Annotated in this window: 196 protein-coding genes, 1 tRNA gene, 1 pseudogene and 1 riboswitch; of the genes and pseudogenes, 97 read left to right on the forward strand and 101 right to left on the reverse strand. The window is 45.1% G+C overall.

From position 1 onward, the window contains the following. Positions 1–52 precede the first annotated feature (52 nt). Entirely contained in the window at positions 53–724 is a 672-nt protein-coding gene (locus ACN0QW_RS14165; protein WP_417432257.1) for a Fe2+-dependent dioxygenase, read from the forward strand. Between the two features lie 80 nt (positions 725–804). On the opposite strand, the gene ACN0QW_RS14170 is transcribed toward ACN0QW_RS14165, so the two are convergent. The 3 genes from ACN0QW_RS14170 to ACN0QW_RS14180 all read right to left on the reverse strand — a co-directional run bounded on the left by ACN0QW_RS14170 (position 805) and on the right by ACN0QW_RS14180 (position 2190). After that, positions 805–1044 carry a YdcH family protein gene (locus ACN0QW_RS14170; RefSeq protein WP_417432258.1) on the reverse strand — a complete coding sequence of 80 codons (240 nt, stop codon included), beginning with the start codon at positions 1042–1044 and terminating at the stop codon, positions 805–807. A 136-nt stretch (positions 1045–1180) separates the two neighbouring features. Continuing rightward, on the reverse strand, positions 1181–1663 hold the full coding sequence (locus ACN0QW_RS14175) for a PAS domain-containing protein (protein WP_417432259.1): 483 nt from the start codon (positions 1661–1663) through the stop codon (positions 1181–1183). Between the two features lie 62 nt (positions 1664–1725). Beyond that, positions 1726–2190, reverse strand: coding sequence for a DUF2269 family protein (locus ACN0QW_RS14180; RefSeq protein ID WP_417432260.1), 465 nt, complete (start codon positions 2188–2190; stop codon positions 1726–1728). Positions 2191–2344: 154 nt separating this feature from the next. Here ACN0QW_RS14180 and ACN0QW_RS14185 point away from each other — a divergent pair, with 154 nt between their 5' ends. From ACN0QW_RS14185 to ACN0QW_RS14195, 3 genes are read left to right on the forward strand one after another with little or no spacing between them, the layout of a single operon-like run. Further along, on the forward strand, positions 2345–2971 hold the full coding sequence (locus ACN0QW_RS14185; RefSeq protein WP_417432261.1) for a DUF4166 domain-containing protein: 627 nt from the start codon (positions 2345–2347) through the stop codon (positions 2969–2971). Further along, a complete protein-coding gene (locus ACN0QW_RS14190; RefSeq protein WP_417432262.1) occupies positions 2959–4077 on the forward strand; it encodes a saccharopine dehydrogenase NADP-binding domain-containing protein in 1119 nt (372 codons plus the stop codon). Before ACN0QW_RS14185 ends, ACN0QW_RS14190 begins: the two co-directional genes overlap by 13 nt. 5 nt (positions 4078–4082) lie before the next feature. After that, complete coding sequence (locus ACN0QW_RS14195) at positions 4083–4535, forward strand: GNAT family N-acetyltransferase (RefSeq protein WP_417432263.1); 453 nt, start codon at positions 4083–4085, stop codon at positions 4533–4535. Here ACN0QW_RS14195 and ACN0QW_RS14200 read toward each other — a convergent pair. Continuing rightward, positions 4532–5443 (reverse strand): LysR family transcriptional regulator, encoded by a 912-nt coding sequence (locus ACN0QW_RS14200; protein WP_417432264.1) that lies wholly within the window; start codon positions 5441–5443, stop codon positions 4532–4534. The two genes, ACN0QW_RS14195 and ACN0QW_RS14200, sit on opposite strands and share 4 nt — an antisense overlap. 113 nt (positions 5444–5556) lie before the next feature. Here ACN0QW_RS14200 and ACN0QW_RS14205 point away from each other — a divergent pair, with 113 nt between their 5' ends. Genes ACN0QW_RS14205 through ACN0QW_RS14220 form a run of 4 tightly spaced genes read left to right on the forward strand, consistent with a single transcriptional unit; the run spans position 5557 to position 8540 of the window. Then, positions 5557–5955, forward strand: coding sequence for a hypothetical protein (locus ACN0QW_RS14205; protein WP_417432265.1), 399 nt, complete (start codon positions 5557–5559; stop codon positions 5953–5955). A gap of 56 nt (positions 5956–6011) precedes the next feature. Beyond that, a complete protein-coding gene (locus ACN0QW_RS14210) occupies positions 6012–7115 on the forward strand; it encodes an alkene reductase (RefSeq protein ID WP_417432266.1) in 1104 nt (367 codons plus the stop codon). After that, positions 7112–7510 carry a cupin domain-containing protein gene (locus tag ACN0QW_RS14215; RefSeq protein WP_417432267.1) on the forward strand — a complete coding sequence of 133 codons (399 nt, stop codon included), beginning with the start codon at positions 7112–7114 and terminating at the stop codon, positions 7508–7510. Before ACN0QW_RS14210 ends, ACN0QW_RS14215 begins: the two co-directional genes overlap by 4 nt. A 19-nt stretch (positions 7511–7529) precedes the next feature. Then, positions 7530–8540 (forward strand): zinc-binding alcohol dehydrogenase family protein, encoded by a 1011-nt coding sequence (locus tag ACN0QW_RS14220; protein ID WP_417432268.1) that lies wholly within the window; start codon positions 7530–7532, stop codon positions 8538–8540. A 148-nt stretch (positions 8541–8688) separates the two neighbouring features. On the opposite strand, the gene ACN0QW_RS14225 is transcribed toward ACN0QW_RS14220, so the two are convergent. Next, entirely contained in the window at positions 8689–8922 is a 234-nt protein-coding gene (locus ACN0QW_RS14225; protein WP_417432269.1) for a helix-turn-helix transcriptional regulator, read from the reverse strand. Position 8923: 1 nt separating this feature from the next. Continuing rightward, entirely contained in the window at positions 8924–9382 is a 459-nt protein-coding gene (locus tag ACN0QW_RS14230; RefSeq protein WP_417432270.1) for a hypothetical protein, read from the reverse strand. 253 nt (positions 9383–9635) lie between these two features. Between ACN0QW_RS14230 and ACN0QW_RS14235 the strand changes: the two genes are divergently transcribed. After that, a complete protein-coding gene (locus ACN0QW_RS14235) occupies positions 9636–10298 on the forward strand; it encodes a class I SAM-dependent methyltransferase (RefSeq protein ID WP_417432271.1) in 663 nt (220 codons plus the stop codon). Positions 10299–10343: 45 nt separating this feature from the next. After that, positions 10344–11177, forward strand: a complete 834-nt coding sequence (locus tag ACN0QW_RS14240) for a potassium channel family protein (RefSeq protein WP_417432272.1) — start codon at positions 10344–10346, stop codon at positions 11175–11177. A 62-nt stretch (positions 11178–11239) separates the two neighbouring features. Here the strand turns inward: ACN0QW_RS14240 and ACN0QW_RS14245 are convergent. From ACN0QW_RS14245 to ACN0QW_RS14270, 6 genes are all read right to left on the reverse strand, one after another. After that, positions 11240–11316: transfer RNA gene (locus tag ACN0QW_RS14245), tRNA-Ile, on the reverse strand. Positions 11317–11500: 184 nt separating this feature from the next. After that, positions 11501–12409: an MBL fold metallo-hydrolase gene (locus tag ACN0QW_RS14250; protein WP_417432273.1), complete on the reverse strand. Its 909-nt coding sequence runs from the start codon at positions 12407–12409 to the stop codon at positions 11501–11503. A 167-nt stretch (positions 12410–12576) separates the two neighbouring features. Continuing rightward, positions 12577–13062, reverse strand: coding sequence for an ASCH domain-containing protein (locus ACN0QW_RS14255; protein WP_417432274.1), 486 nt, complete (start codon positions 13060–13062; stop codon positions 12577–12579). Between the two features lie 29 nt (positions 13063–13091). After that, positions 13092–15107, reverse strand: a complete 2016-nt coding sequence (gene rpoD, locus ACN0QW_RS14260) for an RNA polymerase sigma factor RpoD (protein WP_417432275.1) — start codon at positions 15105–15107, stop codon at positions 13092–13094. Positions 15108–15183: 76 nt separating this feature from the next. Further along, positions 15184–17172 (reverse strand): DNA primase, encoded by a 1989-nt coding sequence (gene dnaG, locus ACN0QW_RS14265; protein ID WP_417432276.1) that lies wholly within the window; start codon positions 17170–17172, stop codon positions 15184–15186. 128 nt (positions 17173–17300) lie between these two features. Beyond that, entirely contained in the window at positions 17301–17753 is a 453-nt protein-coding gene (locus ACN0QW_RS14270; protein ID WP_417432465.1) for a GatB/YqeY domain-containing protein, read from the reverse strand. A gap of 212 nt (positions 17754–17965) precedes the next feature. Between ACN0QW_RS14270 and carA the strand changes: the two genes are divergently transcribed. The 5 genes from carA to ACN0QW_RS14295 all read left to right on the forward strand — a co-directional run bounded on the left by carA (position 17966) and on the right by ACN0QW_RS14295 (position 24372). Beyond that, complete coding sequence (carA, locus tag ACN0QW_RS14275; protein WP_417432467.1) at positions 17966–19171, forward strand: glutamine-hydrolyzing carbamoyl-phosphate synthase small subunit; 1206 nt, start codon at positions 17966–17968, stop codon at positions 19169–19171. Positions 19172–19285: 114 nt separating this feature from the next. Next, entirely contained in the window at positions 19286–22546 is a 3261-nt protein-coding gene (gene carB, locus ACN0QW_RS14280; RefSeq protein WP_417432277.1) for a carbamoyl-phosphate synthase large subunit, read from the forward strand. A 78-nt stretch (positions 22547–22624) separates the two neighbouring features. Then, a complete protein-coding gene (greA, locus tag ACN0QW_RS14285) occupies positions 22625–23101 on the forward strand; it encodes a transcription elongation factor GreA (RefSeq protein WP_299380907.1) in 477 nt (158 codons plus the stop codon). A 79-nt stretch (positions 23102–23180) separates the two neighbouring features. After that, positions 23181–23744 carry a histidine phosphatase family protein gene (locus ACN0QW_RS14290; RefSeq protein WP_417432278.1) on the forward strand — a complete coding sequence of 188 codons (564 nt, stop codon included), beginning with the start codon at positions 23181–23183 and terminating at the stop codon, positions 23742–23744. A 130-nt stretch (positions 23745–23874) separates the two neighbouring features. After that, entirely contained in the window at positions 23875–24372 is a 498-nt protein-coding gene (locus tag ACN0QW_RS14295; RefSeq protein WP_417432279.1) for a DUF4410 domain-containing protein, read from the forward strand. A gap of 65 nt (positions 24373–24437) precedes the next feature. Here the strand turns inward: ACN0QW_RS14295 and ACN0QW_RS14300 are convergent, their stop codons facing one another. Together ACN0QW_RS14300 and ACN0QW_RS14305 are read right to left on the reverse strand one after the other, a co-directional pair. After that, on the reverse strand, positions 24438–25088 hold the full coding sequence (locus ACN0QW_RS14300) for a hypothetical protein (RefSeq protein ID WP_417432280.1): 651 nt from the start codon (positions 25086–25088) through the stop codon (positions 24438–24440). Between the two features lie 25 nt (positions 25089–25113). Next, complete coding sequence (locus ACN0QW_RS14305) at positions 25114–27213, reverse strand: S9 family peptidase (protein ID WP_417432281.1); 2100 nt, start codon at positions 27211–27213, stop codon at positions 25114–25116. A gap of 126 nt (positions 27214–27339) precedes the next feature. Here ACN0QW_RS14305 and ACN0QW_RS14310 point away from each other — a divergent pair, with 126 nt between their 5' ends. The 3 genes from ACN0QW_RS14310 to ACN0QW_RS14320 all read left to right on the forward strand — a co-directional run bounded on the left by ACN0QW_RS14310 (position 27340) and on the right by ACN0QW_RS14320 (position 28530). Beyond that, positions 27340–27516: a DUF4169 family protein gene (locus ACN0QW_RS14310; protein ID WP_299380902.1), complete on the forward strand. Its 177-nt coding sequence runs from the start codon at positions 27340–27342 to the stop codon at positions 27514–27516. A gap of 204 nt (positions 27517–27720) precedes the next feature. Beyond that, entirely contained in the window at positions 27721–28143 is a 423-nt protein-coding gene (locus tag ACN0QW_RS14315; RefSeq protein WP_417432282.1) for a MerR family transcriptional regulator, read from the forward strand. 3 nt (positions 28144–28146) lie between these two features. Then, entirely contained in the window at positions 28147–28530 is a 384-nt protein-coding gene (locus ACN0QW_RS14320) for a carboxymuconolactone decarboxylase family protein (protein WP_417432283.1), read from the forward strand. Between the two features lie 125 nt (positions 28531–28655). On the opposite strand, the gene ACN0QW_RS14325 is transcribed toward ACN0QW_RS14320, so the two are convergent. Next, positions 28656–29345 carry a cell wall hydrolase gene (locus ACN0QW_RS14325; RefSeq protein ID WP_417432284.1) on the reverse strand — a complete coding sequence of 230 codons (690 nt, stop codon included), beginning with the start codon at positions 29343–29345 and terminating at the stop codon, positions 28656–28658. Between the two features lie 709 nt (positions 29346–30054). Between ACN0QW_RS14325 and ACN0QW_RS14330 the strand changes: the two genes are divergently transcribed. The 4 genes from ACN0QW_RS14330 to ung all read left to right on the forward strand — a co-directional run bounded on the left by ACN0QW_RS14330 (position 30055) and on the right by ung (position 34152). Continuing rightward, positions 30055–30888: an AsmA family protein gene (locus ACN0QW_RS14330; protein WP_417432285.1), complete on the forward strand. Its 834-nt coding sequence runs from the start codon at positions 30055–30057 to the stop codon at positions 30886–30888. A gap of 184 nt (positions 30889–31072) precedes the next feature. Continuing rightward, positions 31073–32356 carry an FAD-dependent monooxygenase gene (locus ACN0QW_RS14335; protein WP_417432286.1) on the forward strand — a complete coding sequence of 428 codons (1284 nt, stop codon included), beginning with the start codon at positions 31073–31075 and terminating at the stop codon, positions 32354–32356. Between the two features lie 149 nt (positions 32357–32505). Continuing rightward, on the forward strand, positions 32506–33423 hold the full coding sequence (locus ACN0QW_RS14340; protein ID WP_417432287.1) for a LysR family transcriptional regulator: 918 nt from the start codon (positions 32506–32508) through the stop codon (positions 33421–33423). 30 nt (positions 33424–33453) lie between these two features. Continuing rightward, complete coding sequence (ung, locus tag ACN0QW_RS14345) at positions 33454–34152, forward strand: uracil-DNA glycosylase (RefSeq protein ID WP_417432288.1); 699 nt, start codon at positions 33454–33456, stop codon at positions 34150–34152. A 46-nt stretch (positions 34153–34198) separates the two neighbouring features. Here the strand turns inward: ung and ACN0QW_RS14350 are convergent, their stop codons facing one another. The 6 genes from ACN0QW_RS14350 to ACN0QW_RS14375 all read right to left on the reverse strand — a co-directional run bounded on the left by ACN0QW_RS14350 (position 34199) and on the right by ACN0QW_RS14375 (position 40738). Next, complete coding sequence (locus tag ACN0QW_RS14350) at positions 34199–34741, reverse strand: glycine cleavage system protein R (RefSeq protein WP_417432289.1); 543 nt, start codon at positions 34739–34741, stop codon at positions 34199–34201. Positions 34742–34961: 220 nt separating this feature from the next. Continuing rightward, a complete protein-coding gene (locus tag ACN0QW_RS14355) occupies positions 34962–36146 on the reverse strand; it encodes an extracellular solute-binding protein (RefSeq protein WP_417432290.1) in 1185 nt (394 codons plus the stop codon). Between the two features lie 390 nt (positions 36147–36536). After that, the gene (locus tag ACN0QW_RS14360; protein WP_417432291.1) at positions 36537–37406 is read right to left on the reverse strand and encodes an ABC transporter permease; all 870 of its coding nucleotides are present in this window, start codon (positions 37404–37406) and stop codon (positions 36537–36539) included. Positions 37407–37417: 11 nt separating this feature from the next. After that, a complete protein-coding gene (locus tag ACN0QW_RS14365) occupies positions 37418–38317 on the reverse strand; it encodes an ABC transporter permease (protein WP_417432292.1) in 900 nt (299 codons plus the stop codon). After that, positions 38314–39459, reverse strand: coding sequence for an ABC transporter ATP-binding protein (locus tag ACN0QW_RS14370; RefSeq protein ID WP_417432293.1), 1146 nt, complete (start codon positions 39457–39459; stop codon positions 38314–38316). The genes ACN0QW_RS14365 and ACN0QW_RS14370 overlap by 4 nt, the downstream gene beginning before the upstream one ends. 184 nt (positions 39460–39643) lie before the next feature. Continuing rightward, entirely contained in the window at positions 39644–40738 is a 1095-nt protein-coding gene (locus ACN0QW_RS14375; RefSeq protein ID WP_417432294.1) for an extracellular solute-binding protein, read from the reverse strand. A gap of 301 nt (positions 40739–41039) precedes the next feature. On the opposite strand from ACN0QW_RS14375, the gene ACN0QW_RS14380 reads away from it, so the two are divergent. Beyond that, complete coding sequence (locus ACN0QW_RS14380) at positions 41040–42539, forward strand: PLP-dependent aminotransferase family protein (RefSeq protein ID WP_417432295.1); 1500 nt, start codon at positions 41040–41042, stop codon at positions 42537–42539. A 44-nt stretch (positions 42540–42583) separates the two neighbouring features. Here the strand turns inward: ACN0QW_RS14380 and ACN0QW_RS14385 are convergent, their stop codons facing one another. Beyond that, on the reverse strand, positions 42584–43738 hold the full coding sequence (locus tag ACN0QW_RS14385) for an aminotransferase (RefSeq protein WP_299376910.1): 1155 nt from the start codon (positions 43736–43738) through the stop codon (positions 42584–42586). Between the two features lie 255 nt (positions 43739–43993). Between ACN0QW_RS14385 and ACN0QW_RS14390 the strand changes: the two genes are divergently transcribed. Further along, on the forward strand, positions 43994–45151 hold the full coding sequence (locus ACN0QW_RS14390; RefSeq protein WP_417432296.1) for a TauD/TfdA family dioxygenase: 1158 nt from the start codon (positions 43994–43996) through the stop codon (positions 45149–45151). A gap of 53 nt (positions 45152–45204) precedes the next feature. Here ACN0QW_RS14390 and ACN0QW_RS14395 read toward each other — a convergent pair whose 3' ends face one another. Further along, positions 45205–45969 carry a sulfite exporter TauE/SafE family protein gene (locus ACN0QW_RS14395; RefSeq protein ID WP_417432297.1) on the reverse strand — a complete coding sequence of 255 codons (765 nt, stop codon included), beginning with the start codon at positions 45967–45969 and terminating at the stop codon, positions 45205–45207. A 493-nt stretch (positions 45970–46462) separates the two neighbouring features. Here ACN0QW_RS14395 and ACN0QW_RS14400 point away from each other — a divergent pair, with 493 nt between their 5' ends. Continuing rightward, positions 46463–46756 (forward strand): hypothetical protein, encoded by a 294-nt coding sequence (locus ACN0QW_RS14400; protein WP_417432298.1) that lies wholly within the window; start codon positions 46463–46465, stop codon positions 46754–46756. An 85-nt stretch (positions 46757–46841) separates the two neighbouring features. Here the strand turns inward: ACN0QW_RS14400 and ACN0QW_RS14405 are convergent, their stop codons facing one another. Beyond that, positions 46842–47606 (reverse strand): substrate-binding periplasmic protein, encoded by a 765-nt coding sequence (locus ACN0QW_RS14405; protein WP_417432299.1) that lies wholly within the window; start codon positions 47604–47606, stop codon positions 46842–46844. Between the two features lie 212 nt (positions 47607–47818). On the opposite strand from ACN0QW_RS14405, the gene ACN0QW_RS14410 reads away from it, so the two are divergent. The 6 genes from ACN0QW_RS14410 to ACN0QW_RS14435 all read left to right on the forward strand — a co-directional run bounded on the left by ACN0QW_RS14410 (position 47819) and on the right by ACN0QW_RS14435 (position 53456). Further along, positions 47819–48388 (forward strand): hypothetical protein, encoded by a 570-nt coding sequence (locus ACN0QW_RS14410; RefSeq protein ID WP_417432300.1) that lies wholly within the window; start codon positions 47819–47821, stop codon positions 48386–48388. A gap of 85 nt (positions 48389–48473) precedes the next feature. Continuing rightward, on the forward strand, positions 48474–49616 hold the full coding sequence (locus tag ACN0QW_RS14415; RefSeq protein ID WP_417432301.1) for an MlaE family lipid ABC transporter permease subunit: 1143 nt from the start codon (positions 48474–48476) through the stop codon (positions 49614–49616). Between the two features lie 2 nt (positions 49617–49618). After that, positions 49619–50401 (forward strand): ABC transporter ATP-binding protein, encoded by a 783-nt coding sequence (locus tag ACN0QW_RS14420; protein WP_417432302.1) that lies wholly within the window; start codon positions 49619–49621, stop codon positions 50399–50401. A 108-nt stretch (positions 50402–50509) separates the two neighbouring features. Further along, positions 50510–51544, forward strand: a complete 1035-nt coding sequence (locus ACN0QW_RS14425) for an MlaD family protein (RefSeq protein WP_417432303.1) — start codon at positions 50510–50512, stop codon at positions 51542–51544. 110 nt (positions 51545–51654) lie between these two features. Next, positions 51655–52299 (forward strand): ABC-type transport auxiliary lipoprotein family protein, encoded by a 645-nt coding sequence (locus tag ACN0QW_RS14430; RefSeq protein WP_417432304.1) that lies wholly within the window; start codon positions 51655–51657, stop codon positions 52297–52299. 176 nt (positions 52300–52475) lie between these two features. After that, on the forward strand, positions 52476–53456 hold the full coding sequence (locus ACN0QW_RS14435) for a bestrophin family protein (protein ID WP_417432305.1): 981 nt from the start codon (positions 52476–52478) through the stop codon (positions 53454–53456). 24 nt (positions 53457–53480) lie between these two features. On the opposite strand, the gene ACN0QW_RS14440 is transcribed toward ACN0QW_RS14435, so the two are convergent. Beyond that, entirely contained in the window at positions 53481–54011 is a 531-nt protein-coding gene (locus ACN0QW_RS14440; RefSeq protein ID WP_299376878.1) for a MarR family winged helix-turn-helix transcriptional regulator, read from the reverse strand. Between the two features lie 149 nt (positions 54012–54160). Between ACN0QW_RS14440 and ACN0QW_RS14445 the strand changes: the two genes are divergently transcribed. Both ACN0QW_RS14445 and ACN0QW_RS14450 read left to right on the forward strand, forming a co-directional pair. Beyond that, the gene (locus ACN0QW_RS14445; protein WP_417432306.1) at positions 54161–54760 is read left to right on the forward strand and encodes a nitroreductase family protein; all 600 of its coding nucleotides are present in this window, start codon (positions 54161–54163) and stop codon (positions 54758–54760) included. Positions 54761–54827: 67 nt separating this feature from the next. Continuing rightward, on the forward strand, positions 54828–55763 hold the full coding sequence (locus ACN0QW_RS14450) for an EamA family transporter (RefSeq protein WP_417432307.1): 936 nt from the start codon (positions 54828–54830) through the stop codon (positions 55761–55763). Positions 55764–55814: 51 nt separating this feature from the next. Here ACN0QW_RS14450 and ACN0QW_RS14455 read toward each other — a convergent pair whose 3' ends face one another. Next, positions 55815–56702 (reverse strand): LysR family transcriptional regulator, encoded by an 888-nt coding sequence (locus tag ACN0QW_RS14455; protein WP_417432308.1) that lies wholly within the window; start codon positions 56700–56702, stop codon positions 55815–55817. Positions 56703–56807: 105 nt separating this feature from the next. Here ACN0QW_RS14455 and ACN0QW_RS14460 point away from each other — a divergent pair, with 105 nt between their 5' ends. Then, positions 56808–57281 carry an OsmC family protein gene (locus tag ACN0QW_RS14460; protein WP_417432309.1) on the forward strand — a complete coding sequence of 158 codons (474 nt, stop codon included), beginning with the start codon at positions 56808–56810 and terminating at the stop codon, positions 57279–57281. Positions 57282–57344: 63 nt separating this feature from the next. On the opposite strand, the gene sthA is transcribed toward ACN0QW_RS14460, so the two are convergent. Beyond that, complete coding sequence (gene sthA / locus ACN0QW_RS14465; protein ID WP_299376864.1) at positions 57345–58736, reverse strand: Si-specific NAD(P)(+) transhydrogenase; 1392 nt, start codon at positions 58734–58736, stop codon at positions 57345–57347. A 463-nt stretch (positions 58737–59199) separates the two neighbouring features. On the opposite strand from sthA, the gene ACN0QW_RS14470 reads away from it, so the two are divergent. Together ACN0QW_RS14470 and ACN0QW_RS14475 are read left to right on the forward strand one after the other, a co-directional pair. Next, positions 59200–60225: a glycosyltransferase family 61 protein gene (locus ACN0QW_RS14470; RefSeq protein ID WP_417432310.1), complete on the forward strand. Its 1026-nt coding sequence runs from the start codon at positions 59200–59202 to the stop codon at positions 60223–60225. 35 nt (positions 60226–60260) lie between these two features. Further along, positions 60261–61223 (forward strand): UDP-glucuronic acid decarboxylase family protein, encoded by a 963-nt coding sequence (locus tag ACN0QW_RS14475; RefSeq protein WP_417432311.1) that lies wholly within the window; start codon positions 60261–60263, stop codon positions 61221–61223. Positions 61224–61319: 96 nt separating this feature from the next. On the opposite strand, the gene ACN0QW_RS14480 is transcribed toward ACN0QW_RS14475, so the two are convergent. The 7 genes from ACN0QW_RS14480 to cysD all read right to left on the reverse strand — a co-directional run bounded on the left by ACN0QW_RS14480 (position 61320) and on the right by cysD (position 74446). Further along, the gene (locus tag ACN0QW_RS14480) at positions 61320–63740 is read right to left on the reverse strand and encodes an acyl-CoA dehydrogenase (RefSeq protein ID WP_417432312.1); all 2421 of its coding nucleotides are present in this window, start codon (positions 63738–63740) and stop codon (positions 61320–61322) included. A gap of 64 nt (positions 63741–63804) precedes the next feature. Further along, positions 63805–66135 (reverse strand): 3-hydroxyacyl-CoA dehydrogenase NAD-binding domain-containing protein, encoded by a 2331-nt coding sequence (locus ACN0QW_RS14485; protein ID WP_417432313.1) that lies wholly within the window; start codon positions 66133–66135, stop codon positions 63805–63807. Further along, entirely contained in the window at positions 66132–67274 is a 1143-nt protein-coding gene (locus tag ACN0QW_RS14490; RefSeq protein ID WP_417432314.1) for a thiolase family protein, read from the reverse strand. Before ACN0QW_RS14490 ends, ACN0QW_RS14485 begins: the two co-directional genes overlap by 4 nt. Before the next feature lie 71 nt (positions 67275–67345). After that, a complete protein-coding gene (locus ACN0QW_RS14495) occupies positions 67346–69028 on the reverse strand; it encodes a long-chain-fatty-acid--CoA ligase (protein ID WP_417432315.1) in 1683 nt (560 codons plus the stop codon). Continuing rightward, complete coding sequence (locus ACN0QW_RS14500) at positions 69021–71378, reverse strand: serine aminopeptidase domain-containing protein (RefSeq protein ID WP_417432316.1); 2358 nt, start codon at positions 71376–71378, stop codon at positions 69021–69023. Before ACN0QW_RS14500 ends, ACN0QW_RS14495 begins: the two co-directional genes overlap by 8 nt. 261 nt (positions 71379–71639) lie before the next feature. Then, positions 71640–73538: a sulfate adenylyltransferase subunit CysN gene (gene cysN, locus ACN0QW_RS14505; protein WP_417432317.1), complete on the reverse strand. Its 1899-nt coding sequence runs from the start codon at positions 73536–73538 to the stop codon at positions 71640–71642. Continuing rightward, positions 73538–74446, reverse strand: a complete 909-nt coding sequence (gene cysD / locus ACN0QW_RS14510; RefSeq protein WP_299376838.1) for a sulfate adenylyltransferase subunit CysD — start codon at positions 74444–74446, stop codon at positions 73538–73540. The genes cysN and cysD overlap by 1 nt, the downstream gene beginning before the upstream one ends. Positions 74447–74903: 457 nt before the next feature. Between cysD and ACN0QW_RS14515 the strand changes: the two genes are divergently transcribed. Then, the gene (locus ACN0QW_RS14515; protein ID WP_417432318.1) at positions 74904–75599 is read left to right on the forward strand and encodes a D-glycero-alpha-D-manno-heptose-1,7-bisphosphate 7-phosphatase; all 696 of its coding nucleotides are present in this window, start codon (positions 74904–74906) and stop codon (positions 75597–75599) included. A 116-nt stretch (positions 75600–75715) separates the two neighbouring features. On the opposite strand, the gene ACN0QW_RS14520 is transcribed toward ACN0QW_RS14515, so the two are convergent. From ACN0QW_RS14520 to ACN0QW_RS14535, 4 genes are all read right to left on the reverse strand, one after another. Then, positions 75716–76282: a D-sedoheptulose-7-phosphate isomerase gene (locus ACN0QW_RS14520; protein ID WP_417432319.1), complete on the reverse strand. Its 567-nt coding sequence runs from the start codon at positions 76280–76282 to the stop codon at positions 75716–75718. 157 nt (positions 76283–76439) lie between these two features. Next, complete coding sequence (locus ACN0QW_RS14525) at positions 76440–77087, reverse strand: GntR family transcriptional regulator (RefSeq protein ID WP_417432320.1); 648 nt, start codon at positions 77085–77087, stop codon at positions 76440–76442. A 52-nt stretch (positions 77088–77139) separates the two neighbouring features. Continuing rightward, entirely contained in the window at positions 77140–77733 is a 594-nt protein-coding gene (locus ACN0QW_RS14530; RefSeq protein WP_299371393.1) for an NADPH-dependent FMN reductase, read from the reverse strand. A gap of 98 nt (positions 77734–77831) precedes the next feature. Continuing rightward, positions 77832–78707: a helix-turn-helix domain-containing protein gene (locus ACN0QW_RS14535; protein WP_417432321.1), complete on the reverse strand. Its 876-nt coding sequence runs from the start codon at positions 78705–78707 to the stop codon at positions 77832–77834. Positions 78708–78893: 186 nt separating this feature from the next. Between ACN0QW_RS14535 and ACN0QW_RS14540 the strand changes: the two genes are divergently transcribed. Next, the gene (locus tag ACN0QW_RS14540; RefSeq protein WP_417432322.1) at positions 78894–79790 is read left to right on the forward strand and encodes a DMT family transporter; all 897 of its coding nucleotides are present in this window, start codon (positions 78894–78896) and stop codon (positions 79788–79790) included. A gap of 73 nt (positions 79791–79863) precedes the next feature. Here ACN0QW_RS14540 and ACN0QW_RS14545 read toward each other — a convergent pair whose 3' ends face one another. After that, positions 79864–80436 (reverse strand): TetR/AcrR family transcriptional regulator, encoded by a 573-nt coding sequence (locus ACN0QW_RS14545; protein WP_417432323.1) that lies wholly within the window; start codon positions 80434–80436, stop codon positions 79864–79866. Between the two features lie 124 nt (positions 80437–80560). Further along, positions 80561–83596, reverse strand: coding sequence for an aminotransferase class III-fold pyridoxal phosphate-dependent enzyme (locus tag ACN0QW_RS14550; RefSeq protein ID WP_417432324.1), 3036 nt, complete (start codon positions 83594–83596; stop codon positions 80561–80563). A gap of 171 nt (positions 83597–83767) precedes the next feature. Between ACN0QW_RS14550 and ACN0QW_RS14555 the strand changes: the two genes are divergently transcribed. Further along, on the forward strand, positions 83768–84199 hold the full coding sequence (locus ACN0QW_RS14555) for an Lrp/AsnC family transcriptional regulator (protein WP_417432325.1): 432 nt from the start codon (positions 83768–83770) through the stop codon (positions 84197–84199). 175 nt (positions 84200–84374) lie between these two features. Here the strand turns inward: ACN0QW_RS14555 and ACN0QW_RS14560 are convergent, their stop codons facing one another. Together ACN0QW_RS14560 and ACN0QW_RS14565 are read right to left on the reverse strand one after the other, a co-directional pair. After that, complete coding sequence (locus tag ACN0QW_RS14560; protein ID WP_417432326.1) at positions 84375–84773, reverse strand: DUF983 domain-containing protein; 399 nt, start codon at positions 84771–84773, stop codon at positions 84375–84377. A 141-nt stretch (positions 84774–84914) separates the two neighbouring features. Beyond that, on the reverse strand, positions 84915–85775 hold the full coding sequence (locus ACN0QW_RS14565) for a GNAT family N-acetyltransferase (RefSeq protein WP_417432327.1): 861 nt from the start codon (positions 85773–85775) through the stop codon (positions 84915–84917). A gap of 110 nt (positions 85776–85885) precedes the next feature. Here ACN0QW_RS14565 and ACN0QW_RS14570 point away from each other — a divergent pair, with 110 nt between their 5' ends. Next, the gene (locus ACN0QW_RS14570; RefSeq protein WP_417432328.1) at positions 85886–86380 is read left to right on the forward strand and encodes a DinB family protein; all 495 of its coding nucleotides are present in this window, start codon (positions 85886–85888) and stop codon (positions 86378–86380) included. Positions 86381–86397: 17 nt separating this feature from the next. Here the strand turns inward: ACN0QW_RS14570 and ACN0QW_RS14575 are convergent, their stop codons facing one another. From ACN0QW_RS14575 to ACN0QW_RS14590, 4 genes are all read right to left on the reverse strand, one after another. After that, on the reverse strand, positions 86398–87558 hold the full coding sequence (locus ACN0QW_RS14575; RefSeq protein WP_417432329.1) for a PA0069 family radical SAM protein: 1161 nt from the start codon (positions 87556–87558) through the stop codon (positions 86398–86400). 186 nt (positions 87559–87744) lie between these two features. Then, positions 87745–88728, reverse strand: coding sequence for a hypothetical protein (locus tag ACN0QW_RS14580; protein ID WP_417432330.1), 984 nt, complete (start codon positions 88726–88728; stop codon positions 87745–87747). 43 nt (positions 88729–88771) lie between these two features. Further along, complete coding sequence (locus ACN0QW_RS14585) at positions 88772–89683, reverse strand: DMT family transporter (RefSeq protein ID WP_417432331.1); 912 nt, start codon at positions 89681–89683, stop codon at positions 88772–88774. A 185-nt stretch (positions 89684–89868) separates the two neighbouring features. After that, positions 89869–90459, reverse strand: a complete 591-nt coding sequence (locus tag ACN0QW_RS14590; RefSeq protein WP_417432332.1) for a TetR/AcrR family transcriptional regulator — start codon at positions 90457–90459, stop codon at positions 89869–89871. Between the two features lie 263 nt (positions 90460–90722). Between ACN0QW_RS14590 and ACN0QW_RS14595 the strand changes: the two genes are divergently transcribed. Then, entirely contained in the window at positions 90723–91115 is a 393-nt protein-coding gene (locus ACN0QW_RS14595; protein ID WP_417432333.1) for a DM13 domain-containing protein, read from the forward strand. 136 nt (positions 91116–91251) lie between these two features. On the opposite strand, the gene ACN0QW_RS14600 is transcribed toward ACN0QW_RS14595, so the two are convergent. Both ACN0QW_RS14600 and ACN0QW_RS14605 read right to left on the reverse strand, forming a co-directional pair. Next, the gene (locus ACN0QW_RS14600) at positions 91252–92184 is read right to left on the reverse strand and encodes a threonine/serine dehydratase (protein WP_417432334.1); all 933 of its coding nucleotides are present in this window, start codon (positions 92182–92184) and stop codon (positions 91252–91254) included. Between the two features lie 470 nt (positions 92185–92654). Next, a complete protein-coding gene (locus tag ACN0QW_RS14605; protein ID WP_417432335.1) occupies positions 92655–93458 on the reverse strand; it encodes a substrate-binding periplasmic protein in 804 nt (267 codons plus the stop codon). A gap of 135 nt (positions 93459–93593) precedes the next feature. Here ACN0QW_RS14605 and ACN0QW_RS14610 point away from each other — a divergent pair, with 135 nt between their 5' ends. Continuing rightward, positions 93594–94061, forward strand: a complete 468-nt coding sequence (locus tag ACN0QW_RS14610; RefSeq protein ID WP_417432336.1) for a thiol-disulfide oxidoreductase DCC family protein — start codon at positions 93594–93596, stop codon at positions 94059–94061. A 40-nt stretch (positions 94062–94101) separates the two neighbouring features. Here the strand turns inward: ACN0QW_RS14610 and ACN0QW_RS14615 are convergent, their stop codons facing one another. The 6 genes from ACN0QW_RS14615 to ACN0QW_RS14640 all read right to left on the reverse strand — a co-directional run bounded on the left by ACN0QW_RS14615 (position 94102) and on the right by ACN0QW_RS14640 (position 99677). Continuing rightward, positions 94102–94944: an alpha/beta hydrolase gene (locus ACN0QW_RS14615; protein WP_417432469.1), complete on the reverse strand. Its 843-nt coding sequence runs from the start codon at positions 94942–94944 to the stop codon at positions 94102–94104. A gap of 5 nt (positions 94945–94949) precedes the next feature. Beyond that, entirely contained in the window at positions 94950–95660 is a 711-nt protein-coding gene (locus ACN0QW_RS14620; RefSeq protein ID WP_417432337.1) for an ABC transporter ATP-binding protein, read from the reverse strand. Next, positions 95661–96407: an ABC transporter ATP-binding protein gene (locus ACN0QW_RS14625; RefSeq protein WP_417432338.1), complete on the reverse strand. Its 747-nt coding sequence runs from the start codon at positions 96405–96407 to the stop codon at positions 95661–95663. Beyond that, positions 96400–97416, reverse strand: coding sequence for a branched-chain amino acid ABC transporter permease (locus tag ACN0QW_RS14630; protein ID WP_417432339.1), 1017 nt, complete (start codon positions 97414–97416; stop codon positions 96400–96402). The genes ACN0QW_RS14625 and ACN0QW_RS14630 overlap by 8 nt, the downstream gene beginning before the upstream one ends. Before the next feature lie 7 nt (positions 97417–97423). Further along, complete coding sequence (locus ACN0QW_RS14635) at positions 97424–98350, reverse strand: branched-chain amino acid ABC transporter permease (protein WP_417432340.1); 927 nt, start codon at positions 98348–98350, stop codon at positions 97424–97426. 139 nt (positions 98351–98489) lie between these two features. Beyond that, a complete protein-coding gene (locus ACN0QW_RS14640; RefSeq protein WP_417432341.1) occupies positions 98490–99677 on the reverse strand; it encodes an ABC transporter substrate-binding protein in 1188 nt (395 codons plus the stop codon). 491 nt (positions 99678–100168) lie between these two features. On the opposite strand from ACN0QW_RS14640, the gene ACN0QW_RS14645 reads away from it, so the two are divergent. Further along, complete coding sequence (locus tag ACN0QW_RS14645; RefSeq protein WP_299372450.1) at positions 100169–101539, forward strand: DEAD/DEAH box helicase; 1371 nt, start codon at positions 100169–100171, stop codon at positions 101537–101539. A gap of 85 nt (positions 101540–101624) precedes the next feature. On the opposite strand, the gene ACN0QW_RS14650 is transcribed toward ACN0QW_RS14645, so the two are convergent. Beyond that, positions 101625–102185, reverse strand: coding sequence for a PAS domain-containing protein (locus ACN0QW_RS14650; protein WP_417432342.1), 561 nt, complete (start codon positions 102183–102185; stop codon positions 101625–101627). Between the two features lie 226 nt (positions 102186–102411). On the opposite strand from ACN0QW_RS14650, the gene ACN0QW_RS14655 reads away from it, so the two are divergent. Together ACN0QW_RS14655 and arfB are read left to right on the forward strand one after the other, a co-directional pair. Further along, a complete protein-coding gene (locus ACN0QW_RS14655; protein WP_417432343.1) occupies positions 102412–103077 on the forward strand; it encodes a glutathione S-transferase in 666 nt (221 codons plus the stop codon). A 51-nt stretch (positions 103078–103128) separates the two neighbouring features. Further along, the gene (gene arfB / locus ACN0QW_RS14660; RefSeq protein WP_417432344.1) at positions 103129–103554 is read left to right on the forward strand and encodes an alternative ribosome rescue aminoacyl-tRNA hydrolase ArfB; all 426 of its coding nucleotides are present in this window, start codon (positions 103129–103131) and stop codon (positions 103552–103554) included. 25 nt (positions 103555–103579) lie between these two features. Here arfB and ACN0QW_RS14665 read toward each other — a convergent pair whose 3' ends face one another. Continuing rightward, a complete protein-coding gene (locus tag ACN0QW_RS14665; protein ID WP_417432345.1) occupies positions 103580–104059 on the reverse strand; it encodes an Lrp/AsnC family transcriptional regulator in 480 nt (159 codons plus the stop codon). Between the two features lie 125 nt (positions 104060–104184). Here ACN0QW_RS14665 and ACN0QW_RS14670 point away from each other — a divergent pair, with 125 nt between their 5' ends. Continuing rightward, positions 104185–104868, forward strand: coding sequence for an AzlC family ABC transporter permease (locus ACN0QW_RS14670; protein WP_417432346.1), 684 nt, complete (start codon positions 104185–104187; stop codon positions 104866–104868). Further along, positions 104865–105164: an AzlD domain-containing protein gene (locus ACN0QW_RS14675; protein WP_417432347.1), complete on the forward strand. Its 300-nt coding sequence runs from the start codon at positions 104865–104867 to the stop codon at positions 105162–105164. Before ACN0QW_RS14670 ends, ACN0QW_RS14675 begins: the two co-directional genes overlap by 4 nt. Before the next feature lie 67 nt (positions 105165–105231). Here ACN0QW_RS14675 and ACN0QW_RS14680 read toward each other — a convergent pair whose 3' ends face one another. Beyond that, positions 105232–105711 carry a GNAT family N-acetyltransferase gene (locus ACN0QW_RS14680; protein WP_417432348.1) on the reverse strand — a complete coding sequence of 160 codons (480 nt, stop codon included), beginning with the start codon at positions 105709–105711 and terminating at the stop codon, positions 105232–105234. 131 nt (positions 105712–105842) lie between these two features. On the opposite strand from ACN0QW_RS14680, the gene ACN0QW_RS14685 reads away from it, so the two are divergent. Continuing rightward, entirely contained in the window at positions 105843–106661 is an 819-nt protein-coding gene (locus tag ACN0QW_RS14685) for a substrate-binding periplasmic protein (RefSeq protein WP_417432349.1), read from the forward strand. 23 nt (positions 106662–106684) lie between these two features. On the opposite strand, the gene ACN0QW_RS14690 is transcribed toward ACN0QW_RS14685, so the two are convergent. Further along, positions 106685–108361: a monovalent cation:proton antiporter-2 (CPA2) family protein gene (locus ACN0QW_RS14690; RefSeq protein WP_417432350.1), complete on the reverse strand. Its 1677-nt coding sequence runs from the start codon at positions 108359–108361 to the stop codon at positions 106685–106687. Between the two features lie 286 nt (positions 108362–108647). Between ACN0QW_RS14690 and ACN0QW_RS14695 the strand changes: the two genes are divergently transcribed. Both ACN0QW_RS14695 and ACN0QW_RS14700 read left to right on the forward strand, forming a co-directional pair. Further along, positions 108648–110225, forward strand: a complete 1578-nt coding sequence (locus ACN0QW_RS14695; protein WP_417432351.1) for a gamma-glutamyltransferase family protein — start codon at positions 108648–108650, stop codon at positions 110223–110225. Beyond that, positions 110225–111625: a M20 family metallopeptidase gene (locus ACN0QW_RS14700; RefSeq protein WP_417432352.1), complete on the forward strand. Its 1401-nt coding sequence runs from the start codon at positions 110225–110227 to the stop codon at positions 111623–111625. Before ACN0QW_RS14695 ends, ACN0QW_RS14700 begins: the two co-directional genes overlap by 1 nt. Here ACN0QW_RS14700 and ACN0QW_RS14705 read toward each other — a convergent pair. From ACN0QW_RS14705 to ACN0QW_RS14720, 4 genes are all read right to left on the reverse strand, one after another. Further along, the gene (locus tag ACN0QW_RS14705) at positions 111622–113073 is read right to left on the reverse strand and encodes a M81 family metallopeptidase (protein ID WP_417432353.1); all 1452 of its coding nucleotides are present in this window, start codon (positions 113071–113073) and stop codon (positions 111622–111624) included. The two genes, ACN0QW_RS14700 and ACN0QW_RS14705, sit on opposite strands and share 4 nt — an antisense overlap. Positions 113074–113150: 77 nt before the next feature. Then, a complete protein-coding gene (locus tag ACN0QW_RS14710) occupies positions 113151–114206 on the reverse strand; it encodes a DctP family TRAP transporter solute-binding subunit (protein WP_417432354.1) in 1056 nt (351 codons plus the stop codon). A 97-nt stretch (positions 114207–114303) separates the two neighbouring features. Beyond that, complete coding sequence (locus ACN0QW_RS14715; RefSeq protein ID WP_417432355.1) at positions 114304–115584, reverse strand: TRAP transporter large permease; 1281 nt, start codon at positions 115582–115584, stop codon at positions 114304–114306. Next, on the reverse strand, positions 115581–116105 hold the full coding sequence (locus ACN0QW_RS14720; RefSeq protein ID WP_417432356.1) for a TRAP transporter small permease: 525 nt from the start codon (positions 116103–116105) through the stop codon (positions 115581–115583). The genes ACN0QW_RS14715 and ACN0QW_RS14720 overlap by 4 nt, the downstream gene beginning before the upstream one ends. A gap of 257 nt (positions 116106–116362) precedes the next feature. Here ACN0QW_RS14720 and ACN0QW_RS14725 point away from each other — a divergent pair, with 257 nt between their 5' ends. From ACN0QW_RS14725 to ACN0QW_RS14740, 4 genes are all read left to right on the forward strand, one after another. Then, a complete protein-coding gene (locus ACN0QW_RS14725; RefSeq protein WP_417432357.1) occupies positions 116363–117241 on the forward strand; it encodes a MurR/RpiR family transcriptional regulator in 879 nt (292 codons plus the stop codon). A 4-nt stretch (positions 117242–117245) separates the two neighbouring features. After that, a complete protein-coding gene (locus tag ACN0QW_RS14730; protein ID WP_417432358.1) occupies positions 117246–118328 on the forward strand; it encodes a D-TA family PLP-dependent enzyme in 1083 nt (360 codons plus the stop codon). A gap of 88 nt (positions 118329–118416) precedes the next feature. After that, a riboswitch (cobalamin riboswitch) is annotated at positions 118417–118628 on the forward strand. A 104-nt stretch (positions 118629–118732) separates the two neighbouring features. Beyond that, on the forward strand, positions 118733–121582 hold the full coding sequence (locus tag ACN0QW_RS14735) for a ribonucleoside-diphosphate reductase subunit alpha (RefSeq protein ID WP_417432359.1): 2850 nt from the start codon (positions 118733–118735) through the stop codon (positions 121580–121582). Between the two features lie 36 nt (positions 121583–121618). Further along, entirely contained in the window at positions 121619–122746 is a 1128-nt protein-coding gene (locus ACN0QW_RS14740) for a ribonucleotide-diphosphate reductase subunit beta (protein WP_417432360.1), read from the forward strand. 43 nt (positions 122747–122789) lie between these two features. On the opposite strand, the gene ACN0QW_RS14745 is transcribed toward ACN0QW_RS14740, so the two are convergent. From ACN0QW_RS14745 to pxpB, 3 genes are read right to left on the reverse strand one after another with little or no spacing between them, the layout of a single operon-like run. Further along, positions 122790–123566, reverse strand: coding sequence for a LamB/YcsF family protein (locus ACN0QW_RS14745; protein ID WP_417432361.1), 777 nt, complete (start codon positions 123564–123566; stop codon positions 122790–122792). Positions 123567–123586: 20 nt separating this feature from the next. After that, positions 123587–124660, reverse strand: coding sequence for a biotin-dependent carboxyltransferase family protein (locus ACN0QW_RS14750; RefSeq protein WP_417432362.1), 1074 nt, complete (start codon positions 124658–124660; stop codon positions 123587–123589). Beyond that, the gene (pxpB, locus tag ACN0QW_RS14755) at positions 124660–125406 is read right to left on the reverse strand and encodes a 5-oxoprolinase subunit PxpB (RefSeq protein WP_417432363.1); all 747 of its coding nucleotides are present in this window, start codon (positions 125404–125406) and stop codon (positions 124660–124662) included. The genes ACN0QW_RS14750 and pxpB overlap by 1 nt, the downstream gene beginning before the upstream one ends. Positions 125407–125682: 276 nt before the next feature. Between pxpB and ACN0QW_RS14760 the strand changes: the two genes are divergently transcribed. The 5 genes from ACN0QW_RS14760 (at position 125683) to ACN0QW_RS14780 (ending at position 130488) form a co-directional block, all read left to right on the forward strand. Continuing rightward, on the forward strand, positions 125683–126660 hold the full coding sequence (locus tag ACN0QW_RS14760) for a TRAP transporter substrate-binding protein (protein ID WP_417432364.1): 978 nt from the start codon (positions 125683–125685) through the stop codon (positions 126658–126660). Positions 126661–126780: 120 nt separating this feature from the next. After that, positions 126781–127353: a TRAP transporter small permease gene (locus tag ACN0QW_RS14765; protein WP_417432365.1), complete on the forward strand. Its 573-nt coding sequence runs from the start codon at positions 126781–126783 to the stop codon at positions 127351–127353. A gap of 14 nt (positions 127354–127367) precedes the next feature. Further along, the gene (locus ACN0QW_RS14770; RefSeq protein WP_417432366.1) at positions 127368–128663 is read left to right on the forward strand and encodes a TRAP transporter large permease; all 1296 of its coding nucleotides are present in this window, start codon (positions 127368–127370) and stop codon (positions 128661–128663) included. A gap of 56 nt (positions 128664–128719) precedes the next feature. Next, positions 128720–129241 (forward strand): winged helix DNA-binding protein, encoded by a 522-nt coding sequence (locus tag ACN0QW_RS14775; protein WP_417432367.1) that lies wholly within the window; start codon positions 128720–128722, stop codon positions 129239–129241. Positions 129242–129510: 269 nt separating this feature from the next. Beyond that, complete coding sequence (locus ACN0QW_RS14780) at positions 129511–130488, forward strand: helix-turn-helix domain-containing protein (protein ID WP_417432368.1); 978 nt, start codon at positions 129511–129513, stop codon at positions 130486–130488. Positions 130489–130549: 61 nt separating this feature from the next. On the opposite strand, the gene pspF is transcribed toward ACN0QW_RS14780, so the two are convergent. Continuing rightward, a complete protein-coding gene (gene pspF, locus ACN0QW_RS14785) occupies positions 130550–131548 on the reverse strand; it encodes a phage shock protein operon transcriptional activator (RefSeq protein ID WP_417432369.1) in 999 nt (332 codons plus the stop codon). 161 nt (positions 131549–131709) lie between these two features. On the opposite strand from pspF, the gene pspA reads away from it, so the two are divergent. The 3 genes from pspA (at position 131710) to ACN0QW_RS14800 (ending at position 133255) form a co-directional block, all read left to right on the forward strand. Further along, positions 131710–132378, forward strand: a complete 669-nt coding sequence (gene pspA, locus ACN0QW_RS14790) for a phage shock protein PspA (RefSeq protein ID WP_417432370.1) — start codon at positions 131710–131712, stop codon at positions 132376–132378. 75 nt (positions 132379–132453) lie between these two features. After that, a complete protein-coding gene (locus ACN0QW_RS14795; RefSeq protein WP_046509633.1) occupies positions 132454–132681 on the forward strand; it encodes a hypothetical protein in 228 nt (75 codons plus the stop codon). A gap of 76 nt (positions 132682–132757) precedes the next feature. After that, positions 132758–133255: a hypothetical protein gene (locus tag ACN0QW_RS14800; protein ID WP_417432371.1), complete on the forward strand. Its 498-nt coding sequence runs from the start codon at positions 132758–132760 to the stop codon at positions 133253–133255. Positions 133256–133370: 115 nt separating this feature from the next. Here the strand turns inward: ACN0QW_RS14800 and ACN0QW_RS14805 are convergent, their stop codons facing one another. The 3 genes from ACN0QW_RS14805 to ACN0QW_RS14815 form a co-directional block, all read right to left on the reverse strand. Beyond that, the gene (locus ACN0QW_RS14805; protein WP_417432471.1) at positions 133371–133655 is read right to left on the reverse strand and encodes a DUF2218 domain-containing protein; all 285 of its coding nucleotides are present in this window, start codon (positions 133653–133655) and stop codon (positions 133371–133373) included. A 99-nt stretch (positions 133656–133754) separates the two neighbouring features. Continuing rightward, on the reverse strand, positions 133755–134912 hold the full coding sequence (locus ACN0QW_RS14810) for an ABC transporter substrate-binding protein (RefSeq protein ID WP_417432372.1): 1158 nt from the start codon (positions 134910–134912) through the stop codon (positions 133755–133757). Continuing rightward, positions 134912–136957, reverse strand: a complete 2046-nt coding sequence (locus ACN0QW_RS14815; RefSeq protein WP_417432373.1) for a TonB-dependent receptor domain-containing protein — start codon at positions 136955–136957, stop codon at positions 134912–134914. The genes ACN0QW_RS14810 and ACN0QW_RS14815 overlap by 1 nt, the downstream gene beginning before the upstream one ends. Positions 136958–137108: 151 nt before the next feature. Between ACN0QW_RS14815 and ACN0QW_RS14820 the strand changes: the two genes are divergently transcribed. From ACN0QW_RS14820 to ACN0QW_RS14840, 5 genes are all read left to right on the forward strand, one after another. Next, positions 137109–138125: a helix-turn-helix domain-containing protein gene (locus tag ACN0QW_RS14820; protein WP_417432374.1), complete on the forward strand. Its 1017-nt coding sequence runs from the start codon at positions 137109–137111 to the stop codon at positions 138123–138125. 114 nt (positions 138126–138239) lie between these two features. Beyond that, positions 138240–139484 (forward strand): NAD(P)/FAD-dependent oxidoreductase, encoded by a 1245-nt coding sequence (locus ACN0QW_RS14825; protein WP_417432376.1) that lies wholly within the window; start codon positions 138240–138242, stop codon positions 139482–139484. Between the two features lie 85 nt (positions 139485–139569). Further along, positions 139570–140556 carry a TRAP transporter substrate-binding protein gene (locus tag ACN0QW_RS14830; protein WP_417432378.1) on the forward strand — a complete coding sequence of 329 codons (987 nt, stop codon included), beginning with the start codon at positions 139570–139572 and terminating at the stop codon, positions 140554–140556. A gap of 70 nt (positions 140557–140626) precedes the next feature. Next, a complete protein-coding gene (locus ACN0QW_RS14835; RefSeq protein ID WP_417432379.1) occupies positions 140627–141154 on the forward strand; it encodes a TRAP transporter small permease subunit in 528 nt (175 codons plus the stop codon). Next, on the forward strand, positions 141151–142443 hold the full coding sequence (locus ACN0QW_RS14840; protein WP_417432380.1) for a TRAP transporter large permease: 1293 nt from the start codon (positions 141151–141153) through the stop codon (positions 142441–142443). Before ACN0QW_RS14835 ends, ACN0QW_RS14840 begins: the two co-directional genes overlap by 4 nt. Positions 142444–142463: 20 nt before the next feature. Here ACN0QW_RS14840 and ACN0QW_RS14845 read toward each other — a convergent pair whose 3' ends face one another. Beyond that, on the reverse strand, positions 142464–143513 hold the full coding sequence (locus ACN0QW_RS14845; protein ID WP_417432381.1) for a LacI family DNA-binding transcriptional regulator: 1050 nt from the start codon (positions 143511–143513) through the stop codon (positions 142464–142466). 161 nt (positions 143514–143674) lie between these two features. Here ACN0QW_RS14845 and ACN0QW_RS14850 point away from each other — a divergent pair, with 161 nt between their 5' ends. Next, positions 143675–144172 carry an Lrp/AsnC family transcriptional regulator gene (locus ACN0QW_RS14850; RefSeq protein WP_417432382.1) on the forward strand — a complete coding sequence of 166 codons (498 nt, stop codon included), beginning with the start codon at positions 143675–143677 and terminating at the stop codon, positions 144170–144172. 46 nt (positions 144173–144218) lie between these two features. Then, on the forward strand, positions 144219–144929 hold the full coding sequence (locus ACN0QW_RS14855; protein WP_417432383.1) for an aspartate/glutamate racemase family protein: 711 nt from the start codon (positions 144219–144221) through the stop codon (positions 144927–144929). Between the two features lie 61 nt (positions 144930–144990). Here ACN0QW_RS14855 and ACN0QW_RS14860 read toward each other — a convergent pair whose 3' ends face one another. Further along, positions 144991–145818 carry a MurR/RpiR family transcriptional regulator gene (locus ACN0QW_RS14860; RefSeq protein ID WP_417432384.1) on the reverse strand — a complete coding sequence of 276 codons (828 nt, stop codon included), beginning with the start codon at positions 145816–145818 and terminating at the stop codon, positions 144991–144993. A gap of 392 nt (positions 145819–146210) precedes the next feature. Here ACN0QW_RS14860 and ACN0QW_RS14865 point away from each other — a divergent pair, with 392 nt between their 5' ends. From ACN0QW_RS14865 to ACN0QW_RS14880, 4 genes are all read left to right on the forward strand, one after another. After that, on the forward strand, positions 146211–147242 hold the full coding sequence (locus ACN0QW_RS14865) for an ABC transporter substrate-binding protein (protein WP_417432385.1): 1032 nt from the start codon (positions 146211–146213) through the stop codon (positions 147240–147242). Positions 147243–147278: 36 nt separating this feature from the next. Further along, positions 147279–149513 carry an ABC transporter permease gene (locus tag ACN0QW_RS14870; protein ID WP_417432386.1) on the forward strand — a complete coding sequence of 745 codons (2235 nt, stop codon included), beginning with the start codon at positions 147279–147281 and terminating at the stop codon, positions 149511–149513. Then, positions 149510–150607 (forward strand): ABC transporter ATP-binding protein, encoded by a 1098-nt coding sequence (locus ACN0QW_RS14875; protein ID WP_417432387.1) that lies wholly within the window; start codon positions 149510–149512, stop codon positions 150605–150607. The genes ACN0QW_RS14870 and ACN0QW_RS14875 overlap by 4 nt, the downstream gene beginning before the upstream one ends. A 64-nt stretch (positions 150608–150671) precedes the next feature. Continuing rightward, on the forward strand, positions 150672–151493 hold the full coding sequence (locus tag ACN0QW_RS14880) for an inositol monophosphatase family protein (RefSeq protein WP_417432388.1): 822 nt from the start codon (positions 150672–150674) through the stop codon (positions 151491–151493). 106 nt (positions 151494–151599) lie between these two features. Here the strand turns inward: ACN0QW_RS14880 and iolG are convergent, their stop codons facing one another. Further along, a complete protein-coding gene (gene iolG, locus ACN0QW_RS14885) occupies positions 151600–152589 on the reverse strand; it encodes an inositol 2-dehydrogenase (protein ID WP_417432389.1) in 990 nt (329 codons plus the stop codon). A 211-nt stretch (positions 152590–152800) separates the two neighbouring features. Between iolG and ACN0QW_RS14890 the strand changes: the two genes are divergently transcribed. From ACN0QW_RS14890 to ACN0QW_RS14910, 5 genes are all read left to right on the forward strand, one after another. Then, positions 152801–154720: a bifunctional 5-dehydro-2-deoxygluconokinase/5-dehydro-2-deoxyphosphogluconate aldolase gene (locus ACN0QW_RS14890; protein WP_417432390.1), complete on the forward strand. Its 1920-nt coding sequence runs from the start codon at positions 152801–152803 to the stop codon at positions 154718–154720. Positions 154721–154822: 102 nt separating this feature from the next. Then, entirely contained in the window at positions 154823–156670 is a 1848-nt protein-coding gene (gene iolD / locus ACN0QW_RS14895; RefSeq protein ID WP_417432391.1) for a 3D-(3,5/4)-trihydroxycyclohexane-1,2-dione acylhydrolase (decyclizing), read from the forward strand. A 4-nt stretch (positions 156671–156674) separates the two neighbouring features. Continuing rightward, on the forward strand, positions 156675–157562 hold the full coding sequence (gene iolE / locus ACN0QW_RS14900) for a myo-inosose-2 dehydratase (RefSeq protein ID WP_417432392.1): 888 nt from the start codon (positions 156675–156677) through the stop codon (positions 157560–157562). Between the two features lie 49 nt (positions 157563–157611). After that, the gene (gene iolB / locus ACN0QW_RS14905) at positions 157612–158421 is read left to right on the forward strand and encodes a 5-deoxy-glucuronate isomerase (RefSeq protein ID WP_417432393.1); all 810 of its coding nucleotides are present in this window, start codon (positions 157612–157614) and stop codon (positions 158419–158421) included. Positions 158422–158621: 200 nt separating this feature from the next. Continuing rightward, complete coding sequence (locus tag ACN0QW_RS14910) at positions 158622–159404, forward strand: substrate-binding periplasmic protein (RefSeq protein WP_417432394.1); 783 nt, start codon at positions 158622–158624, stop codon at positions 159402–159404. A 152-nt stretch (positions 159405–159556) separates the two neighbouring features. Here the strand turns inward: ACN0QW_RS14910 and mtgA are convergent, their stop codons facing one another. The 3 genes from mtgA to ACN0QW_RS14925 all read right to left on the reverse strand — a co-directional run bounded on the left by mtgA (position 159557) and on the right by ACN0QW_RS14925 (position 163684). Further along, the gene (gene mtgA / locus ACN0QW_RS14915; RefSeq protein WP_417432395.1) at positions 159557–160219 is read right to left on the reverse strand and encodes a monofunctional biosynthetic peptidoglycan transglycosylase; all 663 of its coding nucleotides are present in this window, start codon (positions 160217–160219) and stop codon (positions 159557–159559) included. 125 nt (positions 160220–160344) lie between these two features. Next, a complete protein-coding gene (locus tag ACN0QW_RS14920) occupies positions 160345–162642 on the reverse strand; it encodes a hybrid sensor histidine kinase/response regulator (protein ID WP_417432396.1) in 2298 nt (765 codons plus the stop codon). 10 nt (positions 162643–162652) lie between these two features. Continuing rightward, positions 162653–163684 carry an amino acid ABC transporter substrate-binding protein gene (locus ACN0QW_RS14925; protein ID WP_417432397.1) on the reverse strand — a complete coding sequence of 344 codons (1032 nt, stop codon included), beginning with the start codon at positions 163682–163684 and terminating at the stop codon, positions 162653–162655. Between the two features lie 269 nt (positions 163685–163953). Between ACN0QW_RS14925 and ACN0QW_RS14930 the strand changes: the two genes are divergently transcribed. The 6 genes from ACN0QW_RS14930 (at position 163954) to ACN0QW_RS14955 (ending at position 169909) form a co-directional block, all read left to right on the forward strand. Further along, positions 163954–165000: an amino acid ABC transporter substrate-binding protein gene (locus ACN0QW_RS14930; protein WP_417432398.1), complete on the forward strand. Its 1047-nt coding sequence runs from the start codon at positions 163954–163956 to the stop codon at positions 164998–165000. A 177-nt stretch (positions 165001–165177) separates the two neighbouring features. Next, a complete protein-coding gene (locus ACN0QW_RS14935; protein WP_417432400.1) occupies positions 165178–166356 on the forward strand; it encodes an amino acid ABC transporter permease in 1179 nt (392 codons plus the stop codon). 2 nt (positions 166357–166358) lie between these two features. After that, positions 166359–167447: an amino acid ABC transporter permease gene (locus ACN0QW_RS14940; RefSeq protein WP_417432402.1), complete on the forward strand. Its 1089-nt coding sequence runs from the start codon at positions 166359–166361 to the stop codon at positions 167445–167447. 25 nt (positions 167448–167472) lie between these two features. Beyond that, positions 167473–168249, forward strand: coding sequence for an amino acid ABC transporter ATP-binding protein (locus tag ACN0QW_RS14945; protein ID WP_299381241.1), 777 nt, complete (start codon positions 167473–167475; stop codon positions 168247–168249). Positions 168250–168262: 13 nt separating this feature from the next. Then, complete coding sequence (serB, locus tag ACN0QW_RS14950; RefSeq protein WP_417432404.1) at positions 168263–169165, forward strand: phosphoserine phosphatase SerB; 903 nt, start codon at positions 168263–168265, stop codon at positions 169163–169165. A gap of 132 nt (positions 169166–169297) precedes the next feature. Next, positions 169298–169909, forward strand: a complete 612-nt coding sequence (locus ACN0QW_RS14955; RefSeq protein WP_417432406.1) for a response regulator — start codon at positions 169298–169300, stop codon at positions 169907–169909. A gap of 152 nt (positions 169910–170061) precedes the next feature. Here ACN0QW_RS14955 and ACN0QW_RS14960 read toward each other — a convergent pair whose 3' ends face one another. From ACN0QW_RS14960 to ACN0QW_RS15000, 9 genes are all read right to left on the reverse strand, one after another. Beyond that, positions 170062–170409, reverse strand: a complete 348-nt coding sequence (locus tag ACN0QW_RS14960) for a RidA family protein (RefSeq protein WP_417432408.1) — start codon at positions 170407–170409, stop codon at positions 170062–170064. A gap of 33 nt (positions 170410–170442) precedes the next feature. Continuing rightward, on the reverse strand, positions 170443–171543 hold the full coding sequence (locus ACN0QW_RS14965) for an NAD(P)/FAD-dependent oxidoreductase (RefSeq protein WP_417432410.1): 1101 nt from the start codon (positions 171541–171543) through the stop codon (positions 170443–170445). A gap of 5 nt (positions 171544–171548) precedes the next feature. Continuing rightward, positions 171549–172577 carry a histone deacetylase family protein gene (locus tag ACN0QW_RS14970; RefSeq protein WP_417432412.1) on the reverse strand — a complete coding sequence of 343 codons (1029 nt, stop codon included), beginning with the start codon at positions 172575–172577 and terminating at the stop codon, positions 171549–171551. A gap of 56 nt (positions 172578–172633) precedes the next feature. Beyond that, the gene (locus tag ACN0QW_RS14975; protein ID WP_417432414.1) at positions 172634–173587 is read right to left on the reverse strand and encodes a 3-keto-5-aminohexanoate cleavage protein; all 954 of its coding nucleotides are present in this window, start codon (positions 173585–173587) and stop codon (positions 172634–172636) included. Continuing rightward, complete coding sequence (locus ACN0QW_RS14980; RefSeq protein ID WP_417432416.1) at positions 173584–174945, reverse strand: aspartate aminotransferase family protein; 1362 nt, start codon at positions 174943–174945, stop codon at positions 173584–173586. Before ACN0QW_RS14980 ends, ACN0QW_RS14975 begins: the two co-directional genes overlap by 4 nt. Next, on the reverse strand, positions 174945–176027 hold the full coding sequence (locus tag ACN0QW_RS14985) for an ABC transporter ATP-binding protein (RefSeq protein ID WP_417432418.1): 1083 nt from the start codon (positions 176025–176027) through the stop codon (positions 174945–174947). Before ACN0QW_RS14985 ends, ACN0QW_RS14980 begins: the two co-directional genes overlap by 1 nt. A gap of 90 nt (positions 176028–176117) precedes the next feature. Further along, complete coding sequence (locus ACN0QW_RS14990; protein WP_417432420.1) at positions 176118–177257, reverse strand: ABC transporter substrate-binding protein; 1140 nt, start codon at positions 177255–177257, stop codon at positions 176118–176120. Between the two features lie 66 nt (positions 177258–177323). Continuing rightward, positions 177324–178106, reverse strand: coding sequence for an ABC transporter permease (locus ACN0QW_RS14995; RefSeq protein ID WP_299381259.1), 783 nt, complete (start codon positions 178104–178106; stop codon positions 177324–177326). Beyond that, positions 178106–178972 carry an ABC transporter permease gene (locus tag ACN0QW_RS15000; protein WP_299381261.1) on the reverse strand — a complete coding sequence of 289 codons (867 nt, stop codon included), beginning with the start codon at positions 178970–178972 and terminating at the stop codon, positions 178106–178108. Before ACN0QW_RS15000 ends, ACN0QW_RS14995 begins: the two co-directional genes overlap by 1 nt. Before the next feature lie 199 nt (positions 178973–179171). Here ACN0QW_RS15000 and ACN0QW_RS15005 point away from each other — a divergent pair, with 199 nt between their 5' ends. Together ACN0QW_RS15005 and ACN0QW_RS15010 are read left to right on the forward strand one after the other, a co-directional pair. Next, entirely contained in the window at positions 179172–180140 is a 969-nt protein-coding gene (locus ACN0QW_RS15005; protein WP_417432423.1) for a LysR family transcriptional regulator, read from the forward strand. A gap of 430 nt (positions 180141–180570) precedes the next feature. After that, positions 180571–181302 (forward strand): response regulator transcription factor, encoded by a 732-nt coding sequence (locus ACN0QW_RS15010; protein WP_299381097.1) that lies wholly within the window; start codon positions 180571–180573, stop codon positions 181300–181302. A 273-nt stretch (positions 181303–181575) separates the two neighbouring features. Here ACN0QW_RS15010 and ACN0QW_RS15015 read toward each other — a convergent pair whose 3' ends face one another. From ACN0QW_RS15015 to ACN0QW_RS15025, 3 genes are all read right to left on the reverse strand, one after another. Further along, positions 181576–182265 carry a hypothetical protein gene (locus ACN0QW_RS15015; RefSeq protein WP_299381096.1) on the reverse strand — a complete coding sequence of 230 codons (690 nt, stop codon included), beginning with the start codon at positions 182263–182265 and terminating at the stop codon, positions 181576–181578. Between the two features lie 46 nt (positions 182266–182311). Next, on the reverse strand, positions 182312–182806 hold the full coding sequence (locus ACN0QW_RS15020; RefSeq protein WP_299381094.1) for a hypothetical protein: 495 nt from the start codon (positions 182804–182806) through the stop codon (positions 182312–182314). Positions 182807–182921: 115 nt separating this feature from the next. Further along, entirely contained in the window at positions 182922–184295 is a 1374-nt protein-coding gene (locus ACN0QW_RS15025) for a dihydrolipoyl dehydrogenase (RefSeq protein WP_417432425.1), read from the reverse strand. Between the two features lie 201 nt (positions 184296–184496). On the opposite strand from ACN0QW_RS15025, the gene ACN0QW_RS15030 reads away from it, so the two are divergent. After that, positions 184497–184679 carry a DUF1328 domain-containing protein gene (locus ACN0QW_RS15030; protein ID WP_085902062.1) on the forward strand — a complete coding sequence of 61 codons (183 nt, stop codon included), beginning with the start codon at positions 184497–184499 and terminating at the stop codon, positions 184677–184679. 411 nt (positions 184680–185090) lie between these two features. Here the strand turns inward: ACN0QW_RS15030 and ACN0QW_RS15035 are convergent, their stop codons facing one another. The 5 genes from ACN0QW_RS15035 to ACN0QW_RS15055 form a co-directional block, all read right to left on the reverse strand. After that, a complete protein-coding gene (locus tag ACN0QW_RS15035) occupies positions 185091–185471 on the reverse strand; it encodes a response regulator (RefSeq protein ID WP_299372957.1) in 381 nt (126 codons plus the stop codon). Then, on the reverse strand, positions 185468–187516 hold the full coding sequence (locus tag ACN0QW_RS15040; protein WP_417432428.1) for an ATP-binding protein: 2049 nt from the start codon (positions 187514–187516) through the stop codon (positions 185468–185470). The genes ACN0QW_RS15035 and ACN0QW_RS15040 overlap by 4 nt, the downstream gene beginning before the upstream one ends. A gap of 122 nt (positions 187517–187638) precedes the next feature. Then, positions 187639–187872, reverse strand: a complete 234-nt coding sequence (locus tag ACN0QW_RS15045; RefSeq protein WP_299372952.1) for a hypothetical protein — start codon at positions 187870–187872, stop codon at positions 187639–187641. Between the two features lie 9 nt (positions 187873–187881). Beyond that, complete coding sequence (locus tag ACN0QW_RS15050; protein ID WP_299372950.1) at positions 187882–188385, reverse strand: Dps family protein; 504 nt, start codon at positions 188383–188385, stop codon at positions 187882–187884. 224 nt (positions 188386–188609) lie between these two features. After that, positions 188610–189980, reverse strand: a complete 1371-nt coding sequence (locus ACN0QW_RS15055) for a mechanosensitive ion channel family protein (RefSeq protein ID WP_417432431.1) — start codon at positions 189978–189980, stop codon at positions 188610–188612. A 209-nt stretch (positions 189981–190189) separates the two neighbouring features. Between ACN0QW_RS15055 and ACN0QW_RS15060 the strand changes: the two genes are divergently transcribed. The 6 genes from ACN0QW_RS15060 (at position 190190) to ACN0QW_RS15085 (ending at position 193868) form a co-directional block, all read left to right on the forward strand. Further along, positions 190190–190393, forward strand: coding sequence for a CsbD family protein (locus ACN0QW_RS15060; RefSeq protein ID WP_417432433.1), 204 nt, complete (start codon positions 190190–190192; stop codon positions 190391–190393). A 30-nt stretch (positions 190394–190423) separates the two neighbouring features. Then, the gene (locus ACN0QW_RS15065) at positions 190424–190600 is read left to right on the forward strand and encodes a YqaE/Pmp3 family membrane protein (RefSeq protein ID WP_417432435.1); all 177 of its coding nucleotides are present in this window, start codon (positions 190424–190426) and stop codon (positions 190598–190600) included. 59 nt (positions 190601–190659) lie between these two features. After that, positions 190660–192087: a sodium/glutamate symporter gene (locus ACN0QW_RS15070; RefSeq protein ID WP_417432437.1), complete on the forward strand. Its 1428-nt coding sequence runs from the start codon at positions 190660–190662 to the stop codon at positions 192085–192087. Positions 192088–192212: 125 nt separating this feature from the next. Further along, entirely contained in the window at positions 192213–193235 is a 1023-nt protein-coding gene (locus ACN0QW_RS15075; protein ID WP_417432439.1) for an AI-2E family transporter, read from the forward strand. Positions 193236–193354: 119 nt separating this feature from the next. Continuing rightward, the gene (locus ACN0QW_RS15080; RefSeq protein ID WP_299377936.1) at positions 193355–193507 is read left to right on the forward strand and encodes an entericidin A/B family lipoprotein; all 153 of its coding nucleotides are present in this window, start codon (positions 193355–193357) and stop codon (positions 193505–193507) included. 124 nt (positions 193508–193631) lie between these two features. Beyond that, complete coding sequence (locus ACN0QW_RS15085; RefSeq protein WP_417432441.1) at positions 193632–193868, forward strand: helix-turn-helix domain-containing protein; 237 nt, start codon at positions 193632–193634, stop codon at positions 193866–193868. An 81-nt stretch (positions 193869–193949) separates the two neighbouring features. On the opposite strand, the gene ACN0QW_RS15090 is transcribed toward ACN0QW_RS15085, so the two are convergent. The 7 genes from ACN0QW_RS15090 to ACN0QW_RS15120 all read right to left on the reverse strand — a co-directional run bounded on the left by ACN0QW_RS15090 (position 193950) and on the right by ACN0QW_RS15120 (position 203661). Next, on the reverse strand, positions 193950–195818 hold the full coding sequence (locus ACN0QW_RS15090) for an MliC family protein (protein WP_417432443.1): 1869 nt from the start codon (positions 195816–195818) through the stop codon (positions 193950–193952). A gap of 66 nt (positions 195819–195884) precedes the next feature. Beyond that, on the reverse strand, positions 195885–197066 hold the full coding sequence (locus ACN0QW_RS15095) for a hypothetical protein (RefSeq protein ID WP_299377931.1): 1182 nt from the start codon (positions 197064–197066) through the stop codon (positions 195885–195887). Between the two features lie 745 nt (positions 197067–197811). Continuing rightward, complete coding sequence (locus ACN0QW_RS15100; RefSeq protein WP_417432446.1) at positions 197812–199440, reverse strand: ABC transporter ATP-binding protein; 1629 nt, start codon at positions 199438–199440, stop codon at positions 197812–197814. After that, entirely contained in the window at positions 199430–200257 is an 828-nt protein-coding gene (locus ACN0QW_RS15105) for an ABC transporter permease (RefSeq protein WP_417432447.1), read from the reverse strand. Before ACN0QW_RS15105 ends, ACN0QW_RS15100 begins: the two co-directional genes overlap by 11 nt. A gap of 7 nt (positions 200258–200264) precedes the next feature. Beyond that, positions 200265–201221 carry an ABC transporter permease gene (locus ACN0QW_RS15110; protein WP_417432449.1) on the reverse strand — a complete coding sequence of 319 codons (957 nt, stop codon included), beginning with the start codon at positions 201219–201221 and terminating at the stop codon, positions 200265–200267. A gap of 59 nt (positions 201222–201280) precedes the next feature. Next, on the reverse strand, positions 201281–202840 hold the full coding sequence (locus ACN0QW_RS15115) for an ABC transporter substrate-binding protein (protein ID WP_417432451.1): 1560 nt from the start codon (positions 202838–202840) through the stop codon (positions 201281–201283). A 59-nt stretch (positions 202841–202899) separates the two neighbouring features. After that, the gene (locus tag ACN0QW_RS15120; protein WP_417432453.1) at positions 202900–203661 is read right to left on the reverse strand and encodes a hypothetical protein; all 762 of its coding nucleotides are present in this window, start codon (positions 203659–203661) and stop codon (positions 202900–202902) included. 290 nt (positions 203662–203951) lie between these two features. Between ACN0QW_RS15120 and ACN0QW_RS15125 the strand changes: the two genes are divergently transcribed. Then, positions 203952–204908, forward strand: a complete 957-nt coding sequence (locus ACN0QW_RS15125) for a PhzF family phenazine biosynthesis protein (RefSeq protein ID WP_417432455.1) — start codon at positions 203952–203954, stop codon at positions 204906–204908. After that, positions 204905–205879: a dipeptidase gene (locus ACN0QW_RS15130; protein ID WP_417432457.1), complete on the forward strand. Its 975-nt coding sequence runs from the start codon at positions 204905–204907 to the stop codon at positions 205877–205879. The genes ACN0QW_RS15125 and ACN0QW_RS15130 overlap by 4 nt, the downstream gene beginning before the upstream one ends. Here ACN0QW_RS15130 and ACN0QW_RS15135 read toward each other — a convergent pair. After that, positions 205876–206811, reverse strand: a complete 936-nt coding sequence (locus tag ACN0QW_RS15135; RefSeq protein WP_417432459.1) for a LysR substrate-binding domain-containing protein — start codon at positions 206809–206811, stop codon at positions 205876–205878. The genes ACN0QW_RS15130 and ACN0QW_RS15135 overlap by 4 nt on opposite strands. Before the next feature lie 490 nt (positions 206812–207301). Further along, positions 207302–207502 (reverse strand): replication initiation protein RepC, encoded by a 201-nt coding sequence (gene repC / locus ACN0QW_RS15140; protein WP_417432461.1) that lies wholly within the window; start codon positions 207500–207502, stop codon positions 207302–207304. Positions 207503–208259: 757 nt separating this feature from the next. Between repC and ACN0QW_RS15145 the strand changes: the two genes are divergently transcribed. After that, positions 208260–210509 carry a hypothetical protein gene (locus tag ACN0QW_RS15145; RefSeq protein WP_417432463.1) on the forward strand — a complete coding sequence of 750 codons (2250 nt, stop codon included), beginning with the start codon at positions 208260–208262 and terminating at the stop codon, positions 210507–210509. 234 nt (positions 210510–210743) lie between these two features. After that, positions 210744–211438, forward strand: a pseudogene (locus ACN0QW_RS15150) (IS3 family transposase). Positions 211439–211717: the final 279 nt, after the last annotated feature.

Here is a 211717-nt window from a genome sequence, read left to right on the forward strand (position 1 = left end):
AATGTTATTCTTCAGCAGACCCTATTCGTCTCTTCAGGAATAAATGATAAAAATGTTGCTGACTATCCCAGGTATTTTAGATCAATCCGGACTCACGAGAATAAACGAGCTTCTTGATCGAGGACAATTCAAGGACGGAAAGCTTACGGCTGGATGGCATGCAAAACTTGTCAAAAACAATACACAGCTTACCGGACGAGATACCACCGCAAAACAGGCAACAGCCATTCTAAACAATGCACTACAGCGTAATGCCACTTTTGCCCGGGCAACACTTCTACGGCGAATGCGCCCTCTTCTCTTCAGCCGTTATGAGCCTGGCATGGAATATGGCAACCATGTTGACGATGCAATTATGGGTTCTGACAGGGGATTTCGCACTGATATATCTTTTACAGTTTTCCTGAATGATCCAAATAGCTACGAAGGCGGAGAGCTGGTGATGGACAGCTCTGTCGGTGAACAAAAGTTCAAACTGCCTGCGGGTTCAGCCGTCGTGTACCCTTCGACCACATTACACAGGGTTGCCCCCGTCACCAAAGGCGTCAGACAAGTTGCCGTCAGCTGGGTGCAAAGTCTGGTCAGATCTGCAGACCAACGCGAAATAATCTACGATATCGACCAAACCCGACGGACCCTTTTTGAGCAAAACGGGAAAAGCAGAGAGTTTGACCTCCTGACCAAAACTCACGCCAACTTGTTACGGCTTTGGTCTGAACCATAAATAACGTATTTACCCCACATAAAAAAAGGGCTGCCTACAAAAGGCAGCCAAAGTTTGTCTTGGGGAATTTAACAAGTAAATTAAACAGCTAATAGCGAGTAGATCGTATCCTTAAGCGCCAAACGTTCCTTTTTGATCTCATGAATGTGATCATCACTTAACGTCTCAACCTCACTTTCGTGCCGATGGATCATCTTGTTAATTTGGTGATAATCCTCAGCAAGTTTCGCAAAATGCGCATCAGACTGCTTCTTGGTGTGAATGCGGTCTTTAAGCTCTGGAAATTCCTCTGCGAGTTCATGCGGTGTGTGCTGTGACATTCCCACTCCCTTGTTGCTATCATCTACAGGCAGACAATAGAACAAATGAGATATTCAGGCTTTGACGTAGGTCAAATGACGATATTTTTCTGTTTCTTTGGGGCTTTATATTTCAAAGAAAAAGGACCGTTAAAATTTAACCAAAATCGTCTTCATCTGACGTCCTAAGGGCAATTCCACCAAGCAACATATCCACCTCATCTCCATCGCGAGACAAAGGCAGAACAAGACTTTCAACATCCTTGATACCAGGTAAATCACCGACATAAGGCAAAATCGTCCGAACCGGTTTTCTTTCTTGGACCACCCGCTCGTATAAGGAAAACATTCGGCTCGGCGGATTTTGAGTAGGAATTTCACTGATACGCTTACCTGTATAGCTCCCCATAGTGATTTCATCGATCAAGGTTCCGACAAGCCGATATTCAAAATCAAGAGGATTTCTATGAACATCAATCAATTCGCAATATGGCAACAATGATGGAATCGCCAACGGATCCACATCAGTTCGGGCAGGTAGCTCTTTAATCCTTGGCAACGATTTCCAGTAATCAAATAACTTAATTAAGTGAGGTGCTTCTATACTTAAGCTCTTATCTAAGTACGGTGTGTTTGACACTTAATTCCTTTCCTTCGAATGAAAAGCAGCCCCTTATCTTCAGAAGTATAGCACATCCTTGTTTAATCTGGTTTGAAAACCATCAAATAGAAAACAATTACAATCATAGGGAATGCCAAAGACCCCAGAAAAATCCACCAGCGGTCAAATATCCAATATTTCGCAGATACATCTGTGTTCGCATCCAATCCTAGCTTGATCAAATTACGCATGCGAATTTGGATATATACAACCGCAAGCCAGCAAAAACTCGCGCACAAATAAAGAACTAGCCCCCATAAAACCCAAGTATCACTTAAATCATAGCCCGTGGTAACAAGAAGCCCAATTCCCGAAAGAAGCTGTATAATCACAGAAGGCGTTGTAAACAGCCAATCGGCGATAACCACATGACGCACAGCAAAATACATCGCCGATAAATTTTTGCTACGGTTAGCCATAAACATATAAAATGCACTGCCAATCCCTGTACCAAAGAGAATTGTCGAGCTTAAGATATGTATCCATTTCAGGAGTTCATAATCCATTAGTTTATTGACCTTATCTCGCCACAACTCTCAACATCAATGCGCATAAGCATTTGAAATATTAGTTCGTTTTTGACTTGTCCTGCAAATAAAATTCAGCCTAAAGTAGTTTACCTTCCAATTCCCTTTCCAGCACCATAGTTCGGAGTAAGATGTGCCTGCCGGTGATCCTATATTTAAATCTGTCTTCGGCAAAGATTGGGACGATCTTCCGCCTGTGATGAAAAAACATTACGCTGTACGATCAAATAGTCATGATCGTGTTGTGGTCAAAGGAAGGCTGGATATAAGAATATCACCGATGGTTAGCCTTATGGCACGGATCAGCGGCATGCTTCTCGCCTACTCTGGCAAAAATATCCCCGTCACCGTTGTTTTTAGAAGTGATCATAAAGGCAGTTCTTCGACATCTAATACACCCTTTTATTTTGATCGTACCTTTCACTTTCCAGACCATGGCGATATTACTTTTCGCTCTCGTATGGAGCAGATTGAAAATAACATTTTGGTAGAATTCATGCGCTTTGGCATAGGTTGGAAACTCGCGTATGAGTGGGATGGCAAAAAGGTTATCCTGCGCCACAAAGGCTATGTCTGGCAGATCTTTGGGAAATTACTTCCCCTGCCGTTCTCATGGATAATGGGCAATGGTTATGCCGAAGAAACCCCGCTTTCTGATGACACTTTCTCTATGTGGACCCATGCCAAGCATGCCCTCTTCGGGCCAACCTTTGGCTATGCTGGTAATTTTAAAATCACGGAAGTCGAATGCCCCAAGTAAAAGTACCTCCCAAAACTGAGCGGACAGTTCTTATCCTTGGTGGGTATGGTAATTTTGGCAAGCGCATTGCCTCGGCCCTAACCCGAGACAACATCCCGGTTATTATCGCGGGCAGAAATGCAGAAAAAGCCAATGACTTTGCAAGTCAGCTTCCATCAAAATTAACGCAAACAGCATGCTTTGACATAAATAAGGATCTAGCCGCTGAATTGAATCGCCTTAACCCAACTGTTGTTATCAATACCTGTGGCCCCTTCCAGAACAGTAACTACGATGTTGCTGAAACCTGTATCGACGCGTCTGTTCCCTACATTGATCTTGCTGATGGGCGGGATTTTGTTGTGGGCATTAAAGCCTTAAACGACAAAGCCAATGCAGCTGGTATTCCAGTTATTTCAGGTGCATCAACCGTCCCCGGGCTTTCGTCTGCTGTATTGGAAAAATACAAAATCCATTTTTCTGAAATAGACCAAATGATCTATGGTATTTCCCCCGGACAAAGTGCCGAACGCGGTCTGGCCACGACACAAGGTATACTCAGTTATCTGGGCAAAAAACTCTCTCCTGCGCAAGGGACATCAACTCCCCGCTACGGTTGGCAGGGTATTTATCGCCAAGAGTTCCCCATGCTCGGTAAACGCTGGATGGCGAACTGCGACATTCCTGATCTCGATCTTTTGCCATCACATTATAACATCAAGTCCGTGCAATTTTCAGCAGGTATGGAACTGAGCTTGATCCACCTCGGCCTCTGGGGTCTTTCGTGGCTTATCCGCTGGGGCTTACCGTTGGAACTTGAAAAACATGCAGCCTCTTTGCTCAAGCTCAGTAACTGGCTCAACATCTTTGGCACCAGTGACGGTGGTATGCACATCATCCTCAAAGGTAAGGATAACAACGGTCAGGCGTTGACAAAAAAATGGTTCATTATCGGGCTGGACGGCGACGGCCCACAAATTCCAACAATTCCGGCCATTATCCTTGCGAAAAAGATTATTCGTGGTGAAAGTGTCCCATCAGGTGCCACGCCTTGTGTTGGCTTGGTTAACCTGAACGAATACCTAAAAGAACTTGCGCCCTTTCATATCCGTATCTTTGAAGATTAAGTCTGATGAAACTTGTTCCTGCCTGCCGCGAAGACCTCCCACTTTTGCCCTTGATTGCTCTGAGGTCAAAAAGTCATTGGGACTACCCTCAGGATTTCTTAGATAAATGTAAGATCTTTTTCGAAGAAGAGTTCACAGAAGAATACCTGAAAGAATCCCACACATTCCTTATCAAGCAAGACGAGGAAGTTATTGGTATGGGCAGTCTGTTATGGAAAGAGGTGCCGATGATTGATAATTTCTGGCTGTTACTAGAAAATATCGGGAAAGGTTATGGCAAACAGGCTTTTGACCTTCTTTTGACAGAGGCCATAAAACTTGGCTGGCCGAACCTTACTGCAATTACAGATATCTATGCCGAAGGTTTTTACAAAGCCATGGGCGCCAAACGCGTAGGAGAAGTACCATCCGAGGTGCAAGACAGAATGCTTCCCAAAATGTTTATTGATCTGGGCTAGTCCGTATTTGGTAATGTTACCTGATTATGCTCGAACCAATGTGCAAGATGATCAATCAAAAGACGAACACGGCGAGGCTGAATTGATCCATCAGGATAAACAATCTGAAGCGCAGCAGGCACCGCGGCAAAATCTTCCAAAACAGGTATCAAAGCCCCTGATTTGAGATCATCTTGAATATCCCAGATAGATTTCAACGCAAGGCCGTGTCCGGCACGGCACCAGATTCTGACCAGATGCCCATCATTCACCGTACGATTACCACGGACAAAATACTTCTTTTCACGCCCCTCAACAGCAAAGCGCCACGCATGATCAACCTGATTGCCAAACCTCATCAAGATGCAATTGTGGTGGATCAAATCTTCCGGATGGCCGGGGGTACCATTCCTATCAAGATAATCAGGCGACGCACACACCACGCGTCTGTTAGCCCCCAGCTTTTTGATACGGAGTGAACTGTCAGCTAAAACCCCAAGGCGTATCGCGAAATCAAGCCCTTGCCCCACAAGATCAACATATCCATCCGTCAGGGTCAGGTTGATGCTGATTTCAGGATGCTGTTCCATAAAGCTGTCCAGCAAAGGAACAATCCGGTTATACCCCAGATCAATTGGGGCACTGATATGGATGGTTCCCGAAATCTTTTCCACGCCAAGCTTGATGCGGGATTGAACCTCGTCAGCTTCGGCCAAAATACGCCGGGCACCCGACACAAGTTCACGCCCCTCATCCGTCAAACTGATCGAGCGTGTCGTCCGTGTTAAAAGGCTTGCCCCATAGTAAGCTTCCAGCGCAGCAAGGCGTTCTGAAACACTTGCCGGAGACAACCCAAGTTCACGCCCGGCAGCCGCCATTCCGCCCTTTTCCACAATACGCAAAAACAGCGTCAGATTATCCAGATCCATAATGTCGGGGCCTTTGCATTATTCGGAATTTCCAAAATATCATTTCGAATTTTGCGCAATTATCAGACGTCATAGCAAGTGCTATTTGATAATCACGAAAGGAAAAGCCCCTTATGCAACTTGATCATGTAACCATACGCACCCGGAATCTTGCGGTCACACGTGACTTCTTTCTCAGTGTCTTTGAGTTGGAAGAACGCGAGCGTCCCCAGACCATTAAACGCATTCCTGGTCACTGGCTCTATTCAGATAATCGCCCAATCGTCCATCTGATCGGGTCCCATGGTCACGGTATCGATTGTGCTGCCGAGGCCTTTGATCATGTCGCATTTCGATTACACAATTACTACGGTTTTCGAGAAAAACTCGACGCACAAGCTATTCGCTATACCTGCATGGACCTTCCAGAAATTGAAGAACGACGGCTTTTCTTTCGTACGCCTTGCGGTCCTCTTCTGGAAGCAGTGTTCGCAGCTTCTGCCCACGACTTTATTGACAACGAACCTAGATAACATACCCAGCGAAACAACCAGATAACACACCCAGATAACACACAAGGAAACACGCCATGACCAGCCCTCTGTTCCAGCCACTCTCCCTTGGCCCGGCAATTCTGCCAAACCGAATTGCCATGTCGCCAATGACCCGTGCCCGGACGACACAACCCGGCAACATCCCCAACGCACGCATGGCGGAATATTACGCCCAAAGAGCATCCGCGGGATTGATTATCAGTGAAGCGACCCAGATTTCTCAACAGGGCCAGGGGTATTCCTTCACCCCCGGTATTTTCTCCGATGACCATATAGATGGCTGGAAACTTGTGACCAATGCCGTTCACAAAAAAGATGGACGTATATTCCTGCAGCTATGGCACGTCGGGCGTATGAGCCACGAAAGCTTTCATGACGACGGTAAGCCAGTCGCCCCTTCGGCCTTGTCTCCGGATGCTCAGGTCTGGGTTGTTGACCCGGCCACTGGCGAGGGAAACATGGTTGATTGCCCGACCCCCCGTGCACTGGAAAAACACGAAATCGCCGCCATCGTTAACGACTTCCGACAAGCCGCAGCCAATGCAATTTCTGCAGGTTTTGACGGTGTTGAAATTCACGGTGCCAATGGCTATTTGATTGACCAGTTCCTACGCCGCTCATCAAACCAACGTACCGATGAATATGGTGGTTCACAGGAAAATCGCATTCGCTTTCTGGTTGAAGTCGCCGAAGCTATTGCGGATGAAATAGGTGCAGACCGTACAGGCATCCGCTTGTCCCCCTACATCACCCAACGCAATATGGCTGACGACGAAATTATTGATGTCATTCTGAAATCTGCACAAGAACTGAATCGTATCGGCCTAACCTATATCCATCTATCCGAAGCAGATTGGGACGATGCCCCACAAGTACCAGATCGGTTCCGCCACCAACTGCGCGCGCTCTATTCTGGTAAGATTATCGTTGCTGGAAAATATACCAAAGAGCGAGGTGAACAGATTATTTCTGATGGATTGGCAGATATCATCGCCTATGGACGTCCTTTTATTGCCAACCCGGATTTGCCGCATCGTTTTGCCAACAACTTGCCGCTTGCCGACTTTGACGGCGGCACGCTCTTTGGCGGCACAGAAAAAGGCTATAGCGATTACCCCGCTTGGAAAGAGGCATCATGACCTTATCCCCAGAAGAAACTCTGGCGGGTTGGCAAAATGGTAACATCGGTACCGAACGCGTTCTCACCAACGATGATATGACAGTTTGGCATCTACAGTTAGATCCTGGGATCACCATTGCGCCACATCGCCACGATCGCCCTTACTTCTGGACGGTTTTGACCGATGGCAAAGGCTTATCCCGTTTTGATGATGGCCGGGAAGTTGCCATTACTTACAAAGCCGGAGATACCCAGTATTTTCCAGACCTCACCGCCGAAACCGGGTTTGTGCACGATCTGACGAATAGCGGAGACACGCCACTGGTTTTTGTCACTGTCGAATTTCATTCAGCATTTGATACCAACCTGAATCTCAATACTGCCGTACCCCACAGTACGATCAAGAACACCTAACTTACAAAGGAAACGCAAAATGAAAGCTGTTGCTTTAACCCAGTACCTCCCCATTGAAGATCCCAATTCATTCTTTGATACGGAGCTTGAAAAACCAACACCAACGGGCAAGGATATCCTTGTTGCAGTCAAGGCTGTCGCCGTTAATCCGGTTGATACCAAAGTCCGCGCTCCCAAGGACATCATCGAAGAAACCCCGCGTGTCATTGGCTATGACGCCAGTGGTGTCGTTGAAGCCGTTGGCGAAGACGTTACATTGTTCAAGGTCGGTGACGAGGTTTACTACGCCGGAGATATCACCAGGTCAGGCACCAATGCTGAATTTCAGCTGGTTGATGAACGTATTGTCGGGCACAAACCTAAATCTCTGTCTCATGCCCAAGCTGCCGCCCTGCCCCTAACCACAATCACAGCCTACGAAGCGTTCTTTGATCGTCTGTCTATTGATCCCAACGGCGCAAACAAAGATGAGAGCATTCTCATCATTGGTGCCGGGGGCGGTGTTGGCTCTATCGGTATCCAGCTTGCCAAACGCGCAGGCCTAAAGGTGATCGCAACAGCCTCTCGCCCGGAAACCTCTTCGTGGGTTACAGAACTTGGGGCCGATCACGTCGTCAATCACCGTGAAGATATGGTTCAACAGGTTCGCGCTCTTGGTATGGAACATGTAGATCACATTGCCATCTTTAATGACATGCGCCATTGGGAAACAGCCGTCGAGCTCATCCGCCCCCAAGGTGGTATTGTCACCATTGATGACACGGATCAGCCAATGCCCATGGCGGGCATGAAAATGAAGGCTGCCAGCCTACATTGGGAGTTTATGTTCGCCCGTGCCATGCATAATACACCTGATATGATCGAGCAACACATGCTCCTGAGCCACGTCGCCAAAGAGATTGATGCCGGGCATATCCGGACAACAGTATCCGATATCCTCTCCCCCATTAACGCCGAGAACATCCGAAAAAGCCATGCCTTGATCGAAGCGGGTAATGTGAAGGGAAAAATTGTTCTGGAAGGTTTTTAGGCCGAGAACAGTAACGAACAGTAGTTTACATTACCCTGCTCTTACGGCTCGCTTGAAAAGGCGGGCCGTTTTTTTTTCGACACCAAAAAAAAGTCAACTCTTTCCGATCTCTTCCCAACCACTCCTGAAATTACATACCAGAGATCCTTCACTCATTGATCTCATACGAAAAAACATCGCCCAGCGAGCACCCGAACACATGGGCAATTTGAAACGCCAGCTCTAGCGACGGAGAGTATTTTGCTTTTTCAATCGCCACGATGGTCTGTCGAGAGACCCCGGTTTTTTCAGCCAACTGCTTTTGCGTCATTTCATCGTGGTCAAAACGTAATCTGCGGATGTTATTGGTAATCTGCCCTTTAATCATTTCCCTTTTGACCATATCAAATGCCACCGCGATAGAGGAACAGCTTGACCACATCACCAATGACATTGGCAATAAACATGAAAAAAATAATCAACAGGAAAACCAGAGCAGGCGCAAGAACGTCCAGCGCCAACACCCCCATAGACACCATAAAACCAAAACTGAAAACCAACAAAATGATCTGCATGGATTTGAGGTCAAACAACTTGTCCCGTTCATCATTCATCATCGGCTCATAGTCCTTGGTGATGATCGAATGAATAATGGTAAAGAGGATATGGACCACAATGCTGACAACAATACCGCCGCCCACAAGAATAAAGAAACTCTTCCCAATCAAGCGATAACCATCCGGCCCGTCCATCGCCCCGTCCTGATAGAAGCCAAGCATATAAAAGCCAAATATCCCAAACATAATCAATGTGGTTATAAGGGAAACACCTACTCTTCTTTCCTGTTGTGACATCGCTATCATCTTCCCGTCATCTCTTTTAAGTACCACCACAAAACATGTCTTATATTTACGACACAATGTTAAACAAATCATTCATCAAGTCAAATATATTTGACTCGATTTTAAAATGAAGTCACAGTACGAACGATCGCGATCAAGGGTGAGGTTCAGTAAATCATACCGAAAATATCGCGCTTCGGAATATCAGACAGGCCTGATTACAAAGGCCACAGTAACAAAGTATCAGAGCAAAAGAACGTACAGAGGAAAAAATATGACAGCACAAAAATCTCCGCCGATGGCATCAACAAGGACAAATTCACCCTCTGCGAAATTTTGGGACAAGAATGCAGATCGCTATTCAAAATCTACTATTTCCAATCAAGCCGCTTATGAAAAGAAGCTGGAAATCACACAAAGCTATTTCACACCTGACATGGACGTTCTGGAGCTTGGCTGTGGCACAGGCTCAACGGCTATTATTCACGCACCTTTTGTAAAACATATCCGCGCCGTTGATATTTCGCAAAAGATGCTCGAGATTGCACAGGACAAGGCCGAGAAAGAGAACATCACAAACGTCACCTTTGATCAGGCAGCCATTGATACTTTCACTGCCGCCGACCAATCCTATGACATCATCATGACCCACAGCGTGCTTCACCTGCTCGACGACAAAGAAGTCACCATCGCCAACATCCATCAAATGCTCAAACCCGGCGGTTATTTTATCAGCAGCACCGTTTGCCTGACTGGTATTATGAAACTCCTGCAACTAGTCGTGCCCATCGGCAGACTGTTCGGCTTTATGCCACTGGTAAAATTCTTCTCCGCCAAACATCTGGAAAAAAGCATCACCAACGCAGGCTTTGACATCATCCAGTCGTGGGAGCCGAAAAAGAGCCACTCTGCGTTTATTGTGGCGCGGAAAATTTAAAATCGCTTCTCTAAAAACTCCTAACTGAAACACGTGTAAAAATTAATGCGAAACCTTAATCAGCATCATTTTTCGAAATGGAAATATGGAATCATTTACCTTCTTTTAATTCCACTATTTGCGCTATTTTATACAATGCTTCCTAATGAATTCTATCAATCTACAATCAAACAAGAAGGGATTATCCATTACCATGAGAATCAATTTAAAATGTTCTTTAAAGAAGTTTTAGAAAGAAGAATAAAAAGAGATTTCTACTTATTAACTAATTGCAATATTAAAGATAATGATTCGAATCATAATTCTATCATTCAACGTATTCATTCCGTATCCCCCATTTTACAAACGACAGAAACGCAGCGTATCAGTGGCATATGGGCAAATATTAATTTGTTAACACAGTGTAATGATCGTAGATGGCATCAAACACTATTTCAAATAAATGCCGATATTATTTTTGGTGAGCGTAGGAAATTACATTTCATAGAATTTTCACCCCTATTTATCATGAAACAGAAACAAAATAACAATATTTTCAATGAAATAAACACAACAGAAAACAAGTGCAATATTCTAAGAGCTAGCTTTCGAACACTATCCTTTGAAGACAATCGATGCTTCATAATGCTCAGCAAAAGTGAAAGCAACGAAATCGTAAAATTAACGGAGCAATACCACAATGCTTTAACGGGAAAAATATCTAATCATAACAGATTCATGCGAATGCTTTACTTAAGCACTGTTACAATTACGACATTAGGGTATGGTGATATTGTCCCAGTAACAGATACTTCGCGCCTTTTAATCTCTCTTGAATCAATCTTAGGGATAATTTTAATTGGTCTTTTTTTAAACTCAATAGTTACTAATAAACAGTGAGGTTATTCGTATTAGAGGAGCGGATCTCCTTAATAATACCTTTAGCATAATAAAAAAATATTTGGTGGGCCCGGCAGGACTTGAACCTGCGACATCTCCGTTATGAGCGGAGGGTTCTAACCAACTGAACTACAGGCCCACTTGAGCGCCTAATGTTGCTCAGGCGCTCGGAATCTTCAAGTGTTAAATGTTCGATTCTGTAACAGAACTATAAAAATTTTCGACTTGATTAATCTACCGCCCAATATTGAGCCTAATGACAGGTGATGGATATCACGCTTTGCATCATAGACACACATAAACAAAATGGTACACGCCGCGTATCAGGCGTAGGAAAGTCGTGCGGCACCATAGGAGACAGATTTGCTAACGGGATCAACTCGCATCAGGTCTTCGCCAACTAAAACGGGGCCGCCGAATGACTTCTGGACTTCGGCAAGGAGTTCATCGCGGTTGCTGTTTGGCGGGACGATATGGGTTAAAAGAAGACAGCCAACGCCAGCTTCGCTTGCCACCTTCCCGACTTCGTCTGACAAGGTATGATAACCCGCAACGGCTGCGATGGTCTCGGCGGAACGTACGCCCTCAACCACATGCATTTCCCGATGCACAAAGACTTCATGTACCAAGAGATCAACGCCTTTAGCCGCCTTGATCAGAGCCGGGCAATAGGTGGTATCGCCAGACAATGCGATCTTGGTTGCGCCTTTACCCTTTCCACTTTCTTTCGGTGCAGCAAAGACAAAGCCAAAAGCGGGGTCGATCGGTTGATGATCCACAGCGACGACATCAACGGTGACTTCCCCGAACTGGAGGCGTTCGCCCGCTTTGATTTCGGTAATATCCAACTCCAGCGCCGCCGTTGATGGGCGTTTTTCGTGCTTAATGCGCAAGTCCAGTTCTTCTTTCCAGACTGCCATCAGACCCTCAACAAACTTGCGCGTTCCCGTGGGGCCATAGATCCGTTGTGGTGTTGTCCGCCCCTGATGCCAGGCAGAAACAATCACCTGATAGATATCAATCACATGATCAGAGTGCAGGTGCGTGAGCAAAATAGCATCCAGCTTGGCCCCGGACGATCCTGTGCCGACAAGACGTTGCGTCACACCGGAACCGCAGTCGATCAGGATTTCGGTGGTTCCATCGGCACTGGTATGGCGGATCAATTGTCCTGCTCCATAGCGTTCCGTATGTACCGCCGGACAGCCCGTCCCCAAAAGTGTGATATCCATCTTTACCTCTCTAATGTTGGCCCCGTTATTACTGGCTTTTCATCCCGTTTGAATACAGGCTTTGCCGTGTACTTCTGTAACGCTGTTCTATAATTTAGTTACATGGGCTTAGTTACATGACGGAGAACTTTGTGCAAAACAAGTATCAAATGAAACGACTATAGTCGTTATTTTACCGGATAGATCAACTTGAAACGTTCCAGCACCAATAGGGTATCTTTGTTGAAGCTGTTTCCTGTTGCCTCTGCACGGCGAGTGAAAAATTCCTGATGTGCACGCCGCCATTCTGCAAAGGTTCCCTCACCTTCTGCCAACGCAAATTCCTCTGAAACATCACAGAAAGCAGCCAGAGAAACAGACGTCATTTGAATCAAACAACGAGGCATTCCTGCAAAATCTGTCAGGATGTGATAACTCCCCTGCTCGGGTGGGTCTTCGTTATCGTACTCGTAATCGAACAGCGCCCCACAAGTTGCCGTTTTCTTTCCCTCGAGAACCAAGGCTAACAGATCATCTGCCAACTCAGGGCTATCACCAAAGAACCATGATGAAAAAGAGGCGTTCCGGTCTTCTGCCGGGATATAATCCCAACAATTTTTCCAGAACGCCTCTAACTTTTCATCTGATCCCCGAAGTGGATTTCCAGCCATCATCAGGTCCCAGTAATATCTTTACGCCTTTATCAGGTATCCAAGAAACTACGCAGTTTGCGCGAACGACTTGGATGCTTGAGCTTACGCAGTGCTTTCGCTTCGATCTGACGAATACGTTCACGTGTTACCGAGAACTGCTGCCCTACTTCTTCCAACGTATGGTCGGTGTTCATACCGATACCAAAACGCATGCGCAGCACACGCTCTTCACGCGGGGTCAAGCTGGCGAGAACACGGGTCGTGGTTTCGCGCAGGTTAGACTGGATCGCAGAATCAAGTGGAATAACAGCGTTTTTATCTTCGATGAAATCACCGAGATGACTGTCTTCCTCGTCCCCGATTGGGGTTTCAAGCGAAATAGGCTCTTTGGCAATCTTCAGGACCTTGCGCACTTTTTCAAGCGGCATACCCAGACGTTCTGCCAATTCTTCCGGCTGTGGCTCACGGCCAATTTCATGAAGCATCTGACGGCTGGTACGAACCAACTTGTTGATGGTTTCAATCATATGAACCGGAATACGGATTGTCCGGGCCTGATCCGCGATAGAGCGGGTAATGGCCTGACGGATCCACCAAGTCGCGTAAGTCGAGAATTTGTAACCGCGACGGTATTCAAACTTGTCCACCGCCTTCATCAAACCAATATTACCTTCCTGAATAAGATCCAGGAATTGAAGACCACGGTTCGTGTACTTCTTGGCAATAGAGATCACAAGACGCAGGTTGGCTTCGACCATTTCTGTCTTGGCACGGCTGGCTTCTTTTTCACTGGTCTGCACGACTTTAACAGTCTTGCGGAATTCAGGAATTGGCAAACCAACATCATCGGCAACCTTGGAAATGCTACCACGAATTTTGGTGATATCTTCCGCATAACGGTCTGCGAATTTATCCCAGCCCTTGCCTTTGTAACTTTTAATTTCTTCGAGCCAGTTCGGGTGAAGCTCACTACCGAAATATGTATCGAGGAATTCCTGACGCGCAACACCAGACTTTTCAGCCAGACGCAGAAGTTTACCTTCCTGTGACATCAGGTTTTTGTTCAAGCCGTAAAGCTGATCCATAAGCTGTTCAAGACGGTTAGAGTTAAAGTGAACCCCTTCCATAAGCTCGATCATTTCCTGCTTCATCTTGCTGTATTTTTTCTCTACAGCATCCGGCACCTTGTCACCACCAAGCAAGGATGTCAGGCGCTTTTCCTGAACTTTGCTCAGCTTCTGCTGATGACCCGCAATGTTTTCGAGCATCTCGAGAACCTGTGGCAGCAAAGCTTCTTCCATGGCCGCAAGAGACATATTGTTCTCTTCGGCATCATCGTCGTCTTCCTCACCTTCAGCAGACTTTTCCTCACCTTCTGCAGGTGCGGGCTTGTCTTCATCATCCTCGTCATCAACTTTTTCGCCAGGCTGGCTGACGATTTCGTCTTCAACATCTGTCTTTTCGCCTGCGCCGGATTCTTCAAACGCGATATCATCGTCGTTTGGCCCGCCGCCATAAGTAGCGTCTAGATCAATAATGTCTCTGAGCAGAAGATCACCCTGAATCAGGCCTTCGCGCCAGTGAAGTAAGGAGCGAATTGTCAGCGGGCTTTCGCAAATCCCGCCGATCATTTTATCCCGGCCAGCTTCGATACGCTTCGCAATCGCGATCTCGCCTTCGCGAGACAGCAATTCAACAGTGCCCATTTCACGAAGATACATACGAACAGGATCATCGGTACGTCCGGCGTCCTCTTCCTTTACGTTACCGACAACAACTTCATCGGGTTTCGCTTCTTCGTCTACGGCTTCGTCTGATTCTTCGTTTTCGACGACATTAATACCCATCTCGGAAAGAAGGGCCATGATGTCTTCGATCTGCTCGGATGACATCTCATCAGATGGCAAAACCTTGTTGAGCTCGTCATAAGTGACATAGCCAACTTCTTTTGCCTTCGCGATCATCTTTTTGACAGTCGCGGATGTAATATCCATTAGAGGTCCGTCGGAAGTTTCTTCCCGATTTTCCGTGCTTTTTTCAGCGGTTTCGGTCGCCTTGGTCGCCATATAACCTTGTACCCCAAATAGCAATTTAGCACGCTAGCCGATTCTATTAATTAGCCAACGTGCTCTCTCGTAACGCTTAGTGACTGTCTTCATAGGCATCCGGGTCATAACTATCCAAATCAATAGCTATACCGGATGTCTCTTGCCGGAGTTGCTTGTGCGCCTCTAGCTGAGTCAATCCTGTTTCGTCCATATTCGCCGCAAATTCGCGGCTGTGAACACCTTTTTCCTGTTCTGCCTGTTTCTCGCGGAACATAGCCGCTATATGCGTCACACCGTGCTCAGCTGCGTAGCTGTCCGTTGCCGGTCGCGCAAATTTTCCGTGATCCATAACAGCAGGACTCAAGAGTTCATCCATTAGTCGAGAATATCCCTTATCGCAGAGTTGGCATTTAAGTGCCTCTCTGTCAAGATCTGGGTCTCGAACAATAACATCCACGAGATCTTGTAACACCCTGTTATACGCCTCGCTTGGAAGCCTCAAACTCGCCAGATCCTCTAGCTGTTTGGACAAAACGTTCGGGTGATTGATCAACGTCGCCAGTAAAACCTGTTCCTGTCGCTGCGCTAATTTTCTCGCAGGTAAATTCGGTCGGGGGATACGCGGGTCCAATTCAAACGAATCCTTCTTCCCCCACTGGCCGTTGCGATTCTGCTTGCGTCCGGCCTGTTTTTTATAGGGCTTGTTATATCCTTGAGAGCTATTTCCGCCATAACCGCCGCCCCCTTGATTAAAGCCCTGACTATACACCTGGGTCACAGGCTGCGCGGAACTTTTATTCGTTACACCTGTGAGCTCATCAAATCGCCGGAACATTTCCTTTTGATACTCAAACTTCAAGTCCTTATCCGTGATCACACTGAACTGCCTGCGCAGCTCGGCCTTTAAGGCGGCGCGCCGTTCAGGTGTTTCAATATCTACGCCCATGGTCGTTTTTCGCCACAGCATTTCTGACAAGGGCTTTGCCGTGCGTAGAACTTCCCGCATCTGTGCAGGGCCTTGTGTCTGAATAAGGCTGTCCGGATCTTCTCCTTCGGGCAGGGTCGCAAAGCTAAGCGATTTTCCTGGCTGGATAATGGGCAAAGCCCGTTCTACCACTCTGTTCGCCGCACGAATACCCGCAGTATCACCATCCAGACACAACACAGGTTCCGGCACCATGCGCCAAAGTTCCTGTATCTGGTCTTCGGTTACCGCCGTTCCCAAGGGCGCAACAGCCGATGGAAAACCAGCTTGCGACAGGGCAATAACATCCATGTACCCCTCGGTTACTATAACCTCGCCCAAATCATGAGCGGCTTGCCGTGCACTTGCCAGATTGTAAAGAATCTTGCCTTTATGGAAGAGAATCGTATCCGGTGAGTTCAGATATTTGGCTTTGCTGTCCCCCAACGCACGTCCACCGAAAGCAATAATTCGACCACGGCGATCTGTAATTGGGAACATCAGGCGATGGATGAAATAATCCCAGTACTCATTTCCATCAGTACGTTTATCCTCATCACTATGTTTGATCACACCGACATCGACCAGCTGTTCGTCGTCAATCCCGCGCGCGTTCATAGCTTTGCGGATCAAGCCCCGTTGATTGGGGGAATAACCAAGACGAAAACGACTGACGGTTTCCGGCCTCAAACCGCGACGATTAACATAATCACGCGCTTCTTTACCTGCGTCGCCTGCCAGTTGCTCTTCGAACCACTTGGCGACTTCTTCCATTACATCGTAAAGACTCGCGCGTTTTTTCGATCTCTCAGCCTCTTCCTTCGTGGCTTTCGGCACCTGCAAACCAGCCTGTTCAGCAAGGCGTTCTACAGACTCCGGAAAAGAAAGGCCCTCTGTCTCAGTAACAAAGGTAATAACGTCCCCATGGGCACCACAGCCGAAGCAATGATAGAATCCCTTATCATCATTGACAGTGAATGAAGGAGTTTTTTCATTATGGAACGGGCAGAGGCCGCTGAATTCCCGACCGCGTTTGGTAAGTTTTACCTTGCGCCCAACCACACCGGAAACCGGCACACGTGCGCGCAGTTCATCTAAAAACTCAGGCGTGAATGACATTGAGGGGCGTGTTCCCAAACCAACATGTACCTTGATCTGAAAGATAGCTTATCACAGCAGTGAAAAAGAAAACAGAACCCATAGGCATCCCATGAGTTCTGTTTACATATAATCAGCTTTTGGCAGATTTAAACCAGTTTGGTTTTTACAACACCGCTGGCTTTACCAAAATCCATTGTGCCTGCATACTTAGATTTAAGCGCGCCCATAACTTTTCCCATATCTTTAATGGAATCCGCCCCAAGCTCAGCAATAAGATCTTCGACAATCTTTTCTATTTCTTCAGAAGACATCTGCTTCGGAAGAAATTTTTCGATGACCTCAATCTCACTCTGTTCGCGTTCTGCGAGTTCTGTACGACCAGCCTTCTCGTACATTTCAATCGAATCTCTTCTTTGACGAATCATTTTCTGGAGCATTTCCAGAACAGCTTCCTCGCCGATAGGATCACTCCCCTCGCCACGCGCCGCGATATCGCGGTCTTTTAAAGCAGCTAAAATAAGCCTAAGCGTTGATATCGCTTGCTTATCTTTGTTGCGCATAGCTTCTTTGAGAGCATCATTCAAGCTGTTACGTAGCATCATTTGCCCCGAACAAGTTTAGAAAGGACCAGAACCTACTCTAAAAAGAAAGAAATGGCAAAGTTTTAAAAACTTTCTAAGTGATTGTTATTAAACAATATTTTCTTTCGTGTTTTTCTTGACCTAAAAGCCACTTATGCTTATACAAAGGCCTCAGCTATTAAATCGCTGACGATTACGTCTGCCTAAAGGACGCCTCATCCATGAGTATTATGACATCAAAAGAAACCTCCGTCTCCCAGACAGGGGTTGTTGATTCTGCCTGCAAACAACCTGCGGGAGCAACCGCGGTCCTCGTTCTTGCCAACGGGCAAGTCTTTTGGGGAAGAGGGTTGGGCGCAGAAGGTGAAGCCGTTGCAGAAGTTTGCTTCAACACCTCTATGACCGGGTATCAGGAAATCCTGACCGACCCTTCGTATGCAGGACAGATCATTACCTTTACCTTCCCGCACATCGGGAATGTTGGAACTAATGACGAAGACATCGAAACGATTACACCGTCTTCACGCGGCGCCATTCTCCGAATGGATATCACGCAGCCTTCTAACTGGCGCGCGACCCGTGATCTTGATGCGTGGCTAAAATCTCACAACCTCAGTGCGATCACAGGTGTTGATACCCGTGTACTGACTCGTCTTATCCGTGACAATGGCGCGCCGAACGGCTGCATAGCCCATCACGCTGATGGCAAATTTGATCTGGAAGCATTGCGCAAGAAAGCCGCTGACTTCCCCGGCCTAAACGGTATGGACCTCGCCAAAGAAGTTACCTGTGCCCAGACAGCAAACTGGAATGAAAAGCGCTGGACTCTTGAAGAGGGTTACCAGAACGAAGACAATCCCGAGTTTCATGTTGTCGCTGTAGATTTTGGTGCCAAACGTAATATCCTGCGCTCTCTCGGCTCCCAAGGCTGCCGCGTAACCGTTGTGCCAGCAGATGCTACTGCAGATGAAATTCTGGCTCACAAGCCAGATGGCGTCTTCCTATCCAATGGACCGGGCGACCCTGCGGCAACAGGTGTATACGCCATCCCAATGGTAAAGGCGCTTCTTGACCAGAAAGACTTACCAATCTTTGGTATCTGTCTTGGTCACCAGATCCTTGCACTTGCCCTTGGCGCTGACACCAAGAAAATGCATCTTGGCCACCGTGGCGCAAACCATCCGGTGAAAGATTTCACCACGAACAAGGTCGAAATCACCAGTCAGAACCACGGCTTTATGGTGGACAAAGACAGCTTGCCGAAAAATGTTGAAGAGACACATATCTCGCTTTTCGACAATACCAATCAAGGTATTCGCCTGAAAGATCGTCCGGTGTTCTCTGTGCAATACCACCCAGAGGCTTCGCCCGGACCACAGGATAGTCAATACCTGTTCAAGCGGTTCCGCGATCTTATGGCTGAGTGCCGAAAATAATTTGCAATGGCGGCGCTTTCAACAGCAGCCGCCATTGTTTTAACAAGACAGCTGAACAGCTCAAAGCCCAGCACAAGGCAAGAGCAAACAGACAAAAGATGAGTAAAGCAGACCATGCCTAAAAGAACAGACATCAAATCCATCATGATCATCGGCGCGGGGCCGATCATTATCGGTCAGGCTTGTGAGTTTGACTATTCCGGTGCTCAGGCCTGTAAAGCGCTACGCGAAGAAGGTTACCGGGTTATTCTGGTAAACTCTAACCCGGCGACAATTATGACCGATCCCGGTCTTGCCGACGCCACCTATATCGAGCCGATCACACCGGAAATTGTTGAAAAGATCATCGAGAAAGAAAAACCCGATGCGCTTTTACCAACGATGGGCGGTCAAACAGCCTTGAATACAAGTCTTGCACTTGAACGCTCAGGTGTTTTGCACAAACACGGCGTTGAAATGATCGGCGCAAAAGCTGATGTCATTGAAAAAGCCGAAGATCGCTTGCTGTTCAGAACGGCCATGGAAAAAATTGGCCTGAAGTCTCCGCGATCCAGCGTTGTTCATTCATACGAAGAAGCTCTTGAAGCACTAGAAACGGTTGGCATTCCCGCAATTATCCGCCCGTCTTTCACCCTAGGTGGTACTGGCGGCGGCATTGCTTACAACCCCGAAGAGTTCGAAGAAATTGTCAAAAGCGGTCTGAAAGCCTCTCCAACCACCGAAGTTCTCGTTGAACAATCCGTCCTGGGGTGGAAAGAGTACGAAATGGAAGTTGTCCGCGACAATGCTGACAACTGCATTATTATTTGTTCCATCGAAAACATTGATCCCATGGGCATCCACACGGGCGATTCCGTTACTGTGGCCCCAGCCCTGACGCTAACAGATAAAGAATACCAAATCCTCAGAGATGCCTCTATCAACTGTCTACGCGAAATTGGTGTTGAAACAGGTGGCTCAAACGTGCAGTTCGGCCTTAATCCTGAAAACGGCGAACTCGTGGTTATTGAAATGAACCCACGCGTATCTCGTTCTTCCGCGCTGGCATCCAAAGCAACGGGCTTCCCGATTGCCAAGATCGCGGCAAAGCTGGCTATTGGTTATACATTGGATGAGCTTAAAAACGATATCACCAAAGTTACCCCGGCATCTTTTGAGCCCACAATTGACTATGTCGTGACCAAGATCCCGCGCTTTACCTTTGAAAAATTCCCGGGAGCAGAAGATTACCTGACCACAGCGATGAAATCTGTGGGTGAAGCAATGTCCATCGGACGCTGCTTTGCTGAATCAGTTCAAAAAGCGCTGCGGTCCATGGAAACTGGCCTAACCGGATTTAACGAAGTTGATATCCCCGGCGCCGTTGATGCAGACGGCAATGTTGATAAAGACACCGTTCGCTCTTTCTTGTCTAAACCAACAAAAGACAGAATGCTGACCATTGCGCAGGCACTGCGTCATGGCTTGACCGTTGAAGAGATTTTTGACGTCACAAAATTTGACCCATGGTTTGTGCGCCAAATCGAAGACATTGTCCTGATGGAAAATGATATTCGTGAAAACGGCCTGCCAAAAGATCGTCAATCCTTCTTGAACCTCAAAAAAATGGGCTTTGCCGACGCACGTCTTGCAGAACTGACCAATCAGGAAGAAGCAGACGTCACCAAGCACCGTCACAGCCTGAACGTCACCCCAGTCTTCAAGCGGATTGATACATGTGCGGGTGAGTTCCCCTCGACAACGCCTTACATGTACTCTTGCTACGAAGGCGACGGTGTTAACCCGGCGGAATGTGAATCCGATCCAACCGATCGTGAAAAGATCATGATCCTTGGTGGCGGCCCGAACCGTATTGGTCAAGGTATCGAATTTGATTATTGCTGCGTCCACGCGGCCTACGCCCTTAGCGATGCAGGTTACGAGACCATTATGGTCAACTGTAACCCGGAAACAGTTTCCACCGATTACGATACCTCGGACCGTCTCTATTTCGAACCTCTTACCGGTGAAGACGTTATCGAGATCGCTCGCAAGGAACAAAGCAACGGCACCCTCAAGGGTGTAATTGTACAGTTTGGTGGCCAGACGCCGCTTAAATTGTCTCAGGCTCTCGAAGATGCGGGCATTCCGATCCTCGGCACATCCCCGGATGCCATCGACCTAGCAGAAGATCGTGAACGCTTCCAGAAGCTCTTGCAAGAGCTTGACCTACGCCAACCAATCAATGGTACAGCAACAACCAAAGAAGAAGCTTTTGCCGTTGCTGAACGTATTGGTTTCCCCGTTGTTATCCGCCCGTCCTATGTTCTTGGGGGGCGTGCAATGGAAATCATACACGAAACCAGCCAATTGGAACGCTACATCAACACAGCCGTACAGGTATCGGGTAAAAACCCTGTCCTTCTTGACGGGTATTTGCAGGACGCAATCGAAGTTGATGTTGATGCTATCTGTGATGGCAAAGATGTCTTTGTTGCCGGGATTATGGAACACATCGAAGAAGCCGGTATTCACTCTGGTGACTCAGCCTGTTCTCTACCACCTTACAGTCTGTCCAAAAGCATTATTGCCGAGATTAACGAGCAAGCTCATAAACTTGCCCTCGCCCTCAATGTTGTCGGCTTGATGAATGTTCAGTTTGCGGTCAAAGACGATGTTGTTTACATACTCGAAGTAAATCCGCGTGCCAGCCGGACAGTACCTTTTGTTGCCAAAGCAACCGGAAATGCCGTCGCCAAAATTGCTTCCCGTGTCATGGCGGGCGAAAAGCTAGCCAATATCGACCTAATCACAGAGCGTGGCGATCATATTGCCATTAAAGAAGCGGTCTTCCCCTTCAACCGTTTCCCGGGTGTTGATGTCATGCTTGGCCCTGAAATGCGGTCAACAGGCGAAGTTATGGGACTGGATACATCCTTTGGCCGCGCTTTCCTCAAAGCACAAATGGCCGTTGGCATTGACCTTCCCGATGAAGGAACCGTCTTTATCTCTGTAAAAGACCATGACAAGAAAGTTATCGAAGGCCTCGCCAAAGATCTTTTGGATATGGGCTACACAATTGTCGCAACCAGCGGTACGGCAACCCACCTTCAAGATAAAGGTTTGGAAATAGAGCGTGCCCTGAAAGTTCGCGAAGGTCGCCCGAACATTGCCGACCATATTAAATCCGGCAAAGTTGACTTGATCATCAATACAACCGAAGGTGCCAAGGCAATTGCGGACAGTTTTGATATCCGCCGTGGCGCCCTTGATAGCTCGGTTCCATACTTCACAACGGCCAATGGTGCACGCGCCATGGTAGAGGCTTTAAAAGCAAAAAGAGAAGGCCTACTTGAAGTCGAGCCACTTCAGGCTTACTTTAAAACTTCGTTCTAATTTAAGTGGCTCCCGATTCTGCCCTAAAACGGTGGTGGAATCGGGAGTAACTGTTTGTAAATACGCCTGGAAAAGCGAATGAGTGAAAAGTTTCCTATGACCAAGGAGGGCCTTGTCCGCCTTGAAGAAGAGCTTCGTAACCTGAAAGTTGTCGAACGTCCGGCAGTGATTCGCGCGATTGCCGAAGCACGCGAACACGGCGACCTATCAGAAAACGCCGAGTACCACGCCGCCCGAGAAAAGCAGAGCTTTATTGAGGGTCGCGTTCTTGAGCTCGAAGCGAGAATTTCCCGTGCAGAGGTTATTGACGTTGCCACAATGAGCGGTTCAACCGTGAAGTTTGGTGCCACAATAACCATTGCCGACGAAGATACTGACGAAGAATCGACCTATCAGCTGGTTGGCGATCTGGAAGCAGATGTAAAAGCTGGCCGTATTGCCATTACGTCGCCGATGGCGCGCGCAATGATTGGCAAAGAAGAAGGCGATTCCATCGAAGTCAGAACACCTGCGGGTGAAAAGGGCTATGAAATCGTCAAGATTGAATATGTTTAAGCTATAATTTTTTGGCTAATTGCTACCCGGTATTTCATTGGAATACCGGGTATTTTTTTACCTTAAATGGAATCACTCTATGCTGCTTCACAAAGAATTCTATTACATACGTCATGGCCAAACCGATTGGAACGCCAAAGGTTTGATGCAGGGTTTTACCGATATCCCCCTGAACGAGACCGGACGAAAACAGGCTTACGAAGCAGCGGAAGCGATTAAAGGCACAGAGATTAAAACCATCTGCACCAGTCCACTGGGCCGCGCCTTGGAAACAGCTAAAATCCTCAACAAGGTCCTCAACTGTGAAATTGTCATTATTGATGAGCTTAAAGAGGCAGGTTTTGGGAAACAGGAAGGGCTTGTAGACGATGGGTGGTTCGAAGCTTGGAAAGACGGTGAATTCACCCCAGAAGGCGCGGAAACAAGACTTAAGTTTATTGAACGCGCAACAAAAGCCGTCAACAAAGCGATAGATCGCCCCGGCCCGGTTTTAGTCGCAGCCCACGGCGGTCTCTACGGAGCGATCAAACATCATTTTGATTTACCCGATTATGAGCCACTACCTAATTGCGCCCTATGCCACCACACCCCACCGAATACAGAAAATTCCTTTTGGCACCGACAGTTTGTGAATTCTGTTTAAATCCATGTACTTTCAGCACCTTCCAAAAAGCAACTTTAAGACGAATACAATCAAATTAAAACTTGCAGAGGCAGTGTAAAACGAACAAACATCCCTCTATTCATATTGATGATTAGTAAGGATCGTTATCGTGCTTAAAAAAGTTCTTATAACTCTTTTTTTAACCTTCTTTGTCACAGCTTGTAGTTCGTCCGGGAAGCTAACTCAAACAGTAACACCGACATCTGCAATTGATCATACGGCCTATGCAAATTTGAGTGTTTCAACAGGACAGGACGACGATGCAAAAGATTTTGCAAATCGTCTTCAGGATCGCCTTTTTGGAAAACTCGTAAGTCGCAAAGTTTTTACAAGCGTGAATCAAAATGACGCAACAGCAAAGTATGACTTGGAAATCACAATTTCCGGTGCAAAAAAAGTATCTGGTGCAGCGAGAGTGCTGTTTGGCGTTTTTGCTGGCTCTAACAATGTAACCGCCGACGTTACTCTAACAGATAAAAATACCGGTGAAGTTATTACCACCTTCAAGGCAGAAGGAAAATCAGCTTCACACCCATTTTCATCAGAAAGTGGTGCTGAAGATGCTATTCGCGAAGTCAGCGAACAGATAGTAACAGGTTTACTATAGCCTATTACACTTTGGGCCAGATCAAATAAATCTGGCCCTTTTAGTACTTAAAATTTGTACCGCACCTATTCTAGAAAACGCACTGTTTGGTAAAAGAATGACCGAGCAAGCTCACGCCTTAGAGAAGCACTATGAATTCTCATAATAGTTCCGCCTTGCTCTTGCCCATAGGTATAAAAGCTATCCATCAAACTTGTTTCATAAGCCAACCACTTCTTTCGTGCATCAGAAAGCTGAGTATACACCGTTTTTGAGGCGGTTTGCGAAAGCTCATCAAACAGGTACTCACTCTCTCCGTTCCAGCGTTCAGCGCTCTGATGAAAACACCCTGCAATGTCTAAAGTTGACAATGCAGTCTCGAGACAGGCTTTCTCTAGCAGTTCAATCGGATTATCTTCTGGAACAAAGACAACTTTGAAAAAAGTGCCCTCTGCCATCCGATGAATTCCGGCCCCCTTCTTTGCATCTAAGACCCGCTCAAACTTTTCACCTACAGTCCATTTCTCAATTTGCTCAAAAGAGATAAATCGATAATAGAAGGCGGCCTCAATTTCCTTGTTTTCCTGAGTTTGGAAATACACATAGCCAGGATCGTGGAACTCTTTATAAACAAGCTCTCCCACGATCAGAATTTCCGATTTTTCTTCCGCTTTTACACCAGAAATCGCAAAAAGGAGGAAAAAAACTGTTAAGAAATACCAATATTTTACTCTCATATCCGCCTATTCTTTTGCATATCACCTAAATCTCAAACACCTTGATCAGAAATGCATCCATCAGGGCAACTTCTTTCAAGCGCTCAAAACGGCCGGAAGCACCACCGTGGCCTGCGAACATATTGGTTTTGAAAATCAGATGATTACTGTCTGTTTTAAGTTCACGCAAACGCGCAACCCACTTTGCAGGTTCCCAATAGGTGACACGCGGATCGGTTAACCCGGCTGTGACCAGCATGTTTGGATAATCTTGTGCCGTCACATTATCCACAGGTGAATAGGATTTAATGTAATCGTATGCCTCTTTACCCGCGATAGGGTTGCCCCATTCCGGCCATTCCGGCGGCGTCAGCGGCAGGGTTTCATCACACATGGTTGTCAGCACGTCCACAAAGGGAACATCAGCCACAATCGCCCTGAAGAGATCAGGACGCATGTTAGAGATAACGCCCATTAACATACCACCAGCGCTGCCACCATGTGCCGCAATCTGTCCCGCGGCGGTATAGCCCTCGGCAATTAGATGCTCTGCTGCAGCGATAAAATCGATGAAGGTGTTTTTCTTTTTGTCCATTTTACCATCGAGATACCAACCATAGCCCTTATCTGTACCGCCGCGAATATGAGCGATAGCATAGACAAAGCCACGATCGACAAGTGAGAAGCTGTTGCGCATGAAACCTGCAGGGATTGCATTTCCATAAGACCCATAGCCATAGAGCAACAAAGGCGCTTTGCCATCCAGCACCGTATCTTTTCGGTGAATCAATGAAATCGGCACCAGTGCACCATCGTGCGACGGTGCTAACAACCTGCGAACCACATAGTCATCCGGATCATGCCCGCTCGGAATTTCATCTTCCTTGCGCAGTGTCCGTTCCCGACTTTCCATATCGTAATCGAAAACACGCGCGGGTGTTGACGGCGATGAATAACTAAAGCGGAGGGCTCTGGTCTCAAATTCATACCCGCCGGACATGCCAAGGCTATAAGCCTCTTCATCAAAAGCAATTTCGTGTTCATTGTTATCAGCAAAATGCGTCACGATAATTTTTGGCAGACCTTCGACACGCTCTAATCGAGCCATAAAATCTTTGAACACAATCAAGCTCAAGATCAAAACGCCGGGCTTATGTGCAACCAGGTCTTTCCAGTTTTCTCGTCCTGCTTTGTCCAAAGACGTTTCACAGATTTTGAAATCCACCGCATCAGCAGCATTGGTCAGAATGAGAAGACGCCCTTCATGATCACTGACTTCATACTCAATGCCCGGTTCACGTACAGAAACAACAACGGGCTTTGAAGCCGGGCTTTGTGCTGGGATCAAATGAACTTCGGATGTTTGGTGATCATGCGCCAGTATCTGAATAAACTTACCGGACTCACTTTTCCCAATGCCAACAAAGAAGCCGGGATCACTTTCTTCATACACAAGTACATCAAGGTTCTCATCATCACCCAGATAGTGCCGCAGCACTTTTGACGGACGATGGTTGTCATCCAATATGGTATAAAACAGCGTTTGATTATCAGCGGCCCAAACGACAGAACCGGAGGTACTTTCGATCACATCGTCCAGTTCTGCCCCGGTTGTGAGATCCTTGATTCTCAGCGTGTAATATTCAGAGCCTTTTTCATCGACACTATAGGCGACATAGCGATGGTTTGGACTGTGCGAACAGCTGGCGATCTGGAAAAAATCTTTTCCTTCGGCCTTTTCGTTACCATCGAGAAGAACAACTTCGTCACCTTGGCCGTCGGTTGGTTTACGACAAAAAATGGGGTGCTGCTGCCCTTCTTCATACCGCACATAATAAAGCCAAGGGCCATCCGGCGATGGCACAGAAGAATCATCTTCATTAATGCGCCCTTTTAACTCTTCGAACAGTAATTTTTGCTGCTCTTCCGTATCTGCCATCACAGCTTTGCAGTATCCGTTTTCTTGTTCGAGATAATCACGAATATCCAGCGCCAGTTTATCCGGTTGTCGCATAACTTCCTGCCAGTTATCTGCCCGTAACCATGCATAGGGATCTTCACGTCGGTCACCATGTAGTTCATGCACGTACGGTTTTTGCTGCGCTTTTGGGGCAAAATCATTTTCAGATACTGGATTGCGGGTCATCGTGGCTCCACCTGGTCTTAAAAAAGTTCTGGTACAGAAGCATTAAATGGTTACATCATATTAGGAAACAAGAAATGACAGGAAATTGCATCTGGCAACACATCATGCAGAAGGCAACAAAATTTCATGAGTAACGTTATCAATCTAAGGCAAGCGCGTAAGAACAAAGCGCGTAAAGAAAAGGCCACCAAGGCTGCTGATAACCGTGTTGAGTTCGGCCGGACAAAGACAGAAAAAGAAATTTCCAAAGTCGAAAAGAAACGTCAGACAAAAATTATCGACGACCATAAGCTAGATTCATAAGTTATTTCCTCCTCCTGTTAATGGAATCAGCGTCAGCTTCTGACACTTTTAAATATATTTCATAAAAACACTGTTGACCTAGAGTGCACTCCAGCATTTATCATCTGATTTGTTCTCCCCAAAGCAAAGGAGCACTCGGGATGCTCTAAAAGAGCTGTGGCCGCAGAACGCCTCTGCACACGGCAAAACAACTTAGGAAAAATTATGTATATCGGTGAGCTTTCAGCCCAGAGTGGTCTCTCCATAGATACACTTCGTTACTACGAGAAAATCGGCCTGATCCCGGACCCGACAAGAGATCAAGGAGGGCGCCGTGTATATCAGGAATCAATTAAAGATTGGATCGCTTTCCTAAAGAAACTTCGCGCCACCGGAATGGGAGTAAAAGACATGGCCCGATACGCTGCTTTGCGTGAAATGGGTCCGGAAACAGCAAACCAAAGACGCCAGATGCTAGAAGACAGACGGGATATTGTCACAGCAAAGATCGAAGAACTCTCAGATTGTCTGAATTTATTAAATTACAAAGTTGATTTGTATAAAAAAATGGAACGCGACGGTCTGGAAACAAGCTCTCCACTGGAAGCGAAAGTTCAAACCAAAGGCTTATTGAAAAAGGAAGATTAAACAATGGATAAATCCGCATTACAAAAAGGGCGTGCTTATGCAGCGCAAAACCTAACGCCAAATCTGGAAGAAATATTAAGCGAGCGCTACGATGATTTAGTACCAGGAATGTCAGAAAGCCTGATTGAATGGGGGTATGGACGCCACTATTGTCGTGAAGGCCTTGACGCAAAAACTCGACAAATTTGCACCGTAGCCGCATTGACCGTACTCGGCGGACATACAGCGCCCCAGCTAAAAATCAATATCGAGCACGCGCTTAAAAGCGGCGCGAGTAAAAAAGAAATCGCAGAAGCAATCTGGCAAATGGCAGTATACGGCGGGCTACCTGCGGCCATTAATGGATTAAACTCAGCCAAAGAAGTTTTTGACGCCCAGAAAACTTAACCCACGAACTTAACCCACGAACTTAACCCACGTCTGAAAATTAAATATCTAGTGTGTTCTAAGAAACCGCTCACAAAAAAAGCGCCATAAACGGCGCTTTTTACTATTTCGGGATCAGTGTGAAGCTACTTTACGTCTAATGAAGCAACTTCCAAATCATCCGTTTTCTCACGATAGAAAATATGGCGGCCAATAGTTGGCCCTTCGTCAAAAGCTGTTCGCCATTTAGGGTTTACATAATCAGCGTGATACCAAAGGGCACCTTCACTAACATCATTGGAAACACCCCAGTACACATATCGAGCTAGCTTTTGTGCCTCTTCCCAAGACGCCTGATCCTTAATTTCGTCTTTCTTACCGTCACACCACCAAGAAAATTGGCACTTGTTCAAGCGAGTAGAACCACCCTGTTGAACCACACCACATATCGTGGACGGGAAGCGCTTGCTTGCAACACGATTAAGGACAACATGGGCAACAGCACGTTTACCACTTGTATTTTCACTGCGGGATTCAAAGTAAATATTCTGTGCCAGACACTCTAGTTCAGTATCATAGCTTGCCGGCGTCGGACGGCGGCGCTCTAATTCGGGTAGGACAGCGTAATCACGCGCCAACGGCCTCACATCAACAGGAGAAATAAAGTCATCTTCTGCCACCTGAACGGCTAGAGCATTTTGCTGCGCTTCAGGTGCAATTAACCCAGCACTGATAACAAGTGCAAACAAAAATGACGAAAAACCATACCAATGGTTACGGAATTGGCCACGTAGCCCATACCCTACACGTCTAATCTGTCGTAAACCACGTCTCATTTAAGTACCTCAGTTTATCACTTCAGCAGCTTCTTCAAGCCCGTGCCCACACAGCCTGTATCATTGTGAGCGTACCCCGATGTGGGGATGAATTGAAAACAAACAACCCTACGTCGCTTGTTACGACCAAATCTTTACAAGAGATTAACATAAAGAGTCAAAGAAATATTTATCATGAATTAGAGACAAAAACACATCAAACTACTTACACTCGACATGAATACATTAACTATAAAATACTTTTACTTTAACTTACACACTTTTACTTACAATAAAAAATAATAAGCCATGCAACTTTCGCATGCACCCTATGCCCACTAATCAAAAATGCTGATATTTATTGTGATAAAAATGAGACCTAAAAAAAACAAACTTAGCAACACTACAAGATATTGATTTATAATTATTTTTCATAATATAGCCATTTTTGATGAATTCTTTTCGTTAACAATTTTTATTTAAAACAATCATCGTGGCAAAATTACAACAGCCGAAAGGTATTCGAAAGCCTCAGATAACGCCCCGACTTTCATTAACCTTTTTACTTCAATTGTTAACCATATTTACTGCATGCAAACCTGTTGATTTTCGCGGATTCACAAAAATCCTCCTCAAATTTGGCTCCCATTTTGCGGCATATACCTATAGATTTTGGCTGCCACAAATGTTTTAGTGCCCTATCAGATAAACCTCGGGGAAGCCTGAAATTATGAACAAGACTATTAAAATTGCCGGTATTACACTTATTTCAATTGCCATCCTAATCGTCGCCGGCGTTATTTTCATATACTCATCACTGGATTCAATCGTTAAAGCCGCTGTCGAAAGTGTTGCTTCGGACATGACCCAGACAGAAGTCACACTTGATAATGTCTCTATTTCGCCGACGACAGGCGAAGGTAGCTTATCCGGTTTCCTTATGAGCAACCCGAAAGGCTTCAAATCAAGCGATGCTTTCAAATTTGAAGAGATCACAATTAAGGTTGATCCAACGTCTATCGCCAGCGATGTGGTGATTATCAACGAGATCCGCATCAAGGCCCCACACATCACCTATGAAGTCGGCCCGCAAAAAAGTAATATCGACACAATCAACGAAAACGCACAGACGACCAGTAGCGCTGATAACAGCGACAACAGTGCGGGCTCAGGTCCTAAATTCATTGTCGAACACCTATACCTGAATGATGGCGAAGTTTCTGTCGCTGCTGCACCACTTGGGGATAAAACAATTGATGTTGATTTGCCCAACATACACCTTAAAGACATCGGAAAAGGGGGGAACGGTGCAAGCCCGGATGTTATTTTACAAGCAGCCCTTGGCGCAGTGACGAAAAATATCACCAGCGCGCTTAACTCTGTTGATCTAGAAGGCATTGCAAAAGATGTGAAAGGTCGCGTTCAGGACCTATCCGAAGGGGCCGCCAGCGGCGCTTCAGCAGTAACCGATACGGTTGGCGACGCTGCATCTGGTGCTTCCGACGGCCTAAAAGACGCCGCCGATGGTGCTGGAAATGCCATCAAAGGTCTGCTTGGTGACTAAACAAAGACCAAGATAAAAGTAATGAGGAATGGGGCCCTTGACGACAAGCGGCCCCATTTTTTTTATCAATTCGCAAAATTCTCTAAACTGTGACAAGACAACACCTTGCACCACTGGTACTTTGAGGGTACCTCAGAATACAAAATAATACCTTCCGCATTCAGCACAGGTGTAGCCAGAGACAATGACCGACCAGAATTCTTCCGCAGCGCTTGCAAATCAGGTTCAGATTATTGGTGGCGGGTTGGCCGGATTAAGTTTAGCCGCAGCACTTGGCACCGCAGGCATAAAGACACTTTTGGTTGATCTTGAACCACCCTTGCCCGAAGATCCCTATCAAGATGCAAAAGATAATCGCACCACTGCGCTCATACAAAATTCGATAAATCTACTCAACGCCTGTGGCGCGTGGGCCGGGTGCGAAGAATACGCGACAGCGCTGACCGTCATGCGCATTGTTAATCTGCCGAGGGGGAAACAGAAATACCCCAGCTCAACTGATTTTGATTCCAGAGAGATAAACGACAGCCCCTTTGGTTTTAATGTACCCAATGCAGTTTTACGAAGAACATTATGTGACAGATTAAGAAAGCTGCCCGCCGTCACCCACCTAACATCAACCAAGATGGAACGACTGGAAGAAGGTGACAATGGCTATACCCTCACCCTCTCAAACGGGCAACGTTCTATAGCAGAATTGACAATTGGTGCTGATGGAAAAAACTCCCCCAGCCGCAAAGATGTTGGCATCAAATCCATGTCCTGGCCCTACCCACAAACGGCTATTACCTGCTACATAGAACATAGTAAATCACACCAGAATGTTTCAACAGAAACCCATTTCCCAGCTGGCCCTTTCACTCTCGTACCAATGACAGGAAAACGATCGTCCATCGTTTGGGTAGAAGAAACTTCCTTAGCGAAAAAAATGCTCGCTTTGGACGAAGAGGACTTCACAAAAAAACTGAAAGAGAAGATCAAAGGGCGCCTTGGCGATGTAAAGCTTTTTGGAAAACGTAGCGGGTTCCCTATATCTGCTATGCTCAGTAATTCTTTCCATGCCAACCGCTTCGCTCTTATCGCCGAAGCGGCACATGCCCTGCCGCCTATTGCGGCCCAAGGACTTAATCTAAGCTTACGCGATGTTGCCGTCTTGGCAGAACTACTTATCGATCAAAATAATAAAGGAAACGATCTCGGCGACAGTCAGTTACTTGCTGAATACGACAGGGCCAGACGCCTCGATGTTGTGACACGCTTAGCTGCTGCCGATGGCCTTAACAGGTTTGCCTCAAATGACAGCGCCATTCTTCACAAGGTCAGGGATCTTGGACTATCCGCTGTGCGGAATTTTGCCCCGCTGCGCCACTTCATGATGAAATCGGGAATGACATCCCCACTTGGAACGCCAAGCCTGATGACGGGTAAAGAAATAAAAAATAAAGCTAATGTCGCCAAGGTTATATGACTGTGCCGTTTTGAGTAATAGCTTTCAAGACATATCCCCTTATATCTTTTAGGGATATGTTGTATACACCCTCTGTCAGGAATTCGGCACGCCGTAGTTCTCAAAACGAATAAAGATATAACTCTATTGCACTACAGGAGATAACGACCTTGGATTTGCGCCAATTGGAACTACTCTGTGCGCTGGCGCGCGAAAAACATTTCGGACGAGCCGCAAAAAATTGCCACATCTCACAGCCGGCCTTTTCTGCCCGAATTCGGCAGCTAGAGAACGAACTAGGCGTTCCCATCGTCAAGCGTGAACGCAGTTTTCAAGGACTGACCACCGAAGGTGAATTGGTTGTTACTATCGCCCAGCGTATTCTGGCCGAAGCGCGGACCCTCAAGCAATCCCTCAGTCAAATGAGTAAAGGTTTGGCGGGGCATTTACGGATTGGGGCCATTCCCTCGGCAATGCCAATGATGTCGCTGATCAAGAATCCTTTTTGCGAAGCTCACCCCAATATAACTGTTTCAATTCTGTCACTCTCTTCAGCAGAAATACAGTTAGGCTTGGAAAAATTCGATCTTGAAGTCGGTGTCACTTATCTGAGTGATGAGCTCAGTACCAACGTCGAAAGTCACGAACTTTATCACGAAGAATACTCCCTTATCCACAAGGCAGACGGACCATTAAAAGGCACAAAGACAATAACCTGGCAAGAAGCTGCCGAGTTGCCGCTTAGCCTCTTAACAAGGGATATGCAATATCGCCGTATTATCGATAAAACCTTTGAGGAACTCGATTGTTTTGTCACGCCACATACGCAAACCAACTCTATCACACAGCTTCTTCATGAAACGCGATTTGGCAACACATCCAGCATTGTTCCGATTAGCCTGATCCATGTCCTGCGTAACCTAGAAGGCGTCGTTGCAATTCCTCTGTCAGAACCAAGGCTTGTCAATAAAATCGGTATGATTATCGCCAAAAGAGAACCAAGTTCCCCCATCGCAAAAGAGTTTTTCAAACACACCAAACGTTTGGATGTGGAAAAACTACTGCTTGAAGCAGGGCAGGAAAGCTAAAATAATTATCGATTAACTCTGAAACCTGACATGAATACAACAACAGACACAGTAAAGCTTGATCCTAGCTGGAAAGAAGCGCTTTTTTCCGAATTCAACAAAGATTATATGCGGAATCTTAAAGCCTTTTTGAAGCAACAAAAAGACAGTAAGAAAGTTATATTCCCCAAAGGTAACGAGCTTTTCCAAGCCCTTGATCTTACTCCAGTTAATAACGTGAAAATCGTTATTCTGGGGCAAGATCCATATCATGGCCTCGGTCAAGCACACGGGCTATCTTTTTCTGTCAAACCGGACGTTCCGATCCCTCCCTCTCTTAAAAATATATATAAAGAAATGGAACAGGATCTTGGTATCCGCCAGCCACCTCACGGCTATCTCAATTCTTGGGCGGAACAAGGTGTCTTACTCTTAAACTCGGTTTTAACCGTTGAACAGCATAAAGCCGGATCGCATCAAGGTCGTGGCTGGGAAATCTTTACTGATAAAATAATAGAAACGCTAAACCAAAAACATAGCGGGTTAGTGTTCATGCTTTGGGGAAGCTATGCGCAAAAGAAAGGCGCTGTCATAGACCGAGACCGGCATCTCGTTTTACAATCACCCCATCCATCGCCCTTAAGTGCCCACCGCGGATTTTTTGGCAACCAGCACTTTTCAAAAGCAAATGCATATCTGGAACAGCAAAAAAAGACAGCCATCAACTGGTTACTCCCTGAAAACCCTTAAGCATTTAGGACCAAATTCTTTGGCTGTCTTTTGATAGCTAACGCAGTTAAATCCGTGTCACAGTTCCCTTTAGGTCGTCCATGGTGATATCTACAAATAACTGATTTGCCAGCTCTTCCAACTGATCCCGAATACTATCGACAGGTATAGATGTGGGAATGGCAATATTAATCTCTGCGCTGAAAATGCGCTCAGAAGACATTGCACCATCCTGACAGTCAGTAGAGATCTCATTAATGCCGATTTTCTTCTCTGCCAAGGCATGTGAAATGTCTTGAACAATACCGGGATGATCTGGACCAATTATCTCAAGGCTAAGTTCACGCAAGGTCTCATCTGAACCAACTTTGGTTTCTTGCTCAATAATGAGCTGACAGTTTGCACAACCAAGAGACTGTATATCGCTCTCTAAAGCTTTGTGGTTCGCTTCAGGAACAGAAACCCGGACAATACCGGCGAAGTTACTGGATAGCCTAGTCATCCGGCTTTCCAGCCAATTACCGCCATGCTTATTCACCATCGTGGCCAGGTCATCAACCAACCCCGGTCGATCAGAACCAATAACTGTAAGGATAATGGTATTCGCCATGACACAATTCCTTTTCCATGTGCATTATGCAATTAGTATAAATTGTTGACCGCTCTCCATTTATACAAAAACGACTTTATTTACTTATTTAATGACACAATATTTCAAGAATTATTTAAAATATATCACCATCTGCCCCGAAGGACGCAAGAGTATCCGGGGAGAGCTCCGGGATTACCCGAAATGTCTTGAAACAAAAATATATAATAGCCCTTTGTAATCAGGGTGCTTCTACGTATTTTCGAACATAAATATCACGCAAATCCCTAAACCAAGCCGGTTCAGGTTTGAGCCAATAAAGATCATCAATGGCTTTAGCGTCATTATAGGAAAAGTTAAATCGTTCTTGAGCAGCTAAATCCAATTCATTATGTGCATATTTAACAACCGAATTATACCCAGAAGATGCCATAAACATCCCTGCACCTTTGGCGGATAAAAGCCAGTTGATCAACTCATACCCCTGATCAACATTCGCGCTTCCAGCGGGGATCGCCAAAGTATCCAGCCAAGCAAGAGCACCCTCTTTCGGGGCCAAAAATTTGAACCTGCTCTTTGTCTGCTTCCACAATGTGTGTGCAGCACCACCCCATCCTTGCCCGACAACACAATTGTTGAGCGTAAAGGCAGATGCCAAACCTTCGGTATCGCGCCAAAACTGGCGAACATATGATTTGTATTCTTTAGCAAAAAGAAGTGCTTCACCGAAAACTTCCCGGGAAAGGTCTTCATTTAAATAAGCAGAGTCCAATCGTTCTCCCGTTCCATCAAGCATCAATGCCATCGACGTCAGGGCAGATTCAGGGCGGGTTGCGACAAATCCCTTATTAATAAAGGACCATTGGTCATTCCAAGAGATCTCTCCGGGCTGGTAGTCTCTTAACAGGCTATCAAAGACAATGCCTTCACAGCCCCAAGCAAAAGGCAGTGCATAACGACGTCCCCTATAAATTGTCCCCATATTTTCAGCATTTGACAGAATACTGCCATGTATAAAGCCAAGGTCTAACTTACCTTCATCAATTGGCTGTAACAGATCCCTCGCCAGATGCCAGTTTGTTAAAAAAGAGGACGACGGGAAGACAAGATCAAAACCCAGCCCCTTGGTCGCGTTAAGCATCAAGAGCGCTTCATCATTGCTGTCATATTCTGTCAAGTAAACTTGAATACCCGTATCTTTTTTAAACTCATCTATGATTTCTTGATTGAAATAGCCTTTCCAGCAAAAGACTTCTAACTCTTGCTCTGCGCTAATCGCCGGGGAAGGAAAAAGAGACGATGCGCAACCGACACCGGTAAGACCCGCAAGCCCTTTGAGAAGGCTACGGCGCCCCATAACGGGTTCACGCTGTTTTAATGAAGCTGTTCTTTTGTCAGAAACGACAGGACGATACGGCACGACCATGGACTGAAACTTCCTAATTAATTTTTCTCTTCAGACAATGGTATCAAGCCCCCACTCAGCACACCTATCTGATCAGATAAAAAACGCTCTATTACGATATAAACATTGCCCCGCCAAAGATCAGTCCCCAATCCTTCGACAAGCAATACCTAAGGCAGCATAATGACCCCCTAGCAAAAAAGCCACATAGAAATGATATAGAAATATCACCCTTTAACCGAAAACCTTCATACAAAAAAAGACCGGGCATTAAAGCCCGGTCAAGTCATGTGGGGTAAGTTACTCGAGGAGCAACTTCCTTTTTATGTGCCGACCTTTCGGATCGGACGACACATAACTCGTACGGGTAAGCTGAACTAAAATACCTTATCCAAATTCAGCACCGTAGTATTACTCGTCATCAGCCGTCTTTTTATCCCGCTGAACAAAAACAGATATCAAAGCCAAAACACCGGATACAACCATCAACATCAGTGACACAGCATTCAATGCAGGAGTTGATCCTTGTTTCAGGCGATCAAACATCGTGATTGTCAGGGGAGAGTCCGATCCAACCAACATCAGTGTTGTGTTGAAGTTCTCAAAAGACATCAGAAAACAAACAATTCCCGCACCAACCATTGCAGGCTTCAAGAAAGGAAGCGTAATCGTTTTTACCGCTTCCCACTTTGTTGCGCCCAAATTCAAAGCAGCTTCTTCCAAGCTGGTATCAAATTTTCGAAGGCGAGCCGAAATCACCAACGTTGTGATCGTCGTTACAAAAGCAAACTGCCCCATAATAACGATAAATAAACCTGGGCGCAGAAAATCCAAATCCAGTCCGAAGCTGTCTTCAACACCATTGGCAATCGAGTTAGTGAAAATCAGGATAGAGATCCCCAATATCACACCGGGAATAACCAATGGCATCAGTGCGAAGATGTAGAGAACATTTTTCCCCGGGAAAGTATGGCGTTCAAACAAAAATGCATTACAGGTTCCCACAAAGACGGACAAAAGTGTCACACAAATTGCAATAAACCCGGAATAGCCAATTGATTCCAAAAGTTGTCCATCATTAAAGACCCCAATACGGGTATCTTCTGTGCCAATAAACCAGTCGAACGTGAAACCATTCCATGGCATGGACGGGAACAGACTATCGTTAAATGCAAAGACGCCAACAACCACAAGCGGTGCCGCCAGATATATAAAAAACAGTGTTATATAAGCCGCATAAAGACGTGTGCTGAACTTTGACTGAGGAAGAGACGGTATCATATCAAAGCTCCTTATTTCACAGTATCAGCAAGTGTCTGGCGACTTAACTTTAAGCCGACAAAAACAATCGCAGATGAAAGGAATAAAAGAAGGAAGCCAAAGGCAGAGCCAGATTCCCAGTTAAAGCGTGTGATAAACTGGTTATAGATTTGCTCGGTAAACCACAGGCTATCTTTCCCCCCAAGAAGGGTTGGCGTTAGATAATTCCCCAGCGTCAGCATAAAGACAACAATACAGCCCGATGCAATACCCGGCATCGCATGTGGAATAACGATCTCGCGCAAAATAGAGTACGTGCTGCCGCCAAGATCATACCCAGCTTCGATAAGGCTATCATCCAGCGTATCCAGCACAGAAACTAGCGGAACGACCATAAAGAGCATGGACGTATAAACCAGACCAACCATCAACGTTGCATCACTGTAGAGCAGCTCGACAGGTCCATCAACAAGACCAGCCCATTGCAGAAAACTACTGATCACACCGGATTCACGCAGTAAAATCATCCATCCAAAAGTTCTGACAAGCTCGGAAACCCAAAAGGGGATCAAGCACATCATGAACAACAGGTTACGCTTTTTGCCCTTAAGAACTTTAGCAATGTAGTAAGAGACCGGAAAACCGACGACCAATGTGATCGCTGTTGCGACAATGGACATGACAGCCGTACGAACAAAGGTGTTCCAATAAAGCGGCTCAGTAAAAAATTCGATATAGTTCTGAAAACTAAACGCATACTCCCGATACCCTAGCTTTTCACGTAGAGAGACAGTCAAAAGATCGAGATGCGGTAAAATAATAAGTAGAAACAGCCAAAGCAAAAGCGGCAACATCAATAAAAAAGTCCCGAGTTTGATCATCGGGATTGTGTCACTCTTGTCTGTTCCAGAGGTCATCTGGAGTGTACTCATGCCGCCTGCTCCTTACCAAGTCCTGCCTGAGAGACATAAGCGCGGGCCTTGTCCACCCCCCAAGACAATCGAAGCTGTTCGCCAGACTTGAGATCGCTAAAAGCACCTGTCTGTGGCAGTGAAACGGTGACCTGATGGCCTGTTTGCTGATCACGTACCTGCGCACGACTGTTCGCGCCATCGAAGAGAAGATTTTCAACGATCCCGGACAGAGTATTCTGACCATCTTCAATATGAGCACCTGTCTGAGCAGAGCTATCGCGTTCAATAGTAATCGCTTCTGGTCGCACAAAAAGCTCTACTCTGTCACCAGCAGCAAGGACTTTTTCGTTCCCAGTAATCCCGGCAATAACGCCGCCATCATCAAGTGATACCAGCGCCTGTCCGTTATCGATCGTATCAACCCGCCCACTCCAGCGATTAGAATCACCAACAAAACCAGCAACAAAAGCTGTTTTCGGGTTGTAATAGAGATCCTGTGGCGATCCAACTTGCTCAAAGCGTCCCTGGTTCATAACAGCAACGTTGTCAGACATAACTAATGCTTCGGACTGGTCATGAGTAATATATACAAAGGTTGTACCCACCTCGTGCTGAAGCTGTTTCAGTTCAACTTTCATGTGTTCACGTAGTTTTAAATCGAGAGCACCTAACGGCTCATCAAGAAGTAAAACAGCAGGCTCAAGTACAAGAGAGCGCGCAATCGCAATACGTTGACGCTGCCCACCAGAAAGCTGCGTCACATCTTTTGGTCCTGCGTCGGGCAAACTTACCCGTTCCAGAACATCAGCAACCTTTTTATCGATTTCGGCCTGCGGCAGTTTTCTACGTTTCAAGCCGTAGGCGATATTCTCAGCCACGTTCATCATAGGAAACAGTGCGAGATGTTGGAAAACCATATTCACGGGACGTTTGTTCGGGGGAACCCCCAACATTGACTGTTCCTTGATGACAATGTCACCTGCTGTCGGCTCAATAAAACCGGCAAGCATACGTAAAAGAGTGGTCTTACCACAGCCACTTGGACCGAGTATTGAGAAAAAAGATCCCTTTGGAATTTCCAAAGACACATTATCAACAGCTGTAAATTTCCCAAAGGACTTCACCAACTGCCGACACTCAAGATCCAATTGATTGCTCATATTCTTTATTTACCTGCGAAAGGGTGTTGTATTTATCAGGTCTGTTGGCCTGTTATGCCGGGTTTTAAAGTCCCCCGAGATTAGGACTTTAGCGGAAAATGACGGAACAAACCGCTGATGGCAATACCCCCGATCTCTAACAAGACCGGGGGCCGCCTTTTATGTACCGTATGGCATGCTCTTCTTAGTTAGAAGAAGCAGCTTTCACACGATCCAGAACTTTACCTTCGATAGTTTCAAGCCCTGGTGGTACAGTTGGGTACCATTTGATGTTATCAAGATCAGCCTGTGGGAAACTTCCCTGGAACTGAGCTTTCAGCGTCGCATCAGCGTGCTCATCAGCACCTTTGGATGCTGTGAAGTTACCGGCAACTGCTGTAATTTGTGCAGCAACTTCAGGACGCATTACGAAGTTGATCCACTTGTAAGCAGCAGCTTCATTTTCAGTTTTCTTTGGCAGAACAAAAGTATCAATCCAACCAAGAGCACCAGATTTAGGCGCAACAAAAGTTACGTCTGCATTATCGTTGTTAAGCTTCCATCCGCCTGTATCCCAAGCCATAGCAGCAACAACTTCGCCTGAACGAACAAGGTTAAGAAGTGCGTCGCCGCCTTCCCAATAGGTTTTCACATTTGCTTTACAAGAAATGAGCTTGTTTTCAACGTCGCCCATGATTTCTTCGTACTTGGCTTTATCGCCATAAGCAGCAAATGGGTCGTGACCCAAAGCAAAAGCAAAACCAATCAAAGTTGGACGCTTCAGACGGTAAGAAACTTTACCAGCAACCGCATCATTACAAAGATCAGTATAATCTTTAACCGTGCTAGCAAGCTTTGTGTTCAAAACCAGACCACTTGTACCCCATACGTGTGGCACACCGTAAACATCACCCTTATAGGTTGTGTTTGTCTTTGTTGCTTCAAGCATAGAGCCGATGAACTGACTAGAATCGATTTTCGAAAGATCAATTGGCTTGTAAATTCTATGTTCGGCCTGCGCACCAGAAATACGGTCTTGGCTAGGCTGAGCAAGGTCAAAACCGCCACCGCCAGTCGCACGAAGTTTGGCAATCATTTCTTCGTTGTTAGATTTAGTAACCTTAACATCGATGCCAGTTTCTTCCTTGAACTGCTTAACAACAGATTCAGGAGCATAACCACCCCAGGTAAGAAGGCGTAGTTCTTCTGCATGTGCTTGACCAGCAAATGCCAGGCCTGCGATTGCAGTTACACCCAGAATTGCCTGCTTAAGCGAAAGCTTGGCTTTCGTGTTAATCATAAAAAACCTCCGTGTTTATAAATGCACATGTTCGATTGCGTTCTAGTCCCAAAGGACTTTTTATTCACCGAACAAGAGCTCTCCAAGTCTGACTTGAATGTTCAGAATGAACATTTTCCTATCGTGAATGCACACCTACAGGGCGTGTATTACAGTGACATTGAACTTTGTTTGCAATCCTGCTTTTACACAGTTTTACTTGCGGCTTTGTTGTTTTGGAAATACTACACTGATAGTGGCATCACTTTAAGATCCATTATTGGATGGCCAATCAGACCAATTTTACATTAAGTTCACGATTATGGCTAAATTTGCATCCGGCGCCTTACTAGAAGGTATCAAACTGGACCCGACATCACAAACACCGCTTTACAGACAGCTCTATAGCGGCATCAGAAAGCTTATTCTTTCCGGTGACTTACCACCTGGAACCAAGCTTTCAGCCAGCAGAACAATTGCTACTGAACTGGAAATTTCCAGAACAACGGTCATCAATACAATTGAACAAATGATTTCCGAAGGTTTTTTGGAAACACGTCGAGGGGCGGGCACTTATGTAACCCATCGTTTATCAGCAATGACCGATTTCTACCAATCGGCAAGTGATGACGACCCCGATTCTTTCGAAGAAGATCCTGATTTAACTCTTTCAAACCGAGGCCTTAAATATTCGGAACTGCCTCATCAATACGAACCAGAAGGCATTTACACCTTTAGGCCAAGCCAACCGGCATACGAGCTATTGCCGCATGATGTTTTTTCTCGCCTGACCAACAGATATCAACGCAAGCCATCCAACGACGATCTAACCTACGCAGATCGCGGCGGCTTCATGCCTTTGCGAGAAGCAATTTCGAGCTACCTGAAAACATCCCGTTCAGTGCGCTGCACACCAGAACAGATCATTATCACCTCTGGTACCCAGTCCGCCCTTAATCTTGCTAGTCAACTCCTGCTTGATCCCGGCGATACTGTCTGGATGGAAGATCCTGGCCATACCGCTGCACGCTGTGTCTTCGAAGGAACTGGCGCCAATGTCGTTCCCATTCCCCCGGATGAACACGGATTCAACCCTGATCTCTGCCCGGAAGAAGCCAAAGATACCCCGGCACGCCTTGCCTATGTAACACCGTCAAGCCAACACCCCTTGGGTTATCGGATGCCCCTCACCCGTCGCATCAAACTTCTGGAGTGGGCACAACAAAACAATACCTGGATTTTTGAAGACGATTACAACAGTGAATTCAGATATACGGGGCGTCCCCTGTCAGCTTTGCAAGGGCTGGATAAAGGGGGAAGAGTTCTTTATGTCAGCTCATTTACCAAGATACTCTATCCCGGTCTTCGACTAGGCTATATGATTGTGCCCAAATCAATGGCAGAGGACTTTGCTCATGCCTCTACCATTTTACAGCGATCAACCCCCAAGTTGACCCAGCAAATTATTGCGGACTTTATAAACGAAGGTTTCTTCGCCACACACATGCGGAAAATGCGTCGTGTATATCATCAACGCCAACAAATTCTTATTGAAGCAGCAGAAAAGCACCTCAAAGGGCTGGTCGAGATTAACCCGGTAGAACAGGGTTTCCACTGTAACGCCTGGCTTCCCGATCATGCAGACCCTGAACAAGTCGAACAAACGTTAAGAGCCGCTGGCTATGCCGTAAATAATCTGGACTATTACTGCATGGCCCCGCTCAAACGAAAAGGCTTTATGATTGGTTTTGCGGGGACACCCGAAGAAAAAATTTCTGACGGCATCAAAGGCATGGCCAAGATACTGAAAGAAATTCTCTAAGATTAAAACTCCTTAGCAATTCCAAAGACATCAAGCAGAAAAAGCTACGACAGGGCTTTCTTTAACCGGCTGACCGCTTCTTCAAGGACTTCCATTCGCTTGCAAAAGCAAAAACGGACTAAGTTCGTGGGGCCCTCCATGTCAAAGAATACACTGACCGGGATTGCTGCAACTTTTGCCTCTGTCGTTATGTAACGGCAAAACTCGTCATCTTTGCCAGAGTGAACACCTCGAATATCGACCGTAACGAAATAAGTACCATCACACGGCAAGACATCAAAACCAATATCAGCTAAAGCCTTTGAAAGATAATCCCTCTTACCTTCCAGATCTTTTATTAGATTATTGAAATAACTTTGATCTTTTGACAATCCCGCAGCCACTGCCTTTTGCAAATTTGGTGGCGTGGTAAAGGTCGTGAATTGATGTGCCTTGATAATCGGGGTTAAAACCTCTGGTGCGCCACAAACATAACCAACTTTCCAACCCGTAAGCGCAAAACTTTTCCCCGCAGACCCGATACGAACCGTTCGATCCCTCATCCCCGGAAGCGTGATCAGCGGATAGTGCTTTCGTCCGTCAAAGATGAGGTGCTCATAAACTTCGTCACATACCGCATAGATGTCATACCGCAAACACAATTCGGCCAAGGCTTCCAGCTCATCCCAATGGAACGCCTTTCCTGTTGGGTTCATTGGGCTGTTGATAATAATCAGTTTGGTTTCCTGGGTAAGGGCTTCATCCAGCTCTTCAATCGGCAGCTTCCAATCAGGTGCCGACATAGGCACAATTACCGGAATACCACCTGCTCTTTTAATAAGCGGGATATAACAATCATACGATGGCTCCAGAACGACAACTTCATCACCAGGCTCAATTAACCCGAACAAACAATCCGCCAAGGCTTCGGTTGCCCCGGAAGTCACCATAACTTCGGTCTTCCAATCCAGATTTAAGCCATAAAACTTTTTATCATGGTCAGCGATCGCTTTGCGCAATTCAGGAATACCCATCATAGACGGATATTGATTGGGGCCTTCCATCAAGCTATCAGCCGCTATTTTCCGTAACTCTTCCGGGCCGTCTTCATCTGGAAAACCCTGTCCCAGATTAATGGCATCATGTTTCAAGGCCAATTGGGACATCACCTCAAAAACAGTCGTACTATAAGAAGAAAGGACAGAATTGGCGTCTTTCATGGTTTTGGCTCCCGGTTAGAATTTCTTGCATTAATAGTAACACCTTAGCTGGTTTTCACACAATGAAAGTTCAAACTATTATTGATCCCATGACCACTTCGTCATTCCCCTGAGAAAAACTGACTGATCTACCAAATAAAATCACTTCCCGATGCCCTCGATCTAATCCAAGTTCCTTTTTTAATCGTCAACAGATTTTCCCACACATTTGCCCTACGACATTCGGGGGCCAAATAGCTACTTACGGAGTAAAGAATGAGCTCGCTCGCCCAAAAAGGACAATTTGACGTTTCAGCAAAGGAACTGAACCTTTCAGATCGCTCCCTGGAAATCAGATGGTCCGACGGCAAAGTTGCAACCTTCCATTACCTATGGCTTCGCGACAACTGTACAAGCGGTTTCCATCCCTCAACACAAGAGCGCCTATTCAACCTGACGACGGTAAGTCCTGATATATACGCCACCGAAGGAAACTTTGACCAAACCACCTTGTCTATCAGTTGGTCAGAAGAGGCACACAAAAGCACCTATCAACTACAATGGCTTTATGAGAATGCCTATTCCCCCAATTTCAAAAAGCCGAACACATCCGTTATCGTACCTTGGGGAACAGAAATCCTGAATGATATGTACGAGGTCGAATACAATGACCTCATGCAGGATGACCTGGCTCTATTTAACTGGTTAAAAGCAGTTCAAAAATCCGGCATTTCTTACGTACGCAATGTACCTTGCACAGACGAAGGGGTTACAGATGTTGCCAATAGGATCTCTTTTCTGCGCCAAACCAACTTCGGAACTGTTTTTGATGTGCAATCAAAACCAAACCCCATCAACAACGCCTATACCTCCGAAGCTCTGCCCCTTCATATTGATTTGATCAATCAAGAAACACCGCCGGGATATCAATTCCTGCACTGTCTGATGAATGACAGTCTTGGTGGAGAATCAACTTATGCTGACGGCTTCAAGATCATAGACGAGCTCAGAAAAACAGATCCAAAGGCATTCCATCTGTTAACGACCGTTACTGTGCCCATGCGATTTCATGATTTTGAAACAGACATTCGAACACGGAAAACCATCATCAATGTCGACGAAAATGATCAACTTATTGAGTTAAGGTACAGCCCGCACCTCGTCGATACTTTTGATATGGATGAAAAAATAATGGACCGCTTCTATCTTGCCTTTAGAAAGCTCATGGTTCTGATTAATGATCCACGTTTTGTTGTTTCTGTAAAAATGACCCCCGGAGATCTCTGCATCTTTGATAACAGACGGGTCATGCATGGTCGAAATTCATACGAAGCTGGTGATGGCTACAGTGGGGTAAGACACCTGCGGGGATGCTATGTAGATCGAAGTGATTTTGAAAGCCGTCTCCGCGTTCTGGCGCGGACTTACAGCTAGCTCTCTGATGGCCCTTAACAAAAACTCATCCCTTTCGGATTGGGCTTTTGGCTTTACCAAACAAACGGTGACATTCCATCATAGAGCAATTTCGCACCGGCCAATATCATCATCAGATAACTGATTTGGTAGAACAGCTCAGGCGCAATTAATTGATGTAACTTCAAACCTAACCAAATGCCCAAGGGGACAATTGGCACAAACAAAAGCGAAAGCATCAGGTTTTCAGAAGAAAATTGCCCCATCCACGCATAGGGTATCAACTTAACCTGATTAACAATAAGAAAGAAGGCAACATTTGTTCCGACAAAAACTGTTTTGTCTAACCGCTGCCGCAAAAGGAAAAACTTAACTGGGGGACCGCCCGCATGAGCCACAAAACTGGTAAATCCAGCAATCACACCGCATCCAATTCCGACAGGAGACGACGCCTCTGTTTGTTTTCTTTCTTTTTGATTACTAATAAAATAACTCAGCCCAAACAACAGCGTCAGAAGCCCTAGCAAAATCCGGATATCATTCGCCTCGACATAACTATAGGTCAGTGCGCCGATACCAATCCCCGATAAAGCTCCGAGAACAAGCACCGTTAAATTTTTACGGTGAAAGCTTTTCCGATAAGCCCAAATACTAAGAGCATCCATACAGCACAGAATGGGTAGCATTATCGCAGCCGCTTTAAAGGGGGAAATGAACATCGCCATCAAAGGCACGGTCAAAGCCCCCATTCCCCCCGAAAATCCGCTTTTGGAAATTCCGGTGATTAAAACAGCAAAGGCTGCGACGATATAAAAAGAAAGAGAAACATCCGGCAACATGAAGCGCGGCCATCCTGTGAGATAAATGTGTCACCCAGTTACACTACAAATTCCCCAAAAGGCAAGTCAGGGAATAATCAAAGCGCAAAATCATAAGCTAAGATACTGTATCAATTTAAAAATAAATATTTTTCACGGAATTATTAACGTCCAAAAACAATTCTTATCAACCTGCCTTTTTGTGAACAAAAGGTTGTCTTTTTAATATCACACCTAAAGCACGGATCATCAGCTAGGTTAATAGCCAAGATCTACTTGGGGCACCTTAGTCGTTACTCTAGGTATCAAATTTTGATCAAGCTAATTGAAAAATAAGAGGAGCCCAAATTGCAGTATTTAAACCGTGTATGAATGAAATTTATATCCACGCCTTTTGATCCAAAACACTGCATTGAAAAGGCTTAGATGAATGCATGATTAGGTCTCTCAAACATAATCAGCCCATTCAATTTAAATAATTCACTGTCTAAAAACTGTAATTGGAATCCTAGTTATGAAAAAATTTATGCTTGCCCTATCTCTAATCGTCTTGTCATCATCACTAACAGCTCCGACCTTTGCCCAAGACATCATCGTCCCAAAAAACCATAAAGGTGAAGCGATGACACTTGCCGCGCTGGCTAAAGATGCGGCTTGGAGGCAGAAAGTTGCAAAGCAATGGAAAATTTCTGAGGCAAAACAGAATACACGGAAACTAAGATATACAAAAGATAGCTTCTATACTGCGGATAACACTCAAGAAGCCTCGCTATATAATAGTTCTTCATCAAAATACATCTATAATTAAAACCTTAAATCGCGGCTCGATAGGCAATCTAATTTCTGTTAAAAGCAGTATGGTTACCTGTGTGTTCAGCTCTATTCAATAGCCCTTAATTGTGATTGTTGAGATCATGTATCAGGTCAGGTGCTATTGTTTTTGCATCCTCGAGTAAGGCATCCCATTCAGGGCTATGCCTAAGCTCTCTGGCTGCGTTTTTGATTTTTACTTTTTTTGAAAAATTTGGCGAAGCATTGGATAGCATCAAAATCACATGTTTACAGCTCAAAAAATAAGGCGTTCCAATATCGCCTGTTGTCATACCGACTTTGGGCAACGAAGCATGAATAACTTGTTCTGTTCCGGTTACGACATCTACGCGCCCTTTTTTAAGTAACCACAAAGCCTCGGTAAAATTAGCGGTTTCGATTTTCTTAATCGCTTTGTTTTGATCTATCCAAGAACCTGTGCTTGCCCCTCTGACTATAGCCAAACGCAAGCCTTCGATGTCCTCTTTGGACTTAATATCCAGCGCCTTTAACCCCACAAGCATTTTATCAAGCATAATAGTAGGTTCTAAAGGCGTTGCGAATTCTTCAGACAGATAATCTTGAAATGTGATCGTTAGATCATAGGTTCCTTTTTTCATGCCACGGAGCAATCGTTGCCTTGGCACAAGAACAACTTCTATAGGTTCGTCCAAAAATTTCGACAAGTGCTTAAAATAAGAAACTGTAACACCATCAATGCCCCCTGATTCATCATAAAATCCCCACGGCTCTTCAGCCAACACAACAGCTTTCAACGGATTATCCGCGGCAAAACTATAGCTGATCGATGACATCATCAAGAACAGAGTAAAGGAGTACAACTTCATTAACGCAAGCAACCAAACGCAAAAAAAACAAACGTAAGCAGATCATTACAACAATTCCACCACCCATCAAGCGTTATATTAAGTGCGTAAATTTACACAGTTATTTAAAAAAATTGAGAAATGTGAAACTATTATGACAGTATCTTCTTGCTCTGGCTTGCTCAGCAGGAAAAGGGTAATAAATCTTTTCTACAAAGGTGAAAGGCAAGAAAGTGCCAATTGAAAACGAGTATAAATTTGCTCTCCACGATCCAGAGGGCAAGCTAGAAGCAACGTTATCAGCCTCGGATTGTTTTCGTGCCGCCATACGACAGGGCTATATTCGAAAAGGTGCTCGTATTCGTGAATGGCATGACCTTCAGGCACAGACGGTCCGTTATATTTTTACCTACAAACAACGTGTCGATGATGACGTTATCGAGGTAGAAACAGACATATCTGAAGATGATTTTAACCGTCTTTGGTCTGTACGTGAGTATAATGTCACCAAAGTTCGCTTTAAATTCATTGTCGATGATGTGACGTGGGATGTTGATTTTTTAAAGGATCATGGTAAAACCTATTTCTCTTTGGCAGAAGTAGAATTACCCGAAGACGAACGCACCGTTCCAATGCCGCCTGACCTGATAAAGGATTATGTGCTGGGGAGTACAGGGCGACACGATAAAACCCTGTCAAACAAACGTCTTTTGCATATTGATTATGCCAAGCAAGTCCAAGCCGCTTTTATCACTGGTGAAGATGCCGTTAGGGAATTGGTTTCAACATACCAAGTAACATAACCTTCTTTAAACTGGCCTTTTCAGGAAAAGAACGCGTAATATATATTTACGATCTCACTGAAACAAAAATGCGGCCTCTGATAATTTGACTTCACCGGAAATCAAGTTCTCCTCTGACAAAACAACACTGACCTACTTTCTTTCCGGTTCTTGGACAACCCAAGAACTCGCCAGCGTCATCACGCAAGTCTCTTCTTCAAAGAGTTCAAATGAAACCGGCGCAGATAACGTGGTTCGAGTATTCGACCTGAAAGCTGTCGAGGTTATGGACACAGCTGGCGCTCTTTACTTTCTACAATATAAAGAAGGCATTGAAGGAACCGGAGGGAAAACATCTCTAAAAAGTGTTCCTAAACATGTCAGACAAATTCTTGATACTGTTCAAAAACATAGAATAAAAGAATGCCCCCCCGAAAACAGTCTCGTTGGTTTAAAGAAGCTTCTTACGGATACAGGTGAGAGTTTTTTCAATACCATCACGCAGGTACAAGAACTCGTTGCATTTTTTGGGTTGGTTCTGGTTGCCTTCGCCAGACAAATGACCAACCCTAAACGCATCCGATGGACGCCTTTAGTAGCACAAATGGAACAAATCGGGATTCATGCCCTTCCGATCGTTGGTCTGATTTCCTTTCTGATTGGTGTGGTTTTGGCCTTTCAGGGTGCCGGACAGCTCGAACGTTTTGGCGCACAGATATTCACAATTAATCTCGTTGCTGTCGGTGTGTTGAGAGAAATGGGCATTTTACTCACCGCCATTATTGTGGCTGGCCGATCTGGCAGTGCCTTTACGGCACAATTGGGAACCATGAAGGTCAACGAAGAAATTGATGCCATGCGCACAATAGGTTTAGACCCCATTGATGTTTTGGTTCTCCCTCGCATTTTGGGATTGATACTGGTTTTACCCCTATTGACCTTTTACGCAGATATCATGGGCATTCTTGGAGGCGCAGCGATGACCATGCTCACGCTTGATCTGTCCTTTTATCAATACGTCCGTTATCTACAGGATGCAGCCTCACTGGGGGATTTCTGGGTTGGCATAATCAAGGCCCCTATTTTTGCGTTTATTATTGCCCTGATAGGCTGTCACGAGGGCCTACAGGTAAGTAGAAGTGCCGAATCAGTTGGCCGACAAACAACCCGTTCTGTTGTTGAGGCAATCTTTTTTGTCATTGTTTTAGATGCGCTTCTATCCATTCTCTTCTCTGTTATGGGGATTTGAGAATGCCCACGGTAATCAAATCTGAAAACCTTGTTATCTCACTCAAAGGTATTCGCAATCAGTTTGGCGACCACATCCTTCATGACCACCTTGATCTCGACATCAGAAAAGGCGAAGTTTTAGGTGTTGTTGGTGGCTCGGGCACCGGAAAATCGGTTTTGATGCGCACGATAATCGGCCTTAATCAAAAAGCAGCAGGGTCCATAAAGATCCTGAAACAAGATGTTGATCAGGTTTCGCAAGCAGAATTAAGGGCCTTAAGACAGCGCATGGGAGTCCTTTTTCAGGATGGCGCCCTCTTTTCCTCCCTGACCGTATCTCAAAACATTGAAGCCGTGATTAACGAACATACAAAACTCCCGAAACAGTTTGTACGGGAAATTGCAGCTTTGAAAATTGCCTTGGCAGGCCTACCAATTGAAGCAGGAGACAAATACCCTTCTGAACTGTCTGGCGGAATGAGAAAAAGGGCTGGTATTGCTCGCGCTCTGGCTCTGGACCCTGATATCCTTTTCCTCGATGAACCAACCGCGGGCCTTGACCCTATTGGTGCCGCCCAGTTTGATGCATTAATCGCAAAGCTACAGGATACATTAGGACTTACTGTTGTTATGATTACCCATGATTTGGATTCACTCCATGCCATCTGTAATCGTATTGGCGTTCTGCTGGATAAGAAAATAAAGGTCGGTACAATTTCAGAGCTATCAAAAGAACCTGATCCATGGATCAAGGAATATTTCGGCGGTCCAAGAGGACGGGCAGCGACAAGATCACATGCATAACGGCAACTTAAAAATTATGGTAACAAGCCACAACTATATGAATAGCGCCCTAATCCAGACATATTCTGGGACATATTCCGGGATATATTTTCCCGGTAAGGAGATATAATGGAAACCCGTGCAAACCATATGATTGTCGGCTCTTTTGTCATTGCTTTTTTTATCGGGGCTCTCGCCTTTGTGGTCTGGCTCGCAAAGTTTGAATCAGATCAAAGCTATGCCAATTACAACATTATTTACCGAGGGGATGTTACAGGTCTAAAACCCGGAAGCCCAGTTCGCTATCATGGCGTCAACGTAGGAGAAGTCGTTGATGTTGCCTTGTCGCCGGACAAACCAGCAGAAGAAGTTGTTATCCTTTTAGAAGTAGAAGAAGGCACCCCCGTAAAACAAGACACCACAGCGACACTCCAGCTAGAGGGGATTACAGGTGTTAAATCCATCCAACTGACAATTGGCAATATGCAGTCTGCGCCACTTGTCGAAGAAGGCCCCTATGGTCACCCTGTCATCCAATCAAAAACATCCGCTCTAGATCAGTTATTAGAAGGTGCACCAGAACTGGTCTCAAGCGCCAATGTTCTTCTTGCTCGCGGCAATGATCTACTGAATGACCAAAACAGAGTAAGTATTGCCCTAACGCTTAAGAACATTGAAGCCCTGACAAAAGCCCTTGCTGAAAAAGAAAATCAAATCTCAGGTCTTATCGACGACACCGCCGTTACTGCCAGCAATATGAAGGCCGTTTCTGTATCGGTAAAAGAGTTAACTGATGAACTACGTCAGGGCAGCACAGAGATAATAAACAAAACTAACCATGCGATCACCTCGTTGGATAACGCCGCCGTATCAATTGATAATCTTGTTGGCAAAAGCACCCCCGAAATCAAAATTCTCGTACAGGATTTTCAACAAACAGCTCGCAGTTTTGCAAGCACCAGTAACCAGGTCGAAGCCCTTATCAGGGAAAACAGAGAACCTCTTCAAGACTTCACATCCACAGGGCTTTATGAATTTTCCAACCTGTTGTCAGAAACAAGAACTCTTGTCCGGGACCTACAACTCATCGCCGGAGAAATTGAACGCGATCCCGCTAGGTTCTTTTTTGGCGATAAGCAAAAGGGCTTTGAGCCACCGGAATAATATATAAAAATGGCTTTTTATAATTGGAAAAACGATAATTCTGGCCCCACTATACGTAAAGATACGCCGAAGACGCAAAAAAAACGACAACGACAGAGTAAGTAAGCCCAATGAACGATACAGATAATAAAAAACGCGCCTTCCTGAAACTTGCTGGCTTGCTTCCTGTTTCTGGCCTTCTAGCATCCTGTGCAACTCTTATTCCCGGACAAGGTCCACTTCCTGACCTTTATCGCCTATCGCCAAAAAGTACTTTTGACGAAGGCTTACCAAAGGTTCCATGGCAGCTGGTCTTAGAACAAACTTCTGCCAATGCCAGCTTGAACACAACAAAGATTGCGCTACAGCGTAAAACCAATCAGATGGAATATTACGCCAATGCCGGGTGGGTCGACAAAGCCCCGATCATGGTCCAGACGCTGCTTGTGGAATCATTTGAAAATACCGATAGAATTGTGGCAGTTGGTAGAGAAACCATCGGCCTAAGATCAGATTTTATTCTCAAAACTGAACTCCGCGAATTTCAAACTCTTTATTTTGGCAATACGCCAGAGGTCAGGGTTGTCATTAACGCGAAAATTGTACAAATGCCCCGGCGAACAATTATTGGCTCCCAAAGTTTCGAGGCAAGGATTCCAGCCCAATCAGATCAATTGAATTCTGTTGTAGCTGCTTTCGACGAAGGGCTTGGGAAAGTTATAAAAAAACTCGTTGAATGGACTCTCATTACCGCACATTCAAAATATAAAGGATAGGCGATTTCAGAAAGGCCCAAAAGCGCTACAGTGTGTAGTAAACTGATTTTTTTACTCTATTCGAAACATCAAAACGATTATACCGAATTTTCGAATTGCGAAGCCCTTTAATTTATCTAATTTTGCGATGCTCACTTCATTTTGCCCCAACGTTCTTATATCTGGAAAGCATCCAAATGATTATCAGGGACAAACCTAATGTATTCAGGTTATTTTTTGTTCTAAAGGGGTCAATAGTTCCAACGATCGCACCCCAAATTCTTTTTACAGCTTTGCTAGGACTGTTGGTTTATTTTGTTCACCTTTACGCGCCGACCTATCTACCACACTTAACAGTTACACCCTTTATTTTACTTGGCGTAACGCTTTCAATCTTTCTAGGCTTTAGAAATAGCGCTTCTTATGAACGCTGGTGGGAAGCGAGAAAACTCTGGGGACAGTTGATTATCGACACGCGTTCTCTTGCGAGGCAGACTCAAACATACGCATGGGTAAAAGGTTCTTCAAATAACAATCAATCTACTGAGATAGAAAGTAAAGCCACCGATATGGCTTTAGTATGCAAAACGCATCAGGAAAAAATTGTTTTCCTTGCAATCGGCTTTGCACACTCGCTACGCCATCACCTAAGGGGTACAGATTATAGTGACGATGTTCACAGGTTTCTATCCCCCGGTGATTTTCAAAGCCTCAATAGAGTTCGCCACAAGCCCAACTTCATTTTAAACTTAATGGGGCAAGAGCTCCGCCAGATGCTTCAGAAAGAATTCATCGGTGAAATCTCGGCAAGGAACTTAGAAGAACGCCTGACCTCCCTATCCGCAATTCTCGCCGCCTGTGAACGGATACACAATACACCTCTGCCCTTTGCCTATAACTTACTCCTTCACAGAACAGCGTATATCTATTGCTTTTGCCTTCCTTTTGGTCTCGTTACATCATTGGGCATAATGACACCTTTTGTAACAGCAATAATCGCATACACCTTTTTTGGTCTGGATGCTTTGGGCGAAGAGTTAGAAGATCCTTTTGGCACATCAGCACACAATCTCGCGCTGACAACAATGTCTCGCAATATTGAAATTAACCTGCTAGAGACACTTAATGAAGAGAACTTACCAGAACCGGTAAAGCCAAATGGCTATTATCATATCTGACCTCAATATCCAGTAAGCACTTAATCAATCGATCTTTGCCAATAGATGGCGAAGGTGTTGGCGTTCTTCATCAGATAGATTTGATAACATAGCCTCTTCTTTTTTTACATGTGTAACCACCATCTCATTTGCCAAGTCAAAACCGTCATCAGTCAAGGCGACCATTTGCCCTCGCCTGTCATTTGGGTCCATCATTCTCTCAATAAGGCCACGTTTCTCAAGACGATCAAGCCGATTGGTCATCGCAGATGTTGATAACATCATATCTTTAGCTAACAACGAAGGAGACAACGTCTCTCCTTTTCCTTGACGGCGTAGTGTGAACAACACATCCATACCGGCAAAATCCAGATTGTAATTAGAAATATTATCTAAAACGCCCTGCCGAAGTTTTTCCCCGGCCCGCCAAATTTCACCACAAACAGCCATCGGCGCCGGATCTATATCAGGCCTCTCACGACGCCATTGCGCTAAAATTCCTTCCATTGGGCCGCCTTCTGTTGTCGACGAAATAACAGCCTTTTTGGGAATCGACTTTTTGGGGACTTGACTCATCACTAAACAATCCTTATTTATTACGACATCAAATTATTTGACGTCAAAATATCTTATATCAAATCATCCTAGATAGAGATACATGACGCCCCAAAAATTGTAAAGGCCCATAAGCAGTAAAGGGTCTGGAAATAGTAAAGGATTGCGTTATGCCAGATACATCACTTCCACTCCGCACCCCGAACCACCCTATTGATCCATTATTTATCAACAGGTGGTCTCCCCGTGCTTTTGACAGCAGCAATATTCCGAACGATGATCTTCAAACCATTTTGGAAGCAGCAAGATGGGCGCCCTCAGCATTTAATGTACAGTCTTGGCGCTTTGTTTATTCCCATCGTGGTGATGAATACTGGAATACACAATTGGATCTATTAGACCCCTTCAATAAAAATTGGGCACAAAACGCATCAGCATTGGTTTTTGTTATATCGGACAAGATTGTCTCTGGGGATGGTACACGGCCAGACCGCCCATCAAATTACAACAGTTTTGATACAGGGGCAGCCTGGGCTCAGCTAGCCCTTCAGGCTTCTATTAGTGGATACAAAGCCCACGCAATGGCTGGCCTTTATTTCGACAAAGCACAAGAAGCATTAAACCTACCAGACCGTTACAAAGTGGAAATTGCTGTTGCTGTTGGTAAAAACACAGACCCGGATTTTCTTGTCCCCGAACTACAGGAAAGAGAAATTCCCAGCCAACGCCTTTCTAGTACTGAAATTATTTTTTCTGGCACGTTTTCATAATGCTTCACACCAAGCACTTTTTGAGTGTTATTTAACAACAAGTACATTCGTACTCAGGAGAAGACAAATGAGTTTATCAACAACAAACAATGCCTCGGGAAACAACTCAAAGAGTAAAAATGTATTGAAAAGTCCTACCAGTCTTCTCCTGATAACCGGCACATTAATCGGTTTCAACTTCCCTCTTGGGAAGATCGCAGGTGAAGCAAACGTTTCGCCTATGATCTGGGCGCTTTTGGTTTCTGTCGGGGTCTCTAGCCTTATACTACCAAGCTTAGCTCTACGAAAACAGCTCGTAATACCCAAAGGAAAAACATTACGTTACGCTATTATATCGTCTCTTATTTCTTTTGTTATTCCGAACCTGCTTCTTTTTAGTGTTATTCCCCATGCCGGAGCAGGATATACAGGATTAATGTTTGCGCTCTCACCTGTGTTTACCTTAGCACTTGCAACCTTATTCAAGTTAAAAACACCTAATTTTTTAGGATTAGTCGGTATAGGCATTGGCCTCATCGGTGCTATCGTAGTGAGCATCACTCGTGCAGGTTCAGCAGAAGCCCCGGAACTTATTTGGATTATCGCGGCAATCCTGATCCCCCTGACACTGGCATGCGGTAATATCTATAGAACCATTGATTGGCCGGAAAATGCACTTCCAGACAGCCTTGCATTCTGGAGCCACGGCTTTGCAATATTAGTGTTTATTGCCTTGCTTCTTGCCACTACAGGAACCGTCCGGATTTCAGAACTTGCCGTAATCCCATGGATCGCAGCAACACAAGCTGTTGTAGCTGGCTTAACTTTTCCGGTTTTCTTCAGATTGCAACAAAAGGGCGGTCCAGTTCTGCTTAGCCAGATTGGGTATGTTGCCGCCGCCGTCGGTCTTCTAACCGCTACCTTTATTCTCGGCGAACGTTATAGTCTTTTTACTTGGGGCGGAGCAGGCATAATAGCCATCGGTATTGTCATCACCATTATTTCACAAAGGCAAAAAACATAATAATCCTGCCCTAATGACTTCCCTTCAGGCCTAGGGTGTCACAACGACATCTTAGGCCTGAAGGGAAGTCATTAAATTGGCTCCATCTTGTAAAAACTTGTACCACAGAAAATTAACGTGCGGATTTTTAAGCGCTTCGGGATGGCAAACCATAGAGATCTCTGTTTCTGGTATCGAACCTTGCCAATTGACCCTACAAAGCCCCATATGTGTTGCGATATAATCAGGCAAAACACCCATACCGACACCTGCCAGAACTGCTTGCGCTTGGACAGGCACGCTATCGGATCGAAAAACAATGTTTTTAGAAAGCGGGCGAGATGCAAAGTTTTCCATATAAGGCATCGACATGTAGGCTTCATTAAACCCAACAAGCTTATGTAAAGTTAAGTCCTCCTCAGAATTGGGTTCGCCATAGGTTTCGAGATATTTTTCCGAAGCCCATAAACCGTTTTTTAAGGCGAATATCTTTTTTTCAACTAGCTCCGTATCTTTTCGCCCGTGAACTCTAAAGGCGATATCTGCATCACCACGATGTATATCCTCTAATTGATTACCCGGCGATAATAAAACTCTCAGGTCGGGTTCACGCCTTTGAAGCTGAGCAACAACCTGTGGTAACCAATAAGCGGCCAATCCCTCGGTTGCCGTCAAGCGAACGGGCGGATAATCACGCTGGCCAAAGCTTTCCAACTCTCTCTCAAGGCGAAACGCCGTTTCAACAAGGGGCGTTATCCTCTTCGCAAGCAACAAGCCATAGGCCGTCAGGCGCACATACTTGCCATCGCGTTCCAAAAGCTGTTGCCCTAGGCGCTCTTCCATCGCGGCAATCCGCCGACCAACCGTTGGTTGGCTTACGCCTAACTCTCGGGCAGCAGCAGAAAGCCCACCGTTTTTAATAACGGCCTGAAAATATCGATAATCATCCCAATCACTCATCTATTCATTTTTGTATTAATAAAGATCAAAAACAAACATTTTTATTTATAAAATTAATTGCGTATGATTTTACCAGAATGAACACGCTGCGACGGGATTATACCAATGAGCCAAGAGCATCAATACAGAACTCACCTTTCCTGGACAGGGAACAAAGGAAGCGGGACGAGCAACTACAAAGCCTATGATCGCCATTATGACATTATAATAGAAGGAAAAACTACATTGTCAGGCTCTTCGGATCCTGCATTTCGTGGAGATCCCACACGACATAATCCCGAAGACCTTTTATTGGCATCGATTTCGTCCTGTCACATGCTGTGGTATTTGCATCTCTGTTCAGTCAATAAAATTGTTATCGTCGATTATCAAGATACGTCAACAGCGACAATGACCATGAATCCAGATGGGAGTGGGCAGTTTACAGCGGCAACACTTAACCCGATTGTGACCATTAGTCAGGGCTCTGACAAAGAAAAAGCCATACAACTGCATCGTGACGCAAATAAACTATGCTTTATTGCCAGATCGGTGAATTTCCCTATTCATCACAAACCACAGATAAAAATAGAAACATAAATCAGCTAAAAGCCACGGTCAGGTTCCTAGAAACTGACCGTGAGCGCAATTCTCTTACCTAAACTATTCAGACGGCATTCTATTCCACGCATCCAGCGCTGCGACCTTATAAGCCTCGGCAAGGGTTGGATAGTTGAATGTGTTCTCAACAAAATATTCCAGCGTGCCCTTTAGATTGAGAACGGCCTGCCCAATATGAATAAGCTCTGTCGCCCCTTCTCCGACAATATGCACCCCAAGAAGACGTCGGGTTTTAAGCGAGAAAATCATTTTCATCATACCGTGGCTGAGGCCCATAATCTGTCCCCGAGCGGTTTCGTGAAAGTGACAAACACCGCACTCGTATGGAATACCCCGCTGTTGGACTTCTTCCTCTGACATACCAACCGTCGACATTTCCGGGACAGAATAAATTCCATAAGGGAAATATTCAGGCGCGTCATAAGCATCTTGCTCAAATGCGTGACAGGCAACGATGCGTCCCTGCTCCATGGATGTTGACGCTAAACTCGGAAAGCCGATGACATCCCCCGCAGCATAAATGTGGTCAACCTCAGTCTGAAAATTTTCATTAACTTGAATTCGGTTACGATGATCAGCCGTTATGCCAGCTTTATCAAGCCCCAGTTTATCAGTCGCACCCATTCGCCCAGCAGAGAAGAGAACCATATCGGCCTTAACGATACGCTTGTTTTCCAGCGTAATCGTATTACCTCCGCCCTCGATCTTCGTGATTTTCTCGACCCCTTGCCCAAAACGGAAAGTGACATTTTGCTGTCTGAGAAGGTGCGTGAATTCAGCAATAAGTTCTCGATCAATGAAATCGAGCATCGTCTCTCTTGGCTCAATAACCGTTACGGCAACATCCAATGCACTGAATATGGTCGCGTATTCAATACCGATAACCCCGGCGCCTATCACGGCAAGTGACCTCGGCAAGGTTTTTAAATCAATAATTTCATCGCTATCAATGATCGTCTCCCCATCAAAGGGAATGTAATCAGGCCTGTGAGGCTGCGTGCCCGTGGCAATAAGAATTTTATCACCATGCACAGACGTCACCTCACCTTCGTCATCAACAACCTCAAGCGTATTAGAGTCAACAAAGTGTGCAAGCCCTTGTATCCAATCAACTTTATTACGGACAAACTGATGCTCAAGATTGTCCACCTCGTGCTGCAAGGTCATATGCAACCGTTCGAGAAGGTCTTCCGCGGTAATATTATCTTTCACACGATAGGAACGACCATAGAAAGTACGCTCACGCCAACCTGACAAGTTCAGAACTGTTTCCCGTAGTGTCTTACTTGGCAATGTACCGGTATGAACAGAAACACCGCCGATTGCAGGACTTTTTTCAATAACAAGAACTCGTTTGTTCCATTTCGCAGCCTGAACAGCAGCCCGCCGCCCTGATGGCCCACTTCCGATAACAACAAGTTCATACCGTTCCATACTTTCCCCCAGCAATCTTTCTTCTATGTCGAATTTTCTTCAACAAAAGCACATCATGTCATTAAAACACGCTGATGTTATTTGCTGTATATCACAGCTTATATAGTTCAAGGTTTATTCAATCTCTATTGATTAACATCAATCGGATAACAATTAAAATCATGCCCTGATATTACAATACGAGAGTTACCCGTCGCCTAATTAAATTAGCTTATCACTCTGAAACTGATAAGTGCTATAATTTACCTTTACTTACAACCTGTTTTTCTTAACAATTTTACGGATCTTGAAGCCAAATTAGTACAATTACATTGATTTTATAGAACCATTTTAAAAGCTTAAAATAGAACTGCTTCTTTGTTCATTTAAGACCAGTTTGTCATAATTAAGTTGCTCCAATTATTGGATTATGTAATAGGACAAGCAACCTTAAATTTAGAAGTCTGATAGAGGCACTTCCTTTATGAAGCCTGATAAAATCCAGCGAACATCCCTAACAGAGGCTATAATTGTTCGTCGTGATTATCCAAGAAATATCAAATCGGATGACAAGCATCTCTTCAAAAGTGCAATAGAACAAACCGTTCCTGGAAGTGATCTACTGACAATTGATGATGCTGTAATTCTTGGCAACGGATGGGTCTGGTCAGACGCCAACGTTGTAAGAGAAGCCTTTAACCCACACAGGCAGCCAGATGCCAGAAAAAAAAGGTTAAAGGGAAGACTGCGCTTATTCCTCTCCAACCTTCAAAGACAACAATCCTCAGAAGGTCTTTGGATCTCTGATGTTTGGAGTTACAACTATTATCATTGGCTAACAGATACAATTCCCCGTCTATATCTCGCTCGAGAAAATGGTGTGACCGCACAATTATATCTGTCTAAAATTTGTATAAATCCTAATTTCATCCCAATTTCGTTGGAACTTCTAGGAGAGAATAAGCCTAAATATATAAAACATGATCTCGCTTCCATAAGGTTTGAGAAGTTATTCTTACCAACCTACGCAGGAGATGTCGGTAACAATCATTCACCGACAATAAAGGCGGTTGCCGAAAAGTTCAGACAGCCTTGGGCAAAAACAACACCGCCCAAGCGTCGTGTGTATATCAGCCGTAAAATGGCACCCAACCGTCTTGTCGCGAATGAAGATGAAATTTTACCAATTCTAAATAAATTTAATGTCGAACCTGTCTGTTTCGAAAAGCTTTCTTTCACAGAACAAATAGAGCTCGCAGCTTCTTGCGAACTTATTATCGCCCCCCACGGAGCAGGTTTAACCAACATTATGTTTATGCCAGAAGGTGGAAACGTAATTGAATTCCATCCAAGCAACGTTGAAATTAATCAATGTTATTTCAATCTGTCTCACTCTATGCGTCATTCTTATCAATACTTGATTGCAGATAGTATAGACAATAAAAGCAACATGACACTTAATCCGGCAACAGTGGAACAATGCTTGGCTACAGCATTAGGCCATTCTTGACCGTCAAGTAGGGTGAGCGCCCAAGGTAGAACAAAATGAACAAAAGAATATTGATCACCGGCGGAGCAGGTTTTCTAGGCTCCCACCTTTGCGAACGACTGCTAGAGCGTGGGAACGAAGTGCTTTGTGTTGATAACTACTTTACTGGTACCAGAAGAAATGTAGAGCACCTTATCGGACATCCAAGATTTGAATTAATGCGGCATGATGTCTGTTTCCCTCTCTACGTAGAAGTTGACGAGATCTACAACTTGGCCTGTCCAGCATCCCCTATCCACTATCAACACGATCCTGTGCAAACGACAAAGACATCAGTGCACGGTGCTATAAACATGCTTGGTCTGGCCAAAAGAACCAATGCAAAAATCCTGCAAGCCTCGACGTCTGAAGTTTATGGAGACCCCGAAGTACATCCACAAACAGAAGACTATTGGGGTAATGTAAATCCAATAGGTATTCGTTCTTGTTATGATGAAGGCAAGCGTTGTGCTGAAACACTCTTCTTTGATTACTGGCGTCAACATCAGCTGCGGATAAAAGTTTTACGTATTTTCAATACCTACGGCCCGCGTATGCACCCCAATGATGGACGTGTTGTTTCAAATTTTGTTATGCAGGCATTGCAAAACGACAATATAACGATCTATGGGGATGGAACACAAACCCGGTCATTCTGTTATCGTGATGATCTTATCGAAGCTATGATCTTATTGATGCAAACAGATGACAAAGTTACCGGACCAATAAATGTCGGTAACCCAAACGAATTTACGATCAAAGAGCTTGCCGAACTTGTTATTGAACTGACAGGATCCAAATCGAAAATTATCTACAAAGACTTACCTCAAGATGATCCCACTCAGCGAAAGCCGGATATATCTATAGCGACGAGAGATCTATCCTGGTCTCCCAAAGTACAGCTTAAGGAAGGTTTGCAGAAAACAATCGAGTATTTCGAGACAGTTATAAAAGCCGAAGTTCAAGAAAATAAAATTTAATCTCACCTTTTATAGCTTTACTCCCGAACGTTTGATGCCTTCTCCCATCAAACGTTCGGAAACTATCTCTTAATGAGGACAACTAAAAAAACCAGCTCATCCCTTAAGTCTTTTGTAAGCTGTCTGGCTATAGTCATCCACTTCCACGACGGCATCCGCTAGGTTTTGCGCTTCCAGCAACTGCTGGTATTCGCCCTCATCAACAACACCCTTTTCAACAGCGGCATGATAAAGATCTTCGCGTGCAACACCCCTCAAAATACCAGTTTTACGGGCGGTGCGGATACGGGATTCCAGTGGAATAACAGCCAGCATTTTACGATAGGCTTCTTCCAAAGCGCTCATGGCATCATCCGGGTTATCCGAGACGGAAATATCACGAGACAGTTTCTCGCGCCCACCAAGGTCGCCCATCATACGATTAGCCAGCGCAATGTTTTGCATATCAGTCGGACCATGGGCTTTTCGGCCCAACAGGAACAAACGTAACCGAAGCATCGTTCCGACAAACTTAACCGGATAGTTGTGTGTTATTGTTAGCAATGCTTGTTCAATTTCCTGATAGGCATGGGCACAAAACCAGTCCAGATAAAGCTCGTCTTCTTTCAAACTCCCTTCATCCTCAAAACGTTTCACTGCTGCTGTCGCCAGGTAGAGCCAGGATAAAGCATCCGCAAGACGCCCACTGAGCGTTTCGCGCCGCTTTAGACTACTCCCCAAAAGCAACATGGAAACATCCGCGACCAAAACAAACGCAGACGAATAGCGGGTGATCAACTGTTTGTGGCGGCGCGCTTTTGCCGTCCCTTTGACCTTAAGAAACCGGCCTGCGGTCAAACCATCAATCCCAGCTCTGGCGGCATTACAAACTGTAAAGTTGATATGCCCCCAGAAAGCATCATCAAAATCTTTGAGGCTGTTCTTTGCCACAGCCTCCAGCTCTTTGGGAACAAAGGGGTGTCCGCGAATGGAGCCCTGCCCAAAGATAATCATGGACCGGGTCAGAATGTTCGCGCCCTCGACAGTAATGGCAATGGGTAGTCCATCATAGGCTCTGCTCAGAAGGTTTTTTGGGCCGCGGCAAATGGCTGCACCGCCCAATATATCCATAGCATCCAAAAAAACTGTCCGCATGTTTTCAGTTAAATAGGCCTTTGCAATTCCCGATAACACGGAAGGACGTTCACCAGCATCAACAGCGGCACAAGTCAATTGACGCGCCGCATCCATCCCATAAGTTAAGCCTCCAATTCGCGCGAGACGCTCCGCAACCCCTTCAAATTTTCCGATTGGTAATCCGAATTGCCGACGAACGGCAGAATAGGCCCCGGTCACACGGGTCGCCAACTGTGACGCACCCAAAGACAAGGACGGAAGAGAAACTGATCGACCGGCCGCAAGGGATTCCATCAACATCCGCCAGCCTTGACCAACGCCATATTCTCCACCGATAACGTAGCTTATTGGAATGAAAACATCTTTGCCTTCAATGGGACCATTTGGGAAAGGAATACCCATCGGATCATGACGTCGTCCAATTGACATGCCCTTTGTATCTCTCGGGATCAGGGCACAGGTTATCCCAAGATCCTCTTTATCGCCCAGCAAACCATCGGGATCACTTAGTTTAAAGGCCAATCCAATAACCGTCGCAACGGGGGCCAGCGTGATATAGCGTTTGCGCCAGTTAAGGCGAATACCCAGAACTTTCTCGCCCTTTATTTTTTCTTCACAAATAACACCATGACTTTGGATAGAGGCCGCATCACTCCCCGCCTTTGGTTCTGTTAAAGCAAAACAGGGCATCTCTTCCCCGGTGGCCAAACGAGGGAGGTAGTGATCTTTTTGTTCTTCCGTCCCATAGTGAAGTAAAAGTTCCGCAGGCCCCAAAGAGTTAGGCACCATCACAATAACGGACAAAGGCAGAGATCGAGATGAGAGCTTCAACACCACAGCAGAATGCGCCTGGGCAGAAAAACCGAGCCCCCCGTATTTTTGGGGAATGATCATCCCAAAAAACCTCATGTCTCTTAGTTTTTGCCAAAGCTCTTCGGGGAGATCACGATCCTGAGAAATCTTCCAATCATCTGTTTCCCGACAAATTTCTTCGACTGGCCCATCCAAGAAAGCTTGTTCTTCTTTTGTAAGTCCAGAAACATTAAATTCTTCCAGCTTCGTCCAATCCGGACGACCACTGAATATTTCAGCATCCCACCACACCGTACCTGCATCCAATGCAGTCTGTTCTGTTTCGCTGATCTTTGGCAGGCTGCGTTTGACAATTTTCATCAACCCTGCGGTGAGAAAAGGCCGCCTGATGCCTTGAATGCCAAACAAGCCAGAAAGGACAGCTGTAAAGATGATTGCCCATCCAGTTAATACGGTTGGCATCCCGGCGAGATCACCCCCAGCAATAAGCACAAGAAGAGCCAACACCCATCCCCAAAATCCTTGCCCGCGATATAACAGCGTCGCGAGAACAATGATCGCAAGTAGGAATGTGAAAAGGATAATCATAACGGGAACCTCTTCTTCTTTTGATTTATTAATCTCAAATTTTGGCCAAATTTCTGAACGACAGCTAATTCCTCAGCGGCTTACCGGTATTGAGCATGTGGTGTACGCGCTCAATCGTATCAGGGTGACGGCACAAGGCATGGAACGCTTCACGCTCTAGCTGCAACAGTTCGTCCTCACTGACTTTACCTGTCATATCGGTATCTCCTCCACTCAAAATCGTGGAAAGAGCAGCCGAAACGACGACATCATGTGGCGTGGCCTTCCCTGATTTTCGAAAACCAGCCACAGCGAGATCCAAGGCAACTTTTCCACTTGCGCCCGGAAGGGTTATTTCAGCCGCTGTTGGCGGGTGGTATCCAGAAACCAGTTCAAGCGCACGCTCTTTGGCATCTGCAAGAACACGGTCGCGGTTCATGGTTATTCCATCACCCGCCCGGATGATTTTCATATCCCGGGCTTCTTCTGCTGACTTGGCAACCTGCGCCAGTCCGATCAATTCAAAGACTTTGGACACAGGCGGCATTGGTCCTTTTGGCGTGTCCGTCGCCAGTGCCCAGCGACACATCATTTCCTTACAGCCACCCCATCCGGGAATAATACCCACCCCAACCTCTACCAGCCCCGTATACGTTTCGGCATGTGCCTGTACCGCATCACTGTGTAGAAGCAGTTCACAAGCGCCACCCAACGCAAGTCCAGAGGGCGCAGAGACAACAGGAAACGGGGCAAACTTCAACGCCTTGTAGGTTTCCTGACCACGGCGAACCATATAATCAATAAAGGGGTAGGCCCAAAGTCTGGCAGCGACAGACATTAAGCCTATATTCGCCCCAACAGAAAAATTCGTCCCATCGTTATAAACAACCAGTGCTTTGTATTCGCTGGATTCAATTTTCTCTCTTGCCCGATCCATCATGGATAAGGTCCAAAGATTGAGAGAGTTCATCTTGCTATGAAATTCCAAACACAAAACATCATCATCCAAATCCCATAGGGATGCAGACGGGTTACGTAGTACAGGTTTTGATCTCGCTTTAATATCATCAAGCTTAAGAACCCCGGCATTAGCGTAGCGTTTTAAGTATTGACCTTCATGACCAAAGACTTCCCTAAAACCTTTGGATTTACGATAGAACTTACCCTTACCAACAGATTTCAGCACAGCGGGCACATCTGTGTTTTTTGATTGCAATCGAGTACAAAACCATTCTACGCCAATTTGGTCCAACAGCTCAAAAGGGCCATACTTCCAATTGTACCCCAGTTGCATAGCTTCATCGATGGCTTCAATATCATCAGAAACATCTGGGGCAAGTGATGCTGCATACGCCAAGGTTTTTGACATAACAGACCAAGCATAGCATCCAGCAGGGCTATCATCTTCAAGAACCTTGCGCGGGTTCTTACGACCAGCCTTTTTAACAATTACGATGGTGGGACGTTCCGCTTTTGTGTATTGACCTGTCTTTAAATCAATCGCCTCTTTTATCTTCTCAGCACTATCAGGCTTTAGACGATAAAAGCCCCCCTTGCCTTTACGCCCGGTATAACCATCAGCAATAAGCGTCTTGATCAACTCCGGTTCCTGATAAATCGCGTGGAAAGGATCTTCAGGCGGCAGGCTTTCTGACATTGATGAAAGAACATGGGGCATAAGATCCAAGCCAACCATATCCAAAAGAGCAAAAACGCCTGTTTTAGGGATACCAAAAGGTCGCCCGATCACAGCATCTGCAACTTCTATGGAAACATTCTGCTTCATAGCCTCGACAACGGCACATTGCAGCCAGAAAATACCGATACGGTTAGCAAGAAAGCCCGGGGTGTCCTTACAATGAACCACACCCTTACCCAAGCTGCGATCACAGAACCTCTCGATAAGCTTGCACTGTTCTTCGGATACTTCAGAACCCGAGACGAGTTCCAGTAACCGCATATAACGAGGTGGGTTAAAGAAGTGGGTAATCAGAAAATCGCGCCTGAAACTTTCGGGTAAATCAGCAACAAGTTGCTCGCGACACAGAGTAGAGGTGTTCGACGAGACAACTGCGCCCTCTTTGCGGAATTTATCTATTTTTTTGTAGAGCGTCTGCTTAATTGCTACGTCTTCGATAATCGCCTCAACGACCCAATCGCAGTCAGCTAACAACTTGAGATCATCTTCTGTGTTCGCAGGCGTAATGCGCTTAGCATTCCGCTTGTTCATCAGAGCAGCAGGATTGCTTTTGATCAGTTTACCAATAGCATCTTTTGCTATCTTATTGCGATCGTCGCTATCTTCTGACGGGCGGTCAAACAGCAGAACCGACACTCCTGCATTCGCAATTTGCGCTGCAATACCAGCCCCCATAACGCCAGCGCCAATAACGGCAACTTTATCTATTCCCTTCATTCAACGGCCTCCAGAATAGTCGCTATTCCCTGACCGCCACCAATGCACTGGGTCGCCAAGGCAAACTTACCCTTTTCCCGCTTTAACAACTGGGCCGCTTTCCCTGTAATACGGGCGCCAGTTGCCCCCAAGGGATGCCCAATAGCAATCGCACCGCCATCCAGATTAATTTTACTCTCATCCAGTTTCAAATCTGCCATACACGCCAATGCCTGACTTGCGAAAGCTTCGTTTAGCTCTATGACATCCAGATCAGCAAGAGAAATTCCTGCGCGCGCAATCGCCTTGTTGGTTGCCGCCACAGGACCAATTCCCATTATTTCAGGAGCACATCCTGCAACGGCAATACTGCGAATTTTAGCCAGAACACCCAGCCCCTGAGCTTTTGCAAAATCAGCCGTACATACAATAACAGCCGTTGCGCCATCAGTAAGAGGAGATGAAGACCCCGCGGTTACATTCCCCCCTTCTTTGAAAGCGGGTGAAAGTTCTGACAATCCGTCGATCGTACTGTTTCCTCGAATACAGCCATCCTGATCCACCATATCGCCAGCATTTGTTTTTATAGGAATAATCTCGTCCTTAAAGTTCCCCTTTCCCTGAGCTTCTGATGCCTTCAAGTGACTGTTAAGAGAAAACTGGTCTTGATCCTTACGGCTGATGCTATACTTGTCAGCAACATTCTCAGCTGTTTCCCCCATGGAAACGTAGGCGGGCGGGTATTCCTTTGCGAGAGCCGGATTCAACAGAGGGTTAAAACCCATCATAGGCACCCGTGTCATTGATTCGATACCCGCACAAATATAGGCATCCCCCGCCCCCATGGAGATAGCACCGGCAGCCATGTGAATGGCTTGCATGGATGACCCACAAAAATGATTGACTGTTGCACCACCAACAGATTGAGGTAAATCCGCGAGAAACACCGCCAGACGGGCGACGTTTAATCCTTGTTCACCTTCAGGAAAAGCGCACCCCATAAAGACCGCTTCAATGCTTTTACCTTCAATCCCGGTTTTGTGAACCAATCCTTTAATGACCTGTGCCACGAGATCATCAGGTCGAACCTTGGCCAAAGCCCCTTTATTTGCAAAATGGAACGGGGAACGTGCGTAACCTGCAATGACAATATCGACCATATTTCTACCTCTGTTGTTCTCAGAACCACTGTTCTGTATTCCAATATCTTTTTACTGTTCTCTCTTAATCATTACGTCGAAGATGTTTCTTCACGAAGCTCTTTCTTGGAAAGCTTGCCAATCATCGTTTTAGGCAGTTCAGACCTGAACTCAATTTCTCTTGGCACTTCAATGGGAGATAAATACTCTTCCAGAAACTCTAGTAGTTCATCCGGTTCCAAACTTGCGCCTTCTCTTAACTTGATAAAGGCTTTGGGAATTTCGCCGTGTTCGACCTCGGCGACACCAATGACAGTGACTTCTTCCACGGAAGGATGACGATTGATCGCTTCTTCAATATTCCGGGGATAAACATTGTATCCGTTGCAAATAATCAGATCTTTAAGACGGTCCAGAAGAAAAACATATCCTTCATCATCCATATAACCAACATCACCGGTATGAAGACGGTCTTCCTTGATTGCACGCCCCGTTGCTTCCTCATTATCCCAATAGCCCTCCATGACTTGAGGTCCCGTTACACAAAGTTCTCCCTTTTCACCAATATCTAGCAAGACATGGGGCGCTTTTATGTCCCGGATTTCAAAATTGGTCTCGGGTAGCGGTAGCCCAATAGATCCTTCTTTATTCCGACCGCCAACGGGATTGCAGGCACAGACAGGTGATGCCTCACTCAAACCATACCCTTCGACAAGAACGCAACTTGTTAGGGTTTCAAACTGCTTTTTTGTATCCAAAGGCAAAGAAGCCCCACCTGAAATACAGTACTTAATAGACGAAAGATCATACCGCTCAACGACGGGTGAATTATTTACCGCGCCGTACAAAGTTGGCACACCCATCATTAATGTCGGCTTCAATCGGTCAATTGTCTTAAGCATCTGCCCCAATTGGAAGCGAGGGAGTAGAATTAATTCTGCGCCAAGAGCAATCCCCATATTCAGGACAGTGGTCATGGCAAATACATGGAACATGGGCAAAACGCCAAGGATACGTTCTTCGCCGGGAACAGCATCGGAAAACCAAGCAACAACCTGGGTTGTATTGGCAATAACATTGCCATGGCTCAGAACCGCGCCCTTAGGCTTCCCCGTAGTTCCCCCTGTGTATTGCAACACAGCGGTATCCTTGCGGGAAACATCTACCGGATAAGCCGCCTCTGCACTTTCGGCCAGATCAGTAAACTCTATAAACTCAGAGCCCGAAGGATGCGATATTTTATGAAACTGCAGCACAGAAAATAGCGCCCCCTTGATTGTCGGCATCGCTTGGGCAAGCCGACAAATAATAACTTTTTCCAGTGGTGTTTGAGAGAACTGTTTTTCAACCTTTTCGCAAAGCTCTTTAACATCCAGTGTTATCAAAAGCTTTGCACCACAGTCATTTAGCTGATGTTCCAGTTCCTCTGGCGCATACAAAGGATTTGAATTAACGACAATCGCACCAATTTTTAAAAGCGCATAATAACACACAACAAAATAAGGACAGTTTGGCAGGAACAAGACCACGCAGTCCCCCTTGCCGACACCCTGCCTTTGCAATCCAGCTGCGACCAACTGCACCTGATCAAAAATATCCGTGTAGCTATAGCTCCGGCCAAGGAACTCAACACAAGGACGTTCAGGGAAACGAGCAACAACCTGCACCAAATTCTGATAAAGAGACTGGTTATCAGATTGAACCGCATCATCTCGCATCAAAGAGGCTTCGGGGTAAGTTCCTGTATGAGATGCTTTTTTAGGCGTTTCATTCATGATCCAATCCCCCCCCTTCTTCATACAGGCGTTCTTCTGATTGTTCCTTTTGTATCACCTCTTGCTGATTCGCTGCTTTCTGATCAATCGTTTCCAAGAAACCAAGAATACCTTGGCGGCAATTACCAATATTCTCGTATAGAATTCCATGCTTCTCTGATTCGACCATAATTAACTCTTTATCCTGGGTCCCGATCAAATCAAAAACTTCATTAATTCCTTTGGCATCGACAATTGGATCTTCAATCCCCTGGAAAAGTTTTACAGGACAGGAAACTTTTGGAAGGTTATCCCGAAGCTGTTCGTGCAGCTGGTGAAGTTCATAGGTCGTTCGTACAGGCACACTGCGATAATTAACTTCTGGATTTTCGCTAGGATGCTCTTTGAAAACACCTTTTTCTTCTATCGTCGGAACCCAACTTGACAGTTTTTCATAGCCATGTGCCAAATGTGCAAACAACAGATTACTGGTCTTGAATTGCCAGGGAACAGAAACAGCAGAAACCGATGATATCCCGTCAGGGTTATGAGCTGCTTCAAGTAAGGAAAGCGTGCCGCCAGTCGCAAAGCCAACCAAACTGATATCATCAACAAAAGCGGATAAGATCTGACGGCCCCGCCCAATTGAATCCATCCAATCCTGCCAATGGCGATCCCTCAAATCCCAAGGGGACGTGCCATGCCCCTTCAGACGCACCCCCATGACGGCATATCCTTGTTCGGAAATCTCCCGACCGAATTCATAAAGCTCTGCCGGTGATGCGAGAAGACCATGAACGAGAAGCACACCTGTTTTCCGGCAATTTTCCGGGACAATTAGATAGGGCTCAGCCGGGGCACAGGCAGTTTCCTTGAGATTGATCTCGATATGATGTGGTTTCGTATAAGTCTTGCGATCGCAATCAAGAGATAAATTTTCGTCATCAAGAAGATGAAATGCCAATGTGGATTGTTCAACATCACCTATCGTTTCGTAAGCTTCTTCAACACTGAGAACAGCTTCTTTTATCGGCATCACTTCATTGGCATATACACGGATTAAATTCTCCAACCGAACCGTGTTATAGCCTGTTATCTCAAGAACTGTCTCATCAAACAGATAGTAATCACCATCTTCTTTTATATGTTCAACACAGCCTTCCGCAGACATGTATTTCACCAATGTTTCGCAGGTATCCCCCTTATTCAGGTTCCAATAATTTTCAGGTTTTGTCAGGCTCCGGTGCAGATGAACATCAGCTTTTCGCTGACAAAACTTAATGGCGAGATAAAGCGCCCGATGAAAATTTTGCTTTGAAATTCGAGCTTCTTTTTTCAAAACAAGATATCGGATCAAAGACGAAGCCAAGTGATAGAGATTGACAGTGACTCCGGTATAGATAGCATCCATGTAATAGTCGCGCAGACGATTGGTGCCACGGGAACTGCATAACTTAAATATCTTTTCGTTTAGGGTATCCGGTGCATGGGAAAGTTTGAAAAAATCATCAAGGGAATTAATCTGGTTAAATACTCTTGAAAGCAGGCGTTTTTCCCACCATTTCCAAACATGCCGCACGTCCAGCGGCTTGCTAACACGAATATCCATGTCGCAATCCTTGAGGATCATATTCGCTTCGATCAGAATCTCTTCAACAAGCCTCGGGTTAGTCCCCTTGCTGAAAAACTCTGCACTTCGGCTTAAAATATTATCACTCGCCCTGATAGGATAAAAAGTAATGTTTGCCGGGATGATTTCGGTCGGTTTGCTTGCGACAGCCAAAAGTTCTTCTGTTGTATCCATTTCCAGCGCTTTTGCCCATCTTTCCAGGCGCGCATATTCCTTGGCTTCAAACACAGACAAGACACGCTGTTTAAATAGTTCGACAGTCAGGGCAAGAACGGCAGCCCCGGTATGGTGCTTGCGCCTGATCTTTGCCGTTGGTGAAAAGATACTATACTCACCAGAAGGACCAACAACGTGCCTGTCTTTGACCATACCTCCCTCGGGAAAGATGATGACCTTTCGCCCACGCAGGATTTCAGCAGCAAGAAATGGGAGTAATCCCGGATGATTATGGGGCACAGCCCCAACACCATATAAAAAATTGGCAAAGGATTCGTTACCGTCGAACAGCTCACCCGCGGCAACACAACGACAGTACTGTCCCGTTTCTTCATGAATTAAATATTGGGGAATAATGGTTTCAAATCGGGCGAAGTGATTAAAAAGATAAATATCGCCCTCTGCGAATTTATCATAATCATCATGCAGACAGATATTGATGCCAAGGCGCTTTTTCACCAAAGAAAAAGCCTTCACGCACCAGTCATATGTTGGTTTAAAGTCGAGGTCCAGTTCTGTATCCATCTCCCCACCTAAGCCGTTATTCTCAATACTCCTGTAGTATTTGAATGCGACCTAATAACTATTATCTGTGTACGATCATCCTTACCTGAAAATCACAATCCAGCGATCAAACATCATCTTAGCTCAATCTCTCAAATACCAAGTAAACCACAATACGGGCTAAGGTAGTATTAATATTAGCTACTTTCGCGCAAAATAAGGCACAAAAAAGGGGCTGGTAAAATTACCCCCCCTTTTCCCGAATAACAAACTATGTTTGTTTTATATAAAACCGCGCTCTTTGAGCTGGGCAATAACGTCATCAGCCAAAACTTCTGGTTCCGCACTTCCGCCAGCCAAAACGATTTCGGCATTCACTGGCGCTTCATAAGCGGAATCAATGCCAGTAAAGTTTTTGATATCTCCAGCACGGGCTTTCTTATATAGCCCTTTCGGATCCCGTTCTTCACAAACTTCCAACGGCGTATCCACAAATACTTCGAGGAACTCGCTTTCGTCCATCAGCTCTCGCGCCATACGGCGTTCGCTTCTAAAAGGAGAAATGAACGATACAAGAACAATCAACCCAGCATCGACAAACAGACTCGCGGTTTCAGAGACACGGCGAATATTCTCAACCCGGTCAGCATCTGTAAATCCGAGATCCTTATTCAAGCCATGCCGCACATTATCCCCATCCAGGGTGTATGTGTGTCGGCCTTCGGCAAAAAGCTTCTTTTCAACCAAGTTGGCAACCGTTGATTTACCCGCGCCAGACAATCCGGTAAACCAGAGAACACAGGGCTTTTGCCCTTTTTGCTCCGCTCGATTTCCTTTGTTAACGTCCAGCTCCTGCCAAACAATATTACTTGCGCGGCGCAATCCGAAATCAATCATCCCCGCACCAACTGTTGCGTTTGTATAGCGATCAATCAGGATAAAAGAGCCTGTTTCACGGTTATCTTTATAGGCATCAAATGGAATAGCTCGATCAAGCGCCAGATTACAGACCCCAACCTCATTCAATTCCAGCGTTTTACCTGCTTGTTCTTCCAGGGTATTCACATTGACCTTGTGATGCAGGTCAGAAATGACCACGGGCACAGTCGTTGCAGCCGTTTTCAAAAGATACGGGCGCCCCGGCAACAAGGCATCTTCCTGCATCCACAAAATATGCGCCTTTAGCTGATCACTAAGCTCTGGCACTTCATCTATTTTGGATAGAATGTCGCCACGGCTAATGTCGATTTCGTCCTGCAGCGTAATTGTGACGGCTTGCCCGGCAATGGCTTCATCCAAATCACCATCAAAGGTAACAATACGGTCAACTTTGGATGTTTTGCCCGACGGAGAAACGGCAATGTCGTCCCCCGGCTTGATACGTCCGGATGCAATCGTTCCGCTGAAGCCACGGAAATCAAGGTTCGGACGGTTCACCCATTGAACGGGCATCCGGAAAGCTGTCTCGGTTATATCCGTGGTGACATCAACGGTTTCAAGGTGATCAAGCAAAGTCGGACCTTTGTACCAAGCCATCTCGGCACTCCGCTCGATAACGTTCTCCCCCTTAAGGGCAGATATCGGCGTCGTAATAATGTTCGGTATATCCAACTTTTCCGCAAAGGCCAGATACTCTTCGACAACCTCGTTGTATCGGTCTTGGGAATAGTCAACCAGATCCATCTTATTGACCACCAGTACAACGTTCTTAATACCAAGCTGAGATACAATATAGCTATGGCGTCTGGTTTGGGTCAGAACCCCTTTGCGCGCATCTACAAGGATAAGCGCGAGTTCTGCGCCTGATGCGCCTGTTGCCATGTTCCGGGTATACTGTTCGTGGCCCGGTGTATCCGCGACAATAAACTTGCGCTTGTCGGTAGAGAAAAAGCGATAAGCAACATCAATGGTAATACCTTGCTCGCGCTCGGCTTGAAGGCCATCAACCAACAAAGCCAGATCTATATCTTCGCCTGTTGTACCAACTTTTTTACTATCACTTTCCAGTGCTGTTAACTGGTCTTCGAAAATGAGCTTAGAATCATAAAGCAAGCGACCAATAAGCGTTGACTTACCATCATCGACAGAGCCACAGGTAATAAACCTCAACAGGCTTTTTTCTTCCTGTGCTTTAAGATAGGCCAGAATATCTTCGGAAATAAGGGTATCTTTGTGGGCCATTAGAAGTAGCCCTCCTGCTTTTTCTTTTCCATTGAGCCAGCCTGGTCGTGATCAATCACACGTCCCTGGCGTTCTGAAGTTGTTGTTAGCAACATTTCCTGAATGATGTCCGGTAAAGTCGCGGCTTCGGATTCAACAGCGCCTGTAAGCGGATAACACCCAAGTGTTCTAAAACGGACCGATTTCATTTCGGGTGTTTCACCCGGCTTCAGTGGCATACGATCATCGTCAACCATTATCAATGCACCATCGCGCTCAACAACAGGACGTTCCGCAGAATAGTACAATGGTACAATCGGAATATTCTCACGATAGATATATTGCCAGATATCCAGCTCGGTCCAGTTGGAAATAGGGAAAGCACGAATGCTCTCTCCCGGCTTTACACGGGCGTTGTACACATTCCATAGCTCTGGACGCTGATTTTTCGGATCCCATCGATGATTTTCTGATCGGAAAGAAAAGACACGCTCTTTTGCACGGGACTTTTCTTCATCCCGGCGCGCGCCCCCAAAAGCTGCATCAAACTTGTACTTATCCAACGCCTGTTTCAATGCTTCGGTTTTCATCACATCCGTATAAAGTGCGGAACCATGATCAAAGGGGTTCATTCCCTTCTCACGGCCTTCTTCATTGGTATGAACGATAAGGTCAAACCCATATTCCGCAGCTATTTTGTCTCGGAAAGCGATCATTTCCCTGAACTTCCATGTTGTATCAACATGCATCAAAGGAAAAGGCGGTTTAGAAGGATAAAAAGCCTTACGTGCCAAATGCAACATAACGGCAGAATCCTTACCAATGGAATAGAGCATCACAGGGTTACGAAACTCTGCCGCCACCTCACGAATGATATGGATACTCTCAGCTTCCAGCTGTTTTAAGTGTGTCAGATACGGGTCGCTCACCGTTTTCTCCGTAATACTGCTATATCAAGCAGGTAAAATACAAAAAATCCAGCCCCAAAGCAGCCATAAACTCAACAGATGTCAAGTCTTTAGTCAAAAGCGGGGCGTTAAATTGAACATAAATTTTCAGTAAATACTAAAAATCAATACCAATCTGATATGTCAAATAGTAACTACACTCTATTTAACAACATTAAAAGATATTTTTTTATTATTAACACAAATTCACTGTTTTTTATTAATGTCAACACAATCATTGAATTTCAATAGCTTACACTAAATACACAAAAATAGTTATCATTTCCGTAAAAATAAAAATTTATATTGAACACTTATTTTGTGTATTTAACAATCTCAATTAGTCATCATTGGCTTGAGAGTTTCTTCCACGCAAGGTACTCAGAGTATATAATTCTATTTCCTTCCATTGACGAAACACCTTAACGAAACAGAAGACATGAATACTCCCTTTTATGATCCTGACTTTCCCTACGCGACGATGCCTTATATACAAGAAGATGGCATCTGGTGCGAAAAAAGAACGATCAAAGACCAAGCATTTCAAGTAAACGGACCTGCTCTTTTTCTTGATCGTGATGGCGTCATTGTAAAAGAAGTGAACTATCTTCAGCACCCGGATGATGTTGAACTCATCCCCGGGGCTGCTGAGACAATTAAAGCAGCTAATCAGCAAAACATTCCTGTGATTATCGTTACCAACCAAGCCGGAATTGCATATGGCTACTTTGGCTGGTCCGATTTTCAATCCGTGCAAAACAGGATGCATCAAAAACTTGAAGCCAAAGGCGCCTTTATAGACGCAGTCTTCGCCTGCCCCTTTCACCAAAAGGGTGCAACACCCTGGGGCGGACATCTCGAACACGAAGCAAGAAAGCCCAACAAAGGGATGCTTAAACGAGCTAGTAACATACTTTTAATCGACCTGAAAAAGTCATGGATCGTGGGCGATAGAGCGACAGATCTTGAAGCTGGAAAAAAAGCAGGATTAGCTGGCGGCTTGCATGTATTAACCGGACACGGCTCTAGAGAAGGAGAAATCTCATTGGCAAGAGAACTAGCGAATTCAGAATATCTAATCCAAGAATCTGCCTCAATTAAAGACGCTCAAAAACTGCCCCTGTTTATGCTTTAGAATTTTTTTACTGACCCAAGCAAACGAAGAAATGTGTCCAACCACAGATTAAGAACATTCTTGATATGATAAACATTTTTCAAAAGCCGAAGCGATGAACCATCACAGAAGTTCGATTATTTCTCGTCGCGTAATCGAACTTCTGTCACGCCACAAATATAGTGCCCCACGGCAATATGCATTTCTTGAATATGATTTGTTGTATCCGATGGCACTTTAATACAAAGATCACAAAGCTCGGCAAGTTTGCCACCACCTTGGCCCGTAAAGCCCATCACCGTAATACCCATCTTCTTTGCAACATCAACCGCAGCCACAATATTACCGCTGTTACCGCTTGTCGTGATACCAACAAAGACGTCACCCTCTTTGCCCAATCCACTTAGTTGACGCGCAAAGACTTGTTCGTATCCATAGTCATTTGCAATCGCCGTCAAGGCAGAGGTATCAACCGTTAGCGCAATAGAGGGAAGGGAATCACGTTCAATGATGTAACGCCCAACCAACTCAGCGGCTAAATGCTGAGAATCAGACGCAGAGCCCCCGTTTCCACAGAAAATGATTTTATTTCCACGCTTAAGCGCCTGTACCCAAATATCAGCAGCTTCATCCATAACATCCCCCAAAGCACTGAGAGCTTCAAAGTTTTTCACAACCGTCTGGCAATAATTTTTAAACGTCACTAGCGAACCTTTTGTGGAAATTCAGGATGTCATTTAACTGGGATAAAATAATATTTTGTCAAAAATATGTGTCTCAAGACAACATGGCAACAACTGATTTAAAACCGGGATGACGAAGATCCCAATTCGTCCAGCAGCAAACCAAAGGCAAGCGAAATCAAGGCAGCCTGTCTTGTAAAATCTGTGTCATCTTAGAGCCCCCCTCTCTGATATGCTTTGCCAGCAGATCAACCGCTTTTTCACTAAGGACAGCCCTAACAGCGGACAGAATCTCAGCATGTTCTTGTTGTGATTTTAGCTTATAAGGAATGGTTTCGAATACTAATCGTTGATAACGTTCATTGTGCAGCCACAGTGCCTCGAGTGACTTCATTAACCTTGGCTGGTTCTCTACTGCATAGATTGAACGGTGGAAAGCCCAGTTCGCTGACATAAGCTGATCCAGATCATTGGAATCATTTCCCTTCGCGATCGCCAATTCAGCACTGCCACAATCAATAGCCCCAAAAACCGTCATTGCTTTTCTTAGCGCCAGACACTCCAATTCAAGTCGCATGTCTGTGATTTCTTGGGCATCTTCTTGCGTTAAAGGCGTAACCATTGCACCGCGACGTGGTTGAAAAAGGACCAAACCTTCTGCCCCAAGCTTTTGCAAAGCCTCACGTACAGGAACATGGCTGGCACCAAAGCGAGTAGCAATGTGATCTTGACGCAAACGATCACCACCCGAAATTTCACCCCGAAGAATGTCATTTCTCAGCTGCTGTGCGATTGCATCACTCATCCCCAAACTAGCGACAGGCAAGGTAAACCTCTTGATTATAATTTATGCTTCTTATACAGAGCGCCTCAAATCATTACGATTGAGGTCGAATAGCATTCAAGCAAAGCCCAAGTTCTCTCAACCGATCCAGATAGTTGGTTATGCGTGTTACCGTCTTAGAATCATTTAGTTTCATCTCGTCATCGAATTTACTTTTATACAACGGCAAAACAAAATCCGGTGCCGCCAAAGGATAGGCCCCAAGCCCAGAAAGGCTTTGCTTTAATTGCTGCTGAACCTTAGACGTTCCCAAAGCGCCGGGACTGGTTCCCATGATGCCGACCGCAAGGTTTTTGAAAACTGACGGCGTACCCCGTGATGCCCAATCTATCGCATTTTTCAAAGCCGCGGGTAAGCCGCTGTTATATTCAGGTGTAACCACAAGAAGACCGTCAGCTTTGCGAATAACTTCTTTAAAAGCCAAGGCAGAATCTGGTGTTTCAATATCTTCAATATCTTGGTTAAAAAGTGGCATGTCAGACAATTGATCAAAAACTTCGATGGTGACGCCTTCTGGTGCCGCAGCAATTGCTTCCATCATCAAAGCCCGATTATAAGAAGCTTTTCGCAAGCTCCCGACCACAGCGACAATATGAAAAGACTTATTCGGACCTTCTGACAAACCCATCTTACTTTTTCTCCTGAACCAAGAATGTTAGCACCTAAACATGCCATAACATAAGCTTGGCCCCGACCCCAGTAAGTTTATAAGCTCACCTGATCTTTTCAGGATAATTGCCGAAATTTTCTTGGCGTCAACCCGGTTGCCTTACGAAAGCGTGTAGCCATATGGCTCTGACTGCTGAACCCGCACTGAAAGGCAATTGAACTCAGCGTTTTTTGACTATCCCCTAATAAGTCCTTGGCCCTTTGCACCCGTCGGGTCAAAACATATTGGTGTGGGCTGGTCCCCATTGTTCGTTGAAACATCCGGGTGAAATGAAACGGGCTCAACTCGGCAACAGTAGACAGATCTTCAAGAACCAAACCTTGATCCAAAAACGCCTCTATATAATCCTTAACCCTTTTTGCGACATAAGGGGGTAATCCCCCCCTGATAAATTCTGGTTCAGCCGTTTTGTTTGTATAACAGCGGAACAAATGTTGAATTAACAGTTGCCCCGCATGTGATAAGCTCATTTTATCCGCAGGATTTTGCCAATCCAAAGGTACAATTATTTGACGGAACAGTTGTTCAATCACGGGATCACTTCGAAAGGCAACATCTTCAAGAGAAACCAGACTTGGATCAATATCATAACTTTCCAAGGCAATCCGATCGAATTCAGCCTGATCAAAATAAAGGTGCATAAATTTAAACGGCGCCTCGATACTCCATTCAGAACGTACACCAGCCGGCATGATGCAAACCGCCCCCGGGTGCCCCTTACCAAGCGACTTGTCACCGTTATGGCGGCGTGTTCCTTTCCCGCCCTGCAGGTAATAGCTCAGAGTATGATGGCTTGCTCTCTCGTATACCGCATAGCCGCCATCATTCTGCCACGCAGACAAAGAGAGTCCTGATCCAATCTCTAGGGCTTGACTGGATTGTGCGCCCACTTTTCTAAGGGCTTTATAGATGTAGAGTTCTTCTGGCCGCATGCTTTTCGCCGATATCAATTTCCCCCAACTTAATCCCGTTACTCTCTTTTGAGAAGGCATCAGTTTACACTTAACAGCAAGAATATGAAAAAAATGCCGAAAACTGATATGAAAACTGATATACAGTCCGGGCGCTCATCTTTATGACATCATCATCTTTTGAACAGCGTTTTGTCTGGATGCCTTGTGAATATACTGCTTTACCTTGGAACTGTCTTGATTTGGGGAACCACCTGGCTGGCAATCGCTTTTCAGGTTGGAACAGTGCAGGTCGAAGTGTCCGCCTTTTACCGCTTTGCCTTGGCGGCACTCGCACAAATCGTTTTTATGCTTGCTTTAAGAAAGCTTACATGGGTTCCAATCAAACAGCATAAGTGGTTTGTACTACAGGGTTGGTGTCTCTTCTGTTTGAATTTCATCTTCTTCTACAATGCAGCTAAATATCTACCCAGTGGGTTGATCGCGGTTGTCTTTTCCTTGGCAAGCATATTCAACATGATAAATGCCTTTATATTCCAGCAAAAGCCGCCGTCTGTAAGATCACTTATTGGATCTTGTCTTGGTGTTTTTGGGGTTTGCGCCCTCTTCTGGGAAGACATTCAACTCGGTAACGGAACCAATTTTGGCCTCGTAGGCTTACTGTTATCCATAGCGGGAACCTATTGCTTTTCCCTCGGCAACCTGGTCTCACAACATCAGCAAAAGGCAGGGCGAAATGTCCTTGTCTCGAACTCCTATGCGCTGGTTTATGGCAGTATAACGCTTGGGCTTTGGTGCCTGTTTCAAGGTTACTCGTTTGATATAGAGAACTCCTATAAATACTTGGGTGCTCTTTTTTATCTCGCCATTCCCGGCACTGTGATTGGCTTTGCCATGTACCTCAAACTTATTGGACAGATCGGCGTAGAAAAAGCCGCCTATTCCACAGTCCTTTTTCCAATCGTTGCCCTGTCACTTTCTACCATTTTTGAAAGGTATATCTGGACAGAAACAGCTGTTTTAGGCGTTGTTCTTGCTTTGGGCGGAAACCTGATTGTTTTCTCCAAATGGTCCCCCAGACATAAGATCAAGCGCCCGACCTGATCATATTCCCAGATTAGGGTCTCAGCTTCAGGACCTTAGATAAATGCCTTTGGTTCGGGGACAGGATCAAGCTCTATTCATCAAGCCCAACTATACTCCACGCAGCTTCGGTCAAATCTTGGGTAAAGCTTTTATAATCCTGTGTCAGGCGGCCATAGACGTGGAAAACGGCGGGCTGAACAACCACGCCCAGGACCATTGCTGCCATAAGATCAGGATCACCATGCTTTATCGTTCCATCATCCTGTCCCTGCACGATTAAATCACGCAAAACAACAACTGGTGTAACCATGTCATCGGGAACTTCTTTGAGCTGTCCATGTTGCGTCAGAAGCAAAAAGGTAAAAAGCGCCTTGTCTTCTGCAAATAGCTGGCAAAAATTGACGATCATATCCGCAATTTTTTGCTTGGAATCTTTACCGGCAGAAGCAATTTCGTGTAAATAGTTCCCTTGTTCTTCGTAGAGAGACAGAAACAGTTTTTTCACCAATTCATCTTTGCTTTTGTAATGGCGGTATATTGTACCTTCGGCAATTCCCGCGCCTGCGGCAATATCTTTGGTCGTGGTTTCCGTCACGCCCTTTTCAGCAAAGAGCTCCATAGCAACCCGATTTATTTTATTTTTCGTCGCCGTGCCATCACGCATAATTTTATAAGCTCAACCTCAAAAGTGATTAAGCACTCACTATACTACCGAATAGAAAAACGAAAACCCAAAAGAGCTTGAATAGATTCAAGTTCTTTTGGGGATAGATTGAAACGGATAAAAATTATCTGGCCTGACTAACCAAAGCCATACAGACATCAAACTCTTTTAAAAATTGATCTGCATTCTCTATCGTAAAGCACACTGGCGGCTTGATTTTCACCACATTATCCAGCGGGCCATCCGTTGAAAGCAGGATACTCTTTTCTTTCATAAGGTTGACGACCTTGTTGGCTTCAGCTGTTGCAGGCTCTAACGTTTCTCGGTCAGATACCAATTCAGCTCCGATAAAGAGCCCCCGTCCGCGAACGTCACCGATTAATGGATAGCGCGCCATCATCTCTGTCAGGCCGCCCAGAATATGTTGACCAACTTGGGCAGCGTTATGCTGCAAGCGCTCATCCCGAATAACCTGTAACACTTCCTGCCCTATTGCACAGGAAACCGGGTTTCCACCAAAGGTATTGAAGTACTCCATACCATTGAAAAAAGTATCTGCGACGGCCCGAGTTGTGATAACGCCCCCCATAGGATGTCCATTCCCGATCGGTTTTCCGAGGGTAACAATGTCAGGCACAACATTCTGAAGTTCAAAGCCCCACATGTGACTTCCAACGCGGCCGAAACCAACCTGAACTTCATCAGCGATACAAAGGCCACCAGCCCCTCGCACTGCTTCATAAACACGTTTTAGATACCCATCAGGCAGGACAATCTGTCCACCACATCCCAGTAAGGATTCAGCAATAAAAGCCGCAGGCTTCCGACCTTGTTTTTGCAAAGCTGATAACTGTTCAATTGCCATGGCTGCGTATTTATCACCACAATCAGGATCATCCCATTTAACAGGCCCGCGATATCCATCAGGCATCGGACATATTTTTACATGATCCGGACAGCCCTTGCCCCCTTTGCGATTAAACTTATAGGGGCTTAAATCAATGAGGGACGTTAAATTTCCATGATACGCATGATCAACAATCAGCATATCCTTTTGCCCGGTATAGTTCTGAGCCAAGCGCAGAGCCAAATCATTGGCCTCACTACCAGAATTGGTGAAGAAACAAACTTCGAGAGGATCAGGAAAGGTCGCCAACAATTCACGCGCATAGTTGACAATATTGTCATGCATATAACGTGTATTTGTGTTGAGAACTGGCATTTGCCCTGTTGCAGCAGCAACAACACGGGGATGGCAATGCCCTACATGGCAAACATTGTTCACCATATCCAAATACTGTTCGCCTTGTTCAGTGTAAAGGTACTGTCCTTCACCACGCACAATTTTAAGTGGCTCCGAATAAGACAAACTTAGATTGGGACTTAAATGTCTGGCGCGTTCTTCGCGGATACTTTTAGAACTGCGCGTCACATCCCCCTGACATTTGGTTTTCATGCCCAGAATAAGATTTGGACTTGGACAGACAGATGACCAGACATTGATTTCACTGCGTGCCGCCACACCACAGATATCATTTTCCATACCCATCAGATCCAACAGAAGTTGAAAATGAACATGAGGCGCCCAGTTGCCATTTTCGGGATAAGGACCGAGGTAACCAATCACCTCTCCCTTCTTAAAAGCTTTCCCATCTTCCCAAAGCTCCAACGACGAACGGCTAAGGTGCCCGTATTTCGTATAAAAAACCTGTCCTTCATCAGTTTTGTGTTCCAAAATTACGACCGGCCCATAATCATAATCCCGCGTGTTATCATTATGAACGCGTACAATACCGTCTAGCGGCGCATAGAGAGGTTCATAAGCTGGCAGGAAGAGATCTATCCCCAAATGAACAGTACGTTTTTCGTCCGGATCGACTGTTTCAAAGAAGTCTCCCTTATACACATCGCGATCTTCGAGGTAACTACCAACTCCGACAGCAGCCCCTGCATCCTTCATCAAGTCAAAAATAACATTTGTTGCGTCTTCGGCACTGCGCGGTATCCCCTCCTCATTTACTGACAAGGGCGATAAATCGAGGACCAATACATTTTCCGGGGAAAGATCGTGTTGGCAAATCGGTCCGATTTTATCAGCATTGGTCAAAAGCCACTGTTCCAGCTTTCGAGATCCGGCACAAGCTTCATAGCCACAGACATCCCGTAAACGATAATGCACCACCTGCGGGTTGATCTGTTCCATCTTGCGAAGAAGGTCGCGAATATCTTTCTGACTAATCAATAAGTATTCATTTTCTGGATTGGCTGCATATTGCTGTGCTGCCATACAGGATGATTCAGCCAACCGAACTCTTATCAGATCGTAGAGGATAGCAAGCTCTTCCTCACACAGCGAATTCACCTTGTGATAACCAGACACAACATCACAAATTTTCCCGACAGGATCTTTCTGGGCCAGCATGGCATAAGCGCAAGCAACAGCAACTTCACAAACCCGGTGACTTTTAATAAAATCGCCAAAGTCAATAAGACCACTGATCTTGCCCTGTTTATCGACAAGAATGTTGTAGTCATTCGCATCATTGTGAATAACCTGTCGTGGCAACCTGCTTAAAGCACTCGCTGTTTCCTTGGAAAATTTCTCCAGAATTGATTCAACAATGGCCTTAATTTCTGCATCTTCAATCAAAGAAATAAAAGCTGTATGGGCAGATGCTTGGGCAACATCCCACAAAAAGGTTCTGTCCGCCCCCGCATGCATAAAGGATTTCAGCGCAAGATCCATGCGTCCCATCAATTCACCGATTTGTTTAAAGTCCAGGCTTTGCTTTTGCGCTGCTTTATTCCAGACTTCTCCGTCCAACCAGGTTAGAGCGCGGATAAAACGATCTTGCCCGTTACAATCCGTAATTTTGTAAGTCGTTGCTTTTTTATTGTTTTCAATAAGTCTTGGAAGCGGAAGTCCCGCATCCTGATTTACCAGTTCTATGAGCAACTGATCCTGAGCATCCAACCAGCAAACATCTGTCTCGGGCGCATATAGTTTAAGAACACAACTCTCGCCCTTAGCCGTATCCATTCGAAAGTTCTGATCTCTCTCACTCGGCAAGCCACTGGCTTTTGCTGCAAGACCATAAAATTCCTGAAAAAGAGCTTCGGCCTCACTTACGGTATAAACATGGAGTTTATTAACGGACATTTTATGCACCTTGTACTGCGAATGATTTTTGCGGTTAATTAATTGAAAGCAGTATAAAAAAAATAAACGCCCACATCTTTCGCCATTATGCACGTTTGATTGTTTTTATGGCAGGTGCCTGATACTCTCTGCCCCTTATTTCCAACAAGTAACAAAGATGTTGACGTTTCAATGCGAGACTTAGATGAAATTGATCGCCAGATCCTACAGGTACTGCGCCATAACGCGCGTGAAACGATCAAGGGAATTGCAACACAGGCCAACATCGCCAGGTCTACGGTACGTCACCGCCTGAAACGACTTGAAGACGACCAGATTATTACGGGTTACAGAGTAGAACTTAAAAACGCAACAACCCGTGGCTTTGGCGCTTTTCTGTTTTTGAACCTGACACACACGCCGGCAAAAGACTTGATCTCAGAAATATCAAGTTTTCCAGAAGTCATCCGATGCTATTCTTTGGCAGGAGAACCCGACCTTTTGGTAGAGGTCAGGGCGGAAACACCCGAGGTTCTCAATGATGTGCGTAACAAACTTTCTGCAAATCCGGTAGTGAGCGAGCTTAAAACATCACTGGTTCTTAATCGGGAATTGGAATCTTAAAACAAAAACCAGCTATCGCAGCATATGTTTCTCAACAGACTAAATCTGTCATCTCGGCCTCAGCATACCCGGCACCAAACGATTCCAAAATTACGGTCGAAAAGTTACGGGGCTAAAAATTACAAGCCCCGCAATTGAGAACTGAAAATCAGAGACGAGACATCACTGATCAGGCTTACTTTTCATCGCCTTCGACAACCAAGCGTCCCTCTTCTGCCTTGAAAAAGAACTGGCTTGCAATCAACCATCCCTTCAAAGGTCGAAGAGGAAGAATACAGGTTAACAGGAGCAAAGGCAGTGTTGTTAGAAAATGCGCCCAAACAGGAGGCTCAAACTTGACTTCGAACCAGAGTGCAAAAATGACAACAGGAATACAGAACAGCATTTGAATGAAAAAAGCAGGACCATCAGCAGGATCCGCAAAGGAATAGTCAAGACCACACACCTTACACCCCTTGGCAACGGTCAAAAAACCATCAAAGATTTTTCCTTCGCCACATCTAGGGCATTTCCCGCGGGTACCCGTCTTCATCGAAGACAGTTTTGGGTAAATTTTCTCTGCTGTATCGTGCATGTTAAATTCCACATTGTTTTTTTTCGGCAACATCAAAAAAGCAAACCGATTTGTTGTGGGATTATAGATAGTATTAAATCACGCTTTATACGATAGTAAAGTAACGCTTCACAACGTCGCAGCACTATCGCTTATGCGTTTCTACCCTAATTCGAACGATGTGATACCGTAAATATTATCTAACGGTAAATTTACACTCCCGCCTTTATACATTCGTGCCGTTTCAAAGCTTTGCACAAGCCCATAGCGTTCTGCCAGCAACACCCCCTCTGTATTATTTTCTGGCACATCCAGGATAATGGTACTGTCGTCAACCTCTGCACAAAGTTTATTAAAAATATCATTAGCCACGACGGGATTTTCCGCAAACAAAGGCCCTGTTTTATAGCCGTCAAAGTAGGGACGGATAAGACCATATCCTTTGACTTCAGCGCCATCAATCGCCGCAAAACCCAAATGCCCCTCTTCACCAAGCCAAGCTTTGAGAAATCTTTTTCTTTTGTCAAAAAAATGTTCCCGGTCAAACGCAGCTATCTGATCAAAAGAAAGGGACTTCACATCGACAAGGCCTACTGCCTTATTCTCTTGCGCCTTCGCTGTACCTTCAAAGCGAATATTTCTGTGTGAAAATTGAAAACCAGATTTAATATAATTATCTTGTTGGTCGACAACGCCATCCAAACCGATAAGACGGCCTTTCAAGCTATCCAATGCATGATCCCAAATGGCGAGACCAAAACCCTTACCTCGCCACGGCTCCCTAACAATATAAAACCCGACAAAGCCATACTCTTCTCCATATTTAACGGCAGAAATACAAGCAATCGGCTCGCCGTTTAAAAGCCCTATAAAGAAACCACTTTTATCCGCCTGATAAAAACACTGGATATCTCTTAGGCCAGGATTCCAACCTTCGCCAGCAGCCAAATCGCATAAAAATTGAATCTCACCTTCTTCAACAAGGCGGATTTCAAAATGATCTTTACATCTAATTTCAGTCACAAAAAAACCTTTGGGATAAATAAATTACGAAAATATAATATTGAAAAACGGCTAATTTAACCACACACTACATAGCTCAAAATTATGTCAAAAATTGGGACCCCTAACACATGACGCCAAAAGAACTCGTTCAACTCGCAGAATATAACCGCTGGGCAAATCAAACCCTATATAATAGCTGTGCTAACCTGCCCGAAGCTGATTACAAAGCTCAACGCCCCAGCTTTTTTGGATCAATCCACAATACTCTCAATCACATCCTTGTTGGCGACAGAATTTGGTTTGGTCGTTTCGAAGGTGCCCCAGAAAAATTGTCTCTAACTGATATCCTGTACCAAGACTTTTCAAGCTTACAAACAGCGCGTGAGACCGAAGATTCACGCATCCTGAAATATGCACAAAGTATATCTCAAGACACTTTGGATAACGATCTTAGCTATACAAATGTTGCCGGAGATAATCATTGTGATCCTATGAGCGCCCTTCTTCGACACGCCTTTAACCATCAAACGCATCATCGTGGTCAAGTACATTGCCTCTTAAGTCAAACTGATGTTCCACCTCCTTCTCTAGATATCATGTATTATTTGCGGGCTCAGGATTAGAATTCTTCTGGGAAATATTAGCCAAATAAATCCATCTGGTTTGCTAATGACCTCTTCTTATCAGGACTTGATCTGCAAAAGTCAGGCGGAATGCAAAATTGGCTGACATCCAGATACTGCAGCGATCTTTTATTTAGTCCATAGCGCTTTCGGGCCAAAGAGAACCGATCAGCAATGAGTTGCGCAAAAACACCTTCTCCACGCATACGTTTACCCCAACGTGAATCATACTCACGACCGCCCCGCATCGATTTCAATATTCCCATGATACGACTAGCTCGATCCGGATAATGCAAGCGTAACCATTCTAGCCACAAATCTTTGATCTCACCCGGCAGCCGTAATAACACATAACTACAGGAAACTGCGCCCGCCCGCGCGGCCAGACCCAGAACACGTTCTATTTCATGATCATTCAACGCTGGAATAATTGGCGCCATCAGCACTGACACAGGCACGCCAAGCTCAGTAAGCTGCCGAACGGCATCTAAACGTTTAGATGCCGTGCTAGCTCTGGGTTCCATAGCCCGCGCCAACTTCCGGTCCAAAGTTGTTACAGATATAGCTACAGATACTAAATTCTTCTGCGCCATACGCTGCAAGATATCTGCATCGCGCATCACCAGATATCCTTTGGTGATAATACCCACAGGCTGGTTAAAAGATTCGCAGACCTCTAGGGCCTGTCGGGTGATTTTTTGCTCCCTCTCTATGGGCTGATAAGGATCAGTATTCGCACCAAATACTATGACTTTGCATTCATATGTTTTTTTTGACAGCTCTTTGGCCAGTAATTCTGCGGCATCATCCTTCACATAGATCAAACGTTCAAAATCCACCCCCGGCGAATGCCCAAGATAGGCGTGCGTTGGCCTAGCAAAACAATAAATACAGCCATGCTCGCACCCCTTGTAAGGGTTGAAGGATAACTCAAAGGGGATATCCGGCGAACTATTCTTTGATATTACCGAACGACTTGGGTCTGACGAGATCTCAGTTTGTAGCCTCGTCTCCTCGTCCAAGCTGCCCCAACCATCGTCAGTTCTTTCCCGTTCATACGTTTCAAAGCGTCCGACACGGTTTGTTATTGCTCCCCGCCCCCGAAGCGCATCGGGATGAAGCTGCCCCTTTTCAAGCTTGTTCTGTTTATCCGGTATTTGCTCTGTCTTTTGATCCATAAACAAGAAATACACCAACCAGAACAAAAAGAGAACAAAATCATTGTGACTAATGATAAATTTACAAAATAATTATTATAAATTAGATAATTAGGAAAAATTATATAATGAATGAGAGCTTTGAATCTTCAACGAATCGCGTTCATTTTAACCAATATTTTCCAGACGATTGCCTTGCCTGTTCTGCTATTTTTTTCTTTTCAACAAATACCCGTAAAACAGACCACCTAAGAGAGGCGTTAAATATATAGGCACCTGATACAGCGCCAGAAAGGGAAGTATTTCCTGTAGGAAAGCAATCGGAATAACAGCAGCAACAAGACCCAGGTTTCTGTTCCCAGCAACCATGGAAAAGGATAAAATGCTTTCCGTTTGCATACTTCCGACAGAGCGAAACAAATGACCTATTCGCCGAATAAAAAGTCCAATGATTGAAAAAAAGAATTGGGACCCAAAGTTTGCGATGGTCACGACAATCAATAGCAAGACCATATAAAAGGGATCATTTTCAATAATTTCTGATACCCCCGCCATCGCCGTTGCCACAAACAGCACCATAATAAGGGTACTTACCCCATCCAATTGGGTACTGCTTCTTTTAATGCGTTCTCGCCCCAATACTTTGCGGACAACAAACGCAAGTAAAAATGAACTGCCCACAGTGATCAGTAATTTTTGAAACAACGCCCACTGATCAAAAGTCATTTGATCCCCCAGCGTCATTCCAATAACCCATGGCGCTGTCAAAGGTATAATTGCAGTACCAGCCAAGGTGATATTAAACACCAACTCCCCATCAAGCTTTAGAAGGTATGCGAGATTTGGCGCAGACCCTAAAGGTGGGGCACACGCAGCCAATACCAACCCAATATGTATCGGAGCAGCAAGAGAGAAATAACGTGCTATCCAGTCAACACTTAAGGGAAATACAAACATCAAGCCGACAAGGAAAAGCACCAGAGAAACCGGATTTTTTAAATGACCAAGGACACGCGCCAAATCAACCCGGATCATGGCCAAAGTTATAAGACCAATGATAATAAAGCTCATATATGGCAGAAGCACTTTGCTAACAGAAGCAGGTAGATAGGCACAAAGTGGTAGGCTAAGCGCCAAAATAATCGAAGCTCTGTTCCCAATACTCGCAAGCAGTACGGATAGTGCCCCCATAACCCTTTTTACCTTACCTCGTAAATGTCTGACAATGAGCTTGTTACTGAGACGAAACCACCACCGGCTTTCGCTTTTTTCGAACAGACAGCCAAACACCAAAGCCAATCAAAACGGCCCCGACAGCATGATATACTTCAGGCGTTTCCCCAAGTAAAAGGATGGCCAGAGATGCCGCAAAAACGGGCAAAAGATGGATAAACTGCCCCGCTAAACTGGCCCCAACGTGCTTAACCCCTTCGTTCCAGCAGATGAAGGCAACAATAGAAACTGGCACACCCGCATAGAACACAGCCAACAAATTATTCCGTGTCATTTCCAGCGGGGCCGCTTCTATCCAACCGGGCAAATAAAGTGTCGCTAGGGCAACTTCGCCAATAAGCACACTCAACAGTATGAAAGAGAAAGGTGATGCCCCAGCAGGTTTCCATCTAAGTAAAAGTGAGTATAGCGACCAACTCAACACAGCCCCCAAAACAAACAAATCACCGCTGTTCAGGGTCAAATTCATCAGATTTTCCGGATGTCCCCGGACAAGAAGGGTTAGAACTCCACAAAAAGAAACAACAATGCCGACAACCTGTATTGAACGAATTCTGTCGCCAAAAACCACAAATGACAGGCCTATAATAATAACCGGGATCATTGAATTAAAAAGTGCCGCATTGGTTGCCGGGGTTGTCTGTAACCCGAAATAAAGAAGCGTGTTAAAGCTCGCGACGCTCAACAATCCCAAGATAATCATCTTGCCAATAACAGGTCGGTATAGATGCCAATCTTTCTTTAGTGAAAAGATTGTAAAAGGAAAAAGACAGGCAAGTGCTAGCGTCCAACGCCAGAAAGAAAGCGTCAGAGGTGCTATTTCTGTTGAAATGGCACGACCAACGATAAAGTTCCCGGCCCAAAGTAATTGCGCCGTTATCAAGAACAGAACTGCCCAGCGTTGAGAAGACATGCCAACCTCACTTTCAGGCGATATTAGGATTTATCTTCATCAACTTTATGGATGCCGTGAAGACAAAACGAAGCTAAGGCATAGGATCTGGTTCAGCAAGACTTGAATCAAATGAAGCAATAATTAGATCTGACAGGCTATAAATAACCAAGAAATAATCTCAACGTTCGCATCGTTTTCCCAGATTATAACAAGCCAAATTCTGTCAGAGTTCTTTCGCTCGTTTTTCGAATATCTGATGGTGAATACCCCGATTTCACCATAACACGAAGGCCGTTATAAGCGACGTTCAAGCTCATTGCCCTTGTTTTTAAAACCTCTTCATCTTGCACTCTAAGACTTTCAAGATCCTTTAAGGCACAATAAAATCCCTGCACCATTTCCCCCATCATTTGCTGACAAGCTTTCCTTACATCCGGATCATGAGGGGCCTGATCAACTGCCGTATTACAAAGAAAACATCCCCGTCGATCGTTATCATCTTCGACGACAAGGATAATCGTCTCAAACAGCATTCGAATTCGCTGTCCTCCATCTGATACTTCTTTTCCTCGAAGAAGTTGGACCGCAGGCTCAATACAGTTTTTTTCGTATTGCTTTAAGGCAGACAAATACAAATTTTTTTTATCACCAAAAGCTTTATAAAGGCTACCCCTGGCAATTTGCATTGCCTCAAGAAGATCAGTGATCCCCGTGCCTTCATAGCCCTTAGTCCAGAACACCTGCAGCGCATTATTCAATGCGACTTCAACATCAAACTCTCGTGGCCGTGCCAATTTCTGCGCTCCTAAATCTATAACGGGTTCCCAAACAGAATAGAGCGGGCTGATTTATTCAGCTGCCAACCCTACAGTAACGAAATCATCACGCTTTTGTGTTTTTGACTGATCGGTTCCCAACCCTATATTAATCAGGAAGCAGGATCAACACTCCATAAAAGTGCAGGCACCTTTAAACCGATTATGGCCTAGATCAGCTCAAACAATTGAACGAATTCTTCCGGAATCGTTCAGCTACTTCTTAATTGTGGAGACAAAAAGTGAACCGTATATTCAAATTTCTTGCGATAACATTCTTGGCTGCGACAACCTTCTCTATCACATCGGCACATGCAGGTGGCATCGTATCAAAAGGAACGTTTGAAGGCAGAAGCGACCATATCACCACTGGTAATATAGAAATTAAAAAAGCAAGCGATGGCAGTTACATCGTTATTCTAACTAATAATTTTTCTCTTGATGGTGCCCCAGATCCAAAACTTGCCTTTGGTAAAGATGGTGTCGATAAAAGCACTATCTTTGCACCCCTCAAAAGTAAAACGGGTAAACAGGAATACAGCCTCCCCGCAAGCATCAACCCAGAAAACTTCAATGAAATCTATGTCTGGTGTGAAAAGTTTGATGTTCCTTTGGGTGTCGCCAACTTGAAATAATCCTCTGAATATTCAGAAAATTATTTTTTCCCTAGAACAGGTTGTCACTCCCCCCGAGGTAACCTGTTCAACAAACGGCTAATCATTTTCATGGTTAGCCGTTTCCTGTCTTACCAGGGGTAACCGATCAGGTGAATTAAAAAGAGGTTAGTGAGGCGTTGCCGCCACAAACCAGAACACCAACCTTCTCATTTCTCTCTGGAACATAGGCACCAGACAACAACCCTGCCAACGCCGTCGCGCCACCTGGTTCAGCAATCTGGCGATAATTGTTCCACAGGCAATCCTGTGCAGATTTCACATCAGCATCATCAACTAAGACAGACTGATGAACGAAATTCTTACTGGCCTCGAAACCCAAATCGCCAATCGTACTCGCCCCCAGGGCATCAGCGGCCAGACCGGAAACAGAAACTCCAACCGGATGACCAGCATCCAAGGCAGTATGTAATGTGGCTGTTCCTTTGGTCTCGACAGCAATAATTTTGATTCTGCCACGATACCACGACGCCACCCCCCCAATTAAGCCGCCACCGCCAACCGCGACCAACAAACTATCTATCTCTGGCGCCTGTTCTTCGAACTCAAGACCAACAGTTCCCTGTCCTGCAACGATTTCTTGTTGATCATAAGCATGAAGTAATTTAGCACCTGTTTCCTTTTGGCGCTCAAGGCAAGCCGAAAAGGCTTCAGAGAAGTTTTCCCCGACCACATTGATGCGTGCACCATACTGTTCCAGCTTGGCTAGTTTTGCCGGAGATACAATTTCAGGGACAAAAATTTCAGCTCTCATCCCAAGTTTGTTTGCTGCATAGGCAACTGCCGCCCCATGGTTTCCACCTGAAGCTGCGATAACCCCTGCCTCAGGAATATTCCCAGACAAAAGAGCATTGAACCCGCCTCTCGCCTTAAAAGAGCCGGAATGCTGCATCTGCTCAAACTTTAAGGTAACAGGAACATCATCAACAAGCTCACCAGCAGGGGTTCTTAAAATAGGAGTACGGCGTACGTGTTCTCGGATTGAGTCGTAAGCATTTAAAATCGTCGATTGCGTAATATGTCCGGACACAGTTTCCACCAACAAAAAATAGAGAAAGAGAGATAAGGATTTCACCTGATCACGCGTAAAAATACAACCTAATACATTATAATTCCTGAGTTATTTTTCAAGTCGCCAATCAGAATAAACAAGCACTATGACACCATTCCCCACATTGCATCTAAAGACCTGATCGTTACCTATACCTCCGCGTACGGATTAACGATTACAAACCCAATGACTATTCTCGTCTTTTTGGCAATTTTTGCGGAACCGAGGGGGATGATATTTCAAACAACGGCGAGAGGATCGTTGCCACAGAAATGTTTATGGGTTCCCTAGGCTGATCGATTATTATTGCACTTATTGGCAACATTTTACACACACGGGTACAGCCCCAAATAATCACCGCGATCAACATCATTTCGGGCATTATTATAGGCGAATTTAGATCCTATATTCTTTTGCCGTCATAATCACGTGCCGAGCAACTGATCAATTTAGTTGGACGGGGTGCTATCAGCAGGGCGGTATTTTTCAAGAAGCTCTTGATATTTTTGGCTTTCTGAAACCCTTGCCAACGCCAAATTAAAACTTTCGACAAAGTCAGAGGATACTGATTTCTTACTCAACATAAAATGTACAGGATCAGAATTTAGTAAATGAGGCAAAGGCCGAATAGAATTTAATCGACGAGCCTCTATTGCGTGGTGATATCCAACATACAAATCAGCAATGACGATATCGACACGATCATTCAGTAACTGTTGAATACGAGCTTCGGTCTCAGCATTTAACCTCAACACCCCAGCATCCAAAGCCCTCTGTTTTTCCTTACCGTACTCGGGACCGTACCAACCGCCCAATCCGGCTGTAAGACTCAACCTTTTATCGACTGCCTTTTTCAGAGCGTAATCTTTGTATTTTTCGTAGTCTGATGATCGAACAAACATCGCCACAGCCTCATCACGATAAGGATCAGAGAAATATGCATATACTGAGCGTTCCTCGGTAACAGATGCAGCAGGCATAATATCAATCACCCCACGTTTCAAAAGCACCTGCGCCCTCTTTGAAGGCGCCAAAACCAAGTTATATTTACAATCCAGCTCTGACATTATTGATTTCACAATATCAATATCCAACCCTGTTGGGCCTTGGTTTACAGACATAAATTGATAGGGAATATAATTGTCAGAATATGCAATTGAATATGTTTTCTCACAACCTGCCGCCATGGTTATTTGCGACCAAAAGCATGCAAACATACCTATAATAAAAACTGAACTTACACGAGATTTCATCGCCAACCTCTTTCATCTTGATCTGCCGTACAGGCGGTTGAACCCTCTCGCGAAAAAGTATACCACAAATGGGTACCTACTTTTCGTTATTTTTAACCTGATTAACACAGTTACACACCCAAACGGGAAAAGACAATGACAACCAATGCCTTACCTTTTGAAGACTATAGTTATCGTGATGATATCCAGGTTTCAGATTTTAACGACGAAAATCCGATTATTGTCTTCGATGGAGAGTGCGCCCTGTGTTCTGCCTTTATTCAGTTTGTTATTAGGCACGATCAACAAGAGGAATTTCAGTTCACAACAGGACAATCCACTCTAGGACAGGCCCTTTTCCAGCACTATGGCTTAGATAACGAAAACTTTGAAACAAATCTGTTGATTTCAAAAGGTCGCGCCTATGCCAAGATGTCAGCCTTCTCCCAAACTACGTCTCTATTACCCTATCCGGCCAAGTTTCTCAGCCTAGCCAAACTCATCCCCTCACCGCTGGATAATTGGCTTTATGACGTAATCGCAAAAAACAGATACCGTTTATTTGGGCAAACCGACAGTTGCCTGTTACCAGACAGTAAACTCAAAAAACGTCTGATTAAGTAATTGTAAAAATAGCTACTTTTCTCTTCCTGTTGGTTACGCCTCAGCTTTTGAGCTGATGCATCGCCCATTGAAACAACGGACTTTCCTTCGCTGCCAGCTGGGCAACAACAGAAAGGTGATGACAATTCGCTGCGTTCATACGATCAAGCTGTTTGAGCTTAACTCCCCACACTTTTTCAAGGTCATCAGATTGTTGATGAAAGCCGCTGCTTTCGTCACCGCCAACGACGAGAAGAAGAGGACAGATATTCTGAGGCTCAACAAATAACGGACTTAACGACTTTGCTTCATCAATATCCAGCCCGAGTTTGTTATTAATGGATGTTGGAACCAGCTGCGTAAGATCAAAAAGACCGCTAATTGCGATGGCACTATGTATTGGGTTCACATCAGCAGGCAGACCGTAGCTTGGCCAGTCTGTGGCTAATAACATGCCAACCAGATGTCCCCCTGCCGAATGCCCACTTATCTGAATTTTGCGCTGATCATAGCCATGTTCACCCGCATGATACCAAAGCCAGACAAAAGCCTGTCTGATTTCTTCGGTAAGCTCTCTCAATGTTACTGCCGGGCAAAGATCATAACCAAGCATGGCAACATTCACGCCCGCATCCCAAAAGGCATTGGCCAGAAAACTTGACTGGCTTTTATCCATTGCCTGCCAATAACCACCGTGAATAAAAACGTGCAACGGCGCATCTTTATTCTCACCCAGATAAAGATCCAGTTTTGCCCGCTCTCCTACCCCGTAAGAAAGATCCAGCATTCCGGAAACAGTCTGACTGAATTCAGCCGCACGACGTTCCCATTCTGCAAAAATATTCATGTAGTCCGGTATCGCCGCCCGGACGTTGTAAAACTTATCTAACTCAGGATCTATCATCACAGCTACACCCCCAGATAACGATGCTGCATATCTTCATTTGCCAACAAGTCTTCTGAACTTCCTGACCAGACAACCCGCCCCTTTTCCATTACGTAGTGTCGATCGGCAATCCGGGCCATCGCCTCGGGGTGTTTATCAATCACAAGAATAGCCTGCCCCGATTTCTTGAGATTATGTTCCAGAACATGCCAGATTTCGTCACGAATAATCGGCGCGAGACCTTCGGTCGCTTCGTCTAGAATCATGAAGCTCGGGTTGGTCATCAAGGCACGACCAATCGCCAACATCTGTTGCTCCCCCCCTGAAAGTGTCCGGGCGTATTGTTTGGCTCGTTCTCTAAGCCGGGGGAACAGATCCATGACCATATCAACGGACCAAGGATCATCGACACCTGCGTGGTTGGCTGCCGTGGCGATCAGGTTCTCAAGCACGGTCAGATTTGAAAAAACCTGCCGACCTTCGGGAACATAGCCAATACCCAACTGCGCAATATTATGACTTCTAAAGTCCTGAATGGCGACCCCGCCAAAGGAAATTTCACCCATTTTAGCAGGCGTCAGCCCCATGATTGAACGAACGGTAGTGGTTTTCCCCATACCATTCCGCCCCATAAGGGTTACGACCTCTCCGGCCTTTATTTCCAGATCAACGCCAAACAGAACCTGACTGGGGCCATAACTAGTTTCAACGCCTGAAAGCTTCAAGTCCCCCATTTAATAGTCCCCCAGATAAGCACGTCGCACTTCGGGATGGTTCTTAATCTCGTCAGGAGCCCCCGTTATCAGAACCTGTCCTTTAACCAAGACGGTGATCATATCGGCAAGGGCAAAAACAACATCCATGTCATGTTCAACCAACAGCATGGTTACATCGCCCTTTAAAGGGCGTAAAAGTTCCATCATCCGAAGAGATTCCGATTGCCCCATACCCGCCATAGGTTCATCCAACAACAACATGGACGGGGCTGTCGCCAAAACCATGGCTAGCTCCAATTGCCTTTGTTGCCCATGAGCCAGATCCATAACCGGACTATCGGCAAAATCAGAAAGCCCGACACGTTCCAGTATTTTCCGTGCAGGGATGCGTAAACTGTGATCTTTGCGCGCGTTATCCCAGAAACGATAACTGTGTCCCTGTTGGGACTGTATTGCCATCGCCACGTTATCTTCAGCGGTAAATTCAGGCAGCAAGCTTGTGATTTGATATGACCGCTGCAAGCCCGACCTCGCACGTTTATCCACGGGCCAACGGGTTACATCCTGCCCATCAAAACGAACACGCCCTGTATCGGATTGCAGTTCACCGGACAGCTGAGCAATTGCCGTGGATTTACCCGCCCCATTCGGACCAATTAATCCGTGAATAGTGCCACGCTTCACCGAAAAAGTGAGACCGTCACTTGCAGCAATAGCCCCAAAACATTTGGTCAGACTTATGACTTCAAGAATAGGATCAGCCATTATCTGCTCCTTTTCCGATCAACAGGCCATAAAGCCCCTTACGAGCGAACAGCACAATCAAGACCAGCATCGGCCCCAGAAAAATCATCCAGTGCTCCGTCCACCCCGCCAAAACTTCTTCCATCATCAACAAAGCAGCAGAGCCAAGAACCGGACCGATGAGCGATCCCATACCGCCGAGAATAACCATAATCATAATTTCACCAGAACCGGTCCAATGCATCAGACCGGGGCCGACAAACTCGGTATGGTTCGCCAGTAAAGCGCCTGCAAGCCCAGCGATCATGCCTGACAACACGAATGCAATTAGCTTGTATCGATAAACAGGATATCCCAGCGCCTTCATTCTGACTTCGTTCTGTCGACAGCCGCGCAGAACCATGCCGAAACGACTTTTGACAATCCGAGAACAACACCACAGACACAGAAGCAAGAGAATCAAACAGGTGAAGTAAAAGCTTTTGGCATCATAAAGATCCAACAGGGGAATTTCACTTCTCTCCCAGATATTAAGACCGTCCTCGCCGCCATAGGTCGGAATAGAAATCATGAAAAAGTACAACATCTGGGCAAAAGCCAGCGTTATCATAATGAAATAAACGCCTGAGGTTCGCAGACTTAACGCCCCAATAATCAACGCCAACAAACCACTAAAAATCATTGCAAGCGGCCATTGGATAAAAGCCTGTGTTGTCCCTTGCCATTCCCCGGGTAAAAAGGCCACAGCGGTGCCTTCGTAGCTGTGATGGGTCAAGATGCCGACAACATAGGCCCCCAAACCAAGAAACGCACCGTGTCCAAAACTTACCATCCCACCATACCCAAGGATGAGGTCCAGACTGACTGCCACAAGCGCATAAATCAGAATACGGCTAGCGATATCAACCAAAAAAGGCTCATCAAAGAGGTTGGCAAGAAGTGGAACAGTAAAAAGAATCAAAAGCCCAACCAGAGAAACAATCTTTGTTCTTAAGCTGGCCTCAGCTCCTATAATTTTATTCAGAAACATATGCCTGCTAGCTCCCGTATGCCTGGAACAAACCACGTGGTTTCCAGATCAACACCACAGCCATCAGGACATAGATCGCAACAGACGATACGGAAGCAGCAACAGTATCAGCAGATGCAGGATCAAGAAGTTCGCGCATGATGGTTGGTAAAAAAGCACGCCCATAGGTATCAACCATCCCCACCAGTAATGCACCAACTAACGCACCACGGACAGAGCCAATCCCTCCAATAATAATAACCACAAAGGTAAGGATCAGAATTTTTTCTCCCATACCTACCTCAACCGCCAGCATAGGCCCGGCCAAAGCCCCGGCAAGACCGGCAAGCATCGCCCCCAAGCCAAAGACAATTGTATAAAGCCGGTCGATGTTCACCCCCAAAGCACCAACCATTTCACGGTGTGTTGCCCCTGCCCGTATTAACATGCCAACACGCGTATGAATAATCAGATGCCGTAGTAGTAGTGCAACGACTAGCCCAGCGCCGATAATGAAAAGTCTATAGGATGGATAGGGTGCGCCGGGAATAAATTCCAATGTTCCAGAAAGAAGTTCCGGCGTTGACAGAAACAACGCCTGAGGTCCCCAGAGGATTTTAACCAGCTCATTAAAAAACAGGATCATGCCAAAGGTCGCTAGCACCTGATCAAGATGATCGCGGTTGTAAAGTCTGCGCAAGGCAGAAAATTCCAATAGCATGCCAGTCAATCCCGCCGCCGCCAAAGCAGCAAGAATCCCAAGGGTAAAGCTGTCGCTCGCCTGAGTCACACTGGCAGCAACATAAGCCCCGATCATATAAAGAGACCCGTGAGCAAGATTAATGAGGTGCATAATGCCAAAAACCAGCGTCAAACCCGCTGCCATCAGGAAAAGCATCACCCCCTGTTGTAGCCCGTTCAGCGACTGTTCCAGAAACAGCTCAATCGTTAACATGAATACATTCCATACACACCAAGTTAGGCCAGACACGCCAGAGCCGGTTGCTTACAATTCCCGGAAAGAAAAACCTTTTCCAAGAGAAGCAACCGGCCCTGTCTATCGATTAAGGGCCTATCAAATACGGCTTACTATATTAAAGCTTACACTCGGCTGCATAAGCATCCTGATGAGCTGTAAAAACTTTGCTCACAATCTTGTTCGTTACAATATCCCCGTCTTTATGAACAATGCGGACATAAATATCCTGAACCGGATGCTGGTTTGATCCAAATTTGAAATCACCCCGCACAGAGTCAAACTCAGCTTTTCGAAGTGCATCGCGGAATTTATCGTCATCGGAAAGATCACCGCCAACCGAACGCACGGCAGAATCAATCAAAAGCGCAGCATCATAGCCCTGACTTGCATAAAGGGATGGGTTGCGACCGTAGGTTTCCTTGAAGGCCTTCACAAAAGATGCATTTGCCGGATTATCAATGTCCTTATTCCATTGCGATGTGTTGTAAACACCAATTGCTGCATCACCAACGGCTTTCAAAATCCCCTCATCGAAAGAGAACGCCGGACCGAAAAGAGGTGTTTCTCCGCTGAGGCCAGCTTGAGAATATTGCTTCACAAAGTTGATGCCCATCCCGCCCGGTAGGAAGAAATAAACCGCATCCGGTTTCGCCGCGCGCAGGTTCGCCAGCTCCGCAGCATAATCGACCTGACCAAGTTTCGTATAAACTTCCCCTGCAACGTCACCTTTATAGAAACGCTTAAAGCCTGCAATTGCATCTTTACCCGCAGGATAGTTCGGGGCCATCAGGTAAACATTTTTCAAGCCCTTGTCGGTCACATACTGTCCCGCAGCTTCGTGTAGGTTGTCATTTTGCCATGCCACGTTGAAATAATTTTTATCGCATTTTTTACCCGCCAAGGCAGATGGGCCTGCATTCGGGCTGATGTAAAACTTACCTGCTCGGGTCACACTTGGAACAACGGCCATTGCGAGATTAGACCAGACAATACCCGTCACAATATCAACGTCGTCCTGCTTGATCATGCGGGATGCGATTTGCTTCGCGTTACCAACCTTACGTGCATCGTCCACTTCAATTACTTGTGTTTCGACACCGCCAAGCTGACCATCTTTCATTGTCAGGCCAAGCATAAAACCATCGCGGATATCAATGCCAAGACTGGCACCGCCACCGGAAAGTGTTGTGATCATCCCAATCTTCAAAGGTTCCGCAGCCTGAACGGCAGAAGATGCAAAACCTGTACTTAGTGCCATTGCACCAGCCATAAACAGTGGTAACAGATGTTTTTTATTTTTCATTTTTCGCCCCTTGAAAAACGAGTCAAGAACTTGTCTCGTCATTACGGCCCAAAGCCTATACAGCCCGGAACCTCCCTATATTATTATGGCGAACACGGTAATCGAAGGGGCCAGAACAGGCAACTTTTTATCACTTAAAGCGATAGATATCCGGCTTTAATTCTCAAGATATCCACTCAACAAGATATTACCCTGCACCGTATTATTCTTGATTATTCTTGAATTTACGAACACAACGCATAGGGGGCATGCAAAAGATATCGGTGGATCAGGCTTGACCCAACGAGAGCCTTCCTATAGTTAAACGTCACTTCGCGAAAAATCGAGGTGTTTCGGCACGTGTTTTTTCGCTCTGATGGGATTGCGTAATAATCCCGCCTAGATCGATAGCGCTTATCCTTGTGTTGGACATTGATGTCTCCAAAAGTGCGGCGAAGAGCTAGATTGATCCAGGTATAGCCTTCACCATGCTTTTAAAGGAACTTTCCTGCATGACTCAGTTTTCCGAGCTCAATCTGATTGAGCCGCTTCAACGTGCTATCGACGCACAAGGTTTCACCACGCCGACTGCTATTCAGTCCAAGACTATTCCTGCCCTTATGGAAGGCAGAGATGTTATTGGTCTTTCCCAAACAGGTGGTGGTAAAACAGCAGCCTTCGTTCTTCCGCTACTACAGCGCCTGTACGAACAAAAAGAGCGCTATGTTGCCAACCATCCCCAGGCTTTAATACTTGCGCCAACACGTGAAATTGCGATGCAAATCGGTCACGTTCTTCGCGATCTGTCCAAGTTTTTGCCTATCCGCTACACAACAGTCACGGGTGGCGCACCAATGTTCCCACAGTTCCGCGACCTTAATCGCGGCGTAAATATTCTTGTGGCGACACCTGGCCGTTTGATCGACCACGTAAAACGTGGATCTGTTAAGTTCGATCATACAACAACCCTTATTCTTGATGAAGCAGATCGCATGCTCGATCTTGGTTTCTCGGATGAAGTAATTGAAATCGCAAACAGCCTGCCAAAAGAACACCAGACCGTTCTTTTCTCTGCGACAATGCCAAAGTCTGTTGATCGCCTGATCAAGCAACTTTTGACAAATCCCGTTCGCATTGAAACAGCAAAAGAATCAACAACAGCCGCGAACGTTACCCAACGTGCGTTTTATGTTCACGGCGGACAGAAACAAGCTCTTCTGAGCCACATTCTGGACAAAAATCCGGGCGAACGCGTTCTTGTTTTTATGCAGACAAAAGCAGAGTGTGACCGCTGGTCCGACGCCCTTCGCGAAGATGGCCGTCGTGTGGATGCAATTCACGGTGACAAGCAGCAACGCATTAGAACCAAGGTGATGAATAAATTCCGTCGCGGCGATATTGATGTGCTTGTTGCAACCGATGTTGCAGCCCGCGGTATCGACGTACAGGGCATTAAGATTGTTGTGAATATCGATCTACCTACTGACCCGGAAAATTATGTACACCGTATCGGCCGTACAGGTCGTGCCGAAGCGACTGGTGATGCCTATTCATTTTGCTCACCAAAAGAAATCGGCACTCTGAAACGCATCGAAAAATCTATCCGTCAAGATATCACCGTTGAAAAGGATCACCCGTTCCACGTTGAAATCAGCATGCGCGATGCAAATTCTCAGCGACCAAATAACCGTCGTGGCAAGAGCTTCGGCAAACCCGGCGGCAACCGCGGTCGTGGTGGCCCGGGCCGTAGTGGTCCTGGTCGCAATGGTCCAGCACGTGGTCGTACAGGTAACAACGAAGGTGGATTTGGCGGACGTCAGGCACAAAATGCCAATGGTGAAAACAGATCCCAAAAAAGATTCACCAAACGTCAGGCGGCATAAAACACCCGGCCAAACAGTACACGAACACAAAAAAGGCTGCTCATCGGGCAGCCTTTTTTTTAACGCGTAGAAATAACAAAAATTTTTACTTCAAGTGAATAAAATGCGTATAGGCCACAACCATATTAACGGTTTCACCATCATCCGACAGCGGCAACAAAAGAGCATCCCCTTGCCACAAATTCGGGATATCTGACGGGACACCTTCGCGATCATAAACCGGGCACTTCTTTTCAGATACAATTCGATAGTTAGTCAAAACTTCTTCAATCGTTGCACCAAAGCTTCCCTTTGCAACAGATTGCCCGGTCGGATCAAATCCGCGTGCTTCGACCTCTTTGGTGCCAACAAGACGGTATATAAAATCAAGTGGCTGTCGTTTAACGTCCACCAAAATAATGCTCGAAAGAAACACTTTCATTTCAATGGGGTCAAGATCAGCACGCGAAGGCATTACACGCCCTTTGCGCTTTGAATCCCAATACCTATAGAATGCCCGGATAGTTTCCGGACAAGAGTCCAGAAAATCCAGTGTCGTTAATCTATCGTATTTCGCTTTCATTCTATTAACTGGCCCATCAACTGGCACTGCAACTGCAGCTATCCATCCTGTTTCAATTCTATGCCCTGTTACATTATCGTGCATGCAACCAAACCATTATCTTTACTGAACGAGAGCAGGTAAAAATTTCAACCAGTTAACCTGCCTATCGTAATTTTATATTTACATATAGATTTCATAGCTATTCGCAATAGTACCTAGAGAATAATTTCCCATTTTCCAAATATCTTACCCCTAGAGATAAGATATTGAAATAAAAGATACATGACGGTAAAAACTATAGGTACTCACGATTAGGACGCACCTGAACATGTCTCAAAAAATCCCAATACTATACAGTTTCAGACGCTGCCCTTATGCCATGCGGGCGAGACTCGGCTTACAAAGCAGCCGTCAGACCTGTGAGTTACGAGAGATTGTTTTGCGCGACAAGCCAGCTGAAATGCTTCTGGCCTCGCCAAAAGGGACAGTTCCAGTTCTTGTACTTCCAAATGGCGACGTGATTGAAGAAAGCCTGGATATTATGCTTTGGGCTCTCAATAAAAATGACCCCGAAAACTGGTTATCGCCACAATCTGGTACTCTAGAAAATATGCTGGATCTCATTAATCGGTGTGAACGCGAATTTAAGGGACATCTTGATCGTTATAAATATGCCCCGCGTTACGAAGGAGCTAACCCAATTGCCCACCGTACTCTCGCTGAAAATTACTTGAATGAATTAGATACCATGCTCACAAAAAGTAATTTTTTGTTTGGCGCGCAAAGATCTCTTGCAGATATAGCCATTGCGCCTTTTATCAGACAGTTTGCCAATGTTGATCGCACATGGTTTGATCAGACAAATTATCCGCAGCTAAAAAACTGGCTCGCTGAATTTCTAGGCTCACCCCGGTTTAAAAGTATTTTGACAAAATATCCGCTCTGGACTGCAGGAGATCCCGTGACCTACTTCCCAGACGGGCACGCTCTGTAAGATATCTGGATGGCCAGCTTCTAAAAATTCGACAACCTTCCATAGGCTTTCATGCTTAAAATAACAAACACCATCCAGATCGCCGAAGAAGAGCTACAGGAAACCTTCATTAGGGCTTCTGGCTCTGGTGGCCAGAACGTCAACAAAGTTTCTTCGGCAGTCCAGTTACGGTTTAATGCAAAGCTTTGCCCAACGATTTCGGTATTTGTCTTTAACCGTTTAAAAAGCCTCGCCAGCCACCTGATGACCCAAGATGGTGAGATCCTAATTACGGCAAACAGCCATCGTACTCAGGAACGCAACCGCCAGGATGCACGCGACAGACTTACCGATTTAATCAAAAAAGCCACCGTACAACAAAAATCGCGCCGCCCGACCAAACCGTCAAAATCTGCGAAAACCAAACGAACGGACAAAAAGAAACAACGCGGTGCGATCAAAAAAGACCGCGGCAAGGTTTCCAAATCAGACTACTAGCCCGACCTTCTCTTTGTGAATTATTTCAATTTCTATCAGTCTCGTTGCCTTTTATCATTGGGACAAAAGTCGTTGCTTTCACACGGGAGACAGCAATTGATGTTTGGAAGCGCCGTACATTACTGTCATTGAAAAAGAAACGATGCGTGAAGGCTTCGTAATCTTTCATATTCTTTGCGATGACAATAAGTACAAAATCAGAGCCTCCTGCCACGCAATAACAATGCTGAACCTGCGGTTCTTTTTTTGCGCGTCGTTTAAAAGCATCCGTCTCGTCAATTCGGTCACGTTCGAGATCGACAGAGATTACGGCTGTCACCTCATAACCAACAGCTTCGGGATCAACAATCGCATTTTCTGATTGGATAACCCCGCTTTCACGCAAGCGCTTTAAACGTCGCTGAACCGATGCAGTCGATGCATTTGCCTTTTCCGAAAGCAGAGCTATTGGCGTACGCGCATCCAACTGAAGCTCTTCCAATATCCGCCTATCAACATTATCCATAGTATTACAATCATAATTATGAATTATTAGATCTTATTTAATCATATATAGGCATTTAATGATACAAAACAATCCCTCCACCTTGATACCTTTGAAACCTCTGTAAACACTTTTTGGTAATTTTAATGAAACAAGGCTTTATAAGTATTTTGCCATTAGCTGCTGGTGCTGCCGTCTATGGATTTGTCTTTGGCGTTATTGCCGCACAACTTGATTTCCCGTGGTGGGGCATTGCGTTGATGAGTGCCTCGGTACATGCGGGCTCATCCCAGATTGTCGCGGTAGAGCAATTCGCATCAGAAGGGATTGTGATTGGTGCCGTCCTTGCTGGTCTGGCGCTGAATATGCGGTATCTCGGCATCATAGCTTCGCTCAATTCAGTCCTCAAAGAGGTTCCCTTTCTTCAACGCCTTTTTGCCATTCACATTACAAGTGATGAAAACTGGGCTTTAACTTTTGCCAAGAAAGCAAAAGATCCCTCAATTGGCGCCCCCTTTTTGATTGGGTCAGGCTTAACGATGTTCGTCACATGGCTTGTTTCGACAACAGGCGGCGCTTTACTCGGACAATCGATACCTAATCTCATTGAATATGGTCTGGGTTTCGCCTTCACAGCGGCCTTTATCGCCATGGCTCGTGCAATGTGGCGCAATAAACAAGACACCCTGCCCTGGATGATAACGTTCATCATCACAGTTGTTCTTATCCATCTATCCCTAGGAAGTGCCTTTGCCATCATTGCGGGCAGTATCGCTGGTGTCATTACAACAGGCCTCACACAACAGATAATGAAAAAGGTTGCAGCATGACTGATGCACAATGGCTTTTGATCGGAACACTAGCTTTTGGTGCCTATTCAATCCGCTTTTTGGGATTGGTAAGTGGACAACTAATTAGTGAGCACAAATACCTGAACAAGTTCCTCGCCGATTTGCCTGGTTGTTTGATTGTCGCATTGATCGCGTCCTCTCTCGCAGGGGAGAATACGATCACCTGGATAGCAGCGGCGATTACCTTGGCGATTGCTTTAATGACAAATCATGTCGTGATGACCATGGCTTTCGGCTTTATCACAATATTCACTTTAAACCATTATTTTGTATAGCCGACTTTAATATTAGGTAATCACTTTATTATGAAGCTGGGAAAATCAAGACGACAAAGCCTCGTGTCTAGATATCCAGCTTCATAAACACTTCGTCATTTAAAGCGACAGCCCCTAGATTTTTATAAAATTTTTGAGCTGAGGGATTATTGGCCCAGACAGTCCAAACAAGGAGATCACAGTCATTCTCACGACCGACTTGACGAAGCTCCTTGATCATCATTTTTCCAATACCCTTCGACCGCCATTCTTCACGTACGAACAAATCAGTCATGAAGATCATGCCTTGAAAACTATCTGCCCAAAATCCGAAATTGTAGATCGCATAGCCTACAGGTTTCCCTTTACTCTCTGCCAATAATGCAGAAAAAAGCGGCTTATCCCCAAAGCCATGTTTTAAGAGTTGTGCAAGACTGGCCTCAGTATCAAAGCCTGATCGCTCTTCTCCTAATACGGTAAGATGGTTAGCAAATTCCTCGGCCATACCCACAAGCGCCAACATATCATTACGATTTGCTATGCGAATAAAAACACTCTCGGATACCATCTCATCTGTCCTTTTAATGGCTGAGAAAATGACGACAGAAATATTTCATATAATTAAAAAGATAGCTTTTAACACGAATTGCACAGTACAATTCATGCAGTTGACATTTTAAAGCTTGGTTATTACGCACAATGCCATCAAAAATATGCGTTAGAGAATGTATATCCCGCAGGACAAGCAGGGTTCTTTTTTTCTTTATAAGTATTTTTATATTCTTTATTTCAGCAACAAACGCGCAAGCCAATGTTAAAACAATCAAGATCGGCGTCAGCCACTTCCCTCCCTTTTTTACAATAGAACAAAACCATCCCCTGAGTGGTCTTGGGATAGACCTGATCGCAGCGATGAACGACATCCAGACTGGCTATCGATTTGAAATTGTGGAATCAAGCCCACGCCGCCGTCATGCGATGTTTCAAAAAGGCTTGTATGATATCTCTTTATTTGACCATTTAAAATGGGGGTGGAACCCTGAAGAAGTTGATGCGACAAAAGTATTCCTTAGGGGCGGCGAACGTTATATCACCGCAGGCAGCCCTAAAATTACGCAAAATTTCTTCACTGATGTTTCTTCAAAAAAAATCGGGGCCATCCTGGGATACCATTATCGTTTTACAAGCTTTGAAACTGATCCCGAGAAGCTAAAAAAACGTTTTGATATAAACTTGGTGACGCATCAAGAACAGGTAATCAAACAAGTTTTATCTCATCGCATACAAATTGGGGTAATTACTGAAACTTTTCTCAAAAAATATCTAAGGGAAAATAGTGAGGATCAGGAAAAAATCACTATTTCTGATACTTACGATCAGGAATACAACTTTATCGGCATTGTCAGAAAAAAGGCTCTGATATCAGCTTCTGAGCTAGAACAAATTATTATATCCGTTATTAAAAGCCCTAAATATCAGTGGATCGCCGATCAATACGGTATAAAGTGGCAAAATTGAAGCGGAGGAGCTTAAAGAAAGCCCTAGAGTTTGTGATAGTCCCTGAGCTTCTCGTAATCACCTTCACGAAGATACTCAAACAACGTACGTCTTTCTTCTTCTCCAACACCTGCGGCCTCTAACGCCGACGCCCCCAACCTCAGACTAGCTTCAACTGTTTCCGGTATCGCGTGCGACGCACCAAGCTTTGTAAAGTGGTCGGCATCAGGCCAATCCCTGACCCTGACATGTAACGGTACATCAGGATAGAGACGCTTCATTGTGCGCACGACACCTTCGGCTGCTTTATAATTATCCAGTGTAATTACAACCAAACGTGCCCGCCCAGCCCCGACAGACTTTAAAATTTCGGGACGACTGGCATCACCAAAAAGCACGTTATAGCCCAGCCGACGTCCAGTGGCGACTTTTTTGGCATCCATATCAATCGCAACTGTCGCGACATCAACTTTTCTCAACATCCCTGCAATTACTTCGCCAACACGTCCAAATCCAGCGACAATAACAGGCCGTTCCGGCACAGGCTCAGAAACTTCCATCGCGTCTGACGCGGGGGATTTAAGCCATTCAGCCAACAGTTCACCGGCTTTGACCATCATTGGCGTTGTCACCATACTCAGAACAATGACAGCAATCAGGGTTTCCATCATACCTTCTGGTAACAGATTCAAACTATCACCCAGCGTGAACAACACAAATCCGAATTCCCCCGCTTGAGAGAGCAAAAACCCACACTTAACTGCGATTGACAAAGGGGTTTTCCATATCTTTGCCAACACAATAATGACCAAGGCTTTGACAATGATAAGGGCAAGGGCACCAAGGATCACAATTTCCAGATTATCAAAGACCGTTCCCGGCACAAATGACATACCCACGCTCATAAAAAAGAGCCCGAGTAACAAACCACGGAATGGCATTACGTCTGCTTCGATCTGTTGTTTGTACTCTGATTCTGAAAGCAGTACGCCCGCAATAAAAGCGCCCATCGCCATGGACAGTCCAACTAGTTCCATAATCCAGGCGAAGCCAAGTACGAGCAAAAGAGCCGTTGCGACAAAAACATCGCTATTCTTGCTATGCGCGATGGCATGTAACATCGGGTTAATTGCATAACGCCCGGCAACGAGGACAGAAATAAAAATGCCCACCGACTGTAAAAGCGCAAACCCCATGGAAACAGAAAACCGCATCTCGCCATAGGACAACAATGGCAAAAGGATCAATAGGGGAATAACTGCTAGATCCTGAAAAAGAAGAATAGAAAAACTGGTTCGCCCCCAATGGCTAGTTGTCTGATGCTGATCCGCGAGAATTTGAACCCCAAAAGCCGTGGAAGAAAGCGCGAGACCAAAACCAACAACTAATGCTGTTTCCCGCGCAAGGCCAAAAGCAAAATAACTAAAGACCGCAATAAGCAACCCTGAGACAAAAACCTGTAGGCCACCCAAGCCAAATACCAGCTTCCGCAAAACCCAAAGACGTTGGGGTTTTATTTCGATTCCAATTAAAAACAGAAGAAAAACAACACCGAACTCACCGATATGACGCATGTAGTCAGCATCGTTTACAAGGCCCAAACCCGCGGGACCGATAACTGCCCCTGCTGCGAGATACCCAAGAACGGACCCAAGACCCAGTCGGCTAAACAACAAAACCGCCACCACGGATGCTGCCAGCAACGATACGATCTCGATCATTCTTCTCTCTCTCCCCCGACACAAATTTATTGAGTGCCATTCATACCGGTATAAATCAGTTTGCGTTCAATTTTGACAAAGCGCTTTTGTCTGATTTTCTTATCATATCGTCAGAATAAATATATATGGTTAATTTCAAGAATCGGTGTTCTCTCCCCCATTCTGCCATCTGTAATTTTTTGTCAGAGCAAACCTTTGACCTCTTCCCATAAAGCCGCCAGAATAGTGGTCCAACCAAAATCGCCTTCCAAAAATCCATATAATTTACACCTAACGAGTACGCGTCATGGCACATAGTTTTTCCATTTCACAATCCGTCAAAAAACCAGCCATCAAATCAGCGGGCGGTGTTGTTGCAGCACAACACATAACCGCAGCAAAAATAGGAACAGACATTCTTGAACAAGGGGGTGATGCTGTTGATGCAGCCGTCGCCGTTTCTTTTGCTATGGGGGTTTTAGAACCCTGGATGAGTGGCCCTGCTGGTGGTGGCGCCATGATGATATGGCGAGAAGAAGAACAAAAAGCTTACGCGCTAACCTATGGTATGAAATCACCAAAATCTCTGGACCCTGGCGCCTTCCCGCTGTCAGAAAATGGAAAGGCTGCCGATCTTTTTCCTTGGCGTGCTGTCGAAGGTGACCTGAACGTACAGGGACCACTTTCCATTGCGGTTCCCGGCACTGTTGCTGGCGCAGGAAAAGCTCATTCTGCATTTGGTAAAATGCCATGGAAAGACCTGTTACAACCAGCCATCAAAGAAGCAAAATCAGGGTTACTTGTAGATTGGTATGCCGCCCTTATCATTGCCTCGGCAACGCGCGCACTATCCAAAGATCCACACGCAGCGGCGACTTTTCTCGAAGATGGCCAATGGCCAACCATCGCTGGCTGGACGGCACTATCAGAAAAACGAATAGATCAATCCCAATTTGCCAGCACACTCAGCCGTTTGGCCGATCAGGGACCGGACGATTTTTATAGCGGCGATATTGCGGCAACCATGGTCAAAGATATTCAAGACAAAGGTGGCTTTCTATCATTAGATGACCTTGCCTCTTATGCCATCGAATTCGAAGATCCGCTGACAATCCCTTACCGAAACAGTCGTGTACACGCAACACCGACATTGACAGCTGGGCCGACCCTTGCTGATACACTTGGGCAGATGGAAAAGCTATTTACCCCAGGCTCCACACCATCACCGGAAAGCTTCAATACCTACGCCGAAGCTTTAAACAATGCCTATAAAAGAAGACTGACATCCATGGGGGATCAGGATGCCCCCCATGCGCCATCATGTACCACACATTTTTCCGTGGTAGATCGCCACGGCAACATGGTTTCCATGACCCAAACTCTACTGTCTCTTTTCGGGTCACGTGTCGTGTCCTCCAACACAGGACTGCTGATGAACAATGGCATCATGTGGTTTGATCCTGAACAAGGGCACCCCAACTCTTTGGCACCCAACAAACGCTGCTTGATGAATGTTTGCCCGGTAATCGGCGAACAGGGTGATCGACGCTTTGCTATTGGCGCTTCGGGGGGGCGAAAAATCATGCCCGCTGTTATGCACCTGACCTCGTTCATGACCGACCATGGCATGAGCTTAGAGGAAGCCTTTCACCACCCCAGAATGGATGTGTCCGGGGGGGATGTGATCATTGCCGACGAAGACCTTGATCCGGAAATTATTTCAGCGCTATCTGAAAAACATGATGTTACAACAACAAAACGAACTGTATTCCCCTACGCTTTTGCCTGCCCAGCCGGCGTTTCCAGAGAAAACGGTGTAAATTCCGGATGCACCGAAATTATGTCGCCGTGGGGTGATGCTGTAGCAGAAGAAGGTGTGAAATAATGACCACACGTGACGCAACCATCAAAAGGGCAGAAAGCTATTATGATGATGGTCAATTTCTCACAGATTTGGAACGTCTGATTGCCGTTGAAACTGAAAGCCAAAACCCGGATCAATACACAGAACTTCACAGGTACCTGAACGAAGCGATAACACCGCTACTCAATAAGCTGGATATCATCAGCAAGATATACGAAAACCCCGCCCCTTCAGGGGGACCTTTTTTGGTCGGAGAACGGATAGAAGCACCGGATCTGCCAACGGTTCTGACCTATGGCCATGGGGATGTCATTCGCGCACAAACAGAGCAGTGGCAAGATGGATTACATCCCTTCAAGGTAATTACGCGGGGTGATAAAATTTATGGCCGGGGAACCGCAGACAACAAGGGGCAGCACCTGATTAACCTCGCGGCATTGTCGTGCCTTCTTGAAGAAAAAGGATCACTTGGCTTTAACTTAAAAATCATCATAGAAACATCGGAAGAAACAGGCTCTGCTGGTCTTGCCGACTTCTTTGAAAGCCACAAAGAACTTTTAAAGGCCGACGTTTTGATTGCGTCTGATGGTCCCAGATTACAACCAGATACGCCAACGTTGTTTATGGGCACCCGTGGTGCAATCAACTTCGATCTGTCTGTCAACTTGCGCGAAGGAGCCAACCATTCCGGGAACTGGGGCGGATTGCTGGCTGATCCTGCTATAATATTATCCCACGCAATTGCGTCCATCACAGATGCGCGAGGCCAGATACAAATCCCTGAATGGCGGCCGACAAGCTTGACCGAGGACATAAAAAACACTCTTCAAGGCTTACCAATTGATGGTGGCCCGGAAATAAATCACGACTGGGGAGAAGAAGAACTTGATCCGGCCCAACGGGCCTTTGGATGGAACTCATTTGCTGTACTTGCAATGAAAAGTGGTGTTCCCGAAGCCCCAGTTAATGCCATAGCAGGTCAGGCGAATGCCCATTGTCAGTTACGGTTTGTTGTCGGAACCGATACTGATAATATATTACCAGCCTTACGGCGGCACTTAGATGAAGCTGGATTTTCTGCTGTAGAAATCATTCCCAGTAAAGAAGCATTCTTTAAAGCAACCCGGCTTGATCCAGACCATCCTTGGGTTAGCTTTGTAGCAAAATCCATAAAAGAAACCTGCGGAAAGAAAGCCCACATTCTCCCCAATTTAGCTGGTTCTCTTCCCAACGAAACCTTTAGCGAAATTCTTGGCCTCCCAACGGTATGGATCCCACATTCCTATGGTGGCTGCTCACAGCACGCACCGAACGAACATCTTCTTAAACCTATTGTGCAGGATGGTTTACGGAATATGGCAGGGCTTTTTTGGGATCTATCCGAAGCAGACATATCCAGAGCAGACAGGGATACCTTCTAGCCAGAAAGATCTGTCCTAGGCCAGATATCGGTACGGGCATACTTGTAGTCTGTGGTTTTAGGATCATTTGGGTAAGGTCCATCAACACTGGCATAAAGTATGTCCGACGCCACAGGCTCAAAACCATCATAAAAGTGGTTGGTGGATTTGATCGCCAAGATCTTTTTTGACTTGGGATCAACACCAAGATTTCGGAATAAACTCGGGTCAAAGCTCTGGCTCCGGTTGGAATTAAGGATAACCGTAATCCCCATATAATCAATCGCAACGCTATCCCCCAGCGGAACAATAGATTCACCAAAATCCTGTGTCGCATCCAAAACGATTTTGAGGATCTTTACATCCCCATCAATCGGCGGGCCAGCTGTATCCGACATTTTGCTACCGAAGCGTAGTTTAAGCGTCGCCCCTTCACCCGCAGAAATACACGTTTTCACAGCCATCGGATCCCAGATGGTGCCGACAGCGGCATCAAAGGCTTCTTGTTCCACCAATGTGCGGAGAAGAATTGTTGAATCACCCGGCACACCTCCTCCTGGATTATCCCAGACATCAGCAATAACAATGGGACCACTCGGGGCTTTTTTAGCCCGAACAACAGCCTCGGTAGGTGATAAAAATTCAGGACGGGTTGTTCCGCGGAATGAAAACAATTCCCGGCTGAGATCATAAGCCAACTTTTGGGCAAGGTTTTTCTCACGATCCGCGACGATTAGTATTTTCGTCCCCATATCCGGGACATCACCAGCCATAAAGCCATGTATAACCGAAATAGAAAGAACACCGTCTTTTCCTTGTAGCGACTTTATCTTGTCAACGAAGCTTCGCATTGGCTCTCGACTTGTCGGCAGCACTTCGATCATGTTGCAATCAGCCACATGAAGTTCGGGGGAAATCTGTTTCTTTACTGTTCGAACCACCAGATCAACACAATCTTCAGCACATTCGACAAAATCTGTATGTGGAAATTCCTTGAAAGCAACCAGTACGTCTGCTGCATCCGTTCGCTTTTGCGAAAGATGGCTATGGGGATCCAGTGTCGCGCCAATAATGACATCTGGGCCAACGATTTCCCGAACAGCCTTTAGTAGTGTTCCTTCACAATCCTGACAGTTCTGCGCCACCATTGCCCCGTGCAAACCAAGAACGACGGCATCAACAGGAAGCGCAGATCGTAATTGATCCAAAACCTCTTCTCTCAAGCCATCCCAGGTTTTTGAATTAACAATTCCTCCCGGTTCTGCCCAAGTTGCCGTTCCTTCGACAAGATCCCATCCCTCTTCCTTTGCCCGACGGCGGCAGACAGGAAACACCGCACTACACAAGGTTGGGGTTTCAGGATGATCCCCCGGTCCAGCATAAAAGCTTTCCTTAAAGTCACTGAGATCAGCACGCAGAGGAGAAAAGGTATTTGTCTCAGTCGCGATAGATGCGCAAAATATCCGCACAGGAAAACCTCATAAATTAATATTTGAAAATACTCTAAAAGAAACCCGGGGGAAAAGCCCCCCGGATCAATCGGTAATTATTTCAGATAATTACGTGTATTGGCTTTACCCAGTTCTTCTTGAAAAAGGTCCATAAGAGTAACACCTCTTTCACCAAGCGTTTCTTCGACATGCTTCAACACAACTGGCTGTGCGGCTGCTTTAAATTCACTGCGTGCTTCAGCTGACAAAGCTGTCACATCAATTTTATCTTTCAGACCCGCTAAACCACGATCAGAAGCTTCGATAACGCGGCTTAGACCTCGGCTGGCAACAACACAGGAATTGGCTGCATAATTAAGGACACGCTGCTCATCGGCACTCAAATCATCCCAAAATGCTTTTGATACCATAAAAGTATAAGGCGCAAATAGATGATTGGTCAGTGTCATATACTTCTGAACTTCAGCAAATTTGGCGAATGAAATAATCGGCACTGGGTTCATTTGGCCATCGATAACCCCAGTCTGCAGGCCGGAATAAACCTCACCCCATGCCAGTGGATAGGCTTCACCACCAAGCGATTGAATAATCTTCTGATGCGAAGGCAACGTCATTGTACGAACGCGAATTCCCTTGAAATCTTCAAGATTTTCAATTGGGTGCTTAGAGTTCGTAACAGCAAAGAAGCCACCTGTATCCGGAAAGCCAAGTACCTTCACGCCGCTAACAGTTTCTTCGATATCCTTGGAAAGTTGTGCGCCAAAAGGACCATCAAAAACATCATACGTTGCCGCGTTATGATCAAAAGCAAAAGCCAAGTTCAGAACATCGATACGCGGATAATAAGACGAAATAGCACCTGTTGAAGTCAGGGTCGCCTGAATAACGTTATCCCGTACCAATTGAACGTGTTCTTTCGCAGAACCAAGCTGGTTTGAAGGATACACTTCAACTTCAATTGAACCATTTGTATCAGCTTCGACAATGTTGGCGAAAACAGCTGTACAAGCGTGCGCAGGATTTTCAAACGGGTCCATCTTGTTGTCATGGCCGAACTTTAGAACTTTTGTATCAGCCATCGCCCCGGTGACACCAGAACAAAGCAATGCACCAACAGCAACAGAAGTTGCAACTTTTTTCAGTAATTTCATCTTATGTCTCCCTTAAGATTATATTTCTTTTTCCCAAACGTGCGTCTGTAACTTCAAAAAGGTGAAGGAGCAGTCGCCACTCCTTATCTCGCGAGGATCAGGCGAACCCCAGTAATCGCGGAAGGGTCATGGCTAGGTCCTCCCAAAAAGCAAAAATGAACAGAATGACTACTTCGGCAATCAAGAAGGGCCAAAGCTTTGCGGCAATACGCTCTAACTTCTCCCCCGTCACAGACGACAGGACAAAAAGGCACGCCCCCACGGGCGGGGTCATCAAAGATATATTCAAGGCCAAAACAAAAATGATCCCCGCATGAATAGGCTCTAGACCTATTTGTTCCGTCAAAGGGACAAGAACGGGGGCAAGCAAGATCAATATGGCTGTAATATCCATGATCATGCCAATCGCCAGAAGTAGCACGATAACCAATGCAATAATGATGTAAGGATTGTTCGATATAGATAATATCGCTTCGGCAATTTCCTGTGGAATACGATTAAAGCTCATCCACCAACCAAGGATCGCTGCAAAAGCAATAATGACAAAGATCACCCCCGTAATTCGGGCTGTGCGTATCAACATTCCAATAAAGTCAGGAACTGTAATCGCCCGATAGACAACGACACCGATAAAAAGTGCATAGCCAACAGCGATAGAGGCAGCCTCTGTCGGCGTAACAATGCCACCTAGAATACCGCCTAGAATGATAATCGGCATAAAAAGCGCCAGAATAGAGGATTTAAAGATCTGCCAGAGTTCTTTCAGGCTGGATCGTTCCTCTGCTTCGGGAAGGTTATTCGCTTTAACCCCAACAGCAATCACAATCATACAAACAATACAGATCAATAATCCCGGTAGAATTCCCGCCGCGAACAGTCCTCCGATAGACACCCCCATCAAAGAACCATAAACAACCATCAACCCTGAAGGTGGAATGGTTGGCCCAATAATTGATCCCGCCGCAGTCACCGCACAGGCATAATCCCGGCTATAACCACGCTTGACCATTGCGGGAACTAACGTCTTACCGAAGGCGGCTGCATCCGCAGTCGCCGCCCCGGTCAACCCGGCAAAGAAAACAGATGCCAACATATTGGTGTGTGCCAGGCCACCTCGGAAATGGCCAACCAACGCCTGAGCCAGATTCACCAAACGATGGGTAATCCCGGTATGATTCATAATCTCACCCGCAAGGATGAAAAAAGGCATCGCCAAAAATGGGAAGATATTTAACCCGTTAAACATTTTACTTGGGGCAAGCGCAAAGAAAGCACCACCGCCCATGTCAATTAAGCCAATCACACCAGTCAGTCCCAGGGCAAAACCAATTGGCATACCAATCAAAACTAAAACAACAAAAGCAATCCCGATAATCATTGTACTGCTCCCGCCCCAGATGACAGGCTATCATTCGGATCAATAATTACTTCGCCTTGGTCCCTCATCGCGACCAACAAAACCTGAACGGCTGCAACCGCAGAGGCCACTGGTATGGCCGCAAAGGGCATTGCCAATGTCATGCCGAAAATCATTGCTTGTCGATTACCACCCCCGATGGCGAAATCAATTCCGTACCAGCAAAGAAAAGCAAACAAAGCAAAAGTTATGACATCCACAAGAACAAGCAGTGGTCGACGAATGCCTTGGGGTAATCGATCAATTAAAATAGAGAGGCCAATGTGTTCACGCCTTGCAATACCCGCAGATATTGCTAACAGCGCAGCCCAAATCATCAGATATCGGGCTAAAACTTCCGGCCAAGGCAGTTGCCAATGGAAAAGGTAACGATCAACAACACCGAGCCATACATCCAAAACCAATAACAGCATCAGTAAGGCGACAATACGTTCAACCGCCCAGTTCAACCTTTTGCTGGCTTTTGCAGCGAAAGCTTTCATCACCCCTCCCAGAAATGTAATTTAACTACATCTACTGCTCAGAATCGATATATGTAAAGTAAAATTACGTAAATAAACTTCATAAAGAGTCAATTTAGCGTAGTTTTATGGATATTCCCTGATATTATTACAAAAAATGATTATTTGTGTAATTTAACTACGTAGTATATTGTTTATGAACAATACGACTAGATACAAAGCAATTACACTCAGTTTACGCACAAGAAACTTAAACACGAACAACCAAGGACATACCATTGGCTGCTACTTTTGATCTCATAACTAAAATAAAAAAAATGGACGGTAGTTTTAAAGCACGCGAACAACAAGTGGCCACCTATGTACTTAATAACTTAGAAAGTGTTAGCCAAATAAGTGTTAATTCACTGGCCAAATTTAGTAACGTCAGCGAACCAACCGTTATTCGCTTCTGCCGGAAACTAGGCTGTGATGGCTTCAAAGATTTCAAAATTCAGCTGGCGCAGAACGTTGCCGTCAGCATGCAATACCTTTCACGCTCGGATAAAACCGTAACGTCAACAGACAGCACTATTGATCAGGTCCTTGATGCCCTAATATCAACAACTGAAGTTGCCAAAAACCAAATTAATCCAGATGAAATATCGAACGCTGTCAATGCCCTTGCTCGCACAAAAACACTTATTTTTTGTGGTGTCGGCGGCGGATCAACAACAGTTGCTTTTGACGCAGCAAACAGGTTTTTCCGTCTTGGCATTACCGCTCTATCCCTTAATGACGCCTATTTACTTAGAATGCACGCTGCAACACTAGGCCCAGATGACCTTATGTTTTTCATTTCATCAACAGGCACCCCTAGGGCTCTTATAGATACGGCAAAAATTGCCAATCAATACGGTGCCACAACCATGTGCCTGACAAAGCCAAATTCAGAACTGTCGCAAGTTTGCTCTCTCACCGTTGGTCTGGAACTTCCAGAAGACCCTGACATATATAAACCAACAGCATCTCGCCTGGTTTTTCTTGCCGTCATTGATGTCCTCGCAGCCTCTGTCGCACGTAAAATGCCCGAAAAAACCAAAGAAAAGCTACGTCGAATCAGGGCCTCTCTTACAGCTTTGCACGGGAACACAGACCCACAACCAATCGGGGATTGATAGAATGGATTGCTCTGCCGAAACGAAACCATCCATGATCAATGACATTTCAACACCCGCTGTCTTGATCGACGTTGCTATTGCCCAAAAGAACATAGAAAAATTGCAGGGACATTGTGATCAGCACGACATTCTATTACGCCCTCACATAAAAACACATAAGCTACCATGTATGGCCAAGCGTCAAATTAAAGCTGGAGCAATTGGCATCACCTGTCAAAAAATCGGTGAAGCTGAAATCATGGCGGCATCGGGCATCAATGATATTCTCATCACCTACAATATTATTGGAGATCAAAAATTAAATCGACTGGCTCAACTCGCAGAAAAATGCACTTTATCAGTGGTTGCCGACAATGAATATGTAATTGAAGGGCTCGCAAGAACCTTTACAAGAGAAGAAAAACCTCTGGAAATTTTAATTGAATGTGACACCGGGGCAAAACGATGTGGTGTTCAGTCAGCACAAGAGGCACTTCACCTCGCACAGCTCATTCACAACACAGCGGGGTTATCGTTAGGTGGGCTAATGACCTACCCTCCAATGGGCAATCAAACTGATGTAAATGATTGGCTCAAAAACACCCGAGATCTATTAATCAAACATGGCATCCCCTGTCCCAAGGTAAGTAATGGCGGAACACCAAATATGTGGCGGTCCCAAGAAGTATCTGTCGCAACAGAACATCGATCAGGCACCTATATCTATAACGATAGATCCCTGATCGAAGCTGGCTTGTGTGCGATTAGTGATTGTGCGGTTACCGTCAAAACAACCATCGTCAGTAAACCAACAAAAGATCGGGCCATCATTGACGCAGGTTCAAAAATGCTGACATCCGACCTATTGGGCATGGAGAGTTTCGGTTTAATCAAAGAAGCACCAGATGCAAAAATCACCAGCCTTAGCGAAGAACACGGCACCCTTGACCTTAGTAACAGCTCATGGTCACCCAAAGTTGGGGATCAAGTTCATATCATCCCCAACCACGTCTGCGTCGTGTCCAATATGGTTGATCATGTATATCTGTTAGAGACAGGAAACATCGTAAAAACACCCGTCCTTGCTCGCGGCTTGGTAACTTAATCAAAATTCTACCCAAATCCTACGGAACACCACAACAAGTCTCTTGAGACGAAAATACTATTGATTGACACACTGACAACTTTAGCATACCAGATATAGATATCGAGGTTCTTTCGAAATTCATTCGGAAGCTAAGAGGGAATTCGGTGCGTGATACAATCGCAATCCCGAAGCTGCCCCCGCAACTGTAAGCAGTTAGCTACTGTCATTTATGCCACTGATGTCATTTTTTGCATTGGGAAGGCGGACAAAAGCATTGATCTGCAAGCCAGGAGACCTGCCCCGATAAAAGTCAATTCCGCGGGCGGGGTGCTCCGATGGTGTTGCTGGCATCATGGACTCTCTGTTCATGTTATCCGCAAATCATTTGGCCCTGTCCTTACACAGACAAAAAAGGCCAATGCATGTCTCTCATAGAATCAAACGAATTACCGGGTGAGGTAATTTCCAGCGCCAATCAAGACACTCCTGTTACTTCTGGTACAGACTACAAAGTGATCCGCCGGAATGGGAAAGTCTCCCCTTTTGAACCCGAAAAAATCACCACCGCGATCACCAAGGCATTTATCGCCATAGAGGGCTCTAATGCTGTTGCCTCCCCTCGGGTTCACGATACCATTCACACCCTCTCGGAAGAGATCACTAAGTCCCTTACTCAAAGAGACACCTCGGGACGTACCTTTCACATCGAAGATATTCAGGACCGGGTCGAGCTCGCATTAATGCGCGGCGGCCACCAGAAGGTTGCACGGGCCTACGTTCTTTATCGTGAAGAAAGAAACAAGGACCGCCAAACTGAAAATAACGCCCCGTCAGAATCACAACGAGACTTTAGTGTCACACAACCAGATGGATCAAAAGTTGACCTAGACCAAAATCGCCTAGAGACCATCATGGCCGAAGCTTGCGATGGATTAAAAAACACCTCTAAAGAAAAGATTTTATCGGAAACAAAACGGAATATTTATGATGGCATCAGTTCTTCTGAACTGGCACTTGCACCAATCCTCGCAGCAAGAACCCTGATTGAAACAGAACCTGAGTATAGCTATGTTTCGGCAAGGCTTTTACTCGACAAACTTCGCACAGAGGTTTTGTCATTTATCTTTGAGCGAAATCAAACAGCAACCCAGAGCGAAATTGCCGATATTTATCCAGATTACTTCCGGGCATATATAAAAAAGGGGCTGACATCAGAACTTTTGGACCCTGAACTCGCTAGATATGACTTAGACCGCTTAAGCGCAGCAATAAAACCAGAACGAGACACGCTCTTTCAATATCTGGGCCTACAAACCCTCTATGATCGTTATTTTCTTCACCAAGATGAAAACCGCATTGAATTGCCACAGGCATTTTTCATGCGGGTCGCCATGGGCCTTGCTCTGCGCGAAACAGATAGAGAAGAAAAAACTATCGAATTTTATGACCTCTTATCCTCGTTTGATTTCATGTGTTCAACCCCCACACTCTTTAACTCGGGCACACAACACCCCCAATTATCATCTTGTTTTTTAACAACCATCTCAGATGACTTAGGGGATATATTCAAGTCGATCAAAGATAATGCACTGCTGGCAAAGTATTCTGGCGGCCTCGGAAATGACTGGACTTCTGTGCGGGGTCTCGGTGCACACATCAAAGGCACAAACGGCGAAAGTCAAGGTGTGGTGCCATTCTTAAAAGTTGCCAATGACACGGCCATTGCTGTGAATCAGGGGGGAAAGCGTAAAGGAGCAGTTTGCGCATACCTTGAAACATGGCATTTGGATATAGAAGAATTTCTCGACTTAAGAAAAAATACCGGAGATGATCGTCGCAGAACCCATGACATGAATACCGCCAACTGGGTCCCCGATCTTTTTATGAAACGTGTCAGGGAAGACGCCTCATGGACTCTTTTCTCGCCTGATGAAACACCGGATCTCCATAATCTCTATGGTCGAGACTTCCAACAAACCTATGAAAATTACGAGACAAAAGCCGAAAACGGGGAACTTCGTGCCCACAAAAAAATACGTGCGATAGATCTATGGCGCCGGATGTTAACAATGCTTTTTGAAACAGGACATCCTTGGATCACCTTCAAGGATCCCTGTAACATTCGGTCACCTCAAAATCACATTGGCGTCGTCCATTCGTCAAATCTTTGTACGGAAATTACACTTAATACTTCCAATGACGAAGTTGCCGTTTGTAATCTGGGTTCTATTAACCTTGCCGCGCATACCACTAAAAACGGTATCGATCATAGCAAGCTAGAGAAAACAACAAAAACAGCGATGCGCTTGCTCGACAACGTCATCGATATCAATTTTTACACCATCCCGGAAGCCCGCAAATCAAATTTGAAACATCGTCCCGTCGGCCTTGGACTAATGGGCTTTCAAGATGCATTGCAAAAACAACGAATTCCATACGGTTCTGATGCTGCAATTACCTTCGCTGACGAAAGTATGGAAGCAATATCCTTTCACACAATAACAGCATCAAGCAATCTTGCTGAAGAAAGGGGAAGCTATGCGAGCTTCAAAGGTTCTCTGTGGTCAAAGGGTATTTTACCACTAGATTCCATGAAACTTCTAGAAGAACAACGCACCAATTTTCAATACAATACCTGCAGCAAACTTGACTGGGAAAAACTTCGAAAGCGCGTCAAAAAAATAGGAATGCGTAATTCAAATACAATGGCAATTGCGCCCACGGCAACAATCTCAAATATCTGTGGCGTTTCCCAATCAATTGAACCTGCCTATCAAAATCTTTTCGTAAAATCCAACATGTCAGGTGAATTCACCGTCGTTAACGCATCTTTGGTAAATGATCTAAAAGCCTTAAATCTTTGGGATGACGTCATGATTTCTGACCTTAAATACTATGATGGCAGCATCGGAGAAATCGACCGCATTCCTCAAGACCTTAAAACCCTCTATGCTACAGCCTTTGAAATTGATTCCGCCTTTTTGATTGAGGCCGCTGCACGAAGACAAAAATGGATTGATCAAGCACAATCTCTAAACCTCTATCTGGCCAATCCCAGTGGGAAAGCTCTTGATGCGCTCTATCAGCTTGCATGGGAACGTGGCCTAAAAACCACCTATTACCTCAGGTCAAAATCAGCAACTCACGTAGAGAAATCCACTCTGAAAGGAACAGATGGGAAACTAAATGCCGTCGCAACAAACATGACAACGCCAATAAGCACAGGGCAAGTTTGTTCGATCGATGATCCAGAATGTGAAGCATGCCAGTAACCGTGCCTCATCAAATAATGAAATAGGGATATAAATATGCTTGATTGGTCGGAACCAACAACCAAATCAAATGCCAAACGAACTCATCCGAGAGGCAATGCACCAACCACAGACACCACTGGTTTGGGGACCATTGACCGCGGAGCTGCACGCGTTTCTGTAGATGACAAGTCAATGATTAACGCTCGTGCTGATGTTAACCAGCTTTTACCGATGAAATACCATTGGGCATGGGAAAAATATCTCTCGGGCTGTAATAATCATTGGATGCCGACAGAAGTTTCAATGCAGGCCGATATTGCGCTTTGGAAATCCAAAGACGGCTTAACACCCGACGAGCGCAAAATGTTAAAGCGTAATCTTGGTTTTTTTGCCGCTTCGGAATCTCTCGTTGCCAATAATATTGTTCTTGCAATTTACCGCCACCTGACAAATCCAGAATGCCGACAGTATCTATTACGGCAAGCCTTCGAAGAAGCGGTCCACACACATACGTTTCAATACATCGTGGAAAGCCTAGGCCTTGAAGAAGGTGAACTATTCAACATGTATCGCGAAGTTCCGTCGATAACAGACAAGGCGGCATGGGCACTGAAATACACGCAAAGCCTTGATGATCCAAACTTTGAAACGGGCACTCCTGAAGCAGACCAGGCCTTTTTAAGAGACCTGATTGCTTTTTATGTCGTTTTTGAAGGTATGTGGTTTTATACAGGGTTTGCCCAAATTTTATCATTGGGTCGCCGGAACAAAATGGTCGGGATAGCGGAACAGTATCAATATATTCTTCGTGATGAGAGCATTCACCTGAACTTCGGTATAGATGTTATCAATCAAATCAAAGCAGAGAACCCTCACCTTTGGACCGAAGAATTTCAACAAGAAGTAAAGGGAATGCTAAAAGAAGCCGCTGAAATTGAAGCAGCTTATGGCCGCGATACAATGCCCAAGGGATTATTGGGCCTGAACGCGCATCTATGCGAACAATATATGCACTTCATCGCGAACCGCAGATGTGGACAACTCGGTTTGGAACAGATCTATCCGGCCACAGAAAATCCGTTCCCCTGGATGTCAGAGGCCATGGACCTAAAAAAAGAAAAAAACTTCTTTGAAACCAGAGTCATTGAATACCAGAATGGCGGCGCACTAAGTTGGGATTAACCCATCCTACACGCGACAACTCGTTGCTATCCGTTATGGGGATTTAAGAAATCCCCATAACTTCTGGTAAAGGTGCCAGTTCAAATCCGGCCTGTTCCAGCCTTTCTTTTACACGACGAGCAATTGCGACTGCTTCGGCAGTATCCCCGTGAACACATACACTATGTATTGGAGTATCAATCCGCTTGCCCGATGGCGTTATAATTTTACCCTCTTGTACAAAAGAGAGAATTTGATCTGCCGATTGTTCAGGGTCATGAATAACGGCATGGGGTTCAGACCTTGGGGTCAAATTTCCGTTCTCCTCATAGGTTCTATCAGCAAAGATTTCGCCGGCCGTGAGCAGACCTAATTCAAGACCAGCCTTACATAAACAAGATCCAGCTGTCGCCAACATGATAAGGGATGAATCAACTGCGGCAATCCCACGCGCTATGGCAAGCGACATTTCCATATCAACAGCCGCCATATTATTGAGCGCACCATGAGGTTTCACATGGGTAACTTTCGTGCCCTGGCTCTTTGCAACGGCCATCAAGGCACCGACTTGATACACGATCATTGCTTCCAATTCAGAAAGCGGAATATACATTTTACGCCGACCAAAGCCCTGTAGATCTGGAAAGGCTGGGTGCGCGCCGATGCTCACACCCTTTTCTTTGGCAGAGCGCGTAACATCAGACATGACTAAGGGGTCACCCGCATGGTAACCACAGGCAATATTGGCTGACCCGATTATATCCAGCATCGCAGTATCATTCCCGATGGAATACATACCAAAGCCTTCGCCCATATCCGCATTTAAATTAATTTTTTCCATGTGTAGTTTCCTCTTGCTGGCTAAGCTTCTAGATGACCGGGGAAATGTCCGGTCAAACTGGCATCAACAACACCGCCGATTAAATTTACTTCATACAAGGCTTTTAGATCCATAACTCCCTCACCAAAATAATCCTGAATAGAGGAGATGGCCCGATCCAGCTCTAATTTCTGTTCTTCACGGGCAGCCTGTGCTTCATCAAGGGAAACGTACTGGAACTTAATATCATTACCCGGCACCAGTTGCCCTAAAAGAGGAAGATCAGATGTAATCACAGCACCAATTTTGGGATAGCCTCCAATTGTCTGGCAATCCACAAACAAGATAATAGGCTGCCCGCTACCCGGTACCTGTATAGCCCCCGGCACTATTCCATCAGAAATAAGGTCACTTCCCTTTTCCGGCAAAGGTTTCAATTCGTCGCCTTCAAGACGAATGCCCATACGATCTACGTCAGAGCTAACCTTATAATTTTGATCCGTGAACTTAGCGATCATGTCATCAGAAAAATAATCATCCTGTGGTCCCGCCATTACACGAATTGTTTCTACCTTTGTTAGCATCGGCGCAGATACAATTTTTTCCAAACCATCCCGTGGGTGCAATAGTCTAACCTTGATAGAATCCCCCGCCTGTAACGGAAGACCGTTTACCCCCCCCAACTTTGCGCGCGCATAGGTCGAGCAACTATCAAGAACCGGGGCTAAATCAAATCCTCCTTCGACGGTTAAATAGCCCGTCGCCCCATTTTTCAGAGGCTCGACAGAAAGGACATCTCCATCGTCAAGCGTGACAGACTGCCAAGGTTTTATCGCAATACTATCGCCACCATCTGCGAGATTAAGTTCGGCGGTTACATCCCCCGCAAGGCCCAGACGTATTCGTCCACCTTCGGCGATTACCTTTGGTCCCAAAAACCGAAATTCTAGCGCCGTTTCAAAGGGGGCATTCCCCACCAAAGCATTCCCCAACCGCAATGACAACGTATCCGCAGCCCCGCTCCTTGGAACACCAAAACCAGCAAATCCTTTGCGGCCCTCGTCTTGAAGAGATGATAAAATACCTGGCGAGAGGATTTTTAGAACAACCGACATCAGCCCTCCCCCTCCATTGTCAAAAAGCTTTGTGGTGCAATACGTTCAGCAGCTAAATCAGCAGCAAGGTCACCATATTCTTCTGTTGTTATTGGTCTGAATTTCACAGCCCCACCCGGAGAGAGCAAACTGGGCTGTGCCCAGGAACTGTCAAAAAAGGGAACTGGGCAACGCGCAATCAAGTGCCATCCCCCAGGGCTTTCCCACGGATACACAGCCGTTTGTTCGTTGGCAATACCAACTGATCCTGCGGGAACCCTCACCCTCGGGCTTGCTCTTCTTGGAAACTGTAGTCGCGCATCAATTTCCCCCATAAAGGCAAAACCGGGCAAAAAACCAATGAGAAAAATATCATAAATAGCCGAACTATGTACATTAATGACTTCCTCTACGGACAGCCCGCTACGCTGTGCAACCTCAGCTAAATCAGGCGCCAACTCCCCCTCGTAACAAACAGGCAAGACCCAGAGCTCCTTGTGTCCATCTTCCTTGTTCAAAGGTTCTTGCGCCAATGCACTTACGTGTTCAACGACATGATTAAAGTTCGCAATATCCGGGTCTAAGCACACCGTCAGGGAACGGCTTGCCGAAATAATATCAAACACACCGGGCAGTCGTCCTTCGTCAACTTCCTGTTCAATACAGCCTCTCAATGCGCGAACAGAGCGCGCACCAATAGCCCCTTTTAGCTTAGGAAATTCAATAGTAAAGGCGCTATCGCCTAATGTCAGGACTCGGATATCCAAATTAGCTCTCTTAGGTTTTTTCTTTATTGAACTACAGCCTTAGATACACATCAACTATAAATCGTTATTGTTTTATTGACTTTTTGTCAACATAACGTCATCGTAAATTTATGCGTTAATGATGACACAGGTATTTTTGGCTCATTAATCACGCTGTATTGCTCAAATCTTCCTGACTTTAAACAGTGAGAATTAAGCCAAAAAGAACGTTTAAGGCCCTGAATATATAAAAAACATCAAGGCCAACACATAGAAACCCCTGGGAGGTTTTAAAAAATGAAACTTTTACGTAACTTCACCGCTGGTGTTGCTGCCCTTGCTATGGGCGGAATTGCCACTTCTTCCGCTGACACTTGGGATATGCCAACACCATATCCGGATAAAACTTTTCACACAGCAAACATCATTGAATTTGCCAAGGATGTAGAAACAGCAACTAACGGCGACCTGAAAATCAAAATTCATTCCGCCGGTTCACTTTTTAAACACCCGGAAATTAAAAATGCCGTCCGTAGCGGCCAGGTGCCAATTGGCGAATTTTTTCTGTCACGCCTGTCGAATGAACATGCCGCCTTTGGTGCAGACTCACTTCCTTTCCTTGCAACAAATTATGACGATGCAGGAAAACTTTGGGCAGCTCAAAAACCTGTTATCAGCGCACTACTGGACAAACAGGGCTTAATGCCATTGTTCTCTGTTCCGTGGCCACCACAGGGACTTTATACAAAAAAAGAAATCAAGACCGTTGATGATCTTAAAGGCCTAAAGTTCAGAGCCTACAATGCAACGTTGGAAAAATTCGCCCAACTTACAGGCGCAGCACCGACACAGGTCGAAGTTCCTGATATTCCACAAGCCTATGCAACAGGTCGCGTTGAAGCAATGATCACATCGCCATCAACGGGTGCAAACAGCAAAGCTTGGGATTTCGTTTCTCACTACACACACATTCAAGCGTGGGTACCGAAAAACATTGTTGTTATTAACAAAAAATACTGGCGTAAGCTTGATGACGCTACACAAAAGGCTGTTCTTATTGCGGCAGAAAAAGCAGAAAAACGTGGCTGGGCAATGAGCCAGGAAGAAACCGCTGCTAAAATCAAAATCATGCAAGACAATGGCGTAACAATTGTAAATCCGCCTGCGGCGGAATTGATGACAGGTTTGAAAAAAGTTGGCACTGATATGCTTTCTGATTGGGAAGCATCTGCAGGAGATGAAGGATCTGAGATCCTGAGCTCATACGGCAACTAAGCTCCCTGTTGGGCGGTTCATTTCACTATCTTATCGTGTGATGAACCGCCCCTTTTTATATGGATCCAGCCAGAATGAATGCCCCAAGGGCCTATTCATTACTCGGGAATGTGTGCGATCATGAGACAGATACTCAATAAAATATACACGACAAGCGGATGGTCAGCGGCCTTTTTTCTTGTGGCCATTTGCCTGACAGTTATGGCACAGGTGGTTTTGAACCTGCTTGACCGCGTTAGTAGCCTGATTACAGGTGAAGCAATTGGATTGACGATCCCTTCCTATGCCGACTTCACAGGTTTCTTTCTCGCCGGCGCCTCTTTTCTCGCACTCGCCTACACACTAAGAGACGGCAGCCACATTAGGGTGTCACTGGTTTTGCAACACCTCTCCCCCAAACTGCGTCACATCGTTGAAATTTGGTGCCTGAGTATTGCCGCTGCAATGGCGCTTTATTTCACCACCTACACAGGTTTCCTCGTTCACGAATCATACATCTATAACGACCTGTCTCCAGGCATGATTGCCGTGCCAATCTGGATACCCATGATGCCTGTGCTTGTTGGATTAACCATCCTATCCATCGCCTTGATTGATGAACTTGTTTGCGTCATCTCCGGCGGCGAACCGAGTTACGAAGGCAAGGGTGAGAATTTACTAGAGCAAGATCACGCCGATCTTCACGCTGAATAAGAAGGGCAAAACCAATGTCAGAAATTTATTTAACCCTTCTTCTCATGCTTACACTCTTTGCTCTTTTAGGGTCTGGGGTCTGGGTTGCCTTCTCCCTGTTTGGTGTCGGCATCTTTGGGATGGCCCTCTTCACTGACGCCCCTGTTGGCGATGTCCTCGCAACAACCGTTTGGGGTGCCAGTAATCACTGGGCGCTTGCAGCCCTGCCACTATTTATCTGGATGGGTGAAATCCTGTTCCGATCTCGCTTGTCCGAAGACATGTTCAGTGGCCTGTCCCCCTGGATGGGAAAGGTGCCGGGCAAACTGCTCCACGTAAATATTTTTGGCTGTGCTATCTTTGCAGCCGTATCTGGTTCGTCTGCAGCAACAGCGGCAACCATCGGGAAAATGTCAATTCCAGAATTGTCAAAGCGCAAATACCCCGAAAGCATGATGATCGGAACTCTGGCCGGATCAGCCACCCTTGGCTTACTTATCCCTCCATCTATCATCCTGATCGTTTATGGCGTTGCTACCGAGCAATCCATCGCCCGCCTTTTCATCGCAGGTGTCATACCCGGCCTACTTCTCGTCGGCTTGTTTGTCGGCTTTGTGATTATCTGGGCGCTGATGAACAAAGATATTTTACCAGATGTAATCGAAGAAATTTCATTGGGCGAAAAGCTTAAGCGCGCAAAAAGCCTCCTTCCTGTTGTCATACTGATTAGTGGCGTCATCGGTTCAATTTATACCGGAATCGCTTCACCTACAGACGCTGCTGCTGTTGGCGTTGTTCTTGCTCTTCTTTTGTCTTGGTTTACGGGCGACTTGAACAAAACAACATTTTTCGAAGGGCTGATGGGCGCGACAAAAACATCCTGTATGATTGCTTTTATTCTAGCAGGTGCTGCATTTCTAACGGTTGCAATGGGCTTCACAGGCATTCCCAAGCTATTGGCAGAATGGATTGGCGGCCTAGCGCTCAGCCCCTACGCTCTTCTAGCTGCACTAACAGTATTCTTTGTTGTACTGGGCTGCTTTCTCGACGGCATCAGTGTTGTCGTTCTAACCACATCCGTTATCATGCCAATGGTAGAACAGGCCGGAATTGATCCACTTTGGTTTGGTATCTACATTGTGATTGTTGTTGAAATGTCACAAATCACACCACCAGTCGGCTTCAATCTTTTTGTCTTACAGGCCTTAACTGGACGAAATATCTTAACTGTTGCAAAGGCTGCCCTACCGTTCTTTGGTCTACTGGTTCTTGCGCTGGCTATTATTATTGCCGTACCAGAAATCGTCACCTATCTTCCCAATAATATGTAAGCAGGTTTTAACACCATCCACGAGATAACCCGTTCTATTAATCAAAAGGTCCCAGTATGTCTGACACGCCGAAAAACCCGCGCCACATCGTTTCATCCGAACACCTGGCCAGTGATCAAGGGTGGCAGATGAGCGAACTGGAATACGGCTTGATAATTGCCTTTAACGGTTTTTCCCGCTGGATGGTGCGCTGTATGAATGCTGCGGGTCATCAAGACTTTAATCCCCTTGATGTTCTGGTGCTCCACAACGTAAATCATCGCAACAGGGAAAAGCGGCTAAACGACATCTGCTTTGTTCTTAATGTTGAAGATCCGCATACCGTGAACTATTCTCTGAAGAAGCTGATCAAGGGTAAGCTGGTCAAGGGCACAAAAAAGGGGAAAGAGATTTTCTATTCTACCACAGAAGAAGGCGCAGAAGCCTGCTCTGAATACAGAAAAATTCGCGAACTCTGCCTGATTGATCCTGCCGTAGCGACAGATACCCGATTTGACGAAATTGCCCACACAGCACAGATTTTACGTAGCATTTCAGGGCTTTACGACCAAGCTTCCAGAGCTGCTGCGTCTCTTTAGCCTCTTAAAAATCAAACGCATTCTGCCTATTTAGTTTCGTCGCACCCTTTATTGCCTCGTAAAATTTGCGAAATGATCCCACTTGTTCTAACGTAAATAAATAATAAGAATACGAGAACAGGCGTATTCAGTGGAACAAAGTTCCACATAAAAAATAAAGGGATTAGTGAAGCCATATAAATAATGGCGCACTAGAAACGTCAGGAATAGAGCAAACATACAAAATACAGCTTTGTATTTTCTTGTGAATTGCTCTTGGGGCAACGAACATGGGATCGAACAGTAACCACGCAACACATGTGGAAAATACATTAGAAACAAATGGTGCCGCACACACCGAAATCGCGGCGTCTTGGCGGCGCTCGAAACTATTGCATCATCTCTCCCCTGATTACAGGCACCCCCCTGAACGCATATCTTCGAACGAACTGAAACAAGCCCGTGAAAAATTGGGCCCGCTGATTCACACAGCAGAAACCAGTTTAGACAATCTTTATCTTGCGGTTGGAAATGCAGGTTGTTGTGTTGTCCTTGCAGATGCAAGCGGCATTGCCGTTGATCGGCGCGGCGCGGGCAGCGACGAAAAGACTTATGATGAATGGGGCCTTTGTACCGGGGCTTTATGGAGTGAAGAAAGTGAAGGCACCAATGGTATTGGCACCTGTATCGTTGAACAACGCGCATTAACAATTCACAAAGACCAACATTTCCATAGCAAGAACATAAACTTGTCTTGTAGTGCGGCCCCCATATTTGATCACGAAGGTCATCTATTGGCAGCCATTGATGTTTCCTCCAGTCGCGCAGACCTGACACCAGATTTTGCGAGGATTATTTCGCTTTCTGTGATCAATGCGGCAAGGCAGATTGAATCAGAGTACTTTCGCCAAACCTATCATAACGCAGACATCGTATTAGCGACGCCACCTGCCGAACAAAAGAAATCTTCAACAAACTTACAGACGGCCCTATTGGCAGTTGATCAAGACGGCATTGTCATTGGCGCTTCACGGGGGGCACGCCGCATCTACGGACTTAAAAATGGCCCCTTGAAAGAACCCATTCTGCTTGCTGATTTACAGGGCAAACAGGTTAATCACGCCAAAGAGTATGAATTGGCTGAACGTCGGGTTATTTTGCAAGCTCTGGCACACACTGGTGGCAATATCTCTGCCGCAGCCACCGCTATGGGGATAAGCCGCGCCACGTTACATCGGAAAATAAAGTTTATGAAATTGGCGATTTAACCAGATCAATAAAACGCCTTCCCTTATGCCAATCTGGTTCTTGCGCCACTCAGGGCCACTTTTACTTTGAACGAACAGGCACATCGTACTTCTTTAAAAGCCGTCGAAATTGATGATAACTCAACGACAAGGCTTGCGCGGCATCAGTTTGGTTAAACTGATACTTTTCTAGTGTTTGCGTAAGAATTTTTCGCTCAAAGCCCGAAACTGCTTTCGCAAAGTCATCAATGGCCAGACTCTTGTTCTCGACAAGTCCATCTTGTTTCTTATCAGTTGCCCCAAAACGCCATGGGCTGTCAAAGGGGTCAATATATATCTCATCAATAGCGACGTCAGAAACTGGCAACCTGCAAATCGTACGCTCAACAGCATTCTTAAGCTCTCTGACATTACCAGGCCAAGCATAGCCAACAAGCTGTCTTCGCGCCTGCTCCGAAAAGCCGGGAAAAAGATCACGCCCCACCTCCCGCGTAACTTCCAGAGCAAAGTGATCAGCTAAAGTCAAAATATCCCGCGGCCGAACTCTTAAAGGCGGTAGCGTAACAACATCAAAGGCCAATCGATCCAGCAAATCAGCGCGAAAACCACCTTCTGCGGCCAAAGCGGGCAGATCAACGTTAGCAGCCCCAATTACTCGGACATCAACCTGGAGCGTTTCGCTACCCCCTACCCGCTCAAATTCGCCATATTCAATAACACGCAGCACTTTCTCCTGTACCGCACTAGATGCTGTGGCAATTTCATCCAAAATGAGTGTCCCACCATCTGCCCGCTCAAACCGCCCGACATGTGTTCGCTGTGCCCCGGTAAATGCGCCCCTCTCATGCCCAAACAGTTCACTTTCCAGCAAGCTATCGTTTAAGGCAGCGCAGTTAATCTTAACCAAAGGACCATCCCAGCGACGGGACAGGTAATGTAAACGAGACGTAAACAACTCTTTGCCTGTTCCCCGCTCCCCGACCACAAGACAAGGCTTATCAATCATGGCTAGCTGAGATGTCTTTTCGACCACATCCAAAAAATGAGGATCTTCACCGATTATGTTAACTAGAGAGTCCATATAATTAGCTATAATAGTTATCGATTTTCACCATTAAATATCGGCAATAATAACTAACATTTCAAGCAATTCATTTAAGTTATTGTTTTTATTTAAAAATTAAAACTGGCATACCTCGTGCAATCTATCCAAGTATTCTTACTCCTCGAAAGGAAATTGTTATGAGTATCTTTTCCCGTCTGACCGACATTGTTAATTCCAACATCAATTCATTGTTGGACCGTGCGGAAGAACCGGAAAAAATGGCCCGCCTTATGATTCAGGAAATGGAAGATACCTTGATTGAGGTACGCTCATCTTCTGTAAAGGCAATCGCCGATAAAAAAGATATCGAAAAGAAGCTAACCGCACTTGAGACATCTAGAGCTGAATGGGCCACCAAAGCAGAATTCGCCCTATCAAAAGGCCGTGACGATCTTGCCAAAGGTGCCCTTTTGGCAAAAAGAAAAATTGAAGAGCAAGCCGGCGCCCTTCAAACGGAGTTGGGTTATATAGAAGAAAGCCTCGCCAAATCTAGCGACGACCTTTCAAAGCTTCAGGCAAAGCTCGACGAAGCCAAGGCAAAGAAAAAGTCGATGGAAATCCGTTTAAACACAGCGGAAAAAAGAGTTAAACTTCGCAAGACAACTTATGACGGTCGCGTTGACGATGCTCTGGCCCGCTATGATAATCTGGAACGTAAAATCACAGAGCTTGATGCCGAGGCTGATTCATACGATCTTGGAAAATCCAAGACACTTAATGATGAGTTCTCTGAATTGGAAGCTGAATCAGAAATTGCCGATGAACTCGCGGCACTTAAAGCAAAAATGGCCAAGCCTAAAAAGTGATGCCTTCACCTATAACGGTCCAGAGCGGCCGGGATCTAGAATAAACAGATTTTAACTGAGAAAGAATTTAAAACAATGAGCTTCGCTGTAGCTTTCTTCGTCCCCTTGGTAGTGTTTTTATCTATCGTTGCCCCGCTCTGGATCATTTTTCACTACATCACAAAGTGGAAAACAATGAAAAAACAAGATCTGGGAAATGGTATGGTTGCCGTCCCCAAAGATGAGCTTTTAAAAATGCGTGACGTTGCGAGAAAGTTGGCAGATCGCGTTGCCACGCTTGAAAAAGTGCTCGAACAGGATTGATCGTCAAGCCTTTCATCCACGCAGCAGCAACTTCACCGCAATAGATTAAGCGACCGGAAGAGAACGGGATATTAAGATGCAAAATCATAGAAAAAAATCAGGTTGTCATAGTTATCAGGCTCACCACCACCAAGGGCCTGTAAAAAGAGTCACACGCGCGTTGGCTGACCGTTTTGGCGTCCCAAGGAAGCTTGTTCTGGCCGCCTTTATTATTGGCTTATTCATTAACTTTGTTTTGACCTTAATAGTTTTTTTTCTCTCCCTCTACTGGGTAAATAACCCCGGTCGGTTAGAGGAAAAGTTCAACAAAATGGCTAACAAAACAAAAAACTGGATGAACGGAACAAGCTCTCGCAGCACTCAGACACAATATGCCTACGCAGGCGCACAACAAACATCATCCCGTCCAGACGGTCATGATAACCACGACAGTGATGATTTGGATTTCTCTGAACTTTGTCGCGAGTTCGAAGATCTGGAACGGCGAACCGCTGATATGGAAAAGCACGTATCTTCTGAAGAATACAAACTCAATAAAGAGTTCCAAAAAATGAGAAACGATGGCGACGCTTAACACTCACCTATCTTTTCAAACAATACCTATTTGACTATCCAAACAGAAAACCGCTCTGGAATTCAGGGCGGTTTTTGTGCAACACCACGATATTAAGTATAATATCACAGAGGAATTACCCCAAATATCTCCAATTCATCTCAAGCTTTTCACGCCACGCAAACTTATCAAGATGGATGGTGATAATTCCTTCAATCTTTTCTAACCTGACGCTATCCTCCGCTTGGCAAAAAAAGGATAATGTATTTTCATTGGCCTCTATCACACAATCACCGATGCCAAAATCGACCGCTCCTTTTTCCGGCGTGTATTGAACCAAAACTTTATGCGCAAAGTGCTTGCAAAGCTGCTGCAAATATTTCGAAGCATGTTCGGTTTTGACCGACGCCTTCATCGTCATTGGCAAAATTTAAATCTCCTGGTTTTTTATAATTTTGCGGATTGAACAGCTTTTCGTCTTTTACCGTTATCTTCACAACATACTTATACGTTATGAATTTTATTTACCCTGAACAGATGCAGCCCAATAGACACCATCTAGAGGAACCGGCTGAAATCGATCAAAATACGTGCCTAATGTTTCTTCTGGCTCCAAAAACTTGAAGCGGTCAGAGTGAAGCCATTTTGCCATAACCTGTACGGCAACAACGTTCATCGGGCTATTATAGAAATGATGCCAAATAGCATAGGCCTTTCCTTGTTTAACAGCCTCTAGCTCTCTCAATTCAGGGCGAGAAAGCGCCGACGTTAAGCTTTTTTCAGCCCTGTCTTTATCCGTATTAGCCCCCAACTGAATAAACTGCGGGAAACGTTCTTCGGTCAGAGCAGATCCAATCGCCGTGCCGATATAAACCTCAGGTTCGTTCAGCAACAGATACTCACGACTTACTGAACCGTGTGTCCCCGGTATCATCTTTCCAAAGACGTTCCGCCCCCCAGCAGCGTCAATAAACCGCCCCATCATACGCTCTCCGATGGCCTCGCAACACTCAGTTCCCAGACCGACCCGAGATTCCATAAATACCGTTGGACGAGTGAATTCATTCGGCAGAGCATCTGTAACAAGATCAAGTTGTTCTCGGTAAAAGGCTAAAAACTCTTCTGCCTCGTTCTCTCGTCCCAACAGCTTACCAAGAATCTCAATACTCTTAGGCGTGTTTACCAGCGGATCGATCCTGAAATCCAGAATAACAACGGGAACCCCCGCAGCCTCTAACGTCGCAAGAAGCTGTTTGTCTTTATCATTTGGGCCGTGACCACTTGATAACCCAAAAAATGCAACATCCGGTGCCACAGACAAGGCCTGCTCTAAGCTAAACGATGATGAATTACTGCCCCCAATCCGCGGGATATTGTCAAGCCGTGGATATCGACGGCTATATTGGCCATATGATGCAGGATCATACTTTTCAAATTCGCCCATCATCCCGACAACACGCTGCGTCGGGTCTTTCCGATCCAGTATCGCCAAGCTAGGAAGGTAGCGTCCCTCTCCCAGGATTAACTTTTCTACTGGCACATTAATTTCTACAGACCGACCCGCTAAATCAGTTATTGTCACGGTCTGGCCTGCATTCGCTTGCCCCAAGAACAAACACCCAAGTAACAAAGCTATGGAAAATTTCCCAAACACATACCCAAACCTATACATCGACATTAAAACTCATACTTTGCAGCAAGAAGGAATGTACGTCCCGGGTCGCCATAGGGTGTATATCGCGAACTGTCATACCCAACATTCGCACGATCTACATAATCTTTATCAAACAGATTTTTGACATCAACACGCAATGACAAACCATCAATGTCTTCCGGGTACCATTCGGCATAAAGACCCGCGACAAAATAACTGTCCAATGCATTGCCGCCATTCTTCTTGGTATCATCATTTTCCAAGGCACCTTCACCGGTGGCACCAGCACGCAAGCCAAGATCAGGCCAGGAATACCCTGCCTCAAGACCATAGGTATCCCCCATGAGAATTCCTTGGTAGGCAAGGGTGCTCACGGGAACATCACCGTCGACACGTACATGCGTTTTGGAATAAGATCCCCGCACAAACCCATCCCCAAAGCTATATTTTGCAGATGCATTTACACCTTTGCTGACAACATCATGCTGGGTACCACGGTTACTGTTCGAAACATCATGTGAATCATCAATTTTGGTGTAGAAAACATTACCATCAAAGGTAAAATTTCCCTCTTCGACCACGAAGCCCGCTTTGTAATTAAAAGAACGCGAGGGAGCCAGATCGTCATAGTTCCAACGCACACCAAATGCACTCCAGTAATTCTGAACCCCGATTTCAGTCATCGGCACACCACCCCAAGCGGTACCAGCACCCGCGTACCCCATAAGCCAGGGGGTAACATCATACTCGCCGCTAAAGTTACCGCTCAACCCGGCATTATCTAGGGTGGTTCCTTCATTACCTTCCAGGTGATTATAATCAAACCTCCCCCCAAAAGAGACCCGGGCTTCGTCCGTCAGGGATAGTCGCGCCTGCGTAAACACACCGATATCGTAAACTTCTTCTTTATAGTTAGCATCATTTTCACGCCCGCCTTTTCCCCTATCAATATAGAAGTCCGCGCCCGATGTGATTTTCCCAAGACCCGTTGTGAAGGCATTAGAAGCCTTGCCGTTTATTGTGGTGATATCTGAAACAATGCCTTCGCCAATTGGAGTATTTTTAATATCCGCAAAGAGAGATGTATCCGTATAGCTCAGACTAAAACGTGGATCCCAAAGGTCCGTTGGTGTCTCGTCCCCAATAGAAAGCGAGAATGATTTTCTCTCATAATCAACACGCTGAGGTACGTCAGATGGGTTACTTGAACCACCAAAGTTAGCCCGCACCGGACGAATACCATCATCTTTGGTAAACCCACCCGTCAATTTAACCCGGTATCCATTATCAGCACTGTACCCCACCTTTAGAAGGCCGCTTTGCATCTCGGGCTTTGTCCCCGCGACTTCATGCCCTTTCCCGTCAGAATAATTATCGCCGCTGTCATTAGAGCCATACACCAAGACGTCAAAGTTATTATACTGTGCAGCCAGCGCCATATTCTCTGAAAATCCGCCGGTATTACTGTTAAAGGTCAGCTTTCCATAACCACCAAAGGCTTCATCGATATCCAGAAAATCGCGCCCGTCCTTTGTTTCATAAGAAATAGAACCTCCTAACGCTTCTGGTCCTGCATCTGCCGGAGCAACCCCTGTTTCAATCTTCACAGCCTTAAGCAACTCGGGATCAATAATCGCAGTACCAATATGGTGAAAAGTTTTTGTCACCTGCCGTGCCCCATCGACATCAACAGCTAATTTTGTATCTTCTATCCCGTTCACATAAACCTTTTGCCCAATAGCAATCGGCGAACTCACCGCGACGCCGGGTTCTTGCCGGAACACATCCTTGATGTCTTGCGGATTAATACGCTCCAAGGCTTCCTGATTCACATGGACACCGCCCGTTAGAACATCTGCCTTACCGTCAATATAAACCGGGTCAAGAAGAATACCCTGGTCATCGTTGGCGGCCTCAGACTCAATGATAAGAGGATCTTTTTCCACTTCCTGTGCCACAGCACCCGAAGGCAAAGCGATCAATGCCGCCGTTCCCAACAAAAGCCCCTTTAGATTACTTTGGCTAAAATCAAATAAATGTTTAGAAACAAGTTTGGGGCGTGTTCGCATAGCAACCTCAGCAATCAAAAATCTTTACTAATTGAGAATGCTTCTTATTATTACCTACTCAGATTTAACACCAGACAGAATGCTTTTGCAAAAACGTTTCTTTCATTTGCAACAAACGCTTTTACATACATCAAATTCGCATGGAGCCCCTATGCCGTCCTCAGAAATCAGCAACCACACCATGCGCAAGAACCTGACTTATGAAAATCAGATAAAAGAAACCACCTTGTTAAAAATGGGAACACCTGCGCTGAACAAACCAACACCTGAAGACAAATCAGTTGCGTCTGATAGGACAATCTTAAAAGGCAACATAAGCAACAATCGATACGCTTCATCCCTACAGGTGCATGCGACAGACACTATCGAAGTTCATAATCATCAAGCAGAGGCGATTGTAGGGCCAAGCCTAAAAATATGCCTGATTATTCATGGTAAAATAGAGGGAACCCTGGGTGATGATCATTATTCTCTGGATGCAAATAATGGCCCTAAAGGATACATCTGGGCATTACCACGACCTATCCTCTGGACCCGACAAATGCGCAAAGGAACAAAAGTTAGCAAAGTTATCATTTCCGCAGATTTTGACTGGATAAAAACCTACATCAACCAAGACATAGAAAATTCATATCGCATCAATGACTTTCTTCATGGAAAACTCGATATCAGAGATTGGAAACCTTCGAAGCGCGCCATTTCCCTTGCCGGTAAATTAATTACCCCTCAGGCATCATCGCCAATCATCAAAAAATTACAGGCGGAAAGCCATGCCCTCGAAATTTTAGCCGAAGCTTTAAAAAGTATCCTCACCACAAAATCGTCCTCATCAAACGTTCATAAGGATGCTTCACAAGAACACAAAGCAAGGATGGTCAGAGAATATATAGAAGACAATGTCCATAAAGGCCTCACCCTCGCCGCAATCTCGACCGCTCTCGCAATGAGCAAAAGCGCACTGCAAAATTCTTTCAAAATCGCGTATGACATGACGATCATGGACTACGTCAGAGAACGTCGTCTCGTCACCGCCCGGGATGCGATTGAACAAGATAACCTAACTATTTCACAAGCAGCCTTCTTGGCCGGGTACAACAGTGCTGCAAACTTTTCGACCGCCTTTAAAAGAGTATTTGGTTTTTCCCCATCCGACCTAACAAGCGAATAAGCAGAGTTACACCACGCCCGATATTTTGCCGGAATTCGTCTGAACATCCGGCATTCTGGCTGTATATTTCAGTTTAGTCCTCCCTTACAATAACGAACAGGGAGTATAGAATTAATGTCGGGTAAAATAGCCATTATTGGTGCTGGTATTGTTGGTGTTTGCTGCGCAGTCGAACTTATTGAACGCGGGTTTGATGTAACCCTTATCGATAAAAACGATCCAGGCAAAGAAACGTCATACGGCAATGCTGGTGTTATTGCCCGAAGCTCACTCGTTCCCCTTAATCACCCCGGCATATGGAAATCTCTGCCCAAGCTTCTCAGAAACAAGGCGACATCCTTTAGATACAACCCGTACTTTTTAGCTGCCAATACAAACTGGACAGCAAAATTTCTCAAACACGCAAATGATAAAGATTTTTTGTATACGGCAACGGCACTCGACAACCTAATAAAGCTCTCAACAGACAAACACGAACAAAGCGCTTCAAAATTGGACCTTGCAGAGAAATTTAATAAAAAAGGGTGGTTTTATCTTTATCGAACCGACGATGCATTTCGACGAGCCAAAAATCTCCACAATTCATATCAGCAGTATAATATTAAAACTGAAATCATGGATCAGGACAGAATTTTTGAATTGGAACCAAGCTTAACTACCATTTTCAACAAAGGCCTATGGATACAGGATACATATAGCTATTCAGATCCGGGCGCGCTTGTCTCTGCCTATGCCGATTATTTTAAATCCTTGGGCGGAACAATAATAAAATCATTTGTTCAGGGCCTGGAAAAAGTAGATCAGGGTTATCATTTAATACTCAATCAACAACGTTTAAAAGTGGACCAAGTTGTCGTTGCCCTTGGCCCTTGGGCAAAAGATTTTCTTCGAAATTTCGGCTACCAAGTTCCCCTCGCCTTTGAACGGGGATATCACCTGAACTACACGACCTCATCCAACCATCAACTAACTCGGCCTGTGTATGATGTAGAGGGCGGGTATGTGTTAGCTCCGATGAAAGGAGGCGTTCGCTTAACCACTGGCGTAGAATTAACCAGTCACGATGCCCCACCTAACTATAAGCAGATTAAAGCCGCAGAAATATCCGCCAGAGAAGCCTTTCCCTTAAAGAAACCACTCGAAGAAAAACCATGGCTTGGCAGTCGCCCAACCTTGCCCGACTGCAGACCAATAATCGGTTCGGCACCACGACACAATGATCTCTGGCTTGCAATTGGGCATCAACATATTGGTTTTAGCACAGGCCCCGGAACCGCATCTATTCTGGGGGCACTTATATCCGGAGAAAACCCTCCTATAGATGCAAAACCTTTCCGGGCAGAACGATTTATATCATGACCGCTCATAATGAAATACACATAGGCATCTCACCTTTGTGAAACACTGGTTTATAAAAAACAGCAATTAAACAGGGAGTAATCACATGAACTATTTTCATAAGACACTCACAATAGCCACGATATCAGCAAGCATGCTTTTATCCACATCAGCATCCTATGCTGCCGATAAATGGGACATGGCTCTTGCCTATTCAGCAACCAACTACCATTCCGAAATTGCGGCTAAATTTGCAGATGAAGTAACAGCCAAGACATCTGGGGATCTAGAAATTGTTACTCACCCCGGCGGTTCACTGTTTGGAGGATCAGAAATTTTCGGTGCTGTTCGTCGCGGTCTGGCCCCTATTGGCGAACGCCTCATTTCCGCACTCAGCAATGATGACCCACTATACGAAATAGATTCAGTACCCTTCCTTGCTACATCCTTCGCAGATGCGCGCAAGCTTTATGAAGCCTCCAAGCCTGAATTGATAAAGAAACTGGACGAAGCAGGCTTAGTATTCTTATATTCAGCACCTTGGCCTCCTCAGGGATTTTATTCGATAAAAGCGGCCAATTCTCCCGAAGACGTCAAGGGTCTGAAGTTCAGAGCTTATAACGCCACAACATCAAAAGTTGCTGACATGCTCGGCATGGTACCAACCAAAATTGAAGCCGCCGAACTCTCACAGGCGTTTGCAACGGGTGTTGCCCAATCGATGATTTCATCAGGCTCTACAGGTTATGATCGTAAACTTTGGGAACATGTAAGTTTCTTTTATGACGTGCGTGCATGGTTACCCAGAAACATGGTTATCGTGAATAAAAAAGCTTGGAACCGCTTGGATAAAAAAACTCAGGATGTCATTGTTGCAGCAGCAACAACAGCAGAAGATAAAGGCTGGGCAAAAGCAGAAGAACTTGCCGACTGGTATCTTGAACAATTCAAGAAAAACGGTATGTCTGTTGAACCTATGACGCCAGAAATGCGTGCTGCTTTTGAAAAAGTTGGCGCTTCACTTAAAGATGAATGGCTGGAAAAAGCCGGGGATAGTGGTAAAAAAATCCTCGCCACTTATAAAGGCGAATAAAATACAGGCCGGCAAAGCTCTTTATGCTTTGTCGGCTCTTCGTCTGTCCGGAAACAACAAGGAGCTTCTCTTGAAAAATCTATCTAAGTCACTCGACAAGTTCTACTTGGCAGGTGCCTGGGTATCAGGTGCATTGCTCCTTATTCTTTGTATTCTTATACTTTACAGCATTCTGGCCCGCATATTAGGGCTCTTTGCCGGTGGCGCAACTGACGTCGCGGGCTATGTTATGGCTGGCAGTACCTTCCTCGCACTCGCCTACACATTTAGAAACAATGGACACATACGCATTCTGCTGGTTATCCAACAGGCAAAAGGAGCCACACGCCTGTTAATCGAACGCCTCGCCCTTGGCTTCATGACAATCGTTACCAGTTACCTGACTTTTTATACAGTTTGCTTAGTGCTTGATTCCCTAGAATATGAAGAAAGAAGTGAAGGTGCAGACGCAATACTATTATGGATACCACAAATCCCTATGGCTATTGGCGCAGCAATTTTCACACTCTCCGTGATACATACCTTTGTTGAATCAATTTCTTGCCCAGAAATAGAACATATCAAAGAATTAGATCAAGAGGCGCAAAACGAGGTATGAGTGAAGCAATTTCCATCATCGTATTTCTAAGCGTTCTCTTTTTTCTACTCGGCTCTGGCATATGGATTGGCGCCTCATTATTGGCGACAGCTGTCATCGGCATGTTCCTCTTCACCTCTACCCCAGTTGGTGATGCTATGGCCCTTACCATTTGGGGAGATCAATCATCTTGGACATTGACCGCTCTTCCTCTGTTTATCTGGATGGGCGAGATCCTTTACAGAACAAAACTCTCTGAAACTCTATTCCGGGGATTGGCCCCCTTCATGGGGAAATTACCCGGCGGCCTTTTACACGTAAACGTCGGCGCATCGGCCATTTTTGCGGCGATTTCAGGTTCGTCGGCAGCAACCGTTGCCACCGTCGGAAAAATGTCTATCCCCGAACTCAGCAAAAGAAAATATCCCGAAAAATTAATCATAGGCACTCTTTCTGGCGCCGGCACCTTAGGATTATTAATTCCACCATCAATATCTATGATTATCTATGGTGTGACCGTTAATGAATCTATCGCCAAATTATTTATGGCGAGCATGATTCCAGGCTTGGCGCTTGCCGTGTGCTTTATGACCTATATCGCGATATGGGGTTTGATGAATAAAGATGCCGTAACCAAAACACCCAGTTTAATACTATCCGAAAAAATAAAGGCACTCTTTGACCTATTGCCAGTACTTATGCTGATTTCGGGTGTCATTGGTTCTATTTACTCAGGTATAGCGACGGCAACTGAAGCTGCAGCACTTGGTGTCTTAGGATCAATCATTCTTTCAATTGCTCAGGGTACACTTAGTAAAAACAGTTTTATAGAATCAATTCTGGGGGCTGTTAAAACATCCTCCATGATTATGTTTATCCTCATGGGATCGAGTTTTCTTGCCCTAACAATGGGCTTTACCGGAATTCCCAAAGCACTAGCGGTTACGATCGTAAATTGGGAATTATCTCCTTTCTCACTTATTGCCATCCTCACCATTTTTTACATTCTTCTTGGCATGTTTTTGGATGGTATCTCCTCTATTGTTCTAACCATGGCCGTTATTGAACCTATGGTTCGAGCAGCAGGGTTTGATATGCTATGGTTTGGCGTTTACCTAATGATTGTAGTTGAGATGGCGCAAATCACACCGCCGGTCGGCTTTAATCTATTTGTTCTACAGGGAATGACCGGGCGCGATATTGGATATATAGCAAAAGCCTCTATGCCAATGTTTTTTGTCATGTGTGCTTTTATTGGCATTTTGGTCTTGATACCTGAACTCGCGACTTGGCTGCCCAGCGTATTATAACAAGCCAACCAAACCATAAATCAATCCACCTCAAGAACTGGAGGCAAATACTCTCTCGTGAAGACTTCAAGACGATGACGATAATTTTGGTCAAAATCATCACATCTGCCAAAATGGTTCAAAAGAGTATCGACCGCCCGCTTTGCGTAATCTTCCGGACTATATTCAATTACGGCGTCGAGAACACCATCACGTAACAAAGCTCGCGTTCTTCTATTCACTCCATGAGCAACAATAACCGTATCTTGCAGAACCTTTTCGTCTTTCAGCTTCTGGATCATAGGAATATTCCAAGATGAAATGTTATAAACCCCTGAAAAGGGTCCATTTTCTGCAATATAATCAGACGCTTTTTTAAAATCTTTGGCATCACCATGATTACATTCCAAAACATCACTGGCAGATAGGCGCGGATACCGTTCCGCAACAACCTGCCGTAAACCAACCTCACGATCTAGATGTGCCGTGTATCTTTGTAACCTAGTAAGAATAAGAACTCTGCCGATAGATTCTGGAATGAAACGACCAATCAAATCACCAGCAAGCTTTCCGGCCTGCTTATTTCCGCTTCCGGCATAGTAGGTCCGGCCTGAATTTGGTAAGTCAGAGATCAACGTAACGACAGGGACTTCACGACAGATAGGGTTAAGTGCATCACTAATAATTGGATGGTCATAGGCCAACAGAATAACCCCATCGAAACCCCGTTGGATGGATTCAATCCTAGAAGCTATATCTTTTGGCTCCTGAGATGAAAAATAGTGGAAACTACAGGTAAATCCTTTGTTATCATGTAAAGACTGGTGATCTAAAATAGCTCGCTGTATTCGTGCATATATATCTCTATCCGGTCTATTCATCAGCACAGAAAAGCGAAGTGTTTGTCGTGGTAGTTGGTCAAGATTACGATTAATACGTAACTTACGCGCTGCATTCAGAACCTTTGTTTCAAGCTCCTCACGAACACCACCTCGTCCATTCAAAACGCGATCCACAGTTGCCGAAGAAACCCCTGCTAAAGCCGCGACCTCAGTTAAAGAAGATCGTTTTTGAGAAGATCTCTTTATCATATACATTCCAATTTTTGTCTAAGGCCATTCAAAATTGATTTAATTCAATCTTTATTCTGATGGTTTTCAATCAATATTTCAATAGCTGTTCAGTATACTCCATGCCATTTTCATTTCACAAAATTGAGCCCACCAAGGAAGCTCACCCAGGGAGTTAACATATGCACACCAGCCATTTGAGAGACGATCTTGATCGTGAGATTATTTTTCACCTTCAAGAAAATGCTCGATTATCAACAAGTTATATTGCAAAGAAACTTAACGTTGCCCGTTCAACTGTATATGAGAGGATCACAAGGCTTGAACGTGAAGGAGTTATCGAAGGCTACACTGCCATTATAAAACAAGACCCAAGAACTCGACCGGTCAGTGCACTCGTCTCGCTAGAGTTAAAACGTAATTATCTTTCACAAATCATTACTGATTTACAGAGATACCCAGAAGTAAAAAGCTGTAGCGCAATAACCGGTAGTTTTGATCTTTTTTGTACGGTCGAAGCGCCTCTTCTTGAAGATATAGATGCTTTGCTCGAAGAAATATCAGACTTACCATATATCACCAGAATAAGTTCGAACGTAATTCTAGCCAATAAATTTGACCGTACCGGCACAACTCCTAATAATACCAAACAACCATACTTACGGGCTGTCGGGGCCTAATTACATATGGACCCGACTTCCATAATTTAAGAGCATCTCACTGTCCATGCATCATTGCCAAAAATCCTCTCCTCTCGCAATCGGTGTCTTGATGCTGGATACAGAATTTGAACGTATTAAAGGCGATATCGGTAATCCCAATACCTTTGACTTTCCAGTAATTTTCAAAACCATTAAGTCTGCAACAGCAGACAAAGTCGTAACCAATGCCAATAAGGCACGAGACTTACTCCCTCTTTTCATACAAGGAGCCCAGGAGCTTGAAAAACAAGGGGTGAAAGCAATCGCGACCAGCTGCGGTTTTCTTACAATCGTTCAATCAGAACTAACAGAAGCCGTATCCGTTCCAGTCGTTACATCCAGCTTACTTCTCATTCCTTTAATCTCAACCGTTTTGGGTTCTAAAAGAAAGATTGGAATAATTACCGCCGACAGCAACTCTCTTTCAGCGCAGCATCTTCTTGCAATAGGTATTGATGATCGATTTCCTGTCCATATCAAAGGACTAGAAAACTCCAGAGTTTTTGTTGATTCAATTTTATCTCCGAATGCGAACTGTCGACTTGACCCACAGAAAATAGAGCAGGACCTGTTAGATCTCGCTGAAAGCTTTTGTCAAAACCACCCCGCAATTGGAGTAATCATTCTTGAATGTACAAATTTACAGCCCTATGCCCACAATTTAAGACGTAAAATAAACAGGCCCGTTTATGGTATTGTTGACCTTATTAACTTCATCCACAAAGGTCTCCCATAAAGGCACAACATAAAATAGGCTATACCTTTTAATACAGAACAAACCCATGGCCACTTCTCTCTTAAGAGCTTTGATCCAAGGCGTGGCCCAGCGCGACCACTAAGGTTAAAGCCAATGTCATGGTCGCAGAGAGAGATCTGAAAGCATGCACCTCAACTTCTTCGACCTCTAGACAGACGTCGGAATGTTGCGCCAAAGGACTAAGAACACCGTCACTTATTGAAACAACAGGAATACCTTTTCCCCTTGTCTCTTTCACAAGCTGGACAACATCAGATGCATAGCTTTTAAAACTAATCGCCAGCAAGGCATCTCCTTTGCGCATAGAACGTGCCTGTTCCAAAAACATCCCACCATTTCCATCGATCAGAACACAGCGTTTATCTAAATGTGCTAAAGCGTAGGCCAAATAACTCGCTATTGGAAAAGATCTGCGCTGCGCTGATAAATATACGACATCAGCCTTTGCTAAAATATCAACCGTCTGCTCCAGCCTTTCAGGGATAATCACATCACGAAGGTTACTTAATGCAGCAATACCGCCATCAATAAAATCATCCAATACGATGCTGGAAGCATTGGATTGATGAACACTATCCCTACCCAAAGAACGAATACGCTCTTTATAGTTTGAGCCATTCTCGACCAAGTGAGATCGAAAAACCTTTTGCATTTCACTAAAGCCAGTGTACCCGAAAGCTTTAGCAAACCGGATAAGGCTAGAAGGCTGTACAGCAGCACGCTCAGCAATAGCTGAAACCGTTTCCAGCGCCATATCATTGGGATTATCCAATGCATACTCCGCGATCTGTTTTAGCCGCTTACTCAGCTCATCATGGCGAGAAGCCAACTCATCTCTCAAAGCTTCATAGGTGCGGGGCGCAGTCATCAAAGAACCTTTCATTTTTATTCTTCATAACAGACCCACACAAAAATGGAATATAAATTCTAGATAAGGAATAAATGATACTCTTTCTCGCAACACCCACGCTTCGAAACAACACGCATTACGCGAAGGAGCTTTTAAACAAAGGACTTAATCATCACATAGTCACAACCGATCAAAGAACGATCCTCGTCTCTGACAATTACTTAATTTAGAAAATATATTCCAATAATAATTTTATTGAAATTTTTCTTTCATTTCTTTTTATCCCCACCTATCATCACAGCAAGGACAAAGATTCTTAATCGGGTCTTTGAACCAAATTGTGCGTTAACTTGCACAAGACAAAGTAAGAGGAATAACCTCAAAAAAAGACCAAAAAGGGAGGTCACGGGATGACTAAAAAGAATATAGCATTTGGGTTCGCCGTTGCAGCACTGTGCGCAGTATCTGCTGTTTCAGCGCAAGCAAAAGAGAAATTGAATGTTCTCTGCGCGGCGGATGAAGAATGGTGTAACCTTATGAAATCAACGTTCGAAAAAGAGTCCGGCGTTGATGTATCTATGGTACGCAAAAGCTCGGGCGAGATCTTCGCGCACATTAAAGCCGAAGCACGAAACCCCAAGGTTGACGTATGGTGGGGCGGTACAGGCGACCCACATCTACAAGCAGCTGCAGAAGACCTAACCACACCCTATAAATCAGAACAAATTGATAACCTTCTTGAGTGGGCGCAAAACCAAGCTAAACAAGGAGATTACAAAACAGTTGGAATTTATGCTGGGGCCCTTGGCATTGGTTACAACGAAGAACTCTTAAAGGAAAAAGGGCTTCCGGCACCAAAATGTTGGGCTGATCTAACAAACTCCGCCTACAAGGGTGAGATACAGATGGCAAATCCAAACTCATCAGGGACAGCTTACACAACACTTGCAACCGTTGTGCAGCTTTTTGGCGAAGAAAAAGGCTTTGAATTTCTGGCAGGACTTCACGCAAACATAAACCAATACACAAAATCAGGGTCGGCCCCTATTAAAGCCTCGGCGCGAGGGGAAACCACACTCGCGATTACTTTCATGCATGACATGGTCAAGCAGGTCAAAAAAGGCTTCCCAATCAAGGTCGTCGCCCCATGTGAAGGTACTGGTTACGAAGTCGGGTCCATGAGCATCATCAAAGGTGCCCGTAATCTGGACAATGCGAAAAAATTCGCAGAATTTGCGCTTCGTGCAGACGTACAGTCCTTGGCTGAGCAAGCAAAAGCCTATCAAGTTCCGTCAAACTCAGGATCTTCCGTTCCCGAAGGCGCACCAAAGCTCACAGAGATCAAATTGATCAACTATGACTTTGCTACATACGGTTCAAGCGAGACACGAAAACGTCTCCTAAAGCGTTGGGATGACGAAATTAAATCTCTGCCACGCTAATCCATAAGCGTCATTTGAGATAAAGAGGAAAGATTCGTGCGTACATCATTTTTTCCGTGGCTTGTTTTGGGCTGGATTGGCTTTGCCATACTCCCTTGGTATGCCCTTGAAGATGGCTTTTGGGCATTTGAATGGCTTATCGATGGCTATCCATTTGATAGCGATTATGCCCCGGCGCTGCTTCAAATCTTTCAGGGTAAGGAATGGTTACTACCACTTATCTTTCCTCTTCTCTTCCCCCTATGGATTATTCGCAAAATCAAAAGCGATCCCAAATATGCTTCAACCCTGATTATATCCGGCGGATTTGGCCTCGCCTATCTGCTTGGACAAGGCTTTAGCATCGGCATAGGTGGCTGGGAATTCAGTATGTTAGAAAGTATGTTTGGCATACTGGAAACGCGTCAATTTGGGATGGGGTACGGAGCTCTCCTCGCCGCGGGGTCTTTTCTCATACTTTTAACCACAGGGCTGGCCGCAGCCGGAAACCTGCGGGGCGATGTATTTGTCACATCAGCGATTGGAATCGTTGTCGCCCTTGTCGCTACATTTGTTTTTTTACCCGTCGGGAAAATTCTGGTTTCGGCCTTTGTAAATGAAGAAGGCTTCTACGCTCTCAGTACCTTTACAAACAACTTTTTTACCAAGAAAATATGGGGCCTTGAATGCCTGAGCTCCAGCGTCTCTTGCGGTGTTGGGTTAAACTCGTTCTTTCTTGCTATTTTAACAGCGACATCAACGACCCTACTGGGACTTGGCTTTGCATTGGTCGCAACCAGAACCGATTTCCGCTGGAAAAAATCTCTTAGGGTTCTCACTATCCTACCGATCATTACGCCGCCTTTCGTCATTGGCCTTGCGCTCATCCTGCTTTTGGGGCGCTCTGGGACGATCACACAATTTGTTGCGGACCTTCTAAATATCGAAGCTGGACGTTGGCTTTATGGTTTGCCCGGCATCTGGCTGGCGCAAACGCTTTCCTTCACGCCTATCGCCTTTCTTGTCCTGATCGGTGTGGTAGAAGGTGTCAGCCCTTCAATGGAAGAAGCATCCCAAACACTTGGCGCCAGTCGATGGCATACCTTCAAACAGGTCTCTCTTCCCCTAATGCGTCCGGGTATTGCCAATGCCTTTTTGATCGGCTTTATCGAAAGTATGGCTGACTTTGGTAACCCCATGGTGCTTGGCGGTAACTACGATGTTCTATCCACAGAGATCTTCTTTGCGATTGTCGGCGCCCAAAATGACCAAAGCATGGCCGCTGCTCTTGCCATAATACTTCTGATGTTCACACTCAGCGCTTTCTTTACACAGCGCGTATGGCTTGGGAACAAATCTTACACCACAGTCGCGGGTAAAGCTGATTCAGGCATTCATGCAGGAATGAACCCGCTGTTACGCCGGGTATGCCTGTGCGTCACTATTCCTTGGGCACTCTTTACAATCGTCATTTACGGCACAGTTCTCTTTGGTGGTTTTGTTGTGAACTGGGGACGAGATAACAGTTTCACTTTGCGACATTACGCAGATGGTTTTGGCGTTGGCTGGAACGACGGCAGCTTGGTATGGGAAGGTGCCGCTTGGGACTCCTTCTGGACGACAATTTCGATTTCAGCAATCGCGGCACCCCTTACCGCCGCGCTGGGTCTTCTGACCGCCTACCTTTTGGTCCGCCAGAAATTCAGTGGGAAAAACATCTTTGAATTCGGTACGATGTTAAGCTTTGCGATCCCCGGAACGGTTATCGGTGTCAGCTATATTCTCGCTTTCAACGTCCCCCCCTTTGAATTGACCGGAACGGCCGCAATTCTTGTTCTTTGTTTTATGTTCAGAAATATGCCTGTCGGTGTTCGTGGCGGAATTGCAGCCATGAGCCAACTCGATAAAAGTCTGGACGAAGCTTCTCTCACACTTGGGGCAAACAGTTTTACAACATTGCGGAAAGTTATACTCCCGCTATTACGTCCAGCGATTGTTGCCGCCTTGGTATACAGCTTTGTTAGGGCGATCACCTCGGTCAGTGCTGTTATTTTCCTCGTCAGCGCAGATCATAACATGGCAACGTCCTATATCATCGGCCTCGTGGAAAATGGTGAATATGGTATCGCCATTGCCTATTCTTCTGTTTTGATCTTTGTGATGTTAACGGCAATCCTGTTCGTTCAAAAAGTCATTGGCGAACGTAAACTTCGCAGAGCCGACAGGCTGGCACCACAATCTAAAAATTCAAAACCATCAACTAATTCTGCCGCGATGGAGAAACAAGCATGAGTCTGCACCTAAAAGCAGGATCCGTTACCTTCGAAAATGTCACAAAAAAATACGGTGCTGTTACGGCAATTGATAATGTGTCCTTTTCGATTGAACCCGGTCACCTCGTTACCCTTTTAGGGCCGAGTGGTTGCGGAAAAACCACCACCTTGCGCATGATTGCCGGGCTGGAACATGCTTCTTCCGGGCGGATTTTAATCGGCGGAAAAGATGTGACAAGCCTTCCTGCCACAGATCGTGATGTCAGTATGGTTTTTCAATCTTATGCCCTCTTCCCCCACATGACAGTGGGCGAAAACGTGGCTTATGGATTGACTGTTAGTGGGCTTAAAAAAGCCGAAGCAACAGAACGTGCAGAAGAAGGCTTGGCGCTAGTTGGTCTTGCGGGCTATGCATCACGCCTACCAAGTGAGCTTTCTGGTGGACAGCAACAAAGGGTCGCCGTTGCACGCGCTCTTGTTCTAGAACCTGAAGTATTGCTCCTTGATGAACCCCTATCAAATCTGGATGCTAAACTTCGCCGTAAAGTACGCGAAGAAATAAGGGATCTACAACAGAACCTTGGCTTAACCGCCGTGTACGTCACACATGATCAAGAAGAAGCCCTCGCCGTTTCTGATCGTATTATTGTCATGAATAGATCTGTTATTGCCCAAGAAGGCACACCGAGAGAACTATATGAAGCCCCTTCATCAGCCTTTATCGCTGACTTTATTGGCGATGCAAATCTAATCGCGGGTGAAGTAATCAATGCAGACCACGAAAAAGCCAAGGTTCGCATAGATAGTGTCGAATACGACCTCCCAAGCCGTGGCTTAGGGCGTGGGTCGGCGCAAATTGCGATACGCCCCGATTCAATATTACTGGAACCTGCCCCACAATCTTCCGGGCAATCTTCTGAGGGGGCTAATCAGGTTGGTATCAAGGGAAGCGTCACGCATGCCACCTATTTAGGCAACCAAATGCACTATTCCGTCGACAGCTCTTTGGGTGAATTGTTTGTCGTTGATTATCGCATTGATAATGCCATCAAGGCTGGAAGCGATATTTCTATAACCTTTGCAACCAAAGGCATGGCACTAATAGCCCCATAAGCATCGCACAGAAAACACCCCTCCCAAACAGCCGTATTAGGCACAAATCTTTAAGGACTCTATTGTGTTTCTCACCTATCAGAACCTTTCCCACGAAGATAAGAATGAAATTGATCAAAGGTTCGTTCACGGCAAGGAAATGATCAAAGAAGCAGGTAAAATTGCCCTTGATTACTTCAATCGCCGGGATGAACTAATAATCGAGACAAAAACGGACCCACAAGATGTCGTCAGCATTGCAGATCAGAATGTCGAGAAGATTATCCGTGACCTAACACGAAAGAAATTTCCGGGTGACGGCTATCTTGGTGAAGAACACGGACAGGAAAAGGGGAGTAACGATTATCTCTGGGTGATCGATCCCATCGACGGTACTGCGTGCTTCCTGACAGGAATGTATGCTTGGTGTATTTCCGTCGCCCTGATGAAAGGGGACAATATCGTCGCAGGTTTTGTGTACGACCCCAACACCGATGAACTTTTCTCCGCCCTAACCGGGAACGGCGCTCACTTAAATAATCAAAAAATTGAAACTCAAAATATCAATTCCGTTACCCAAGGGGTAATGGGGTTGGGAACATCCCATCGCATCCCACCGTCACAACTATTACCATTTCTCGACAACCTGCTTTCAGCAGGCGGCATGTTTATCCGCAATGGGTCCTGTGCTTTGATGATGTCATATGTCGCATCTGGTCGTTTGATTGGTTACTACGAACCTCACATTAACCCATGGGATTGTCTGGCGGGTATTATTCTTATCGAAGAAGCTGGTGGATGGTCATCACCTTTTCTTGAGAACGACGGCTTGAACAAAGGAAATCCCATTCTCTCATCAGCTCGCGGAGTTGCCGAAGACTTGCAAAAAATGACAGGTCTTGCGTGACTAACCATAGAGCATAATTGATCTCTGAAATTCTTTCGAGTTCACACAAAAAAGCAGAGGGTGCGTTTCGCATCCTCTGCTTTTTTAGATCAAACTCTGTCGCCGACTAGACCAGTGAAACGGGCACGCCAGTCTTCAGAGATTCTGTTGCCGCATCGGCCAAGGCCTGTGCCATGAGGCCATCGTACCCACTTGGCGAAGGCTGTATGCCCTGTTCCACGACATCGATGAAGGCATTGAGTTCATCGCGATACGCAGCCATATAGCGTTCCAAAAAGAAATGCTGAACAGGATCAGCTTTAAAGCCAGCTGATGTTGCGACTTCTACAGTTGTTTCGTGAACATTACCTGCGCGGAGCATACCCTTTGATCCATGAACTTCAACGCGCTGGTCGTACCCATAGGTTGCCCGGCGTGAATTGGATATCTGACAAACCTTACCACTTGCAGTTTTCAGCACAGCCAACGCGGTATCCACATCCCCTGCATCGCCGATAGCCGGATCAACCAACGCCGACCCCGTGGCATATATTGAAACAGGTTCTTCCCCCAACAGGAACCGCGCCATATCAAGATCATGAATCATCATGTCCCGGAACAAACCACCGGATCGTTCAATATAAGAAACTGGCGGCGGAGAAGGATCTCTGGATTGAATGGTTACGATTTCAACATCACCGATTTCACCGTCTGATAACCGACGCTGTAATGACGCAAAATTCGGGTCAAAACGACGATTAAAGCCAATCATCAATGACTGGTTACAGCTTTCAACAACCTTTAAACAAGATCGTATTCTGTCCGCATCCATATCTACAGGCTTTTCACAAAAAACGGCTTTACCAGCACGCGCACCCGCTTCGATGAAATCAGCATGTGTATCCGTTGAAGACGCAACAAAAACAGCCTGAATATCATCTCGGGCCAGCATATCTTCGACAGATGAGATTTCGGCACCCGTTTTTGCCGCCAAAGATTTTGCTGCCTCGGCAAAAGCATCTGAAACCGTCACCAATTCTGCCCGTGCATTTGCCATGATATTATCTGCGTGGAGCTGTCCAATCCGACCAGCGCCAATTAATCCAAACCCAACCAAAAGAGCCTCCAAAGGAATACATATTCTGAATTGACTTAAATATAGAATATGTGTTTCATTGTCACAAGAAGAAGATGTGAAAGAAACAGCTTTTCAAATCCTGGATATGAAAATTGCAACTTTATTCACACACAATAAAAAGATCTTAAGTCCGCTTATTATACAATAATCGGACAGGTCAAAGTACCGGCAAGAAGAAACGACAAAAAATATGACAAAGCAACAAGATCTCGACGTAATTACCATTGGCCGTGCCTCTGTCGACCTTTACGGTCAACAGATTGGTGGACGTCTGGAAGATATGACCAGTTTCGCAAAATCTGTCGGCGGCTGCCCGGCAAACATCGCCATTGGCACATCAAGATTAGGGTTGCAATCCGGCTTTATCACACGGGTCGGTGACGAACAGATGGGGCGTTATATCCGTGAACAAATGGCACGCGAAGCCGTTGCAACAGACGGCATTATCACAGACAAAGAACGCTTGACGGCATTGGTGTTGCTGGGCGTCAGGGATGAAGACACCTTTCCCTTAATTTTCTACCGTGAAAATTGCGCCGATATGGCCTTATGTGAAGAAGATATAGATCCCGATTTTATAAAAAAATCTCAATCGGTTCTCATTAGTGGCACGCACTTGTCAAAAGAAAATGTACTTGCCGCAAGCAAAAAAGTAGTCTCGATCGCAAAATCTGCAGGACGCAAAGTTATTCTCGATATCGATTACCGCCCCAATCTTTGGGGGTTGGCAGGCCACGAAGCAGGCGAAGAACGTTTTATCAAATCAGATCTCGTGACCACCCATCTTCAATCTGTTTTAGCTGATTGTGATCTGATTGTTGGTACCGAAGAAGAAGTTCACATTGCTGGTGGCACCGAAAACACACTCGAAGCTTTAAAAAAGATCCGCTCACTTACCTCCGCCGTTATTGTTCTCAAACGAGGTCCAATGGGCTGTATCGTTTATCCTGACGCAATACCCTCGAATTTGGAAGAAGGTATCACGGGTCCCGGCTTCCCTGTAGAGGTTTACAATGTGCTGGGGGCTGGCGACGCTTTTATGTCTGGATTTTTAAGAGGGTGGCTTACCGGCGAAGATTATGAGACTTGCGCCAAATGGGCCAACGCTTGTGGTGCCTTTGCTGTCTCGCGCTTGCTCTGTTCCCCGGAAATTCCAACTTGGGATGAATTACAATATTTCTTGAAAGCGGGAAGTAAACATCGCGCATTGCGCAAAGATCAAGATATCAACCACATTCACTGGGCAACCACACGACGTCCCACAGATAAAAGCCTTATGGCCTTTGCCATAGATCACAGATCTCAATTAGAAGACATGGCTGATCGCGCGGGGGTATCCCGTGATCGCATTCCTGCGTTTAAACAGCTCGCGGTGAACGCTGCCAATAACGTTGCTCAGGGTCGTCCGAACTATGGTATGCTTCTAGACAGTACCTATGGTGTCAAAGCACTTTTTGACGCCGAAAAAGAACCCTTATGGATTGGCCGTCCCGTCGAATTACCCGGATCACACCCTCTGGACTTTGACAAGATTAAAGACTTGGGATCACACCTGAACGAATGGCCCGTTGACCATGTTGTCAAATGCCTTTGCTTCTACCACCCTGACGACGAAAAAAACATCAGAGAACAACAAGAGAAATCTCTTTTGCGTCTTCATGAAGCAGCCAGAAAAATTGGACGCGAGCTTCTTATTGAAATTATCGCGGGCAAAAACGGTCCTCTTGGCGACGAAACTGTTTCAAAAGTCATGTCCCGACTTTACGAACTGGGTATCAAGCCGGACTGGTGGAAACTGGAACCACAAACCAGTAAAATTGCCTGGCAAAATATCAGCAAGGTGATAGAGGAAAATGACGTTTATTGCCGGGGCATTGTTCTTCTCGGCCTTGAAGCTCCTGAAGAACAGCTAAGAGAAGCCTTTGCCTCGGCAATATCGTCTCCTTGGGTCAAGGGTTTTGCCGTGGGCCGTACAATCTTTGCCGAAGCGGCCAATGCATGGTTACAAGGAGAGATTGATGACGAAGCCGCAATCGCAGACATGGAGAATAAATTCCAACGTCTGACAGATTCCTGGATCGAAGTAGAAAAAGCTACGCGCTTTTCCTAAGTAGGAACACCCTGACAACAAGAACTGAAACCCAAGAAACAAAATATGTCATACTTCATTTTGCTTACAGAATAGAAGTCTGAACAGACCGGATTAAGACAGATGAAAACGATACGATTAACAATGGCTCAAGCTGTTGCCCGATTTTTAAGTGTTCAGAAAATTGAAATTGATAACAAGGTCGAACCTATCTTTGCCGGAGTATGGGCAATCTTTGGGCATGGAAACGTCACAGGAATGGGTGAAGCTCTCTATCAGGTTCAGGATAAACTTCCCACTTACCGGGCGCACAATGAACAAGGTATGGCACACGCAGCGATTGCCTTTGCCAAATCAAAGCAACGCCAACGTATGATGGCCTGTACAACCTCCATTGGCCCCGGCGCAACAAACATGGTCACGGCTGCTGCATTGGCCCACGTCAACCGCCTACCACTTTTACTGTTACCCGGTGATGTTTTTGCCAACAGAAATCCTGACCCTGTACTTCAACAAATCGAAAACTTTGGGGATGGTACAATCTCGGCAAATGATTGTTTCAAGCCCGTATCCAGATACTTTGATCGCATCACACGTCCTGAACAGATTATACCCGCCCTAAACCGAGCCATGAATGTTCTCACAGATCCGGCTGATTGTGGGCCTGTAACATTGTCCCTTTGCCAAGACACCCAAGCCGAAGCCTATGATTACCCAGAAAGTTTCTTCGAAGAAAAGATCTGGTACATTCGGCGTCCTACTGCTGATGCCAAAGAACTCGAAATAACGCTTTCATCTTTGAAGGAAGCCACAAAACCTTTGATAATTGCAGGGGGTGGCGTCCACTATTCCAAAGCATGTGATGCTCTTCGATATTTTGCAGAAAAGCATAAGATACCCGTCACAGAAACGCAGGCAGGGAAATCAACCCTTCCCCACGATCACCCAATGAACATGGGGGCAATCGGCGTAACAGGTACCTCCGCCGCAAATAAACTCGCTGAAGAAGCCGACCTCATCCTCGCTGTCGGAACGAGACTTCAGGATTTCACAACCGGATCGTGGGCACTTTTCAAAAATCCAGATCGTCGGTTTATAGGTATCAACGTACAAAGTTTTGATGCCACAAAACATCGGTCTCTGCCGTTGGTTGGTGATGCCCAAAGTACGTTACAACAGCTAAGTACAAAGCTTGAGAATTGGCAGGCACCGGATGAGTGGGCCACCTTAGGACACAACGCATACCAAAGTTGGCTTAATGACGCCAACAAGATTACAGCCTCAACGCCCGATCTTTATCCCACTGATGCCCAAGTCATCGGTGCTGTTCAACGATCATCCCCCAAAGACAGCATTGTTGTCTGTGCAGCTGGGGGATTGCCCGGCGAATTACATAAACTGTGGCAGGCCTCGGTGCCCGGAACTTACCATGTTGAATATGGCTATTCCTGTATGGGGTATGAGATTGCAGGCGGCCTTGGCGTCAAGCTTGCCAATCCAGACCAGGAAGTCATCGTCATGGTTGGCGATGGCTCTTATTTGATGATGAATTCCGAAATTGCCACCTCTGTGCTACTCGGGCAGAGGCTAACAATTGTCGTTCTAGATAACCGTGGCTATGGATGCATCAATCGCTTGCAACGGGGCACAGGAAACCCTTCGTTCAACAATCTATTGGAACATACCAATCATCAATCCTTGCCAGATATTGATTTTAAAGCCCACGCAGAAAGTTTGGGAGCAAGTGCGTCAAAAGTCAGCACAATTGATGAGTTGGAAGCAGCGTTAGAACAAGCCAAAAATAAAGATAAAACTACCGTCATTGTGATCGATACAGATCCTTTAGCTTCGACAGAAGTTGGCGGGCACTGGTGGGATGTCGCCGTTCCGGAAGTATCATCAGACAAAAATGTAAACTCTGCGCGTAAAAACTATGAAACCGCGCTCAAGCAACAACGTATCGGAGATTAAATTCATGACCATTCGCATTGGGGCCAACCCTATTGGTTGGTCAAACGATGACATGACGGAACTCGGTGGTCATATTCCGCTTGAACAATGTCTTAGTGAAGCGCAGGAAGCCGGGTTTGTCGGTATGGAACTTGGCAACAAGTTCCCGCGCAAAAGTGAAACACTAAAGGCTACGCTTGCTGAATACGGCCACAGCCTTGTGTCCGGTTGGTATTCTTCTGAACTACTAACCCGCAGTGTCAAAGATGAACTTTTGAACCTGCGGCCACATCTGGATCTTCTAAAAGGTTGTGGTGCTGACGTTCTGGTTTTTGCCGAAACATCAAACGCCATTCACGGCGACATAAACATCCCCCTTTCCAAACGACCTGTCTTACATGACAAAGATTGGGTCGAATTTGGTAACCGGGTGACAGAGGTCGGCGACGCGACTTTGGCCGAAGGTGTCCGCCTTGTGTATCACCATCACATGGGTACTATCGTGCAATCCGAAGAAGACATTCACAATTTTATGCGTGTCACAGGGCCTTCAGTCCATTTGCTTTTGGATACAGGACACGCAACATGGGGCGGGGCTGATCCCGCTACACTGGCAGCGCGTTACAAGGATCGGATCAGTCATGTACACACAAAAGACATCCGCTCGGATATAATGAAAAAAGCAGCCGACAAGAATATGAGCTTCCTTGAAGCTGTAATTGCCGGTGTCTATACTGTCCCAGGCGATGGTATGATTGATTTCACCACCACACTTAAAGAACTTCAGGGGTATCAAGGCTGGGTCATCGTCGAGGCTGAACAGTATTCAGAAGAAACTTCAGCGCTTAGCTTTGCAAAGCTGGGCTATGCCAATTTGGTCAAGTACCTGCAGGAAGCCAACCTTTTAGATTAACAGTCCAAGCAAATAACCACTTACTCTCACAATCGCACGAGAAACAATCATGAGCCACCTACTTGTAAAGCCATCAGCGCCCGACAACAGCGGAAAAATTATCGAAGTTACCCCTGAAAGTGCCGAGTGGACGTATATTGGCTTTGATGTGCACAAGCTTTTAAAAGGTCAAACCATTTCAGAACAGACAACGGATCGTGAAGTCTGTCTCGTCTTTGTGTCCGGGAAAGGCAAGGTCAGTGTGGATGGTCAGGATTTTGGATCTCTTGGCGAACGCATGTCCCCCTTCGAAGGAGATCCTTGGTCCGTTTATATTCCCGGAGGCTGCAAATGGTCTTTAACCTCAGAAACCGATGTCGAGCTGGCCGTATGCTCTGCCCCTGTAACATCTACATCTGACGAACGGCTGAAACCCCGTGTAATTTCACCGGAAAAAGCAAGTAGAGAAACACGGGGAGAAGGCACAAACATTCGGCATGTTGCCAATATTCTACCCGAAACAGAGCCCGCAGACAGCCTGCTTGTTGTCGAAGTCATAACTCCTGGCGGGCACTGGTCATCCTACCCGCCCCACAAACATGATCAAGATGCATTGCCACGTGAATCCTTATTGGAAGAGACTTATTATCACCGACTAAATCCATCACAGGGTTTTGCCTTCCAGCGCGTTTATACTGATGACAGATCCTTGGATGAAACCTTTGCCGTAGAAGATCGTAATGTCGTCTTGGTACCAGAAGGTTACCACCCTTGCGGTGCTCCCCATGGATACGATCTATACTATCTCAATGTCATGGCTGGCCCTAAAAGAGTCTGGAAATTCCATAACGACCCAGATCATGAATGGATGCTGAAATAAGTTTCTTTGTGCTGGATTTAAGAGCTAAACAATAAACAGCAATCGAGCTTATAGAATTGGGGAAAACACAATTATATAGCTTTTTAGGCAAATACATCCTAAAATGGATTAAAGCTAACAAAAACAACTTATAGCAATTGGTACATATAAAAATATAGCTAACTACGCATTCTGTTCAGGAGTAAGTAGGTATAGTAAATATGAGATTGGTTAACCGCCTCAATATTTTACCAACGGTTGTGATGACTTTTTTTTCATCGACTGTAATTGCCGCTGACCCAGTTATTATAACAACTCATGAACTTCCCCCCTATAGCTATTTTGATGAAGAGAACAACGTTACAGGCATAGCCACAACTGTATTGAAATGTGTTTTACATAAGCTTGAAAAGCCATATAAAATTCATGTTGTTCCTTGGAAAAGAGCTCAAATACTTGTGCAAAATCATGAGGCTGATGGATTTTACGCAGCCTCAAGAAACGCATTTCGCGATAGCTATGCTGTGATGACAAAGGCAATTGCGGAACAAACATGGACTTGGTATCTTCGCAAAGAATCCTCCCTTGATCCACAATCCAACGATTTTAAAAAGAACGCTACCGTTTCCAGTTTTCTAGGGGCGAATATGCATAAATGGCTGATTGCCAACGACTATAACGTTTCGAATACCCCAGCTACAGACACTAAGAGTCTACTTAAAATGTTATTGAGCGACCGTTTCGAAGCTGTTCTGGCAAACGAACTTGTTATGGATCGGCTCTTACATAAAACTGATCAGCTTGAAGATGTTCGAAAAGTGGACTTAAAAAACAAACCTCTTGGTGTATATTTTTCGAACCGTTTCTTATTTCATAACCCGGATTTTATCGAACGATTCAACCAGCAGGTTCCCCCTTGTCGCAAAGATAGTGACAATATCGTCCATTATAATCACTTACTTCTCCTGCCACCCCACACGCAATTAAGTTTAATGCTTCACTAGTAAGCGGTAGAACGAGTACAAACCAAGAGTGGGATTGACGGATTGCCAAAAATTAAGAGCGGTTCCAACACCTGAAAACAACCCCATCCAAAAATAAACCACTGTTTGTATACTCATGACATTGCGTTTATCGCAGGCCGAAAGCATCTCAACTAGACACATGACCAAAGCGATGCCGGTGCGATGCGCATATTTCTCATAATTTTATCTGCTCTCTTTTGAACATTTGTGCTTGGCCGCGCGGCATTTCTTGTTAACGGATTAGGTAAGACAGCAGCAAGACGGGACGCTTGACGCACCGTCATATTTTTAGCGTTCCCCTTAAAGTGCGCCTGAGCAGCCGCCTCTGCGCCGTAAATTCCTGGGCCGAGCTCTGCTATATTCAAATAAATTTCTAAAATACGGCGTTTTGGCAATATAGTTTCGAGCATGATAGTCAGGGGAATTTCGAGTACTTTTCGAACCTTGCTCCTCGAGGGCCAAAGAAAAAGATTTTTGGCCGTCTGCATTGAAATCGTACTTGCCCCCCGTGATGCCGTTCCAGTGTATATTAACTCGTCCCAAACAATTTCCAATTGTTTCCAATCAAATCCAGCATGCTCACAAAACCGCTGATCTTCAGAAACTAAAACGGCCCGTACAAGATTTGGCGAGATGTCTTCTAACGCGACAAAATCATATTGAATGGGGTCATCTCTGATAAACATGAGTGGCGTCGCCAAAGGCGGTACGACCCAATAAAACAGTATTATTGCGAGCGGGAATACTCCCCCGATAAATACGCATATCCAGAATAAACGACGGAGAAACTTCATAAATTTTAACTTCCCCGAACGGGGCTACCCCTTATCACAGATTAATATGCCCAAGAGTTTAACAACCTCACAAACAGGTACAATACACTTGTACAACATGGGCACTTGTACAACATGAGCAAAAATCACACCCGTGAAATATCCCGCCGAGCTAAATGCCTTAAAAACGCCGCTAGTTTTGCGGGGCGTATCGGCTTGTTATAATAGCTAAATCCTTTTCTTTTTGTTGCCGCTTCAATTTCAGGGTCAGTGTTCCCAGTCAAAATAATTCCGCGATTTCTTTCGCCTTTTGTAAGGAGAGAATCAAGAATATCCAAGCCTGTTTTCTCGCTCTCTAATTCGTAATCAGTTACATAAGCCAGCGGCTGTATTTCAGCTGTATTTAACAATTTTTTTAGCTCTGCACTATTTTGAGCAGCCAGTACGTTACATCCCCACTTTTCAAGTAACCCTGTCATTGCAACAATGATCTGTGGATTGTCATCCAGTAAAACAATTGTTTGATTGTTTAAAATATTTTCATTGATCTTCTTTTCAACATTAGCCGAAGTCTGTTCGTAAGAATTAACCCGATCCGCTTCTATAAGTTCAATACTGAAAATCGCCCCTTTTCCTACGTCAGAAAAAACAGTTATCTCGGTCTCTAACAAAGCTGCCATCTGCTGGGCAATTGCCAAACCTAAGCCAAGGCCCTTTTCGGATTTATCTCCATTACGATAAAATTCATGAAAAATTTGCTGCTGTTGATCTTTTGAAATACCACGACCACTATCCTGAACCTTAATCGTTACACCTTTTCTCGAAGATACGGCCTTGAGTATAATTTCTCCTTCTTGGGTATAACGAACAGCATTGGAAAGAAGGTTTCGTAAAATCCGATCCAACAAAAGAGGCTCGCACTTAACAGAAAGATTATTCCCTTCAACACGAAGCACTAATCCTTTCTCCGCAGCCAGTATTGCAAAATCAGTTTCCAGAGTTGCAAATAAGGATTTCAGTTTAAAAGAACGTATTTCTGCAACTCGTTCTCCTCTTTCCAACTGTGAATAATCCAGAATAGATTCAAACAGATCATTCATATGTTCAACCGACCGACCAATATTTTCTAAAACGGAACTTCGTATTTTATTAGAATTTTGATCCAACAAGGTTGCTACAAAAAGACTAATCGCGTGAAGTGGTTGTCGTAGATCGTGACTTGCAGCAGCCAGAAACCGCGACTTTGCTTGATCCGCGCGAACCGCGATATTCTTAGCCTCTTCCAGTTCCTCTTCCCGTTTTTCAATAACATCGACAAAAAACTTAAAAGCTTTGGTCATATCAGTTATTTCATCATTCCCAGAGCTTGTAATAGGCGGACGCTGCCCAGAGGCATGGGAAAGCATTGTTCGGTTAAGGTTGGCCAACCGCTGAATAACCGATTTATTAATATGTAAGAAAACAAGTACCGCTGCGACGGAGCCCAAAAGTGACATAAGCAAGAAAAGAACACTACGATCCTGGGCATCCTGATCTAGCTGCTCACTTCGGGCTAAAATATTATTTTGTAATTTCCGAGTCAGAATTGAAGCCGAGGCCACGAAACGATCTGCCACGATTTTATTTTGGCTAACTGTACCTTCAACTAAATCCCCAAGTTGGAAAGATTCATTCTTCAGCTTTATAATACCGTTCTCTCCAAGAGAAAGCATCTGAAGATCACGGACGAGTTTTTGAGCCGTTAATTTGACATCATCTGGAAAATACGATGTTTCTTGTTCTATCTCTTTCAAAAGGTGCGTTATTTGCTCTTCAAACTTTTGTAATTCAAGAGGAAAATCACTTGCTGCCGCAGTTGGAATCAACAGTAAGGCCGACGCAAAGGCATTACTCCACTTTTGATAATCGGGGTTAGTTCCAGTAACTTGTGATAGCTTGACTCGAAAGGAAAATAGCTCTTTGTTCAGTTTTGGTATCCGATTAAGTAACTTTTTCGTTTCGGCAGAATTCAACGCTTTTTGTCTAACCAAGTTTGCGACAGCATGAAGGTTTTCAACCAAAGTATCTTTTAATTCCCGGAATCGCTGTAGTTCTTTCTCAGAATTTCCTTTTTCAAGCTCGACCAAAATCTCTTCCAACCAAGATTCCTGGTCGGCGACCCGTAACAAAACAGCCTGCCGAGTACCTTTACTATTCGTCGCCAACAATTTTGGTGCAAAAGATGCTAAATTTGCAGAAATCTGATTTAATTTAGCCCCTGCAACAACTTTTGGTAAATCGTTCCCAGTAAAATCAGCCAGTCCATTTCGTAGATCATTAAAAGAATAGAGAGAAACAACGCTGGCCCCCGCGATCAGAAGAACCATACAACTTAAACTCGCCAATACCCTCGTAACAATTCGGCGTCCAAGAAACCCGGATCTTTTGTCAGCGTTTAAATTCATCTAATCAAGCTTAACGCGCAGGCAAAGCATACATAAGCCCGCCCTTGGTCCATAAATTGTTCATCCCCCGCTCCACCTTGAATTGAGACCCCTCTCCTAAATTACGGTCAAAAATTTCTCCATAATTTCCGATATCTCCAATAACGCGGCTTGCCCAATCCGGGTCGAGCCCAAGCGCACCACCAAGGTTATTAACCTTGCCAAACAATCGGGTTTGCTGAGGAGAAAGTCCCTCTTTCATTTTCTGTAAATTTTGAGACGAAATCCCAAACTCCTCACTGGCAACGGTCGTATTAATCACCCACTTTACAATATCAAACCACTGATCATCATCGTTTCTCACCGCAGGTGCCAAAGGCTCTTTTGAAATAACGTCTGATAATATCACGTAGTCATCCGAACTTGGTGCCAACATGGCCGCACCCGCTTGCAAATCAATTCGATCCGACGTCATTAAATCACACCGACCGTTAAAAAAAGCATCCCACCTTCCCTGTTGAGTTTCCAGCACCAGCATTTCCAAATTTGTCTGATTACGATTAAGATAATCGGCAAGATTTAGCTCACTTGTCGTACCTGAATTCACACAAATTGTACCTGATTTGGCCTCATTTAACTGAGTAATGCCAAGCTCTGATCGCGCAATAACACCCTGAACTTCATATAGAGTAATACGTGTGAAATTGATTTCCATTGCCGCATCTCGGCTAAGGGTCCAGGTTGTCGTTCTAGTCAAAAGATCGATTTCGCCCTCTAATAAAGTGGTGATGCGATTTTGACTATCCACAGGAATAAAACGAACCGCTGTAGGGTCTCCCAATGTGGCCGTCGCAACTGCTCGACAGAAATCCACATCAAATCCGTGCCATTTCCCTTGAATATCGCGCTGGGCAAACCCAAAATCATGCTCCCCAACACCACAGGTCAGATAGCCTCTTTCTTTAACGATATCAAGGGTTGATGCTGAAGTTTTGCCGCCCCAAAAGCTAAGTCCCAAAACAAGAGACAAAGCCGCGGAATGGAAAAAATTTGATCTAAACACGGTCTTGCACCCTCAAATAAATTACCCAGTAAAATGACTATATCAAAGCCCCTCGGAATATACAGTGGCGTACGACCTTAATCGTAAGAATACCCCCTATGAACTACGACTTTAGTCTCGATACCCAATACCTCTGTCCAATTGCGGCATCTCTATTTTTTGGGGAATGATTGGTTTAACACGGCCTTCAAAAAAATATGTTCCCCAATTAAGGAACAAAAAAATAATGCGTTGTGTAGAACAGGAAACTTAAAATTCAGAGGCATTCAATGAAAAAATTCGCTGTTAACAAAAGCACTGGTAAAAAAATTTCTGGGTTGATGGTCGCCGGACTTGCCCTTTTTGCAACACAGGCATCAGCAGGCACACTTGATGACGTAAAAGCACGAGGTCACATTAACTGTGGCGTCAGTGAAGGCGTTCCTGGGTTCTCTAACCCGAACTCTGACGGTGTCTGGTCAGGACTAGACGTCGATATGTGCCGCGCAGTATCTGCCGCAATCTTTGGCGAAAGTGACAAGATCAAGTTTGTTCCTCTTGCCTCTAAACAAAAAATCCTCGCAGTCGTCACAGGCCAAGTTGATCTAACATCCCGGACCACAACTTGGACAATGAAACGCGACACCAAAGAAGGTGTCGACTTCACCACTATCGTTTTCTATGACGGTCAAGGCTTCATGACCCGTAAAGATTTGGGTGTAAACAGCGCCAAAGAACTTGATGGTGCAACAGTATGTGTAACATCGGGTACAACAACAGAATTAAACCTTGCCGACTTTGCGCGAGCCAATAGCTTGAACTTCGAACCAGTTGTTTTTGAAGGCAAAAAAGAGGCCGTGAACGCATATCGTTCCGGTCGTTGTGACGCGCTCACAACAGACAATAGCCAACTTGCATCATTCAGAACAACGATGCCAGATCCAAGTGCCCATGTAGTTTTGCCGGAAATCATTTCAAAAGAGCCTCTTTCCCCGTTAGTAAAACATGGTGATAACCAGTGGAAAGATCTTGTGACTTGGACAATCAATGGCCTGATTACCGCTGAAGAACTTGGTGTTACTCAGGAGAATCTTTCCGATCTGTCAGAAGCACAGCGTAATAACCCTACAGTACAGCGTATGCTGGGCGCTTCAGGTGAATACGGTAGCTATCTAGGTCTAGAGAACGACTGGATGGTTAACGCAATTTCTGCCGTTGGGAATTACGGTGAAATTTTTGACCGTAATCTAGGTAAAGACAGTCCCCTAAACCTGCCCCGCGGCACCAATGCATTATGGCAAAATGGTGGTCTCATGTACGTAGCACCATTACGCTAATACACTTTTGCTTTGGCTGGTGTGGTTAGTTAAAAGCAAAAACCGGTAAGAGCAGTTTCACAAAAAACGAACTGCTCTTACCAACACTAACAAGGGTTCACCTACTAAACCACAGCGGTAACTCAAGGAACTTTTTTCACCTAAAGATCCTTGCCCCTCTTTCCGACCAAAGGTTAAATGATGTCGAAATCTACCAGCGCGCGTCTTGGTGGGCTGTTTTCCTATCGCAATTTATTGTCCTGTCTCTATCAGACACTCACAGCAGGAATCGTCATTGCCTGTGCCTATTACCTTTTGCTAGCGACCCAGGAAAACTTAGAAGCACGCCACATTGAATCCGGCTTTTCTTTTCTCTCTCTGGAAGCTGGTTTTCCCATTGGGGATTCTCTGATTTCCTATAGCCCGTCTGATACTTACGGACGTGCCCTTTTGGTCGGAATCATTAACACCTTCTTTGCTGCAATCCTTTGTATTTTCTTGGCGACCATAGTTGGAATTGTAATGGGTGTTGCCCAGGTATCTGGTAATCCACTCATTGCCAGAATGGCCGAGATTTATGTTGAGATCATGCGCAACATTCCCGTTCTTTTGATTCTTTTATTTGTTTACGGGGTTGTTCTGGTCGGCCTGCCATCAGTTAAACAAGCGATTGAATTCATACCTGACGGCTTCCTCAGTCAAAGAGGGATCTTTGTTCCCAAACCAATAGCCGGTGAAAACTTTATTTACCTCATGGTTGCTCTTGGTTTAGGGATTATCGGAACAGTTTTTTTTCTTAAATGGGCGAAGAAGACCTTAGATACAACAGGGAAAAGTTATCCTACAATATGGATTTCCTTGGCTTTAATCATCGTCCCACCTGTGATTACCCAAACAATTTTTAGCGATGTTCTGACTTGGGAAGTGCCAGAGCTAAAAGGCTTTAACTTTAAAGGTGGCTGGGTTTTCCGCCCGGAATTTGCAGCTTTGGTTTTTGGTTTAGTCCTGTATCGCGGAGCATTTATTGCGGAAAATGTCCGAAGCGGCATTGTTTCCGTTCAAAAAGGACAGCGTGAAGCTGCGACAGCCCTTGGATTATCGCCAGACCGGACCATGCGGGATGTTGTCCTTCCTCAGGCGCTTCGTACGGTAATTCCTTCCACCACCAACGACTATGCAAGTCTAGTTAAAGACAGCTCCCTGGCCATAGCCATTGGCTTTCCTGATATGGTGTCGATTGGGGGCACCATGATTGGCCAAAACGGACAAGCGATTGAGGTTATCGCTATTTGGATGGGCGTTTACCTCTGTATCAATCTGATCATTTCCTTATTGATGAATATTGCCAATAACAAATTCCAACTAGTGGAGCGCTAATCATGACTATGGTTTTCCAGCCCTCTCCGGATATGCCGCCGCCTGCGTCACAGACCGGTCTTCTTCACTGGGTAAGAAACAATCTGTTCAATAGTTTTGCCAATGGCCTTTTGACCATTATTGGTTTAGCTATTTTGGCAAATATTATTCCTCCTCTGGTTAACTGGCTCCTGATTGATGCCATTTTCCAAGGTACTGCAGAGACATGCCGACAAGGACAAGGTGCTTGCTGGGCCTTTGTTGATGCACAGATAAAACTATTCTTATTAGGACCATACCCCACAGAATTGGCCTGGCGTCCTATTCTTTCAGCTATTTTTCTTTTCGGGCTGTTTATCATTACCGCTCGGCATATGCTAAAGACTGCTCACTTGGTCGTAGCCTGGCTTATCCTTCCCTTACCGATTTATTGGCTTATCGGTGGCGGATTAGGACTAGAGGTTGTTGACACATCTGAATGGGGTGGGTTAATGCTCACCTTGGTTCTTGCTGTTGTTGGTATTTTGGCTTCTCTTCCAATCGGCGTTCTCTTAGCGCTTGGCCGCAGCATGCAAAACAAAATTATTAAGGGCTTTTGCATCTGTGTGATTGAACTGGTCCGTGGGGTACCACTGGTTACAATCCTTTTCATGGCAACCATTATGCTTCCCCTATTTCTGCCCACAGACGTTGAGGTCGGTATTCTCTATCGGGTTCAATTTGGTATCATTCTCTTTTCGTCTGCCTATATTGCTGAAGTCGTCCGTGGTGGCCTTCAGGGCGTAGACAAGGGACAAGGCGAAGCAGCCGTAGCATTAGGCTTAAACCGTTGGGGAACAACCACTTTCATTATTCTACCACAGGCTTTGAAGATTGTTATTCCCCCTCTTATCGGCCGCTGTATCGCACTTCTCAAAGATACTTCTCTCGTCGTGGTCGTTGGCTTGCTCGACTTTCTCGGTATTGCCAAAGCAGCCTCTCAGGATGCGGAATGGCTTGGTTTTAACGCAGAGGCTTTTGTTTTCTGTGCTTTCATTTACTGGGTACTTTGTTTCAGTCTTAGTCGCTATGGCCGTTCGCTCGAAAAGCGCGGTCAGGTTGGTCATCATTAATTAGGGACGCAATAGGAATTTAGTTATGTCAGGACAAAATGCAGCCCTCGCGGCAAAAAATGAACAAGACACCGTCATTTCTCTTGTAGATATGAATAAATGGTATGGGGACTTTCATGTTCTCAAAAACATTAACCTTGAAGTCCAAAGAGGCGAACGCATCGTTATCTGTGGTCCATCAGGCTCTGGTAAATCTACTATGATTCGATGCATCAACCAGCTTGAAGAACACCAGTCTGGCACCATTATCGTTAATAATCAGGAACTCACCAACAACACCAAAGCGTTGGAGAAAGTACGCAAAGATGTTGGTATGTGCTTTCAGCACTTCAACCTCTTTCCGCATATGACTATTCTTGAGAACTTGATCCTTGCCCCAATATGGGTTCGGAAGATGCCACGCAAAGATGCCATAGACCTCGCAATGACTTATCTAAAGCGCGTAAACATTGCCGAACAGAGCCAAAAATACCCGGGCCAACTCTCTGGTGGCCAACAACAGCGTGTTGCAATTGCCCGTTCACTTTGTATGTCCCCCAAAGTCATGCTGTTTGATGAGCCAACATCTGCGCTTGACCCCGAAATGATCAAGGAAGTTTTGGATGTGATGGAAGAGCTCGCCAATGATGGTATGACCATGCTTTGCGTAACCCACGAAATGGGTTTTGCAAAGTCAGTTGCCGACCGCGTCATTTTTATGGACGGCGGGGAAATAGTTGAAGAAAACGAACCAAACGAATTTTTTAATAACCCTCAGATGGATCGGACCCAACTGTTCCTGAGCCAAATCCTTTCCCACTAAAAGTCAGCCCCCTATGAAAACACAAAATCATGTCCTGGTCCTGTCTTCACGGGCAGACTTACCCTTTGCTATCACAGACCATTGTGCTTCTTTTTTAGATAATAGAAATGTTAAACTAGAGAAAATTAATATTCTGGGCGACAAGGGTCTCGAGTTAATTTTTGCCAGCGATTTTTCCACTCATCTAGCCGAGTTGCGCGAACAACTGAAACCATTAGAAATTGATGCAAACCTCTGCTCGACAATAAACAGAAGAAAGAAACTTCTTATTGCCGATATGGATGCGACTATAATTACCTCTGAATGTATTGATGAATTGGCGAGCATTCATGGAATATCGGACCAAATAAAGGCCATTACCAGCAAAGCAATGCAAGGAGAACTCGATTTTGACAGTTCTTTACGGGCAAGAGTGAGGTTGTTATGCGATCTCCCCACAAAAGCCATAGAAATTGCTTACAGGGACAAAGTATCTCTAACCGCTGGAGCACAGACACTGATTCAGACGATGAACACTTTTAAAGCCACGACAATCCTTGCGTCCGGTGGGTTTACTTGTTTTGCAGAAAGGATAGCGCAAAGAGTTGGCTTCCATCACTGTCATGCAAATAAACTTGATATAGCAGATGAGCGTCTCACAGGGAAAATCATCGAACCTATTCTCGGTAAGGAAAGCAAGAAAACCATTCTACAACAATATATGCGTGATCTTAAGATCAAGGCTGATGACACAATCGCTGTAGGCGACGGGGCCAATGATGAAGATATGATCAAGGCCGCAAGTTTTGGGGTGGCCTTTAATGCGAAACCTAGTCTGCGACAACATACACCTTTACATATTGATCATTCTGACTTGACCGCATTACTCTTTCTACAAGGGTACAGAGAAGAAGAATTTGTTAGAAATACCATTTAAGAAAACACATTCAATTCACAAAAGAAACTTAGCCCCAAGACTTGCTAACTTTGTATATGCCTCGCTATTATCCTTCCCATACACTCAACCACTAAAAGGTTGAGTGTAATGTGCATAGGTCACGAGGTTAACTTGAAGATACTGATTGCAGACGATCATCAAATGGTTCGAGAGGGCGTTAAAGGCGTTCTTTCTGCCTTGGATGAGAACCTTGAAATTCTTGAAGCTGAAAACTTTCAGGGGGTACAGAAAATTTTATCCCAGCATCCCGAACTGGACCTCCTTCTTTTGGATATCACGATGCCTGGGATGAATGGGATATCCAACATCAGCATACTCAAAAAACAAGCCCCTGATATTCCTGTCGCAATTCTTTCCGCCCATAACGATGCAAAGTTAGTAAAAGAGGCTCTGGCTCTTGGCGCTGATGGCTATATATCAAAAACCTCAAAAACTGCCGTTATGCTGAATGCAATACGCCTGATTCTTGATGGCGAAATTTACATCCCATCACTTTATCTAGATCAGAGTTCAAATAACCTTAACAGTGGGACCCCACGACTAGATATTTTAACTCCCCGTCAACGAGAAGTTCTCGATCGTATGCGTAAAGGGGCATCAAATAAAGAGATTGCACGTGAAATTGGCTGCGCAGAAAGTACGGTTAAAGCTCATGTAACGGCTATTCTTAAAGCTTTAAATGTAAACAGCAGGGCCAAAGCATCTGCGCTTCCCCTCGTTTAAAAATAGCTTCCTCGATTATCTCTGTTTCCACTTCAAAAAGACCAAAACCCGGCAACTCAAATGAGTTACCGGGTTTCGATTGGTTACGGAGTATCCAATCACCAAGACTTTCTCCGCACTTACTGATCAGAACTTTCAGATTGAGAATTCTTTTAAACGGCTGCAACCACAATAATTTCAACCGTGTAATCTGGTGTCGCAAGCTTTGATTCACCGCACGCGCGTGTCGGTGGGTTTTCTCTATCCACCCAGACATCCCATACTTCATTCATTTCCTGAAAATCATCCATGGACGCAAGCCAGATTGTTGCCTGTAATATTTTAGTCTTGTCCGATCCCGCTCTTTCGAGAAGGGTTTCTATATTTTTCAAAATTGTCGCGGTCTGGGCAGCAACACTTTCACCGGGAACACCAACCTGCCCCGCCAGCCAAACCGTGTTATTATGGATAACGGCCTGGCTCATTCTGTTGCCGGGATCAATGCGTGTAATAGAAGTCATTTTTTAACACCTTTATGCTTGAAAGAAGTATGTTTACCGGAATCGTCCGGGATCGAGTGCTTTTATTGTTTCCTCGGGTAGTTGGGGACCTCTCCCCAGACAGATATCTGCGACATATTCAGAAAGAGCAGGCGCAGTTTGAATGCCATATCCCCCCTGACCCGCCACCCAGATAAAATCTTCGGCATCAGGAGCAAAACCGACCACAGGCGTCTGATCTTTTACAAAACTGCGCAGACCAGCCCAGCTTTTATCAACCCGCGTGACCGGAGCATTCACAGCCTGTTCATATCTATAAAGCCCCTCCGCAAGGACCATATCATCAACAAAAACATCATGTGGTTCCACAGGATCTTCATCGGCAGGCGACACCATCAACTTTCCTCCTTCAGGCTTTGCGTACCATTGTTCAGACGCACTCGCAAAAAGGGGCCATTTCATGATATCATGCCCATCTGGTGCAGGCAGAAGTGCCGCTGAGCGACGTTTCGGCACCAGACCAACTTTATTCACCTGCGCCATGACAGCAACTTCATCAGCCCACCCACCAGCAGCATTGATCAGAATTTTTGCTTCATAGATGCCAACGGGCGTTTCCACCTGCCAAACACCATTGCTTCGGGAAATTTTCTGCGCAGGCGCATTCGTGACGATCTGTCCTCCGTTATGTTTGACAATCCGGGCATAGCCCTGCAGCAACCTGTCGACATCAATGTCTTGCGCCCGCGGCTCGTAAGCAACCGCCGCAATCATTTCCTTTCGCAGGATAGGGACAAGCTCAACAGCCTGATCCGCACTCAGGCTTTCAATCCCGACTGATCCTTCGAGATAATGATCCAGCGCCTCGGTTTCAGATTCCGTCGCGACAAGCATAACGCCACGCGGAGAAAGAAGACTATGATCTGAAATATCTCCGGGCTCTAACAATACTGTTTCAGAGACCGCATTTAACGCCCTCAATGTGGCATTGCCGTAATTTCGTATGAAGATCGCAGCACTGCGCCCGGTAGAGTGATATCCAAAAGCACTCATCGTTTCCAAGACAGTAACACTTGCTTCCGAACTTATTTGGGCCGCAGATCCAATACCCGCTATTCCCCCGCCGATAACCAGCACATCCGCCGTATGTCTCATCCTGTTTATAATCCTGTCGTTTCAAACCCGAGTAAAAACGATGCAAGGTTATCTGATAATTCTTCGCACAGATACCCACCTTCCTGTACCAGCAGGATAGGAAGACCAAGAGTATTGATCGCCTTGGCTATTCTGGTAAACCCCGGTGTTGTAATGGAAAAACCCTTTAAGGGATCTTTTTCATAAGGATCAAGCCCCAGCGCCACGACCAGTACATCAGCCCCAAATGAATTTATCCGCTCGAGAGCCTTCTCCAAGGCAACAAGATAGGCATCATCCCCCGTCCCTCGCGGTAAAGGCAGATTGAGATTATAACCTTGCCCTTCTCCCTCGCCCCGTTCCTGAGCACTGCCCCAAAAGAATGGATAAAAACGATCAGGGTCTGCGTGTATCGACAGGGTCAGAACATCTTTGCGTTCGTAGAAAATACCTTGGGTCCCATTCCCGTGGTGAACATCTACGTCCAAAATAGCGGGCTTGCGCCCTGATTTCAGGAGCTGTTCTGCTGCGATAGCTGAATTATTGAAAAAGCAAAAACCCCCGGCCATGTCCGCAAAAGCATGGTGTCCCGGAGGGCGACAAAGGGCATAGGCCGCTTTTTCACCTTCCAAAATCAATTCCGCCCCTGTCAGGGCTGTTTGTGCAGACCAGTAAGCAGCTTCCCATGTCCCTGAAGAAATGGGGCAAGCTGTATCAGCCTGATGATATCCGGCCTGTCCAACCGCAGACTTCGGATAGTTGGAATTTCTGGTCGCAGGATGAATATTTGGAATAACTTCATCCGACGCCCCCTCTATTCGCTGCCACCGCTCATGAATATTTTGCAAAAAAGTGATATACTCTGCCGAATGTATCGCTGCAATTGGTGCCAGACCATGATCAACCGTTTGCACAGGTTTGCCTCCCGCCGCCTTTGCACCTTTCAGTAAAAGCGTCACCCGCTCGGGCTGTTCAGGGTTTGGAAGCGGCGTACCATTCGCAAAAAAATGTTTAGGATCATGTCTTTTTTGACGTTCATCAAAGACATATTTCATATGTTACCTCTAGTACTATGAATTTCTTTTTTGGGAATATGTTTTGTAGGAACATATCATTTGCCGAAGGTTGGTCCTGCAGCTTGAAGCCTAACATCCTTCTGCCCCTTCAACTGAAGCATGCTGCGCGCGTCATCTGCGGTCGCAACCTCACGGCCAAGATTTTCAACAATCTCTCTGACCTTCACCACCTGTTGCGCGTTTGATACTGCCAACTCTCCCTTTGCAATCGTCAGATTATCTTCCAACCCTACCCGGACATGGCCGCCCATAGCTGCCGACATCGCGGCCATTCGCATCTGATGCCGTCCTGCCGCCAATATTGAGAAGGCATAATTATCACCAAAGAGCTTATCAGCCATTCGTTTCATATGGGTCAGGTTCTCAGGGTCTGCCCCCATCCCCCCCAGGACACCAAAAACAAACTGGATAAAAAGCGGTCCGCGCACTAGTCCCCGGCTGACGAAATGTTCAAGCATATAAAGATGCCCCAGATCATAGCACTCAAACTCAAACCGAGTGCCGCGCTTTTCCCCCATTTCAGCAAGAATAAAAGCAATATCCCGTGGAGTATTTTTAAACACCAGATCATCAGAATTCATCAGGAACGATCTTTCCCAATCATACTTCCAGTCTTTTATACGTTCAGCAGCAGGGTATAGCGCAAAATTCATACTCCCCATATTCAACGAACACATCTCTGGCTCGATTTGCAAAGGGGCAGCCAAACGATCCTCCAAAGACATCAGGGCACTGCCCCCGGTAGATAAGTTCAACACGGCATCGGATTTCCGGTTGATATCAGGCAAAAATCCCATAAAATTTTCATAGGAAGATGATGGTTTCCCCGTTTCTGGGTCTCTGGCGTGTAAATGAATAATCGCCGCCCCGGCTTCTGCTGAGGCAATTGACTGGGCAGCAATTTCTTCGCCTGTGACGGGAAGATAAGGCGACATAGACGGCGTGTGGATAGAACCTGTTATGGCACAGCTGATGATAATCTTGCTCATAAACCGCCCTGCTTTTTGATATAGGGGGTAATTTCGCGTTCAAAAGTGTCGAGAGATTTGACCAGCAATGTCATAATCTCCTCCACTTGAGATTCAGAGGTTATCATAGGGGGACACACCAGAAAGTGATCCCCTTCCAAACCGCCACGAGTTCGACGGGAATAAATAATCAAACCATTGCTGTAAGCAATTTCAACCAGCTTATTAAAAGCAGATATCTCTTTAGGAAGCGGTTGCATTGTTTCCCGATCACTCACCAACTCAAAAGCCAGAAGTAAGCCCATACCCCTAACATCTCCAATAAAGGAATAGCGCTCCATCAACCCACTCAGATGATGCTTCAGAATATCCCCAATTTTTTCAGTATTCGCCAACAGGCCTTGGGCCTCAATTTGCTCAATTACAGCCAGTCCCGCCGAGCAGGCCAGCGGATTACCTGCATAGGTAAACCCATGTAAAAAGCCTCCATCGGCCAATACAGCATCGACAATATCATTGTGCGCAACCATCGCCCCAAGCGGCGCATATCCGGCTGAAAACCCTTTGGAAAAAACAAGTATGTCAGGGGAAACGCCCCAGTGTTCTCCTGCAAAAAAGCGGCCGGTTCGACCGCCCCCGGTCATAACCTCATCATGGATCAGAAGAATATTATATTCTGTGCAGATCTCACGAATGCGTTCCATATAACCCGCTGGCGGCACCAAAGCCCCAGTAGAAGCCCCCCCGATCGGCTCAACAATAAAAGCCAAAACACTCTCGGGGCCTTCCTCTTGAATACAGGTCTCCAACATATCTGCATAATAACGTCCTGTGGCAGGATCATCCGGATCTCGCCCATCAAGATAGGCTGTTGGGGCTGGGATTTTTGGCATTTCCTGCATCATCGGATCAAAGGGCTGGGTCAACGATGTATAGCCTGTCAGCGCCAGTGCTCCCAAAGTACACCCATGATAACTTGGGAACCGTGAGATCACTTTCCAACGTTTGGCTTGATCAATTGACAGCGCGTATTGTCGCGCAAGCTTAATCGCACTCTCCACCGCTTCGGAACCACCGGATACAAAGAAAACCTTATCCAAACCCTCTGGCGACAAACCCGCAACTTTGCTAGCCAATAATTCAGCAGGCTCAGTTTCGAAATGCAGACGATAGCCAAATGTTGATTTATCCATTTGCCTGCGCATTGCGTCCAACACGGTATCATTGGAATGACCAATGTTACAGACCATTGCCCCGGATGACCCATCGAGAAAACGGTTGCCATCAACATCCCACATATAAATTCCCCTGGCCTGGTCCAGAACCGGCCGTCGACCATGTGATTGATAAAAGAGATGGCTTTGTCTTGCTTTTTTCATCAACTATCTTCCCTCAAAACAACACAGTCCTGAGGCCTGAAACGTATTGAAACAGCCTCACCTTCATTAAACGGACGGTCTTCGATCATATTAAGGGCCTGTAGCTGAAGATCACCGACACGTACGAAATACCGCACGGCTTGACCTTGGTAATCAACAGTTTCAACAACCGCCTCAACACTCATACGTTGATCAGGAGCTGCATCAGCTGGCACAAGGCAAAGTTTTTCGGCACGAATGACAAGTTTTGCTGACGTACCCACACCAATATCCGTTGCTTTCTCAAGGGGCACGCTCACAGCACCTAATCGCCCTGCATTGACCAGAACTCTCTTCTCATCTGCGTCTTCACACCTAACCGAAAGAATATTCGAGCTACCGAGGAAATCAGCCACAAAAGTACTACGGGGATTGTCATATACGTCCTTGGGCGCCCCGACCTGTTCGATGCGTCCACCTGACATCACAACCAGCTTATCTGACATTGCCAGAGCTTCCGATTGATCATGCGTTACAAAAATTGTGGTAATTCCAATTTTTTCCTGAATACGTTTAAGCTCAATCCGCATATCTTCGCGAAGATTGGCATCCAGAGCAGAAAGAGGCTCATCAAGCAGTAGGACATCCGGGTTGATTACTATTGATCGCGCCAAAGCAATGCGCTGCTGTTGCCCCCCCGACAATTGATTAGGATAGCGATCCCCCAAATCCTGAAGCTGAACCAGATCAAGTACATCTTTCACTCGACGCTCAACTTCTGCCGCAGGAACCTTGCGGTATTTCAGCCCAAAGGCGATGTTTTCATAAATCGTTTTGTGCGGAAACAAGGCATAGTTCTGAAAAACAATTCCAAGATTTCTTTTGTGTATAGGAATGTTATTGACCAGTTGATCCCCGATACTGATTTCTCCTTCGGATGGATCAAGCAACCCGGCAATCATTCGTAATGTCGTGGTTTTTCCGCAGCCTGAAGGGCCGAGTAAGGTAACAAAGCTACCTTCGGGGATATCCAGAACCAGAGGGTGTACAGCCGTAAAACCGGCAAAGCGTTTGGCGACATTTCTCAAGCTGACGGAACTCACAGCAGATCTCCAGAAACTGAACGTATTTAAAGAGCCTCTCTGCCGTAAAAACTACGGCAGAGAGAAGTACAAGAAAGTAAGAACAGGCAATCAATAACCTTTTTGGATACGACCAAACTGTTTGGACCATGCCTGTTGGTTGCCGTTCCAATAATCAGAGTTGGCAAAGGTCAGCCCCGAAAGGGTTCCTGTCGGGTCAAAAGCCGGCAAGGTCGGGATTTTTTTGCCAAGATCGACTTTCGCCGGATCTAGAGCAGGGGGATAATTTTGTCCCTCTGCAACAGCGACAGAGGCCTCTTTAGACAACATGAAGTTCAAAAGCTTTTCGCTCTCTTCCATGGGGGAGCCTTTGAGCACAAAAAGGCATTCCTGCCACCCAAACCCATTCGGTGGATCCATATACCCGATATCATGCCCCTGTTCTTGTAGGGCGAAGACCCGTCCGGACCACGCTTCAGTGACATAGATTTCTTCTTCCGCAAGCAGAGACATCAGTTCTGCCCCTGACCCCCAGTATTTTAGAAGTAAATCACGATGTGTCCGGATTACCTCCCAGATCGCATCCATGTCAGTCGCGTTATTCGGGTCCTGTCCGGTCTGAAGAGACGCATACCAAATCCGGGTGCGCCAATCACTCCATCCACCAATTTTACCTTTCAGGCGTTCATCAAGCAGAATCTTTGCGCCCTTTTCCTTCATCTCATCATCGGAAATGTGTTTGCGATTATAGGCAATACCTGTTGTTCCATAATCAAAGGGAACACAAGAAAGCGTGCCATCCGTTACCTCTCGAAAAACATCAACCAGCTTCGGAATGACATTTTTAAGGTTCGGAATATTTTTTTCATTCAGGGTACTTGTCAGACCCAGTTCATGATAGCGGGCGTAATCAAAGACCCCTGATAGGTGGGCAATATTATATTCACCTGTCTGGCTGGCTTTTACTCTGGAAATATATTCATCACCGCTCCCAAAGGTGCCGTCCACAACCTTGACGCCTGTTTCTTTGGTAAAGGGATCAAACGCATGTTTACGGAGGGCTTCAGATACCACACCACCCCAACCATCAAAACGGACCTCCTTAACAGCGGATAGCGCATTTTTAGCAAACGGTGTACTGACACCATACGCCAGCCCAGCGGCCCCGATCAGCCCCAGAAAAGAGCGTCGATCCAAATCGCCATTTTTATAACGATCAAGTAAACGGTCATATCTTTTTGAATTGTCCATGATTTCTTCTCTCTGTTTTAAGGGTTATTATTTTTATGACGTTCAAGAATTAAACTTGTTTAGGGATCAGGCTTGTTTCGCGGCAATGCGCCGGGCAATACCAAGCCCGATCAGGGGTAATCCCACCGTCAAAATGATCATGACGGACCCCAGCGCGTTGATTTCCGGAGAAATAGAATTCCGCAGCATTGAGAAAATTTGCGTCGGCACAGTCTCGATCCCTCCCGGTTTCCAGAAAAGCGTTCCGGTAATGTCATCAAAACTGATCGTGAAGGCAAAAAGCATCCCCGCAAAGATGGCAGGTGCAAGCAAAGGAAGCGTTATGGTCAGGAAAGCTTGGATCGGATTAGCGCCAAGACTCATCGCAGCTTCTTCATAATCTCTGCGAATACTGACAAGGCGTGCCTGCACAACAAGAACAACAAAAGGCAGTGTAAAGATCACATGCCCCAGTAGCAGTAAAAAGAAGCTTTTGTGCAAAGAAAGAAAATTAAGGAAAAGCAAAAGAGCAACGGCCAGAACAACCTCGGGAACCAAAACCGGCGCAATCAAAAGTGTTGAAATAAAATCCCGTCCGGGCACTTTATAACGGACCAGCGCCAAGCTCGCGAGAACTCCCAAGAAGGTCGAGATCAAAGCCGTCAAAGCCCCAAGTATCATAGACGTTTTGAACGCCCTGAGAATTGCCTCGTTCTCCCAAAGCTCAATAAACCAACGAAAGGAAAAACCCGTCACTGGAAAACTGCCGAACTGATTGCTGTTAAAGCTCAGCAAAACGACGACAGCAACGGGCAGAAACATGAACAGATAAACAGCAGCCGTCCACGCACGAATAACCGACCATCCCATTAGCTTAACCCCTTCATGAGCTGTGACATCCCAAAGAAACGGTTGTAGATAAGGATCAAGGCCCCCAATACCGCGACAAGAACAAGTGAAAGCGCTGAACCTAAGGGCCAATCCAGCTGTGTGATAATCGCTTCAAACACCAGATTGGCAAACATAGCATCGGTGGGACCGCCCAAGATCAAGGGCGTGATATAGGTGCCCGCACCAAGGACAAAACAGAGCAGCCCACCCGCAGCCAAACCGGGGAGTGATAAAGGCAACGTAACCTCTAGAAAGCTTTGCCATCTGGTGGAACCTAACGAACAGGCTGCATCTTCGAGCGTTTCGTCAATGCCTTCGACGCTGACGTATATGTTAAGGATCATAAAAGGCAGTAAGAAATGGATCAGCCCCAGGATAACCGTCGTCTCATTATAAAGAAGCTGAAGAGGTTCCGAAATAATTCCCGATGCGAGAAGCAGGGAATTCAACGCCCCGGAAACCCCCAAAATATTAATCCAGGACATGGTCCGAATTATGTAGCTAATCCAGAACGGTAACATCAGGCACATCAATAACATAGCCTTGTTCCGTCGGGAACGCGCAATGAAGTAAGCCGCAGGATATCCCAATATCGCACAAAGCACCGTCGTGATCGTTGCGATCTTCAACGTATGAAACAAGATATCCCGATAAAAGGAATCTGTCAGCACTTCAGCCCAATTGGTCAGGTAAAATCCCGGCTGATCCGCCCCACTTGCTGTTCGTAACCAAAATGAATAGACGACAACAAAGATTACCGGCACAACCAACAGAAAAAATATGGTTGTTAAAGCCGGAGAAAGCAGCAACCACGGACGCCGCGCCTCACGTTTTTCGAGTGTCATTGATCTACCCTGTTTTTTGAGTCACATCCTGTGAATCTTCACTTTGGAAAGCGTATGAATATGACTTTTGCCCAATATGATTTTTAGAGGTCTTGTTTTGTGGGCTATTGTCTTTTTCTATTTTTCTCTCCTCAAAGCCTCTCAAATCGCATAGCATTGATCAAATAGATAGTTAGAATTATGAGTATTGATTTAATTTATGCCCGATAAACTCTCCACGGACAGCGCAGAAAAATTAGCCCGTGACATGGACTGGAATTTACTGCGGACCTTTGTCGTTCTTGCGAAATCAAACAGCATTACCGATGCCGCAGAAAAAATGAGGCTGAAACAACCTACCATCTCAAGCGCACTCAAAAGACTTGAAGATCGGCTCGACAAACGTCTAATCGACAGATCACCGGGAAACTTTAAACTGACACAGGCTGGCGAACTTCTGGAAAAGGAGGCTATTGAGATACATGGGGCCATACTTCGCCTCAACACCTTGATGCGTGAGACTGTGGACGAAGTGCGAGGCCATGTTCAGATCGCCATGGCCAGCCATGTTATCTGCCCGCTGTTTGACAACACATTGACAGAGTTTCACAAGACACATCCTTTTGGAACCTTGTCCATTGATATATCAGCCAGCCGCTATGTAATCGACAAGGTCATGGCCCGTCGGGCTTCCATGGCAATCTGCCTGGTCAAAGACAAGAACCCTGCGCTGGAATACAAACGCCTTTTCAGAGAATATTTTGGCCTGTTCTGCGGACCTTCACACCCCCTTTTCGGGTTAGAAAATCTAACCAAAGCTGACCTTGCAGGGCATTCGACAGTAAGCTTTGTCACCGATCATATGAGTGACGCCCTCCGGCAAGTCACGTTAATGCGTGCAGATGCAGATTTGGAAGACCGGGTCGTTGGTACTTCTGCCAATCTAGAGGAAGTCAGAAGACTAATCATGGCCGGACTTGGCATCGGGCCACTACCAATCCACGTGGTCAAACGCGATATTGACGATGGGCATCTGTGGCGCCTTCCTCCCTATGACGCCCCTCCTGCTGTGGATGTCTATGTCGTCTGGAACCCCAAAGCACGCCTGAATCGCGCGGAACAGGCCTTTCTAGATATGCTCTTAGCACAAATTGATAAAACCCCAATGTCCGAGCGAGAATATATTTGAACTGCTTGAAACTTAGAATATGGAGTTTTCTATTCAAGATTATCGGGATTATATTGAGCTTATCATTAACCGTAAAAATAGCTTTGCAACGATCTTTTCGACACTGCCCGTCAACATATACGTTGACCGAACGCGTGAATGGCAATGTTTCACAGTATACATACAAATGCCAAACATCCCCTACCGTTTTCACGATAGAGTTTTTTTTGTTTTTATTGGTTGCGGGAGCTTGCGACCACCGATAATTTTAATGATGCCCATACATACCGACCATACAGAAGCCCTCTATTAATCGTGAGAGGAAACTATTTGATCAGTTAGTCAGCCAGAAAAGTACAGTAAAAACGTATGGGGAATTTATATGTGCCATGTTAATTTCCTATGGATTTTTAAGATATGACACGAATTGAGCTCTAACCGAGAAGATATTATGACAGACACGATTACGAATAAAAAAAACACGATACTTATTGTTGATGATGAACCCCAGATAAGGAAATTACTCAAGATTACCCTAAAAAGTGAAGGGTATAAACCCGAAGAGTGTGAGAGTGGAGCTCAAGCTGTCAGGATGAGTGCATCAATTAAGCCTGACCTGATCATTCTTGATCTTGGCTTGCCCGACATGGACGGTAAAGAGGTCATTGACAGTATCCGAGAGTGGTCTCAAGTCCCGATTATTGTTTGCTCAGTCCGTGACGCGGATAGCGAGGTTGTTGATGCACTTGGGCGCGGAGCAGATGACTATGTCACAAAACCATTTAATCCAGATATCCTGCTTGCACGTATTGAAGCCAACTTGCGGAAATCGGCAACACAAGAGGCAGGGGAGCCCGATTTAGAAAATGGTCGCATCAAAATGGATCTGGTACGTCACGAGGTTTTTGTTGATGGCGAAAGTACATTCTTCACACCAAAAGAATATGAGTTGTTGCGCTACTTCATGATTAATCGCGGCAAGATGATTACCCACAAACAGCTTTTAAAAGATGTTTGGGGCCCTGCACACGGCGAAGATATGCAATATCTCCGCGTTTATGTCAGTCAGCTTCGGGAAAAGATCGAACCCGATGTCAAAGATCCCACTTACGTCATTACAGAGCCCGGTATTGGCTATCGAATGGAAATAATGGACGCGATAGCTTCATACACAAAGGCCTAGACATACCCTTTTTCACAGGCGGTTAAAAAATTAACTTTCTTCGCCAGACAGAATAGTTAGAAACAGTAGAAGAAGCTTCCATATATAGGTAACAACCCAATACGGGCTGAGCTTTCAGAGAACAAACATCATTAATCATTGATGTGATTACTCTAGGCCAAGGCTCTATAAAAACATTCCAACATAAAAGCTGCCTAATGACAAAAAGCCCCCTTTCAAAAGAAAGGGGGCTTTTACCATCTAGATTATTTCTCTCTAGAATAACCGACTAGATCAAGATTTCTTCTTAGCCTTATAAAGCGTTACGACATGGTCCGCTTCGATTTCATTTTCGTCAAAGAAATCCTTGTCCATTTCACCAGATACATAAACTGTATCGCCTTTCTTGATACGTTGATATCCTTTATCATCCAATGGATTATAACTCATGTCATCGGTATCAATTGTGATACTGTTTTCGCCAACACCCAAGACAAAGTCACGGCCATCAACCTTCTGAACCGTACCGCGGATATTAACGAGAGCATCGTCCGGGATATCATCTAGGTTAGATGTTCTTGGTGTGAAGTAGTAAGTAGAATAATAATCTTCTTCATCCGCATCATTCGCAAAATAATAGGTATTCCGACTGTGTGCATAAATACTGTCTGCCTCAATTTTGCGCGCTTCATAAAGGTCCTGATCAATATCACCATAAACGGTAACCTTTTCACCAACCTTGATTGCACGAGCTTCATCATACCAGTCCCAATCATCCATCTCGATGGTAATTGATCCTTGTTTGCCATAACGCAGCTCAAATGCTTCGGGATAAGCTTTCGTAACTGTACCTGTAATACTAATCGCGCTCTCGTTCTGATAAGCATCACTATAAGGATCTTTTTTTTCAGCCTGTGCAACAGCCCCAAAAACCACTACGGATGTTGCTGTTATTGCTGTTGTCATCGTCAATTTGCGTAACATAAAATTCTCCTTTTAAACTTTTATTGGCTCTATAGAAGAAAAAATATTAAGCGGCGATGTTGTACGCATCCCCTTGTTTAAATATGTCCTGAATGATTTCAGCCCGTTCAGAGCTATCAGCTTCGACAACAAGCAAAATCGCACCATTTTTTACTTCATTTTCATATCGCTTGGCTTCATACTCTGGAACGCCAAATCCAACCAATGCACCGGTCAAACCACCCGTCGCGGCGCCAACGCCCGCGCCTGCAGCTGCAGCGACTGCCGTACCGTACACCACCAAATTCACACCTGGAATAAGGATTGTACCGGCCGCGGCTAAACCACCCGCGATAGCACCAATAATGCCACCTGCGGACGCACCAACAGCACCGCCTTCAGTTGCTTTAGTTCCCTTTTCTATATTAAAGGACTGACCGACAGAGCTATCTGTTGCAACCAAGCTCATTTGTTTTTCGGAAAAACCTGCTACCTCGAGTTTTAGCAACGCTTCTCTCGCAGCTGAATCTGTCTTGAATGTTGCTGATACTGTATGTGTCATAAGTTTACTCCTATTCAATATGGAACAAGCAATTGCCTGTACGTTTTAGAGAATATGAAGATCAACATCAGTATACGAGAGGAAGCAAAACCCCATAGCATCAACAGAGTATAAATTATCTATTTTCCAACTTTTTGAGCGCACCCTCTAATGCCGACTTTAACCCTTCCTCTAGCGAAGGATGATAAAAAGGTGTTTTTAGAATTTGGCTAAGAGTTAAGTGTTGCACCAACCCCAGACTTAAGAAATGTGCAAGGTGTTCGGCAGCTGGCGCCATAATTTCTGCTCCACGCAAACAGCCACTATTTCGGTCAGCAAACAGGCGGATTCTTCCAAAATTTTCACTCTCTATTCTAGCACGCCCTTGGTCCTCGAAGTTCGCCTCTCCAATAACGATATCATCATGACGCATAGCATATTCAGTGTCCCGCACAATCGCCGTCACAGGTTTGGTGAAAATAATCTGTATCCCACCGTGATGTGGAGCCTGCTTATTCCTCCTATGCAATGCATTATAGGCAGCTCGCTCGCCTTCATTAACAGCTTCGTGCAACACGGCCCGTTCATCAGTCGCATCACCAGCTATGTAAATCGGATAATCCTGGATTTGCATACTATGACGATTGAAAGAGGGCACTCCGTTACCATTAATCTTAAGCCCCAAACGTTTTAAACCAAGCTGACAAAGACTTGGTTTGCGCCCAGCAGCAACAAATATAGCGTCGACAGTTGCCTCTTGTGTTTCAGTATGAAGCAATAGGCCGCCTGGTACTCGTTTTACATCCGGATCACTGTTCAACCAAAGCTTCATATCTTCAGAAAGTGCCTCGATAATAGTGTTGTTAATTTTTGCATCACTCACGACACCCACTTTTTTACTTCGATTGATTGCCGTAACATCAACCCCAAGCATGGCAAGCGCCTGTGCCATTTCCAGACCAATAGCGCCCATACCAACAACCGCCATTCGCTTGGGTAAATCTCGTCGTTCAAAAAGTGTATCCGAAGTGATCAGCTGAGATTCAAACTCTTCATACTTTTTGGGAATAAAGGGATATGACCCTGTGGCAATAACACTATTTTTAGTATGAAAAAGGCGACCATCTGCGCGGATAGTTGTAGGTGTTTCATATCGAGCTCTACCCTGCACCATATAATCCTGCAAAGTTTCCATTTCTTCTTCTATATGGGACACAAAATAATCCCGCTTCTCTCTCACATTTTTTAAGACCTTAGGAAGGTCTGGCTTAATTAATTCCGCCCCCACAATCCCAGCGTCGGGCATTTTTTTATGCGTATCATATAATTTTGCTGCATGTATTAAACTCTTTGACGGCATACACCCTACACGCGCACATGTTGTTCCAACGGGGCCATCGTGTATCAAAAGCACATTATCAGTATATTTTTTTGCTTCCTTTAATGCCGATAAGCCAGCAGTACCTGCGCCAATAATAATTAAATCAAACTCGTGATATGTACGCGCCATTGTTTATCTCCTCTGTTGCATACCTATCACACAAAAAATCCCCTAAATTTACGATGTCGTAATGACCACAACACCATAAATAGAGCATTAATCCCCCGGCCAGTTAATGCTCTGTTTATGTTTTCGCTAACAGCTAAGGGACGAAAATTGAGGACGAAGATGAGACGCTTTAGTACGTAAAAAAACGAAAGGAACTAAACCATGTTAAGATGGGCACTTATCTTTTTTATTCTCGCGTTATTAACTGGCGTACTCGGTTTTGGTGGTATTGCAGGAACATTTGCTATGGCAGCAAAGTGGTTATTCATCGCATTTGTCGTCCTATTTGCAATCACAATCATTGCCAACCTAGTTTCAGGTAAAAAGACAAATCCCCCAATATAAAATTAAAAGAGACTGGCAGAGAGTTAATCCAACCCCTGGTTGTTTTAATTGGTAATTTTTTTGATATGCTTTCCTGCTACAACAAAGGCAGGAAAGCATCATGACACGAACCGCAGACAAAATGTTGGAAATAACTGAGGCTTGTCGCAGTGATTTGAGGTTATTCGAAGATCAAATCGCAACCTTCAGTAAGTACCACAGCCTCACTAAAGAAGAATATCAGCAAAACAACCAGTCGTGTTACGATTTCCAAAATCGTATAAAACGTCGAATACACCTTTTGACGACAATATTGGAAACAAATTCGACAGATATTTTAAATAGTATTATGCAACAGCCCCCAACAGTAGCTTCTTCCTAGAAGCTGCCAGCTATACTTACCTATTAAATCTTAACCAACGGCGTTTTCTATCAACGACAAGGTAATTTTTCCTCTATAATTTCTAGAAGATCTTCCACCACAAATGGTTTAGTCAAATATCCGCTCGCCCCCTTATCAAACGCTTCCTTGATCGTTTCCCTCGCCTTACGAACGGATAACACAAGCACTGGAAGTTTATTGTCAGGTTGGATTTTTTTAATCTCAGGAAGAATTTCCAATCCATCAATATCCGGTAAACCAAGGTCTAAAACCACCAAGTCAGGGTAAACCTTTTTACAAAGTTCCAAGCCTTCAAGAGCGGTGGAAGCTTCGTGAAATTCAGCACCTTCATCCTCGAGTGAGACCCGCAAAAAAGTTCGAATGGAGGGCGTATCATCAATCGCTACTATTTTTGTGCCGTCCAAACTCATGCCAATTCATTCCTTTCTTTTTTTCCTTCCCCAAATGTTTTTTTCTCTGGCGATTTTGCCTTTGCCCTGTGCGCAAATGACTTCATATTGGGGAACCAGAGGGAAAATTCAGCACCGCCAGATTCATGATTACGAACAGTGATGCTTCCCTGCTGTTTTTCCATAACTGCTTTGGATATAGCTAACCCCAGGCCGGTTCCTGCTACTTGAGAATCAGACTGCTTTAAACGTTCATATTTATCGAAGACAGCCTCTAATTTCCCTTCCGGAATACCAGGTCCTTGATCTTTAACCTTGAAGGCAAAGCCATTATTCTCTGCACAAAGTCTAATCATAATCTTTGTGCCTTTGGGGGAGTATTTTACGGCATTATCAACCACGTTTTGTAACACTTGCTCTGTCATCATTCTATCCATCATGACTTCAAAGGAAGCATCAGAATTATTGACAACCAATTCATGATTCAAGAGACGTTGGCGCATTCTTTTTTTTATATTCTGTAATATTTTTTCTGGATTGACCCAATCAACATCAAACGTAATTTCACCACTTTCGATACGTGTCATATCCAGGATATTTGAAATAAAGCTGTCCAAACGTTGAGATTCTTCCAAAGCGGTATCAATCAATTCGTCCGATGTTTCACTATCCAGACGCCCCGCTTTCTTCATTCGGTTATGAACACTCAAACTGCCAATGATTGACGCTAAAGGTGTTTTAAGATCATGAGAAACACTGGACAAAAGCATCGCGCGTAATTTTTCACGCTCTTCGCGCATGCGACTTTCACTCATCATCTTGGTCAGCTCAATCCGCTCAAGAATACTGGCGGCCTGATCAGCAAGCGCAGAAAGAAGCCGCCCAAAAGAAGAATCCAGCCGAATATGTAGTGGTACTTTAATCGCGATAACACCAATTTCGCCATTATGTGTTGTCAGAGGCTCAAAGCGCCAAATAGAATCAAACCGGCTGGCGGTTCCAAGCCCCGTTGTTCGCACCTCATCCCAACACAATTGTAGTGATTTATTATCCTCAGGCGTTAAATCTGCCTGTTCAGGGTATACCAGCTCTAGTGCATCTGGATTCATTGCAGGGGGAAGAAAGAATGCGATATCCATTTCCAATAATCGGGATAGCTCATCATAAAGTATAGCCAAAGCACCGTCCCTATCAGATGCCTCACTCGCAAGGCGATGTACCTTGTACAATGCCTGTGATCTTTTCTCCTTACGGGCTAATGAGGTGGTCCATGCTTTATTGTAGCCCCCCATAACAGATATAATAACCGCAGAAGAAAGGAACACGAATAAACTGACGGCGTCAGCTGTATGGCTTATTCCAAATCCAGAATATGGGGCAACATAGAAATAATTTATCGTTGAAAACCCGGCAATAGCAGACACCAAACCAGATACAAGCCCATACCGAAGAGATGTAATAATAGATGCAACCAAGAAAAAGGCCGTCACGTTATGTACCTGGGCTGTCCATCCAATTCCAGATACCTGCATACGTAAAATTTCTGACGCGATATAAGCGAGCGCTACAGAAACTAACGCAAACCCGATTTCTTTTAGCTTGATATCTTTTAACTGTAATCTGTCAAACCAACTCGGTGTATACTGCCTGCCCACAAGAGGTACAATCTGAACACCTGTAGAGAAAACCCTGACCTCTCGCATAACACGTTCCGCAAGAGAAGCTTTCAATTCATTCAAAAAGCCCTCTTTACCGCTTTGTCCCATTATCAACGTCTGAATGGGCATTCCTTCGTCATGGGCAGATGCTATAAAATTTCTAATCCCACCAATAACATCACCATGCTCCACAGTGTGAACATTGGCCCCCACTTCTTCTGCTACGGTCAAAAGACGAAGTATCCGCTCTCGAGCATCCCTCTCTAGCGTGAAATGTTCAGGCGTTTCAACATACAACACTCCCCAAGGGAGGCCCGTTTCTCTGGATTTATTCGCTGCAGCACGCAGTAACACATTGCTTTTAGGATGTGCATCGATACAGACTAAGATTTGATTTTTGTTTTTCATCTTCGTACTTTTGATTATGATATTTTGTCCATCATTTTAGTCTGTAGGATATAAATTCTCCATAAAGAGATGAAAAAAGGCGGCACAAAGGCCGCCCTTTACTATATTTTCATTTGAAGACGCTAGTTTGCAGCATCCTGAAGCTCATCACCAGCATCCTCAATAGCGTCTCCGATGTCTTCACCAAGAGTACGATTGGGGTCCAACTCTTCAGAAGCGTCTTCAACGCCATCGCCAACTTCTTCAGCAGCATCACCAAGTCGCTCCCCAAGGGTGGGGTCGTTCTGCAAGCTGACACCGACAACAACAGCAACCAAGACTGCGGCACCGATCAATACCATATATATTTTTTTCATAATCACCTCTTATTGTATTGTCGAACGAAGCATCCATGCCGCTTCGTCATGCGCTGCCATCCGGGCCACCATCATATCAACAGTAACTTCATCCCCAGAATCTTCGGCAACCCTAAGAACCTCACGCGCTTCCTTTGAACAGGTCTCATTATCCCGGAGCAAATTCTCAACCATCTGCTTCGCATCATCTGGTAACGCATCATCCTCATCCACAGAAGACAAATCCATATAAGCTTTAAAAGTACCCGGCGTGAAATGTCCGAGAGCGCGAATGCGTTCAGCCAACTCATCACCCGTCTTATGTAAGCCTTCATATTGCTGCTCAAAAAGTGAATGCAAACTATGAAACTGAACGCCCGTTACATTCCAGTGATAATAAAGAGCTTTCATATATAACGTATAAGTAGAAGCAAGGAACCCAGAAAGCTTTTCAGCTACGTCGGCTCTTTGCTTTTCCCTAACACCAATATCGACAGCTTTATCATCCATAATTTTTAATGTAGATACCGTCAAAATACTCTCCTTTATCTAATCTTAACGTACTAGCGAATTGACCAATCACGCGCAAAATCACCCTTGCCAATTAAATTTACTTAACACTCGCAAACGAGTTTGGCTTATGGGTAGCCCATGAATTCGGGATGCAGTTAATCATCCCTGTCTCTCAAACGAACCTATGGAGTTTTACTTCAAGACGCAGTACGTTCGTGCAGGAAGAATCATCAATTATGTATAAATTACGACTTAGCTTGGGCTTCTTCCAGTTCTGATTTTGGCCGGTTATTAAGTACGTCAAGACCACTGCGGATGTGTAGATCTCGTTGCGGGAATGGAATCTCTATGCCGTGCTCTTTAAAAGAATCCCAAATGGTGAACATTACATCGCTCTGTGCGCGCCAACGCCCCGTCGTCACATCTTCCAGCCAGAATGTAAGCAAGAAGTTGACCGAATTATCGCCGTACTCCCGCATAAAACACTTGGGATTATGCTCTCCTTCGGATATCGCATTCTCATACTTATTTGCAGCATCCAAAATCAAACCATAAGCCCGATGCATATCCGTCCCATAAGAAACACCCACTGGTATATCTATTCGACCATTTGTACTGCTATGTGTCAGATTTGCGACCCGTGACGTTATGAAGTCTTCGTTGGGGACCATGACCTCTTTGCCATCAAATGTCTCTACGACGCTTGCACGCGCGCCAAGCTTGCGAACATAACCAAAAATACCGTCGTTCATCTCAATCAGATCATTAATGTTAATCGTCTTTTCGGTTAACAAAATAATTCCGCTGGTAAAATTCGACGCAATTTTTTGTAACCCGAACCCCAGACCAACACCTAATGCACCACTAAAGACAGCCAAGGCCGTCAAATCAATGCCGATAAGATTGAGCGTAACCATGAACAGAACAGCGTAAAGCACAATGTCAAAAAGCTTGATCAGCAGCTCTTTTGTCGCACGCGTCAGGGAATCGCTTCCACGAATATACCCTTCGCCACTATTACTCGCCACCTTTCCAATCCAAATAACAATACTGACAAAAAACACCGCTTTAATAAATGTATAGGCCGTGATCTTCACTTCACCCAATGTAAAGCCATATGCATCAAGATAGGTCGCGACCGGATCGAACCACCCAAACAGCTGTAACAGGGCAGCGGGCAAGAGAATCCATATACCTACCGTACGCACCAGTGTGCTGGTCACAAAAGCTCGTAGAGTCACCCACATCAACCAGACAATAGCAACACGCTGGGCGACATGAATAATATCCACCTCACCAATAAAAGTTTCCGCAAAAGGTTCCCCGACGATAAGAAGAAGAATCGTCAACAGAGGGATAAGTAATCGACCAGATCGACGCATGAACCAACGCCTTGAAAAGGTCTTAACTCGCCCATCAGGCTCCTTGACGGACAAAAATAAATTCCGCGCAAGAGCCGTAATTCCATATGCAACCATCAAAGATACAAGGACATAAATCATCTGATGATAGGTTTCAGGCGCCGTTAGCCAGAATTCAGCTTCTTCATAGACAGATGAGGCTGCATGCTTTGCGACGTCAACGTACTCATTACCAATGTATTCATTTTCGTTCATGTCATCCATCTCACTTAAAATTTAGAGAGATGATAATTGATGCCACATCAATGCTCGGCACGAAGGGGCATAGCAAAGCATAAAGCGATCATCAATTAATGCTGCCTTTATGAATCCATTACTTCCATCCTATTTAACGCTGACACCAATCAAGTCATATTCCCAATCACGTCAAGCGACGGTACTTAAACAATATTAAGGAGAACGATATGAATCGCGAAATTATCAAAGGTAAGTGGAACCAACTTAAAGGTACTGTTCAGAAAGAATGGGGCGAATTAACAAACGACGAGGTCGATCAAGTCAACGGTGATGCAACGAAGCTCGCAGGTCTTATCCAAGAACGTTACGGGAAATCAATAGAAGAGTCCGAACGTGAAGTTGACGAGTGGCAAAAACGTACAGGCGCCTAACATTCACCAGACACGATAAGGAGAATCACCATGGATCTTATCCGTATATTATTTGCCATTCTATTGCCACCACTCGGTGTGTTCTTGCAGGTGGGATTAGGTAAACACTTTTGGTTGAACATACTATTAACCTTGCTAGGTTACATCCCTGGTATCGTACACGCAGTCTATATTATCGCCTCACGACCTGATCATAGAGTGGTATAAATTTTAACACCAAAATGCAGAGACCCTATACAGGTCTCTGCATTTTTTTGAGGCCCCCCATGACACCCAATGAATACCCTATTGATACTATTTTAATTACATTATTATCCGCTGCTCTTCTTATTCTTATCGGGACATTGTTAAGAAAAGCAATTCCTGTTCTCGATCGTATCCACCTACCTGCTTCGGTCATCGGTGGTGTGGTTGGATTGATCATTGGCCCCCAATTATTGGGGGGTAAAATCCTTCAAGACAGTCATCTGGAAAAACAATTTTCTGATATTTATGCCATAGGAAAACTGCTGCCAGGGTATTTAATTATTGTCGTCTTTGCTGCCCTGATGATGGGCTCCAGAATACCTACTATTGGGAAAATTTGGTCATATTCATCTTCCAACCTTGTCACAGGGTACTTGATTACCTGGGGGCAATATATTGTGGGCATACTATTAACTCTACTTGTGCTTATTCCATTTTTTGATGCCAATCCTCTCAGCAGTGTTTTAATAGCTATCGGCTTTCAAGGTGGCTATGGAACTGCAGCAGGATTAGGAAGCACATACAAAGATTTGGGGTTTGATGCTGGTTACGATCTTGCATTGGGTATGGCAACAGCTGGTAAAGTATCCGCAATATTGGTCGGCTTAATTCTTGTTAATTTCGCGGTAAAAAAAGAGCAGATGCAATCCCCTAAAGATAAAAAAATTGAACATCTCCAAGAAGAAATTCCAGAAATAGAAGCCAAAACACTTTTCGCTAAAAAACGAAAAGAAGGCTACCTATCTGCTGATGCTCTACTATTACATTTCTCACTGCTTTGTGTTGCCATCATCATCGGTTGGGGCATCAAAGAAATTTTACTGGTCATTGAAAATTTATTTTTAACCACAGAACAGAATGGCATAATTCAGTACATTCCCCTCTTCCCTATGGCCTTGATAGGCGGCATATTATTACAGCTATTCATTAGCAAAATAGACCAAGAAGACCTTCTGAACGAACAGCACCTCTATTCTATCAGCCACAGCTTTCTAGATTTATTAATCGTCGTCGCTATTGCCACCCTCTCCCTCAAAGCTCTTCAGGAAAACTGGTTGTTGCTCACGCTTTTGATTAGCACAGGTATCGGTTGGAACTTACTGGTCTTTTTCTTTATAGCACCAAGACTTTATAAAAATGCCCCCTGGACCCGAGGCTTGGGTGATTTTGCTCACTCCACAGGTGCAACCACATCCGGCCTATTGCTGATGAAGGTTGTTGACCCCAATGATGAAACTGGGGCGAGGTCGAGTTTTAGCCTCAAACAACCTTTCTATGAGCCAATTGTTGGCGGTGGCTTCATCACGGCCATGGCTCTGCCATTGGTTCATGCAACTGGACTATGGGGCGCACTGGGTCTCGCCCTGCTACTCTTTATTATTACGATTTTTGCGGGTTTAAAATCAGTTGGCGTAAAAAAGGGAAACCCTCTGTTCCATAAAGAATAAGCTTTCATTTTTCAGACTGTATTTATCAATATGTAAAACATCACATTGGATAAAAGGTTGCCGTTATTTCTGGGCTCAAATGCTCTCTCACAATACGTTAAAACAATAATCTTTGCAGGTAACTCATGACAGATAGAACATTACAGTATCGCTATTTAGGTTTTATCTCTCTGGTACTTGGCTTTGCCGTCGTGCACTGGCTTAAACCTGTTTTACTCCCCGTGACAATCGCCCTTTTCATGACTGCCGTCGCATGGCCGATTAATACGTGGTTAAATAAAATATTCCCCAAACGGATTAGCCATATACTCTCTTATGTTGCTTTAATATGTATTCTGAGCATGTTCGCGGGTATTTGCCATATGGCAATTGCAGAATTTACAGCAAGCTTCCCCAAATACGAAATTCAATTTATCACACTACTTCAAGATTTTCGCTCTGTTTTACGGGATTTTGGGTTCCCCCCGCCAGGAGAAGTTAAGCCAGAGCAAATACAAGATCTCATTACGCCTTTGATTACCACTTTCTATACAACACTTGGTCATACAGTTCTTGTCGTTGCCTTGGTCATGCTTGGATTACCCGAGCTTATCTACTGGGAAGACAAACTTGAAAATTGCCTAGGTAAAACCAATGGTAATCGGTGGGGAAAAGCCGCAACCGACGCAGCCAAGTCTTTTCATAAGTATATGACGGTCATGACGGGGATTGGCGCCATCTCGGCCGTACTAACAACTGGCTTCGCGTGGATCACGGGATTGGATTTTGCACTTTTATGGGGCTTATTGGCCTTTATATTTAACTTTATCCCCGTTCTTGGGGCGATGCTTATCCTTATTCCAACAACCTTCATGGCAATAATGCAGTTCGGGGATACATCCCAAGTTTGGGTGATCTTAGTCGGAATGGGAACAATTCAATTTTTCATCGGAAACGTCGTAGATCCAAAATTTCAAGGTAAGTTCCTCTCAATGTCTCCTATTGTTATATTGATAAGTATTGCATTCTGGAGCTTCCTTTGGGGGGTACCTGGTGCCTTTTTAGCCGTACCACTCACCCACATCTTTATGGTTACCTGCTATCAATTTCCAAACACAAAAAAGATTGCCTGCCTGCTTTCTGAAGGGAAAGGTACCTGTGACGTCTAATATTTTATACTCACCTTATGTTTATAAAGCTCTCTTGCTATCGATACTTTATCTACTGCGCATTATCCTTTGATAACAGATCACAAGATGGTCGTTAACCAACAAAGGAGTTCAAAACAATGAAACTACTTAAATCATTGAAGGTGCTATCGGTGTTTACGACCTTGCTATTCAGCATCGGCGCCTTAAGCGCTTGTAATACTATTGAAGGCGCAGGCAAAGACATTGAGGCAGCTGGTGAATCTATCGAAGATGCAGCAGACGACGACTAAACTTGAAAGGCAGGCTAGCTTTTTAGTTTAGATAAAGATCTCCATAAAAACAAAAGGGTGTCAGCTGGCACCCTTTTGTTTTCTGCACCTATTTTTGAAACCTAACAATATTGAGAATAATTGCGTGAAACATAGAAAGAACTCTCATCCCATAGATAACTATGTCGGTAAAAAGCTAAGAATGCGCAGGACAATACTCGGCATCAGTCAGGCGGAATTGGCTGATAAAGTTGGAATAAGCCCTCAGCAAGTACAAAAATACGAAGCAGCTATTAATCGTATATCCGTCTCCAAATTATGGGATTTTGCCAAAGCACTTAACACCAACACTGAATACTTCTTTCGCGGCTATAAGGACTGATAAGTCTACACAAAACTTACCCCCGCAACCAACAAAAATTCAAAAATGCACAGTCATTCTTTTATCGAGAATATCACGATATTACTCATTTCTTCGGCAGTGTTGAATCCACTTTTTAACTCCCCCCACTGTCTTTGAACTTTTCAACTCAAAACCAGTGCCAGATTGCGGTGATATCTGCAGGGGGGCACCTAATTCAAGTGCTGACCATAGTGGATCTGCTATTGAGAACATGAAATTAACACCTGCAGATTCATCGCCAATGAAAAATACTTGCCCTTGATATGTATGATTAAATGTCCCTGTTTTAAAATGAACATTTGCAACCGAACCATCTTTATATCCATCTGAATTCAGCAACAGATTGATTTCAGCCGTAGAAGCATCACGATCACACGAAGCAACTAAAGCAGTATTATCTGTTTCAGGAATGCCAAAAAACAAATCCGATTTTTCCTTATTTGTCTCTTCATCTATGTATTTACTGGTATGCCAAATAGCTTCATCCGGAACAATGGAATGGGGTGCTGGTGCTGGGGACAGAGGGACATTATTTTCCGTCTTTTTCCAACGACAATGCGCATCGAAAATCTCAAAAGCAAATTTACTGCCTTGCAAGCCAATATGCGTTGTTACATCACCATAAGTGAATTTAACATAGGACGATTCTTTCAAAGCCTTAACAACAGGATCACCACTCTTCAAACTAAACAAAGGAACCAAACCGAGCATTCCATTGTTTCTTGTATAGACTTCGCGTTCATATGTTGTACCGGAGGCCTCAATCGTCATAACGGTGTCAGGCGTGGTTGCGGTTGTAGCAAGCCAATTAACGGAGGCCAAAGCAGGATTTCCTGCTCCCTGACAGACAATCATCATACCAATGTCATCACCACAATCGTTACAATCTGTAAGTGTAATGTGCTCTCCAACACCCTGTGTTGCCCATGAGCGATCAGAGTCCAGTTCTGGGACAGATTCAGATGATCCGATATCAGCGGCAACAGTATTTGATATTTCAAAGCAGCGTTCAATTATTTGGCCTTCAGTTCCATCAGAATGATACGAAAAAATGTAACCTTCATTACCTTTCATCCACCATCCCCAAGGAACTGAGGTCCCGCCAAATTTTGCACCACTCCCCGAAATAACAGGGACAAGCGTTAATAAATTTTTCTGATAATAAACTTGTATTTCTTCATTTGTTTCATCAAAGGTAGCCTGAACTGTTTCACCCGTTTCACACTGATAGGCGGTCGTATTTACAGGTCCAACAAGACTTCGTTTTTTTTGCTTTGGACTATTCGTATTTACCGGGGTGAGTTGCCACGTAACATCTGGCTCCCCTGATGTTTCACAGGCAGAAAGGATTAAAAACTCTTCGTCCGGATCTTCTGTCAAACAATCCATACGCCCGACAGCATCACTGCCGAGCATCGATCCACCTTTTCCCGGACCGTTCAATATTCCCACATTCCACCACGCCTGAGATCCATAAGCTTGATGATTACAGGCCCCAAGTATCGGAGTTTGATTATCTGATAGGATTAAACAACGAGGTTTTCCAAGATAACAAATGGATATTTGATATAAATCAGCACCAACAAGTGTCACCAACCAGTCAGTAGATTGAAGCGTTTTTGCGGTCAGAAACCCGACTTGTCCGGTATCGTTATTAACACCAAGAACCCTTTGCTGTTGGTCAGGTAAAGGGGCAATATGATAAAAACCTGTTCCAAATGTATTTTTTTGCTCCTTAAAGCCAAGATCAGGACTATCGCCACCAATTCTAGGATTTTCACAGACCAGTACTGCATTACCCCAACCTGGATTTTCCCAGGATAATGCGGCGTTAGAAAAAATGATCGCAAAGAGAAAAACACTTTCAAACACAAAATTTTGGCACTTGTATTTAATCGTTTTCTTAAACACTTTAGAAGATTTTTTCATTTTTCACCTAAGCAGACTGCTCCACACAGAAACCCTCTTTTGATAAAAGGGCCAATCCTTTATTTATCAAAGATGATGAGGTTCTAGATTCAAAGTTCTTGAAGCGGAACATTTATCTGTATGATTTTTCCATGAGCGCGTCGCATCTGTAGGATCTTTCGATAAACACCAGCCCTTCATGTTGTCAGCCCCACCACCACCGATGAATTTTAGTTGTCTGATCAATCGGCCCTGTTGGTTTACAAAAATCTTAGCCTGATCAATCATGAACCCATCTGTGCCACTTGTGCGAATGACAATTTTCGTCAAAATGCCCGTAACATCGGCATGCCACGAAGGATCTGACCCTACCGCTTTACAAGGGATATCCTTCCCTTGTTTGGAGACGGATGCCTGATGTCCATGTGAGGTATAGAAATCAACTGTGATTGTATCTTTAGTGTCCGTATTAGCTAAATGCTTTAACCCCCCATTTGATAAGAAACAGTCAAGTTGTACCGTATATTTAACAGATCTTTCAGAGTTGCCTTTATCTGCCGATAAATTATTGGTGACTTTGGGGGCGGCGAATGACCCCATTAAAGTCGCGTCTTTGGGAGTTGCAGCAAAAATAATATTTTGGGAATCTATGATATCAGAAAAATCATGTATTGGAGTGCTCTTATTCACCACCATAGGCTGCTTATATCCGATAATCTCGTTGATACCTGAAGTGACGCCAATCCCCTGAGAGTCAAGAGCCGAATTGACAACTCCAGTTGCGAATTGTACAGCACTATTTCCGGGGAGTGCGGCTAAAGCAACGGTTCCTGCAACAGCATTTAAAACGTTCGAGCCCTGTGAACAACCTTCACACCAAACAACAGCAAACATATCGCCTGTTTTCTGCATACAGGATTCAAAATTATTTCGTGAATTTGTAATAATTTGCTTTTTAATAGGCTCTACTTGTTTGCCTTGGCATACGGTTTTGCCTGTGCTGATATCCTCACCACACTTATCAAAACCTAATTTTGTATCACGTCGGATAAGAAGCCGATTATTCCAAGGTTCAGAATTATCAATCATAACATCCGATGCTTTATACCACCAGACGGTCGCAGCATATAATGCCCTATTTGTCACACACTGGTAATTAGCCTGATCGTTTGAAACCTGAGCATTCGCAGACGAAAAAGAAAGCGGAATTACTCCACACAATAATGCACAAAAGCATATGGTGAATAGGTGCTTATGGATGGTATTCATTAAACATGCCTCTACTGAAATTATCGATTATTATCCGATTTATTAGGATTTTATCTTAAAATAATCTCTTCCCTACATGGTTTAGTATATTTTTTCCAAGATCAATTGCCATCTTTTGATTTTATTGACATGGCGAAACTTCATCTTGTTAATCCCGCCATCAGCCAACAAATACAGACCTTTCAATTCATCTACCTTGATTATTGGATATAAGCTTCAACCATACTGATGATAAACTGGCCCTATATACCATCAGCTTTAAGGGCGACCTTTGTCAATAATGTCGTTAACATGGGCTTACTAGGTTGTTTGCTCTTAACCGTCAAACAAGGGGCACCTTTACCACCTTTGCTCTTTTTTTGGATTGATCCGGATTTGAATAGAAACGCTCAGTAGCCAAGCACTTCGTTATCTCTACATTTCGTCAACTCCATACGACGGGTTAGAACCATAATCAATCAACCTCATAACCAAGGTTTTCTTGCCTTATATTTGATGGATTAAACAATTCAATACAAAAGAAATTAGGTTAGCGTACCATTTCCAAACTCCGTCCTTTCCCCTATCTTCCAGACAACAAAAAACGCCTCAGACTTTTCAATCTAAGGCGTTTTTATTGGTTGCGGGGGCACGCAACCACCGAAGTTAGAACAAGGATGAATTCATATAACAGAGCCTCAAGGCGATGACCAAATGATGGAATTATATAAAATCCTGCGTTAAACCTAACACGGCCTAATCAATATCATGTTTCATCACCGGAAGGCTGAATCTTTGATAACTTACTCGTGAGCCATTCAGGGTCCATGTCAGGGACAGATGTAAGCAACAATTCAGTATATTCAGGATGCGGTGGCGAAAAGACCTCATCCCTTGTTCCTTCTTCAATGACAGACCCTTTATTCATAACAACAACACGATCAGAAATGGCCCGGACTGTTGAAATATCGTGAGTGATGAACAGATATGAGATTCCAAACTCTTCTTGCAAACGCATCAAAAGCTTCAAAATTCCTTCCTGAACTATCTGGTCAAGCGCGGATGTCACCTCATCGCAGATAATTAAGTCAGGTTCTGCGGCCAAAGCACGCGCAATATTGACTCGTTGTTTTTGCCCGCCAGACAAAGCACCGGGCAAACGGTCAAGCAACAGAGGATCCAGTTCTATCAAGTTCATCAACTCTTCAATCCTCGCATCTTTTAACGCACCTTTAAGGCCCAAATAGAACTCTAGGGGACGCCCAATGATTTCGCGAATTGTTTGATAAGGGTTGATTGCTGTATCTGCAGATTGGTAAATCATTTGGATACGGCGAAGTTGATCCTTACTACGTTCCTTTAATGCAGGGGGTAAGGTATCGCCATTGAAACTGACTACCCCTTTCGAGGCTGGTAACAACCCAGTAATGACGCGTGCAATTGTAGATTTCCCAGAGCCAGATTCACCAACGACAGATACGGTTGTGCCACGTGGAATTTTGACGGAAACATCATTCAATACTTTAAGGTTAGTGCCATAGGATGCGTCCACCCCCTTGACAGACAGAATGACATCATCACTGTTTTTTGTTTTCTTTACTATGGAACGCACAGACCAAAGTGACCGTGTATAGTCCTCTTTAGGAACTGATAACATAGTGCGAGTTTCTGCCTCTTCGACTTCATCGCCGTGTCGCAACACTTTGATTCGATCCGCCATTTGTGCAACCACTGCCAAGTCGTGTGTGATATAGATAGCAGCAGTATTAAACTCTTTAACGGCTTTACGCATTGTCGCCAGTACTTCAACCTGAGTCGTGACATCAAGAGCCGTGGTGGGTTCATCAAAAATAATCAAATCAGGTCGCGATGTCATAGCCATAGCGGTCATGACACGCTGTAATTGCCCACCAGAAACTTGATGTGGATATCGGTTCCCTATGGTATTGGGATTAGGTAATTGGAAGGCGCGATAAAGATTACGGGCATCGTTCCGCATTTCATTTTGTGGGACATTACCTGCAAAAGAGACGCTTTCAATCGTTTGATCCAGAAGACGATGGGCAGGATTAAACGATGCGGCAGCAGATTGGGCAACATAGGCAATACGAGTACCCCGCAACGCACGACGGTCGCGTTCGGGCATGGTCAACATATCCATGCCCCCAAATTTGACACTGCCCCCCGAAATACGGCATCCAGGGCGAGTATATCCCATTGCAGCAAGCCCTAGTGTAGATTTTCCAGCTCCGGACTCACCAATTAACCCAAGAACCTCCCCGCGTTTAACGGTCAAATTTACTCGTTTAATGATGGGATGCCAACGATCCTCACTATAGCCTTCAATATGTAGATCACGTATCTCAAGAAGAAAATTATCTGTTTCACTTGTCATCGATAAGCCCGCTTGTTTTATGTAAGAACCAGTCAACGATCAGATTGACGGAAACGGTGAGCAATGCAATCGCCCCAGCGGGCAACAATGGAGTAATGTCGTTAAAGGCAATCAATGAAGCATAATCGCGAACCATAGACCCCCAATCAGCAGTTGGCGGCTGGATGCCCAAACCCAAAAATGACAGTGCAGAAATGGTTAAAAAGACAAAGCAAAACCTCAACCCAAACTCGGCGATTAAGGGAGCTTTGATAGCAGGCAAGATTTCTCTTCGAACCAACCAGATCAAACCTTCGCCTCGTAATTTTGCTGCTTCAACGTATTCCATTGCAACAACATTCATTGCAACGGACCGGGTTAAACGGTAGACCCGCGTGGAATCCAATACCGCAATCACCAAGATCATACTAACAAGGCCTGAGCCGAAAATCGTCAGCAAAAGCAGAGCAAAAAGCAAGGCTGGGATCGACATTAGTAAATCCACAAATCTTGAAAATAGCTGCTCGGTAACGCCACCGACTGTGGCGGCGATTAATCCCATCCCTCCCCCCAGCACAAAGGCGAGAATAGTGATCGTGAATGCCACTCCAACTGTATTTCGGGCACCAAAAATTAATCGGCTAAGAATATCACGTCCTAAGTTATCAGTACCGAATAAGAATTCAGCGTTCCAAGGCTCAAAGGAATTTCCAATGATTTCTGTCTCACCATAGGGGGCCAAGAGCGGGGCAAAAACAGCCACAAGTATATAGAAACTGACAACGATTATACCGAACCATGCGGTTGGCGGAGCTGTTTTGAGGTCACGGAATTGCATGGGTGATCTATTTCCTGTGCATCAAGCGTGGATTAGACGCAATAGAAAGAACGTCGGCTGTGAGATTGAGTAAAATATATACCGCGGCAAAAATCAGGCAGCAGCTTTGTACAACGGTGATATCACGTTTAGTAACACTATCTACCATCAACTGACCTAAACCAGGGTAAGCAAAAACAACCTCAACCAAAACAACTCCGGTCATAAGGTAAGCTGCATTAATAGCGATCACATTGATAATTGGCGCAAGAGCGTTGGGCAGAGCATGATACAAAATGATGCGAACTGGAGATGCTCCTTTGAGTTTAGCCATCTCAATATAGGGTTGCGCTAATAAGTTAATAATCGCTGCACGGGTCATTCGCATCATATGCGCGGTCACAACTAAAACCAGTGTGAGCATAGGAAGAAAGGCCCTGAACAAGAAGTCCCAAAAAGTTTCGACTCGCCCCATATTTGCCAATGAAGGGAACCAGCCTGTCTTAACGGAGAGTAAAAGAATAAGAATAAAACCGATGAAATATTCTGGGAATGAAATAGCTGAAAGTGTTGAGATATTAATAACGCGATCAAACAACGTGTTGCGATAAAGAGCAGACAAAATCCCAAGTGTTACCGCTAAGGGAATTGAGACCACAGCAGCGTAAGATGCGAGGGCTAATGTATTAAGAAAACGCTGACCGATGAGATCCGTAATTGGACGCTCCGTCGCCAAAGATGTCCCTAGATTACCCTGTATTGCGTTACCTAACCAATCAAAGTACCGAATATGAGGTGGCGAGTTCAGTCCAAGACTTTCACGTAACGCGGCCAGAGATTCAGGGGTCGCATTTTGCCCCAAAAGTTCCTGTGCAATATCTCCTGGTAACAGTTCTACTGCGAGGAAAATCACAACTGTAATTAAAAACAACGTGAACAGGCCAAGTGCCAGCCGCTGTAGGATCATCGGTATTAGGGGGTGCATGATGTCCGCTCTTTAAGTAATTGCATGGCGCAAATCTTGCACCATGCAATGAGTTTGTATTAGGCCAGCCAAACGCGTTCGATTGCCCGCCCACCCATCAGGCGATCAACGCCATCAGCTGCAGTGCCTTGCACGTCTTTAGAATAGGCGTCAAGCTCAGTTGGGAAAGCAAAAATTGCATTACCACCAAACTGGTTGATCAACTCTTGCATATCCCAGTACATTTGTTTGCGTTTCGTAAAGTCAGTTTCTGTTTTAGCTGCGACTAAAAGCTGCTCAAACTGATCGTGACACCAAAAGGCTTCAGCCCAAGGGCTACCACAAGCAAAAGCCGCCGAGAACATCAGTCCTGGTGTTAATCGTGTTGTCCAGTTCGACATGCAGTAAGGTTTTTGCATCCAAACATTAGACCAGTATCCATCATTAGGCTCTCGGACCACATCAAGGTTAATTCCAGCATCATGACCGGATTCCTTCATGAGGACTGCTGCATCAACGGCACCGGGGAAAGCTGCGTCGGCTGTGCTCAAACTAACATTCAGCGTCTCAAGACCAGCCTTTTTAAGATGAAACTTCGCCTTGTCAGGATCATAAGTGCGTTGCTCAAGTTCTGAGTGATGGAATGGGTCAACTTCTGGAATTGGGTGATCATTACCAACAGAGGCATAACCTTGGAACACACGGTCAACGATTGATTGACGGTCTATCCCGTATTTGAGTGCTAAACGAATATTGTTATCCGTGAAGGATTGATTACGAACATCCATCACTGAAGTTTCATAACGACCGCCAAGCCCCTCAACAATTTGAAACCGGTTCATACTTTTCAGGCGTTCAACAATTTTGGTTTCAACCCGATCGATAATCATGACTTCGCCGCTAATCAACGCATTAGTTCTTGCTGTCGGGTCAGTCAAGAATAAGACTTCGACTTCATCTACCCAGCCACGATCATCTTTCCAGTAATTAGGATTGCGGATACCGTGGAACCGAACGCCCGGCTGGTATTCCTCTACCATATAAGCCCCTGTACCGATCATTTTATTCCAATCAGTAAAGCCTTCAGGCACGATTTGGAGATGATAATCACCCAAAATAATCGGAATATCGGCATCCCCGGTTTCATGAGTAATAATGACTGCGTCACCTTCGGCTGTAATCGAAGTAACCCCTGCCAAAACTCCTTTTGCAACAGAGGTAGAATCTTCGCCTAAGTGGCGATTCAATGAATACACAACATCCGCAGGAGTCAGCGTTTTACCGTTATGGAAAGAGACACCTTTGCGAATTTGAAAAACCCAACGCTTTGCATCATCCGAACCTTCCCAACTTGTCGCGAGTTCTGGAATTGGAACACGATCCGCACCAATCTCTACCAAATTGTTAGCAATGGCATGGCCAACGGATCCAAGATAAATCTCAACATATGTTGCTGGATCGAGCGAGTCAGTGGTACTACCGCCGCTGACTGCCATTGTCAAAAGCCCCCCCCTTTTCGGAGATGCTTGTGCCATTCCAGGAAAAGCTGCACTCCCAAATGCAGCAACGGATGCCCCCCCCAAGAGGGCGAGAGCCGAGCGCCTATTAAGTGGTGTACTCGGTAAAAAACGTTTGGTCATTGTGATCTCCCTAATTGATATCTTCGCTATTTCTTAGCGTTATCTATATGTTGATTAACTTAGTTACTTTGCGCCAAGCGCCCAGGGACACTGGAAACCGGAAGGTTCAGATACCGCAAGGCTTCATAGAACAAAGCCTGGTTGCTGGAAATAACAGGTAAACCGGTTTCTTTTTCAAGAAATTCTATACATTCGACCGCACGCATATCTGTACAACTCAACACAAGAGCATCAGTCCTTTTATGATTTTTCTCTAGAACCATCTCCACGATTTGTACTGGCGTCATCTCCCCCTGCTCTAAACTAGTGAGTGCCGTTTTTGGGTATATTTGATCTGTAATCTCAAAGCCTGCACTTGCAAAAAAATCCGCACCACTTTGTGTCATCGGGCCATCATATGGAGTGATCAAAGATATTCGTTGCGCGTGGATACGTTTCAAACAAGCAACCAATGAGCCTGATGTCGTACGTGTCGTGCAATTGGTTATTTGGGATAAATGCTGCGCAAACTCGCTGTCCCCAGTAAACCCGAGGGAAAGAGTCGCTGATGTACATCCATAAAGAACGATATCAGGCTGTGTTCCCATTAAAAGCTGAGCAGCATCTTCTAGTGATGTAGAGGCCATAAGGGTCATCTCATCCAACCCAGGAACACTTCTTGCGGGATACCCCCCAATACGCGTGGTATGGATAGAAACGTCACTAGGAACGAGTTCCATCATGTCAGGCTCAATATTCGTATTGGTATAAGGCACCAATACGCCAATTTTTGCACGAGCACGACGAGTTGAATGGCTTAGCTGAGTTTGATAATTTAACATTCCTCAAGCTAGCGGCATCTATCTCCTTTTTGCAAACGAGTGTTTCTTTCGTTGCCACGAATAATATTTGCACCAACGACTACCAACAACAATTTTGTTGTTAGATTTTTCCACTACTGCACGCATTATTTTTGCAGGATGTAAAAAAAATACTCGCTTGTGGAGTTGTGATTAGAGCTTACCTTACGTGCAAGAATACACGTTTTGCTACCGGCAAGATATGAGACACGATGCCAAATACTGGATGATCTAATTCCTTCTAGTATTTTCCCTGATGAGGCTGTTTACTTATGAGCAAATCCACTTCCGAAGTCCAATCAGCAACTAGCCTTGTGTTCGCAAGCTACGATGCTTTCACCGATGTTCCTTACTCTGGTAGCCAATCTGCCGTTATTTTAGGAGCCTCAGGAATATCCGAGGCACATAGAGCTAAGATTGCAAAAGAGATCGGGGCCCCAGCAACGTCCTTTGTGGATGACGTTTCAGGCAATCGGGTCAAGGTACAGTTCTTTTCAACCGTTATGGAATTACCAATGTGTGGTCATGGTACAGTTTGCCTTATTACACGCTTGGTCGAAAACAATCTATTAAAAAGTGGCGGAGAAGATTGGAATGAGGTCATTCTCGACCTCCCCAAAGGACCATCCGTCGTGCAATACCGTCGCAATACAGCAGGCCGTTGTGAAGTAATGCTAAATGTCACGCCTGCAGATTATTCGCCTGCAGAAATCAATATGGATGTTCTGGCTAAATTGCTTGGTGTGGACTGCACTGCATTTTCACAAAACTTACCAGTCGAAGTTGCAACTGGAGATTTCATTCATCTATGCTTACCCCTGCGCAATTGCGCTGCAATGAATGCATTACAACCTGATTTTGGTGCATTGGCTGATTTTTGCATCGCCAATAACCTTGAAACAATTGCAACATTTTCAACTGAAACTGTAAACCCTGATCGCAACATACATGTCCGGGACTTTTGTCCTGCCGTAGGAGTTGCTGAATCTGCAGCTGCTGGCACAACAAATGCTGCTTTAGCGGGATATCTTTGGCGTAATAATCTAATCACACCCAATAGTGATGGCCTCGTCACAGTACAAGCTGAACAAGGTATCAAACTTGGTCGTCCTAGCCACGTCACATCTCATATCGCAACAACCAAAGGATTGATCAAACGGATTCAAGTTGGCGGCGTAGCAAGTAAAATCATAGAGGGTTTCTTGAACACAAAAATGGACGCAGCATGACCAATACGCATATGAATTTTATTTGGGACGCACACGCAGGCTTATTTCCATCTCCTAGTATGGATTTAAGTGTTCTGGAATATTGGCGCAAAAATAACGTAAATTATCTTAGCATCAATGTCGGGTTTGATGTCATGTCCCGCAACGAAACTTTAGAAACCTTGGCTGTATACCGTCGTTGGATCATCCATAATTCTGAACATTTCTTTTTAGCAGGAACGATAGCCGATATTGAAGTCGCCCAAGCTACCGATCGATTGGCGGTCAGCTTTGACATTGAAGGCATGAATGCATTGGCCGGCGATATTAACATGGTTGCTGTCTATCATGCATTGGGAGTTCGGCAAATGCTGTTTGCTTATAATTTAGGAAACGATGCCGCAGGAGGATGCCATGACATCGATATTGGCCTGAGCAATTTTGGTCGAAACATCTTAGCCGAGATGAACCGTGTTGGTATCATCGTTGACGCTAGTCATACGGCGTATAAAACAAGTATGGAATTGATCGAATCTTCGCGTACACCTGTTGTGTTTTCACACTCAAACCCAGCTTCTCTCTGGCCACATCAACGTAATATTACAGATGAGCAAATCAAAGCATGCGCAGCACGCGGCGGAGTGATCGGGCTTAATGGACTAGCAATTTTTCTTGGAGATAATGACACAAGCGATGAGGCTATTTTACGTCACCTGTTTCGATTATTGGATCTAGCTGGAGACAACCATGTTGGGCTTGGGTTTGACTATACACCAGATTTAAAGGTTGATCTCAGCGCCATTTTAGCAGCCCGTCCCGATTATTGGCCCGCAGGACAACAATACGATACAAAAAACATTGGACATGTCGGGCCCGAACGCATTCCAACCCTGATAAAGGGAATGCAAAATCAAGGTCTATCAGACACAAAAATCTACAATGTTCTTGGTGGTAATTTTATGCGCATCGCACATGAAACTTGGGCCCCTTAATCCACCTGCACGTGATTATCACCAAAAACGGCACCCAGAGTTTGGTTCAGCTCCTCGCGTAACCAAATAAGTGCTATTTCTGTAAGCTCAGCTTGGCTTGGATTGTTCGGCCATAATGCACAATATCCATAGTTTGATACGGCGACTTGTTCGAAAGGACGAACAAGTCGCCCATTTATTAAATCATCGGCCACAAGTACCGCACGCCCCAAAGCAAGACCTTGCCCTGCGATGGCTGCTTCTATAGCTGCTCCTGTATGGCTAAAACTTGGTCCATGCGTTAATTGAGGTAATGAAACTCCGATAGCTTCGAACCACTTAGGCCATCCAAAATCGGCCATATCGTCGTGTAAAAGCATAACCGCGGCCAGTTGCTCCGGGTTGACTTCCGCCGGGAGGTTTTTCTGAAACTCAGGTGTACAAACTGGAAATATTTGATCTAATAGCAAGCTTTCTGATTGTAATTCTTGTGGAGAATCGGGGCAGTAACGAATTGCAAGATCGACACCTTCCCGAGCAAGATCTACAAGACGATCATTGATATCAATCCGCAAATCAACATTTTGCAACCGTTCCTGCAAACGAGATATGCGCGGGACCAACCATCGACTGCAAAAAGAAATAGGTACACTCATTACGAATTGTGATCGAGTAGCAGCCTTTGTGATTGCAGCCCGTTCTATATGTAGAACCTCGAATGCACTTTCAACAGCCTTAAGTAGGCGGCTGCCTTCTTGCGTCAAGACCAACGTACGTTGACCACGAACAAATAATGGTAAGCCGAGTTCACCTTCTAGTTTTCTCACCTGAAAACTGACAGCAGATTGGGTAAGGTTGAGGTGGTTTGCCGCTTTGGTAAAACTGCAAAATCTGGCCGAAGCTTCGAAAGCAGGCAGAGCAGTCAGGAATGGTAAGTCAATGACACGCTTCAAAAGGATTCTCTCTATTCTGGGATGAGACAAGATTGGTAGATCTCAATTTTATTCAAGAACCAAAACAATAATACTTCTTCATTAAGATATATCTGTTTTATAAAAGACGTTACAAAGAAAATACCAAGACAAAAGCTTGTAAAGCAGTAAAAGACAACTGTACCGCGTGTGCTACAAGTTACTCTGCAGTGCGAAACTCATACTTGGAAAGATGCTTGAGAGTCTTCTCAGGTTTCCAATGTCATATCCTTGATCTGATTGGTTTCACTTCGACCGAATCCCTTGTCTTTGCCCAGAGTTAAGCACATAGCAGGGGCCGATGCAGGTGTAATTGTACCTTCGTCGGGAAAGATAAAACTCTTAATTTCTGCCCCGTCGCACAGCCCCCTTCCTACACGGTCTAAGGGCAGTATTTTGCGTTCCTGCTACAATATATCAGCTAATAACCATTCCTCTCAATAATTCCAAATATTGACCTATGTAACTGTAATTACCCAGCTCTAGCCGCGTAAATCATACCTCTTAAGAAGCCTTCTGGATTTAAAACAGGTCTCTCCGGGTGCTGCTGATTAATTTCTGTCACCATTACTAAAATTGCAGCTGCAAAGGCCCCCATAACCTGTACAGCCTCATTCCAAACATATCGATTTATACCAATCTCTGCACAAGTTATCCTAGCAGGTTCAACCAAGTCTTATGGAGCGGGAGGTCTGCTATAACGAGGTATTTTATCCTTAAAGCTAGCGCTAGCGACCGAGATAAGCATCGAAGTCGTTAAATTCTCCACTCCCGTTAAGGTTTTAGGCCTTACTGGGTTTTTTTTAAGGTTTACGAGTACATGTTCATTAAGTTAAGCGCTTCCTGAGCTTCCTATACGCTTCCGGGCACAAAAAAACCCCCGCAGCTTTCGCTACGGGGGTTTTTATTGGTTGCGGGGGCACGCAACCACCGATAATTCGATTTCAATAACAAGCCTATTTTTAAAAGTTTAAACATTACGTATCTTACAACATCTGCTTTTTCAATATTATAAGCCATTTTGCCATAAGCTATATTAAAATGGTTGAGCCAATATGGCCCTCGGCGGTATCACGCAAAAACAGAAACTTGCCTGAAGCATACTTCGGGCGGGGGCAGGCTATTTTAAAACAAAGGGAGAGGACTAAACAGAAGACAATGAAATCTCGTCGCTTGCAATACCGCAATTACGCCGCATAATACTTGAAACTAGATGAGCCAGATCCTTTCTTAAATTAGCTCCTAGTTTGTTCCAATTTATATGATGACGGACAGCGCTTATCTAGTCGTTCGTTTGGTTAGGAATTATATTGGAAATGAAAAGTTACTCTAACGTACCTGTAGTTTTTAATGTTCAATTCTTAAAATTTTTCGTTTCAATAATGTTGGAATTGTCGTTTTGGCGGTTCGTTTTAGTCTAGTGGAAGCATATGAAAATCTCTACATATCAACATCTCCATAATGATCGGATGCAAGCTCTCACAAGCCAAATTAATAATAGCTTGGAGATAGGTATTTCTCAAATTTCAGCAGACCTCGGAGAGCTGACTGATGCGACAATGTATCAAACTGCAGTTCTCTCATCGGCGCTATCTGATATAAACGATGCTCTTAACGACATTTCGATTACATTAAAAAACAGAAATAAAACAGATGCCTTTGAAAAACTACAGGATGGCATTAATTTCTATCGTGATGGACTTCGTTTTCCAGAAGAAATTCGATGGTTTGAAAAAGCGATTTTGCACCTAAAGTCATCTATCGAACAGTTTGAGCGCAACCCCATAGCATATTACCATTTAGGGTTAATATATTCTATTGTTGAAGAGTATAATGATCTTTCTTTAGCGGTAGAAAATTTCAAAGAAGCCCTTTTTTATGGAAAGGCCGAAGAACAATTTTTAGGAGTTGCAGCTCAAGCGGCTTTTCACCTGTCGTGGATAGGACATCATCACCAAATTGAGTCAGAAAATACTCATAGTTATGCCTTGCAAGCTGCTTCTCTTGACAGGGAGAATCTTGTCATTCTTACTCATGCTATTGAGCAAAGCATAATAAATGATGACCTTGAGACAGGGTTAGAGTTGGCAAAAAAACTTTATGCTTCGGATGAACAATTCTTTGACAAGTTTTTGCAAAGACCACTCATTAAAAATTCTGGAAGCGAGATTCTCGCAATTCGAGCAAATAAAAAGGAAGATGTAGACACAGCTATTACAAAAATCTTGTATAAAGCTAGACTCGATATGTTGGAGAACTCTGACAGAAACAGCTTCTTCGTTTATCTTAACAAACCTTGGTGTGATCATCAAAAACTGACCGATTGGTTGATGGGCGAGTTAGCTGTTATCAAACAAAGTATCCCCTTCAACATTCCGTTCGAAAAAATGGAACAAGAAATAGAAAAAGAGTTGTGGAAGGTTATTAATTCCAAATTGGTCGATAATTATTCTGCTTTATGTCACCGTGTAGCAAGACGTTACTTAGATCTTGGGAAGACTCTCGACAGACTTGATTTGGATTCCACGATAAGCTCAAACTGTTTTTTTTCATATTATGCGAAAGCAGCCCAATTTTTATATAATAAAATTATCGAAAAAAATGCCGCCTCGATTTGCAAAGAAGATCTGGTTGTGTTTGAGAAAAAGCTGACAAAGGACACGTACAGTTTTCAACTTGTTTTAGGAAAAATAACCCTCCCTAGCTTTCCTGATGTAGGCGATTTTGAAGCGGGAGTTTTTGTTGGCTACTGTACCTTTCAACATTTATCCAAAAAGCCTCGTACAGCTAACAGGGGTTACACAGCAAAAGTATATAATCAAAACCTGGGGGGAGTATTAACGCAATTCAGCTTATACAAGAAAAGCGTTACTAAACCTTTTTTGGCAAAGCATATTTATTCTCATTTTTTCCCAAATGACTTTTTAAAAGCCTTAAAGATTGATTTCGGCAGAACAGGGCTTGATGAAATCACTATTGGGTCTGGTGAGAGTGTGATTTGGCCTGCGTCATATGATGATCACTTTTATAGATATAGAGGATCAGCTTCTAAGAGCGCCTACTATCAAACTATTATTTCAGTAGACAGGTATGGTTTTGATAAGAATTTTGAAAGTAAAGTAGCGGCTAAAAATTTAGAAAATTTGAGTTTTTATTTAACTCAATTTTTGGCGAACTCAGGTCCTGATAGAGGCCTTTCAAGAAAAGCGCTAGGAATAACAGATGAGAACAACCATAACGGTCCTTATTTTAAAGTAACGGATGGAATAACTCTTCAAGAATTATCAAGACTTCGGCTAAAAAATACTGGCTATGCACTAAGTTTAGAAGCATTTTCAGGCAGAGGTGTAAGGATAAATAAAATTGAGGTGAACTTTCCAGATGATGTAGTCGCTGTAGATTTTTCTGGAGACAACGATAGCTTTAAAGAGATGAAAGAGGGTAAAGAGAATGCTTTCTTATCTATTGATTCCAAGGGTGTTATTCGATTGCATACATGTATTGAGTTAGAGTTGGAAGATTTTGGTCTTGGTGAACCATACTCCTGCGATTTAAAGAAAAGTGAATATGATTTTTATGGCACAGGCGATGATTTAACACCTCTTCTGATAGGCAAAGACCCTTACAAAGTTAAGAGGAAGGAAACCGTCCTTTCCAAGGTCAAAAGCTTATGGAGTTAGCACCAAAAGATGGCTTCACCATGAAAATGGCCTATGCCACAATCAAGGGACTTGAAGTCATGAGGGTGTTTTAAAAGGGTCAATTCAGGTTATGGATGCACGGTGAAGAAGGGCCTATAGCAGAGGCCAGATTCATTGACGTGCTCCCCTGAAATAGCAGAAGGATCAAGAGTGGATCCGTCCCTATAAAGTGGAGAGTACTTTCTGTTATCTTTAGCTCAACAGGAGGAACTTGTGAACCTGAAAAAGTCAGATGCATTTAAATCGGAAGCCATCCAGCTTGCCCTCACCAGTGGTTTGTCTCGCAAGCAAGTGGCTTCGGACCTTGGTATCGGTATGTCTACTCTTAATAAATGGGTTTCCCAGCACAAACATGATAATTTGATGTCGGGCCCGCATGATGATGTTCAGAAAGAATTAGCCCGCCCTCGCAAAGAGAACCGTATTTTGAAGGAGGAGCGGGAGATTCTACAACGGTCTTCTTTGCCAGCCCAAAGCGGTGAGATATGAATTTATCAATGCAAAGAAGGCCGAACATTCTATTACTTTGATGTGCGAAGCCTTCAACGTTAGTCAAAGTGGTTTTCATGCTTGGCAACGGGCTATTGCCACGAGAAAACCGCAAAAAGGTGTGATTCACCATTCTGATCGCGGATCGCAATATTGCTCGAAGGATTACCAAAAGTTACTCAAAAAACATGGCTTTGAATCTTCCATGTCAGGTAAAGGTAATTGTTACGACAATGCCGCTGTGGAGACATTTTTCAAATCACTGAAAAGCCGAACTCGTTTGGCGGACAACCTTTGAAACAAGAGATCAAGCGGGAAAAGCCTTGTTCAAATACATCAACAAATTCTACAATCCAAAACGCCGACATTCATATTTGGGAAATATCAGCCCTATGAAGTTTGAAATGAAGGCGGCATGACAGAGTAAAGTATCCTCCACTTGAGTGCAGCCGGTCCAAAAGAGCTCTCAGTCGAAGTAATGGAGGTATCAGATATGCTCGCACATCAAGCAAAAAGCTTAGAGACGGTTCTTCAGAGTTAAGTGTTTTCAAATTAAGTGTGTTTTTGACGTACTGACGCGCTCCCCATCTGAAAGTGCGTACGCGACGACAAGTTTTTCGATTACATCGCGCGTGCTGACTTCGCCATTGGCGGCTTCTTTGAGCACGGGAAGCATTAAGGTCTGGTAATCGGGGATC

The organism is Kiloniella sp. (genome assembly GCF_048259265.1).
Taxonomy (GTDB): domain Bacteria; phylum Pseudomonadota; class Alphaproteobacteria; order Kiloniellales; family Kiloniellaceae; genus Kiloniella.

Excerpts from the sequence above, each read along its gene's own strand:
- ACN0QW_RS14420 (WP_417432302.1), top strand. The coding sequence starts at position 49,619 with ATGCCCACGGTAATCAAATCTGAAAACCTTGTTATCTCACTCAAAGGT.
- ACN0QW_RS14440 (WP_299376878.1), bottom strand. The coding sequence starts at position 54,011 with ATGAGTCAAGTCCCCAAAAAGTCGATTCCCAAAAAGGCTGTTATTTCG.
- ACN0QW_RS15035 (WP_299372957.1), bottom strand. The coding sequence starts at position 185,471 with ATGAGTTTGGACGGCACAAAAATAGTAGCGATTGATGATACGCCCTCC.
- ACN0QW_RS15040 (WP_417432428.1), bottom strand. The coding sequence starts at position 187,516 with ATGAAAAACAAAAATCAAATCTTAGTCTGTATCGATGCACATCCTAAA.
- ACN0QW_RS14815 (WP_417432373.1), bottom strand. The coding sequence starts at position 136,957 with ATGCGAACACGCCCCAAACTTGTTTCTAAACATTTATTTGATTTTAGC.
- ACN0QW_RS14480 (WP_417432312.1), bottom strand. The coding sequence starts at position 63,740 with ATGATTATCCTTTTCACATTCCTACTTGCGATCATTGTTCTCGCGACG.
- ACN0QW_RS14360 (WP_417432291.1), bottom strand. The coding sequence starts at position 37,406 with ATGATACCGTCTCTTCCTCAGTCAAAGTTCAGCACACGTCTTTATGCG.
- sthA (WP_299376864.1), bottom strand. The coding sequence starts at position 58,736 with ATGGAACGGTATGAACTTGTTGTTATCGGAAGTGGGCCATCAGGGCGG.
- ACN0QW_RS14470 (WP_417432310.1), top strand. The coding sequence starts at position 59,200 with ATGAAGCCTGATAAAATCCAGCGAACATCCCTAACAGAGGCTATAATT.
- ACN0QW_RS14530 (WP_299371393.1), bottom strand. The coding sequence starts at position 77,733 with ATGGGTTTGTCAGAAGGTCCGAATAAGTCTTTTCATATTGTCGCTGTG.
- ACN0QW_RS15105 (WP_417432447.1), bottom strand. The coding sequence starts at position 200,257 with ATGCAATTCCGTGACCTCAAAACAGCTCCGCCAACCGCATGGTTCGGT.
- ACN0QW_RS15080 (WP_299377936.1), top strand. The coding sequence starts at position 193,355 with ATGAAACTACTTAAATCATTGAAGGTGCTATCGGTGTTTACGACCTTG.
- ACN0QW_RS14575 (WP_417432329.1), bottom strand. The coding sequence starts at position 87,558 with ATGGATCAAAAGACAGAGCAAATACCGGATAAACAGAACAAGCTTGAA.
- ACN0QW_RS14290 (WP_417432278.1), top strand. The coding sequence starts at position 23,181 with ATGCTGCTTCACAAAGAATTCTATTACATACGTCATGGCCAAACCGAT.
- ACN0QW_RS14685 (WP_417432349.1), top strand. The coding sequence starts at position 105,843 with ATGCCATCAAAAATATGCGTTAGAGAATGTATATCCCGCAGGACAAGC.
- ACN0QW_RS15115 (WP_417432451.1), bottom strand. The coding sequence starts at position 202,840 with ATGACCAAACGTTTTTTACCGAGTACACCACTTAATAGGCGCTCGGCT.
- ung (WP_417432288.1), top strand. The coding sequence starts at position 33,454 with ATGAATACAACAACAGACACAGTAAAGCTTGATCCTAGCTGGAAAGAA.
- serB (WP_417432404.1), top strand. The coding sequence starts at position 168,263 with ATGAAAACACAAAATCATGTCCTGGTCCTGTCTTCACGGGCAGACTTA.
- ACN0QW_RS14330 (WP_417432285.1), top strand. The coding sequence starts at position 30,055 with ATGAACAAGACTATTAAAATTGCCGGTATTACACTTATTTCAATTGCC.
- ACN0QW_RS14225 (WP_417432269.1), bottom strand. The coding sequence starts at position 8,922 with ATGGTCAAAAGGGAAATGATTAAAGGGCAGATTACCAATAACATCCGC.
- ACN0QW_RS14325 (WP_417432284.1), bottom strand. The coding sequence starts at position 29,345 with ATGAGACGTGGTTTACGACAGATTAGACGTGTAGGGTATGGGCTACGT.
- iolB (WP_417432393.1), top strand. The coding sequence starts at position 157,612 with ATGAGCCACCTACTTGTAAAGCCATCAGCGCCCGACAACAGCGGAAAA.
- ACN0QW_RS14650 (WP_417432342.1), bottom strand. The coding sequence starts at position 102,185 with ATGCACGATAATGTAACAGGGCATAGAATTGAAACAGGATGGATAGCT.
- ACN0QW_RS15015 (WP_299381096.1), bottom strand. The coding sequence starts at position 182,265 with ATGTTACGCAAATTGACGATGACAACAGCAATAACAGCAACATCCGTA.
- ACN0QW_RS14605 (WP_417432335.1), bottom strand. The coding sequence starts at position 93,458 with ATGAAATCTCGTGTAAGTTCAGTTTTTATTATAGGTATGTTTGCATGC.
- ACN0QW_RS14255 (WP_417432274.1), bottom strand. The coding sequence starts at position 13,062 with ATGATGGCTGGAAATCCACTTCGGGGATCAGATGAAAAGTTAGAGGCG.
- ACN0QW_RS14800 (WP_417432371.1), top strand. The coding sequence starts at position 132,758 with ATGCAAAATCATAGAAAAAAATCAGGTTGTCATAGTTATCAGGCTCAC.
- ACN0QW_RS14400 (WP_417432298.1), top strand. The coding sequence starts at position 46,463 with ATGAAAAAATTTATGCTTGCCCTATCTCTAATCGTCTTGTCATCATCA.
- ACN0QW_RS14235 (WP_417432271.1), top strand. The coding sequence starts at position 9,636 with ATGACAGCACAAAAATCTCCGCCGATGGCATCAACAAGGACAAATTCA.
- ACN0QW_RS14315 (WP_417432282.1), top strand. The coding sequence starts at position 27,721 with ATGTATATCGGTGAGCTTTCAGCCCAGAGTGGTCTCTCCATAGATACA.
- ACN0QW_RS14445 (WP_417432306.1), top strand. The coding sequence starts at position 54,161 with ATGCCAGATACATCACTTCCACTCCGCACCCCGAACCACCCTATTGAT.
- ACN0QW_RS14395 (WP_417432297.1), bottom strand. The coding sequence starts at position 45,969 with ATGTTGCCGGATGTTTCTCTTTCTTTTTATATCGTCGCAGCCTTTGCT.
- ACN0QW_RS14675 (WP_417432347.1), top strand. The coding sequence starts at position 104,865 with ATGACTGATGCACAATGGCTTTTGATCGGAACACTAGCTTTTGGTGCC.
- ACN0QW_RS14875 (WP_417432387.1), top strand. The coding sequence starts at position 149,510 with ATGAGTCTGCACCTAAAAGCAGGATCCGTTACCTTCGAAAATGTCACA.
- ACN0QW_RS14780 (WP_417432368.1), top strand. The coding sequence starts at position 129,511 with ATGGGATCGAACAGTAACCACGCAACACATGTGGAAAATACATTAGAA.
- ACN0QW_RS15120 (WP_417432453.1), bottom strand. The coding sequence starts at position 203,661 with ATGTTAAATTATCAAACTCAGCTAAGCCATTCAACTCGTCGTGCTCGT.
- ACN0QW_RS14500 (WP_417432316.1), bottom strand. The coding sequence starts at position 71,378 with ATGGATACAGAACTGGACCTCGACTTTAAACCAACATATGACTGGTGC.
- ACN0QW_RS15110 (WP_417432449.1), bottom strand. The coding sequence starts at position 201,221 with ATGCACCCCCTAATACCGATGATCCTACAGCGGCTGGCACTTGGCCTG.
- ACN0QW_RS14770 (WP_417432366.1), top strand. The coding sequence starts at position 127,368 with ATGTCAGAAATTTATTTAACCCTTCTTCTCATGCTTACACTCTTTGCT.
- ACN0QW_RS14935 (WP_417432400.1), top strand. The coding sequence starts at position 165,178 with ATGATGTCGAAATCTACCAGCGCGCGTCTTGGTGGGCTGTTTTCCTAT.
- greA (WP_299380907.1), top strand. The coding sequence starts at position 22,625 with ATGAGTGAAAAGTTTCCTATGACCAAGGAGGGCCTTGTCCGCCTTGAA.
- ACN0QW_RS14750 (WP_417432362.1), bottom strand. The coding sequence starts at position 124,660 with ATGTCGGTTGTTCTAAAAATCCTCTCGCCAGGTATTTTATCATCTCTT.
- ACN0QW_RS14740 (WP_417432360.1), top strand. The coding sequence starts at position 121,619 with ATGCTTGATTGGTCGGAACCAACAACCAAATCAAATGCCAAACGAACT.
- ACN0QW_RS14830 (WP_417432378.1), top strand. The coding sequence starts at position 139,570 with ATGAACTATTTTCATAAGACACTCACAATAGCCACGATATCAGCAAGC.
- ACN0QW_RS14940 (WP_417432402.1), top strand. The coding sequence starts at position 166,359 with ATGACTATGGTTTTCCAGCCCTCTCCGGATATGCCGCCGCCTGCGTCA.
- iolD (WP_417432391.1), top strand. The coding sequence starts at position 154,823 with ATGAAAACGATACGATTAACAATGGCTCAAGCTGTTGCCCGATTTTTA.
- ACN0QW_RS14825 (WP_417432376.1), top strand. The coding sequence starts at position 138,240 with ATGTCGGGTAAAATAGCCATTATTGGTGCTGGTATTGTTGGTGTTTGC.
- ACN0QW_RS14320 (WP_417432283.1), top strand. The coding sequence starts at position 28,147 with ATGGATAAATCCGCATTACAAAAAGGGCGTGCTTATGCAGCGCAAAAC.
- ACN0QW_RS15000 (WP_299381261.1), bottom strand. The coding sequence starts at position 178,972 with ATGACACTCGAAAAACGTGAGGCGCGGCGTCCGTGGTTGCTGCTTTCT.
- ACN0QW_RS14665 (WP_417432345.1), bottom strand. The coding sequence starts at position 104,059 with ATGGATAATGTTGATAGGCGGATATTGGAAGAGCTTCAGTTGGATGCG.
- ACN0QW_RS14690 (WP_417432350.1), bottom strand. The coding sequence starts at position 108,361 with ATGATCGAGATCGTATCGTTGCTGGCAGCATCCGTGGTGGCGGTTTTG.
- ACN0QW_RS14960 (WP_417432408.1), bottom strand. The coding sequence starts at position 170,409 with ATGACTTCTATTACACGCATTGATCCCGGCAACAGAATGAGCCAGGCC.
- ACN0QW_RS14180 (WP_417432260.1), bottom strand. The coding sequence starts at position 2,190 with ATGGATTATGAACTCCTGAAATGGATACATATCTTAAGCTCGACAATT.
- ACN0QW_RS14350 (WP_417432289.1), bottom strand. The coding sequence starts at position 34,741 with ATGGCGAATACCATTATCCTTACAGTTATTGGTTCTGATCGACCGGGG.
- ACN0QW_RS14165 (WP_417432257.1), top strand. The coding sequence starts at position 53 with ATGTTGCTGACTATCCCAGGTATTTTAGATCAATCCGGACTCACGAGA.
- ACN0QW_RS14190 (WP_417432262.1), top strand. The coding sequence starts at position 2,959 with ATGCCCCAAGTAAAAGTACCTCCCAAAACTGAGCGGACAGTTCTTATC.
- ACN0QW_RS14995 (WP_299381259.1), bottom strand. The coding sequence starts at position 178,106 with ATGGGATGGTCGGTTATTCGTGCGTGGACGGCTGCTGTTTATCTGTTC.
- ACN0QW_RS14715 (WP_417432355.1), bottom strand. The coding sequence starts at position 115,584 with ATGATTATCGGGATTGCTTTTGTTGTTTTAGTTTTGATTGGTATGCCA.
- ACN0QW_RS14745 (WP_417432361.1), bottom strand. The coding sequence starts at position 123,566 with ATGGAAAAAATTAATTTAAATGCGGATATGGGCGAAGGCTTTGGTATG.
- ACN0QW_RS14475 (WP_417432311.1), top strand. The coding sequence starts at position 60,261 with ATGAACAAAAGAATATTGATCACCGGCGGAGCAGGTTTTCTAGGCTCC.
- ACN0QW_RS14945 (WP_299381241.1), top strand. The coding sequence starts at position 167,473 with ATGTCAGGACAAAATGCAGCCCTCGCGGCAAAAAATGAACAAGACACC.
- ACN0QW_RS14720 (WP_417432356.1), bottom strand. The coding sequence starts at position 116,105 with ATGAAAGCTTTCGCTGCAAAAGCCAGCAAAAGGTTGAACTGGGCGGTT.
- ACN0QW_RS14640 (WP_417432341.1), bottom strand. The coding sequence starts at position 99,677 with ATGAAAAATAAAAAACATCTGTTACCACTGTTTATGGCTGGTGCAATG.
- ACN0QW_RS14230 (WP_417432270.1), bottom strand. The coding sequence starts at position 9,382 with ATGATAGCGATGTCACAACAGGAAAGAAGAGTAGGTGTTTCCCTTATA.
- ACN0QW_RS15010 (WP_299381097.1), top strand. The coding sequence starts at position 180,571 with ATGACAGACACGATTACGAATAAAAAAAACACGATACTTATTGTTGAT.
- ACN0QW_RS14975 (WP_417432414.1), bottom strand. The coding sequence starts at position 173,587 with ATGAGCAAGATTATCATCAGCTGTGCCATAACAGGTTCTATCCACACG.
- ACN0QW_RS14390 (WP_417432296.1), top strand. The coding sequence starts at position 43,994 with ATGAGCTCGCTCGCCCAAAAAGGACAATTTGACGTTTCAGCAAAGGAA.
- ACN0QW_RS14355 (WP_417432290.1), bottom strand. The coding sequence starts at position 36,146 with ATGGTCGTGCCGTATCGTCCTGTCGTTTCTGACAAAAGAACAGCTTCA.
- carA (WP_417432467.1), top strand. The coding sequence starts at position 17,966 with ATGACATCAAAAGAAACCTCCGTCTCCCAGACAGGGGTTGTTGATTCT.
- ACN0QW_RS14370 (WP_417432293.1), bottom strand. The coding sequence starts at position 39,459 with ATGAGCAATCAATTGGATCTTGAGTGTCGGCAGTTGGTGAAGTCCTTT.
- ACN0QW_RS14695 (WP_417432351.1), top strand. The coding sequence starts at position 108,648 with ATGGCACATAGTTTTTCCATTTCACAATCCGTCAAAAAACCAGCCATC.
- ACN0QW_RS14840 (WP_417432380.1), top strand. The coding sequence starts at position 141,151 with ATGAGTGAAGCAATTTCCATCATCGTATTTCTAAGCGTTCTCTTTTTT.
- ACN0QW_RS14195 (WP_417432263.1), top strand. The coding sequence starts at position 4,083 with ATGAAACTTGTTCCTGCCTGCCGCGAAGACCTCCCACTTTTGCCCTTG.
- ACN0QW_RS14625 (WP_417432338.1), bottom strand. The coding sequence starts at position 96,407 with ATGGCTGATCCTATTCTTGAAGTCATAAGTCTGACCAAATGTTTTGGG.
- ACN0QW_RS15130 (WP_417432457.1), top strand. The coding sequence starts at position 204,905 with ATGACCAATACGCATATGAATTTTATTTGGGACGCACACGCAGGCTTA.
- ACN0QW_RS14670 (WP_417432346.1), top strand. The coding sequence starts at position 104,185 with ATGAAACAAGGCTTTATAAGTATTTTGCCATTAGCTGCTGGTGCTGCC.
- ACN0QW_RS14775 (WP_417432367.1), top strand. The coding sequence starts at position 128,720 with ATGTCTGACACGCCGAAAAACCCGCGCCACATCGTTTCATCCGAACAC.
- ACN0QW_RS14450 (WP_417432307.1), top strand. The coding sequence starts at position 54,828 with ATGAGTTTATCAACAACAAACAATGCCTCGGGAAACAACTCAAAGAGT.
- ACN0QW_RS14560 (WP_417432326.1), bottom strand. The coding sequence starts at position 84,773 with ATGCACGATACAGCAGAGAAAATTTACCCAAAACTGTCTTCGATGAAG.
- ACN0QW_RS14485 (WP_417432313.1), bottom strand. The coding sequence starts at position 66,135 with ATGAAGGGAATAGATAAAGTTGCCGTTATTGGCGCTGGCGTTATGGGG.
- ACN0QW_RS14930 (WP_417432398.1), top strand. The coding sequence starts at position 163,954 with ATGAAAAAATTCGCTGTTAACAAAAGCACTGGTAAAAAAATTTCTGGG.
- ACN0QW_RS14845 (WP_417432381.1), bottom strand. The coding sequence starts at position 143,513 with ATGATAAAGAGATCTTCTCAAAAACGATCTTCTTTAACTGAGGTCGCG.
- ACN0QW_RS15125 (WP_417432455.1), top strand. The coding sequence starts at position 203,952 with ATGAGCAAATCCACTTCCGAAGTCCAATCAGCAACTAGCCTTGTGTTC.
- ACN0QW_RS14250 (WP_417432273.1), bottom strand. The coding sequence starts at position 12,409 with ATGGATATCACACTTTTGGGGACGGGCTGTCCGGCGGTACATACGGAA.
- ACN0QW_RS14425 (WP_417432303.1), top strand. The coding sequence starts at position 50,510 with ATGGAAACCCGTGCAAACCATATGATTGTCGGCTCTTTTGTCATTGCT.
- ACN0QW_RS14550 (WP_417432324.1), bottom strand. The coding sequence starts at position 83,596 with ATGTCCGTTAATAAACTCCATGTTTATACCGTAAGTGAGGCCGAAGCT.
- ACN0QW_RS14610 (WP_417432336.1), top strand. The coding sequence starts at position 93,594 with ATGACAACCAATGCCTTACCTTTTGAAGACTATAGTTATCGTGATGAT.
- ACN0QW_RS14890 (WP_417432390.1), top strand. The coding sequence starts at position 152,801 with ATGACAAAGCAACAAGATCTCGACGTAATTACCATTGGCCGTGCCTCT.
- ACN0QW_RS15060 (WP_417432433.1), top strand. The coding sequence starts at position 190,190 with ATGAATCGCGAAATTATCAAAGGTAAGTGGAACCAACTTAAAGGTACT.
- pspF (WP_417432369.1), bottom strand. The coding sequence starts at position 131,548 with ATGGACTCTCTAGTTAACATAATCGGTGAAGATCCTCATTTTTTGGAT.
- ACN0QW_RS14555 (WP_417432325.1), top strand. The coding sequence starts at position 83,768 with ATGCGAGACTTAGATGAAATTGATCGCCAGATCCTACAGGTACTGCGC.
- ACN0QW_RS14645 (WP_299372450.1), top strand. The coding sequence starts at position 100,169 with ATGACTCAGTTTTCCGAGCTCAATCTGATTGAGCCGCTTCAACGTGCT.
- ACN0QW_RS14865 (WP_417432385.1), top strand. The coding sequence starts at position 146,211 with ATGACTAAAAAGAATATAGCATTTGGGTTCGCCGTTGCAGCACTGTGC.
- ACN0QW_RS15145 (WP_417432463.1), top strand. The coding sequence starts at position 208,260 with ATGAAAATCTCTACATATCAACATCTCCATAATGATCGGATGCAAGCT.
- ACN0QW_RS14920 (WP_417432396.1), bottom strand. The coding sequence starts at position 162,642 with ATGAATTTAAACGCTGACAAAAGATCCGGGTTTCTTGGACGCCGAATT.
- carB (WP_417432277.1), top strand. The coding sequence starts at position 19,286 with ATGCCTAAAAGAACAGACATCAAATCCATCATGATCATCGGCGCGGGG.
- ACN0QW_RS15065 (WP_417432435.1), top strand. The coding sequence starts at position 190,424 with ATGGATCTTATCCGTATATTATTTGCCATTCTATTGCCACCACTCGGT.
- ACN0QW_RS15030 (WP_085902062.1), top strand. The coding sequence starts at position 184,497 with ATGTTAAGATGGGCACTTATCTTTTTTATTCTCGCGTTATTAACTGGC.
- mtgA (WP_417432395.1), bottom strand. The coding sequence starts at position 160,219 with ATGAAGTTTCTCCGTCGTTTATTCTGGATATGCGTATTTATCGGGGGA.
- ACN0QW_RS14495 (WP_417432315.1), bottom strand. The coding sequence starts at position 69,028 with ATGAATGAAACGCCTAAAAAAGCATCTCATACAGGAACTTACCCCGAA.
- ACN0QW_RS14585 (WP_417432331.1), bottom strand. The coding sequence starts at position 89,683 with ATGTCTTCTCAACGCTGGGCAGTTCTGTTCTTGATAACGGCGCAATTA.
- ACN0QW_RS14820 (WP_417432374.1), top strand. The coding sequence starts at position 137,109 with ATGCCGTCCTCAGAAATCAGCAACCACACCATGCGCAAGAACCTGACT.
- ACN0QW_RS14455 (WP_417432308.1), bottom strand. The coding sequence starts at position 56,702 with ATGAGTGATTGGGATGATTATCGATATTTTCAGGCCGTTATTAAAAAC.
- ACN0QW_RS14205 (WP_417432265.1), top strand. The coding sequence starts at position 5,557 with ATGCAACTTGATCATGTAACCATACGCACCCGGAATCTTGCGGTCACA.
- ACN0QW_RS14210 (WP_417432266.1), top strand. The coding sequence starts at position 6,012 with ATGACCAGCCCTCTGTTCCAGCCACTCTCCCTTGGCCCGGCAATTCTG.
- ACN0QW_RS15055 (WP_417432431.1), bottom strand. The coding sequence starts at position 189,980 with ATGAACGAAAATGAATACATTGGTAATGAGTACGTTGACGTCGCAAAG.
- ACN0QW_RS14545 (WP_417432323.1), bottom strand. The coding sequence starts at position 80,436 with ATGCGTGATGGCACGGCGACGAAAAATAAAATAAATCGGGTTGCTATG.
- ACN0QW_RS14860 (WP_417432384.1), bottom strand. The coding sequence starts at position 145,818 with ATGACTGCGCCCCGCACCTATGAAGCTTTGAGAGATGAGTTGGCTTCT.
- dnaG (WP_417432276.1), bottom strand. The coding sequence starts at position 17,172 with ATGTCATTCACGCCTGAGTTTTTAGATGAACTGCGCGCACGTGTGCCG.
- ACN0QW_RS14805 (WP_417432471.1), bottom strand. The coding sequence starts at position 133,655 with ATGACGATGAAGGCGTCGGTCAAAACCGAACATGCTTCGAAATATTTG.
- ACN0QW_RS14215 (WP_417432267.1), top strand. The coding sequence starts at position 7,112 with ATGACCTTATCCCCAGAAGAAACTCTGGCGGGTTGGCAAAATGGTAAC.
- ACN0QW_RS14850 (WP_417432382.1), top strand. The coding sequence starts at position 143,675 with ATGCACACCAGCCATTTGAGAGACGATCTTGATCGTGAGATTATTTTT.
- ACN0QW_RS14200 (WP_417432264.1), bottom strand. The coding sequence starts at position 5,443 with ATGGATCTGGATAATCTGACGCTGTTTTTGCGTATTGTGGAAAAGGGC.
- rpoD (WP_417432275.1), bottom strand. The coding sequence starts at position 15,107 with ATGGCGACCAAGGCGACCGAAACCGCTGAAAAAAGCACGGAAAATCGG.
- cysN (WP_417432317.1), bottom strand. The coding sequence starts at position 73,538 with ATGGCCCACAAAGATACCCTTATTTCCGAAGATATTCTGGCCTATCTT.
- ACN0QW_RS14430 (WP_417432304.1), top strand. The coding sequence starts at position 51,655 with ATGAACGATACAGATAATAAAAAACGCGCCTTCCTGAAACTTGCTGGC.
- ACN0QW_RS14735 (WP_417432359.1), top strand. The coding sequence starts at position 118,733 with ATGTCTCTCATAGAATCAAACGAATTACCGGGTGAGGTAATTTCCAGC.
- ACN0QW_RS14990 (WP_417432420.1), bottom strand. The coding sequence starts at position 177,257 with ATGGACAATTCAAAAAGATATGACCGTTTACTTGATCGTTATAAAAAT.
- ACN0QW_RS15075 (WP_417432439.1), top strand. The coding sequence starts at position 192,213 with ATGACAGATAGAACATTACAGTATCGCTATTTAGGTTTTATCTCTCTG.
- ACN0QW_RS14310 (WP_299380902.1), top strand. The coding sequence starts at position 27,340 with ATGAGTAACGTTATCAATCTAAGGCAAGCGCGTAAGAACAAAGCGCGT.
- ACN0QW_RS14970 (WP_417432412.1), bottom strand. The coding sequence starts at position 172,577 with ATGAAATATGTCTTTGATGAACGTCAAAAAAGACATGATCCTAAACAT.
- ACN0QW_RS14615 (WP_417432469.1), bottom strand. The coding sequence starts at position 94,944 with ATGATAGATCCTGAGTTAGATAAGTTTTACAACGTCCGGGCGGCGATA.
- ACN0QW_RS14630 (WP_417432339.1), bottom strand. The coding sequence starts at position 97,416 with ATGTTTCTGAATAAAATTATAGGAGCTGAGGCCAGCTTAAGAACAAAG.
- ACN0QW_RS14365 (WP_417432292.1), bottom strand. The coding sequence starts at position 38,317 with ATGAGTACACTCCAGATGACCTCTGGAACAGACAAGAGTGACACAATC.
- ACN0QW_RS14910 (WP_417432394.1), top strand. The coding sequence starts at position 158,622 with ATGAGATTGGTTAACCGCCTCAATATTTTACCAACGGTTGTGATGACT.
- ACN0QW_RS14965 (WP_417432410.1), bottom strand. The coding sequence starts at position 171,543 with ATGAGACATACGGCGGATGTGCTGGTTATCGGCGGGGGAATAGCGGGT.
- ACN0QW_RS14730 (WP_417432358.1), top strand. The coding sequence starts at position 117,246 with ATGGATTGCTCTGCCGAAACGAAACCATCCATGATCAATGACATTTCA.
- ACN0QW_RS15005 (WP_417432423.1), top strand. The coding sequence starts at position 179,172 with ATGCCCGATAAACTCTCCACGGACAGCGCAGAAAAATTAGCCCGTGAC.
- ACN0QW_RS14220 (WP_417432268.1), top strand. The coding sequence starts at position 7,530 with ATGAAAGCTGTTGCTTTAACCCAGTACCTCCCCATTGAAGATCCCAAT.
- pspA (WP_417432370.1), top strand. The coding sequence starts at position 131,710 with ATGAGTATCTTTTCCCGTCTGACCGACATTGTTAATTCCAACATCAAT.
- ACN0QW_RS15045 (WP_299372952.1), bottom strand. The coding sequence starts at position 187,872 with ATGAAAAAAATATATATGGTATTGATCGGTGCCGCAGTCTTGGTTGCT.
- ACN0QW_RS14635 (WP_417432340.1), bottom strand. The coding sequence starts at position 98,350 with ATGTTAACGATTGAGCTGTTTCTGGAACAGTCGCTGAACGGGCTACAA.
- ACN0QW_RS14810 (WP_417432372.1), bottom strand. The coding sequence starts at position 134,912 with ATGTCGATGTATAGGTTTGGGTATGTGTTTGGGAAATTTTCCATAGCT.
- ACN0QW_RS14535 (WP_417432321.1), bottom strand. The coding sequence starts at position 78,707 with ATGCGGCCAGAAGAACTCTACATCTATAAAGCCCTTAGAAAAGTGGGC.
- ACN0QW_RS15090 (WP_417432443.1), bottom strand. The coding sequence starts at position 195,818 with ATGAAAAAATCTTCTAAAGTGTTTAAGAAAACGATTAAATACAAGTGC.
- ACN0QW_RS14580 (WP_417432330.1), bottom strand. The coding sequence starts at position 88,728 with ATGGGGGCACTATCCGTACTGCTTGCGAGTATTGGGAACAGAGCTTCG.
- ACN0QW_RS14270 (WP_417432465.1), bottom strand. The coding sequence starts at position 17,753 with ATGCTACGTAACAGCTTGAATGATGCTCTCAAAGAAGCTATGCGCAAC.
- arfB (WP_417432344.1), top strand. The coding sequence starts at position 103,129 with ATGCTTAAAATAACAAACACCATCCAGATCGCCGAAGAAGAGCTACAG.
- ACN0QW_RS14240 (WP_417432272.1), top strand. The coding sequence starts at position 10,344 with ATGCGAAACCTTAATCAGCATCATTTTTCGAAATGGAAATATGGAATC.
- ACN0QW_RS14460 (WP_417432309.1), top strand. The coding sequence starts at position 56,808 with ATGAGCCAAGAGCATCAATACAGAACTCACCTTTCCTGGACAGGGAAC.
- ACN0QW_RS14765 (WP_417432365.1), top strand. The coding sequence starts at position 126,781 with ATGAGACAGATACTCAATAAAATATACACGACAAGCGGATGGTCAGCG.
- ACN0QW_RS14700 (WP_417432352.1), top strand. The coding sequence starts at position 110,225 with ATGACCACACGTGACGCAACCATCAAAAGGGCAGAAAGCTATTATGAT.
- ACN0QW_RS14405 (WP_417432299.1), bottom strand. The coding sequence starts at position 47,606 with ATGAAGTTGTACTCCTTTACTCTGTTCTTGATGATGTCATCGATCAGC.
- ACN0QW_RS14655 (WP_417432343.1), top strand. The coding sequence starts at position 102,412 with ATGTCTCAAAAAATCCCAATACTATACAGTTTCAGACGCTGCCCTTAT.
- ACN0QW_RS14380 (WP_417432295.1), top strand. The coding sequence starts at position 41,040 with ATGGCTAAATTTGCATCCGGCGCCTTACTAGAAGGTATCAAACTGGAC.
- ACN0QW_RS14680 (WP_417432348.1), bottom strand. The coding sequence starts at position 105,711 with ATGGTATCCGAGAGTGTTTTTATTCGCATAGCAAATCGTAATGATATG.
- ACN0QW_RS15020 (WP_299381094.1), bottom strand. The coding sequence starts at position 182,806 with ATGACACATACAGTATCAGCAACATTCAAGACAGATTCAGCTGCGAGA.
- iolE (WP_417432392.1), top strand. The coding sequence starts at position 156,675 with ATGACCATTCGCATTGGGGCCAACCCTATTGGTTGGTCAAACGATGAC.
- ACN0QW_RS14385 (WP_299376910.1), bottom strand. The coding sequence starts at position 43,738 with ATGAAAGACGCCAATTCTGTCCTTTCTTCTTATAGTACGACTGTTTTT.
- ACN0QW_RS14490 (WP_417432314.1), bottom strand. The coding sequence starts at position 67,274 with ATGGTCGATATTGTCATTGCAGGTTACGCACGTTCCCCGTTCCATTTT.
- ACN0QW_RS14620 (WP_417432337.1), bottom strand. The coding sequence starts at position 95,660 with ATGGGGGACTTGAAGCTTTCAGGCGTTGAAACTAGTTATGGCCCCAGT.
- ACN0QW_RS15095 (WP_299377931.1), bottom strand. The coding sequence starts at position 197,066 with ATGAATACCATCCATAAGCACCTATTCACCATATGCTTTTGTGCATTA.
- ACN0QW_RS14335 (WP_417432286.1), top strand. The coding sequence starts at position 31,073 with ATGACCGACCAGAATTCTTCCGCAGCGCTTGCAAATCAGGTTCAGATT.
- ACN0QW_RS15025 (WP_417432425.1), bottom strand. The coding sequence starts at position 184,295 with ATGGCGCGTACATATCACGAGTTTGATTTAATTATTATTGGCGCAGGT.
- ACN0QW_RS14305 (WP_417432281.1), bottom strand. The coding sequence starts at position 27,213 with ATGACCCGCAATCCAGTATCTGAAAATGATTTTGCCCCAAAAGCGCAG.
- ACN0QW_RS14980 (WP_417432416.1), bottom strand. The coding sequence starts at position 174,945 with ATGAAAAAAGCAAGACAAAGCCATCTCTTTTATCAATCACATGGTCGA.
- ACN0QW_RS14855 (WP_417432383.1), top strand. The coding sequence starts at position 144,219 with ATGCATCATTGCCAAAAATCCTCTCCTCTCGCAATCGGTGTCTTGATG.
- ACN0QW_RS14710 (WP_417432354.1), bottom strand. The coding sequence starts at position 114,206 with ATGAAATTACTGAAAAAAGTTGCAACTTCTGTTGCTGTTGGTGCATTG.
- ACN0QW_RS15070 (WP_417432437.1), top strand. The coding sequence starts at position 190,660 with ATGACACCCAATGAATACCCTATTGATACTATTTTAATTACATTATTA.
- ACN0QW_RS15100 (WP_417432446.1), bottom strand. The coding sequence starts at position 199,440 with ATGACAAGTGAAACAGATAATTTTCTTCTTGAGATACGTGATCTACAT.
- ACN0QW_RS14795 (WP_046509633.1), top strand. The coding sequence starts at position 132,454 with ATGAGCTTCGCTGTAGCTTTCTTCGTCCCCTTGGTAGTGTTTTTATCT.
- ACN0QW_RS14435 (WP_417432305.1), top strand. The coding sequence starts at position 52,476 with ATGATTATCAGGGACAAACCTAATGTATTCAGGTTATTTTTTGTTCTA.
- ACN0QW_RS14515 (WP_417432318.1), top strand. The coding sequence starts at position 74,904 with ATGAATACTCCCTTTTATGATCCTGACTTTCCCTACGCGACGATGCCT.
- ACN0QW_RS14300 (WP_417432280.1), bottom strand. The coding sequence starts at position 25,088 with ATGAGAGTAAAATATTGGTATTTCTTAACAGTTTTTTTCCTCCTTTTT.
- ACN0QW_RS14570 (WP_417432328.1), top strand. The coding sequence starts at position 85,886 with ATGACGCCAAAAGAACTCGTTCAACTCGCAGAATATAACCGCTGGGCA.
- ACN0QW_RS14375 (WP_417432294.1), bottom strand. The coding sequence starts at position 40,738 with ATGATTAACACGAAAGCCAAGCTTTCGCTTAAGCAGGCAATTCTGGGT.
- ACN0QW_RS14760 (WP_417432364.1), top strand. The coding sequence starts at position 125,683 with ATGAAACTTTTACGTAACTTCACCGCTGGTGTTGCTGCCCTTGCTATG.
- ACN0QW_RS14170 (WP_417432258.1), bottom strand. The coding sequence starts at position 1,044 with ATGTCACAGCACACACCGCATGAACTCGCAGAGGAATTTCCAGAGCTT.